The sequence below is a fragment of the Nostoc sp. CmiVER01 genome, assembly GCF_034531135.2.
Taxonomy (GTDB): domain Bacteria; phylum Cyanobacteriota; class Cyanobacteriia; order Cyanobacteriales; family Nostocaceae; genus Nostoc.
In genome coordinates, this window is the sequence record NZ_JAVRBU020000008.1 from 240,266 (window position 1) to 409,354 (window position 169,089).

Sequence of the window (169,089 nt, forward strand, 5' to 3'; positions counted from 1 at the left end):
AGAGACGCGATTAATCGCGTCTGTACAAGAGTGAGGAGTTTGGAGTAAAAAGCTCTGCCTCATCTCCCTTATCTCCCTCATCTCTCTTTACCGGGGATAAACGAAAACACGCGATCGCCCGCCGCTAAATGGTCTACGATGCCATGAATTATCTATAATCACCGGATTAACTATGGTTGAGTCTCGAATTGCCGGATTAATCAAAGTTGGATTAATCAGGGTGGAATTTCTCACGTTCTGCCTGAACTGGGGATAGTAATAATCGGGGTAATTATTGCGTTGTGGCATGAGTCCCGTTCCTGGGTCTACAGGCATAGGTGTGGGAATCGGGCTACCATAAATAAAGGAACCAACAGGAGGCGATTGCCTGACTCCATAACCAGGTGTAAGAATCGGATTACTATAGATGAAGGAACCTACAGCAGGCGATTGCCTGGCTCCATAACCACCATCAATCACGATCACAGACTGTGCAGAAGCTGGAGCAATGCTTACACCCATCACTGTTATAGTCATGCCTGCTAAGAGCCAATTTAGTTGCGAATGCTTGATTTTCAACATATTTTTGCTCACCTGCATTTGATACCAGAATTTTTAATCAGAAAATAATCACAGCTACTTAGTTAAAATTTTAGAAGTTTATTTACTTTCAGGTTGCCAGTTTTGAAAAAATTCCAAAAAGATTGCTGGTATTGGCAAAATTAAAATAGTGGTGATTTTTATATAAACCGTGAGTGTAGAAAGTTTAGAAATTGCTAAAACCCGCTACCAGGCCGGGAAAGTTGCTTTTGAAAATGGGCAATACCGCGAAGCCATAGAAAATTTAGAAAAGGCCAGCGCCCTATTAGCTCGTAATTCTCGCCTTGGGGGGGAAGTAGAAATCTATTTGGTGACAGCTTATGAAGCAGCTGGACGCACCGATGATGCGATCGCTCTTTGCGAAAGACTTAAACGCCATGCCCATTTTGAAATTGGCAAGCAAGCGCGACGGATGCTCTACATCTTGAAAGCACCAAAGCTAAAAAGACCCAGCGAGTGGATGACCGAAATCCCAGACTTGGGCACACTAGCCGATAATGAACTCAAAATTTCTATTGCTGCTAAGTCTACTAAATCTTCTGGACAGCAGAAGCCTAAACCTACGGAGCCGGAATTCGTTGACCTCAGTCAGGTCAATACCAGAGATAATCGCTTTATTTGGGTGGCGCTAATTGCTATCGGTTTAACCATCTCGTACTTGGTTTGGTTAAGTATTTCAGGAAACCCAAGCTGATAAAAACTCACATTTAGATTAGTTTCCTACTATGAGCAGTAATTTCAGATGAATATAGAGTTATTCAAAGGAACGAGAATAACCATTTAGTTATGGTCGTTAACAATGTTTCGGATAATACTTATTTTTTGCTCTTTGAAGCTATTCTTTGCGCGGCGTCTTCAGCAATTACTGCCTTTGACCGCTTTCAAAGCGGCACTAAGACATTAATTCTACTTTTCTCTTACCTAATCGGATACTTAATACTTAAATTATTTAATTCTTATCAGCAATGATAATATACATCTGCTGTCATTTTAGCAATGTACTTCCAATTATATTCTTTAGCTAGCTGGAGGTTATGTTCTCCCATCAAAAATAGCTCATCGTGCTTTTTTACAGCAGAATTTATAGCATTTATTAAGCCATTCTGATCATCTATCTGATATAAAAATGCACCTGCATCGTCAAGCACTTCTCCGATGCAACCTTTGCGTGGTGCTATACAAGCTTTACCAAAGGACATTGCTAAAAGTACTGCACCCGATGTTAAAATATCCCGGTATGGAAAGATAACTGCATCACAAGCATTCATATAAAGTTGAATTTCATCATTTGGAACAAAGCCTGGAAAAAACTTGATTCTTTGATCATTAGCAATCTTCTGCCTAAGCGTATCTGTTATTTCTTGATTATCCAAGTGAACTCTACCAGCAATTACTAGTTGAATTTTCTCACTATGTAGTTGATTGAATGTATCTATAAGTTGAAATACTCCTTTGTAGGGACGAATTGAACCAAGGAAGAGAAAAACAAGATTAGAATCTTTTAAACCTAATTTTTCTCTGGCTGCTGCTTTTTCAATCTTATTCTCGTAAAAGTCTATGTAATTACCATGTGGAACAACAAATACTTTATCTTTGTTCCTTATAGAAAACTGTTTTACAGTCTCTTCTTTTGCTACTTGGCAATGAGTAATGATAGCATTAGACAATTCAGCTACGATAATGCTATAAATCCGATCAAAAATAAAGTTTACGCTTTCATGATTCTTCAGGTTATGTACAGTCCAAATAATTTTTATTCCAAATAATTTTAGTAAAACTAGCTGCAATACAACTACTAATAATTTGAGTATATTAAATTGATTTTGGTATGCGAAGAATGGATCTAACCAATGCAAATGTATAAAATCTGCCTTCTCACGTAAAATTACTAAGGGTAAAAAGAAGGTTGTTGAAGATGAAATGCCTGGGAGTACTAATTCAATACCTACTTTTTCTAAATTATCACTTAGCTGTGTTATGTAGGGGTTCCCATCAACAAATGTTTTAGGTAGAAAAATTGATTTTATTTTTTCCATTTTTCATTTTTCATTTTAGGAGTTGTTTAAACTTTACATAAGTAATTTGTCAATGTTGTGTCAAGAGGATGTAATTTTTACGACTGCTTGTAAATTAAAAGTCAAGAGTTATGATTAAAAAGCTTGTTGCTGCCGATGTTTTCTTTGTAGGCGATCGCTAACCAATTACAGCAGTACAAATATTGTGATATTTTTAACTCTTTAGCAGCATTCCCAAAAGTTGCTTCATCTGGGCAATTTGGCTCACCACGTTGGGTTATCTAGTGATGATTGGGATATTTTGGGTTTTAGTTACAAGAGAAAGCAGTTATTGTTGGAGAAAAGAAGTATTAATGAAAACTTGAGTTGTATAGCCGCACTAGTATATTTCGACTACGCTCAATAACAAAAAAATTGTGTCGAATAGAAGCTCTGCCTCCTGTCAAATCAAGAGGCAGAGCCTTGTTGCTCATTCGGTAGTAGCAGTTTTGGGTTCGCTGTTAGCTAATCGTAGAGCTTATAAATCCTATATATGCTGCCTTAACGGGCAATATTTACCACTTGCCAAAATAATTTTGGCGCAATCAAGAAAATTGACAAAACGTATACTATGATACCTACAAATATAGAAAGAACTAGTAACGCAAAAGAACTGATTAATGTACTCAAAAAATATTTAACAATAAAAATAGCAATCAGCATAATTATTGTTCCTGCTAGAGGGATCAAACCTTGGCGCAGGTAAGTTCTTATATCAATGCGAATCAACTTCCAAACTACCCAAATATCAAGGGGTGCCATCAAATAACTTCTGAGAACGTAAGCTGCTGCAACAGCAACAATTCCCCATTTAACTGATATAGCGAAGACAATAACATTACAGACGGCTTGTACAAAATCTAAAGCCAATTTCCAAAAAGGTTTTCCTACAGCCATCATTACAGGGGCATTAAAATAAAAATAAGCATAAATAATACCCATAAGATTCAAAACTTGCATTACTGGAATACTTGGTGACCATTTTTCTCCAAATATAACCAATACTATTTCAGGTGCTAATATTACCGTGGCCAGAAACCCCGGAAAAGTAATTAAACTTGTAAGTTGGATTCCTTGATAAAGTGCATTGCGTAATCTTTCAGGTTCTTCTTGTAATCTGGAAAAGGTAGAAAGAGAAACTTTTGAAATAATGACAGTTAGTAATTGCGTTAAATTTAGCAGCAAACGATAGGCAACACTGTAATACCCTAATGCAGTGGAACCCAGGAAGTAGCCGATTAAAAAATCGTCAGAACGGCGGTTTAAAAAGTTAAATAAATTCATCCCCATTATATTCACTCCAAAGGCAAATAGTTCTTTGAAGTGTTTTGGCGAAAATCTGAATCCTGGACGCCAGTCACTTACCCACCAAAGTACTAAAACTTGTGCAAAGCTAGTGGTTAATTGCTGACCTACAAGGCTCCAGACTCCAAATCCCATAAACGCCATAGTTAAACCGACTATTCCGCCAATAATTACTGCTAACAATGAGCGTATAGCAAGGGATTTGAAAGCCAGTTTTCGTTGAAATACTGCTTCTTGAACAGTGCTAAAACCACTAATTATAAAACCTAGAGATAAATAACGGATTATTGGCGTAACCTGTGGCTCTCTGAATAAATCACCAATTAATCCAGCACAAGCGATACTCAATATTGCTACCAGTCCACTGACGCCTAAATTAGTCCAAAAGGCAGTATCTAAATGTTCTTTTTCTATATCTTGACGTTGCACAATTGCTTGGGAAAAACCTTGGTCAATAAAAATCTGCAAAAAATTCAAAAATATGGTGGATAAAGCAACTAAACCAAAAGTTTCTGGCCCTAGCAAGCGTGCCAGTATGAAGAAAATACCAAGAGCAATAACTTGACGTCCCCAATTGTCTAGAGCAGACCACAACACCCCTTTAACAGCTTTTTGTCGTAAATTGGATGAATTTTTATGTGATTGCATTATAGAGTCTACCCCTGAAATAACCTATAATGAACGTAGATTTTGGTGTCTGCAATCGTCTGCTTGGTTTGCAACCATTACAGTTCGATACTCTTGCGGTAAAATTAAATTTTTGCACATAGCGTTAGTTATTATCCAAATTTTTTAATCTAAAAACAATAAAGCAAAATATTATTAGTTAAGTTATTGATGTAATGTTCCGAAAAATAGTTTTTCACATTTAATGAATTATTCATTAAAGATTATACTACTTTTTACAAATTTGTAGTAATTGAATAAACTTTACCAATTTGTTGCGAACTTTACCAAAATTATAGAAACTGGTGTGGAAACGTTTAACACCAATTTGCCTTGTATTGAGGTAAAAGTCAAGATTCGTTAAAAAGTTTGACTTTTGGAGAGACTTATAGTTATGAATTCTTCCATTTTCAGACAGATTTTCTTGTGGTTAATCAGACCATTTAGGTTTTTATTGACATTGAATGGTCGAAATCGAATGAACCGCGTCTTTCCCATACGAAATCCTATTCTCTGGCTAGTGCTGTTAACATCGCTGCTACTGACTGGCTGTGTTAAGTACGATGTAGGGCTTAATTTTGAAAACTCAAATAGTGGCGAATTAGTACAGCATATTAAGTTGGGAGAGCGGCTAACTAGTTTTAGTGGCGATTCTGTGTACGAATGGTTAAACAGCATAGAGCGCCGCGCCCGTCAACTAGAGGGGAAAACACAGCGAGTTTCCCAAGAAGAAATCATTGTCACCATTCCTTTTAGTAGTGGTAGGGAATTACAAGAGAAGTTTAACGAATTTTTTAACTCCCGTGCGAATCAATCCTCTGAGTCAGTGGAGAGCCAATCTGACTCAGAACTACCGAAAATTGAATCAAATGTACTCTTGGAGCAGAACAATTTTTTACTTTTAGTCCGAAATCGGTTAATTTATGATTTGGATTTGCGATCGCTATCCTTAATTGCCAGCAAAGGTAACGTCTTGACTAATGCTGGTTCAATTCTCGACTTGGAATTTAGCTTGAAGACTCCTTGGGGAGCCAAAAATATTCAACTAACTGAAACTGCGATAGAGCCAGAAAAAAATGGCAATCGATTAGTGTGGAAACTCCAGCCTGGTGAGCTAAACCACATAGAAACCATTTTCTGGCTTCCCAGTCCCCTTGGTATTGGTGCGTTGTTAATTATCCTGTTTGTCTGGGGAGGATTGTACTTGAGATACAATTTCATGCCAGATCCCAGAATTCAGTTTTCTCCCAAAGTAGCAGTAAATAGGGAATAGGGGATAGGGAATAGGGAATAACTTTAGTTTTGGGTTTAGAGCCGCACTCAAAAAGAAAAATTATGCTGGGATTGCTTGCAACGAAGCATAAAGCGTTCTTATTCCAATCCCACAACTTCAGTGGTCACTATTCCCGTTGTTCGCTGCCATACCAACGTTCAGCAAGCGCACTGAGTTGATGAAGTACATCAATGAGTTCCTGACCACGTTCTGTAAGACCGTAAGTTACTTGTGGTGGGACAGTTGGTTCATAGTGGCGATAAATAATTTCTGCTGCCTCAAGCATCCTCAGTCTTTCCGTCAGAACTTTGGTGGAGATGCCCTCAACTAGGTGTTTCAATGCACCAAAGCGAGTAGGCCCACTATTACACAACACCCACAGTATATACATTGTCCAGGGGCCTGATAGTAAGGACATCAGAATACTGACAGGGCAAGCATCAGGATTTTTAGAGACAGACATCGATAAGTTAGCTAAAATTGTTCGACAGTTACTTTATGGTAACTACTTTACTTTAGTAACTAGTTACTTTTAGTATCTGATGTAATGCTTTGAAATTTAGACTCAAAAACAGTAAAAGCAGTAAATGCTAGCTAATCAGGAGATATTTGGTGGTAAACATCCTACATATTGATTCCAGCCCTCGTGGTGAGCGATCGCACTCCAGAGAACTATCTAAGGAATTCGTCAGTGCGTGGAAAGCAGCACATCCTCAAGATGCGATCGCCTATCGAGATATCGGGCATCACACAATTCCTCACGTAGATGAAGCTTGGATTGCGGCGGCATTTTCACCACCAGAAACCCATACCCCAGAATTAACAGAGGCACTTAGGATTTCTGACGAACTGATTGATGAGTTTTTAGCAGCCGATCGCTACGTCTTTGGAGTGCCAATGTACAACTTCAATATACCTTCCACTTTTAAGGCTTACATCGACCAAATTGTTCGCGCTAACCGGACTTTTGCTGTAGATGCTCAAGGCTTAAGAGGATTAGTCGAGGGTAAAAAGGCGGTTATCATCACAGCTCGCGGCGGTGACTTTAGCGCGACCTCCCCTGCTGTTGCCTACGACTTCCAAGAACCCTACCTACGGGCGATTTTCGGTTTTATTGGAATTACAGACATTCAATTTATTAACGCTAATAGCCTGAACGAGGGAGATGCCCGTACCCAATCTCTATCAGAAGCACGGGCAGCAATTCAAAATTTGATTGCTCAATGGTAATTTGACGCGGGGCATTGGTTATAGGTTCTTCTTCCCCTGCTTCCCCTGCCCCCTGCCCCCTGCTCTCTGCTTTCCCTTCACGGTGACAACCGCTCAATTTTCCAAGTGTGATTATCTAAACGGCTATAGAGCAAGCGATCGTGCAGACGACTGGGGCGGCCTTGCCAAAACTCAATTTCTATGGGGATCACTCGTAAGCCCCCCCAATGAGGAGGTCGGGGAATCTCCTCATTTTCATATTTGCTCTTAAACTCCTGCAAACGTCGCTCCAGGACTTCTCGGCTTTCTATCACCTCGCTTTGATTAGATATCCACGCACCCAGACGACTGTTGGCAGGGCGGCTGTGAAAATACTGGTCGGACTCAGTTTCGGAAACTTTCTCCACATACCCCGAAATCCGCACTTGACGTTCTAGTTCTGCCCACCAGAATACTAAAGCCCCCTGAGGATTTTCTGCTAGTTCTTGTCCTTTATGACTGTTGTAGTTGGTAAAGAATGCAAAGCCCCGTTCATCAAAATCTTTGAGTAATACCATTCTGGCTGAGGGCTTACCGTCTGGTGTCGCGGTAGCAATGGTCATGGCATTAGGTTCTGGAAGTTGAGCTGCTAGTGCCTGATCGAACCATTTTTTAAATTGAATAAACGGATTGAGGTCAACCTCAAGTTCGCTTAAACCTTGCAAGGTGTAGTCTTTGCGAAGGTCAGCTACGGTTTTGTCCATTTTGATTTACTTCCTTGTTATCAGATACGCTTATACATGTCTTTGTTAAAAATATCTATGATGATGATCAGCACCATCAAGAATTTTACAAATTCTCTCAAAGAATATTTAAAATAGGTTGCATAAGATGCGCCGTTCGGCCTCCCTTCAACGCCTGTTAATTTATGGTCTAAGCGGCCCGATTATCGCTCTCAATGTCTGGCTGCTGTCTGTGCTTTTTCGCTATTTTCAGCATCCCATTACCGTCTTGATCATTGCAGCGATTCTGGCTTTTCTACTAAATTACCCGGTTAAGTTCTTTGAACGTGCCCGGATCACGCGCACTCAGGCAGTGATCATAGTTTTACTTGGAACATTAACCCTGTTGGTGATTCTGGGCGTCACTCTAGTACCGTTGATCATTGATCAAACAATTCAACTGTTAAATAATATCCCTGATTGGTTAGGAGCCAGTCAAGAAAACTTAAAGCAGTTTGAGATGCTGGCAAAACAACGACGTTTGCCAATTGATTTAAGGGTTGTGAGCAGCCAAATCAATGCCAACATTCAGAATCTGGTACAACAACTAGCTTCTGGTGCAGTGGGATTTGCTGGAACACTGCTCTCAGGATTACTTGACGTAGTGTTAGTAATCGTGCTTGCATTTTATATGCTTTTATATGGCGATCGCGTCTGGTATGGTCTGATCAATCTTTTGCCCTCTAATATTGCAGATCCTCTTACCGCATCCTTGCGCCTAAATTTTCAGAACTTTTTCCTCAGCCAGTTATTGCTAGGACTGTTCATGGTGCTAACCCTGACGCCAATTTTCTTAGTAATGAAGCTGCCCTTTGCCTTGTTGTTTGCCATATTAATCGGGATCTCGGAACTCATTCCCTTTATCGGGGCATCTCTCGGCATTGGTCTAGTGACGATTTTAGTACTGCTGCAAAGTTGGTGGTTGGCAGTTCAAGTTGCCATAGCGGCAATTCTCATGCAGCAGCTTAAAGATAACTTGTTAGCTCCCAGGTTACTTGGCAACTTTATCGGACTGAATCCTATCTGGATTTTTGTAGCTATTTTGATGGGATTTGAGATTGCTGGCTTGTTGGGGACACTTGTTGCTGTTCCCATTGCTGGTACTATTAAAGGCACTTTCGATGCGATTAAGAGCGGTAAGCCAAGTAACTTTGTCTCAACAACTGTCACTATTCCTCGTGACCCACCTCCTGATTAAGAGGGCAGGGGAAGTAGGGGAGCAGAGGGGACAAGGGGACAAAGTGACAAAAGTTTAGAACTTCCAACAAGTCTTTCCCCTTGTCATTTTCCCAATACCATGCAAAAGCTTTAATATACAAAACTTTTGACTTTTGACTTTTGACTTTTGACTTCCGCCTTGCGGTAATGCCCAATCCCCCATATCAAAAGTTGCAGAATCCGATCTCACAATTCACAATGGTGATTGATTACAAATTTCTGGGAATACTGCCAACAGGCAATTCTTGTCATTAATTAATTTAGAACCCGTTAATGGAAGCTTCCGAGCTATTAGAAACAATCACATTTCTGATTTACCAAGCTGAACAGGGAGAAATTGACCCTTGGGATGTCCAAGTGATTGAGGTGATTGACCGTTACTTAGAACTGATGGCACCGGAGACAATAGGAAGAGGTTATGAATCGGACTTGTCTCAATCTGGACAGGCATTTTTGTCAGCATCAATGCTGGTATTGTTCAAAGCTAATACCTTGATGCAATTGTCAACAGTAGGAGATATTGCAGATGGTGTAGTAGATGATTCTCTATTGGAAGATGAAGACGGAATATCACATCATGGTCATCGTCTACCATTAGAACGGCAATTGCGTCGTCGTCCATCGGCAATGCCGCCACCAAAGCGTCGGGTGACTCTGCAAGAGTTAATTAAGCAATTGCAGATTATGGCGAACCAGCTAAAACAGGTAGAAAAAGTCAGCAAACCTATCCGTCCCAGACGGCTGCCTAGCGTCCAAAGTATGCGGGAGGCGCTGGAGTTAGCTCACCAAGAAAATCTGACGGAAGTAGCCGGGGAACTGGAACAGGTGTTGAATGTGTCAGCAAGGGAGCTAAATTTAGAACAAAATTGGTTGAATATAGAACAACTTGTAGAGTTGTGGACTCAGACAAAGCATCTCAAGCAAAATGGGTCTGGACATGATTCTAAACACAGTAACCTAGTTAGCGTTTTCTGGGCACTACTGTTACTCTCGGCTCAATCGAAAGTAGAGCTATTTCAAGAGGAGTTCTACGATGAAATTAAAGTTCGGCTACTTACAGATTCAGCTAAGACTGGCAAACCTTTTGAGGAGTCGATGAACTAAGAAAATGATAAGTAGCTTTACAGATAATTTACAGATTTTTGATTCAGCCCCAAAATCCGAGTAAATTGAAAAGATAAGCGATCGCTTGTCATCTAAGTATACCTATGGTTGCAATAACCACTAATTACTGTTATCCCTGTTTAAGGGATAACTTAGAGCAGAAATAAAAACTGATGATTAAGTATCACTTGATGAAAGTAAACTGGCTTGTGGTTGAGGAATAAATTTTTATGAAAGCGATGATTCTCGCGGCTGGCAAGGGTACTCGCGTGCGTCCGATTACCTATACAATTCCTAAACCAATGATTCCCATCCTGCAAAAGCCAGTGATGGAGTTTTTGCTGGAACTGTTACGCCAACATGGATTTGACCAAATTATGGTCAATGTTAGTCATTTGGCTGAGGAAATAGAAAACTATTTTCGTGACGGTCAACGGTTTGGGGTGCAAATTGCCTATTCCTTTGAAGGAAAAATTGATGACAATGGGAAACTGGAAGGCGAAGCAATTGGTTCAGCTGGAGGGATGCGCCGCATCCAAGACTTCTCACCCTTTTTTGATGATACCTTTGTAGTATTGTGCGGTGATGCTTTAATTGATTTGGATTTAAGTGCGGCGGTTAAATGGCATAGAGCTAAAGGCTCGATCGCCACTATTATTACAAAATCTGTCCCCAAAGAAGAAGTTTCTAGCTACGGTGTGGTGGTAACAGACGAAGAGGGGCGTGTTAAAGCTTTCCAAGAAAAACCTTCAACAGAAGAAGCCCTCAGCACCAACATCAACACAGGTATTTACATCTTTGAACCAGAGGTGTTTAACTATATTCCCTCTGGTGTCGAATATGATATTGGTGGCCAATTGTTTCCCAAATTGGTAGAAATCAAAGCCCCCTTCTACGCCATCCCTATGGACTTTGAATGGGTAGATATTGGTAAAGTACCAGATTATTGGCGGGCAATTCGCGGTGTACTGCTAGGTGAAATCAAGAATGTACAAATTCCTGGTCATGAAGTCGCTCCTGGCATCTACACTGGCTTAAATGTAGCCATAAATTGGGACAAAGTGGATATCACTGGCCCAGTTTACATTGGCGGCATGACGAGAATCGAAGACGGAGCTAAAATTGTCGGCCCAGCGATGATTGGCCCTAATTGTTGGATATGTAGTGGTGCAACAGTAGAAAACAGTGTAATTTTTGAATGGTCGCGCCTGGGCCCAGGAGTGCGTTTAATCGATAAGCTGGTGTTTGGACGTTATTGCGTGGATAAAACTGGTGCTGCAATAGATGTTCAAGCGGCTGCTTTAGACTGGCTGATTACCGATGCCCGTCAGACTCCACCATCACATACGCCTCTTGAGTTACAAGCGATAGAGGAATTGTTGGGGACAAACGCAAGTTAGGGAATGGGACAGGGGGCAGGGGCAGGGGGCAGGGGGAATAACTAATCTCCAATTAATTCCCAATCCTCAATCCCCAATCCCCAATCCTAACTATTTAAGTACGTATATCTTCTGAGACTCTGTTCGTAGGTTTGTAGCAGTCGCTGAGATTCTGCTAGAGTGATGCGCTTTTCTTCTAATGCTTTTTCGCAACGCTGGCGAATGTTTTCTACCATATCTTCGGAGTCATACTGGACATAGCTCACCACTTCGGTCATGGTGTCACCTTTGACAACATGTTCAATCTGATAGCCTTTGGGCGTCAATTGAATGTGAACGGCGTTAGTATCCCCAAATAAGTTGTGTAAATTGCCCATGATTTCCTGGTAAGCTCCATTCAGGAACATTCCCAAATAATATGGTTCTCCGGGCTTGTAGGTGTGTAGTTCTAAAACCGATTTGACATCGCGCAGGTCTATAAAGCGGTCGATTTTACCATCACTATCGCAGGTAAGGTCTGCCAAAATTCCCCGGCGTGTTGGTTCTTCATCCAAGCGGTGGATTGGCATGATTGGGAATAGTTGGTCGATCGCCCAACAATCTGGTGCTGATTGAAACACTGACATATTCACGTAGTAGATGGAAGCCATAATTTTTTCTAGGTCTTCCAATTCATCGGGTACGTATTCTTGCTGTCTAGTGATCTTGAGAATTTTCTGACAACAAGCCCAGTAGAGGCGTTCGGCTTTGGCTCGTTCTCTGAGGCGTAATATTCCTAAGTTAAAGCGACTGATGGCTTCTTCTTTAAATTGTGCCGCGTCGTGGTAGAACTCTTGATAATTCTCTTGGTTGATGGATTGGTAAGTTTCCCAAAGATAATTAATAATCGGGGATTCTCCCTCTTGTGGAGGTTCTGGTGAATCAATAGGGACATCACTAGTACTGAGAACGTCGAAAATCAGTACCGACTGATGAGATGCGATCGCTCGTCCACTTTCACTAATCAGTGTTGGTACGGTAATCTGGCGCTCTGCACAGGTATCTTTTAACTCTGCCACGATGTCATTAGCATAGTTCTGCATATTGTAATTTTTCGATGCATAGAAGTTGGTTTGGGAGCCATCGTAATCTACGCCCAAGCCGCCACCAACATCAAGATATTTCATATCTGCCCCCAGCATCGACAATTCCACATAAATGCGGCTGGCTTCTTGGATGGCATCTTTAATTACATTGATGGCAGAGATTTGTGAGCCGATGTGGAAGTGCATCAACTGCAAAGAATCAAGCAGGTTAGCTTCGCGTAACTTGTCAACAGCCTCGATTACTTCAGGCATTGTCAAACCAAATTTAGCGCGATCGCCACTAGAGGTTCCCCAACGTCCCATGCCTTGGGTACTGAGTTTGGCACGAACACCTAATATCGGTTTAATACCTAACTGGCGATTGGCATCAATCACCAAATCAACCTCTTCAATCTGTTCTAAAACGATGATTGGTGTTTGCCCTAATCTTTGGGCTAACATTGCCGTTTCGATGTATTCTCGGTCTTTGTAGCCGTTGCAAACTAACAACGCTCCTGGTGTATCCAAAACAGCTAGAGCAATCATTAATTCTGGCTTGGAACCGGCTTCTAATCCAAATTGATGAGGTTTGCCAAATTTTACTAAATCCTCAATCAAATGCCGCTCTTGATTGCATTTTACGGGAAACACGCCACGGTAGACACCGGGGTAATTATAGCGGGCGATCGCTTTAGCAAAACAAGCGTTTAACCGCTCAATCCGGTCTTCCAAAATATCGGAAAAACGAATCAACATGGGGAGTCCCAAGTTGCGCTGCTTCATGGCGTTGACCAATTCAAACAAGTCAAGAGAACCGCCGCGATCGCCCTTGGGTGATACGGTAACGTGTCCAGCAGCGCTAATGGAAAAATAAGGTTGTCCCCAACCTTCAATGCGGTATAAGGCTTCACTATCCTCAATTTTCCAGGAGCGAGGTAAATCTCCTGTGGTAGGACTAGGTGGTAACAGCTTTTTTTGCTTATGGTTTTTCACTTCTTTGTGTCCATTGGACGGTAGTACCACCTCGTCAGATGTAGCAGTTGAATCAGCACCCATTTCTTCCTAACCTCTGTTTTTCGCCCACAATTTAACAATTTAACGCATTCATTTGGGAACGTATATGTACCCAAGGATAATTTCTGAGATAAACTCTGATTGGTCAAGAGTCATTAGTAATTGGTCATTAGTCAAGAGTGCAAAACCCCTTACGGGGGGACAAATGACAAAAGACAAATGACTAATGACAAAATAAAAACTTTATTAAGCTTTGGGAGCTCACAATGGAACGTACATTCTTAGCAATTAAACCAGATGGAGTACAACGGGGATTAGTAGGGGAAATTATCCGTCGCTTTGAAACTAAAGGTTTTACCTTAGTTGGTTTGAAGTTCCTGCAAGTCAGTCGGGAATTGGCCGAACAACACTATGATGTTCACCGGGAACGTCCCTTTTTTGCTGGTCTAGTGGAATTTATTATTTCTAGCCCAGTGGTGGCGATGGTATGGGAAGGTGATGGTGTTGTTGCATCTGCCAGAAAGATTATTGGTGCGACAAACCCCTTAACATCAGAGCCAGGAACGATTCGCGGTGATTTTGGCATCAATATTGGTCGCAACTTAATCCACGGTTCTGATGCTCCAGAAACCGCGCAAAAGGAAATAGCCCTATGGTTTAAGGATGAAGAATTAGTAAATTGGCAACCACACTTAACGCCTTGGTTGCACGAGTAAGACATTAGAGACTGGGGACTGGGTATTGGGAACTAGGAATTAGTTATTTCCCCCTGCCCCCTGCTCTTTTTATTTCGAGACTTCGCTTTTTTCTGGTTCTACTTGGGGCAATTCAGTGCCAACACGCTTGGAAAATCCCCAACCTAAAATCAGGAAGATGGCAGCAATCATGATCCATTCTGGTGGAACAAAACTATCGTTCACCACTTTTAACAACAAGCGCAAGCCCACCAACGCTACAGTTACATAGCCTGCGTCTTCTAGATTTTCATATTCGTCTAACCAACGGATGAACAATCCCGCCATGAATCGCAGCGTAATAATACCAATTGTTGCACCCGTCAGCACTAGCCATTTTTCTTGAGAAACTGCGATCGCGGTTGTCACGCTATCCAAAGAAAATGCCAAATCTGTAAATGCAATCACTGGTATCGCTTGCAACAATGAATCAAAACGCGGCCCGTGATGGTGATCGTCCTTGGCTTCTTCCGAGGTAAAGTGTTGGAATACCAACCACAGTAGATAAGCAGCGCCCAATAATTCAAATTGCCAGAATTGTTGCACCCAAGTGGCTGTGAGAATCAAGGAGATTCGCAGCACATAAGCAACGACTAAACCAAAGTTCAAAGCTTTACGCTCAAGTTCTTTGTCTTCTAGCCCCCTAGCGATCGCAGCCAGGGCGATAGCATTGTCGGCAGATAACAGCGCCTCTAAAAGCACCAGGATCAGCAGAACTATAGGGGCTTCAACGCTGAAGTGAAAGTCGAGGTAATCAAAAATTCGGTCTAGCATTCCGGGTTTCTCAAGCAGAAAAAATTAAAATTTGACAAGAACAGAGATTTGCATATTAAAAAGCGCAATAAATTGCCACTCTAATTCAGCTTAACGTGGTTGTGGTGCATTTTGAAGAGGGTTGAATGTATGCGAGAGCAGTGCAAGTGGGGTAATTTGCGTATAAGTCAATACACCAAAAGTTTTAACATTTAGTGAATGCGATCGCAATAGACTACTGGCAGTTAGCATCTAAGAATTAAAATATAAGAACAAAAATATGGTAATAGTTTATGAATATTTCCTTAACGACCGAGCTTGAGCAGTTCATTCAAAATCAGGTTGCAAGCGGGAAATACACTTCATCTGAGGAAGTGATTCTTGCAGGTATTAGGCTGTTGGAGGAACGGGAACGGATTTACAAGGGTCGGTTTGAGGAACTGTAAAGAGAAATTGCGATCGGGGTTGAGCAACTTGATCGCCAAGAACGACTTGACGGTAAAGAAATAATCGAGCAACTGCGTCAAAAGAACCAAGCTTTGAGAAAGACTCAGGCACAATAATGAGTTTATATTTTCTATCGCCTTAAGCTACCCAAGACTTACAAGAAATTAACGTGTCCAAATAGTTCACAAGCCACTTTCCAAGCGTGGTTAACCGCCACAATTTCGTTAACCAATTTTTCCACCGAGGGGTAAAATAGTTTTGCAGTTTCACTAATCAATGCTTTTGACCTACTTGCCTGAGCTTCAATAGGTCTATAATTCCCAAAAGGGAAACTTATTTAACTTTTGTTGGTAAAGCTATCTTGATAAAAGTGGTTTTTGATGCCAAACTGCCTCTTTGGACGTTGAAAAAGTATAGAGTGTGTTATTGCTGTTGCCGTGTTAGCGTAACGCATTGACAACCTGAAATGGTGAGTTACGGAAGCCGTAACACACCCTACAGCTACAGCTACAGAAATTTTATTGCGATCGCACTAGCTGTTATTGGTTCCAAAGTATCCTACCTTATCTGGCGACATCTTAACTGATGCATACAATAACAGATGTTTAGATTCCAAATAGATAGAGGCAAATCCAGTTTCTCTGGTTAAAGTCGAGTGTACGCTGTCAAGGAAAACTTTCAACGTTATTAACCAAAGTTTTAACGTGAATAACAATTGCTTTAACATTCACAAGAAAATATTTAATGTTTGTTAGAAATGCTTAAACCTTTCTTATACATGCTTCAACGTGAGTAACAATTGCTTCAACATTCACAAGAAAATATTTAATGTTTGTTAGAAATGCTTAAACCTTTCTTATACATGCTTCAACGCGAGTAACTATTGCTTTAACATTTGCAAGAAATGCTTAAATCTTTCTTATAAATGCTTGAACGTGAGTAACTATTGCTTCAACATCCATAAGAAAATCTAAATTTACAGTTATGAGCACCTCTACCTTTCGCTCATCCTCCCTCGCCTTTGTGCGAGATTTTTATCCAAAATCTGCGTTTACGGACTAAATAGGATAAATGTAAATAAGGTCTGGAAGCAATTTACTAGAAATTAATTCTAAATTTCACAAAATCTCTGCCAACTTTCCCACCAGAGTATTTGCCAAATCCAATAACCTGATATTATCTGTATCAATACTATTTCCTTCACCAGCTAACAATTGTCTCACAGCAGATAACCTGTCATTGGTTTCAGTAATTCTCCAAGATTCATCTAAGTTTACTGCAAAATCAAAGAGCGATCGCTCTCCTAAATGCTCTCTTACTTTCACAGCTACACTATCATTACTTACCAAAAATTCTTTGATAGTATCTAATTGAAAATTGCCTAAAATCTCGTCATTTCCCCACGTTTCTAGCCAGTCTCCCTCCACATCTTCAACGTAAATATTGACAAAATTAACACCGTAAGTTAGCCAGTTCTGCTGCATTTGTCGCGCCGTTGCTAAAGCTTCAGCAAATGTATCTACTTGATTGTTGCAGTGAGTTTCTCTTTTATTAGCCATAAAAGCTCTAATTAGCACGTAAGTATATAGGCTAGAACACAAACCCGAAATATCAAATTCCTGAAAATTCACGAAAATTTTAGATATTTGCCACCAGAAAGGTAATCACTGTTATACAGGGCCACGTTGACTAACTGGTTTACAAAATTAGCATCCTTGGGATTGTAACTTAAGAACAGCCCCCTCTCGATTTCCCACGATCGCAGTGTATTTTGCCAAGCTTCGTACTTTTGATGATTAAGTTCTTCACTAACACTGGTAATTTGAATGCACAGTGGTTGATTGTTACGACTAACAATTAAATCTGTTGCCATTGAAAGGTCGGCTATATAACGCTGCCAAAAACTACCTTCTCGCTGAACAATATCTTGAGCTATTGATTTAATGATATCATCATCTACCTGATTAAATTCGCCTGCCATCAATTTTTGCTTCCAAATATAAAACTTGGAGTCACTTGCATTAAACCATCTGGGAAATAAATAGCCATACCAATATCTCTCAATCGGCGTCATTAGGTCGAACTTTGCTTTTTGTTCTTCTTCTGAAGGTAAGGATTTGATTATCAGCCAAATTGTCGAATCCGTAATTACCTCTAGTAAAAAGGCCGTGACAAAGGGTTTTGCAGTCAAGGAACCTGGTTTGATGTCTTTTATCCAACGATTGATTTCATCTAATCTTCTCGCTAAATTATGATCTATCGAGGAGGCTTGCTCGATAAGGGACTTTAGCTGATCCTTAATTTCTGTTGCTTGCAAACGATGCCCTACTTTCAGAAGATTACGCTTTTTTTACACATTGATAACTAGATTTTAACTTGAAAATGTCTTTAATTAATTTCCTGATGTCATCAAATATTCTCTAGGTCGATGCCCTGTGTACGTAAAACCTCCCGCAATCGAGCAATTTCTTGCTCTGCCTGCTGGACGCGTTCTTCTGCCTGCTGGGCGCGTAAACGTTCTTGTTCAGCTAACTCTTCTGATGATAGGATCAATTCATTTTCAGTAGTGAAGAATCTTAATTTACCTTCATAAACTCCTAAATAAAGTTCTAACTGCTGACTCCACAAACGTCCATCAGTGGTTACTTCGATTTCTTGATACTTACCATCAACTAGATGAAATCCCTGAAGTTCCATTGTTACAGGATCAAACCAGAAATAATCTGGTGTACGGAAGGTATCTTGATAAACTTGTTTTTTTAAACCTTTATCAACTGCTGTCGTTGAACTTGACAAAATTTCTACAATCACATTGGGATATTTGCCGTCTTCTTGCCAAACTACCCAACTCTTACGGTCTTTTTTCTGGGTTCCCAAAACTACAAAAAAGTCTGGGCCACGGAAATATTCTGATTTTTTCTGGTTAGGACTGTAGTAAATCGTCAAATTGCCAGAAGCATAAAAATCCTGCCTTTCCCGCCACCACAATTTGAGGATGCGAATCAGCAAATCGATTTGTTCTCGGTGTAGATCGCTTTCCAAGGGTGGTTCGTCACTAAGTATATCACCAGGAGGAAAAATCACTTCGTCCTCTGAAATATTATCAGAGATGATTTCTAAAGTAGCAGGTTCAGACATCAGCGATCGCCCCGCAATTATACGTTTATTTTACTGAAAATTTGGTAACTTGCAGATGCTTTTAAGAACTTGTAACAACTTAATTGCACCGGGAGATTCATTCAGATTTAATAATGGCATTAATTGATAACTTGGTTGTTCGTCATGTCTTAAATAAACAAATTGATAACGCAGTCCGTTAGTTACCAAGCCCCAAACCGATGGTTGTTGATCTAAACTTTTAAAAGCATAAGTAAGTAATTGAGGTAAACCCTCACCCACTTCAACCGCACTATTTTTCGTTTCAATTACTACAACCCAAAAAGGCGGCGCAATATTACTTTGGGGATTATTTATTGCTAAAATATCCATCCGTCCGGTAATTTTTCTGTCTTCATCTTCAACTGCGATCGCAATGCTATCTTCCATTGTCAACCGAATCGGCACATCGTAGAATCCTGAGAGCCGCATCAAGGGTGCGATTGTTATAAATTTAACCAACCCTTCAGAAATTTTCCGGTCGCTTAGGTAACGATCAAAGTCGTTTCTGATTCTTAATAAATCCTGCTGTTCAAACTCAGAGAGTGGTTCTAAAGTTAAGAAGTCTGTAAATGAAGCATTAGAAAGCTTTTCTATTTTGAGAAAGCGATGAACATCATTGAGAGATAGGCTGCTAGCTTCGACAGTGAGGGGCATAATTTCAGGCGTTCTTTGTCAAGATTACTTATATTTTGCAACATTGGCGGTAAAGAGGTTGCAATGTAACCTCTTTACATTTCTTGATCGCTTGCTTTTGCTAGATGAAAATGAATGTAAACTAAATAACTCGGCAATTTCTATCTAGCTTAATGAAAATCTAAACAGTGTCTAGCACAACTGGGCTAAGAATAGTTTTTAATCACAATAGCGATCGCACTCATAACTAACCATGTCTCAACCAACTATAGAATCAATCCTCCAAGAGAATCGTCTCTTCCATCCTGTCTCGGAATTCTCGCAAAATGCCCATATCAAAAGCCTGGAAGACTATCAGCGTCTCTACGATAAAGCCAAAGCTGATCCGCAGCAATTTTGGGCAGATTTGGCTGGAACAGAATTAGAATGGTTCCAAAAATGGGATACAGTATTAGACTGGCAACCGCCTTTTGCTAAGTGGTTTGTTGGCGGTAAGATGAATATTTCTTACAACTGCCTTGACAGACATCTCACTACTTGGCGCAAAAACAAAGCAGCATTGATTTGGGAAGGAGAACCAGGTGATTCGCGTACCCTAACTTACGCCCAACTGCACCGGGAAGTTTGTCAGTTCGCCAATGTTTTGAAGCAACTAGGTGTACAAAAAGGCGATCGCGTTGGTATTTATATGCCAATGATTCCTGAAGCTGCGATCGCAATGTTAGCCTGTGCCAGAATTGGCGCACCGCACGGCGTAGTATTTGGTGGTTTTAGTGCCGAAGCTTTGCGCGATCGCTTAATTGATGCTCAAGCTAAACTGGTAATTACGGCTGATGGTGGTTGGCGCAAAGATGCGATCGTTCCTCTCAAAGAACAGGTAGACAAAGCCTTAGCTGATGGTGCTGTTCCCAGCGTTGAAAATGTCCTCGTTGTCAAGCGCACCGGACAAGAAACTTATATGCAGTTGGGAGGACGCGATCATTGGTGGCATGATTTGCAAAAGGGTGTATCAGCAGATTGTCCCGCCGAACCAATGGACAGCGAAGACATGTTGTTTGTTCTCTACACTTCTGGCAGCACAGGCAAACCGAAGGGCGTAGTGCATACAACTGCTGGTTATAATTTGTATACCCATATCACCACCAAGTGGATCTTTGACCTCCAAGACACTGATGTATATTGGTGTACCGCCGATGTAGGTTGGATTACAGGACACAGCTACATTGTCTACGGCCCGCTTTCCAACGGTGCAACCACGGTGATGTATGAAGGTGCGCCCCGTGCCTCTAATCCTGGCTGTTTCTGGGATGTAATTGAAAAATACGGTGTTAATATTTTTTATACTGCACCTACGGCAATTCGGGCATTTATTAAGATGGGTGAACAACATCCGAATGCGCGAAACCTATCTTCATTGCGTTTGTTGGGAACCGTCGGCGAACCAATTAACCCAGAAGCTTGGATGTGGTATCACAAAGTAATTGGTGGCGATCGCTGTCCAATTGTTGATACTTGGTGGCAAACGGAAACCGGCGGTATCATGATTACACCGCTACCAGGGGCGATTCCCACTAAACCAGGTTCCGCAACTCTTCCCTTTCCAGGAATTATTGCAGATGTCGTAGATTTGGAAGGAAACACCGTACCCAATAACGAAGGCGGTTATCTAGCTGTGCGACATCCTTGGCCAGGAATGATGCGGACAGTCTACGGCGATCCAGAACGCTTCCGCCGCACCTACTGGGAACACATTCCACCCAAAGATGGTAACTATACTTACTTTGCTGGTGATGGCGCGAGGCAAGATGAAGACGGTTACTTTTGGGTAATGGGTCGTGTGGATGACGTATTGAATGTATCAGGGCATCGGCTCGGTACAATGGAAGTAGAATCAGCTTTAGTTTCGCATCCAGCAGTTGCAGAAGCGGCGGTAGTGGGTAAACCAGATGAACTTAAGGGTGAAGAAGTAGTTGCTTTTGTGACTTTAGAAGGCACTTATCAAGCAAGTGAGGAACTGAGTAAAGAACTCAAACTACACGTTGTCAAAGAAATTGGTGCGATCGCGCGTCCCGGAGAAATTCGCTTTACAGACTCTTTGCCCAAAACGCGATCGGGTAAGATTATGCGGCGCTTGCTGCGAAATCTAGCCGCCGGACAAGAGGTATCTGGAGATACTTCGACATTAGAAGATAGAAGCGTGTTGGATAAATTGCGCGAAGGGACGTAAGTAATTCTAAATGAGGTTAGTAGGGGCGCATATATGTGCGCCTTTACCGTCTGTCTTCTGATGCATTACGCAATAACACACCTCATTTATCATAAATAAATATTTAGAACATTATTGAGGCATTCAGGGCGATGAAAGTAAAGCGCAAACTGAAATCAGCATTTGTTCAATCTTTTAGCGGTATGACGCTGAGTATTATCACTGTAATTGGTTTATCACCATTAGTGTTAGCGGTTCCTGCAAAAGTTTCTTTGTACTCGCTTGGACAGTCAGTTGAGAGACAACCACAAAAACTAGCGCAGTTTTCAGACACAGGGCCATCACAGCGATCGCAAATGCTGCAACAAGCCAATGCTTTATTTAATCAAGGAGAGTTGACAGGTGCAGAGGAAAATTTACGCAAATTCATAAAACAATTTCCAGACGATGCCTTTGGACACTTTCAACTAGGAAATGTGCTTTTTCGGCAAAAGAAACCAGAAGAAGCAATTAGTTCTTATCAAGAAGCGATTCGCCTCCAGCCAAAATACGCTCTAGCTTACAATGCAATGGGTATGGTTTATGCTAGCGAAAGTCGCTGGGAAGAAGCCATTACTCAATATAAAAAAGCTTTAGAAATTAATCCTAATTATGGCGAGGGGCTAACTAATTTTGCACTGGCATTGTGGCAAACAAATAAAAAAGACGAAGCGCTATCTTCTTTAGAAAAAGCTTTAAAAATTTTCAAAGAACAAAATAGAGGTGAAAAAGTTAACCAAGTAGAAAGAATCTTGAAAGAGATCAAAACTGCTGACGATCCTAGTGTTTCATGAAAATCACATTATTCCGCAGATAAAATTTCAAAAAAGTTGCTGAAAATTAGCTTTAAAGGTGCTTTACAAAAACTGTGATCACTTATTATACGGCAGTTGCTGCGGAATCTGGCTGCTGGGTAAGAGGTATCTGGTTTATTGTAGGGTGGGCTTTCCAGTCCACCCTCTTAAAAGCATCGAAATAGAATAATTGTTCAGACAAATCTTTGGTTAAAGCCTATGACTTCCTTTTCGGCATTAACTTTACCTGACCACACCCAGTTACCAGACTCAGATGGTACATTCGTAAAAAATCTTCAGGAACACCCGCAAAGCATTTTAATTACAGATTCAATTAAACCTGTTTTAGAGCAACTTCATCCTGATAGTCAATATTGTATTGAACAAGATTCTGGTATATACTGGCGATTTACAGATCCGCCTGAAAAGAGGGCTGAAGCACCAGACTGGTTTTATGTACCCAATGTACCGCGATTAAGAAACATTTTTTCGTTATGAAATCATGTACTTAGTAATGTATAATTAAGCCCAAGAGTTCAGGGTACTTGTCAAGTATTAAATTAACTTGCTAGTACTGCTAAAGCATTTTGTATGTCTAAATCTGCAATCACCGTCACCGTCAAATTGTTTGCTGCTTATCAAGAAGCCTTTAGGGTTTCGGAACTAGTGCTGGAATTTCCCAATAGTATGCCAGTCAAAACAGTATGCGATCGCCTCATAGCTGAACACCCCGAACTCTCCCAATGGCGTGAGATCACCCGCTTTGGAATTAATCTAATATTTGTTGAACCAGATACCCTACTACAAGATGGGGATGAAGTTGTGCTGATTCCACCAGTAAGTGGCGGCTAGCAAAGAAGTTAGGTTAGGAGTTAAAAATTAAAAACTTTTAACTGATAACTAATGACTATCGCGTTGCAGTTTGATTTATTTTTACATTAGCATATATATTAATCTCTACTTTGCTTTACTGCAAACTCTTGTTTTAGAAGGAAGAGTGAAAAACTATCGTCTAAGCAATAGCACTTATAATGCAAAATCCAATGCTAGCAATTGCAAATCTTTTTGAATATATATTTAAAGCTACGACTCCCAACAGCACAGAAGAATACCAAGAGCAATACCAAGGAGCAGCAAACATAAATAATATTAAAGTAACCCATCCTATACTTATACTAAGATTAGTTTCCGAATAATTTTTTTTCCAATATGGTTTTATCAAAATAATCAAGTAAGAAACTACAAATATAGAAAATATTATAGGTTTAATTATTGAGTATAAAGTATGTTGGAAACTTAGAGAAAGGTTTAGAATTTTCAAACTTAGTAAACTCTTTACCAAAGCATATAATGAATAGCCTACTTTTTCTCCAACCCCAGGATTTAAAAGGCTTTTCCAAGCATCAAATGTAGGTAAAGCTATAACAGAAGTGGCAAAAAGTATACCTAAAGAGATACAAACAGCACTAAAGATAATTTTCCACCGTTGTTGTTTAATCAAATAAACAAAGATTAGAGGCAACCAAATAATTGGTAATGTTTTAATTAAAAAACCAATCCAAGCTGTGACAATTGCAGTTATATAATTATGATTTTTTAGGCATATTATTAAAGTAATTAAAACTGTAGAAATTAATACATCAATATGTGCATTTGTAACCTGCTCATACAGCAAAAATGGGTTAACTAAATATGCAATTGTTATATTAACTTTATGAGGAGATGTTTTTAAATGCTGCCATATTAAAGAACTATTTAATATATGGAATGAAAGACATATTAATTTAAATACATAAATTCCCAAAGTTGGGGTGATTGCAACGAAAATAGCGGAAAACATAAAAAATAGTTGAGATATAGGCCCATAAGTTGAAGTCTGTTTCCAAACCAGGAATGGAGATAACTTTGAGGTAAATGTGCTTGCAGCATTAATAAAAGGATTAATTCCATTTAAATCCATCAAGCCATAATGTACGTATAGATTAATGTCAGTAGTTATTGGATAACTTATAAAGGCAATTAACAAAAAAAATGAACTATTTTTTAATATTTTTCTAAAACTTATATCTCTTTTTTTGTTGATTATTAACCATAGAAAATATATAATAAGTAAACAACGGTATTCTATATCTACTCTTATTTTGTCAATGGTTTTAGAAAAATCAGGTAAATATTGACCTGATGAATTAGCTAAAGCCTCAAGGTTAAAAGAATAAGCCCTAATTGCTAATTCAACACACAATATTAATGAGAATACTATCGCAAGACCTAACAATATTTGGTTTTTTTTCTGATTGCTATAATTATCAAGATTTAGCATAATCATCCAAAAATTATTCAATAAAGTTTTTACTTGTCTTACCAAAATAGAGGTTTATTTGTCATTTAACTCTATACAATTAAATGCGTCTAAACCCGTCTATTTTATTTGAAATCTAGATTTTTCAGTCCTGGTTGAGTTTTGAGCTTTTTCCTAATTCCGATAAACTACGGTTTTCAAGGCAGATGCGGTTTAAATCAATATTACTATAAAGTTATATAGTAAAGCTGAACATCTTCAATTACTTTAGCAGGGATTGATATTGGCATTAAGCTAAGATGCTTGCATAAAATGGAAATTAAGTTTGAAAATCCTTCTCAGTTCTGCATTTCAACTATTTTGAGTATGAGGTAAATTATAATTGCAAATACTTGGCATATATTTTGCTCTTTCCCCACATAATCGTTATGCTAATTGAAATATCTGGTATGTAAAAGTTTAAACCTGTTATCAAGCATCAACTAACAGTCAAGAAACCAAAAAGTTTTTCTCCAATGAGCAGCAATTGTTTTCAATCAATATACTATATATCTCTATTTTTGGCGAAAGTATTGCTTTATGAATCACTTTTAAAATAATGGGGAGTGGTATAATTCAATTAATTGAAAAATGCAGTCAATATTTTTTGCAGATTTTACCGTTGGCAAGACAATTTTCTTGTTGTCCTCACTCGTTTGTAATCAAACTGCTTAGAAGTCGGACATGCAAATTTTACTCAATAGCTTTAAGACTTAGCAGCTAGCTTTACTAAGTGATCTAACTCTTGCTGCATCTGACTAACAACTAATTCATAACATTCATTGACATAGTAGCGATCGCTGGCTGCTTCGGGGCCATAACGTTGAAATACAATTGGCGGACAAACCTGCGTGTACATGGACACAGGCAATGGAATATTGGGTAACGGGCCAATTGCTAATCCCCAAGGCAGTCCAAGATAGACTGGAAAAACTTCCGGATCAATCCCCAACAGCCAAGGCATCCCCCATTCGTGCAGTTGCCGCACAATTTTATAGCAGTCAGCCAATATAATCAGCGTATCGTGAGCGCCCCAGGAAATCACAGGGACAATCGGCACATTTTCCCGCAACGCTAACTTGATAAATCCTTGTCGTCCCACAAAGTAGATTTTGTTACGTAAATAATGCGGTCGGAAGATATCTTCGGCTCCACCTGGATAAACTAGCAGACTCGCTCCAGAGCGCAAGGCAGCATAAGCCATTTTCGGATGAGCCATAATTGCTCCAGCCTTAGCAACCAGTTGCGCTAGTGGTGGGCTAACCTGCCAAACCTTCGGATGCATCAAACCATAAATAGGTTGCTCCACACCAAATTGCCGGAACCAGTCGTACATCATCATTGTCATATCGGGAGCCGCGAGTCCTCCATTATGCGAACCGACAAATAAGACTTTTTCTTGGGGTGGAATATTATCCCAGCCACTAGTTTGAACTCGGAAATAGTAGTGATAGAAAAAGCCCAACAGAGGCATTAGAGATTCTATGAACTTTGGATCTCGCTCATCCAAAGACCAACCGGGTTTTTTGTTTATGAGACTTTGCTTTTTTGACATCGATGCATTTTAACAGGATTGGTAAAGGTCAAACAATTCTTTGTTAGGTATGACCAGGTTTGCTCCATGCACAAAATTTGATTCGTCTAAAGACTTTAAATCAGTTTCTTCTCTAACAGCAGCTAATTCCAACTTAATTAGTTTTGCTTGATCTTTGATTTTCTGTAATAAGTATGAGTTTTTAAGGTTTAACAAACTTCGGTATTGCCCAGCAAGCCAGGAATCTCCTTAAAAGAGCGTTCATATTTTAAGTTACCTTGGTAAATGCATTTTCTCTATTTATTTTTACATAGTTTAGGTTTTTTCTGCTTAGTTAACACCAAAAAGCTCATAACAACGGTATGTAATGATTTAATTTGCATAATTACATTTTGGAGTATGAACGTATTTCTTCTATGCAAGTTGTGGGTTATTGGATCTGTTTTTAGTCACTAGATAGAAAATTTGTCTCTCCTTGAGTAACAAGAAAAAACTGTGTGCGTTCCTCAGTTAACAACAAACTTATTGCCATTACCAATTCAGAGCAGCTTCCAGCAAGCGTACCTACTGCATAAGAGGGCATAGCATTACCAATAAGGGAAACCAAGGTTCCTACAAATAACCACGGCCATTTCAGCCTAAACCAAATACCGATGCCAATTAGTACGACAAATAGATTAACTACAATCGTGATAATTGGTGGGCCGCTCAAGTTGGCAACATGATAGCGTAGGATTCCTGCGAACTCTATTGGAACTAGTTGAAGCCCTGTATAGCGAGTGATAATATCTATTGCTGTAAGTCCCAATGCGATTACCCAAGATAAAATCCGCACTACTGTATTAGCCCAATTAGCTCCGGCGCGGTGAGCGAGTTCAACACCAATCACAATAAATAGCGGTACAACTAAATAATGTAATAGAAAGCGCAGCATAGAGAGAGTTTTTAAAAGCTCTCCTTCACCAATCAGACTTCCTATTGAAAGAATAATATTGTCATAGCTAATGCTAACTAGTACTATAGGCAACACAATCATTGCTAGGCTAGTTGATTGCTGCCACATACGAATTGCCCAGCCGATTAATACCCATTCGATCAAGATAAGACTGAAATGTGTTACGGGATAAATTATTGACATAAGTAATATATTTACATAGCGTCAACATAATTCATAATTAGTAATTTATAATTTAAAGATTGTATGGTCTACTGAGTGAAGTATCCACGCCCTTTAAGACCACACTCACTCAAAATTAAGTAAAGGCTACTGTACAGTTTCTAAAATTTATTTATGAATTATAAATTTTTTGGTCATCTATTCCAAGCACAAATATTGAGAGCTGAAGCTGATTCAGCTAATTTGTGCTTGGAATAAAAGCTAGATCGACTTATTCACTGAATTTGTGGCTTTAATTTATGCTTGAAAGTAGTGTCTAAAAATCATCCGATAAAACAACTGTGAGTTTGGTGTCAGGTTCTGGTGCAAAACCACTTCCTTCAGCTACATAAGTAATCACTCCTCCTGCTTCTAAAACAGCAGGCCCACCACAAGCTTTAATTAAATCAACACCGTCCTTCACCTTAATATCTTGACAACCAAATTCAAGTCCATTTGGGCTAGAAATCTTAATCTTGTTAATTGTTCCAGTTTCACCAGTTGGCAAAAAAAGTTTAGCAGAGCGAATAACTGTTGTAGCTGGCAAAGGAATTGGTGTTGTTGTGTCGATACTGAACTTTCCTCCAGTAATTTGAGCTTTTTCCGTAATAATTAAAGTAGCAAGCGTGCTTGGCGCGGCGATTGCTGATGTAGAAAAACAGAATATAAGAAATGATAGGGCAAATGCAAAAATCTTTGCTGGATTGATGAACATCTTCAATGAATTCATGATGATTCTCCTTTTTAAATTTTACAAATTCTCTTGGTCTAGGCTCAATAGTCTTATCTGGTGATTTTTAGCTATTTATGCAAACTTTAAAAAAATCATAGGTTTTATTCCCTAATAACCAAAACGTCTTTTACTCTGTCGTCTAGCAAGATAATGCGCTGACATTATTCTAGGGGCGTTTCAAAGTGATACCAAAGCTCATCAGTAATCAAAAGGAAGTAACAAAATTTGATTACTAGCGCCAAAGATTGATTTATAAAAGTTTTAGTTATGTACAACTTGCTTCTGAATTGACTAGCCAAACAGAGAGCAGAGCGATCGCTACACTAACTAGAATAAAGCAATAAATGTAGCCGAAGCTATCCACAATCCTACTGAATGTGTGCCGATTCCCTGGCTGAGAAACAAGCTGAAGGCGAACAGCGAAACAGCAGTACCTCGTGCTTCCGGGGAAAGCTCAGTGGCTTGGGTTTGGAGAGTGCTGTGCATCATATAAAAGCCCAATTCCATTAAAATACTTAAGGGGATAAATAGCAATAGACTAACTGAAAGGACAAAGGAAACCCAGATACAGTAAGCGGTTTCCAATCCAAAATCTAAAATCTAAAATTCAAAATGGTATAAAAGAGTTACTGTTCAATAAATCTTCTTTGTCTTTCTTCGATAAAAAAGCGTGCGAGTCTCATGCAAATAGAGCAGCCTCTTAGAATTAATGCCGCCCAACCAGACAAACTAAAACAATTCCTTCCACAACCTTTAATTATCTCTAGCCCAGTCGCAGGTTGGAATGGTTTTTATTTTGCCTATCATCGCCAGTCAAACTATCAACTCCCTGAAACATTGCCTTTCCAGAACATTATTACTATTTATACTAGAGAGTTTCAGGCTAAATTAAAAATTAACGGACACTGGCAAAGTAAATCTTATGCAACAACTGATGTCGGTATTTTTCCTGCTCATCAAATTTCTCCAGCAGTACAATTTGAACAGGAGTTAGGTTTTATCCACATCGGTCTTGAACCAGCAATGATTACTCGTGTTGCCTATGAGTCAGTAAATGCTGATGCAGTTGAAATTGTACAACAACTGCAAACCCACGATCCACTGATTCAACAAATTGGACTGACACTCAAGCAGGAAATAGAAAATAGTGGATTTAATAGTTCCTTGTATATAGAGTCAGCAGTAAATCTGCTGGCAGTGCATTTATTAAAACGTTACTCGACGCAAAAATTCATTATTCGAGAATATACAGGTGGATTACCAAAACATAAATTAAAAGAAGCCATTGCTTATATCAACGATAACTTAGACCAAAATTTGTCTTTAGCAGAAATTGCTGCGATCGCACAGATCAGCCCGCATTATTTTGCTAGCTTATTTAAGCAATCAATGGGAATAGCACCTCACCAATATATTACTAAATGTCGAGTCGAAAGAGCAAAATATTTACTTGCAAAGCGAGAATTCTCAGTTATACAAGTCTCTCAAATAGTAGGATTTCAAAGTCAAAGTCATTTTACCAAGGTTTTTCGCAAATATATCGGCATCACTCCTCAAGCATTTAAGAAGCTACACTGAATTTTTTGGAAGATAACGCTAGTTTTCGGAAGATAACGTGAGACGGCATGATCTTGTAAAAGCTAGACTCAATAGTTATCACCACACTTTGAGTCCTATAGTTTAAAAAAATGACACAACTAAAACCAGCCGAGGAAATGCCCGGTAGCTTTGGGCTACCTATTTTAGGTGAAACTCTGCGATTATTTGCTACTCAAGGATGGGGGCTGACGAAGAACTACCAACGCTACGGGCCCATTTTTAAAACTAGCATTTTAGGAAAGAAATATGCAGTTTTGGTAGGGACGGAAGCAAATCGACTAATTCTGCAAGAACAAGCTGATCGTGTATCTTCCTACTTAGGATGGAAAGTAGCTATGGAGCATATTTTCGGGCGGCCAATGATGCTTCAAGATGGAGAAGAACATCGCCGCACTCGTCGCTTAATGGCTCCAGCGTTTCATGGAAAAGCCATTACTAACTATTTTGACATTATGCAAACTGAAGTTAACAACTGCTTAGAAAACTGGATAGAAGACAGCCCAATTTTTATCAAGAATGAATTTAATCAGTTAGCATTGCGAATTGGGATTCGGCTATTATTAGGTGTTCAAGTACAAAGCGAAGTTGAGCAAATCGAACAGTTGTATAACACTTTGACGCAGGGAGCATTAGCATTATTGCGGCTAGATATAACGTTTACAAAATATGGTCGTTCCCAAAATGCTCGTCGTCAGCTTAAAGCTTTCTTACAAAAAATTATCAGCGAACGCAAACTTCAAGGCAACTTACAGGAGTCTTGTGAAGTATTAGGATTGTTTTTAGCAGCAGTAGATGAAGAGGGGAATGCTTTAGCCGACTCACAGATTATAGACGAACTGATACACTTATTGAATGCGGCACATTTCACTACTGCTACATCCTTAACGTGGGCAATGGTTGAACTGGCAGCGCGTCCGCAATGGCGCGCGACACTCCGCCAAGAACTGGCAGAAGTTGTAGGAGATGAACCTTTAAACTTGGGACACCTTAAGCAACTTAATCAAATGACTTATTTTTTGAAAGAAATAGAACGACTTTACAATCCCGCAGGTGTAGTACTATTTCGGGGAGTTGTAAAAGAAATTGAATATGCAGGATACCGCATTCCTCCTGGTTGGGTGGTGATTATTACTCAAGGATTAACGCATCGCATGAGCGAGATTTATACTAACCCAGAAAGTTTTGAGCCAGAACGCTTTGCCCCTCCCCGCGAAGAAGATAAAAAAGACTCCTTTGCTTTAATTGGTTTTGGTGGTGGTGAACATATATGCATTGGAATGGAGTTTGCCAAGATGGAAATTAAGATTTTTTTGGCAACGTTGCTGCAACGATATGATTGGAAAGTGACACCAGAATATGAATCTAACAACTATCATCAACTACCTTTTCAAGTAGAAGGAAAATTACAGGCGCAAATCAGCAACCTCGAACTAAAAAACTAAGCTCAACATCAGCTTGTATCCGTTGCTAACCTATTCACTCGGTTTTCTTATTTGTTAAGCACAAATTGCTCTAGATCGTGAAACTGCCCTTTGAAGAAGCCATGCTGTTTCAGTACACCCTGACTCTGAAAACCTAACTTTTTTAGCAGCTTTTTAGAGGCTATGTTGTCCAGCATGACTTGGGCAACAACAAAACGCAAACCCATTTTTTCAAACCCAAATTGCAAGATGGTACGCACTGCCTCTGTCATAATGCCTTGTCTCCAAAAAGTATTGGCAAGCTCATAACCAACCTCAGCAGACTGTTCTTGTGGGTTCCATGTAAACCCACAAGAACCAATCATAACGTTGTCTTGCTTACGGGCAATTCCCCAGCGAATTGCATCTCCTCGCTCAAACCGCTTGGCTCTACGTTCAACAACAGCAATGGCTTCTTCAATAGAAGTGAAAGTATCAAGATCGTGAAACTGAGTCACGCCTGGATCGGAGAATACAGCAAAGATAGCCTCAGCATCCTGCAACGTTGTCTCACGAAGAAGGAGCCTTTCTGTTTCTAATTCAGGAAAGGAAGATAGTGAGAAATCGTTGCCCATAGTTGCGACTAATGATCTGGGTTTAGAGCTAAATTAGCGATCGCCATAGTAACAAGACAATTTCATTAGGCTTAAGGTTGAATAGTCTTCGCCGACTGGTTAAATAACAAATCCCGTGACTTATCTGGATCGAGCGCCTGAGTTTTCAGTGCTTCTGCTTTCTCGTAGGCGCGAATTGTTGCTGGACGGGCTTTAATTGCCTCAAACCAGCGTTTGAGATTAGGAAAATCTTCTAGATTCTGACTTTGGCGTTCATAGGGTACAATCCAGGGATAGGCAGCAATATCGGCGATAGAATAATCACCAGCCACAAATTCTCTATCTGCTAATTGCTTATTCAGCACTCCATATAAGCGTCCCGTCTCATTCACGTAGCGGTTTATGGCATATTCAATCTTTTCAGGAGCATAGGCGCTAAAGTGATGATTTTGTCCCGCCATTGGCCCCAGTCCTCCCATTTGCCAGAACAACCATTCTAAAACTTGAGTGCGATTACGTAAATCTTGAGGGATTAATTTCCCGGTTTTTTCTGCTAAATACAGCAAGATTGCACCAGACTCAAATACCGAAATCGGCGCACCTCCATCTGCGGGTTCTTGGTCAACGATCGCAGGGATGCGATTGTTAGGAGAAATCTTTAAAAATTCGGGTTTAAATTGATCCCCAACCCCAATATTCACAGGAATTATGGTATATTGCAAACCGACTTCTTCTAAAAAAATCGTAATTTTATGACCGTTTGGGGTTGTCCAATAATAAAGATCGATCATGATTATCTTCCCTAAAATTGTGCAATTGTTTTTTAAGCTAATAGTGCGGACAGCTTTTTCGGATTTCTCACAAAATCTGAAAAGAAGAGGGCGAAAGCTGCAAAAATGTATTAGGACTTACGCAAAATCATGATAAAACGAACCGCAAAGGACGCAAAGGACACAAAGGAATAAAAGTTTCAGAGAGTTTTTGCGTAAGTCCTGTGTATATACAGTAAGTATTTTAGCACTTTATACCCAAAAGAATTGTCCTAGAGTTAAGATGGAAAATCGCTTTCAGTATGGAGCTATAGCCCTATACTGGACTATTTTGCTGGGCTATTAATAATTTTGCATTACAAAAAAAAACACGTAATGCTTAAAAAAAATTAACTAGTTCATCTGTAGGGATAATGGCGCTTTTCGAGAAGTTGTGTAGTAAAATTGCAACTCCAAAACCGAGAATTTCAAATAATTTAGAGAGTAGCTTATGAGTGAAAAGACAGTAAAACTGATTGAAGGAAGCTTATTGCCAAAAGGAGATTATGTTTCATCAGGATTTTCCACTATCCAGCCAGATTCATATTTCCCAAAATTATATTTGGGAAATATGAATCTTTTTGGCTGCCAAAAATGTTACTACAAGCGATCGCTATAAACAAACCTATCAAGCAAGACTAGCTTTAACAATTGCAATATTCGTCTCTCTACTGCAAAGAAGCTATCACTGGCAGCTTGCTATGTGGCTAATTTTATTCCTTGGTAGTCCAAAAATGCACGAGTCATTTTTGAAGTGTAGTAAGCAAAAAGCTCTGCCTTTAGTTGTTTCAAAGAGGCAGAGCTTAAGTAAGTGTATTTCTCGGCTAGAGTTGAGAAATGAGATAAATAAATTGTTTAAGTTTTGTTAGTCTAATTTCCGTCTATTTGGTTTTTTCCCACTATTCCAGTTGCTTCTAAAGCTAGCTCACCTGCTGTGTAAATTCCAAGTGCTGTCATGCCTCCAGCCTGAGTTACTGCGCTGCCTGCATTATTCAAAGTTTTTATTGTGGCATGCTCAAGTGTTTTTGTAACTTTCTTCCACCAACTTTTACCTCCTGTTATTTGTTCGCAGCATTCATCTGATAAGTCTTCAAACAATTCTTCTTGGTTTTCAACTATCAGGCTTTTATTTCTAGACATAGTGAATTATTCTTCCAAATAAAGAAATACGAAAATTTACTTTTTATGTTTTGAGCAAGAAAATAATATTTTTTCTTGCTCTAACTATTAATTAGATTAATCAAAAAGAATGTATGTGCACAGACTTGACAATTCAGGCTTGGAAAGATAGCAAGCCCTATAACAATTTTTTTGCTCTTTTTTCAGTATTTATTATGAGCATTTTCTTATCTAACCTTAGTAAGTAAGTATATGAAATTTAATCTGTTATATAGCCTTTATTACTATAATTATCAAGCTTTTTAATATATAAAAGTTTTGATGTGTTGATATGTAAATAATATTTATAAAAGAATCATAAATTATTTATAGCCTTGCAGGATTTGCTTAAAGTTATCAATAAATATTTCTAAGTTTGTTCTACGTATTTTCATCTAAATTGATTTTATGAGCAGGTATCAATTGTATAAGACGCTCAACTGGCGTAGCTGCTGTAGTTTGCAAGCAAGACATTGGTTTTCGTTTTTGCATGTCTGTGGGTGGCGCGATCGCGTGGAGGTAAGAAATCCCTCTGCGAACAATCGCCTTAATTAGTCTTGGCTTAATACTTTGCCTTGTCTGTTACCGAAAACCTTTATCTTTAATGGCAGCGACCATTATACTTTTTCATAGCGGTGATTTGGCGATCGCAGCCCAAACTCTATGGTGAACCTGAAGAATTGGTGTAGGATATGTTGCTTCGAGTAATGTCGCCAATTCCTGGTCAAATACTTCTACCTTTTCTGGTGTCATACTGGCTCCCACACCAGCACTAGCACGAATTCTTCCCCGCCAAGCTTCGTGTGTATAAGACACAAATACATCATAAGAAAATGTGCGGATTTCTCGGAATCCTCCTTCGCCAATGTCTTGTAACCACAAGGGATACATTCCATTACCGCCATCCAAATTCCACGCTGGATTATGAGCCTTGATCAGTTGTTCTGTTGCTTGAACAACATTATCTTTTAAGGGTATCCAATCAAAATGAGCGATCGCGATCGAGCCATTTTTTCTCAATATTCGAGTAATTTCTTGGACAGCACGGGGACGATCAAACCAATGCCAACACTGTCCGGCTGTCACCACATCCGCACTTGCGTTTGGTAACTCAGTATTCTCAGCAGTTGCAACTCGATAATCTACTTTGAGTTCAATAGATTCGCTTAACAGTCTCGCTTGTTCTAAAAGTGAAACTGATGGATCTATGCCAATGACATAAGCACCTCTATCGGCAAAGCCCCGCGCTAATGTTCCTGTTCCTGTACCAAGGTCAACAATATTCTGCCCTGGTAAACCTATACCATATTCAGACAGTTTGTTAAATAATGAACTGGGAAAGCCAGCGCGGTGTTTTGCATAATCAGTAGCAGTTGCACCAAAATCAATATTCATACCTGCAAAACTATTCTTGTAACAATTGTCTTGCCTAAAAGTTCTCTACCCACGGGCGTAGTTCTACTTCATAAGTCCAAGCACTGCGAGGTTGGCGTAAAATGCTGAGATAAGTTTGAGCGATCGCATCTGGGTCAAGAGTACTATCAGGATTATCTGCTGGATCTTGGCGGACTGTGGAGCGGATTGCCCCATCAATCACGAAATGCGCCACATGAATATTCTTTGGTGCTAATTCTCTAGCAATACTCTGAGCCAAACCGCGCAGTGCAAATTTACCCATTGCAAAGGGAGCAGACTGAGCATAACCCTTGACACTCGCTGAGGCTCCAGTAAAAAAGATAGCACCGCCACCAAGCTGCAAAAACCTTTTGGTAGCAGCTTGGGCAACGAGAAAGCCGCCATAAGCAGTTACATCTAGGGTTTTTGCCACCTCACCAGGGTCAAGATCAACAAGAGGCCCCCTCACTCGGTAACTAGGATTGTAAACGACAATATTCGGGGAACTAATTTTATTATCAATATCAATAAATAACTGTTCTACTTCATCTGGGTTTGAGGCATCAGCAGCAAAACTAACTGCGCCAATTTCACTGCTTAATTGAGTGAGTTTTTCAATTTGGCGAGCCGCTAAAGCTACGGTGAATCCTTCTTTGGCAAATAGGCGAGCTAAAGATGCGCTTAGTCCACTACCTGCACCGACAATTAAAGCTGTTGTTGCCATAAATTTAATTCTCCTTGTTAGGATTAACAGTTGATGATAGTTCTTAGTTTTGATTGGATGTCAACTTTCATCTTCATAAACCTTACTGCGATGCCCTACTTTAACTACACTTATTAACAAAATATTGTCATATATTTCATAAATCACTCGGTACTCACCTACTCGAATCCGATAAGTATTTTCTTCATCCTTTAATTTTGTAACCCTCTTGGTACGAGGTTCTATAGCTAAAGCTAAAATTTTTTAATCGATGCGGTTTTTAATGTTGATTGGGAGTTTATTTAGTTGTTCTGTTGCACCTTTAGTAAATTCAATTTGATACATTACGCAGTTTCTTTCTCATATCCTTTATATTCGTCCCAAGACACAGTACCATTGATGCGTCTATCTTCCCTAGCTTCTCTAATAGCTTTTATATCCTCTTCATCCTCTTCATCATCTATACGTTTTAGTAGAGCATAAATCTCGTCTAAAGTACTGTCATAAGCTTGATTTAGCAGTATGTTGATATCTTTAATTAATTGTTCGCGTTCGTGTTCGGTTTTCATTTTTACTCATCCTCTGCTATTAATTGTTTTGACACTTTATCAAAGTTGTGAAAATATTGAGGGATTTTAACATGATACTCTCAATAGGTTTTTACTGCGAGAGTATTATGAACCAAAGGATTTATTTGATAAATCAAGGTACATACCAGCTATAAATTAAGGATTGAGCGTGAATGAAGATAACTGTGAATTGCCCTTAGTGGGACTTTGACCAATTTGCAGTACACAAACTGCGGCGATTAGACAGAGAACGCCTGAGAAAATAAACGCTTGTAAATAACTACCCGTCCAAGTTCTCAACGCTCCGGCTCCGAATGCTGCTGTGGCTGCACCGAGTTGGTGTCCTGCTACAATCCAACCGAACATCACGCCGACATTTTGTTTACCGAAGACGTTGGCAACAAGACGGACTGTCGGTGGTACAGTGGCAATCCAATCAAGTCCATAGAAAACGGCGAAAATGGAAAGTCCATAAAAGGAAAAGTTGAAACTGAAGGGCAAGAAAATCAAAGACAAACCCCGCAGTCCGTAGTACCAAAACAATAAGTAGCGATTGTTCCAGCGATCGGATAGCCAACCGGACATAGTAGTTCCAAAAAAATCAAATAGTCCCATGATTGCCAATAGACCAGCAGCCTTGACTTCAGGGATACCGTGGTCAATACAAGCGGGAATCAAATGAGTTCCAATTAACCCATTTGTGCTTGCACCACAGATAAAAAAGCTACCAAATAACAGCCAGAAGTCTCGATTACGCATTCCCAGCCAGAGGGCGTTGAGGGTAGAGGCGATGGAATTTGCTCTAGGCTGCGATATTTCCACAGTTTCGCTGTTGTCGCCAAAGGGTCGCAAACCGACATCCGTCGGACGATCGCGCATAAAGGCTGCGATCGCTGGAATAATTAGAAGTGCTGCACCACTAAGAGCCAGAGCAGCAGTTCGCCACCCGAAGCGATCAGCCATTGAGGCCAGCATCGGCAGAAATACCAGTTGCCCCGTAGCTGTACTGGCAGTTAAAATGCCCAGAACTAGACCCCGCTTCTCAAAAAACCATCGATTAACAACAATAGCACCCAAAACCAGGGCGATAACTCCGCTACCAGAACCGACAACTACACCCCACAGCAAAACTAGCTGCCAGGAAGCTGACATCAAAGTAGTTAAACCGACACCGAGAGCAATTACAGCAAGTGAGAACACCATCATCCGGCGAATGCCGATCCGCTCCATAACTGTGGCGGCAAAAGGGCCAATCAAGCCGTAGAGTACTAAATTAATGGAGATTGCCAAAGATATAGTTGCTCTACTCCAGCCGAACTCCTGTTCGAGAGGCACTATAAAAACTCCAGGAGCAGAACGAATTCCGGCTGCAACGAGCAAGGCTAGGAAGGTTAAACCAGCTACGATCCAGGCATAGTGGAACGAACGACGCGCTAGAAAGGAGGGTAGGGACATGGTTGGGGAGGGGGAAGGGGGCAGGGGGAGCAGGGGAGGCGAGGGGGAGCAGGGGAGGCGAGTATCAAAGGCTCATTCACGAGTATAAAAGCGCTAGTAGGTTGGGTTGAGGAACGAAACCCAACAGAGGCGAGTATCAAAGGCTCATTCACGAGTATCAAAGACTCGTCGGCGAGTATAAAAGACTCGTTGGCGAGTATAAAAGACTCATTCACGAGTATCAAAGACTCATTCACGAGTATAAAAGACTCGTTGGCGAGTATCAAAGACTCGTCGGCGAGTATCAAAGACTCGTTGGCGAGTATCAAAGACTCATTCACGAGTATCAAAGACTCGTCGGCGAGTATCAAAGACTCATTCACGAGTATTAAAGACTCGTTGGCGAGTATCAAAGACTTATCACCTATTCCCCATTCCCCATTCCCCATTTAGGAAAAGTTACCCTGCATAAGGGTTACCGATTCTGTCTACAGAGACATTGGAAGAGAATGGCAAACGACCTGGATTTAAACGTGGTTCTGCTGCATAGCCAACGGGAACTAAAACAGCGATCGCTAAATCTGGATTATCCCCAGCACCAATCACTTGTTTTACCTGATCTTCAATCCAACCATTCATAAAACAAGTGGATAATCCTAAACTTTCTGCTGCTAACACCAAATGAGTGGCGGCAATGATGGCATCTTTGATCGCATATTCGCGTCGTTTGTCGCCTAATCCAGCTTGAAATTGCGGGATGGCGGTTTTAAAGTAGTTTACCGTGCCTTCATTCCATGCCCCAGTTTCAAGTCCCCGTTCTAGAATCGGGGCCAAGTTTTGTTCGCCTGCGTTAGGATCGGCGGCAAACACAAAGGTTACAGGTGCTTGGACAATTTGCTGTTGATTCCACGATGCTGCTGATAGTGCTGCTTTTTGCGCCTCATCTTGCACAATAATAATTCGCCAGTCCTGGATATTATAACTACTAGGTGCTGCTACGGTTAACTCTACCAGTTGCTTAAGTAGTTCTGGGGCGATGGGGTCTGTTTTAAAAGTTTTGATGGAACGACGTTGAGCGATCGCACTCGGTACATCTAAAGCTTGAGTTTGGGTGATGGAACTCATGAAATTCTCCTGATAGTTAAGTTATGAAAGGGTTTCGGATTTTACTCTGCCTAGAGTGATTCAAGAGCATTAGAGAACAGGACACTGTAATGTGTTCTTCTCTAATTGGTATCTATGTTAACGGGGTTAGAGATGTGCTCGTGGATAATACGCCATTGTCCCTGTCGGTTCTCCCATACAAGTGTCGCATGAGCCGTAATTACAACCGCTTCTTTCGCAATGGTGGTTGCGGTACTGCGGAAGATCAAAGCAGAGACGGCAATGTTATCATTTGTCCAGATCCGAATATCTCCAACTGGTTTAACTTGCCACTGTGCTATTGCAACCATGAAAGGTTTCCAGACTTCCTCATAGGATTGCCATCCTTGAATTCGAGTAGTCTGTGGTGAGAGAGTATCGAAGGCTAGGAATTTTTCATCTTGCCAGTAGAGATTATCTAAAACAGAAAAATCAAATGGTTTATTGCCTGGACTAAATGCAGCTAACCAATCGTTAACGCGTTCTTTGATTTTCGCTTCTTCTAAAGTCTCTTTCATAGTTTATGACCAACTTGCACAACCATTTTACCGATGTTGGTATCCTGGAAAAACCGAGAATCTCCTCAGAGTGCGGAACTTGGGTTTGAACTATTTAGATGACATAAATTAGGTGTTGACTACCTGCTCATTAGCAGATGACCAAAATGGATAATCTGTATATCCTTGTTCACCGCCACCATAAAAGGTTGCTTGATTTGCTTCGTTTAGTGGTGCATTCAAAGCCAAGCGTCGGGGTAAATCGGGATTTGATATAAATAATGTGCCAAAGGCAACTAAATCTGCTGCTTTGTTTGCCAGTACAGCATCGCCTTTTTCACGAGTATAACCACCATTGACGATGAGTGTACCTGTAAAGCGATCGCGTATGTGACTAGTGGGTACAATTATTCCGCCATGTCTGATATCTGCTTCTGTTGCCTCATAAATATGCAGATATGCCAAATTAAACTGGTTCAACGCTTGAGCCGCATAACCAAATGTCTCTAGGGGATTAGAATCACCTATATCGTTAAAAGTCCCACTGGGAGATAAACGTACTCCTACTCGGGTAGAATCCCATACACTAGTTACTGCCTCCGTCACCTCCAACAGGAATCGGGCGCGATTCTCAATGGAACCGCCATATTTATCTGTACGTTGATTGGTGCGATCGCGCAGAAACTGATCTATTAAATAACCATTAGCACCGTGAATTTCTACCCCATCAAACCCAGCCGCTAGAGCATTTGCCGCTCCCTGACGATACTGTTCGACTATCTGTGGTATTTCTGAAGTTTCTAAAGCACGGGGAGTAACAAAGGGTTTGGGCCCCTGATAAGTTGCGGTCTCACCTTTAGGAGCAATGGCAGAAGGTGCCACAGGTAAAGCTCCATTCGGTTGGAAGTCAGGGTGAGAAATTCTGCCTACATGCCATAGTTGCAGAAAAATTCTCCCTCCCTGCTGATGTACGGCATCGGTTACTAACTTCCAGCCCTCCACCTGTTCTGGTGAATGAATTCCTGGTGTAGCAGGATAGCCCTGTCCTTCAGGAGTTACCTGTGTTGCTTCTGAAATAATCAGTCCAGCAGAAGCACGTTGGACGTAGTAGGTAGCATTCAGTTGGTGTGGTACATTTCCCTGGCCTGCCCTGTTTCGGGTTAAGGGTGCCATTACTATCCGGTTAGGTAGTTCCAGATTCCCTAATTGGTAAGGAGAGAATAAGTTGATATCACCAGTCATTGGTTTTTATCTCCAAATATTTTAGTTATTAGTCATTGGTCATTGGGCAGGGGGGACAAGGGGAAACACTTGTTGCAAGTTCTGATTTAAGTCCCCTTGTCCCCTTGTCTCCCCTGCTCCCTCATCCCCCACTCCCGCCCAAACTAAACAATCGACCGAATAACGCCACCATCTACCCGCAAAGCTGCACCATTAGTTGCTGAAGCTACGGGACTAGAAAGATAAACTACGATCGCTGCTACTTCTTCATTAGTTGCAAAGCGTTTGATTAAGGAACTTGGACGCACATTTTGAAAAAACTCAGCCTCGACTTGGGAGCGATCAATACTACGTTCCTGTGCCAGGTTGCTAATAAACTTTTCAACTCCTTCTGAGCGGGTTGGCCCTGGTAGGACGGAGTTTACTGTGACTCCAGTCCCGACAGTCATTTCTGCTAGACCTCGTGCAATGGCTAGCTGTGCTGTCTTAGTTGTACCGTAGTGAATCATTTCCACTGGAATTTGAATGCCAGATTCGCTGGAGATAAAAATTATCCGCCCCCAGTTTTGCTCTAGCTGCTTTTGCAAATATTGCCGACTCAAACGGACTCCACTGAGGACGTTAACCTCAAATATGTTTAACCAGTCTTTATCAGTAATATCAAAGAAGGCTTTTGGCTCGTAAATACCTAAATTGTTGATCAGGATATCAACGTGAGGAACCTCTTGAAAAAGCTTCTCTATCCCTGATGCAGTACCTGTGTCAGCAACAACACCAGAAACATTCGCGTCGGGTGTAGAATGCTTAATTTTAGCGATCGCTTGGTCTACTCGTTCTTTAGAGCGACCGTTGATAATCACTGATGCACCCTCTTGAGCTAGCCCAAGAGCGATCGCTAAACCAATGCCTGCGGTTGAGCCACTCACCAGCGCGGATTTACCATGCAATTTCAAGTCCATTTCGCTCTTTCCCCGTTAGTTGAAACAGAATTTAGGAATTGGGAGTAGGGAATGGGGCACAAGAAGCAAAGGGTAAGTAGGAAGAGTGCAGAGGAGAGAAATTTTCTCCCTGCTTCCTACTCCCCTACTCCCCCTTCACTTAAATTAAAGATGCTGTGCTAAGGTCTTATTCAAGGTGGTTTTTGGAACTGCCCCAACGACAGTATCGACCTGCCGACCGCCTTTAAAAACCATCAGCGTCGGAATGCTGCGAATTCCATAATGGCTGGCGACAGTAGGATTTTGATCTGTGTTCAGCTTCACAAATTTCACCTGTCCTTCGTATTCAGCAGCAACTTCATCGACAACTGGGCCCACCATTCGACAAGGGCCACACCACGGGGCCCAAAAGTCCACTAATACCGGGATTTCACTTTCCAAGACTTCTTGTTTGAATGTGGCTTCTGTGACATTTGTAATGGATGACATAAAATTGCCTTCCTAATTAATTCTATAATTCGATAATATCGAATAATAAAAATATATGCCACCTGATGAGATAATGCAACTATGAGATTTCTTTATCATCCAGATAGAAAAAATATTTCTTTACCGGGAGTGCTGTATGCATTGGGCGATCCAGTCCGGCTAGAGATTGTGCGGCGGTTGGCTACTGAGGGGGAACAATGCTGTGCCAGTTTTGATTTTGCGATCGCTAAGTCTACGATGTCCAATCATTTTAAAATTTTACGGGAGTCGGGGATAGTCTTGACACGGAAATCCGGGACACAGCACATTAACATCCTGCGGCGTGAAGATTTAGAGGTGCTGTTTCCAGGATTACTGGATGCCATATTGAAAGCGGCTCAACCATTGCCTATTAGCCCTACGAGTAGTAAACAAACAGCTTTTAGGATTTAGGGGCATGGGGCATTGGGCAGCGCTATTTGTTTAAAAATCTTCTCTTTTTTCTTTTTGTGTTTCTAAATCAATCTTAGCGATCGCTTAGACCTACCCAGTTTCTCTTGCTTGTTATCTAGCAAACTTTCTGCCTCTTTCTCCCCGTCGAACTCCCGTTTCATTAATCCTATTTTCTCTTAGATCCTACTTATTTGCTACGTACTACTCCATCTGCTTTTTACTGATGTGTAACACTTTGGGTGCGGAAGGTGGGCATTAAACCTTACCAAAAGCGATTGGCAGTTTTTATTTAGGAGCAGTTTATTACGTAGTTTTCTTACTTGGATTAACGATTACTGCATGGTAAAAATAAGGTATTCTCGATTTCCTGTCGTACATTCCGGCTGACATAGCAATCACTATTCAAACATACTATTAGTAGCATATTGGCATAGTAGTATTGAGCCAGTAACTTCTTCTGTTCATCAGTAAAATTATCGAAATGCCAAGTTTCACCTAAAGTCCGATATGGAACTAGAATATCTCTTAAAAGGTCTCCCCAGGCTTGACCTTTTTCTTCCCACCAGCTTTCTAATATTTCCTTACTACTATTTGCTTCAGGTAATTCTTGTTTGAGTTGTTTTAACAATTCTACAAGTTTGGGGTCAACCCCTATACTCTCAAGAGAATTAATAGTAATAGCACGCTTAAAAGCAATAGCAAGAGCAGGTTCCAGGGAACGATAGTCTCTTAAATCATCAATTAAAGTAATATCAAGAAATGTATCGACAACTTCACGACCTGTAGCACGAAATACAAGGCTAGTACAGGTGAAAGCACGGGTAAAGGGAAAATCAAGAAGACAGGCCAATGTCCGATCACGATCTAGTGCTATATCAAAATCGAAATAACAAGCTCGAATAGCCGCAGGTTTGTATTCTTTAGATGAAAGAAGTATTGATTTTTCATTCACCCATTGCAAAAACTGCTGTAATTGTTCATCTCTTGCCAATAACTGATCAATATGCTTTTTCATTAAAAGCAACAAACAATCTGAGGTTGTTAACATTCCAACCGTTAATAAAAAAACTTCTCGCCAACGTTTTTTAGTTAGATGATTTACTAACATATTGAGCATTTCATCTTCCATTGACTTTGGATTACAATTTTCTACTATATGTCTGGCTGTAAAATATTCATGAAATGTTAGGTGCGAGAATGAATAAATTCCGCGCGCCCTTTCTACAAATAGCCCATGTTGTGCTTCAATCGACTTCAACACCGCTTCACTATCCAATTCCAGCTTTTTTGGATCAGTATTAGCATCAAGTAAATTTTGAATGTATTCGGTAATCTGTCGTTCAAGTTGTTTTTGTTTAAAGAAGTAATTACCTGCTTCAAAGTTTGAATAAGCTATCTGACTTAACAAATCTTCTTTACGTTGTAGTGAAAGCTTTTTATAAGCTTGATCGCGCTCAATGTTTCGTGTTACATCCCAGCGTTTTAGTAAAACATCTAACCCACCTTTATATAACTCGGAACGATTAGACGGAAAACTCCCAGTATCTTCAAACACTAAACATAGTAATGTCAGTAAAATTGGACTTGTTGCTAATTCTCTTATAGGTTGTTCTTTTTTTAGCTTATTTAGAAACTTATTAGCTTTTACTAAGTCATTTTTACTCCTAAACCATTTACTAACAAAATTAGTAATTTGTTCGTCATCAAAATCTGCAATTTCAACTTCTGTAAAATTATCAAAGATGTATTCTTTCGCAGCAATGCGACAGGTTATTATAAATCTATTGCTGTGAAATCTTGCAACGAAAGTCCGAATTTCTTGAAAAACTCGACTATTATCAGTATCTTTTATTTCATCTAATCCATCTAATAAAATAAATACTTTACCTGCCCGTAGAATCCTTACTAGCCATGCAATATCTTCGATTTTTTGTGAGGGCAGATCAATTAACCGAGCAATATAGTTTAACAAATCCATCTGTTCGGAAGCTTCTGCAAAATCCTTGAGAGTGATGAAAACTGGAACCAGATTTATCTGCTCATAAATACACTGCATTGCCAAATGCTTGAGGAATGTTGTTTTTCCAGAGCCGGGTTTGCCTAAAATCACTAGTTTTGAAAATCTTTGTACTGCTTTTACCCCTGGTACTCGCTCTTCTCGAACATTTCCTAGATTAAAACGGTCAAAATCTTTAGATGAAACATCCCGCAGCAGTTGGTCTAATTCCCATCGTCCCGTTCTAGTGATTTTTTCTAAAATGTTAACGCTGATATAAATATCATCTAAACCAATTGGTTGAGACATATCCAACACTCGCATAGTATCGCAACGCTGCTGAATATAAGGCTGGATATAGGAACGTACCTCTTGGACAAGTTTAGCAATTTCTAAGTCCTCATTTTGTTTGGGTGAAGATAGTCCAGCAACTTGTTGCCAGTCAAGCTCTAATTGTTTACAAATGGTTTGAAAGCTTTCTATACCAACAGGTCTACCAGCAAAAAAATTCTGAACAACAGTACGTCCTACGTATGCAGAATCTGCTAGTAGTATTTTCTTTCCTTTACAGACTTGTTGTAAGGCTTTTTGGGCTTGTTCAAGTCCTTCTGGAGTTGCTGAAATTGATTGCCTAGCCCGTTTTACTGAATTATCAGTCATACTTACTATATGCGTCAAATTGAAATTAGGTATTAAACGAAAAATAGCTTATTTGTAAACGGAAGCTCAAGTATTATTCCTCTTCACTACCGGACTTTTTCTTTGAAGCTAGGAGTTGAGCCGCATTATTACTTAATAAACCAAATATACATCCGATACCCATTTGCCAAGTTGCCCTGCTGTCTTCTAGGATGCCAACTTGATATTTTGAGAGTTGGGGTTGGAAAGCTAACCAGAGTGACATTCCACCAGAAATTGTCGTCAAGCAAAAAACTGTAAAGAAGACAAGTACAAAATTAGTTGATTGTTGAGTGTATTTCATGATTGATTCCAGTTTCTGAACTAATCTGTATTAATCATGAACTGTAATTAAAGTAACGCTGTTTAGCTTATGGTTTAAGTTTGTACAACTTTTGTTCAAAATACGTTCTGAACTAAAAATTGTTTTTGAATCAGGAGCAAAAACTAGTTTTTCTGGGAGCATCCCCAATACTTCTCGGTTAACGTGAGTTCAACGGGTTGAAAGATCATAGACAAACTTGCAACCAGGATTTATAGCGTCTGGCGAGTTCTTTAAGAAAATTGAGTTCTTCACCCTCAAGATTATTGAATAGGTTGTGATATTGCCAGCCACGCTCGTAGCGACTCAGCATTTCTTCTGAAGAAAAGCGATATACATCGGCGGTTTGCCAACAAATTGACTCCAAAAAAGGTAGCTTTTTGGGGACAATAACAGGATTATTTGTTGGTGTTGCGGTTGTCATAACTCTTTTAATCAACCACTTTCGGCTTACTTTTATTTTACGGGATAAACTCTTCCTTTCCAAGCGCCGCCGCGTCCTTGCCAATGACGTAGTGCTGAGTCTAGAGTCATCAAAGTATAAAGAAAAGCGATCGCAGGTAAGCCCAACGCGAACCAGACAGAACACTTATAAAAGCGGATCGTCGGGTAGTAAGCGAAAGTCATTAACAGCCATCCTAATAAACCTGTAAATGCGATCGCCCAGTTGCCCCAAACTGCACCCAAAATTACACACACAGGTGCAACTAGATAAATCAGAGGCATTCCTACTAAAGTTCCCAATAATAGTAATGGAGAATAATTCAGTTGGGTATAAGCAGTACGAGCAACCATATCCCAAATCGTCGCCAACGAGTCATAGGGACGTAAACTGCGAGTCAAGTTACTCAATCCTAGCCAGATACGCCCTTGATTGGGGATTGGGGATTGGGGATCGGGGATTGGGTATTGGGAAAACTCTTCTCTAGCCGCCAGCGATGCACTGAGCTTGTCGAAGTGTCCCCAGTTCCCAGTTCCTCTCTTAACAGCCTGAGCAAGGGCGCAATCGTCGATTAAAGCTTGCCGAATTACTTGAATACCACCGATTCGTTCTAAAGCTTCACGGGCGATCAGAATAGATCCCCCTGCGGCGGCGGCTGTAGGATTGTTGGGATTATTTACCCAGCGAAAAGGATAGAGTTTTTGGAAGAAAAACACGAAAGCTGGAATCAAAAGCTTTTCCCAAAAGCTTTCACACCTGAGTCGCACCATTACAGAAACTAGGTCTAAATCTTCTTGAATAGCTTTCGCAACGAGTCGCCGAAGATTACTAGGATCGTGTTCGATATCTGCGTCGGTTAATAAAAAATAGTCAGGTGCGAATTTACTAGCGCTGTTTATACCTTGCTCAATTGCCCAAAGTTTGCCCGACCAACCAGAAGGCAGTGAAACGCCTGAGATAATATGCAATTGTTGGGGTTTACCTACAGCGTGTGCAACCCCTTCGGCAAAATTTGCTGTTTGGTCTGTGCTGCGATCGTCTACTAAAAACACGTTGAAAGAACCAGGATAATCTTGGAGTAGGAGCGATCGCAATGTCGTTGGTAACAATTGGGCTTCGTTACGGGCTGGAACTACGGCACAAACCACAGGTAATGATTCTAGCTGAGTTTCTGTAACCTCTAATTGCTGGTCTGTTCGCCAAAACTGTCCCCAAAAACACAGTAATCCTAACCAAATTGTCAAGGATAAGAGCATCAATCCTAATACAATTACATCCATGACCTATTGCAAATTCTCAGTGACTCAGACAGAATACTATGTCTACTAAATAAAGAAAAAATTTTTTCATCATAATATTGCCGTATTCATAACTAGTGTTGGTGTTGAGGTTAAATAGTATTTGATGCAAACACAAGACAGGGTAAAAGTCAATCAAGTCGCAACAGCGATCGCAGCCAGTCAACAATATTTGCTTTCGATTCAAAATCCTGCCGGTTACTGGTGGGCAGAGTTAGAATCTAATGTCACCATCACTGCTGAAGTCGTCCTTTTGCATAAAATTTGGGGAACAGACCAAGGCAGACCTTTACACAAAGTTGAAACATACTTACGTCAAGAGCAACGGCAGCATGGCGGTTGGGAACTTTACTACGGTGATGGCGGAGAACTTAGTACCTCGGTTGAAGCCTACATGGCGCTGAGGCTGCTAGGTGTACCAGCAACCGATCCGGCGATGGTTCGAGCGCGAACCTTTATTCTGCAACGCGGTGGTATCAGCAAAACTCGAATTTTCACCAAGTTACACCTAGCCTTGATTGGCTGTTACAACTGGCGCGGTATTCCCTCGCTACCACCTTGGATAATGCTGTTGCCAAAAGCTTTTCCAGTTAATATCTACGAGATGTCTAGCTGGGCGCGTTCTAGTACAGTACCATTGCTGATTGTGTGCGATCGCAAACCTGTTTTTATCACCGATCCAACTATCAACTTAGATGAACTCTATGCTGAAGGTGTTGATCGAGTCCGGTGGGAATTACCCCAAGCTGGCGATTGGACAGATTTATTCCTCACCCTTGATCAGGGGTTCAAGTTTGCAGAAAGTCTGAATTTAGTTCCCTTTCGCCAAGAAGGCATTAAAGCCGCCGAAAAATGGATTTTAGAGCGCCAAGAAGCCACAGGTGACTGGGGTGGGATTATTCCGGCAATGTTGAATTCAATGCTAGCTTTGCGGTGTCTGAATTATGACCGAAGCGATCCCATTGTAGAACGAGGTTTGCAAGCAATTGATAACTTTGTCATTGAAACAGAGGATAGCTATCGGGTTCAACCCTGTGTTTCACCCGTCTGGGATACAGCTTGGGCGATGCGTGCTTTAGTAGAATCTGGCTTTGCACCAGATCATCCTGTCGTAGTGCAAGCTGGCGAATGGTTGTTACAAAAACAAATTTTAGATTACGGAGATTGGGCTGTAAAAAATCGTCAGGGAAAACCAGGGGCTTGGGCGTTTGAGTTTGACAATCGCTTTTATCCCGATGTAGACGACTCGGCAGTGGTGGTGATGGCTTTACATTTGGCGAAACTCCCCAATGAAGAAATCAAGCAGGCGGCGATCGCACGGGCGTTAAACTGGATTGCATCTATGCAATGTAAACCAGGCGGCTGGGCTGCATTCGATTTGGATAACGATCAAGATTGGCTTAACTCCATTCCTTATGGCGACTTAAAAGCGATGATTGATCCAAATACCGCAGATGTTACGGCTAGAGTCGTAGAAATGCTGGGTGCTTGTGATTTGTCAATTGATAGTGATAATTTAGAGCGATCGCTTACTTATCTTCTGCGCGAACAAGAAACCGAGGGCTGTTGGTTTGGTCGTTGGGGTGTAAATTATATCTACGGCACCAGTGGCGTTTTATCAGCCTTGGCTTTGATTTACCCTCAAAAGCATAAACTCCATATAGAAAGAGGAGCAGCTTGGTTAGTCGGATGTCAAAACTCAGATGGTGGTTGGGGTGAGACTTGTCGTAGTTACAACGATCCCAGTCTTAAAGGAAAAGGAAATAGTACTGCATCTCAAACTGCTTGGGCTTTAATTGGCCTCTTAGCAGCAGGTGAAGCAACTGGTAAATTAGCTCTTGGTGCGATCGAGCGAGGAATTGCCTACCTAGTGGCAACTCAACAGCCGGATGGTACTTGGTTTGAGGCTGACTTTACAGGTACTGGCTTTCCTTGTCATTTTTATCTCAAGTATCATCTGTATCAACAATACTTTCCTTTAATTGCGCTAGGTCGCTATCAAGCAGTGATTCAATAAAGGTTAAAAGGTTGTTTGAAAAGTGGTTGACTGTGATTTGAATCGAATTTTTACCCCCCTTAATCCCCCATTATAAAGGGGGGAAACAAGAAAATCCGGTTCCCTCCCCTTTATAAGGGGAGGGTTAGGGAGGGGTAAAAAAATATTTGATACATCAATCATGACTTTTAAAACATCCTCTAAGAATAATTATTGAAAGCAACGGGGAACTCCATTCCCGAACTTCGTCCCGCTACGCTAACGTGGGTGGACGAGGTTGTTTCCCCTGTTGCTCTATGGTGTACACACAAGTCCTAAAAATTTAGCTTGATGACGCTTTCTTAATTCTCATATAGAGCATGAGAACGAAAGAAATAGAATTGTTAGTCGATGCAATACCGTTGTTAGTCGATACAATGCCGTTGTCAGTCGATGCAATGCCGTTGTCAGTCGATGCAATACCATTGCAGGTCAAGAGACTTGTCTTAAAACTGGGAGAAAATCATGGCTAATTCATCATTTGATATCTCTAACTTGAATGGCAGCAACGGCTTTGCTATAAACGGCATAGATGGGGACTCAGGCTACAGAGTCAGCAATGCGGGGGACATCAACAACGATGGCGTTGACGACTTGATTATTGCCGCACCTCTTGCCAACCGCAATGGCATCACTTTCGCTGGGGAAAGCTATGTGGTATTTGGGGGGGCGAATGTTGGCAGTAGCGACGTGTTCAATCTCTCTGACTTAAATGGCACTAATGGCTTTACTATCACCGGCTTTGGTGGTGACTCAGGCAGGTCAGTTAGCAATGCAGGGGATATTAACAACGATGGTATTGACGACCTGATTATTGGCGCACCTTTTGCCTCTCGCAACGACATTTCTCAAGCTGGGGAAAGCTATGTAGTGTTTGGGGGGACGAATGTTGCTAGTAGCGGCGCCCTCAACCTCTCTGACTTGAATGGCACTAATGGCTTTACCATCATCGGCATTAATGACATAGACACCATAGGTAACTCAGTTAGCAATGCGGGAGACGTTAACAACGATGGTATTGACGACTTAATTATTGGGGGATTTGGGAAAAGCTATGTGGTGTTTGGAAGGACGAATGTGGGCAGTGGCGGCAGCCTCAACCCCTCATCCCTAGATGGCACTAATGGCTTTGTCATTAATGGGGGTAACAAATTTAGTCTCTCAGTCAGTAATGCGGGGGACATTAACAATGATGACATTAACGACCTGGTTATTGGAACCTATGAAGCCGACCCTAACGGCAAGGAGAATGCTGGGCAAAGTTATGTGATATTTGGGGGGAAAAATGTCGGCAGTGGCGGCACTTTTAACCTCTCTGACTTAAATGGCAGCAATGGCTTTGCCATTAATGGTATTGCAGCAGGTAACGAATCAGGCTTCTCAGTCAGTAATGGGGGGGACATTAACAACGATGGCATTGATGATTTGATTATTGGGGCATGGCGTGCGCCCGCCAACGGTGTCATTCAAGCTGGGCAAACCTATGTGCTATTTGGGGGAACGAATATCGGCACTAGTGGCACTTTTAACCTTTCTGACTTGAATGGCACTAATGGCTTTGCCATTAATGGTATTACTGAGAATAGCTTCTCAAGCTCTTCAGTCAGCAATGCAGGGGACGTCAACGCTGATGGTATTGACGACCTGATTATAGGCGCACCTGATGGTAGGCAAGCCTATGTGGTGTTTGGGGGGACGAATGTGGGCAAAAGTGGCAGCCTCAACCTCTCTGATTTGAATGGTACTAATGGCTTTACCATTCCTGGGGGTGGCGCGATAGGTCTTTCAGTTAGTTCTGCGGGTGACATCAACAACGATGGCGTTGACGACCTGATTATAGGCGCACCTTTTACCTCACCTAATGGCATCCCTGGCGCTGGGCAAAGCTATGTGTTGTTTGGTGGGCCAAATATCGGAGTTAGCACTCTTAAGCTGACGGGAACTCCTGGTGCAGATACTCTTGTAGGCACGGCTAGCAACAACATCATCGATGGTTTAGCTGGTAACGATACCTTAACAGGCAATGGTGGTCAAGATAAGTTTGTGATTCGCCAAGGCGATGGCAATGACATCATCACTGATTTTGGCGGTGTAGGTAAAGGCACAAATCCATCGGCGGCTGTGATTGCTAAAGTTGACACTTTGCAATTTACAGGGAGTGGCTTAACTGTCCGAAATCTGCTGTTGACTCAAATAGGCAAAATTCTAGAAGTTACCTTTGAAAATGTGGCTAATACCAAAGTCACTCTGCAAAACTTTCAATTGGAAAATTTGCATAATCTGAAAGCTTCTGGAACAACAGCCATTGGCAATATTCTGTTTAATGGCCAAACTAGCATCACAGACAGCTTTAATGTCTTTGATGCCAATTCCACTCAAACTAGTCTGTTCAACAAGAACACGGTGACATTCCTTAATGACCTATCCAACAACATTAAGGGTTTTGACAACTCTGCTGATGTGGTCAATGGTCAGGGGGGTAATGACAAAATCGACGGCAAAAGTGGCAATGACCTGTTGCGGGGTGACGCTGGTAATGATACTTTCATTGGTGGTGCAGGCAATGATACCCTTGTTGGTGGTACAGGTGCTGACAGATTTTTCTACAACACCAATGCTGCTTTTGTTAGTGCTGCTGTTGGTGTAGATGCGATCGCTGATTTTAAACACTCCGAAGGTGACAAAACTATCCTAGATAAAACTACCTTTAATACTATTACTTCTGCTACAGGAATAGGTTTTAGTAATCCCAGTGATTTTAAAATTACTTCTTCAGCAGCGACCAGCACGGCGAAAATTGTTTATAACGCTGTAACTGGACAGTTGTTTTACAACCAAAATGGCAGCGCGGCTGGTTTTGGTAGCGGTGGTCTATTTGCAACTCTAACTGGTGCGCCGATTTTGATTGGTTCAGACTTCATCATTCAAGCATAGTAGATTAATAAGGCGTATACCAATAGGCTTGGGTTAAGCTTTTTCATCTCTCCCTGCTTCCTTAAGAGGTAAATTTCCTTAACCCAATGTTTAGGAAAAAATACTATAACTATTAACTTAAAATAATTAATTTAAAAAGAAAGGTGGGGTTATGCCTCACCTTTCTTTTTTAACTCAAAACCATTATAGCACCCGTTTAAAGAAAGTCACTAAATCCTCAAGGTTGGGTGTATGAAGTAAATCTATTACTTCTGTAGCTTTTTCAGAAGGTATATAGTCATCTGGTATACCGATAATTGTAGTTCCCAAATTTTGGGCGAGGTGATACCAAAAAGCTAATTTATCGTCAGCGCTCATTGAAGTATATTCTTGAGTAGCAATTGCTGTTTCCCCTGCTTCGCCTTGGTTTAGCAGTTGACGCAAAGCAGAAACCTGTTCCTGCTGTGGCAGGTTTTGAATTTGTGCAACTAAATTCCCAGTTTTTTCGTTGCACACATCATTAAGAGCGATCGCTGGAATTTCATCAGAAATTTCAGTGTAAAGTAAAGCTAGCACACTCAGGCGATCGTCTGTATCTAAACTTTGAAATTTTGATACACTTTGTTCTAAAAAATTTACGTTGGTAGAAGTCATAAACACCTCAAATTAATTAACTACTTAAATAACTAAAAAAATATCGATTTAATAAATAAAACATAGTATTATATACCACTAATAATATAAATTAGGCATATTTAAACCAACCAAAAGACAGATTAATTCAACTATCATTATTTTTAATATATTTTAATATATTTGAGTACAAAACAAAAGGCGTTACGACTGTAGGGTAAAACTGGACTAACTGGACTAAGGACATAGATAAATGACACAGAGTAAGAGTTTTAGTTTTTTACTCTGTGTTTATGTATCAAGATAAGATAAAGATGCCAGTCATCAAAATTCAGTTTGATATTAAGCGACTGGCCAATATAGCTAGCTTTACCAGCGATATAATACCCTTGCAAGTAGCCTCAAACGCTCTAAAAACTTCAAAAGTGCTAAATTTCAGCACCTGCTTTTGCTTCAGCGCCCATTGGCGAAACATAATCACGGAAAAGAGTAATCTGTTGCTCAAACTCTAATCCTTGAATTCTGCCAAATAAATGTTGAGATTCTGAGGGAAGTTCATAATCAGAGGGTACAGTAATGATAGTTCCATCATCCATACCTTGAGATAATCGATACCAAAATAGTAGCTTAGTGGTATCACCTAAAGAACCATATTCACGAGAAATTTGGGTATCTACTTTATTAATCAAGTCACGCTGAACTTGTAATTGTTGTTCGTGAGATAATTCCTTAACTTGATTAAACAAACCCTCAGCAATTTCTGGCGAAACAGTACTAGCACCAGGAGCAGCTGGTGTAATTGAGCCACCCATTTCTTTATAAACGAACCAAAACAAAGCCAGTTGTTGATCCACACCCAACTGTTGCCAAGCTTGAACATGTTCACGAATGGTTGGATCGCCAGTTTGTGTAAATGTCATTATTAACTCCAATTGCAATTAATTGATTTCATTAGCAAGGTTATCAAATGTACATTTAACGTTTTACCCTACTGAAGACAGATGTATTGAAATCATAAAGAAGAACAATTATAGACAAGACATACATTGGGCAACCTGTAGTCCTGCATTAGAAGTATTACAATTAGATAAAAACCCAATATCAAAAGCAAATATAATGACCTTTAGCAAAGTAAAGGAGTTAGTAATGGGCGGGTATGGTAGCAAATTGAGATATTATCAGGGACTATTTCTGTAGATAGATGTTAATTTTATTGTGACAGTGCTTAAAAAGCACTGCCTAATTCAGCCATATTATTTATTAATGGCTGCATTCACTAAGAATAGAGCTTTTACTTTTATCTAGCTTATTCTCGTCGATCTTGATAATCTTCAGAAGATTTCGGATCTAACTCCCAGCGAGAATCGTCACGCTCCTCTAAAATTTCGTTGGTACGCAGAAACGCAAAATCATCCATTTCTAGCCCTACTGCTGTTTCTAGCTCCTCAGTTACATTTTGATCGGGAGTGGAAGTACTACCACCAACAGCTTCATCCCCAACTGCATCTGCATCTTGCCAATAAGCGTCAACATCGCCACCAGTAAGTTCAGGACTAGTTTCTGTATATTCCTGTCTTTCTGCTCTCATTGAGCGCCCACCAATATTGTATCCCGGCAAGTCTTTTACACCAGTACCGTAGGATTCGGTAATTTCCTGTGGCAAATCATTGGTTTCAATTTCGTCATTGTGATTTTTTTCTGCCATGATACTAGCCCTTTTGTGCATTCTCACAATAACGTTTTCCTGTAACCTAGTTGTCTTACCAAAGATGTATAGCTTTAGAAATAAAATAATCTATCCCCTTGGTACGAAGTTAAACTAGTCATCAGGCCATACTATTGTAAATATGAATTCATGGTCAAGCAACTTGTAGTTGAAGTGTTTTAGTTATGAGTTAGTAGCTCTTAAACCGAAATTATTCAGTAGGCAGATTCTCACTCATAACTATTTTTTATTATCAGCAAAAATCAAATTTAACTTTAGCCATTTAACTTGAAATTCATGCTTTTAACTAAAGAATTTTGATAAGTGGAGGTAGACAGTGGAATACGATGAGTTCATTACACATGTACAAAGCCTTACCCAATCAGATTCTCGTGAAGAGGCAGAACGTGCTACCCGTGCCACACTAGAAACCCTTAAAGAACGAATAGCAAATGATGAAGCACAGGAACTAGCTGCAAGTTTACCCCAACCACTAGGGGATTATTTACGAGGAAAAGAAGGAAACAGTGGTGGCTCTTTCAATTTACAAGAGTTTATTACTCGTGCAAGTCAAAAAGAAAATATAGAACCAACCACTGTAGCAATGCATGTTCGGGCTGTATTTACTGTGTTGCAAAATGCCATCAGTCCAGAATTATTTGCTATCTTGCACTCCCATTTTTCTCATGATTATGAAGAAATGTTTGGGGCTTAACCAACAAGTGAAGTTTATGCATAGTGAGCAATTCAAATAAAATTTATCAGGAATAATTCTGATTTTTTAACTTTCCTAATCGATAAATATTGCAGCTAGTAAAATACTAGAAATAAACAGGTAATATAATCAATGACTGACCATAATAATCATTTTGGTAAGAAAAGAATTGCCATTCTTATTGAACATGCAGTAGAAGATGCAGAATTTACAGTTCCTTATAATGGACTAAAACAAGCGGGAATGGAAGTAGTAGTCCTTGGTTCCCGAATGAATGAAAAATATAAGGGTAAACGCGGTAAACTTAGCATCCAAGCTGATGGTACTACTACAGAAGCGATCGCAGCCGAATTCGACGCTGTGATAATTCCTGGTGGGATGGCTCCCGACCAAATGCGGCGGAACACCAACACAGTACGTTTTGTTCAAGAAGCCATACAACAAGGAAAATTAGTTGCTGCTGTTTGTCATGGGCCACAAGTTTTGATTGAAGGCGACTTGCTCAAAGGTAAACAAGCCACTGGTTTTATTGCTATTGCCAAAGACATGATTAACGCTGGCGCAAAATATCTAGATGAGCCGGTAGTAATTGATGGAAATTTGATTACATCTCGTGAACCTGGAGACTTGCCAATTTTCACCACAACTGTATTAAGCCATTTGGGTTATGGTGGCAAAGATGCTGCATTACCAAATGCAAAAGACACAAGTGCTGAATGGTGGAAGCTGGCTGATGCTTGGGGTGGCTCTACTAAAGGTGAGATCGCTAAAGGTTTAAATAATGCCCTTGCTGGTGAACGTTATTCAATAGAAGCATTTGAAAACTACTTGCAAAAGGAATCAGATAACGAAGTTAACTCAGTCTTTCAAGAAATAATTGCTGATAAACAGCGCCACATTCAAAAACTGGAAACCTATCTTCAGCTATTGGGCGAAAAACCTTCTTTAGGTGCGAATATTGCCAATCAGTATGCCAAAGTGAAAACTGCCTTAACAGGAAGTGATGACATATATCAGTTACGTTCTGCTTTAGGTGATCTCCAAACTGGTATCGGCGACGTTGGCAATTTATGTGCAATGTTCACTGACCCAGTAGCAACTACTATCTTCAAAGAAATTTACCAGGATTTATTGAAATACGAACAACGATTAGCAGAACTGTATCGGGCGCGGATAGGCGGTCAGATTCAGCCTCCTAAGCCCACTACAGGGGCTGCTGTTTCAATGTAAGGTTTTTGAACGAACGTAGACGGCTACCGCAGAGGCGCAAATAACACAGAGATATAAAGAAGAGAGTATTTGCGCCTCTATAGTGAATTTACTGTGATGGAGATATAAAAAAGTGACTTCAACATCAGGTGATAAACCAAGTACCAATCAGGCTGAAGCTAGTGAAGTAGAGCGCTGGGCATCTCTCATCAGTGGTGGTGCGATGGTACTGATGGGTTTAAGGCAAGGTTCATTGCGGGGAGCGTTAACGGCATTAGCCGGTGGTGGTTTGGTTTATCAAGGTGCAACCAAGCAAAGCACAATCCAGAAAGCACAGGAAGCAATAGGTCTAAACCAACCCATCAAAGTTGAAAAGACGGTAACTATCAATAAATCGGCAGAAGAATTGTATCGCTTTTGGCACGACTTTGAGAATTTGCCTACATTTATGAAGCATCTCAAATCTGTCAAAGTGCATAACGAAAAACGTTCTCATTGGGTTGCCAATGCACCATTGGGTAACAGCGTGGAATGGGATGCAGATATTCTCGAAGACCGAGAAAATGAATTTATTTCTTGGGCTTCTGTAGAAGGTGCAGATGTTGATAATTCTGGTTTTGTTCGCTTCACAAAAGCACCAGGCGATCGCGGCACAGAAGTTAAGGTCGTTTTGGAGTATAACCTCCCCGGTGGAGCATTGGCAGCTACCGTAGCTAAACTTTTTGGTGAAGAACCAGAACAGCAAATTGGTGATGAATTGCGCCGCTTCAAGATGCTAATGGAAGCAGGCGAAATTGCCACCACCGAAGGTCAACCTTCTGGACGCAAGTAGAGTTATTTGTTCTTTGTCCTCTATCATTTGTCCTTTGCCTAAAGCTAATGACCAATGACTAATGACCAATGACTAATGACCCTTACGGGTGACGCTCGTGCCTCGCTAGCGCTGCACTAACGCCAGTTGCTTATAGGGGAAACCCCCAAGACCGCACTGGCTCACTGATGACTAAGGACTAATAACTATGAAAGCAGTTTGCTGGAACGGTGCTAATGATGTGCGGGTACAGTCGGTACCAGATCCGACAATTCTCAACCCGCGTGATGCAATTATTAAAATTACTTCCACAGCGATTTGTGGCTCTGATCTACATATATATGGTGGCTATATCCCCACAGTGCAACAGGGTGACATTATTGGTCACGAATTCATGGGAGAAGTCGTAGAAGTTGGCAAGGGAGTCAACAATTTAAAAATAGGCGATCGCGTTGTTGTTCCTTCTACAATTGGCTGTGGTAATTGCAATTATTGCCAACGTGATATGTGGTCATTGTGCGATAATTCCAATCCCAACGGCTGGATTCAAGAAAAATTGTTTGGCAATATCACCTCAGCAATTTATGGCTACTCCCACATGCTAGGTGGGTATGCAGGCGCACAAGCAGAATATATCCGTGTACCCTTTGCTGATGTGGGTGTCGTTAAAGTTCCGCCAGACTTGCCGGATGAGATGTTATTATTCATCTCCGACGCTATCCCCACAGGTTATATGGGCGCAGAATTATGCGATATTCAACCGGGTGATACCGTAGCCGTTTGGGGTTGCGGTGCTGTTGGACAATTCGCCATGATTAGCGCCTACATGATGGGAGCCGAAAAAGTGATCGCTATAGATCGCTTTCCCGAACGCCTGGAAATGGCGAAAAAGTTTGCCAAAGCAGAAGTGATTAACTACGAAGAAGTTAATGCTGGCGAAGCGTTGAAAGAGATGACTGGTGGTCGTGGCCCCGATGCTTGCATCGATGCCGTTGGTTTAGAAGCACACGGCGTTGGTTTAGAAGACTTCTACGACCAGACAAAACAAAAGCTCAGATTGGAAACCGACCGTCCCCACGTTCTGCGGGAAATGATGGTCGCCTGTCGTAAAGGCGGGACTCTTTCAATCATGGGTGTTTATGGTGGTTTTGTAGACAAAATACCATTGGGTGCAGCCTTCAATAAGGGTCTAACCTTTAGGATGGGACAAATGCATGGACAAAAATATATGCATTCGTTATTGCAGATGGTTTTGGATGGAAAACTTGATCCATCCTTCGTTGTCACCCATCAATTGCCACTAGAACAAGCACCCCACGCTTACCACATCTTTCAACAAAAAAAGGATAACTGCATCAAAGTTGTTCTTAAACCCTAAATGGCAAATAGTCATTTAGAGTTTTGAATTGTACACCTAACATAATGCAATTGAGGTTTTTTATGAATCGATTAACTTCTTGGCTACGAAATATTCGCATTTCCCAAATTGTTGTAGTTTTCCTAGTAGGATTTATGTTTCTACTGGGTCAAGCTTTTACCTACGTTGATGTAGCACAAGCTGATGTTACAACTCCAGAGGGTACTTATTACAAAGGAATCCCAGACCGACAAGGTGAAAGCAGAAACGATACCCAAACTACAAATAGCCGAAATCCGTTAAAAAGCGCTGCTGATAATATCCGCGAGAAGCTAAACTTGGATGAAGAGACTCCTCGCTCTACAAAAGAGTTTCTGAAGTCTACAAAAAATAAAGCCGAAGACACAGTTCAGCCATTGACTGAAACGAAAGAAGGTTATTACCGAACTGCTCCTAGCAAGCAACTCAGAAATAGAGTCTAGACGGGTAGCAATTTTTGAGTCTAACTTTTTGACTCACACACTGTAAAACAACCTTTGAAAATTTTTTGAGACGCGATAACTATCGCGTCTCAAAATCAGGCTAAATCAAGTGTTTATCTTGATATTAACGAGCCAGGAATGATAAGTAAGGACTAAAATATTATGAAAGCAGTTTGCTGGCATGGAGCAAACGATGTGCGGGTAGATACAGTTCCCGACCCCAAAATTCTTAACCCACGCGATGCCATTGTTAAAATTACTTCCACAGCAATTTGTGGTTCTGATTTGCATATTTACGACGGCTACATTCCCACCATGCAAAAGGGCGATATCCTTGGTCATGAATTCATGGGGGAAGTTGTAGAACTTGGAAGTGCAGTTAAAAATGTGAAGGTAGGCGATCGCGTCGTTGTTCCTTTTACTATATCTTGCGGTAGCTGCTTTTTCTGCAATCGGGATTTATGGTCACTGTGCGACAACTCTAACCCCAATGCTTGGTTAGTAGAAAAGCAAATGGGACATTCGCCAGCAGGTTTATTTGGCTACTCTCATTTATTCGGCGGTTACGCTGGTGGTCAAGCAGAGTATGCAAGAGTACCCTTTGCCGATGTGGGCTTGTTCAAAATCCCCGATGGTTTAACGGATGAGCAAGTGCTATTTTTAACAGATATTTTCCCCACCGGCTACATGGCAGCCGAGAACTGCAACATTAAACCCGGTGATATTGTTGCCGTTTGGGGTTGTGGCCCAGTTGGGCAATTCGCAATTAAAAGCGCATATATGCTCGGTGCGGAACGGGTAATCGCCTTTGACCGCGTTCCTGAACGGCTGCAAATGGCTAAAGAATACGGCAAAGCAGAAGTTCTCAACTACGAAGAAGTGAATATTGGCGAAGCACTCAAAGAAATGACTGGCGGTCGTGGCCCCGATGCTTGCATAGATGCAGTGGGAATGGAAGCACACGGCACAGACTTTATGGCATTCTACGACCAAGTAAAGCAAGCAGTACGTCTAGAAACAGACCGTCCGACAGCACTACGGCAAGTAATAGTATCTGCTGCTAAAGATGGTCACGTATCACTTGCGGGTGTGTACGGTGGCTTTTTAGATAAAATCCCGATGGGTGCTGCCATGAACAAGGCATTAACCTTCAAAATGGGACAAACTAACGTCCACAAGTATCTAAAACCTTTACTAGAACACATCCAAAATGGTGACATTGATCCAACCTTTATCATCACCCATACTTTACCTCTAGAACAAGCGCCCCACGGCTACGAAATTTTTAAGCACAAGAAAGATAACTGCATCAAAGTTGTACTCAAACCTTAGTAGGGAATGGGGAATAGGGAATGGAAACAAAGAAAATAACCATGCCCAATGCCCAAAGTTAAAAGTATAAAGAGGCAAAAAATATGTCTGATACAACCGTTATCAAAGTAGACTCTAGCCATTCGCCTAAAGGTGAACTTGGTCAAAAATATCTTGCATCTGGCAAAAGCATTTCCATGCGCTTATGGGAAAATGAAGAACCGAACGAACCTAAAGAGCCAACAGCACGGGAATATGAAACTGTTGGTTATGTAATCAATGGTCGTGCAGAATTACATATTGAAGGACAAACGATTTTACTAGAACCTGGCAGTTCTTGGGTAGTACCAAAAGGAGCCAGTCATACTTATAAAATCCTAGAATCATTCACGGCTGTTGAAGCAACCAGTCCACCGGCTCAAGTCCACGGACGAGACGAAAACTGATTTGCAGCTATCTGAAGTTTTGCGTTAGCGAAGCTCACCGAAGGTATCGCTAAAAAATAGCTGCTCTCAAGTGCATGGAATATAAAGCGTTTGTAGGGGAACAACACTGTTGTTCCCCTATTTACTTTGACCGAAGAGGCAGGGGAGCAGGGGGGAGGGGGAAAAATACACTCATTATCAATATATTATTCGCTGTCGCGCATTGAAAAAGCTAAACAGTTGTTGCTTCAAAGAGAATTTTCCATTGCAGAGATTGCTAGTCAAGTTGGTTTTGTCGATCAAAGCCATCTCAATCGCCACTTCAAGCGTCTCATAGGAGTTACGCCTAAAATGCTAGAACAAAAATATAAAAAATAGGAAAAACGTCCAAAAATCGGACGAATCTACAAGACTACAATCCATATTATTTCAATAATGGAGGCTAGTACCGCAAGGCGGAAGTCAAAAGGAGCCAGTGCGTTGGGCGGCTCTGCCGACTTGAAGCAACTGGCGTTCAAAAGTCAAAATTCTTTTTCAAATCATTCCTAATCAAAACAAAACATCGTCACTCATTTTCAATCTTTGATAAAGGAAAAATATTTAATTATGACCGTCGGCAGAAGGATTGAAACTAGAACTGAACCCATGCTGCTCAACATGGGCCCTCACCATCCCTCTATGCATGGGTGTTTTAGATTGATTGTCACCCTAGATGGTGAAGATGTCGTCGATTGTGAGCCAGTTCTTGGCTATCTCCATAGAGGTATGGAAAAAATTGCTGAGAACCGCAGCAATGTCATGTATGTCCCTTATGTTAGTCGCTGGGACTATGCAGCTGGAATGTTTAACGAAGCGGTTACAGTTAATGCCCCAGAAAAATTAGCTGATATTACTGTCCCGAAACGTGCTAGCTATATCCGTGTCATCATGCTGGAATTGAACCGGATTGCTAATCACCTGCTATGGTTGGGGCCATTCTTACTTGATACGGGTGCTGGAACTCCCTTTTTCTACATCTTCCGAGAACGAGAGTTGATTTATGACTTGTGGGAAGCTGCTACAGGTTATCGGATGGTGAACAATAACTACTTTCGCATTGGCGGTGTAGCAGCAGATTTGCCTTATGGTTGGGTAGACAAGTGCGAAGATTTCTGCGATTACTTTTTTCCTAAAGTAGATGAGTATGAGCGCTTAATTACCAATAATCCCATTTTTTGCCGTCGTGTTCAAGGTGTTGGCGCGATCGCTCGTGAAGAAGCCATCAATTGGGGGCTTTCTGGCCCCGTTTTACGCGCTTCTGGTGTGAAATGGGATTTGCGGAAAGTAGACCATTATGAATGTTACGATGATTTCGACTGGGAAGTGCAGTGGGATACTTCTGGTGATTGTTATGCTCGTTACTTGGTACGAATTCGGGAAATGCGCGAGTCAGTGAAGATTATTCGCCAAGCCCTCAAAGGACTTCCCGGCGGTGCTTTTGAGAACCTGGAAGCCAAGCGCATGACAGCAGGGAAAAAATCTGAGTGGGATGGCTTTGATTACCAGTACATCGCCAAAAAAGTTGCCCCCACCTTTAAGATTCCCAAAGGGGAAATTTACGCTCGTGTAGAAAGTGGTAAAGGTGAGTTGGGAATTTATCTAATTGGCGATGATCATGTCTTCCCTTGGCGATGGAAAATTCGCCCCGCCGATTTCAATAACTTGCAAGTATTACCCGAAATCTTACGCGGCGTGAAGGTTGCCGATCTAGTTATAGTATTGGGTAGTATCGATATCATCATGGGATCAGTAGATCGGTAGTTATCCAGGAATTTTAGCGAATTACACCAACTTCCAGCTAAGGGTATCTTCTCTGCACTATAGGAATAAGACAAACAAGATTGAATTCTATCCTGGCACAAGTGCGAGATATCTCAGGTTAATCAAGGACTAGTTAAAGAAGCGATCGCACTTACCAATAGGGTGAATAAGCTTGTGAGCGCTTCATGATTTCTTTATCAACTGTAAATTTTGTCTTAAGTGTGTTCCGTATAAACGAAACACATTTATTTATATGTAATTATTAAATACAGTATTTTTGCTGTTGAGTGGATGTGGGCGGCAAAGTATCTACCAAGCAAGCACAAAACTCAACTAAACTTTGTCCTGTCAAATCCCATATACATCAAAATCATCTAATGAAGAGTGAAACCCCAGTGAACAAAATCCTGATTTTGGCAGCGAACCCGCAAGGCGTGAGTAAACTGCGTCTAGACGAGGAGTTGCGTGACATTGAGGAAGGTTTGCTAAGGGGAAAGAAACGGGAGCAATTTTTAATAAAGTCAGCATTGGCAGTACGCCATAGAGATATACACCGCCAAATTATGGACTTCGAGCCGCAGTTCGTCCATTTTTCTGGGCATGGAGCAGGAGAGGATGGCTTAGTATTTGAGGATTTAACAGGAGGGGTCAAGCTAGTAGATGGAGAAGCACTTGCGGGACTGTTTGAGTTATTCGCGGATCATGTAAAGTGTGTATTACTCAACGCTTGTTATTCCGAGATTCAAGCTAAGGCGATCGCGCAACATATAGATTACGTCATTGGCATGAGTCAGGCAATCGGAGATAAAGCAGCAATTGAATTTGCCGTCGCTTTTTATGATGCTCTGGTTGCGGGTAAATCTGTTGAGTTTGCCCACAAACTTGGCTGTAGAGTCATACGTATAGCAGGTATTCCAGAGTCTCTGACTCCTAAACTGATTACAAAAAAACAGTTAGAGACAGAAGAAAGCGCAACTACAATTGCTCCATTGGCTGCTGTTAGTGTTGAACTTCCAACACGAGAGTCTAAAGTTTTTTTATCTTACTCACCCAGAGATGAAAAACTGCGAGTAGAACTAGAAAACTCTCTTAGTATTCTGGAGGGACAAGGTGTTATTAGTATTTGGCATGATAAGAAAATAAGACTTGGCAACAATAGAAATTTTGAAATTAATAAAAATCTGAACTCAGCCCGTATAATTCTCCTACTTATTAGTCGGCATTTTCTCAACTCTAAGTACCACCTCAATTCTGAGGTTAAGCAAGCAATGGAAAGACAAAAAGCCGGACAAGCTTACGTTATCCCTATACTTATCAGTCCAGTTGCTGGTTGGCAGAGTATAACGCTTGGTGATTTTCAGCTTGGCGATCTCCAGTATTTACCTAGAAATGGCAAATTTATAACTGACAGTAGGTTTTGGAAAAATCAAAATGAAGCATTCGTTCAAATTGCTGAAGAATTTGCAGAAGCAGTGCAGCAAATAGCTGCCGAATCATATTAAAAATGGAACTTTAAACTTTTCCAATAAAAGCTGCGTAAATCGGAATTTATGTCTTTTTTGCTGACATCTACCAGAACTATCAAACTTTTTTTTGCCCACTCAAACTCCCCTTATGATGAAAAACTACGGAAAAACCTAAAATCGCACCTTAGTAGTTTGCAACCACTAAAAGTAAGTATAAACTGGCAGAAAAATCAAACGTTGGCCGGAAGAGACTGGAAACAGGAAAGTTACCAACACGTAAATACATCTCAAGTGATTGTACTCCTGATTAGTCCAGACTTTTTGTCAGCAGATGATTGTACAAACATTATGAGGCAAGCGATGGAACAGCACAACGCTGGAAAAGCCTCTGTAATCCCTGTTAAACTCCGCCCAATTGATAACTGGCAAGCTACACCATTCGGGCATCTACAGTGTTTACCTTACAATGGTGAACCTATAACTAGTAGGTTTTGGCCAAGGCAGGATGATGCATTTGTAGACATTGTTGGAAATATTAGGCAAGAAGTCGAGAAAATACAAGAAGATCGGCGACAACTGCAACTGATTCAAGCTCAACAAAAAGCTGAAATTTTTGCATCTATCAACCGTTTTATTTCCAACCACTCTTTAAACCGAATTATTCGATATAGAAATGTACCGATTTTCTTAGTTGGTATTGCTTCTAGTGTTATTGGAATTGCAGTGTTATTGGGATTTTGTAATTCCTTACCAGAGATGCAGGTCAATAACTTATTAAGTCAGGGACAAGATAAGCTTGGTAAACGAGATTACAAAGGAGCGTCTGAAAACTATACTGAAGTTCTTAAAATTGCTCCTAAAAATATTAATGCGTACATAAAACGTGGTGATGCTCGCTATTCACTCAAAGACTATAAAGCAGCAATTAAAGATTATACCCAAGCTATTAAAATTGAGCCTAAAAATGTTAATGCATACATAAAACGTGGTGACGCTCAATATTTTATAAAAAAATACCAAACAGCAATTGACGACTATACCAAAGCTATTCGCCTCTCTCCTGACTCAGCTGAGGCCTACAAAAATCGTGGTTTTGTTTATGACAATAACTTACAAAATAAACAAGAAGCAATTAAAAATTATCAGAAAGCAGCGACTCTTTACAAAAAACAAGGAGCAACAGATAAGTACGAAAAAATTATTGGCAAAATTCAGAAGCTTCAGCAGAGAAAACCCCAATCTTCCAATTAAATTTATCCTAACCTCTATCAGATCGGATAATAATGAGGAGAAATAAGAATCACTTCTGACTTGTCACAAGATAAGTAATGCGATCGCCTTTCACTATTTTCTCAATAAACCTCATGCCCTGCGGAATATATGCTATAATTTTGTGTCAGCATTTCCTATTGCATTAATCGCAGCCTCTAGTGCGATCGCTACATGAGTCCAATGAGTCCCCCCCTGGCAATAAACCACATAGGGTTCACGCAAAGGCCCATCTGCTGATAATTCCAAGGTACTCCCTTCAATAAATGTTCCCCCAGCCATGACTACTTTGCTCTCATACCCCGGCATTTCATCTGGAACAGGGTCAAGATAAGAACCAATAGGAGAATGCTGTTGTATCGCCTTACAGAAAGCAATTAGCTTTTCGGCAGAACCGAGTTTGATTGCCTGAATTACATCTCCACGGGGAGCCAGAGGTGCGGGATTAACTGGATAACCGAGTTTATCAAATACATAACCAGTTAAGTATGTCCCTTTCATCGCCTCTCCTACCATTTGCGGAGCCAGAAATAAGCCTTGGAACAGCAGACGATTTTGGTCAAAAGTAGCGCCGCCGTAACTACCGATACCGGGAGCAGTGAGGCGGCAAGCCGATGCTTCCACTAAGTCGGCGCGACCTGCAACATAACCGCCAGCACTGACAATAGTACCGCCAGGATTTTTAATCAATGACCCTGCCATTAAATCAGCACCTACAGCTGTAGGTTCCTTTGTTTCGATAAATTCGCCGTAGCAGTTATCCACAAAGCAAACGGTGTTCGGGTTTTGCTGCTTGACTAAGTGGACAATTTTTTCAATATCGGCAATTGATAAACTAGGACGCCAAGAATAGCCACAAGAACGCTGAATTAACACTAAACGAGTGTTTTCAGCCACACTACTAGTTAAAGCTTGCCAATCTATAGTTCCTTCTGCGGTTAGCTCCAATTGGCGGTAATTTATGCCAAACTCGATAAGAGAGCCTTGACCTTGACCCCGTAAACCAATGACTTCTTCAAGCGTATCGTAGGGAGAACCGACCACTGCTAACATTTCATCCCCAGGACGGAGTACACCAAATAAAGCACAAGCGATCGCATGAGTTCCCGAAACGAACTGCACCCGTACGGCCGCAGCTTCAGCGCCCATAACTTCAGCAAAAACTTTATCTAAAGTTTCTCGTCCTAAATCATCGTGGCCATAACCGCTTACACCAGCAAAGTGGTGTGCGCCCACACGGTTATTACGAAAAGCATCCAGCACTCGTTTTAGATTATGCTTGACCTGAGTGTCAATTCCAGAAAAAATTTCTAATAGTGCCTGTTCTGCTTGCCGCAGCTGTTCTAAGCTGTTCATCAGTTCCTCTTTCAAAAAAAATTAAATTATAGATATGCGGATTTTAAGATCGCGCAGACTAGGCTGGAAAATTCAAATTCAGGTTACTGCATGACAATTGCTACCTCAACTAAACCTCAAATTAACTGGGTTAATACCCTGTTCTTCATTGCACTGCACATCGGCGCTTTATTTGCCTTTGTTCCTGGTAACTTTAGCTGGACGGCAGTTGGTGTGGGTTTCTTGCTGTACTGGGTAACTGGCGGCTTAGGCGTTACTCTAGGATTTCACCGCCTTGTCACCCACCGCAGTTTTCAAACTCCCAAGTGGCTAGAATATCTTTTGGTTTTCTTTGGTACACTCTCGTGTCAAGGAGGCCCTATTGAGTGGGTCGGGACACATCGCATTCATCATTTACACTCTGATACTGACGCTGATCCCCATGACTCTAATAAAGGCTTCTGGTGGAGCCACATGGATTGGCTGATTCATTATTGTCCCGCTCACGCTGATGTTCCTCGTTTCACCAAAGACATTGCCGAAGACCCAGTTTATCAGTTTTTAGAAAAATATTTCATTTTGATCCAGGTTGCTCTAGGCGTATTGCTTTTGCTTCTAGGTGGCTGGCCCTTTGTTATTTGGGGAATATTTGTTCGCATTGTCTGGGTTTATCACTGCACTTGGTTAGTGAACAGCGCTACTCATAAGTTTGGCTATCGGAGCTATGATTCTGGGGATCAATCGACTAACTGCTGGTGGGTAGCCGTACTAGTTTTCGGTGAAGGCTGGCATAATAACCATCATGCTTTTCAATACTCAGCTCGTCATGGACTGGAATGGTGGGAAATCGATTTAACTTGGATGACTGTTCAGTTGCTACAAGCAGTTGGTCTGGCTACTAATGTGAAGTTGGCCCCAACAAAAGTTAGTTAGGAGAGACGCGATTAATCGTGTCTGTACAGGAATTAGGATGTGTAACGTTTTTAACTCATAACTCACCACTTCTAACTCCTAACTTTTCAAAAAGCTATTTACTGGTGCGCTTGTGTCAGTTAGATTGCTATAATCCAAAGCGCTAATATTAAGAATTTTTGCGGTAAGTCACTTTTTTAGTGACTTGGTGGAGGAGTTTGTTGTTTTTTAGGTGTCCATGACTACATCAATAATTAATAGCCAGAAACTAAGTGACGAGCCTAGTAATTCCGACTTTCGGCTCAAAGATATTGTCAAAACCCTGCCACGGGAATGTTTTCAGCAGAACAGTCGCAAAGCTTGGACACAAGTACTGCTCAGTGTCCTGGCGGTTGCCTTGGGCTATTACAGCCTGATTATTACTCCTTGGTTCCTCTTGCCCCTAGCTTGGATTTTTACAGGCACTGCTTTAACAGGTTTTTTTGTAATAGGCCATGATTGTGGTCACAGGTCTTTTGCCAAACGTCGTTGGGTAAATGATTTGGTGGGGCACTTCTTCATGATGCCGTTGATTTACCCCTTTCACAGTTGGCGCATTAAGCATAATTATCACCATACTCATACCAACAAGCTGGATGAGGACAATGCTTGGCATCCAATCAGACCAGAAGTGTTTGAAAATTGGGATAAAACCCGGCAGTCTGCTTTTGAGTTGTTCATGCGTAAACGCTTCTGGTGGGTAGGTTCCATTGGACATTGGGCTGTGGTGCATTTTGATTGGCGGAACTTCAAAACTAAAGACCAATCGAGTATCAAGCTTTCTGTGGCAGTAGTAGTTGTGTTTGCAGCGATCGCTTTCCCACTTTTGATCGCCACAACTGGCATCTGGGGATTTGTCAAATTTTGGCTAGTGCCCTGGATGATTTACCATTTTTGGATGAGTACTTTTACTATTGTTCACCACACTGCCGCAGATGTTCCTTTTGCTACAGCAAATAAATGGAACGAAGCTTTAGCACAGTTAGCTGGCACTATTCATTGCGATTATCCGCGCTGGGTAGAAATTTTGTGCCATGATATCAATGTTCATGTCCCTCATCATATTTCTACTGCGATTCCTTCTTATAATTTACGGCTAGCTTACAGCAGCATCAAAGAAAATTGGCAGCCTTATCTCCATGATGAGTGTAAGTTTTCTTGGTCTTTAATGAAGCAGATTACAGACCAATGTCAACTATATACAACTGATGTTGGCTATCAGACTTTCAACGAATATTACAGAGAGCAATAAATAGCACTGTGATTACACTCACGCTCTTGAATCAACGAGGGCGTTTATCATGCTGTGTTTAAATAAAATCTGGCAGTTTTTTACTGACTAAAATTGTTAGATCAATTGCCAGAAATTACCCTCTTGTGTGTTAGCGATCGCTATTTTATTGGGCATCCTAAAGGTGAGATAATTTTGTCTCAAATCAAGTTCCGAGTTATATCCAACAAAAAAACCCAGTGCAATTAGATACCATCAGTTTCAACAAACCTCTTAGCGGTGAAACGTCTGAGGATACAACTAAATTACCTTTCACTCTTCAAGATTTAAAAGCTTCAATTCCTGCTGAATGCTTTCAGCCCAATGTGACAAAATCACTTTTTTACTTCTTTCGTGACATCTTGATTATTGGTCTGCTTTATGCAGTTGCTCATTACCTAGATTCTTGGCTTTTCTTTCCGATTTTCTGGCTAATGCAAGGAACGATGTTTTGGGCTTTGTTTGTAGTCGGACATGACTGCGGACACCAATCTTTTTCTAAGCAGAAATGGCTCAATGATTTGATTGGACATCTTTCTCACACACCAATACTTGTTCCTTATCATGGTTGGCGGATTAGTCACAGAACTCATCACAAAAATACTGGCAATATTGATAATGATGAAAGCTGGTATCCTGTAAGCGAATCACAATATAAGGAGATGCCTTTAGCCCAAAAGATCGGCAGATATTATGTTTTTCTTTTGGCTTATCCTGTGTATTTATTTAAGCGTTCTCCTAATAAAGAAGGCTCCCACTTTTTGCCCAGCAGTTCGCTTTTCAAACCATCAGAAAAATGGGATGTCATCACTAGTACTGTACTTTTGATTGGCATGGTAGGTTTGCTAGGTTTCTTCACCTACCAATGGGGTTGGATGTGGTTGCTGAAATATTATGCAGTGCCTTACCTTGTGTTCATAGTTTGGCTAGATTTGGTGACGTTCTTGCACCACACAGAGCCAGAGCTTCCCTGGTATCGTGGAGAAGATTGGACTTTCTTGAAAGGCGCAATTTCTAGTATTGATCGTGATTATGGTTTAGTTAATCATATCCATCACGATATCGGTACTCATGTTGCTCACCATATATTCCTTAACATCCCTCACTACAATTTGCTGAAGGCAACTGAGGCAATAAAACCAGTGATGGGTGAATATTTCCACAAATCGGAAGAACCAATTTGGAAATCATTATGGAATTCATGTATCAATTGCCATTTTGTCCCTGATACTGGTAGTAAGATTTACTACACATCCAACAATAAGTTAGTTAAAGATTAAGACTCAGATTCCCGGCTTCTTTAAAAAAGTCGGGAATCCTAGATTTTTGTTAATGCTTTATGACCATTTAACACTAGCTAATTTATATAAAGTTTTAGAAAAGTTGTATTAAAGATTACTTAACTACTTTAGTAAAGCTTACTTTTTGAAGGGTGTTGGTGTAGCCCGCCGCAGGCATCGCATATTACATTATTAGTGATTCTAACTTTAGCAGTATTTGAGCATCCTCAGCCTGCCGGAAATTTCAACTTCCTAGCTGTAAAATAAAATATAGATAGATGACGTACCCCAGATTCTAGGGCAAAGCGGAACCTTTGTGTTAGACGCTCTTTCTTGCTTGTGCAGAAGATACGGTTAATTTTATCTAAATGTAGTGACTTAAGACCATTACCTGCTAGGGTTATAAATCAGCACAAACTAGACTATATATAGTATAGATAAATTACCCAAAACTCTTTCCAGCTTTAAAATCAGAGGTATCAATGATTATAACTAATTTTAGCAAACAAAGAAATGAATTTAAGGAACCTAAAATACTCAAAGCTAAACCACATTGGCAAGGGCAAAATTTGAGCGATACTCCTGTCAAAACTAAAGATACCAAGACGGAAGATATAGCACCCGATAGTTCGATTTTAAATAACTTGAATCGTGGTCGAGTTGCTATTTTTATTGATGGTTTAAGCCTGTTTCATACAGCATTACAACTTGGTATAGAAATTGACTACGTTAAATTGCTTTGTCATTTAACTAACGGTTCAAGACTGTTGCGTGCTTTCTTTTATACTGGGGTTGATACCACTAATGAAAAGCAACAGGGTTTTTTATTGTGGATGCGTCGTAACGGCTATCGTGTAGTAGCTAAAGATATCACACAACCAGCAGAAAATTTCAAAAAATCAAATTTGAACGTAGAAATTGCTGTAGACATGATAACTTTAGCTCCTTATTATGATACTGCGGTTTTAGTCAGTGGCGATGGGGATCTGGCTTATGCTGTGAATGCTGTCAGTAGAATGGGGGTTCGGGTGGAAGTGGTAAGTCTACAAAATACTACTAGTGAAAGCTTGATCGATGTTGCTGATTGCTTCATTGACCTTGATAGTATTAAGACATACATTCAAAAAGATTCTAATCTTGGCTATAGTTATCGCACGCCGTCAAATTCAAACCTTTAACTAGTGGTTTGTCTCATTAATTTTGCGAGGCTGCTAAATCCTCGACTTCTTGAAGAAGTTGGGGATCTTAACACTATTAGTCCCCAGTTCTATTTGCGTATTTTCCTCGACCCTAATTGAAATGGATATTTTAATAGTTGAAGATGAACCAGAAATTGCTCGTTTAATCGAACTCTCTTTAGAAAAAGAAGGATTTTTTTGTCGCACTAGCCGCGATGGGATGAATGCTTTGCGGATGTTTCAAGAGCAACCACCTGATTTAATTATTCTGGATTTAATGATTCCTGGTTTAGATGGGTTGGAAGTTTGTGCCAGAATTCGCCAGAAACCAGGTGTAAAAGATCCTTACATTTTAATGCTTACGGCTAAGGGTGAGGAAATTGATCGCGTCATTGGTCTGTCTACTGGTGCTGATGATTACATGGTTAAACCCTTTAGCCCCAGAGAGTTAGTAGCTAGAGTACGGGCACTACTGCGGCGTAGCCTCCGCCAAGGGGGACAGCATCAAGTCAATCGTACCCAACACTTTATTGTTGATGTAGACCAGCGCACTGCTAGTCGTCAGATGGATTCTCAGGAAGTTGAAGTTTTAGATTTAACTACCCTAGAATTTAACTTGCTAACTACCTTTGTCAGCAATCCTGGTCGAGTTTGGAATCGCACTCAACTAATTGATAAACTTTGGGGAGATAACTTTTTTGGCGATGAACGAGTGGTGGATACTCATGTAGCTCGGTTGCGAAAAAAGATTGAGCCTGATTCGGCAAATCCTACTTTTATTAAAACTGTTGTTGGGGTGGGCTATAAATTTGAAGATCCTCTGGTAGGGTAAATCTTATGAAAATAGGGCTGAGAACGCGCCTATTTCTCTCCCACTTAGTAGTAATGCTCGTGGGGGTAGCTAGTTTGGTGAGTATCAGTAAAATATCTTCTCCTCGTTTGTTTATACTGCATTTGGAGCGATTAGAAAATCAAGGGTTTGACTTAATCGATGTCCGTACTGAATTAGTTGCAGGATTTGAACTTGCTTGGCGGCGAAGTACTATTTGGTCAGTGTTAGTTGGCACGACCGCCGCCGGCGGATTAAGTTACTGGGTGTCCAGACGGATTATGCAGAGGTTGACCGAGATGGAACAAATCACCCAAAAATTTGCTGCCGGTCAGATGGATGCACGACTACCGATGTCTGACATTCCAGAACTTAATGGATTGGGTGCTAGTTTCAACCGGATGGCAGCCAGTTTAGAAGGGGTAGAAGCACGACGGCGAGAAGTAATTGGAGACATGACCCATGAATTACGGACTCCGTTAACTGTGGTGCGCGGTTATTTGGAAGAACTGGCTGATGGAGAAATTGAAGCGTCTCCTGAGATTTATCGGCGTTTAGCTAAAGAAACTAGGCGCTTAGAGCGATTGGTGAACGATTTACAAGAACTATCTAAGGCAGAAGCTGGTTATTTGCCAATTAATATCCAACGGGTAAATCTGCGTCCGTTGTTAGAGTCATTAGTGGAGAAATTTACCGATCAACTGTTGGAGGATGGGCCAATTCTGGTATTGGAATGTCCATCTGTATTACCTCCTGTATTGGCAGATATTGACCGCACAGAACAGGTGTTGGTTAATTTGCTGGGTAATGCAGTGCGTTACACGAATGAAGGTTCAATTACAATTCGTGTTGGAACTGAAGCATCTCAACTTTGGATTGCGGTTATGGATACAGGTATTGGTATCGCTCCAGAAAATTTGCCCCATGTGTTTGAGCGTTTCTGGCGAGCCGATCAGTCGCGCGATCGCCATTCGGGAGGTACTGGTATTGGCTTAACTATTTCCCGTCGTTTGATTGAACTACAAGGCGGTCAGATTCAGGTAGAAAGCGAGTTGGCAGTTGGCAGTACGTTTCGGTTTTTTCTGCCTTTAGCTTGAGATAAATGATTGACACAATGTAGTCACTGCTATGTCATACACAATTGCTAATTTGAAAGTATCCAAATTCTTTGTTTTTTGATGGATGCGGAGATTTTGGAAGTATATAGAGTATAGTGTTATGTCTACTTTTATTTTGGCTACTTTTTTGGTTAGTTTACTCAGTGTTTCGGGTTATGCTGCGATCGCCTACCTGTTCCCTCAAAATCGTTCCTAAGACTGACCAAATAATCTCTTGCTATTCAATTTTAAGAAGGGATTGCAAAAATTTAGCAATAAATTCACGGTTCTTGGTTGAATGTCTTATTGGTCAGCAGTGACGATCGCGATCGCAAAGCCATCATATCCTTTGCTGCCCACTGTCTGGATTGCCGTGGCGCAAACGCGTGGCTCAGAGGCGAGTAGTTCGTTGAAGCGACGCACTCCTTGGACGCTAGGATCGCTGCTGGTGGCATCAATCACTGCTCCGTTACGCACAACATTATCGGCAATGATTAGGCTACCGCAACGGGAAAGCTTGAGCGCCCATCTGAAGTAATCTGGATTGTTTGGCTTGTCGGCGTCAATGAAGATTAGGTCAAATGTATGACCCTCGGCAGCAATCTGTGGCAGCGTAGAGAGTGCCTGTCCGAGGCGCAGGTCAACGATATCGGACAGACCAGCGTGGGCGAAGTTGGTGTGGGCGACTTCGGCGTGCTTTGGGTTAGCCTCCAGCGTAATCAGACGGCCGTCGTTGGGTAACGCCCGCGCTAGCCAGATGGTACTGTAGCCGCCCAGCGTGCCAATCTCTAGGATGGTTCGCGCCCTTTGAATTTGTGCCAACAGCAGCAATAGCTTGCCCTGGGTTGGCGAAACGTTATGCGGTGGTAATCCAGCTGTTGCGCTGGTCTGGAGCGCCGCATCCAGCGCAGGGTCGGGCGGCACAAGTAAATCGTTAAAGTAATGATCGACCACAGTCCATTGCTCTTGAGTCATAGATTCTCGCTTTTTACCCTATCTATAAAAGAATTACTCAAGATTAGGTGTCAGATATTGCTTCATTGGAGAGGATTGTAATAATTTCATCCAATGAACGATCGCGATCGCATTCTTCTGGTGTTTCCTTACCCAAAGAGGTTTCTTTAACCAAGCGGTAAACGTCGGCTGCGCCGTAAAAAATCCTCTCAGTCAGACCTAACTCTTTAAAAGTTTCTGCAATCTCTTCCATTTCTCCTATCCAACGATGCGCTTTTGGTGTCATCGATGGAATCGAACGGGTTAATATGCTAGCAAGTTCCTGTTGGCTACTAGACACTTCATCCCATAGTTGCTTATCCAATCCTAAACGATGGGCTGCTATTAGTAATTCTGTGCCGATTGCTGTAAGTCCTTTTGTCAGAGCTGCATAGGTCATTTTCAAACCGGAAGCCTGACCAATTTCATCACCAATCGCCCGCACATCCAAGCCATGATCCCGCAGTTGTAGGAGTTGACTGGCCTGTTTTCCTGAAACATAAATGCGGGTGCGATTGGGAACTCGTGGTGGTGGGCCAATAATTGATGCATCTACGAATGTTCCCCCAACTGATTCAATAAGTTGGCTGATACTGATGACTTTTTGGGGTGCGATCGCATTACAGTCAACATAGAGAATGGGTTTATTAACATTGTTAATCACCTCAGCTACTTGCTTCGCTGCTTCAGTGGCTGCTGCGGGGACTAGAACTGACAAGACTACATCAGATTCAATTACTAGTTGCGTGAGGGAACCCACATCTTGAATGTTGGCTGCGGCTGCTAATTGCCGAGTTCGTTCACTGCGATTGTCTAGAGCAGCAATAGTTTTCAATCCATTTTGATTGAGAACAGCTGCGATCGCTTGTCCCATATCACCTGGACTTAAAATACCAATAGTTTGGATAGGCATAGAAAGTTTTATATTTACTTTGTGGCTGACAAGTTAATTCAGGTAACTGATCTGTCAATGAAATACGATAAATCGATATAGATACCGTATTTTAATCAAACCATGCATAAGCTTAACAAGCAAGCTATCTGCTGAAAGATAGGCAGGAGACAGGAGTAAAACAGTCTTCATGAACCTATCCGTTTCAATCCCTAATAGGGATTTTAATGAATTGCAATGGCGCAAGCAACTTCTTGGAGCTAATTATGGGAGTTTCAATCCCTAATAGGGATTTTAATGAATTGCAATATGCTTGCCATTAACCAAGCGGGTAGAGATTGGCGTTTCAATCCCTAATAGGGATTTTAATGAATTGCAATCTCAGCAAGCTTAATTTTGTCGCCGTCTTTCTTCCTGGTTTCAATCCCTAATAGGGATTTTAATGAATTGCAATTCGTATTCTAAAAAAGCGGGCTAGAGCTAGTAACTCGTGTTTCAATCCCTAATAGGGATTTTAATGAATTGCAATCCCACTTCTCAGGATTCCAGATTCGAATATCGCAGTTTCAATCCCTAATAGGGATTTTAATGAATTGCAATGTAGGGTGGATAAGGCGATCGCCAATTGTTTTGCTGTTTCAATCCCTAATAGGGATTTTAATGAATTGCAATTTGAAAGAGGTAAACTCACCACCTACTTAATTCAAGTTTCAATCCCTAATAGGGATTTTGATGAATTGCAATCTTGAGGTGTTTGGCTTTAATCTGGAAAACAGCAAGTTTCAATCCCTAATAGGGATTTTGATGAATTGCAATCGGGGACAAATAGAGTATCAGTGTTACTAAAAAAGGTTTCAATCCCTAATAGGGATTTTGATGAATTGCAATTCCGCAATATGGTGCTAAGTTGATTTTTATTTATGTTTCAATCCCTAATAGGGATTTTGATGAATTGCAATTATGACCCCGCTACTGGAGAGCCAATCAAAGACCCGTTTCAATCCCTAATAGGGATTTTGATGAATTGCAATGTGGGACTCGGATAAATATAAAGATAATTATTTACGTTTCAATCCCTAATAGGGATTTTGATGAATTGCAATTCAACATCAGCATACCAACCGTACTGATTGAGTGTTTTGTTTCAATCCCTAATAGGGATTTTGATGAATTGCAATATGGGCAGCCGCTAGGTCAATTTCTATAAATACATGTTTCAATCCCTAATAGGAATTTTGATGAATTGCAATACATTGTAAAAATATTTTCTGATGAATTTCCAATGTTTCAATCCCTAATAGGGATTTTGATGAATTGCAATTCTTAGAGAAGATATTTTTATATCAAAGTTTTTGTCTGTTTCAATCCCTAATAGGGATTTTGATGAATTGCAATAGCACCAAGACTGATTGAATATAATCCGGGTGCTGTTTCAATCCCTAATAGGGATTTTGATGAATTGCAATGCAATGGACGCAAGCAGGGCAGCGCCAAGCAACTGGATTGTTTCAATCCCTAATAGGGATTTTGATGAATTGCAATAACTAGAAAAAGTTGCAGACTCATTAGAGGAGAGAGTTTCAATCCCTAATAGGGATTTTGATGAATTGCAATTCTAGTTTCGCCAAACAATCATCGCAGACAACAGCGTTTCAATCCCTAATAGGGATTTTGATGAATTGCAATTTTTGCCAGAGGATATTTATGGCGCTCCTCCAGAGGGTTTCAATCCCTAATAGGGATTTTGATGAATTGCAATTCTAATCCATTGCTGCTTTTTAGAATCCCAAAACCGTTTCAATCCCTAATAGGGATTTTGATGAATTGCAATCTTTTGGAATCGTTCATCATCGTGATGGTAAGCGAGTTTCAATCCCTAATAGGGATTTTGATGAATTGCAATGAGGTTGTAATATGTTTTTATCAGTTTTATATCTGTTTCAATCCCTAATAGGGATTTTGATGAATTGCAATCTTGCACCCTTTGCAGCCGTAGATATGAAAGCTTACGTTTCAATCCATAGATACTTTATCAAGGTACTTTTACCTGCCCCTTTGCAGCCGTAGATATGAAAGCTTACGTTTCAATCCCTAATAGGGATTTTGATGAATTGCAATGGGAACACCGCCCTTTAATAAAAATGCAAATCTCGTTTCAATCCCTAATAGGGATTTTGATGAATTGCAATTCATTAGAGGTATCAGCCGATGAATTAAGCGGTAGCTTAAGTTTCAATCCCTAATAGGGATTTTGATGAATTGCAATTGATTGGGTGCGATCGCCACGAACTAATGACCAATGTTTCAATCCCTAATAGGGATTTTGATGAATTGCAATAAGAAACTATTCAAGGTGCTGTTTGTGAAATCGCTCGTTTCAATCCCTAATAGGGATTTTGATGAATTGCAATTTGGCGGAATCGATTTTGCAAATCGCGTAGTACATGGTTTCAATCCCTAATAGGGATTTTGATGAATTGCAATTAGAAGTCTCAGCAGATGAGTTAAGTGGTTCCTTGAGTTTCAATCCCTAATAGGGATTTTGATGAATTGCAATATACGGGCAACTTTAGTATTTTCACCATACTTAGATGGTTTCAATCCCTAATAGGGATTTTGATGAATTGCAATTAAGCGGATGTGGGGCAGGTCATCAATACGGTTATTGGTTTCAATCCCTAATAGGGATTTTGATGAATTGCAATTTGGGACTGCTTACCCATCAGTGGCGGGGGCATGGTTTCAATCCCTAATAGGGATTTTGATGAATTGCAATTCGCCAGTGGGATATAGGGATTCCAGCTTAGTTGTGTTTCAATCCCTAATAGGGATTTTGATGAATTGCAATTAGCGATCAAGAATTTTTTCTTATCAGCCTTAGCTCTGGTGTTTCAATCCCTAATAGGGATTTTGATGAATTGCAATTTGAAATCCCATGTTTGCGTACCAATATTTGAAAGTTTCAATCCCTAATAGGGATTTTGATGAATTGCAATCAGGTTGAATCGGAGGAGAATTGTAGTAGAAAATGTTTCAATCCCTAATAGGGATTTTGATGAATTGCAATCTGAGAATTTACTTTGCTAAGAGCATTAAAATGATTTAGTTTCAATCCCTAATAGGGATTTTGATGAATTGCAATCTTTCTAGCTGATTTGGAGGACGATTAACATAGGGGTTTCAATCCCTAATAGGGATTTTGATGAATTGCAATTTCAGCAGATGCAAAACTCGCAGTTCCAGCAAGGTTTCAATCCCTAATAGGGATTTTGATGAATTGCAATCCAGAACCAGGACGCTTACCACCAGTATTAGGACGAGGTTTCAATCCCTAATAGGGATTTTGATGAATTGCAATATCTCTAATAGATTGTGGCAAATCTTCCCACTTCAGTTTCAATCCCTAATAGGGATTTTGATGAATTGCAATATTACTAGGAAGTTTTCAAGATACAGAGCAAAATTTAGAAGTTTCAATCCCTAATAGGGATTTTGATGAATTGCAATGTGTTTGTCCAACTATTAACTTTTGGGGAACAGGTTTCAATCCCTAATAGGGATTTTGATGAATTGCAATCAAACTAACTAAATTGGGGAGCATACAAACAAACTGTTTCAATCCCTAATAGGGATTTTGATGAATTGCAATTAAACTGTCCCCAAAATTCTAAGCGAAGGCAACGAGTTTCAATCCCTAATAGGGATTTTGATGAATTGCAATGCAGCGAGATGATGCATTTCCTGGGGAAGTCATCGGTTTCAATCCCTAATAGGGATTTTGATGAATTGCAATTTAACGATTATTTGGAAACAGTCGCGGCTAGATATCCTGTTTCAATCCCTAATAGGGATTTTGATGAATTGCAATCTGCCAGAGAAAATTTTATTTGCCTCACCAGAACTAGTTTCAATCCCTAATAGGGATTTTGATGAATTGCAATCGATATGCGCTCTCAAGATTACTACAGGAAAGTGAAAGTTTCAATCCCTAATAGGGATTTTGATGAATTGCAATGACACAATTATCACTGTCGATAACGGAATAAGTGCAGTAGTTTCAATCCCTAATAGGGATTTTGATGAATTGCAATAAGGTATTATTCCTCGCAGGTGGGGACAGGAATACAAGGTTTCAATCCCTAATAGGGATTTTGATGAATTGCAATTGAATTAGGGAAATATGGCTCAACTGCTTATGAATATGTTTCAATCCCTAATAGGGATTTTGATGAATTGCAATAAATAACTGATTTTCCTAGTACTTATCCTCCAGGGTTTCAATCCCTAATAGGGATTTTGATGAATTGCAATTTGAGTGCCTTGCAGCCTTTTGGGGTAGGCAATAGTGGTTTCAATCCCTAATAGGGATTTTGATGAATTGCAATAGAATAGGTAATCCACAGACGGTTATCGAGCTATTGTTTCAATCCCTAATAGGGATTTTGATGAATTGCAATTTAACTTCCGCAGATTCTACATTGATAATCTCAGTTTCAATCCCTAATAGGGATTTTGATGAATTGCAATGCATTGTTCTCTAATATTTTTCTCTACTTGCTCAAGAGTTTCAATCCCTAATAGGGATTTTGATGAATTGCAATTTCAAATGCCTCTGCATTGCTTAGGGAAGGAACTATACGGTTTCAATCCCTAATAGGGATTTTGATGAATTGCAATCTGCCTGTTATTAGACAAGCAGGATCTACTACCACAAGTTTCAATCCCTAATAGGGATTTTGATGAATTGCAATCATTAACCAGTCCTAATCTCTGGGCTACCGATATGTTTCAATCCCTAATAGGGATTTTGATGAATTGCAATCCCGATCAATCAGGTAGAGGATCTGCGCTAGCTTTGTTTCAATCCCTAATAGGGATTTTGATGAATTGCAATCTGAAAATACTTATATTGAAAAAGCCCTTGCAGTGTTGTTTCAATCCCTAATAGGGATTTTGATGAATTGCAATTGTAGCTTGTACCTTGCTTTAACACTACTGTTTGAGTTTCAATCCCTAATAGGGATTTTGATGAATTGCAATTCTATATAGCAACCAAATAACCATTAGGTAATCCTAAGTTTCAATCCCTAATAGGGATTTTGATGAATTGCAATGACTAGACCCTTCAAACTGTGTCCCAACCAAATCAGTTTCAATCCCTAATAGGGATTTTGATGAATTGCAATTCTATGGATACCATGAGCAAAGTTAGGCTTAATATGTTTCAATCCCTAATAGGGATTTTGATGAATTGCAATAGCTTAGAATCTGCGATCGCTTCCATAACGTTAAGTTTCAATCCCTAATAGGGATTTTGATGAATTGCAATCCGCTAACCGCCTAGAAAGCTTCTGGCTTAACTTAGTTTCAATCCCTAATAGGGATTTTGATGAATTGCAATGTTGTCCCTTACTCAGCTACCCCAATAAACCTCAAAGTTTCAATCCCTAATAGGGATTTTGATGAATTGCAATAAATAAGCTATCCAAGGAAGTCTAGGTTTTTTAGGGTTTCAATCCCTAATAGGGATTTTGATGAATTGCAATGAAGTACCAGCAATTGTGCCAGCTTCCATCTGCAAGTTTCAATCCCTAATAGGGATTTTGATGAATTGCAATATTCCGGTGTCCATCCTTTCAAAGCGGTTGTGCGTTTCAATCCCTAATAGGGATTTTGATGAATTGCAATATTTCAAGTATACATCGCTTGTGGAGCCAGCATTGTTTCAATCCCTAATAGGGATTTTGATGAATTGCAATGGTCGTCCTTATGAGGGTTAAAAAAATCCCTGCCTGTTTCAATCCCTAATAGGGATTTTGATGAATTGCAATAAGAGACGGATAATAGCTGATAGTTTAGTTACAAGTTTCAATCCCTAATAGGGATTTTGATGAATTGCAATAGTTTTGCTGCTGGTACGGTTCCTGCCGATATCCAGTTTCAATCCCTAATAGGGATTTTGATGAATTGCAATTTATATTCTTCCTATTCCCAAGATTGCTTGTAAGGGCAGTTTCAATCCCTAATAGGGATTTTGATGAATTGCAATTTTATTCCTTGCTAATAAATTGCATAAAAAAGTCGTATTAGTTTCAATCCCTAATAGGGATTTTGATGAATTGCAATTTTACGCTCGTCCTCCCACCCTAATCGGCTCATGTTTCAATCCCTAATAGGGATTTTGATGAATTGCAATATCTACGGGATCAGGCTGTGAAATTATTGGCTGTGTTTCAATCCCTAATAGGGATTTTGATGAATTGCAATGGTAAAACTTTTACCGCTACCAATCGCGCCTGCCAGTTTCAATCCCTAATAGGGATTTTGATGAATTGCAATTGGCGTGTGTCGCATGGCTATGGCGCAGAAAATGACGTTTCAATCCCTAATAGGGATTTTGATGAATTGCAATAAGCATACTTACCTTTGTTTGCGCCTAAGTGGCCGAGGTTTCAATCCCTAATAGGGATTTTGATGAATTGCAATTAACTAGTCCTTTAAGTCGTTCTTGAGTACCTTGTGTTTCAATCCCTAATAGGGATTTTGATGAATTGCAATTATGGGGCTCCTATAGGAGTAGTACTACCTTATGGAGGTTTCAATCCCTAATAGGGATTTTGATGAATTGCAATGCTCTAAGTTACGATAGCTGCTTGCACACTGTGTGTTTCAATCCCTAATAGGGATTTTGATGAATTGCAATGCAATTAAGTCGCTGTTAGAGGCGGGAAAGTCTGAGTTTCAATCCCTAATAGGGATTTTGATGAATTGCAATTTATCCTCAGCATCAGACTCCAGTGGTTAATATTGGTGTTTCAATCCCTAATAGGGATTTTGATGAATTGCAATTGAGCGATCGCTCTATCAGCACCTTCAATAATTTTGTTTCAATCCCTAATAGGGATTTTGATGAATTGCAATGGGGAATTTTTTGGTGGAATACCTGGAGCGATCGGTTTCAATCCCTAATAGGGATTTTGATGAATTGCAATCCAAGAGTGACGGTGAGTAAAGCTTTTCGCACAATGTTTCAATCCCTAATAGGGATTTTGATGAATTGCAATGACTCAGCTTAATTACTTGTTGTATATTCAGAACTGTTTCAATCCCTAATAGGGATTTTGATGAATTGCAATTAAAGCTAACTCAAAAGAGAAATCAAAGTTGATGCTTGTTTCAATCCCTAATAGGGATTTTGATGAATTGCAATCTGCGAGCGTCACCCGTAAGTCAGCCTGTAGACGTATCAGGTTTCAATCCCTAATAGGGATTTTGATGAATTGCAATTGTTGGGATTTGCTCTGGTACTTTATCTACAGCCAAAGTTAAAGCGTTTCAATCCCTAATAGGGATTTTGATGAATTGCAATAAAAAGGCCATGTCCTTAGCTTGCGGAAAAAGTTGGCTAGTTTCAATCCCTAATAGGGATTTTGATGAATTGCAATCACTCTACTCCATCAACCGTTTTGGTTTGAGTATGCTGTTTCAATCCCTAATAGGGATTTTGATGAATTGCAATATTATTAATAGTAACTATGTGGTTAGAATTAGTGTGTTTCAATCCCTAATAGGGATTTTGATGAATTGCAATTGATTTTATAGGGATTGATCATTCCAATAACAATGATTTGTTTCAATCCCTAATAGGGATTTTGATGAATTGCAATTCAGTTTTGTTTTTATTAGGGAGTTCTAGAAATGCCTGTTTCAATCCCTAATAGGGATTTTGATGAATTGCAATATTTCAGTGCTGTGTATACTTATTGGGTGGTTTTTGCATGTTTCAATCCCTAATAGGGATTTTGATGAATTGCAATATGAATGCGAGAGCCTCTTCCACACATTTGCACTAGTTTCAATCCCTAATAGGGATTTTGATGAATTGCAATTAGAGCGATTAGCAGTACTCTCAGCCACTGGTACTTCAGGGTTTCAATCCCTAATAGGGATTTTGATGAATTGCAATGTTTACAGATGGCTCTAAAACAGAATGTTGTAAAGGTTTCAATCCCTAATAGGGATTTTGATGAATTGCAATGCCACAAGATGATTCATTGTAGATTCTAAGCGCTGCTTGTTTCAATCCCTAATAGGGATTTTGATGAATTGCAATCTCGTTCACCAACTTGATGGAATGAAAGTTGATGTGTTTCAATCCCTAATAGGGATTTTGATGAATTGCAATAAGGGAATGCACTGGAATTACTAAATACCACTATTGAAGTTTCAATCCCTAATAGGGATTTTGATGAATTGCAATCAATACAATAATGATAGTTCTTTTGGCAGTATAAGTTTCAATCCCTAATAGGGATTTTGATGAATTGCAATCAGTTAAAGCTTTCATAGCCGCATCAGTCCCGTGTTTCAATCCCTAATAGGGATTTTGATGAATTGCAATTCTATCTGTCCTCTTTCAATGGCGTTGTCAAAAAGTTTCAATCCCTAATAGGGATTTTGATGAATTGCAATATGATGGCTAGTCAGTCGGGTACGCTAAGAATAAAATGTTTCAATCCCTAATAGGGATTTTGATGAATTGCAATAATATCAATATTGGCTCTCCAATCTACTAATAATCTGGTTTCAATCCCTAATAGGGATTTTGATGAATTGCAATCGTTTGCTAAAATGGCAGCGATCGCTAAACAAGTTGTTTCAATCCCTAATAGGGATTTTGATGAATTGCAATATGAAGATTGGTTCTATCAGTCCATTACTGCCAAGTTTCAATCCCTAATAGGGATTTTGATGAATTGCAATGGATGCGATCGTCTCCAATTTCTTAGAAATTGGCTTGTTTCAATCCCTAATAGGGATTTTGATGAATTGCAATCTTGTATTTTCCCCACTCCCTTTTTCCTGCCATCAATTAATAGTTTCAATCCCTAATAGGGATTTTGATGAATTGCAATTCAAGATGATCAAAATACTTTTAGCCCTCCTTTCTGGTTTCAATCCCTAATAGGGATTTTGATGAATTGCAATTTCCATCACCTTGATTTTGTGCTAAAATCCGCATTCTTGGGTTTCAATCCCTAATAGGGATTTTGATGAATTGCAATTTAAGATTTTTCAGTCCGAAGTCAAAAATCAATTTGTTTCAATCCCTAATAGGGATTTTGATGAATTGCAATTCATAGTCATATTTACCACTACCGCGAATCTTGGCAGTTTCAATCCCTAATAGGGATTTTGATGAATTGCAATAAATCTAACCACGCTTTATATTTGTCATACCGGTTTCAATCCCTAATAGGGATTTTGATGAATTGCAATCACAAGTGTTGCTAGTAGTGAACCAATTACCAATGGTTTCAATCCCTAATAGGGATTTTGATGAATTGCAATGAAGATTATCACATTAGGCGAGTACAAGGGGATTTTGTTTCAATCCCTAATAGGGATTTTGATGAATTGCAATATAAAGCGCCACGCCAAACGAGGCAGGCGATACAGTTTCAATCCCTAATAGGGATTTTGATGAATTGCAATAAAACTATATTTTACCTCAGTCTACTAACTAAATATGTTTCAATCCCTAATAGGGATTTTGATGAATTGCAATTCTATGTATTTGAAGTAGTAGAAGTTCCTGAAGGATTTAAGTTTCAATCCCTAATAGGGATTTTGATGAATTGCAATTCAATTAGATAAGTAGAGTGGCATGATTACTATGTTTCAATCCCTAATAGGGATTTTGATGAATTGCAATTTTGCTGGTAAGGATGGTGAGATGTACAACTTCTCTGGTATCGTTTCAATCCCTAATAGGGATTTTGATGAATTGCAATCTAAGCTTCAACCAGGTGATATTGTTATTCAGTATGTTTCAATCCCTAATAGGGATTTTGATGAATTGCAATAACTATTAGTAGCATAAGTTAATTTGTATCCATTCCCGTTTCAATCCCTAATAGGGATTTTGATGAATTGCAATCTCGCTTGCATCTTTCTATTGCTTGCGATCGCGTTAAAGAAGGTTTCAATCCCTAATAGGGATTTTGATGAATTGCAATTACTACTTTTAGTAACTACAATACCTTTACTGCCCATGTTTCAATCCCTAATAGGGATTTTGATGAATTGCAATTATAGCCATCATCATCTAGCCAAGAAAAATAGAAAGTTTCAATCCCTAATAGGGATTTTGATGAATTGCAATTTTGTAAAATACCGTCCAAAGTTTCGGCAGAATCGTTTCAATCCCTAATAGGGATTTTGATGAATTGCAATGTTGCAATAGTACCAGTAATATAAGTACTTATTCTGTTTCAATCCCTAATAGGGATTTTGATGAATTGCAATTCACCACTGCCACCAGTCCCCGTGTTATGGTCTTCAGGCGGGTTTCAATCCCTAATAGGGATTTTGATGAATTGCAATATGCTCCGGTGAACAAGTATCTTTGTCTTAAAAGTTTCAATCCCTAATAGGGATTTTGATGAATTGCAATGGAAAGCAGTTATTTGAAGCATTACGCAAATTAAGTTTCAATCCCTAATAGGGATTTTGATGAATTGCAATGCGATCTCAAGAAGCTGCAAGCGACTGATGCGGGTTTCAATCCCTAATAGGGATTTTGATGAATTGCAATTCAAACGCTTGCCCATCAAAATCAATTGTGTCTGTTTCAATCCCTAATAGGGATTTTGATGAATTGCAATTAGCCTATCCGTACAGAGTTGGTAATTCTTGGATTGTTTCAATCCCTAATAGGGATTTTGATGAATTGCAATTGATTTAGAAGCTGAGTTGGCATTTATTCAAAAGGGTTTCAATCCCTAATAGGGATTTTGATGAATTGCAATCTGCTTGAATCCCTTCCTTCACTGTTTTTAAGTAGTTTAAGGTTTCAATCCCTAATAGGGATTTTGATGAATTGCAATTTGACCTTACGAATGCATCAAGCGGAAGAGTGGGTTTCAATCCCTAATAGGGATTTTGATGAATTGCAATTTCAAGCAACAATCCAGAGTGGTTTGAGTGGTGGTTAGTTTCAATCCCTAATAGGGATTTTGATGAATTGCAATGGTTGGGTCAGTCGTAACTGTAGTTTCTGCATGGTTTCAATCCCTAATAGGGATTTTGATGAATTGCAATCTCTATCGCTAATTTCGTAAGCATCAAGCGATGAGTTTCAATCCCTAATAGGGATTTTGATGAATTGCAATGATCGCTTTTGGTATGGGCATCGCTTTTTTCTTGGGTTTCAATCCCTAATAGGGATTTTGATGAATTGCAATCTCTAACTCCCACCTATGTATCTTCTACTAGTAGTGGGTTTCAATCCCTAATAGGGATTTTGATGAATTGCAATCGGCTAGTAGTTGCGGCAGCTTCGGTTTTTGCGGCGTTTCAATCCCTAATAGGGATTTTGATGAATTGCAATTAAATCGTTTGGGTTGGTTTTGGGATTCTAAAAGTTTCAATCCCTAATAGGGATTTTGATGAATTGCAATACTAAGCAGCGAATTAAATAGGATATCCAAATGGGATATTTGTTTCAATCCCTAATAGGGATTTTGATGAATTGCAATGTTGCTATTGAACCTGAGAAGCCTATAGAAATTGTTTCAATCCCTAATAGGGATTTTGATGAATTGCAATCTGCATATCTTTTTGCAGGTACACGCGGCACTGGTAAGTTTCAATCCCTAATAGGGATTTTGATGAATTGCAATTGGGAGCATCCACAGAGAAAGGGGCTTCACTCAAATGTTAGAGTTTCAATCCCTAATAGGGATTTTGATGAATTGCAATTTACGTCTAATCTGGTGCTGTAATCTCCATTATCTGTTTCAATCCCTAATAGGGATTTTGATGAATTGCAATTTTAATGAATTGAGGTAATTATCTAATTTATTTCTGGTTTCAATCCCTAATAGGGATTTTGATGAATTGCAATTCAACTTATTATCACATCCAGCTATAAATAAGTGCAGTTTCAATCCCTAATAGGGATTTTGATGAATTGCAATTTTGACAACATTATTTTTCGGGTATATTCTGAGGTTTCAATCCCTAATAGGGATTTTGATGAATTGCAATTATAGAGAATATGTTGTTTGAGTGCTATAAATCTGTTTCAATCCCTAATAGGGATTTTGATGAATTGCAATTAAATTGGGGCAGTTAATCGAATCGACTCTTTCATGTTTCAATCCCTAATAGGGATTTTGATGAATTGCAATCTCACGGACTTAATATCCTGCTTGCACAGGTTCTGTTTCAATCCCTAATAGGGATTTTGATGAATTGCAATCTGCACTAAAATTTTGTATCTACAACTAGGCTTAGATCGTTTCAATCCCTAATAGGGATTTTGATGAATTGCAATACGTGAAGCTATGGGTGAAAGGGAGGTTGATAATCTTAAAAGTTTCAATCCCTAATAGGGATTTTGATGAATTGCAATTAATGATATCTGGGAATTATTGAACGCTGGAACTGCTGTTTCAATCCCTAATAGGGATTTTGATGAATTGCAATGATTAACAATGACTCTCCCAGATGATTTTAGTCCTTTTGGTTTCAATCCCTAATAGGGATTTTGATGAATTGCAATTCCTCCTGTAATGCCTGGTGAAAATGTTGTGATTCCCGTTTCAATCCCTAATAGGGATTTTGATGAATTGCAATTCACCCACAATCGAGGCACACGTCAGCCACTATGTTTCAATCCCTAATAGGGATTTTGATGAATTGCAATTAAAAGCTTTTATCAATAATTGGGAAGAAGGATTACGTTTCAATCCCTAATAGGGATTTTGATGAATTGCAATGCAAGAACTCTCAACAATTCAAAGTAGTGTTAATGTTTCAATCCCTAATAGGGATTTTGATGAATTGCAATTGCCACAATCGACGTTGGTACTACTACCGTACTTGTTTCAATCCCTAATAGGGATTTTGATGAATTGCAATGTGATGTCTCTACCGCCAAGCAATTGCTGCTGCGTTTCAATCCCTAATAGGGATTTTGATGAATTGCAATAAGAAATAAGTGAGCTTTTAGAAAGACAAATTAAACGTTTCAATCCCTAATAGGGATTTTGATGAATTGCAATTATCTCTAAGTAAATCCTCAATAGCTTTATTATAAATGTTTCAATCCCTAATAGGGATTTTGATGAATTGCAATCAGTGCGAATGAGCTTGTTTAACTCTTCTGGAATCTGTTTCAATCCCTAATAGGGATTTTGATGAATTGCAATAATCTGCAATAGCACCCGCAGCCATCCCCCCAACAGGTTTCAATCCCTAATAGGGATTTTGATGAATTGCAATTTTTCTGCAACCGGTGCGATCGCCCAACAGATTGCTCGTTTCAATCCCTAATAGGGATTTTGATGAATTGCAATTAGCGATCGCCTCTATGTCAAACCCTGGTTCTGTTTGTTTCAATCCCTAATAGGGATTTTGATGAATTGCAATCCAACGCCTTAAAACTCAACAATCTAGCGCACTTGTTTCAATCCCTAATAGGGATTTTGATGAATTGCAATTCTCAGGCTCAATGGAAACTGCGTAATCTTTCTGTTTCAATCCCTAATAGGGATTTTGATGAATTGCAATACTGGCGATGGTGGTTCTGTAAGTGGTGGTGGCGGGTTTCAATCCCTAATAGGGATTTTGATGAATTGCAATTTTAAATAAAAGCCCCAATTATGGGGCTTTTGAATTAGGTGTTTCAATCCCTAATAGGGATTTTGATGAATTGCAATCTCCAGCATAAAAAGCTCGTCTGGTTTCTTGCAATTGGTTTCAATCCCTAATAGGGATTTTGATGAATTGCAATCTGAGTTACGGATTATCGATCCTGAGTCTGGGTTAGGTTTCAATCCCTAATAGGGATTTTGATGAATTGCAATAATTTGAAGAGCAGGTTGATAAGCAGCTAAGATTATTGTTTCAATCCCTAATAGGGATTTTGATGAATTGCAATTTTAGACTTTCAGATTTACAGGGAAAAAATAGCTGTTTCAATCCCTAATAGGGATTTTGATGAATTGCAATATTATAGCGACGACGGCACAAGCGATGCAGGCTGTATGTGTTTCAATCCCTAATAGGGATTTTGATGAATTGCAATTATGGTAGGGAGGGCAGTTAATGGGAGCGTGGCTGTTGTTTCAATCCCTAATAGGGATTTTGATGAATTGCAATTCAAAGAAGTTATGTACGGATATCCAACCGACAAAAGTGTTTCAATCCCTAATAGGGATTTTGATGAATTGCAATCACGCCTTCTATGCTCAATTGAGGTTGTCCAACGGTTTCAATCCCTAATAGGGATTTTGATGAATTGCAATGATTTGTTCGGTCTTACCCCAAATGGTAATCTGGGGTTTCAATCCCTAATAGGGATTTTGATGAATTGCAATTACCAGTTTTACTATCAATAGCTGCACTTCTCATTTGAATTTCCCGTTTCAATCCCTAATAGGGATTTTGATGAATTGCAATTCCTCTTGGATTTCCTCGAATCTTGCCGAATCTTCTCAGTTTCAATCCCTAATAGGGATTTTGATGAATTGCAATGCAGCCGCGTTGCTGTCATTAGCTTGCTCGGATGTTTCAATCCCTAATAGGGATTTTGATGAATTGCAATGGAACTATTCTTAGAAGCAGCATCAATTTCGATGCGTTTCAATCCCTAATAGGGATTTTGATGAATTGCAATCACAGTGGCATTCCTTGTTCTCGCGGTACGAAGGGGTTTCAATCCCTAATAGGGATTTTGATGAATTGCAATTCTTACGAACGCAGGTGAGCAGTGTAGTACTCGCTTCTTGTTTCAATCCCTAATAGGGATTTTGATGAATTGCAATATGGCTTGGTTTCTTAGCTCAGAAACTACTGATTCGTTTCAATCCCTAATAGGGATTTTGATGAATTGCAATTGCCGGAACGCACATGGAAGTCATCCCCTGCTCTGGCAACGTTTCAATCCCTAATAGGGATTTTGATGAATTGCAATAGCGGGAGCCGGAAACCCAAGGTATATTTAGTTTTCAAGGTGCGGTTGCGCGAGTTAAAAGCAATCATAGCATTAGAGAATTTGTTTGGAAAGAGTATTAGGAAAGTTTAAAGGCTGAAATTGTGTATTGATAAGCATTTCAGAGGTTGCGCGGATGAGGATTAGGCTACTAATGGTTTGAAAGCCTTATTGGAGTTGGGATAGAAGCACTTTTTTGGAGCTGAGGAATTTGTACACCTACCCTTCCGCGCATTGTTTAAATTGAGAATAACAACACCGGATGCAATACTGCGTGGGTTTCGCCTTGAGTTAAAATTTCTGACCTGTAGTAACTTCAAATCTAACTTCTCCTTGGTCGCTAATTCCTAAGTCGCCTCGAATTAACCCAAAGGATGACTTGAAGCGCAATCCTAAGCCGTAACCAAAGCCACTTCCAGGTTTGTTTCGCAGCACTCCTGGTTCTCCTAATACGGTTTCGCTAGACCCGAAATCAGAGGCGAGGTCAGTAAAGAGAACTCCTCCGATTGACTGTAAAATTGGAAAACGATATTCAACAGAAGCTAAACCATAACTGCGACCACTGGCAACTTTACCATAACCATAACCTCTGACAGAATCTAGCCCACCAATATTAAAGGCATCAGCTGGTGGAAAGTCTCCAATAGTCGTACCAATTTGTAAATTAATTGCCAACATTTCTGGATTGTCGGTTAGTCTACCATTTCCTATCCAACTGACTGGTAAATACTGAATATAGTCTCCCTGTAGGCGGTTGCTGGAAATATTACCCAGTCCAATGGGAATCGCTTGTTCTGCGCTGAGGGTGAGGATTGATCCTTGAGTCGGATTATCTCGGCGATCGCGTTGATCTCTTGATACAGCAAATGATACTGTAAATAGATCATCAATGCCAGTACCGCTCACAGATAGGGGACTTCCTAATCTATCGACCTGTACAACGTTATATTCGCGATCGCGTAGGCTAATCCGGGTATAGTTGAGAGCGACTGATGTATCCCACTCATCAAAAGCTCTTAAAAGTGCTACAGAACCGCCAAATCTTCCCTCTCGCACTTTGTCGCCGTTGGACAATCTGATATCTTCGTTGAAGGTTCCTGATATATTTCGACTACGAAAACCTCTAATGCTATAGCCTAAGCGGTTTGGTTCTCCAAGACGATAAGGACTAGTGAATTGACCATCAAACTGGATATCTTTACTGCTGAACTGCACAGTTGTATCTAATTTATCGTTAAGACCGCTAATATTTGCATCTCTGTAACCCACCCGTCCGTATAGGCCAACATCACCGTTACTTCCGCCTCCTAAGATTATAGAAGGGAAACTACGCTCTTTGATTTTATAGATGATATTAACGCTAGAAGCATCTTCTTCTCGCTCAACATTGACTTGATTAAATGACTCTAATCTCCTCAATCGTTGTAAGTCTGCTTGAAGTAAATCTTCACGGAATACCTGACCAGGTTTGAGTCTCAGCAAACCAATGATAAAATCTGTCTGAGTTCGCCCTTTGATTGGCTGACCTTTATCATCAAACAATTCGCCTATGCCATTAACAAAACGAATTTGGATGTCTTTGATAACTTTTTGGGAAAATTCAAGGGTTTGGTTATCTCCTGAAGTCGCTCCTATGTAATCACCATATTTGGCATAATTTCCTATACGGTTCGGAGCTTCTGGGGTAACAATAACACTAGATCCATCCTGAGTACAAGATTGCGAGTCTGCAAGAGCCTCTGGATTTTTCCCACCCACTAACATTACTGCGATTGCAATTACAGTTATTTGAACTCGCATATTGAAAATTCGTTAGTGTTATTAAGTTTACCACCTCTAGCGGATGTATTATGCGTAAGTTCCATATGAACTTTGCTATTGGGTATCCCAAAATCCCGTTGTTTGCGCCAGTACTTAGTATAAACTGTCCGCCATCGCTCTTGAAAAAGTCCCCAAAGGTCTAGAGGTTGCGCTGCTGTCAGAAAAAGGTATAGTTTAGAAAATAGAACCTTTTACCAAATTCTATGACAAAGAAATACTCAGGTTTTAAGCTCTTATTTAGTTTTTTATAAATAATTATCATTTGCTAAATCCACTGATAAATAACAAGCCATGAGAGAAAAACCTAAACAAAAAATGCGTATCTGGGCAACCTGGTGTCATTTATCAGCCTTATTAGGGTGGATATTATTGGTGTTTTTAGTATTTATTGGTATTCCATTATATTTACCTTTAAATCTTTTAGCTCCCTTGATAATTTGGAGATTAAAAAAAACACAATGTCCCTGGATTGATTTCCAAGGTAAAGAATCTATAAATTTTCAAATTTCTTTAACATTATCTACTTTATTTGTTATTGGTATATCCTTAGTTATATTATTTACTAGCTTTAGTATTGCAGTAACTACCAATGCTTCAAGTGATAAAATAAAAGATACTTTAGATAATTTATTACTTATACTTATATCATTAATTTCATTTAAACTTGTACTACAATCGTTTGTAGTGAGTTTTGCCTCTATCAAAGCTTACAATGGTGAACATTATCGTTACCCTTTGACAATTAGAGTTTTACGATAAAACCATGATTAAACCTATTTTATTTAATATCTACAATTTTCAAAGAAATATTTTAGATTATGATAGATGAAATAATTTTGTTAATTAAATTGGATAATTAGAGGAGTAAATAATAATATGATTGGGATTGCGATCGCAGGCACTGGATTTGGTCAAAAAGTCCACATCCCTGGATTCCAAGCGCATCCTCAGACTGAGGTAGTTGCTGTTTATCACCGAGATATAAATAAAGCTAAAGCTATAGCAGAATCTTATAATGTTCCCCACGCCTCTAATTCACTTACAGATATTGTGGCATTGCCAGAAGTGCAAGCAGTTAGCATCTCTACGCCGCCATTTTTGCACTATGAAATGGCAAAAACTGTATTGCAAGCTGGCAAACATTTATTATTAGAAAAACCGATAACTTTAAATGTAGTTGAGGCTAAAGAACTTTATCAATTAGCTAAAGAGAAAAGCGTTATTGCAGCTGTAGATTTTGAATTTCGCTTTGTACCAGGATGGCAGTTGTTTGCTGAATTATTGTCAGAAGATTATGTGGGTAAGTTACGCTTAATTAAAATTGATTGGTTAGGTTCTTCTCGTGCTGATACTTCACGTCCTTGGAATTGGTATTCCCAGAAGGAGAAAGGAGGCGGTGCATTGGGATCTTTGGGTTCCCACGCTTTCGATTATATTCACTGGTTATTCGGGCCAGTCCGTAGATTAAACGCCCATTTAACTACTGCTATTCTTACACGAGTTGACCCTGTTAGTGGGGAATCAAAGCCAGTGAATACAGATGACAACTGTATATTAACACTGGAATTAGCAGATGGTACACCTTGCCAACTTTCTATCAGTGCAGTGGTTCATGCACCAAGAACTCATTGGATAGAAGTATATGGCGATCGCGGTACATTAATTGTGGGTAGTGAAAATCAAAAAGATTATATACATGGTTTTCGTGTTTGGGGTTCCCGCCCAGGTAAACCCCTAACAGAAATAGAAATACCAAATCGATTAACTTTTCCGAAAAATTATGCTGATGGGCGCATTTCAGCATTTATCCGCGTAGTAGACCAATGGGTGCAAGGAATTGACCGCAATAAGGAAATTATCCCATCGTTGCGAGAAGGAATTTATTCTCAGTTATTGATGGATTTGTCTCATGAATCGCATCAAAATGCAAGTTGGATAAATGTACCAAGCTTGGAAGAATTTCTTAGCAACTAAAAATAAAATGAGCAAAACTCCCCGTATTCCTATCCCGCCAGAAGTCAAGAAATACGTTTTTCAACGTGATAAATACCAATGCCAAAGCTGTGGTAAAACTACTATAGAAACTAACCTTAGTATCGACCATATCATTCCCCTTGCCCGTGGTGGTCAACATGATATCAGCAATTTACAAACCCTTTGTTTAACTTGCAATCAGCAGAAAACAGACAACATTGATCCTCGCTTCCAGCGATATTTTGAGCTTTAGGTTAGGATCGGATGGGCTATTAGTTTATGATTACATATGCCACGAAATCACAATAGCAATTCCCTAAGATTCCTCAACATTAGAACTACGATTCTCTACCTTTTTACTGTCATAGCTGTTTTAGTAGTAGCCTTTCCTTGGTTATATGAGGTTAAAACTAAAGCTGGGATCAATATATCACGTAGCCGCCATGCAGGAACCTTTTTTGAGAAACATACCCACGGACTCTTCAGGTGTGAGTGGCTTTATCCCTACCATTGCGATCGCTCTCAGATGAAGTAAAGGAAGTTACAAAGGAATTCTGAAGTAAAACAGAGTTTATTATCTGATTAACCAAGATTTTACCCCACCCTAACCCTCCCCTTTATAAGGGGAGGGAACGGATTTTCTTGTTTCCCCCAAAACTCGTTAAATTATAAAAGCGAGAGGATGTCCTTATAAAGGGGAGGGAACGGATTTTCTTGTTTCCCCCCTTTCTAAGGGGGGATTAAGGGGGGTAAAACGTATGTGGGACAAGCATTTTTAGTTTAAGTTGATACTAATGCACCACTGTAGTGCTCCTACATCTATCCCAACTGGCTTGAGATCATGCTGACATCAACAGCTAACTTTTTACCCAACTTGAGCAACTGAAGACACTGATTATCTGCTTCATTACCAAGGGGAGTGATACACACCGGCGCTATCTGACTGTGCAGACAACTAAAGTATAGTTCCTGCGATCGCTGTAGGGAGACATGAATATTTAGTTGATCCCCAACATCAATCAATCGTTCCAACAGTTGGATATCTGCATTAAAACTATCATTGGCATCGTGCAATAATTGCCAAAGCGATCGCGCAATTAACTGTTCTAACATCCGTTTACCGTCGGGAATATTCAGCCGACAACGCAGATGTTTTGCTTCAGTAGCGATCGCCTCTAATTCTAAGATGTGACTCCAACTCTTTTGGGGATCAGCGATATCTTGCTCAAGCGATCGTAATGTCATCAAACAACGATGCCCTAAAGCAATATCTGCTGCAACCTGTAATTCTTGCGGTACTGCTATTTCATCTCGATGAAACGCCATCAGCACACCATAATTATCACGGTACGCTTGGGTATACAACTGTCCTAAACGTGCCAGTGTTTCCTCAGTAAGTAGCCCCATAATCCGGTGGCGTTCTTCAGCAAATAGATTCTGTAAGTTGAAAGCCTCTTCGCCAAATAGCTGTGTCATTGCCAAAATAGTATGAGCCGCGCTAGCTTGTTTTAGCGCCCCAAACAGCTTTTCTTTTAATTGGCTGTAGTTACGCCGTCCGGTAAATTGCTGAATGCCGCAGTGGAAATCCCAGCCTCCCAAATGCAGAACCGCAAATACCAAGTGTTCACTTTCCCAAGTAATCTCTGATACCAGCTTTAAATTTCCTACAGCTAGAGTTAGCGATCCCATCCGTTGCATCTGGTAATCTAGCTCATTGGCAGCATAGCAATAAACCCGCTTCTGGTAACGCTGAGGCTGTTTATCAGTAGCATCTTTTCTAGATAAAGAATTGTGCGCCTCTGCTGGTTTCTGATTGGTAAATAGGGAAGTAATGGCGTAATGGGCTGCAACTTGCTTAAAGCCAAGTTGGGCAGTTAACACAAGTTGACGATAAATTTCCGCACCGTGTTTGAACTGATCTACATTACTGGGGGCTAAACCAAGACGTTTGACGAAGCCTTTTTCCAACTGCACACCTGCCACTTCCCCTGCCAATTCCAAAGCACGGGCGGCATAGCGCAGAATTTGTGTCCCTTCTGGACGGGAAATTTCTTCAAAAAACCAACCGCAACTAGTGAACATTAACAAAGCGTGACGCTGCATTTCTAACAAGCGCAAAGCGTCTACTTGTTCTGCTGCTGTTAGTTTATGGGTTTGATGACGGGCGAGGAAACGATTGACATTGGTAGCAGAGCGATCGCGCATTACTTGGATATATTCATCCCGTGCTAGCCAGGGATCGCGAAATAACTGTCTACCATGTTCTGTATACACCTCAGTTAGTTGATCTCGCAGCCAATTTAGCGAATCTCGTAAGGGACGACGCCATTTCTGATGCCAAACTGAGCCTTCTCCACCGCAACCACAATCATCCTCCCATCTGCCGACACCGTGGGCGCAACTCCAAGCTGTGACTGACTTTAATTCCACTTCCCAACTAGGAGAATTTAAGCTCAGGTAGTGGGCAAAGTTCGTTACCGTCCAACCTTGTTGAGGAAACTCTTTAGTAAAGGCGTAGGCTAAAGTTTTCTCAGTTCCCTTTTTGTGGTGTCCGAAGGTTTCCCCATCTGTTGCCACCGAGATTAACTGGGCCAGACGATGATCCCCACGCACCGCCGAACCAATACGTCCGGCAAAGTGACTGGAATTATAAACCACATCACTAAAACCCATGTCCCGCGATATCGGGCCATCGTAGAAGAAGATATCAATGTAAGGGGTAGAGACGCGATTAATCGCGTCTCTACTAGGGAGTGGGGAGTGGTTACTATCCTCATTCCCTACTCCCAATTCCCTACTCCCTTCTTTGATCGCACTCAGAGGTGAAGATGAAGTGTCTAGTGTGGGCTTCAAATAACAACGATAGGGACGGGTGGAATCAATCTGACTACCGCCTACTTCAATCCATTCAGGATGGGGACGTTCTGGAGTCGGGAGGGGACGGCAACGCAGTGCTTGAGACGGTGCAAGGATAATGAAACGAATACCCTCAGCAACAAGAGCTTCTAGGGTGGCGTAGTCTACAGCAGTTTCTGCTAGCCACATGCCTTCGGGATCGCGACCAAAGCGGGAGCGGAAGTCTTCTTTACCCCAGCGAATTTGGGTATATTTGTCGCGTTCATTCGCCAGAGGCATGATGATGTGATTGTATACTTGCGCGATCGCATTCCCGTGACCATGCAAGCGATCGCTACTCTTGGCATCCGCCTCTAAAATACGCTGATAAACCTCCACATCGTAGCGTTCTAGCCACGACATCAGCGTTGCCCCAATATTAAAACTGAAATACTCATAATTGTTGACGATCCCCACTACTTCGCCTTGGTCATTTAAGACTCTGGCAAAGGCGTTCGGACGATAGCATTCCCAATGAATCCGCTCATTCCAGTCATGGAAAGGTGCAGCGCTCGGTTGGCGTTCAATTGCGTCCAGATAAGGGTTTTCCCTTGGTGGCTGGTAAAAATGACCATGCACCGTCACATAAACACCATTAGCCTTTCTCAAGGGATCGGTTTCTTTAGTGTTATTGGGATCTGAATGTAATGTTAACGTTGAGCCAGAGCTAGCTGGCATTTGGGCAGCAGAAGTCATGTATATTTATCCAAAACAAAAAACTTACAGTTGTACCGAGAACATTGTGCGTAAACCTTTCTACAATAGTTTGAACACAAAATCCGGTATAAATAACAACTATGGAATCCGACTAAATTTTGACAAAGCTGTTTTATTGTAGTGGGAAATCTGCGTTATCGCACAGCCCTTTCCCTGAAGGCTTAAAGTAATTAGCCATTGAACAAAGCCTCAGTTAGGGGTTTTCTCTTGTTGGGAGTCAATTAAAATTTTAATTGTCTTTTAATAATTAAACCCCATTTTTGATGTAAAATCTTGGCTCAAATTCATAGTTTTGCAACAAAATATTACAAAAACTCATTATATCGCAATCTTATTTTACATACAGCGCAATGAACTGAAAACAGTACAATTTCTGAATTGCTCTACAGGTGGTTGAGAGTATCCTATGAAAATGCTGATATGAAAGTGATTGTTAATTCAACACTCCAAACTTAAAACTTAGGATTGCTCGCTGTGAATGATACCCTCAACTTAAGACAACGGATGTCAACTAAAAACATTATTCTTCTAGTTTTATTACTATTTATCCCAGTTTCTATAGCAGCCCATCTTCTGGGATGGGGAGAATTGATCGTTTTCATTACAGCTGGATTAGCAATTCTGCCCTTAGCAGCTTGGATGGGTACAGCCACAGAAGAAATTGCTGTTGTAGTTGGGCCATCATTGGGGGGTTTGTTAAATGCCACATTTGGCAATGCAACAGAACTAATTATCGCCCTAGTGGCGCTGAACGCTGGGTTAATAGATGTAGTCAAAGCCAGTATTACGGGATCGATTATTAGCAACTTACTACTAGTGATGGGTTTTTCTATGCTTTTAGGAGGACTGCGCTACAAAGAACAGACATTTCAGCCAATTGTGGCGCGGGTGAATGCTGCTTCGATGAATTTGGCGGTGATTGCCATTTTGATGCCGACGGCGATGAATTATACTTCTCAAGGAATTAACGAACAAACACTGCAAAATCTTTCTATTGCTGTTGCTGTAGTATTAATTCTGGTTTATGCCTTAACGCTGCTATTTTCGATGAAAACTCACTCCTATTTATATGATGTGGGTGTTGCAGAGACAGAAGAAGAGGAGATTCCTCATAAAAAACCAAATATGATGTTGTGGGTTGGCGTGCTGCTAGTATGTACCTTGCTAGTGGCACTTGAATCAGAAATGCTAGTAGATTCTCTGGAAGTGGCCACATCTCAGCTAGGTTTGACAGCGCTGTTTACAGGGGTGATATTGGTTCCCATCGTTGGTAACGCGGCTGAACACGCCACAGCCGTCACCGTAGCGATGAAAGATAAGATGGATCTTTCCCTTTCGGTAGCTGTGGGATCAAGTATGCAGATTGCCCTATTTGTCGCACCCGTGTTAGTTATAGCAGGGCGGATATTCGGACAACCAATGGATTTGGATTTCAAACCCTTTGAATTAGTAGCTGTGGTTGTGTCAGTGTTGATTGCAAACAGTATTAGTTCTGATGGTAAATCCAATTGGCTCGAAGGCACTTTGTTATTAGCTGCTTATACAGTGTTGGGTTTCGCCTTTTACTTCCATCCAGTTATGGAAGGTATGGGGTAGTTTAGCAGTGCGATCGCTCATAGTTTAACCCAAAGCAAGCGATCGCACTCGAGCGTGAGTCATGACAGAGCCAATTTTAGATTTTAGATTTTCTACACCAGATATCAGCAATAGTTTTTCTAACCCCAAAAGACAAAAAACTCTTCTTTCTCACTAAAAAACCGCAGAACTTAATGGAGAAGATAAAATTCCCAGTCTTAGTTAAGACTTTAAATGATTAAAACTAAAGTACCTATGACTATCAACCCAGTTCCTAAAATAATCTTCCAGGTTAATGGTTCTCCCAGAAAAATCACTGAAAACAATAAAACTAATACTAAGCTTGATTTATCAATTGGTGCAATCAGGGAAGCTTTTCCGGCTTGTAAAGCTTGGAAGTAAAAAATCCATGATAAACCTGTAGCTAATCCAGATAATAATAAGAAAATTATCGTTTTTTGGGGAATGACTAAGATATTAACTGCGTTTCCCTGAAAAAATACAATCCCCCAAGCAACTACCAAGATAACAACAGTTCGGATTGCTGTTGCTAAATTAGGGTTCACATTTTCTACCCCAATTTTGGCAAAGATAGTTGTCAATGCTGCAAAGCCAGCCGAAAACAATGCATATATCCACCACGTTTTGCTGTTGCTTTCCATCTTCCCTCTTGATTCACCAGTCAAAATTAGCAATGTCATTTAGGCTCATGTTAAATTAAATTACTGCATACAAACTACGATCGTTGATTTACAGACAAGTCTTAAATCCAAGTCACATTCCTTTTGTGGGTGACACAAATCCAAAATCCAAAATTTAAAATCTGTTAATTACCCCCTTTTGCCTGGGACAGGAGAAAATAAAAACATATAAGAGCGATCGCCTATATGAGCTACTGCCTTAATCCTCATTGTCCCAAGCCGGAAAATCCGAATGATGTCAAGTTTTGCCGGATTTGCGGTTCTAAGTTACTCCTCAAAGAACGTTACCGTGCTATCAAACCAATCGGACAAGGTGGTTTTGGCAAAACTTTCTTAGCTGTGGATGAAGATAAACCTTCAAAACCACGCTGCGTAATTAAGCAATTTTATCCCCAAGCCCAAGGCACTAACACTCTTGCCAAAGCCGTAGAGTTATTTAACCAAGAAGCAGTGCAGTTAGATGAACTGGGCAAACATCCCCAAATTCCCGAACTACTAGCATATTTTACCCAAGACGACCGGCAGTATCTTGTACAAGAGTTTATTGACGGGCAAAACTTAGCCCAGGAATTAGCACATAGAGGTGCTTTCAATGAAATCCAAATCCGGCAACTATTAAATGATTTATTGTCAGTATTGCAATTTTGTCATGCTAGACACGTAATTCACCGCGATATTAAGCCAGAAAATATTATTTTACGTAGCGGTGATAGCAAACTAGTTTTAGTAGATTTTGGTGCTGCTAAATCTGCCACTGGCGCCGCCTTAAATCAAACTGGTACAAGTATTGGTAGTCCAGAATATGTTGCCCCTGAGCAAATGAGAGGTAGGGCTGTTTTCGCCAGCGATATTTACAGTTTGGGTGCTACTTGTATTAATTTATTAACTAAGCGATCGCCCTTCGATTCCTATGATACCAACAACGATACTTGGGTATGGCAACAATACTTGAAAACTCCTGTTAGTAATCAGTTAAGTCGCATTCTTAACAAAATGTTAGAAAGTATTCCAATTCGGCGTTATCAAACAGTAGATGAAGTTCTCAAAGATTTAAATCAACAGTCACAAGTAGCAGCCACACCAGCGATTTCACCAAAACCTATTCCTCAATCGTCACCTAATTCTCCATCTGCTTTTGTATCACCATCTCCTAGTCAAATTGATCTAGAATTAGAACAAATGAAAACCCAGTTTTTGGGTAGTAACAAACCTCAACCAAATAAAATACAACCACCAAACCCTATATCTCAGCCTTCTAGTAAAAATGAAATAGATCAAGAATTAGAAGAATTAAAAGCCAAATATCTTGGTAATAACAATCCCTAAAATTAATCAATTTACTTAACTTTTAAATCAGTATTAAAAAGAAAGTGACTCTGAAACTCAGAGCCACCCTTAAAACTGTATTCTGAAACTTTTTAACTTTTCACAATAACCTGGTGTAGATGTGTGAAAATTTACTTCTTAGCTTCAGCAATAGGTACCCATTCAGTGTGGAAAGTTCCGGGCTTATCAAGACGCAGGTAGGTATGTGCGCCGAAGTAGTCGCGTTGTGCTTGAGTTAGGTTTTGAGGTAGGCGATCGCGGCGATAGCTGTCAAAATAATCCAAGGATGCGCTAAATGCGGGTACTGGAATTCCCAGTGTTGCAGCTGTAGCAATCACTTCCCGCCAAGCAGTCTGTCTGTCGAGAATTGTCTGCTTAAATTCGGGAGCTAACAGCAAGTTAGGCAAAGCTGGATTTTCGCTAAAAGCCTTCTTAATCTTATTCAAAAAGCGAGCGCGAATAATACAACCACCTTTCCAAATCCGCGCCATTTCGCCCAGATCCAAATTCCAGTTATATGTTTTTGAAGCTGTGGATAGCAACGCCATCCCTTGAGCATAAGAACAGATTTTTGAGCAATAAAGAGCATCACGGACTTTGTTGATAAAGTCCTTGGTTTGCCCGTCATACTTGCCACTGGGGCCTGTAAGGGCTTTAGATGCTGCAACCCGCTCCTCTTTAATCGAAGATATAATCCGGGCATTAACTGCTGCTGTAATTGTAGGAATAGCAACTCCCAATTCCAATGCAGTTTGTACAGTCCAGCGTCCAGTTCCCTTTTGACCTGCTGCGTCAACAATCAAATCCACCAGGGGTTTTTTTGTTTCAGGGTCAATATATGGGAAGATATTCTTCGTAATCTCAATCAAAAATGAATCGAGTTCATCGGTGGTGTTCCACTCAGCAAACACCTCATGTAGCTGATTATGGTCTAATCCAGCAACATTTTTCAGTAAGTCGTAGGCTTCAGCAATTAGCTGCATATCGCCGTACTCAATGCCGTTGTGTACCATTTTGACATAGTGGCCAGAACCACCAGGGCCAATATAGGTTACACAAGGGCCATCATCGACTTGGGCAGCAATTTTGTTGAAAATTGGTGATAGAAACTCGTAAGAGCTTGTTGTACCTCCAGGCATCAGCGAAGGCCCATTTAGCGCTCCTTCTTCACCACCACTGACACCCATACCAAGATACCGAAGCCCAGCCGGTTCTAATTCTTGAGTGCGGCGTTCCGTATCTTCAAACCAAGAGTTGCCACCGTCGATAATGATATCGCCTTCCTCTAACAAGGGTTTGAGTTGAGCAATCACCGCATCCACTGGTTTACCAGCTTGCACCATTACTAGGATTTTGCGGGGACGTTCCAATAAGGCAACGAATTCTTCCAAAGTAAAGGCGGCTTTGACGTTCCGTCCTGTAGCACGCTGCGCCATAAACGCATCCGTTTTTTCTCGGGAGCGGTTGTAAACTGCAATTGGGAAGCCATTGCGCTCCACGTTTAGAGCGATGTTCTCACCCATAACGGCTAATCCAATCACACCAAAGCTTTGTAGTGTCATAAAAAATTTCTGGCTAACTCTTGCAGATCCTTTTACTTTAAGGGTAGTCCGATATTTTCCCTTCTCTCCTAAAGAAGACCTTAAGACTTGAATAAATGACAAAAATCCACAACTAACACGGTTAATTAATTTTAATTTGTATCTAAATCAACAATTGACTTACAAAATTTGCAAAATTTAAATAGTCAAAGGACGCAGTAAGGAGTAACCAAATAATGCTGGCATTTGTCCTAGCTTTGGTGGTTGGTTTTGGTAGTTTAGCCATTTACATAGCAGCTTTCTTTTTTCCAGAAATCCACCGCAAGAATGACTTTATCTGGAGTGGTGTAGGACTTTTCTATGCTTTAGTCTTATGGGTGTTTGCACCACGCATTACTGGGGGTTTGTTGCTGGGTCATGTGGCTAGTGTGGCTCTTTTGGTCTGGTTTGGCTGGCAAACTCTATCATTACGTCGCCAACTGGCCCCCCAAGCACAACAAACCCAAGTACCCAGTCCTGAAACGGTGAAAACTGGCATTCAGGAACAAGTAAATAAGTTCTCCCTTCAGGAACGGCTGGGGCAGTTGCAAAAAGGTCTTGGTAGCACCTTCAATGGCGTGAAAGACAAGGTGCAACAGACTGTGAGTAAAAAGACACCCACAACCCCCAAACCAGAAGACATTACTTCTGTAATAGCAGAGAAACCTGCTGTTGAGATTATCGACAAAACTACTGCTATACCAGAACAACCAGCAGAGGAGACAGTTACTACTGACACCGAAGCTAAAACCGAGAGTGTACCGGAAGCGATTCCACCACATCCCCCATCTCCTGAGTTGGTGGAAGCAGCGCAAGCAGATTTTGAAATTGAGGATAAGCAACCGATTCCCGTAGAAGAAATTGCGCCGGATGCAGTACTTGCCCCCCCGGCAGAAGTATCACCGGAAGAAATACCACCTAATCAAGCTAGTTGAATGCAGTGAAACCCAGCGTTAACCTCATATGATGTTGGGTTTCACTATTTCCATCTGGCTATTTTAGGGCTAATTTCAAACGCTAATTCCGAACGATAGAAGCACACATCAAACGCTAAAAAGAAATTCATGTGTCCTAAAATCAATGGGGCGTTTCTATCTCTTGTCCAAGCAAAAGCTAGTTCTACTATCGGAAATTGCTCAACATTTGCCATCAATACCAATGCTCTTGCCTCAAACCTAGCCAAATTACCACCCAATGGAACAGAAAGTCTTTGACGTTCCCAAACTGCTCCCAGCCTTAACCCGATTTCGTAGGGCAATACGTTGACAGTAGAACCAGTATCTAGCAAACCTGATACACTTACAGAACGATTCTGATAAGTGAGAATTAGCGGTAGATAAGGTAGCGTACTTAATGCACCGAGTTCTGGATTTACCTCAGTAAATGCAAATCTAACTTTATCAACCATGTGTTGCCGCTTTTTCTTCTGCTAATGCTTTCGCTAAAACAGCAGCAGCTTCAAAAGAATCATATAAGCCAAGACTTGTTACTTTGTCCTGAGCATCCAATGGGACTAAACTTGATTCCTTTAACAATTCAGCTGCCAGGAAATGTATTAGTAAGAGTTTATCAGTGTGGGATAATTGTTTAACTAGCGGTATGAGTTCGGTAAGAAGCATAAGTTAAGGCTTTAATGAACTTAGATAAATTTTAGAGCATAGTTTGGGGAATGCTCTTAACTAACTAAGGATAAAAATTATGAATATCCAACTTCAAGGTGAATACGAGCAATTTATACAAACCTGAATTACTACAGGTAGATATGAAAATGCTGAAGATGTGATTGTTAAAGCATTGAAACTCCTGGAAGAATGGGAAGAAGAAACCCATAAAAAATAGCTGTTGGGCTTGCTTCTATCGAACGTGGAGACGTAATATATGGTGAAGTGGTGATGGCGCGACTGTCAGAAAAATTATGCCAACAGAAAGCCGTTGCTGTTTAGCTTCTTGTGCAAGATACTATTCTAATTCTGGTGGCAAGTTCAGGGTTAAAGTCATAAGTCTCTTGTGAGTGACACCATACATTTTAAACCTGCCAAACCAGACAACTTCAGATTACCTACGGATACAGAGATATCCCTCAAAACTATCGTCTTGTATTCTCCCTACGAGTTTTCTCTACATGGGCTTTACGTGTCAGCAATTGCAGATTATCTATGGTAGTTAAACCACCCTGAGACATCGGTTTAATGTGATCAATTTGGAAATCTCTCCGCATCTGAGTTTTAACTTTACTGTCTGCACAAGTTATAAATCCTTTTGCATCTGTTTGCTTGGCGAATACAGCATTTTTAATTTTTCTGTATTCAACAATATTTCGCTCTTTTATTGCATATAGAGTTAATTTCTCTATTGGTACAGTATCAGGAATTACAGTTGGTATTGATATGGATACATTACCGTATATATCTGGATTAGTAATCTTCCTAATTTCATCGTCCAATTGCTTCATGAAATATAACTGGTTGTAGCTGAATATAACTTGCCAAAAAGAATTTTCATCATTCCAAATTGAGTTGATATAGTCAGACTCTGCTCTACGACCTAACGAATTATCGTAGATATATCTTGCTACAATAGACAAATCACAGTTTCTTCTCTCGCTAAAAGCTAGAAATGCTGGTGGAATTTGCTTTTGAGCATAGAAACGCAAGATATTTTTTACATCTTCATCTCTATAACCAAGCAAAGTTTGATAGTCATGAAAATAAATTTGTTTTGCAGTTTGCAAAAGCTGTTCAAGTTCTGCTTCGGTCAATATTTCCCTATTTTGTAAATCAATACTTTGGAATATAAGCTTCAAATCGTTAACAAAATTGTCGTATGCCTCTTCTGTATCGTCATACAACAATACATCATAAGGTCTAGGATTAGGCTCATATCCTTCGGATGGTTCGAGAATGGAAAAATGATAAATTCCAATAGGAATCCTTTTCAAAAAGTCTAGTTTTTCTAACCCAGTAGTATCAATTGAGTTATCCATGATACGAGTGAATTCTTCGATCATCTCAATAGATATCAGCCGAGCAGTTCTATTACTTGATGGAAGTCCTTTTACAATAAATTCTGCATCTTCTTCAAAATGAAGTTTTTCTGGGTTGACCCAGTTAATTTTGTTTTCCCAGTCATCAATAAAGCTGACTACATAAGCTTTTTCTGTACCGCCTGCTCTTTGCCCACGCAAAGCCCGACCAATCATTTGTGTCATTAGTATTGTAGAGGCGGTCGGTCGTGTGAGAAAAACAGTTTTTACGTTAGGTAAATCTATTCCCTCGGTTAATATTTCTACATTGATTAATACTTCAAGCTCTCCATTTCTAAATTTTTGTATTTTTTCCTTATTGTCTGTTGCATTAACTGCTGCTACAATAAAATCAGAATTAATTCCTTCATCCTTAAAAACTTTGTTCAATGCAACTGCGTGTATAACATTGATAGCAAATACTAAAAGAGGTTTGTATATCTCCCGATTTTCGATATAGTGGTGAACAATTTGCTTGTTACGTTCAGTAGACTGAGCAATCTCTTCAGCAATATCCATTGGCAGCCTGTCAAAATCTTCAATATTCTTGATTTGCCTTGCATTCAAGGCATTCAGTTTTTGCTTGATTTCTATATTCGTTTTGAGATTTTCAAAAATCGGTTCAGCAAGGATTCCCCTGGCGATTAAATTTCTCAGGTGTTCTGAGAAGATAATATCATTTGGAAAAACTAACTTTAGCAAACTCTTCTCACTCTCATCTGTTCTGAAGGGGGTAGCTGTTAACCCCAGCATTTTAAAGCCGTTTTCATGACCTCGTTCCTTTAGATCATCCTTGACAGCATTAATTAATTTACGATAAGTCTTAGCTGTTGCATGATGCGCTTCATCTACAACCAAAAGAATTTCCTGTAAGTGACCGACCCAGTTTTTCAACAAGTGATCAAGCCCACTGTTTAGACTGTCTTTACTGGCAATGATGATGTCGTCAGTCTTTTCAATGTTTACAGGTCGATCGTGTTTAGGATGACCTGAGATAATGCGGTATCTAAATCCTGATACATTGCTCAATAATGATGAATAAGCACTAAGTTGAAGTGTCTCAAGTGCTTGGTCAAGTAATTCATGGCGATGAGCAATCCATAGAACTTTTTTCTTGTTGTTAATAAAATTACGTAGTAGCCAGTGAACTGCTGTTAAAGTTTTCCCGCCACCTGTGGGTAGCACTAGCAAGCCTTCAAAGGCATTTTTATTAGTTTCATTCAGTGCTTTGATTGCTTCGTTCTGGTGGGAGTATAGCTCTTTGGGAGCCTCACCCCTGGTTACTTTGATTAGACCTGCGTATGTAACTTGAACAGTTGTCATAATATCTAAAATACTAGGAAGACAGTGCTTTAGGGGAAAGGCTGGAACTATGGCTAAATCAACGGATTGCAGCAATCCATTACCCTAATTGTCAGTATTCCCAAACCAATATGCTGTCTAACTAGTTACCAAGATATTTATATAGAATTAAATGTATGAATAAAGACTTTAATTCAGGCGATCGCTCTTTTGAAAGTTTTAGGCTCTAAAAAGTACAATAATGATGTGCGACAGCTTACTAAAATCCCGCAACTTTAATCGTGGGGAATGCGTTAGTTATATTAAAATTAAAAATTGGAAAATTAGGAGAGATTAGGTAATGCAGGACTCTGAATGGAGAATTAAAGTTTTAAAAGAAGTGCAGCAAATCCCAGATGCTAAGTTAGCACAACTCTATGAGATAATTCACGGATTTAGACTTAGCTCAGAAACTAACAGCCATAACCCTGCTATCGTGCAGTTTGCAGGTTGCTGGAGCGATATGTCAGATGAAGCATACGGCGAATTTTCAGACGAGATTATTATCCGTCGTCAGCAAGCATTTTCTCAAAGACGAAACCGTGAAACCAGCATTGATTGATACTGATATTTTGTCTTTGTTCTTCCGAGGCAATACCAATGTAGTAGCTCAGTTTCAGACTTACTTGATAACCTATCGTCAAATCAACATTAGTATTATCACTTATTACGAAATTCTCAGTGGCTTAAAGCACCGTGATGCCTAAAAGCAACTCACCTTATTTTTGGAATTTGTCGCCCAAAATACTGTATTGCCCCTTACTGAACAATCAGTCACCCTATCCGCAGATATCTACGCAAACTTGCGCCTCCAAGGGATTCCCATCGACGATATTGACTTGCTCATTGCTGGGGTTGCCATTGCCAATAATCTAGTTATGATTACTCATAATCAGCGTCATTTCGATAGAGTTGAAGCACTAGAGTTACAAGATTGGAGTCAAGCTTAAAGTGCTTTGATTGCAATAAAGGTTATCATGTCTATTTTATGCAGCGATCGCAGTACCATTAGAATCGATAGAAGCACACATCTAAAGTAGTTATAACAAGATTCCCGACTTTTAAAATAAGCCGAGAATCTGAGCCTTTGCAACAGGCAAAGCACTACCAATTAGATGTCAAAACCTTAATTGATAGTACAAGAATATAATCTTCAACAGAAAATTTATTCAACTTTGGCGCGGAGTGCGGGAGAGCGAAAGAGAGTTGCAAATCCAGCTTGGCGCTCATTTAAAGGTTCTATAGCATCGTTCCATAGACTTTCATAATAAAAGAAAGTTACGCCTAAACCGCGTTCTTGGGCAGCCCGCACCTGAGACTTAATTTGCTGCATGGGAACTGGATTATTTCGTAACCCTGTCATAACGCCAATTCCAGTTGGAATTATTTTTTGCGCTTCTTGAATTTCTTGGCGAGAAATATTAGCCACAAAACTTTGCAGATCCGGACGATAAATTTGCACGATTAACTCGTCCACAATATTTTGCCGTATCCAACTCAGCCAATCTTGCAGGTGAAACTTGTAAGCAAAATCATAGTAATTAGGAGAAACAGAGAAAATCGCCTGAGGTTTTCTCTGCTTCACAGCTTGGTTAAGTTGTACCATGAACGCTGTAATTTTCTCTGCCCGCCACTTTACCCATGCCGCATCTTGGGAATTAGTTGGGGGACGATTCTTCGTTTCTTTGGTGTACAAAGCAATTGTATATTGGTCGTAGCCAAATTCGTGAGGCAAACTCATGTGATCATCAAACTGAATGCCATCGGCATCATATTGGGTAACAGTTTCTAGCACTAAATTAGTGATAAACTGTTGCACTTTTGGATGGAACGGATTGAGCCACATCACCTCTCCAGCCGCACTGATTGAAGTTTGGCTACCATCCCGCTTTTGTGTGAACCAATCAGGATAATTCATTGCCAATTCTGAGGTTGGGGGAGCCATGAAACCAAACTCAAACCAGGGAATTACCAGCAATCCTTGGCGATGGGCTTGGTTAATCAGGTCTGCTAGAATATCATGTCCATCTGAACCTTTGTAGACAAAAGGTTGAATACCTGCACGTTGTGCGATCGCACTAGGATACATCACATAGCCAGAATTCCACACCACAGGATAAATTGTGTTAAAGTTTAGCCGTCGTAATTGACTTACGGCATCCTTTACTTTGTCTCGATTTTTGAGGGTATCAAAATCATTAGTGGTCATCCAAACCCCGCGGATTTCCTGACGGGGTATCTGTGCGATCGCAGGAGTGAAACTGTCCACCAACAATACAGTAAAAAAGGATATTAAAATGAGAATTGGAAAAAAAGACTTGAGTAGTCGTCGCCAACTTTGAACAATAAAAGATGATTTCATAAATTTGAATGATGCATCAACTACCCACACATGCCATTGCTCGTTTTGATGATTGAATTTACTAACCATTAGTCTACAAGTATTTATGCTTAGTACATAATTGATGAGTTGGTAGTTGTTCGTTCCCTGCTTCTGGAACTTTTGCACCAGAAAAACTAAAGCAGACAAATTAAGATAGTTAGACGCAACTAGTAGGCATTTGTGCCCAATAGATATTGGAATGGGGCATTGGGCATTGGGCATTGGGCATTGGGCATGGCAAAGAGGACTTGGGGACTCTTGAGAATTGGGGACAAGGAGAAACACTGGTTGCAAGTTCTGATTTAAGTCCCCTTGTCGCCTTGTCCCCCTGTCGCCTTGTCCCCTTGTCCCCCTGCCCCCAATCTTCTCACTCCCCCACACCCCACCTGTGTCACAATAGAGAACTGTAATAAGAAAAATATTGTTAAGGTAATTTAGTGAGTCCAACTGCTCAATCCACGGCAAGTGCGCGTCGCGTGGTATTTCCTTTTACGGCAATTGTGGGCCAGGAAGAAATGAAACTGGCGCTCCTATTGAACGTGATTGACCCCAAAATTGGTGGTGTAATGATCATGGGCGATCGCGGCACCGGGAAATCCACAACTATCCGGGCGCTGGCAGATCTACTGCCAGAAATTTCTGTGGTTGCCAATGACCCCTTCAATAGTGACCCTAGCGATCCCGACTTGATGAGCGATGAAGTCCGCCAATTGTTAGAACAAGGGGCGGAAATTCCTGTAGCTCACAAAAAAGTCCAAATGGTAGACCTGCCACTAGGAGCTACAGAAGACCGAGTTTGTGGCACAATCGACATTGAGAAAGCTTTATCTGAAGGTGTCAAAGCCTTTGAACCGGGACTGCTAGCAAAGGCTAATCGAGGCATTCTCTATGTGGATGAAGTCAACTTGCTAGATGACCACCTTGTAGACGTGCTACTAGATTCCGCCGCGAGTGGATGGAACACTGTAGAACGGGAAGGTATTTCTATCCGTCACCCAGCGCGTTTTGTTCTTGTGGGTTCTGGAAACCCAGAAGAAGGCGAACTACGCCCGCAATTGCTCGATCGCTTTGGGATGCACGCAGAAATTCACACCGTAAAAGAACCAGGCTTGCGGGTGCAAATCGTGGAACAACGGGCGGATTTTGACCAAAATCCTCCAGCATTTCTCGAAAACTACAAACCCCAGCAAGAAGCACTACAACAACAAATTGTCAATGCTCAACAGCTTTTACCAGAAGTGAAAATTGACTATGAACTGCGGGTGAAAATTTCTGAAGTCTGCTCAGAACTGGATGTAGATGGTTTGCGGGGTGACATTGTTAGTAACCGCGCCGCCAAAGCCTTAACAGCTTATGAAGGACGTACAGAAGTTACAGTAGATGATATCCACCGCGTAATTACGCTATGCTTGCGTCACAGGCTACGGAAAGACCCTTTAGAATCGATTGATTCTGGCTACAAAGTCGCCAAAGTTTTTAGCCGCGTCTTTGGCGTCGAACTACCAGAAGGTGATATTGCACAAAAAAACGGCACAGGTCAAAAATTAGGGGCTAGGAGCTAATTAATTTTGGATTTTAGATTTTGGATTTTGGATTTTTTCTTCAATTCAAAATCTAAAATTGGCAGAGTCTAACTCAATATTTAGCATTCAAAACTGATTATGAGATTTTGGTCTTTTTGGTTTCACAGCTTTGTTCTATCTAGCCAATACAACCCGCCCAGATTTGTAGAATTATTGATGCTCTTATTAGCGATCGCTATGCTGGCAATAGCTAGTATTTTACCAGACAGACCCTATTTAATTTTAGGCTTGAGCTTAGTAGTTGGGGCATCTATTTCTATCTTAGTGCGGGAAGCGATCGCGCCCTCACCCCAGACACGAGTTACCCAACTAACAGCATCGCTATTGCTCATCATCAGCCTCTATGGTTTTGCTGATTTAATGTATGCTCTTTAATGGGGATTGGGGAATAGGGAATAGGGAATAGCAAAGAAACTTAATCAATAATTTCCTATGCCCCATGCCCAATGCCTAACAACTTACCAACTCTGCATTTCCACTAATTCCATGCACAACTCATTAATTTGCTCTAAATCAGGTTTGTGAGGCAAAGCAGATTGTTCGTAAACAATTTCCATTTCAGCGACCAAATCTTCTGCTTTTTTCATCACCTCCTCATAAGAATACTCACCCTTTAAAATAGCTTTTAAATCCTCAAAATCACCAGCTATTCTCCTATCTACAATCACTTCACCCCGCCGCAATATTTCTACTCCACTGCGTAACAATCTAATGCAGTGCATTCCATGTTTGAGGTCAAAACCCGATTTTCTTTCCATTTCTGCTCTAGCCGGATTCCTATTTTCCTGCCAAGATAAGTAAGCTTTCCATTCTCTTAAAGCTATTTGATAACTTTGGCTTTTCTGAAGCAGGCGAATAAAATCTTTACGGCTATTGGTTAACTTTTGGGTATATTCCAAAGTTTCATCTGGCAAAGTGTATTGTTTCAACACACCTTTAAAATCAATATCTGCCGTCAGCAATTGGTATAATTGTTCCGCTTCTTCCAAAAATTCAATCCGTCCTCTGATTAAGTTATAAAGATATTCTAAAAAAGCATTTAGCTCATCTTTGCTGAGGGGTGCTTCATCTTCTATGGCGAAATCAGATGGTATTGGCTTTTTCTGCGGTGGCTTTAACAACCATTTACGATGAGTTTCCATTTTTTTGATTTGGGCAAAGGCATAACCAGTGTAAGTATGTTTTACCTTCTTGCTCAAAAATAACTGCTTATGATTAATTAAATATTGTCCGACTGCGCTTAAAAAAGGATAGTTTTTTAACCAGAGCAATTCTAAAACATTGGGATTCGCACCTGCTAATAACTGAAGGATTTTTCTTAATTCATATATAACTGTGTCTTTGTTGCCATCAATAAATGGAAATATTCCTGGTTCATCCCAACCAGAATCTTTTTGTTCTATGTGATCAAACCCTAAGTAATACCTTTTGGGTGCGATAAATACTCCTCGATAATCAAAGTCTGAATCAGGACGATTTAAACCATAGCCGTGGCTACCTGCTAAACCAATTAAGATAGTTCTTTGCTCAACTTCTATTCTTTTCATATCACCTGATTAAAATATTGCCATCCTAACTCATGAGTTCAGCCGATGAGAAATAGGGAATGTAGATGTAGAGGAGCCAAGGGAAGAATTTCTAACTCTTGACCAATAATGACCATTGACTAATGACCACTGACTAATACCAAAAGTTGCTTAGTTTAACAAAAATGCCCCTAAAGGAGATGATGCAACGATATCCCCTTAAGGAGCAAAACTTGTTAATTTAGTTGTTCCTATATTTTGGCTTTCCTAGAACAAGAATTATCTAGGATTAATGTGCCGTCTATTTCCCCATCCTGGATTAATAATGGCGGCTAAATCTTCTTCAGACAATTTGTTGATTTCACTGTCCAGTTCTTCAACGCTGAAATCATAGCCACGCTCTTGAGCAATCTTGACGAAGGCTTCGGGATTAGCTGTTGCTTTGAGTCTTTGCTGTAGCGCTTGATCTTTTTTTACAGCTTCAAAAAGTCGGGTAGCATTTTGCTGTGTCATGACAGTTAATCTCCTGTTTTAAATATCAGGTTTCAATTTAGTAACTTGACTCCTGTGGAATCACTAAATTTTGTGAAGAACCTTTACTATTTAGAGTGTAAATTTAATTTTAAAACAAAGTAGAAGATTGTGTAGATTCTGATAAAAAAATATAAGTTTTAGTCTAAATATTTATACTAATTTGTAAAACTCAACCCTAAGATGGAAGCAGTCTTTAACTAAATAATATTGGTGTTTAATTGTAAATGCAGTTTACATTCTTTGGGTGGGTGATTCAGCCATAAAGCTTTTGGCAAATAAAAGCTTGACTTAGCACCTACTCATAAAATATAATATTAGATTGTCTGTCTAATTCCTGCTCGGATCAGGTAGACATATTACAAAAGCTGGCAAATGCCCTCTACACGAGATAAAAACCAGCTACCTGTACGGCAACCTCAAGGACAATTCCATGACCTACGCGATTATTGAAACTGGCGGCAAACAAATACGAGTAGAGCCAGGCCGGTTTTACGATATTGAACTGCTTGCGACTGAACCAGATGAAAAAGTTACAATAGACTCTGTATTACTCGTGCAGCACGATGGTGAAGTTACCATTGGACAGCCACTAGTGACAGGTGCGACTGTAGAAGGGACTGTAATGCGACATTACAGAGGTCGTAAAGTCTTGGTATACAAGATGAAGCCTAAAAAGAAAACCCGCAAAAAGCGGGGGCATCGTCAGGAAATTACCAGACTTATGATTGACTCCATCACTCTTAATGGCGAAGTATTTGCTTTTGAAGGAGAAACTGAGAAGGAAACCCCCGTTTTAGATGAGACTCCTGCCGAAGAAGTTGAAACTGCTGCTGAATAATAATAAGAAGATACACAAGAGGAAATCATGGCTCATAAGAAAGGAACAGGTAGTACACGCAACGGTCGTGATTCTAATGCCCAACGTCTAGGTGTCAAGCGTTATGGCGGTCAAGTTGTACGTGCAGGAAATATTCTTGTGCGTCAGCGCGGCACAAAATTCCACCCTGGTAACAATGTCGGTATTGGTAGCGATGACACTCTGTTTGCCTTAATCGACGGTGTTGTAATGTTTGAGAGAAAGGGCAAAACCCGTAAAAAAGTTAGTGTTTATTTACCCATAACTGCTGCTGAGGCAGCCCCTGCTGAGACCGTAGCAAGTTAGAGTGTAGGGTGGGCTGTTACCCACCCTAATTGCTAGTTAGCGATCGCATATCCCAGCAGTTGATTAAAAGTCGCTTTGTTCCTCTGTTGCCCATAGATTACGGTTAGGAGCATCAAAGCGCAGATATTCTTCAATAACAAAATATTACACAAAGAAATTGGATTCGGTAGCTTGTTATCGTAGGCAATTTTTGTGAGCTTTCGGATGATTGCACTAAATTTTCCAAAGTTCAAGATAGCCAGCAAGAGATATATTTATACTGAAAGTCTTTGGATTAAACGATGTAGTCTTTTGGGTCTAATCACGATAACATAAGTGCAATAAAGACATTGCTTATTATGTTAACCTGCGTTCATTCATTTCAGAATGAGGTTCGGCTGAGAGAATATCTAAATTAGGTTCTAGCTTTGAGCTACCATGAATACCTGAGAAAATGCTGAGAATTAACTAAATTTTCTCAAGGGATAAATTTATGAAAATCATGGCTTCGTTTCAATAAGCTCTCAGAGAGAACTGAGATACTTTGGATGTTCCGGATAACTCAAACATCAGTAGCAAAAGTCTGATGGAGTTTTCTACAAGAAGGTATCTTCTTTATTTCAATAGCCTTTATGAATCTACTTGTAGCTTAATTTCCCTTGAATCAATACAAAAACAACTATCTAAAGGATGAAAGAAGACTATGAACTGGAAAATACTTTGTTTAATTGCTGGTTTAAGCTTAACCACTAGTCTCACTGCTTGCTCTAGCAGTCCTGCAAGCAACAATCAAATTGCTCCTGAAGCCTCTCCTGCGATGAGTAAAGACAAAGCTGGCGATGCAATGAGCAAAGATAAGGCTGGCGATGCGATGAGTAAAGACAAAGCTGGCGATGCAATGAGCAAAGATAAGGCTGGCGATGCGATGGGCAAAGATAAGGCTGGCGATGCGATGAGTAAAGACAAAGCTGGCGATGCGATGAAGCAATCCTCACCTTCCACCAAGCCTTAGCCATAACTAGCCTTACATCTCACTTTTCTTGTACTAAGTATAAGGGCTGCTTACCAAGAAAATCTTGATCCAATCCTTATACTTTGGCGCTTTGACCTCAACAGGAGAAATTCTGATGAATCACAACCTACTTCGTCGGCGTCAGTTGCTTTTTTATCTTGGGTTGGGGATTGTCGGAATCGGTGCAGCCACAACATTTTCCAACTTCAGAAAAGTGGATGCCCCTTCTATCTCTCCTGCAAAAAGTAATAATACGCAAGACTTGGAAACTATTACAGTTAAAACTCCGGCAGATAAGAGTATGCCAGAGTTTCAGGGTATTAATCAGTGGCTTAATTCTACCCCTTTATCAATTGCTGACCTCAAAGGCAGTGTTGTTCTAATACAGTTTTGGACTTTTGCTTGTATTAACTGCCAGCGTACTCTGCCCTACATTACTAGATGGCATCGACAGTATGAGTCAGAAGGACTCAAGGTGATTGGCATCCACACACCAGAGTTTGCCTTTGAGCGAGACGCAAACAATATAAAAAAGGCACTACGACAACACCAAATTACCTATCCAGTTCCGGTTGATAACGAGTACAAAACCTGGAACGCTTACGAAAATCAGTATTGGCCCCATACGTTTTTAGCCGATCGCCAAGGTTTACTACAATATGACCATATTGGTGAAGGGGCATACGAAAAAATAGAGCAAACTATCCGCCAGCTATTGGGGTAGAAGGAATTATGACAACTTCTACTTTGTCAATGAGTCTGGCTTTACTGGGGGGAGTTCTGAATGTGCTTTCACCCTGTGTTTTACCAATTTTGCCTGTGCTGTTGGGGCGATCCCTCCAATCCCACATCTACGGCCCAGTAGCACTGTTAGGGGGATTAATCACTGGTTTTGCACTGGCTGGTAGTTTACTAGGTGTAACAGCAAGCTGGTTTACAGGTTTGGCTAATTTATTAAGGAATGGCGCGATCGCACTCCTTTTATTTCTGGGATTACTCGCAATTTTCCCTACCTGGAGTTACCGAATATTTTCTTATTTTCCGGTCAGCAATTGGGCTAAGAAAACCCCGCGAATCGGACTTATGGGAGAGTTCTGGTTAGGTACTCAGTTGGGGCTTTTATGGACTCCCTGTGCTGGGCCAGTTTTGGGAGGTGTTTTAGTCCTAGCAGCAGTTAATCATCAAGTCATAGGTGCATTTTGGCTACTGCTTGCTTATGGAATCGGAGCAGGTTTGCCTCTTTTAGCGATCGCCTACGGTGGGCGAGTACTCAGCCAACGAATCCTTAATCTCCGCTCCCATAGTGCAACGTTGCAGAGGATTGGTGGCGTAGCGATCGCGGCCACAGCAATTGCTATTCTTCTCGGTTGGGATGTCCAGGTGCAACTTTGGCTGGCTCCGTTTTTTCCTACTCAACGTCTGTGAAACGTGCCAATTTTAGATTTTGGATTACAAGACCCAATCCGAAAGTCTAACTGGGAACAATCTAAAAATCTAAAATCCAAAATTCAAAATCCAAAATTGGTATGAACTCATCTAAACGCAAAGTCTGGTCAACCCCAAGTCAGACTTTTTTATCAAAAATCTTTCACTGGATTAATATCATCAGTCTCATTTTAATGATCGCTAGCGGACTGCAAATCTATAATGCTAATCCGGTATTTGGAGGGCGTGAAGGTTGGCATTTTCCTGACCTTCTGTTGCTAGGAGGTTGGTTAGCGGGTGGCAGACATTGGCATTTTGCTGCTATGTGGCTGTTTTCGCTGAACTTACTTTGGTATGGACTTTATATCTTTGTAACTCGTCGTTGGCAGCGTCGCTTTGCCGATGGCGGTGATTTAAAAGCATTGCAAGTCAGCCAGAACCCAAAGCGCAAAAACTACGCATGGCATCGGCTAGTCTATACTGCTATTATTCCAGTGCTGCTGCTGGCAATCTTGAGTGGTCTGGCGATGTACAAACCTGCTCAACTGCATTGGCTTTCCGGGCTGTTTGGTAATTGGCAAACTCTACGCACTGTTCACTTTATCACTGTTCCCACAGTCATACTGTTTACAATTGCTCATTCCTTACTTGCCCTGAAGGTAGGAAGCATCCGTCTAGTTAAGTCTATGTTCCTGTAGAGGTACTTATGAGTCTGATTCTTCCCAAACGCACCCTATCCCGTCGCCGGTTACTGCAAGTATCTGGACTTTCAGGGTTAGGCTTTCTTTTAGGTGGCTGTGGGACAAATTTGTTCTCAGATAATCTGCGGCAAATATCTGAGCCACTAAATCAAAGTCTTGAAGCACTCCTGCTAAGTCAAAAACCAGTACCAGAATTTCCTGTTAGTGCTATAGAACCAGACAAATTGCTGATTAATACCTTTGACTTTACGCCGCAAATTGATCCAGTACAGTTTCGCTTGACGATTGATGGCGAAGTTAGTAACACCATGCAATTGAGTATGGCAGATATTCAAAAACTCCCCTTGACTTCAATGGTAATTCGCCATGTTTGTGTTGAAGGCTGGGCTGCGATCGCTCAATGGGGAGGTGTGCGATTACGAGACTTGGTAGCACTGGTACAGCCTAAGTCAAACGTCCGCTATGTCTACTTCAAATCTGCTGATGGCTACTATGAAAGCTGGGATCTTGCCTCTGCTATACATCCCCAAACTCTCATGGCTTATCAAAAGAATGGACAACCTTTATCAGTTGATAATGGTGCGCCCATACGCCTAGCATCCCCAATTAAACTGGGCTACAAGCAAAGTAAATGGGTAACTCAAATTACATTCGTCAGCAATTTGTTACCTCGTAAAGGCTATTGGGAGGATCAGGGCTATGAGTGGTTTGCAGGGCTATGAGGGGGCAGGGGACAGGGGAAAATTTTACTAAAGTCCAACTCAAAACATTAAAATGCGGCAGACCACGTAAACGAATCAAGGTGTTGGCTGCTGATAAAGGGTACGACTCGAAACAAAAACGTGCTGACCTATGTAAACGAGGTATTCGTCCTCAAATCCCATGCGCGAGTCTGGAAAACCAAGAAAAACAGAGGAAGACACATCAAAATCTCTGTTCTTAGATTTCAGCAGGAGCGTTGTTTTGCTTGGTATCAACGCTCTTAAGCGCCGTCTCGTTGTCAGATGGGAACGTCAAAAGGTTTACTTTGACCCATACATTGACCTTGCTACTATCCACATCTGGATTAACAAAACATTATCAGTGGGATAGGTTCATATAGCAATCCTAAATCATTCGTGAGAGAGAAAAACGCTGAAAGGCTTTAAAGTACGTATTTTTAATCTCAGTATTTTCTCACGTTTCAATTCGGATTGCTATAGTTTCAAGAGTATTTACAGTAAAAATACTGCTTTAGTAAGCAACATGCTAGATTTAATGCTCTTAATTAACAGTTAATAGTATGTTAAAACCCTGTATGATGATAGAATTCATATCTGAGTTGTTCAACAACATTTCAGAGAAAACCGTTATCAAACAGGCTTTTCAATCTCAAGATGTTCTCAAAATAAAATTGTAGTCCTATACTACTCTTCTATTACTGTAGATAAAGAAAAATAAGACGTGATTTTTCAGCTGCATATAAGGTAGGAGTTTGAACTTTAATTTTTTGACAGAATTGCTGAGATGAATACTTTTGATTTGCTCTTAGTTACGTAAAACAAGTAGTTGTGAGGAATTTGTCATGTCTTTGAATTCCATAATCAGCAGTGCATCTACCTTTGCATATACAGATAGCTCTACAGTACAAATCCTGTTTATCGATCCTTCTGTTAGTAACGCAGAAATTCTTCTAAAAGGAACTTTCCCTAGTGTTGAAACTGTTATTTTGTCAGCACAACGAGACGGCGTAGAGCAAATTACAAAAGTATTAAAACAACGCCAGAATATAAAGACAGTTCACATTGTTTCTCACGGTGCGCCTGGATGTCTGTATTTAGGTAATAGCCAACTTAGCCTTGATACCTTAAGAGATTATGTGCCGCAGTTACAGGGATGTTCAAGAGAAAATCTCAATTTACTTTTATACGGTTGTAATGTTGCTGCTGGTGATGCGGGAGAGGAATTTCTCTATAAACTACATTTTTTAATGGGTGCTAAAATTGCTGCTTCAGCTTCAAAAACAGGTAATACAGAATTAGGAGGAAATTGGGATTTAGAAGTGACTGTGGGTGAGATTAAACCCCAACTCGCTTTTAACGATCAGGCAATAGCAAATTATCCAGGTATATTAGGCTCCACAGTCCCATTTGATGTTTCATCAGTATTTAATGCTGATGTCATTGTCAACCGTACTGGAGAAGTCACTGACACCATCCAAACAGCGATTGATGGGAACAACTCTGCTTTGATAACCCAATCATTCGCTACTTTTACCAATAGTACTTTGGGTAATGGACTGCCAGATGACGGATTTTTTGAGGCTACTAGCTTCAATCCAGATATTCAACTCAGTTATAGAAACAGTGAAAACGGCAATAATGCTCGTCTAATTACAACTTCTACTGGGAATTTTACGTTTAATGTTTCGAGTGGTCAGTATGCTTATGTGCATTTGGCCTTAACTTCAACGGAAGCAAGCAGTAATGTCCGTTTGACCTTGAACTATAGTGATGGGACAACGCAAACAACTGATAGCCAAACAATTCCCGACTGGTTTAACGAAATTACCCCATCAACAACTCTTTACTATTTAATTAATGGCTTAGACCGTAGTAAGGCTGATGGGACTGGCTTTGAAAATGCTAATGATCCGGCGATATTTGGGGTAAGGGTCTCAGCGGATGCAACTAAGACGCTTGAGAGTATCACACTTGAGAAAACAGCTTCCACAGGGTATTTAGCCTTTTTAGGGGCGACGGGAGAGTTAAATACCCCACCCACTTTACAAACTGCGATCGCGGATCAAACAGCTGAAGAAGATACAGCTTTCAGCTTTACTTTTGATGCTGATACTTTCAGTGATGCAGATACCGAAGATATCCTTACCTACACTGCAACTCTGGAAAATGATGACTCACTACCCACTTGGTTGAACTTTAATCCTACTACCAATACCTTCAGTGGCACTCCTACGAATCAGGATGTAGGTACTCTCAACATCAAAGTCACCGCTACAGATAGTGCTGAAGCTATAGCCATTGATGTGTTTACACTCACGACAGTTGCCCAAGAGACTCCTACAATTCCTACTGTCGATTCTACCCTGTTGATAAATACTACAGGCGATATTTTTAGCGTCAAGACTAACGCGAACAATCAAGATGAAGATGATCAAGGAAAACTCTCAATCAAGATTAAAAACAATACCTCTGACAAGGTAAATGAACTGGGTGTATTTACCGTTGACGATGAAGAAGGTAGAATTAATGGCATAGCTCCTGGCGCAGAAGGCTATACGCAAGCGGCTCTTTCGCGTTCAAAGGTAATTTTGTCCACTCTTGCCAATCTACCTAATGGTTTCAATCCTACAGACCTGATAAACATATTAGAATTTGACTCTGATACCAAACTGAGATTTTATCTGGTATCCGACAGTACAACTCAAGCTATACTGTCCGGAAAAACCTCTTTGTCAAATGTCTCTTTTCCCTCAAGTATAACTAACAATACAGAACAAGAAAAAGGGTTTTCTCTTAACTTCCAGAATTTGGTTGTAGATATTCAGCCAACCAATGAAGAGACATCTTTAGGCACTGGTCTGCAAGGAAAATATCAAGGTGAACTGATTGATTTAGAAAGTGTGACAGAACCAGTAACAGCTGAATTTATAGTCAATAGAGAAGCAATATATAACAACTATGTTGGCTTCTATAAAATTGCTGATGAAAATGGTGGAATTGACACTAACAATGATGGGCAGGCTGACATTCTTGTTGGACAAACTGGTTACACTGAAGCTGCTGTGCGTAGCCGTGTTGTGGGAATTGACTTGACTGTGAATAATCAAGCTACAGTAAATTACACTAGTACTTTCGAGACTGGTTCTTTGTTTGCACCATTTATTATTGTTAATGGTAAACCTAACGCAATTCAGAATGGTAATGCCAATCTGGATGTTTACTTCTCATTCTTAGGTGCTAACTCAGATAAAGTAGACCATATTCGATTGTTGGGAAATAACAGTTTTGGTTTTGAAGATTTAGCAAATGGTGGTGACAAAGATTACAACGATATGATCGTGCAAGTCAAATTAACAAACAATATCGGATAAGAACAATAATGATAATCATTGTGAATAGGGTAAGAGGATGTTTGAAGAGTCTTCTTGTCGGGATCAAAAGTTCTAAATCCCTCTAAATTCATGCCACTTGCTCTACTTAAAAAGGGGGACTTTGATTCCGGTTCCCCCCATTTTTTAAGCTACGGTGTACACACAAGTCCTAAGTAAACTACTAACAGAAGGAGTTGCCAGGAGTAAAATTCGGATTTCTCACAAGAGAGTGTGGGAGGGGTGGGAAGAAGCGAGATTTTTATCCCCTATCTGAGCTTCTTCTATGTCTTCCCACACTTCCTGGAATTATCACAAGGGAGAATTCCAGGTCAAGCACATTTTACGAAAAGAAGTAGGGATTTTTAGAATAGTCGGATAGGTTCTTACATCTTTACACTATAGAGGGATGGGAAATTATGGGAATTAGTTAAAAATCGTTTGGGAAGTGACAAAAAATCAAACACCCAATATCTGAAACTCTTTATCTAGAATTGATTTTGACGAGCTAACAAAGGACACGAGTTTTAGTCCACAAAGCACGGAAAAGTAATAGCATGACTACAGAGAATTTAAGTACCTTACCATCATCTCCAGCCCAGACCGAATTAGAATTCATAGATTCACCCGGTTGTCAATCAACAAGTCTGCACGACTCGGATGTACCAGAAGTGGACTTGTTTAGTCCACTGAAAATTCGAGATATCACCCTGCCCGATCGCATCGCAATGTCACCAATGTGTCAATATTCGGCAGAGAATGGATTCGCAAATGATTGGCATTTTGTCCATTTGGGAAGTCGGGCTACTGGAGGCACTCATCTGATTGTAGTTGAAGCTACAGCCGTGACAGCCCAAGGGCGAATTACTCCTGGCGATCTTGGTCTTTGGGACGACATGCATATCGAGCCACTAGCTAGAATTGTTCGTTTTCTTCGTGAGCAAGGAGCGATCGCAGCGATTCAATTAGCCCATGCTGGCCGGAAGGCGAGTTGCAATGTTCCCTGGCTGGGTGGTAAACCGTTGACACCTGAAGAAGGCGGTTGGCCTGTAATCGGGCCAAGCCCAACTCCGTTTCAAGAGGGCGGCCCCATTCCCATAGCCCTCAATGAGGTTGGGATTGAAGAGGTGATTGAAGCTTTCGTTGCCACAGCCCAACGTGCCGTTCAAGCAGGCTTTCAGATTATCGAAATCCACGCGGCTCATGGATACCTACTGCATTCCTTTCTTTCGCCGCTAAGTAATCAACGAACAGATGGTTATGGAGATTCGTTGGAGAACCGAATGCGTTTGTTACTGGAAGTGACAAGACGAATCCGAGAGATTCTGCCAAGCGGGATGCCGCTTTTTGTGCGCCTCTCTGCTACCGACTGGGTGGAGGGAGGTTGGGATCTCAAGCAGTCAGTGATATTATCCCGCGAACTAAAGGAATTAGGCGTTGATTTAATCGATGTTTCCACAGGAGGCTTAGTCCCTCATGCCAGGATTCCCGTGCAGACAGGTTATCAAGTGCCTTTTGCTGCCAAAATCCGAGAAGAGGCTGGAATTAGGACTGGGGCTGTGGGGATGATAAAGGAGGCTGAGTATGCCAACCAAGTAATTACTCGTGGATGTGCGGATTTAGTTCTCATCGGTCGAGAAATGCTCCGCGATCCATATTGGTCGATTCATGCGCGTTCCCATTTGGATGAGGAACCTAACTGGGCTTTGCCCTACGGGTATGCAGTTAAACAACGGAGACAAGGGAAATAAATGTGAACAGCAGGTGTTGCGATCGCAATGGTAAAGTTTGAGATTGCAACGCTGCGATCATAATCGACTTGTGTTTAAACTGATATCATGTCCGCTTAATTACTTATCAAACAGACATGATTCATATGAGAGGTTATTCGAGACTTGGGGCTTAAGCCCCAAGTCTTGCCATGTCGTCTTGACAAGGCTACCTTAAACCTTAGACGTGAGAAATCTTGATATTTCTGCATGTGCCAACACAGCAGCAGGTTCGCGCTGAAGAGCGTTGTAATACTTTCTCTCGAAGGTATTGCCCGTCTCTAACGGTATAATCAACGTGCGGACATCAGCAATCAACTTTTCAAAATCCTCCATTGCTATCGGTTCATCTGCTTCGAGCATTTCATCAACTTGCACAACCATCTCGGAAATGCGATGTAGCCAAGCAAATTGTTCATGAGCGATAACTAACTGAAGTAGTTCTCCGCTTGATACTCGTCCACTAACCTGTTCGTAGGCAATACGTTCTGTATCTAACAACATCTTGTGAAGATGGAGTAATTTATTTCGTAAATCACGCAGATATTGATGTTGGCGTATTCTTTGTGAAAGTGTATTAGAAGTCAATGTTACCCATCCTTTCGTTACGATAGTCTTGAATGGCTTAAATGATTGCTGCGTCAGTATTCACCACGAATAGACTTTAGCGAACAACTGGTTTGTTGAGTGATACGCTAGCGATGAGAAGCATATCCAATGATGGCGTAGCAAGATCCCCGTAGGTATACGGGAGCGCTACTCAACATACATCGTCACTGCAAACAGTATCATTAGCTATCTATCTGCCCAACCTCAGTTCATATATTCGGTTTCCTTGTTAAGACGCATGACAATCAACATATCTTTTTATAACTGTAGTATCTTATATTTGATTACTCATATATTAGCATAAACTTATAAGAAGTACATAGTGTGGAATCTATCGAGAAAATATCAATTATGGGAAAACTGTCTTAATGTCGCTAGCATACGTAATTCTAGGTCTTCTTCAGCAGCAGGAAATGACGGGCTATGACCTCAAAACGAGCTGCTTTGATCAATGCATTGCTCATTTGTGGCCAGCAGACCAGGCACAAATTTACAGAACTCTCGATAAGCTAGTTGAGCAAGGCTGGATTACCTGTACAATTGAGATTGGGCGCGATCGCCCCAACCGCAAAGTCTACAGCGTAACAAAATCAGGGAAAGCCGAATTTGCCCGATGGCTTGGAACTCATCAACCCTTGCCAACTATCCGAGAACCAATGCTAGTCCAGTTGCATTTTGCAGATCAGTTGTCCAATGAAACTATTATTTACTTACTAGAGCAACAATTAGCGGCTCGAAGCAAAAAGCTTGCTGAATGTGAAACCATCGATTTGCCATCACTTGGTGATGAGTCTGCCAACCGTGAGCAAGTAATGCAAAGGCTGGTGCTGGAGTTGGTGATCCGAAGAGAACAGACTTATATTGATTGGTTGAAGATAGCACTCAATGTTATCAGTCACCAAAAGCCTTATACATCAAATTATCAGATTCATTGATACACCCTCAATACTTCTCGGGTTTTGCATTTTTAACTCGGAATCGGGTAAAGGGGAATGGCACTAAGTTAAGCTGAAGGGTAAGCAGCGTAGGGATTGCAGAGGGGCAGGGGGGCAGAGGGGATTGAACTTGGCACATTGAACTCTCCTCTGCTCACCTGCTCAAGGTTTTGAGAGATGTGGTGAGAAATCTGGGTATGGGGCAATACGGTTCAGATAAGCTTTTATTTCCCCCCTGCTTCCCCTGCCCGCCTCAACGAATAAATTTCCTTAACTGAACCGTGGGGCCTTTTCACCAGAATCTTTGCGCTAGCATCTCAAAAAGAGGAAGCCGTTGGCTCTAGCTCGTTTTTCTGTAACTTTGATAAATCAAGGCAATGGTAACAACAGCAATCAATCCGTATCTCGATCGCAATTTTGCTCCAATCCGTGAAGAAATCACCACCGACAAGTTGCCAGTCATTGGTGAATTACCCTTTGACTTATCAGGGATGTTTGTCCGAAATGGCCCTAATCCTCAATGGAAACCCATCGGTGAATATCACTGGTTTGATGGGGATGGGATGTTGCATGGTGTGCAAATTAGCAACGGCGTAGCCACCTATCGCAACCGTTACGTCCAGACAGCCGGATGGAAAAAAGAACGAGAAGCGGGTAAGGCTCTCTGGAGTGGATTTTTAGAACCACCACAAATGGATAACTCCCACGGTGGCTACAAAAATACTGCCAATACTGCCTTAGTGTGGCACGCGGGCCAGATGTTAGCGTTGAATGAGGGGGGTAAACCTTACGCCATCAAGCTTCCTAAATTAGAAACTATTGGCGAGTATACCTACAATGGCAAGCTGGTTTCTGCCTTCACAGCCCATCCCAAGGTAGATGCAGTGACGGGCGAAATGATGTTTTTTGGCTACTCTGTGTTTGTGCCACCGTACCTGCAATATAGTGTGGTTTCAGCACAAGGCGAATTGTTGTGGACAGTGCCAATTGACCTGCCAATGGGGGTGATGATGCACGATTTCGCCATTACTGAAAACTACACCATTTTTATGGATTTGCCGTTGACTATTAACCCACAAAGAGCGCAACGGAGAGAACCTGTAATGATGTTTGAGCGCGATCGCTCTAGTCGTTTCGGCATTTTACCACGTCACAGTAACAACAGTAATATCCGATGGTTTGAGAGTCCTGCTTGCTACGTCTTCCATACCCTCAACGCTTACGAAGAGGGAGACGAAGTAGTGCTGATTGCCTGTCGTATGAATTCTACTACTGTGTTGATTTCTAGTGATTCGCAACCCGATCCAGAAGGAAATATCCCGCGCTTATATCGCTGGCGATTTAACCTCAACACAGGGACAGTACGTGAAGAGATGTTGGATGATGTAGCTTCAGAATTTCCCCGCCTTAACGAAAACCTATTAGGGCGGCAAAACCGATATGGTTACACTAACAAAATGGCGAATACTCCCCTACCTTTATTTGAAGGTATCATTAAGTACGACTTCAGCAATGGAAAGTCCCAAACCCATGAATTCGGACAAGGGCGCTATAGCGGTGAAGCTGTGTTTGCACCGCGTCCTGGTGCAACTGCTGAGGATGATGGCTGGTTGATGACTTTCATCCACGATGAGAATTCAAACACTTCAGAATTGGTAGTGGTGAATGCCCAAGATATAACGGCTGAACCTGTAGCGCGGGTGATAATTCCTCAACGAGTGCCTTATGGATTTCATGGTACTTGGGTTGCAGGGGAATAGTCGATCACTTCGCTTTTACAGTCAGCAATTATTATACAAAGACCTTTCCCTCTCCGACTCGGAGAGGGAAAAACTTGAACTTTAGTTCAAAGCAGGGAGAGGTTAGTGCAACTCACGTTTACGCTTTTTCCCTATACCCACCAGCGTAATCAATTACACAAATTGTTCTATATAATTTGTGAGTTCCATAAGCAACACCAGATACTTTAAAAGCGCCGTTAAAAATGTTTGTTCGATGACCGCGATCGCGCACACCATCATCAATAATTAACTGCATAACAATATCTTGGGCGGTGTTTGGGCCATAACTAATATTTTCGCCTGCGGTTGTTTGCCATCTACCATAGCGGTTGATACGAGTAAAGGGGTTGCTACCATCGCTACCATTATGACCTAGAGCACCTTTTGGCTCTTGATCTTTAACATGGTCTTTTGCTCCTAAAGACATACCCTTAGATGGACTCAACGCCCCTACAGGACGTGCTGATTTCAAAAATGCGATCGCTTCATCAACTGCTCTGACTCCTTCTTGAGTTCGCAAATAGGTATTATTAGAAATTTTGACTCGGTTCCCTTCAAAGCGCTTTCTATAGTTTTCCAAAATCGGGAGATATGACTTGGGATTTGTTCGTACCTTATTTGTTTCAACAATTACTTGTTGTTCTAGCGGTGAAAGATAACTCGCCTTTGCTAATAAAGTTGGACTGCTAGGTTTAACTACTGCTGGGTTAGAGTTTGCCACAGAAGGGTTAGATTGCAACAGTTGATTTGAGCAACCGAAAATCAGGGCTACTGGCAAAAGTACCCAAAATTTAATGCGATGCATTTATTACCTCACAATTTTTTCTATGGATTAATTTAGTGAATTAAAAGAAATAATAATTTTCAACACACACAGAAGTTTGTAGACGCTTCTTTATTCAGAATTGTCAAACATCAGAACTTGGATCATTCCCCTAACAAGAACAGAAATGAGTTGCTCGAGATTATAGATAACACTGGGATCATCTTTGTTCCTTGAGTGTTAAAAAAGATTACTTAATACTTGTTGTAACCTAGCTAACACTGAAACGTAAAGCACAAAAAAGATTTTAAATTTATCAAAGAGAATTCAGAAGTCAGGAGCCAGAATTCAGTATGAATTCTGAATCGATTTAGCGGATGAATAAACGGGTCTAAAACCCCCTCCAAATCTCCGATTTGGAGGTCTTCAATTCCTGCGCCGGTCTGAATCCCCGACTGATTAATTCTGACTGCTGAATTCTGACTTCTGAATTCTTCTTCAATATGCCTGCTTTGTAAGTACAATAACTCAAAACCTTCGATATTTGTCGTCACTGCCCAACTGCGATTATTTATCCCTATACCCATCAGCGTAATTAATTACACAAATTGTTCTATATAATTTGTGAGTTCCATAAGCAACACCAGATACTTTAAAAGCGCCGTTAAAAATGTTTTTTCGATGACTGCGATCGCGCACACTATCATCAATAATTAATTGCATGACGATATCTTGAGCAGTGTTAAAGCCATAAATGATATTTTCGCCTGCGGTTGTTTGCCATCTACCATAGCGGCTGATGCGAGTAAAGGGAGTACTACCATCGCTACCATCATGACCTGTAGTACCTTTTGGCCCTTGGTCTTTAACATGGTCTTTTGCTCCTAAAGACATACCCTTGGATGGACTCAATGCTCCTACAGGAGGTGCTGATTGCAAAAATGCGATCGCCTCATCAACTGCTTTGACTCCTTCTTGAGTTTGCCAATAAGTATTATTGGAAACTTTTACTAGGTTTCCTTCAAAGCGCTTTCTATAGTTTTCCAAAATCGGGAGATATGATTTAGGATTTGTTCGTACCTTATTTGTTTCAACAATTACCTCTTGTTCCAACGATGAAAGGTAACTCACTTTTGATAAAGTCGGATTAGTTTGTGGAACTAATGCTGGGTTAGAGTAGGCTAGAGACCGATCAGATTGAAACAGTTGATCTGAGCAGCCAAATATCAACCCAATTGGCAAAAATACCCAAAATTTAAGGCGACGCATCCATTACCTCACATTTTTTCTGTGAATTAATAGTTTGAGTGAATTAGACAAAATAAATCTGCAAACGCTTCTGTGGCATCTCTGTGGCATCTTGTAACCTCAGTAACACTGGAATGTAAAGAGCAACCAAAATTTTTTCATTTTCTGATGCCTGCTTGCAAATTTACACTTTGAGAAACCAGCGTTGGCGATACATCAGAACACCAACAGCCCACCACAACAACACGGTGACAAGGGCAAATAATAAGGAACCATTCAGAACTCCCGCCCAAGATGCAAAAAAATTCTGGTAAATCCAATTGTAGGTACTGGGAGCATCTTTGCCTATGCCAATAGTGGTTTTCACTAAGATTTTAATCAATAAAACGGATGGAACGAAAAGAGCGATCGCATTTAAGCCCATAATTTCAAAAGGTTTACTCCAGCGACGATTCGCCCGGACTTCGATGAGTTCATAACAAGCGGCTAGCAAAAGTAACGCCCAACCACTGGTAAAAACTACATAAGAACTTGTCCACAGCTTTTTGTTAATGGGAAATGTCCACCCCCACGCCCAACCAATAATTAAACAACCAACTCCAAATAATGCTAACCCAATACTTGTGCGTGACTGTACAGGTTGACTTCGTATCCATTGACCAGTAAAGTAGCCAGCGAGGACGCTTACTATTGCAGGAATAGTACTGAACAGTCCCTCTGGATCTCCCATAAAGTTGAAACTATCACCTTTATATAGATGTGCTTTGGGAATAATCAGACGGTCAATATAAGCACCGAAATTACCTTCTCGTGTCAAAACTCCTGCGCCATATTCTGGGACTGGTACGTACATCATTATTAGCCAGTAGCCGATAAGTAGCACGCCTGCTAGTATCCATTGTCCTTTACGCGGAAGATTGAGAACTATCAAGGAAGCTAGCAGATAGGTAATGCTGATGCGCTGTAACACTCCCATAATGCGGATACTACTCAAGTCAAAAGTCCAAATACCTTGATTCCAAAAGCCATTTAGTAGTAATCCCAAGGCAAAGAGAATGGCTGCGCGGCGTAAGATGCGCCAGTAAATAGTTGAGGTTGTTTTGTTATCTTCGGTGTATTTTGACAGCGAGAAAGTCATCGCTACACCAACAATGAAGAGAAAAAAAGGAAATACCAAATCAGTTGGTGTGCAACCGTGCCAATCGGCGTGGGCTAAGGGAGGATATACATCATCTGCGACTCCCGCCATATTGACGAGAATCATTGCAGCAATGGTAATGCCGCGAAAAACATCCAGTGAAGTCAGGCGCATAAGCGGAATTTTATGTTAAATGAGTATCTAAGTACAGCATTTCATTAATTCGTAGCTAATTAAATTTAGCAATGCCAACGCATCGACTAACAATGCCAACGCATCGACTTGCAATGCCAACACATCGACTTGCAATGCCAACGCATCGACTTGCAATGCCAATGCATCGACTTGCCATGCCAACGCATCGACTAACAATGCCAATGCATCGACTTGCAATGCAAACGCATCGACTTGCAATGCCAACGCGTCCCCTTGCATTAAAAACGCTACGATTTTACGCAAAGCTGTACTAAGTTACCCCGCTTGATGCAAGTAATCAAACAAAATTTATAAACTTAGATACAAGGTAAAATTTTGTTAAGTAATTACCACAACTCGCTATGCCAATCAAAGTTGGAGATACTGCTCCTAATTTCACTTTACCTGCTCAAAACGGCTCAACAATTAGCCTGCAAGATTTTCGCGGCAAAAATGTTGTCCTATATTTTTACCCCAAAGATGACACACCCGGATGTACTGCTGAATCCTGCGCCTTTCGCGATCAGTATGAAGTGTTTAAAAGTGCTGGCGCTGAAGTTGTCGGCGTGAGTGCTGACTCTACCGAATCTCACCAAAAATTTGCTGCGAAATACAATCTACCTTTTACGCTGTTAACTGACAAAGGCGACCAAGTACGGAAGCTATATGGCGCAACAGCAGCCTTTGGCTTATTCCCTGGTCGCGTTACTTACGTCATTGACCAACAAGGAGTTGTGCAATACGTCTTTGATTCAATGTTTAACTTTAAAGGTCATGTAGAGGAAGCACTGAAAACTTTGCAACAGATTGCGAAATGAAGGATTGGGAACTAGGGATTGGGTACTGGGGATTAATAAACTCTTTCCTAGTACCCAGTCCCCAGTCCCTACTCCCTATTTAGAGTGCGATTTTTCCTGCATCGCAATATTGGCATGGGTTGCTTTACCATTCTTGCCGTTAGTATGGCCGTTAGCATTACGGGGATGGATCACGCCATAACCGCCGTGGTTGCGTTCGTAAATTACATTAATCTCTCCAGTTTCAGAATTACGGAACATATAAAAGTCATGCCCTACGAGTTGTAGTTGTTCCAAGGCTTCTGCAAGAGTCATCGGCGGCATGGAAAAATATTTGGTGCGGACGACTTCGTTGGGTAATTCAGGGGTGCGATCGCCAATTAAATCTGTAACTACCGATTCTACAACAACTACTTCTTCTGGTTGGGATTGAGTTTTATGGTCTTGACGCCGTTCTTTGTATTTCCGCAGTTGACGGGCAATTTTATCTGCAACTAAGTCAATGCTGGCATAGAGATTTTCGCTGCTTTCCTCGGCACGGATAACGCTACCATTAGCGTAAATAGTTACTTCAGCCGCTTGTCTTGTATTAATTCGAGGATTACGGGCTACGCTAAGATGCACATCTACTTCATTTGTAAGGCTCTGAAAGTGACTAACTGCTTTTTCAATCTTTTGATGTACATATTCCCGAATCGCATCGGTGATTTCAATATTTTTGCCGTGGATGACAAGCTTCATGTAAACTCTCCCACTGAATATTTAATGTGTGAATTTGCTTTGTATGAAAAGAAATTGCGGTAAGGTTTATTACTCCCGCCAAAACAAATTGTGAACTTTTTCTATGTACTGCTGGTAAGCTGTGTCTAAGCTTATTGCACCTGGGTTATCACTCATTATACCCTTGATTTTCCTCTTCATCTCTGCGCTGATATCCAATTGGATATCCACCTAGAATTCTTTGGTGAGGAAAATTTAGCATTGTTAAAACAACGCTTACAGAACTGTTGATAGTTGCTCCTTCTGTGTTCGGTTAAACTTTGCTTGCTTTTGTTCAATAATACAAGTCTTTGTGCCAATTTGATTCTATTTGAAATGCAAACTAATGTTATGAGAGTCATCAGCCAGTACATTCGTCTTTATCGTCTTGGCATGATGCTTATTGCAGAGAATTCCTCCTAAAAACCTATTATTGAGGTTGTATATTCAAGCTAGCACTTTGTATTTTCTAATGCATGTTCCCTTGACTTTCCTTTAAAATCCTTTGCAAATCTTGACATGTTTTGACTCCAATCCTGTAATTTGAAATATATTCCGCCCTTAATGCAGTTGATTTTTGGCATAATCCATAGTATGGAAACCCACAAGAACCGTTGTTTGCTATATAACCAAGGATTAATGCCTTACTTAGAAGCTCATAGATGGCAGCGATCGCTTTTGACTGAGCGTATCCATAATCCCAGTCAAGATGACGTGTTAATTTTGCTAGAACATCCACCCGTCTACACTTTGGGACAAGGAAGCAACTCAGATTTTCTCAAATTTGACATTGACAAAGGTCAATATGATGTGCATCGAATTGAACGGGGCGGCGAGGTTACTTACCATTGTCCCGGTCAATTGGTAGGGTATCCAATTTTAAATCTGCAACGTTATCGTAAAGACCTCCATTGGTATTTACGCCAACTCGAAGAAGTCATAATTCGGGTATTGGCAGTTTATGGGTTGCAGGGAGAAAGAATTCCGGCTTTTACTGGCGTTTGGTTACAAGGGCGAAAAGTTGCAGCTATTGGTATTAAAGTCAGTCGTTGGATTACCATGCACGGCTTTGCATTAAATGTTTGTCCAGACATGACAGGCTTTGAGCGCATTGTACCCTGCGGTATTTCTGATAAACCTGTAGGCAGTTTAGCCGAATGGATTCCAGGTATCACCTGCGAAGAAGTGCGTTTTTACATAGCACAGTCCTTTGCTGAAGTCTTTGGTGTGGAATTAGTCGAGTCGCAGCCTCAAGAATTTTTCCGGTATGAGTAAATTCAGCTTGTAATTATGTAATAAATACTATAGCAGTCCTACTTAAATTGTGAGACACTGATGAGGGTAGCCCATATTTAATAGTATGAAAATAACTATTTAATTAAGGTTCTCAAAGCTAAAATCTGATTATTTACAAATTTTTATACTAAATTTTTACGGCTGTCAACCACAACTTTGCGCGTGAATTACTCAAATAATCTCCAGGTATATCCCCCATCTTTAACGTCTTTGAGAGAACGTGATTGGACAGCTTTGATAGAACTATTTGATAGAGATGACGTTGATGAGATTGAAGCTGATATCCACAGTAGTTTGTTTTGGCTGATACCTGAACCTTGTTGGGAAGATGATCCCTTTGAGTTCTTGCGTGAGTATCTTTGAATTGTAGGGAGTAGGGAATGGGAAGTGGGGAGTGGGAAGGCAGAGGCAGAAATAAGCAAATGCTCAATTACGAATTATTTGAAGGCGACTGAGGAAAAGACGTAGGCGATCGCTTTGGGGATTAGTCAGCAGTTCATAAGCTGGGCCTTGTTCTGTCACAATACCGTTATCTAAAAATATCACCTGATGGGCTACTTCTTTTGCGAATTGCATTTCATGGGTGACAACTACCATTGTCATCCCTTCAGATGCCAATTGTTGCATCACTTGCAAAACTTCGCCCACGAGTTCAGGATCTAAGGCGCTGGTGGGTTCGTCAAATAGCATGATTTGAGGATTCATGCATAAACTACGAGCGATCGCTACTCGTTGCTTTTGTCCGCCAGAAAGTTGTTCGGGATAAGCAGAGGCTTTTTCAGATAAGCCAACTTTTTCGAGATATAACCTTGCTATTTGGGCGCTTTCTTTCGGTGTTTTACCCAAGACTTTCTCAGGTGCAAGTGTCATATTTTCTATGACGCTGAGATGGGGAAACAGGTTGAACTGTTGAAACACCATCCCTACTTGTGTTCGTAGTTGGCGCACTTGGCTATAGTTGAGAGTAGGCCTAGATAAGTTAATTCCGTTGATGATTAAACGCCCTTTGTCAATAGTTTCTAGGCGGTTGAAGCAGCGTAGTAGGGTACTTTTACCACAGCCGGAGGAACCGATAACTGCGACGACTTCTCCCCGGTTGATTTCGCCTGTGATTCCTTTGAGGACTTTGAGGGAACCAAAGTTTTTTTCGATATTCTCAAAAATAATGGCGGGGATGGTATTGTTCATTACTTATGTCAAACTGTTCTACAGTTGATTGTAAGGTTTTAAAGTAGACGTGCAGCGGTCGTAAAAACGCCTCAGAATTAATTTCTTGGCGGGAGATTGAACAGTTGCATATAACTTGAACGAACCGCCAAGACGAGGCAGTGCGTTGGGCGGCTTTGCCGACTTGAAGCAACTGCCGTGCCAAGGGCGCAGAGAGGAAGAGAAAACAATATGGCTAAATTTGATTTTGGGCGTTGGCTGCGCTGGTGTGTGGTTGTAGGTTTTAGCTGTTTGTTACTAGCTGGCTGTGCTGTGAACTCTAGCGCGGGTAAAACTCTGCAAATTGCTACTGATCCGACGTTTCCACCTTTTGAGTTTCAAAAAGAAAGTGGTGAGTTACAAGGTTTTTCTGTTGAGGTGATGAATGCGATCGCGGTTGCTGCTAACTTTAAATTCAATTTTAAAAGTCTGCCTTTTGATGGCATTATCTCAGCTTTAGGAGCCAAAACGGTAGATGCGGCGATTAGTTCTATCACGATTACAGAGGAGAGGGCGAAAACTATTTCTTTTTCCCGTCCTTATTTTAAGTCTGGGTTAGCGATCGCAATTCGTGCAGACAATAAAGATATTACTGGTTTTGACAGTCTCAAAAATAAAAAAATTGCTGTACAAATTGGTACAACTGGGGCTGGAAAGGCTAAAAGTATTCCTGGGGCGCAAATTCGCAGCTTTGATTCTGCGCCCATAGCCTTGCAAGAATTGCTCAATGGCAATGTGGATGCAGTAATTAATGATGCACCTATGACTGTATATGCCATTAATACGGGCAATCTTCAGGGAATTAAAATAGTACAAAAATTGCTGACAGAGGAGTTTTATGGAATTGCTACACCGAAAAACTCGCCGAATTTGGCATTGATAAATAACGGCTTGGATAAGGTACTGAAAAATGGTACTTATTCCCAAATTTACCAGAAATGGTTTAAAGTTGAACCGCCATCATTACCAGCTAAATCACTATTTGAGAATCAAAATAACAATAACGCGCCTAAAATATTTACCTCATTTGGCGTGATTTTGCAAGCTTTTCCAACTTTATTACAAGGTGTGTTGGTAACGTTGCAATTGACGATACTTTCTGTAGTGTTTGGTTTAATTGGAGGTTCCCTGATTGGTATTGTCCGCCTTTCTCATATTGCACCTGTGCGTTGGGTGGCGAGGGCGTATGTAGATTTTTTCCGGGGAACACCTTTGTTAGTGCAAATTTTTATGATTTACTTTGGATTACCTGCAATTTTGCAAGAACTTGGTTTGACATTTAGTTTTGATCGCCTAACTGCTGGGGTAATTGCTTTAAGTTTAAATAGTGCCGCCTACATTGCCGAAGTTGTTCGTGCGGGGATTCAATCAATTGAACCAGGACAAGCAGAAGCCGCACAGTCATTAGGTTTGAGTTCTGTACAAACAATGAGTTATATAATTTTCCCCCAGGCTTTTCGACGGATGATTCCACCCTTAGGTAATGAATTTATTAGTTTGTTGAAAGATACAAGCTTAGTTGCAGTGATTGGTTTTGAAGAATTGTTTCGCAAAGGACAGTTAATTGTCGCTGATAACTATCGCGCTTTTGAAATTTATGCGGCGGTGGCGTTGGTTTATTTATGTTTGACTTTACTTTCTTCACAAGCATTTAGTCGTTTAGAAGTGTGGATGAATCCAGTCAAACGGCACAGAAAGTACGATGCTTAATAATCTTTGAGTGATATTATGATTTCTCCATTTCACATAGTCGTAAAACCTAACCTCATAAGGCTTTACTCATAACGATTCTATTTTTTGGCTTTTTCTATGATATAGGACTAATGTTTGATTTCTGAAAAAGCTTGGTACAAATTAAAAAGCCTAATTCCCTATTCCCTACTCCCTACTCCCCGCCCACGGAGATAATTTCAAAAATCAAATACGATTCCTGTAGAGCCATGATAATTAAGATTCTTAAATGTATTAAGTGGGGTTGACGCTTGAAATAATCTTGCTGAAAAAGGGGAAGACTATGGTTACTCTCTAACAGGAAAATTTCCATGAAAACCCTCAACAGCAAAATGCTCAAAAAATCTCTGCTTAACTGTTTGATTTTGCCTTTTTCTCTAGCAACCGGGCTGTGTGTAGGAACGCTTTTTGATTCTCAAGCCAATGCTTTACCAGGGCAAAGTACAGAAGAAGTAGGCACTTGGATTAAAGCACATCCCACACTCCGTCCCAGAAGTGGGGAGGAATTATTTGTGCAAAAGACTGATACAGCTGCTCAACGATTCACTTTTCAAGCATCGGTATTACCTCCCGGTAGGGTGGAATTTTCCAAAGACCGTAGCACAATTCGGAGTGAGCGCATTGCCATGTATGATGCCATTAACGGCATGACATTTACGCGTCTCCAGGAATCTTTGCGGGTGATTTATGGCTTAGAGATTTATCAAGATTACGATCGCGCCCAAGTTGTGTACGAGTATCCCAACGAAAACTTAGTGAACTCGGCGCGTCTTGCCAAAACTCCAATTCGGGAAGCTTTAAAGGGAGAATTACGAGTAGGCGATCGCTATGTATACTGGGTGGAAATTGCTCAACCCAAGACTGGCAAAGCTTTTACTGGTCAAATGACCATTTTGCTCAAAACTGATCTAGACAAATTAGAAAGGGAACTGCAAACTCGGTAATAAGCATCGGGTATTGGGAATGGGGCATTGGGCAGAAGTTCTAAAATGTTTGAATTTTGTTAGCGCAGCGTAAAGCCTTCTCTCCGAGAGGCTCCGCCAACGGCATGGCAACGCTATGAGCGAGTCCGCGAGCGTCATTTTAAATTTTGAATTGATTTCCCCCTCATCCCTTCTCGTTTAAAAATGACTGAATCAGTATTCTACAACTTCCCCAACCCTATAGGAGCAAGAGTTTGCCATGTACCCGAAAAGATACTTTCAGATGCTAAGGAAATTCGTAGTAAATCTTCCTTTAGTAGTGGCGGCCAATCAACCCCCGCTTTACGCCCTGCGGCAAACAGCTGTTGCGCCTTAATGCTTAACTGAAAAAGGGTCAAAGCCAGCTCTCGGTCTAGGCTCTTTGCATCTTTGAGGGCTTCAAACACCACTTTCAATGCCAACAAAATTGAGGTGATCTGACCGGGTACCGGTGGTTTTCCCTGTTTCATACGCGTCAACAGCGCATCTGGGTTTTCCTCGGTTGTGCTTGTCTGATCTATGAGGAGTTTCCGAGCTGTTTCGTAATTCATGTAGCCAGTTTAGCGTACATTCTGCTTCAGCAGGAATACCTAATTAAAAAGTCATCAAACTGGCTTTTGGTTATTTGTAACAATCCCTTATGATTTATGAAAAGATAAACTTGGGGAAAATGATGGGGGATGTGCGATGCTCCATACTTTTGCAGATACACTGAATATAATATCTTTGAAAAATATGTACCTCTGAGAATCAGAAGCAAAATGATATCACCAAATTTACTAGAAATTGAGCGCTCCGTCCGTGCTTTGTCTGTGGAAGAACAACTTTGGCTGCTAGAAAGTATTGCTCGGCAAATCCGAGAAAGTGAGTATACAAAAGATAAATTCCCTAATGCCAAACATCCAGAAGAACAACTGGGAGTGATAGTTAATGAGGCAAAGATTCCAGTAGAAATTGCTGCTATAACTGATGAGTTTGCAATTTCAGAAATTCTCTAATGTAGAAAAGTAAAAATTATGAGTTTGTCAGATTTAAAAAGTTAAATATACAGTTTTTATGGATTATCTCGTTTCTCTCGTTCCCAGTCAAAGACTGGGAATGCTTGATGGGTAAGCTTCCGACTTAAGACTTGCGACACAAGCCAGAAGCTGGAAATGAGGTTTTAAAAGAATTTTGACTAACTCATCTTCAATATGAACCTGTAGAGCCAAAAGCTATATGTCAAGGACTGATTTGAGTTCTCGATTTATTGTCAAATTTTTGGCTGGAAAAAACTCCATAGATATAGTAATTTTCACAACTGATTTAGGATTGTCATAGTTGCTAATCAATAAATACCATAGATAATTTCTATATCTAGTACACTACAACGAAAATAGAGCAACCTTTTAAAATCCCTAGAGAGCTTATTTTATAGTACTGTTGACTTTTTATTTTTGGCTTTTAACTTCCGCTTTGCGGTGTTAGCCTTTTAGATTGACTTTTATTTCATTATCTTTACTATTCATCTTTGCTATGGTATGTCAATGTGGTAAATACGTTTTTATAATGTTGCTAATTAATAAGCAATAGGGACGATCTCGCAAAACCACTTATCAAGGTGCTCATTACATTGTTTGAAGTTATGTAGCCTTTTGATTACAGCTTATCAACCACTGCGGTAAACTATGCGTTGATTATGATTCTTTCGCAGAGAAGAACACCTCGAAAGGAGCGGTTTTTTCAATGTCTCATACCGTAAAAATCTACGATACCTGCATTGGTTGCACCCAATGCGTCCGCGCTTGCCCTACTGATGTACTAGAGATGGTTCCTTGGGACGGCTGTAAAGCCGCTCAAATTGCCTCTTCACCCCGTACAGAAGACTGCGTGGGCTGTAAGCGCTGCGAAACCGCTTGTCCCACCGACTTTTTGAGCATCCGGGTTTACCTGGGCGCTGAAACAACTCGCAGTATGGGTCTGGCTTACTAAAAAGCTCAGTGCTAAGTCACCGAACTTTTGATTGCAATGCGGGTCTACTGCCTAACCGTTCTTTTAGAAGGGTTGAGGCGCAAGCCTTTGCTTTGCTCAAAGTTCTCCCTGAGTTCTGAGTCTTGAGTCCAGAGGCAAAAGAAGTAAATCAAAAAACAATTTCTTGATTCTTCACTCAGCACGGGCTACGCCCTGCTACGCTAATGGAACTCAGAACTCAGACCTCAGTGTTCAAAACTTTAAAAGTTTCTTAATAGCAAGCATCTTTAAAAATACCTAGTGGCAGAGGGAGTAATGTACTCCCTTTTTTGTTTGCAAAAAGGCTACTTTGTGCTACCAACTATACTGGATCTAATCATCCTGAAAAAGAAGCGGTGTGAACAATGTGCGGAATCGTTGGATATATAGGCACTCAAGCGGCGACAGACATTTTACTGGCGGGGCTAGAAAAACTAGAGTATAGGGGTTACGATTCTGCTGGAATCGCTACTATTTGGGAAGGTGAGGTTAATTGTGTGCGGGCAAAGGGCAAATTGCATAACTTGCGTTCTAAACTGGAACAAATAGAAACCCCTGCCCAAATTGGTATTGGTCACACTCGTTGGGCAACTCATGGTAAACCAGAAGAGTACAATGCCCATCCTCACATGGATACGGCAAAGCGAGTGGCGGTGGTGCAAAATGGTATTATCGAAAACTACCGCGAGTTGCGCGAGGAACTCAAAGGAAAAGGACACCAGTTTCTTTCTGAAACTGATACAGAAGTAATTCCCCATCTTATAGCCGAATTTTTAAAGAATCTTCCTCCTTCATCTGCCTCATCTTCCTTATCCCCCTTTCTAGAGGGAATTCGCCAAGCAGTTAACCGCTTGCACGGGGCATTTGCGATCGCAGTTGTTTCTGCTGACTATCCTGATGAATTGATTGTGGTTCGCCAGCAAGCACCTTTGGTAATTGGTTTTGGGCAAGGGGAATTCTTTTGTGCGTCTGACACGCCAGCGATCGTTGCCTACACGCGGGCAATGCTACCTTTGGAAAATGGCGAAATTGCCCGCCTTACTCCTTTGGGCGTTGAGATTTATAATTTTGCTGGCGACAGGTTGAAAAAACAACCCCGGCTGCTCAACTTCAATCCCGCAATGGTAGAAAAGCAGGGATTCAAACACTTCATGCTCAAAGAAATCCATGAGCAACCAGGGGTAGTAAGAGCTAGTTTAGACGCTTACTTTAATCCAGCCGAATCAACCGAATCGCCAATCAATCTTGGTTTACCTGCGGATTTATACAACGATTTAGAACAAATTCAGATCCTCGCCTGTGGTACGAGTTGGCACGCAGCATTGATTGGAAAATATTTAATTGAACAACTAGCAGGAATTTCAACTCAAGTGCATTACGCTTCTGAGTATCGTTATGCACCATCACCATTGACATCTAACACGTTGATCATCGGCGTTACCCAATCAGGTGAAACCGCCGATACCCTAGCAGCTTTGGCAATGGAAAAAGAACGTCGTCAGGGGAAAGAACCCAAATATCAAGCGCGACTATTGGGCATTACCAATCGCCCCGAAAGTAGCCTTGGTCATCTAGTACCGCATGTTATCAGTACTCTAGCGGGAATTGAAATTGGCGTAGCAGCGACAAAAACTTTCACTGCCCAACTGATGGCATTTTATGCATTGGCATTGGATTTAGCAGCTCGTCGTCAGACAGTTTCAAAAGATATTTTAGAGAAAATTATTAATGGGTTGCGGCAAATTCCTAAAGAAATTGAGGCAACTTTGGAAAGTCAGGAACATTTAACCGAACAGCTAGCCCACGAATTCGCTGAAACCAAAGATTTCATTTTTCTGGGAAGGGGAATTAACTTTCCTATTGCTTTAGAAGGGGCGTTGAAATTAAAAGAAATCAGTTATATTCATGCCGAAGGGTATCCGGCTGGAGAGATGAAACATGGCCCGATCGCACTTTTAGATGCGAAAGTACCAGTAGTTGCGATCGCAATCCCTGGTAGTATTTACGAAAAAGTTATTTCTAATGCCCAAGAAGCCAAAGCCAGAGATTCTCGCTTAATTGGCGTGACTCCCGTCACCGATGGCGAAGCTGCGGAAATCTTTAACGATCTTCTTCCCGTCTCTCATGTAGAAGAATTACTTTCTCCAATTCTCACAGTTGTACCTTTGCAATTATTGGCTTATCACATTGCCGCCCGTCGCGGTTTGGATGTCGATCAGCCAAGAAATTTGGCAAAATCAGTAACTGTCGAGTAAAGTTATACTGTACAACAATAAAAAAGTCGTATAACAAATAAAAAAGTTATACAATATATGTATAAAAAAGTTGTACAATTTATCCTGTAGGTGTATATGATAAGCATCTACAGGAGTTTTTATGGCTAGAAGCAAGCTAGATTGGACGCAAGCCAAGTTTGAGCGTTACTTGAAGGAAGGCCAGAAAGCAAGAGATTCATCAGAAAGTATCAGCGAAGCTAAATTATGTAATTCTTGAGCTTTTGAAGTTGGAAGTAGAACCTGCTAAAGCAAAGGAATGTGCTGAACAAGTAGTTGTTTCTAGTGATGAAGATGCAGACATTACATCGTTAACAAAGAAAGCATATACTCGTGCATGGAATATGCTTCCAGGGGAGTTTCCACCCAGTTCAACAGTTTACAGTTACTACCGCAAATGGCAGCGCAAGTGAGTCTGGAAAAAACTAAACCATACCCTGCGCGGTCAAGTTCGCACAAAACTGGGTAAATCAACACAAGCTACCGCGTTCGCCGCAGATAGTCAGTCGGTAAAAACGGTTGAAAAGTTTACTATACAAAAGTTCTGCGCTCTACTGTGCTTTTCTATAAATCCCTTGTGAGCAAGCTTTTTGAGACTGAACGGGAAAGTCAGATATTGATGTATTTTTACCGAATTGGAGAAAGAGTTGAAACTGAGAAATTGTTATGCTCTGTAAGCTTAGTAATGTTACTGATGTAGGATAATATCTTAAAGATAGGTGATAAATAGGTATATGTAGATAGTTATCCTTGAGACAAAGCAGCTATGCCGAAGGTAAAGACTTTTAGGCGTTTTAGTTTTCTTTAGATAGTTATATTTATTTGTGCCTATCTACTTAGTTGCTTCAGTCCCACTTCAATTTATATTTTAAATTGCTTATGCGTCCTCGCCAAGAAATTACGGATATGTTTTCAACATTCGTGCAGTTGGAAAGAGGCAGATTCAGCAAATGGTCGACCGATCCCAAACTGTATAGAAATATCCAAAATCACTTGGAGCGTTCGTCATCAGCACTTAAATCAGAAAACTTTTGGGCGCTTTACTGGTACAAGCAATGGCGCTCTGGGTTTGATAACCTTGCTTTGATGCATTTGTTAGCTTATTTACAAGAACCATGTTATTGGGCGGCTTCAAAAACATTTGCTAAATTTAATTTCAGCCAATACATACTTGCTGATTACTTCCAAATGGCGATCGCAGAAGTCGAAACAATTCTTAAAGACTTCAACCTAGAAAAATCTTCTAGCTTAAAAGCTTACGCCATGATGGCAATACCCAGTCGGCTGAGAGATATTTTACGTCAACGCAGGGAAGCTGATATTTGCACCAATTGGGCATTGTTACGCAAAGTGAGCAAAAAGCTGCTTAGTGAAGCTCTTAATGAAGCTGGATTATCACAAAGTGCAATTGCTCAATATCGTTTAGCTTGGACTTGTTTCAACGAACTGTACGTCCAAAAGCAACTAGGAGGTAACAGTCAGTTACCAGAACCGAATCGTCAGCTTTGGGAAGCTATTGCTAACCTATACAATTACCAACGCCAAAGCCAAATCACTCAACCTACTGAGCAACGCAACGCCGAGACAATTGAACAGTGGTTAACCCAGACAGCTCTCTACGTGCGAGCTTATTTGTTTCCACCTGTGAAATCTCTAAATGCTTTCGAGCAAAATGATGACACGACAGTAACATTTGATTTGCCAGACCCATCCTCCCAGGAGCCAATGGCTAATATGATAGCCGAAGAGGATATCCAAAATCGACAAAACCAAATATCTCAGATGTCTAATGTCATGTTAAAAGCTTTACAGAATATGGATGTAAAATCCCAAGAAGTACTTAAGCTTTATTACGAACAGGGACTAACTCAGCAGCAAATTATGCAACAGTTGCAAATGAGTCAGCCTACGGTGTCTCGTAGACTGGTTAAAGGTAGAGAATCAATACTAGCAGCGCTGATTAAGTGGAGCCAGGATTTGAATATTTCTGTCAACTCCAACCAAATTAAAGATATGAGTTTTGCTTTGGAAGAATGGTTGAGAAACCAGTATCGTAAGTACAACATAAATCTGTAGTTTTCATAAAGTAGTAAAAATGACTTGCGCGTTTGCAGATCCAAGAGAATGGTTGTCAGAAATATCACCAGCAATTCAGGCGCAATCCTGGCAGCAAAGCCAAGTTTATGCCACGCCTAGTAGTCGCTGGTGCGCTTACATAAATCAAATTTGTCTCCATGCGTTCTTGGATTGGATCTCAACTGAAGATTTTCCTAAAGCAAGTGTTTGGTACAGTTTCCCTGGTACGCCAGCTTTCTGGGAATTTGTCAATGGCACAGCAATTTTGTTAGAGGGGAAGCGAGTCGTGCTAATCCCCAGTGAAGCAATTGATGATAGCGAGTTAGAAGTCCCTCAGGAATGGGTAGATATTCTTAGTTGGGCAGCAGACTACTATTTAGCAGTGCAAATCAAACCGAATAGCGATTGGGTAAGAATTTGGGGTTACACAACCCATAAAGAACTAAAATCTCTGGCTCACTATGACTCAGTGGATAGAACTTATTGTATAGATGCACAGCATTTGACAAAAGACCTCAATGCTTTCTCTTTGAGTTACCAATTTTGCAGAGAAGAAGAGATGAAAGCGGCTGTAGCTCCATTACCACAATTATCTACCAAGCAAGCAGAAAATCTTGTGCAACGGTTAGGCAATGCCTCTTTTCGTTTCTCTAGATTAGCAGTGCCATTTAAAACTTGGGGAGCGCTACTAGAGAATGAGCAATGGCGGCAACGCTTGTATCAACAAAGGCAGCAGCCACAATCTTCCCAAGCGAGAGTGAATCTCAGTTTTTGGCTAGAAGGTATATACGATAATGCTTGGGAAGCAATAGAAACATTTTTGTTTTTCAATTCCAATAGTCTAGCTTCTAATTTCAGGAGTAGCTCTGGGTTCGGTGTTAGTAGTATCAAACGAGCCAAGCTGATTGATTTGGGAATGGAAATAGAGTCTCAAAAAGTGGTGCTATTAGTTGCCTTAATACCAGAGGATAACCAACAAGTTAGTATTCGCGTACAACTACATCCTGCTAATGAAGAGTTCTATCTACCTGTTAATATAAAGTTAGCTTTACTTTTAGAATCGAAGGAAATCATTCAGCAAGTGCAAGCAAGAGAACAAGATAACTATATACAATTAAAACGCTTTGATGGAGAAGTAGGAGAATGTTTTAGCATCCAAATTGCTTTTGATAGTTACCAGATTACAGAAAATTTTGTTATTTAGTCATCGGTCATTGGTCATTAATCATTGGATAAGGACAAACAACAAAGGACAAATGACAAATAATAAACAAAAAATGAGTAAGCTAGTTATCTTCAGCTTTTTGGGAGGAGACTTAAATCAAGGATTTCCTGTTGTCACGGCTCAACTTTGGCACAACAACCAATTATTTAAAATAACAGGAAGTCTGCCAGCAGTACCAGAACTTTCCGATATATACAGAAGATGGAAGTTACTCTACGAAGCTGTCCATCAACGTTTGGGCAGCAATCAACGTATAAAAGTGCATTCACAAGATATTACCAATATTTCTGTGAATGATTTCGATGAAGTGTGTCATCAATTACGAATACATATAAATACTTGGTTGAAATCTGAACCCTTCCAAAATATTGAACGACAGTTAAGAACTTTACTTAGCCGAGATGATGAAATTAGAGTTATTGTTGAAACAAACATAACTTTACTACATCGGCTACCTTGGCATCTATGGGATTTTTTTGAGCATTACCCGAAAGCTGAATTAGCTTTGAGCAATCATGAGTATGCATCTCCGCAAGTAGTGCAAAAATCTTCCACAGATCGAGTCAAAATTTTAGCAATTCTCGGTAATAGTTTTGGTATTGATATTGATAAAGACCGTTCTTGGTTGCAAAATTTAATAGATACTCAAACTACGTTTCTTATCCAACCTACACGAAAAGAACTTGACGAGCAACTGTGGACTCAAAATTGGGATGTTCTGTTTTTTGCCGGACATAGCGCTAGTATTGCAAATGGGGAAGTAGGGGAAATTCACATCAATCAAACAGAAAGTCTAACAATTTACCAATTTAAAAATGCACTGAAGACAGCAATTACACGCGGTTTAAAACTGGCAATTTTCAACTCCTGTGATGGAATTGGTTTGGCACGAAATTTGGCTGATTTGAACATTCCCCAAATGATTGTAATGCGGGAAGGGGTACCAGATTTAGTAGCACAGGAGTTTTTGAAAAACTTCCTTGTCGCTTTTGCGGGTGGAAAGGCATTTTATCTGGCTGTCCGAGAAGCGCGGGAAAGACTTCAGGGATTGGAAAATGACTTTCCTTGCGCTAGTTGGTTACCAGTGATTTGCCAGAATCCGACAACTGTTCCGATAACTTGGCAAGAACTGCGCGGTGGTTGGAGTGACACCAAGACTCGCGGCGAAGTTTCAACTCAGAGCAGAATTTCGACTACAAAGAGCAAAAGCACAATTGTGACTCAAAAGTGCAAACTTTGGACTGTACTGCTGAGTACTGCTATTGTGACTCTTTCAACGATAGGTCTAAGATACTTGGGGTTTTTTGAAAAGGCTGAACTGCAAACTTTTAACCAAATCTTCGTCCTGCGACCAAAGGAAGATTTGGATCAAAGATTGCTGGTTGTTGAAGTTACCGAAAAAGATATTCAATCCCGACAAGAGACGACCACAGGAGTGAAATCTATTTCAAATAGTACGTTAGCTCAATTACTCAACAAATTACAAAAGTATCAACCACGAGTCATTGGACTGGATATTTATAGAGATTTTGCTGACCCATCAAATAAATCAAAGCCGATACAACTTGCTACTGAATTGAGCAAAGAAAATATAGTAGTTGTCTGTAAAGGCAGAGATCGTAAACACGACCCCGAAGGTGTTAAACCACCTCTTAAAGTCCCTGTAGGACGTCAGGGTTTTACTGATGCAATTCAAGATCCAGATGGTATCGTTCGTCGCCAAATTATGATGATGGCACAAGAGCCTTCGTCTGCTTGTACAACGCCTTACTCACTTTCGCTGCAATTAGCTGCTCGTTATTTATCTTACAAAAATATTCAACCTGATTTAAATGAAGATTATATACAATTTGGTTTTAAAGTATTTAAACGCTTAAAGCCTGGTCGGAGTGGTGGCTATCAACAAAGAGTAGATTTAGGCGGATTTCAAATACTTGTCAACTACCGTAATGCAGATTACCAAAGAGTTTCTTTAGCAGATGTCTTGAGTGATAAAGTTAATCCCGATTTAGTGAAAAATAAGGTAGTTATTATCGGAGTGACAGCTAACACTGTCAGCGATACTTGGTCAACTCCCTACAGTACTGCACAGCAAGATTATCAAGAAATATCAGGGGTATTTATACAAGCACAAATGGTTAGCCAAGTTTTGAGCGCAGTTTTAGACGAGCGTCCAATTCTTTGGGTTTTGCCTTTCTGGGGCGATATTCTCTGGATATGGGCATGGTCGAGTGTGTCTGGTTTGATGGTTGGGCGCGTGCGTCATTCACTACTCAATAAGGGATGCGCTATATTTGCGATAGTTATCATTTTATATGGAGCTTGTGCGATCGCTCTTTTAAAACAAGGGCTATGGCTGCCACTTATTCCCTCAGTTATTGCTATGGTTGCAAGCGGTGTTGTTGTTATATTAATTCAACGCCGTCAGGAATTTTTCACGGTTCCACGACCTTTAGTTGAATAAAATTTTCCTTTACAAGCAAAAAATAACGTCAATTTAATTGATATGGCATTTAATAATCTCCTAACTAAATTCTTGTTTTCTACTTTCAATAGCTTAATTTAAACTTTTTGTATCAATCTAAATTACATAACCTCCAAATATAATTTATTTGTTAGAATCTGCTAAAAATATGTATTTTACCTGTGCTGAATTTATGAAAATTTTAACTAATGTTCTATCTTTTAGTGTAAAAAATGGTGTTGCTCGTTGAAAATCTCTACTATGAGCCATAGTCATACTCTGATTCTTAATTGATAGCAAGTGAGATGATTTTATTCACTGTTGGCAATCAGGCATTTTTAGCTAGCTTTACCTTATGATTCTTAATTGGTAGCAGTCACATGATGTTGGTATTATTCACTTGATTTAGTAACGCCAATTTGGTAATATTCTTTCTTGTGCATAAGTTGCTTGTACTGATACTTATAGAACTTACGCATTGACAACAAACTGACTATGTGAATTTTATCCCACTTTCTGTTTTAGATGTTCGAGGATAAAGTCACGAGCTACTTGAAGAAATAAATATCTACGGCATCGGCTGTTTTTTCCTTTTTTTACTTCAATTTTTGTCTGTTTTGTCAATGTGTAAGTCCTAACATTTCTACGAAGATTTCGGCTGACAAGCTAAATTTCCTTTTCTATAGGAGAGTGCAATGTCTTTTAGAACTGCGCGTTTGTACTGGTGGCAAGGTCTAGGAATTGCCATTGTCAGCGCCATTCCCTTATATGCAAATATCTCAGTTGCCCAAATCACCCCAGACGGCACTCTGCCAAATAATTCCAATGTGAAATTAGAGGGCAATACCAGCATTATTGAGGGTGGAACAACAAGAGGTGCTAATCTGTTCCACAGCTTTGCGGAGTTCTCTGTTCTCAATGGCAGTACTGCTTTGTTCAATAATGCACCCAATATTCAGAACATCCTGACACGAGTAACAGGTAAGTCATTTTCTAATATTGATGGCTTAATCCGAGCCAACGGCACAGCTAACCTATTTCTGCTTAATCCCAATGGCATTATCTTTGGAGCGAATGCACGATTAGATATTGGTGGTTCATTTTTAGCAACCACAGCCAGCAGTTTCAAATGGAGCGATGGTAGCACCTTCAGCGCCACCAATCCTCAACCTCCCTCTGAATTACTAGCAATCAATCCTTCTGCACTGTTTTTCAATCAACTGCAAACTGCCAAAATTGAGAATAGGTCAACCACCAATGCGGGAAATAATCTTAAAGGGCTGAGAGTCCCAGATGGACGAAGTTTGTTGTTAGTAGGTGGAGATATCGTCCTTGATGGTGGCTCCTTGAATGCTTTAGGTGGGCTAGTGGAATTGGCAGGAGTCTCTGGTAATGGGATTGTGGGATTAAATGTTGATAGTCAAGACCTGAGTTTGAACATCCCTAATGATGTACCAAGAGCCGATATCTCTTTGAGTAATGGCGCAGTTGTGGATGTGCGTGCTGGTGGGGGAGGCTCAATTACAGTCAATGCTCGGAATTTAGATTTAAAACAACAAAGTCAACTTGTTGCTGGGATTAAGTCAGGTTTGGGTACAGCAACGGCTACGGCAGGAGATATTAAAGTTAATGCTACTGATACTGTCGTCTTGAATAACAGTTTAGTTAGTAGCAGAGTAGAAGAAAACGGGGAGGGCAAAGCCGGAGATGTATCAATTACCACAGGCTCACTAGAAGTTACCAATGGTGCCCTACTAAGTGCGAGTACATTTGGAAAAGGGGATGCAGGCAGTGTCAACATTACTGCTAGAGATACTATCAAGTTTGATGGTAAAGACAGTGGGGCATACAGCCGAGTCTTCTATGGAGCAGAGGGCAAGGCCGGAGGTGTATTAATTAAGACAGGCTCACTAGAAGTGACCAATGGTGCCCTACTGAGTGCCAGTAACTTTGGTGGAAAAGGGAATGCAGGCAGTGTCACCATTTCTGCTAGTGATACTATCAAGTTTGATGGTAAAGGTGAAGGTCAGGGTGGATTTTACAGTGGGGCATATAGCCGAGTCTTCTATGGAGCAGAGGGCAAGGCCGGAGGTGTATTAATTAAGACAGGCTCACTAGAAGTGACCAATGGTGCCCGACTTGATGCCAATACGTTTGCAAAAGGGGATGCAGGCATTATCGACATTACTGCCACAGATACTATCAAGTTTGATGGTGAAGCTAACGATGGATCTAATAGTGGGGCATTTAGCGAAGTCATCTCTGGAGCAGAGGGCAATGCCGGAGGTGTATCGATTACCACAGGCTCACTAGAAATCACCAATGGTGCCGTACTGAGTACCAGTACGGATGGAAAAGGAAATGCAGGCAGTGTCATCATTACTGCTAGAGATACTATCAAGTTTGATGGTGAAGCTAACAATGGATCTGACAGTGGGGCATACAGCCGAGTCAACCCTAAAGCAGAGGGCAAAGCCGGAGGTGTATCGATTACCACAGGTTCACTAGAAGTAACCAATGGTGCCCTACTGAGTGCCAGTACCTTTGGAAAAGGGGATGCAGGCAGTGTCAACATTACTGCTAGTGATACTATCAAGTTTGATGGTGAAGGCAAGGATAAATTTAACAGTGGTGCATACAGCCGAGTTGTCAACTCTGGAACAGAGGGCAACGCCGGAGGTGTATTGATTAAAACTGGTTCACTAGAAGTAACCAATGGTGCCCGACTTGATGCTAGTACTGAAGGAAAAGGGGATGCAGGCAGTGTCAGCATTATTGCTAGTGATACTATCAAGTTTGATGGTGAAGGTAGTAAGTATGGATATCTTAGTGGGGCATTCAGCGAAGTCAAGCCTGGAGCAAAGGGCAACGCCGGAGGTATATCAATTACCACTGACTCACTAGAAGTAACCAATGGTGCCCAAGTGAGTGCCAGTACGTTTGGAAAAGGGAATGCAGGTAGTGTCAGCATTATTGCTAACACTTTTGAGGCTAGTAATGGTAGTCAAGTATCCACCATCACTTCTGGTGAATCCGACGCTGGTAATATTACATTCCAGATCAAAGACAACATTACCCTCTCTGGTTTAAAAACTGGTCTATTTGCCAATACCAGTGAAGGTTCTATTGGTAATGGCGGTAGTATCATCATAGACCCCACAATCATGACAATTCGAGATGGTGCTGCAATTGCCGTTGACAGTCAGGGAGAAGGTATTGGCGGTAATATCCAATTGGCTGCTGACTTCCTCACATTAGATCGAGGCACAATCTCTGCCGCAACTCGCAGTAATACTGGTGGTGATATCACTCTTAACCTACAAAAGTTGTTATTTCTACGCGATCGCAGTAAAATCACCACCACTGCCGGCATTGAGCAGTTTGGTGGTAATGGTGGCAATATCACCATCAATGCTCCCAATGGTTTCATCGTCGCTGTTCCAAATGAAAATAGTGACATCACTGCCAATGCTTTTACAGGCAGTGGTGGGAGAGTGGATATTCAAGCCACTGGCATTTATGGTATTGAGTTCCGTGAAAGTCCAACTTCTTTGAGTGACATCACTGCTAGTTCAGAATTTGGTAGACAAGGCACTGTAGAACTTAACACCCCAGATGTTGACCCTAACAATGGCTTAGTGCAATTGCCAATAACACCAGTTGACACCCAAGTAACTCAAGGCTGCTATAGTCCAGATTATGCCCAAAACCGATTTGTGATTACTGGACGCGGGGGACTACCCATCAATCCTACCGAGCCATTACAAGATTCAAGTACTCTATCAGGTTGGGTAAGATTGAGACCACAACCAGAAAACTTAGCACACACAACACCTGTGCCACAACCAACAGCATCAACTACTCCTAAAATTGCTGCTACAATTCCAATCGTGGAAGCTTCTGGCTGGGTAATTGATAACAATGGACATATAGAACTAGTAGCACAAGTTCCTCAACTCAATCCCCGCAGCCCTTGGCAAACACCTGCTGACTGTTCTGTATCTCAGGGAGGTGTGAAATATGGCAAAACTTCAGCTGCCAAAGCGAGTAATTAGATTTGCGATAACTCCCGTACTCCTATTTACCCTTGCTGTTTTCCTGACTATTATCCCTAGCACATTCGCTAAACAACAAAAGACAAATTCACCAAACGGGTTTCACATCCAAACCAATAAACCCCCAGCTACAAAACCACAGGCACTTCTTGAGCAAGGAGAAGCACTTTATCAAGCAGGAAGCTTTGCTGAAGCGATAAATGTTCTTCAACAAGCTGTCCGTATCTATCAACAAGAAAGCAATAACCTCGCACAAGCCGCAGCGCTGACTAACCTCTCTCTTGTATACCAGCAACTCGGCTCGCGGAAAGAAGCTTATGCAACTATTGACAATAGCTTAAATTTACTTGGCTGGGATAAGACAAATCAAAAGTTAAATGTTAACAATCCAAAATCTGAATTGTTAGAAATTCTTGCACAAACTCTAAATACTCAGGGCGAATTGCAACTGGCAGACGGACAAACTGATGCATCTATAAAAACATCACAACAAGCAGAGCAAATCTGGAAGAAATTAGGTGACAATGTTGGAGTAACGCGCAGTCATATTAACCAAGCACAAGCCTTACGAGTTGCTGGTTTTTACCGCCGTAGCTTAAATATATTGAATGAATTATCTCAAAAATTAATTTCCCAACCTGACTCGATTGTAAAAGTAACAGCTTTGCGATCGCTTGGCAATGTCTTACAACAATTAGGCGAACTAGAGTCATCCCAGAAAAACTTACAACAAAGCTTAGAAATAGCTCAACGTCTACAACTGCCTCTCGAAATTAGTTTGACGGAATTTAGCCTCGGTAATACTGCTAGGTCGTTAAGTAATATTAAAGAGGCAATCGCTCATTATGAAAACGCTGCCAAAATTGCACCAAACCCTCTTACCAAAGTTCAAGCCCTGATTAATCAGCTGAGTTTGTTTGTCGAAAACGAACGCATCACGGAGGCAAAATCATTAATACCCACAATCCAATCTCAATTACCGAATCTGCCCACCAATCAAGCTGGTATTTATGCACGGATCAATTTTGCTCAGACTTTGACCACAATTGGTAATAAAAAAGATATTGCAGAGATTCTGGCAACTAGCGTTCAGCAAGCCAAAATAATCGGCGATGAACGGGCCCAATCCTATGCATTGGGCAGCTTGGGAGAAGTTTACGAGCAGAACCAACAATTGCAAGAAGCACAGGATTTGACGCAGCAAGCGTTGTTTCTAGCGCAAAGAATCGATGCTTCAGATATAGCTTATCGCCTTGAGTGGCAGTTAGGACGCTTACTCAAAGCACAGGGAAATACCGAAGCCGCCATATCTGCTTATGATGCTGCCGTAACAAGTCTTCAGTCTCTTCGCAGCGATTTAGTTGCGGTTAATCGAGACGTGCAGTTCAATTTTCGCGATCGCATAGAACCTCTTTATCGGCAGTCTGTAGAGTTGCTTTTACAAGAGATTGGAAAAGGAAAACCAGATTTAGATAAGGCACGACAGCGAATTGAAGCCTTGCAACTTGCAGAACTCGACAATTTTTTCCGAGAAGCTTGCTTGAACAATCAATTTGTGGTGCTAGACAAATTAGTAGACCGCGACAACCCGAATACTGCTATTTTCTACCCGATTATTCTAGATAATTATTTAGAAATTATTGTCAAACTTCCGAATCAACCGTTGATACATAAAACTTCTAAAGTCAATCGTCAGCAAGTAGAGCAAGTTATTACAAAAATACGAGAGACAATAGTCGAACCCGATGCTAATCAGAAATTTAAAGCAGCTTCTCAACAGCTTTATAATTGGTTAATCAAACCAGTTGAGACAGACCTCAAAAATAGTAAAGTTAATACTTTAGTCTTTATTCCAGATGGGTTACTGCGAAATATCCCGATGTCTGCATTGTATGATGGCACATTGTATTTAGTCCAAAAATACTCTGTAGCTATTAGCCCTGGACTGCAACTATTTATTCCCAAACTTTTAGCCCACAAAAAATTAAATGCCCTGGTTGGAGGACTATCACAACCTCCCAAAAATGAAAAGTTTGCACCACTTCCTAACGTTGTGATTGAACTGAAATTAATTCAAGAGTCAGGCGTATCGACAACTACATTATTAGATAAAAATTTTACTAGTACAAATTTAGCAAAAACTATCAATGCTCAACCTTTTAGAGTTGTTCACTTTGCAACTCATGGGCAATTTAGCTCTAAAGCAAAAGACACTTTTATCTTAGCAGCTGATGGACGCATCAATGTGAGTGAATTAGATAGCTTGCTCAAAAGTAGAGAGCAAAAACGAACAGAGCCAGTTGAATTACTTGTTTTAAGTGCTTGCGAAACCGCAGCAGGAGATAACCGAGCTGCTTTGGGATTAGCAGGAGTTGCCCTGCGTGCAGGTGCGCGGAGTACTTTAGCCTCCCTATGGCAAATTGGTGATAATTCCACAGCTTTGTTTATTGAGGAATTTTACCACCAGTTAGTGACTGGTAAAACTACAGCAGAGGCTTTACGGTTTGCTCAATTAAAATTACTTGAAGCTCATGAGTATAACCGCCCGATGTACTGGGCACCCTACGTTATAGTTGGTAATTGGTTGTAGAAATCTAGGCTTATAGATACTTTACTGGATATGAAATTATTCGGGGTTTGGTAATTTTATTAGAGGCATCGTAGCAATATTATCCAAGTTGATGGATCGCAATAAACTTTGCCAATCTTCTTCAACAGATGCATCTCTATAATTAGAAATGCGTATTTGTGCTAGCATATTTAAAGCGTCAAACCAAATCCCTTTTTCAGCATAGATTATAATCTTCTGCCGAGGCTCATTTGCGGCTTCTATTTGTTGGATAACACGAGAATCTAAATTAACTCTTTTAATGTCCCCTTCTACATATACAGGAATGCTTGCCGCCTCTTTGTTACAATATACTTTTAAATACCAGCGATATGTCTTATCTACTTCTAACGAAGCAGTACTAGGGAAAGAAATACCAATGACACTTGGCTTTGAAGGTAGGGCAATCGCATTTCTATAAACATCATTTTCGGCGCTATCCTGTACGCTAAATTCAGCGTTTGAGTTAGACAAATCCTTAGTGTAAGGGATATAAAACCAAAACGTAGGCCGTTCTGAAGTGGTTAGTCCCTCTACAATCCCGATAATTGACTTGTTTCTCTGTTCCCCAACCTTTTGTTCCTCTTGAAATGGTACTAAGGCAGTGAGGGGGGTTGGAACCGCAGGACAATTATCTCGACTACCCATTCCTGCTCTACGCCCAGATATAGGACTTAATGAAGTAGGTGCTTTTGGCAAAATAAAAACTGGTCGAGAAATAGGTTGTTGAGGTAAAGTCCTACCTTTGCTTGGTGGCACAGGCTGCTTGGTCGTTGCTGGTTGTTTAGTTTGGCCTGTTACCTTTGTTGGATAATAGGTGACGCTGCTCAAGATCAGAGCAATTGTTAGCATCCATTTCATATTGCTAGATGCTACCAGTATAAACGCATAGATACTCTTAAACATTTTACTCTCCTATTAAAAAGGAAATTTAGCTTGCAATCCTCTATTAACTATAGGTATCAGCACAATCAATTTATGCATAAGCGAGGATATCAACAAATTTTTAGCTACTGATATGACTTGCAAAAAATAATTTTCATTTTTAAAGTAGACATTTTGTCAAGTATATTAAGGTTGAAATTAGGTTCAAAAAATTAAGCTAACCGTCATTGAAAGCTCAAGACTTATAGTTGATTTTTCCTGCTAATCAAGACTCAGCATTGCTTTGCACCTATCTAGAGCCACCAAGAGACTCCAGATAGTGAATAAACTCATCTCACTGCTACCAATTCAGAATTAGAAGGTTCAGCTAAAAGCTCCTGATTTTCCTCAGTGAATAAACCAATATCACTGCTACCAATTAAGAATCAGAGGAGAGGGTACCTGTACCACCTGTACCAAGTGCAGACTATACAACTTTCTGTCAATGCGTAAGTTCTATTAACTTGGCACAGGTTACTTTAGCTTCATCCCATTTATTTAGAGTATTAATTGAGCAAACACAGCTTGAAGTCAAACAAATTATCCAAATTCCAAACACAGAAACGATCAAGATTTGAAGTTCAATCAAGGAGAAAACACATGATCACAACAAATAAAACAACGGCTCTCGAACAATTACCCAGTGAACCGTTGAAAGACTCAGTAGCACGGCAGGGTCTTGCTAAATCACAACGTTCTATCCACATACAAAGGTATTCCACCATGTTGAGAAACTTAAAGACTCCTTTGAAAAGTATTGGTGTTTTGTCTTTTGTGCTTTTGGCTGCTCCTTTTATCAAACCTGATGCTGCACTAGCGGGTGGTTTTTCAAGATCATGTGTAAATAGACAGGTATCTATCGCCCCAGACGGTGCTTACTTGAATGCACTTTGTACAAGGGCAAACGGTTCAAAGGTTCAATCTCGATTAAGAATTTCAGATTATATTGCCAACTACGGTGGTAGATTAGAATGGGCATTAGGCGGTGGTGGTTTTCACGTTTCTTGTCGCTCCGTTAAATATCCCCAGTTTGGCGGTCAGCTGATGGTAGCTAGCTGTGGAGACGGTAGAGGTGGCTGGGTTGGCACTGGTCTCAATCTTGATGACAAAATTAGTAATCAAAATGGTGTTTTGGCAATTGATCGTTAAAGGGGTTCGGTCGGGATACGGATACCCTTGTCGAATTCTTCAAACAGCTAAACTAAACCGATTAGTTCAGCAATGAAACGATTGAGAATTTTCAGAGCAGTTTTATACCCAGTAGCAAGATTCCCTAACTTCAGTTGGGACAAAATGCGATGGCTACGCCGCGCCGAAGGCATCGCATAAAATTTCAAGTTCTGAAGTCAGTGGCAAACCGACAGATTGTTTAGCGCTTGTGGTATTAAATATCTGATGTGACTCACTCTGCCGTGTAATACTTGGTTGAATGGGAGCTAAAAAATCTGAGTCTTCCCTTGTAATATAAGGGTTATCGTTATGCCTAATAATGTGTTCTAAATCTTACAGGGGAACAACAAGGGCTAAGATGCAAATAAAATAAGCCTCATAGCTCTTTCTCCTTGTTGATAATACTTACGCTTATTAGGAGCTAGTGTCATTAACTCTGCCACCAACTCATAAGAATTTTCCATAAAATCGACCCAGTTAGACCCATATAATCCAATATCCTTCATGTCCCTTGCGCGTCTCGTAGGAAAAATACTTGTTCCGCCGCGTCCGTCGCCCAAAATGAATTTTGTTTAAGTTCAGCGATATCTTCGGAAATTTCAATCCTGTAAGTGAGTCAGTTTTTCTCCATGCCTCTTAATTCACGGTAGTTGACACAAAAAATAATTATTTCGCTGTTCGGGTGATGCCTACATACGTAAAATTATTCAAACTTATTAAAAATGTTTTTTCCATTTTCTAGGAATATATTGATTTATCAACACTCAGCAAGAAAACGTTATGGCTACTAATGTGTCTAAATTATCAAGCAATTTACTTAATTTTTCGACTTTGGTTGATTTATTACAATACAGAGCTAAGGAACAACCTAACCAAACCGCTTATACTTTTCTCAAGGATGGGGAAAATGAAGAAATCACCATAAGTTATCAGGTACTAGACCAGCGAGCTAGGATAATCGCTTCATATTTGCAGTCACTACATCTTCAGAATGAACAGGCATTACTACTTTATCCACCAGGCATAGAGTATATAGCAGCATTTTTCGGCTGTTTATACGCACAAGTCGTAGCAGTTCCAGCTTATCCGCCAAAACTAAATAAACCAATGCCTCGGCTACAAGCTATTGCCACAGATGCACAAGCAAAAATAGCCCTCACTAACACCTCTATCTTGACTGATATAGAACGGCAGTTCGCACACAACCCAGAATTAGCTAGCTTACATTGGATACCAACAGATACCCTTCTCGATGACGTAATTCACAAATGGCAACAACCGCACATTAACAGTAATACACTAGCCTTTCTTCAATACACATCCGGCTCAACAGGAACACCAAAAGGAGTTATGGTTAGTCATGGGAACTTATTACACAATTTATCTGTAATTTATCAATGTTTTGAGCATCAACCCAATAGCCATGCAGTTATCTGGCTGCCACCTTATCATGATATGGGATTAATTGGTGGCATTTTACAACCTTTTTATGGAGGCTTTCCCGCCACACTCATGTCACCGACAGCTTTTATCAAAAAGCCTTGGCGTTGGCTACAAGCTATTTCCCGCTACCAAGCAACCACCAGTGGAGGCCCTAATTTTGCTTATGACCTCGCCTGTCGTCAGATTACTCCTCAACAAAAAGAAACTCTTGACCTAAGTAGCTGGAATATTGCTTTTATCGGTGCTGAACCTATCCGTGCCGAGACTATAGAGCGTTTTGCCGCTACTTTTGAACCTTGTGGTTTCCGCCCTGAAGCATTTTATCCTTGTTATGGGATGGCTGAAACAACCTTACTCGTTTCAGGAGGTTTAAAAAAAGCAGCGCCAATTATTCGAGCAGTGGATGGAGCAAAATTAGAAAAAAATCAAGTGACAGCAGCCAATGGTAAACAAGAGGGTGATCGATTACTTGTTGGCTGTGGTAAAACCCAACTTGATCAGAAAATTGCGATCGTTAATCCTCAAACCCTCTGCGCTCCTAATCAAGTAGGGGAGATATGGGTGTCAGGATCAAGTGTTGCACAGGGTTATTGGCATAAGCTATCCCAAACCTTAGAGACTTTTAATGCCTATCTTCCAGATACCAAAGAAGGCCCATTTTTGCGAACAGGAGACTTAGGATTTTTAGAGAATGGTGAACTGTTTGTTACTGGTCGCCTCAAGGATTTAATTATTATCCTCGGACGCAACCATTACCCTCAAGATATCGAAATGACTGTAGAAAAATGTCATCCAGCACTCCGTCCTAACTCTGGAATAGCATTTTCCATTGATATCGCAAATCAAGAAAGACTCGTTATTGCTCAGGAAATAGAACGTAATTACCTTCGTAAACTCAATGCTGATGAAATTATTAGAACAATTGTGCAAGCCGTGTCAGAACAACATGATTTACAAACTTATGCAGTCTTACTACTAAAAACTGGTAGTTTGCCTAAAACTTCTAGTGGTAAAGTTCAACGTAGTGCTTGTCGGGAAGCATTTATCGGTGGATCTCTAGATGTAGTAGCAGATTGGTGTGTTAATCCTCAACACAAAATTAAATTCCGTTCTTTAGAAACAGAGGTAGAAACCTTATGGCAAAATCTGCAATCAAGCCAGAAGTGAGAAACAGTCTTAAAAAATATATAGAGCTGCTTTAGTCCAGCACAAATATCAATGTTATATGCCACTTTGTGCAGAGTGAGCAAGATTTACAAACCTATTGAATTAATCGAAGGATCTTACAGTGTCTACACAAGCAGAGATTGCCGTTTCCTATGATGTTTCTAATGATTTTTTTCGGTTATGGTTAGACAAACGCATGATCTATACGTGTGCTTTGTTTGAAGGAACTGATGACTTAGAGACTGCTCAGTTCAACAAGCTCAAATGGTTTCATGAAGCGGTCAAAGCTAATCCAGATAAGCGGTTGTTAGATATTGGCTGTGGTTGGGGAGGAACTATCAAGTTTTTCTCACAAGAAATGGGATTAAAAGATGTAACTGGCATTACTTTATCTCGTGCTCAATACTCTCAAATTAAAGCTGAATCTATTCCCGGACTCTCTGTAGAATGTGTCTCGTATATAGATTATCAACCGAAAGAAAAGTTTGATGCAATCGTTAGTATCGGGATGTTTGAACATATTGCCACACCAGAACAAGCACGTACTGGCGAACACATATCAATTTATCGAGATTACTTTCGGCGAGCTTGGGAGTGGACAAACCCTGGTTCTTGGTTTGGTCTGCAAAGCGTGATTGGCTTTCGCGTTCCGCGAGAGCGATATGATATTCGAGAAATTAGTTGGTTAACATCAAATATTTTTCCGGGAGCCATTACACCACGCTTAGAAGCGATTGTTGCATCTGTAAATCCTTACTGGGAAGTGATGGAGGTCAAAACCCGACGAGAACACTATGCGAAAACTACAGCAGAATGGTTGCGACGGCTAAAAAATCATGAGGTGCTGATTCGCCAACGTTGGGGAGATGAAAAATTTACTGAATATGAAAGATATTTGAGCGTTTGTGTCATGGCATTTGAAAAAAGTTACCAGTCTTTGGCACAGATAGTTTTACGCCGAATTGATTGATAGCTAAATCAAGTTACTGATGATAGGAGTAAGAACAAATAATGAGAAACGATGAAATTTTGAGCTTAATTCAAGAAGCTTTTGAGTTTGCATCTCCAGAGCAAGCACTAGCCGTAAAAGATTTAACCATCAACAGCGCATTAAGTGAGTTTGGTGTCAGTTCAATAGTGGCTTTAGAAATGGCGGGATATATCGAAGAGAAGTTACATATACAATTTGCAGATGACGAGTTAGCACAGATTGGCAATATCAAAGGCTTTGTTAATCTAATTAGTCAATATACAAAGCTAGCGGCATAAAACATTAACTAATCAAGAATAGATCGAAATCAGGAGGTTCAGAATGGCTGCTTCATTGACGCATCAGGAAAGTATGTATCGTGCGTATATGGAATTTTTTGATATAGCCGAGCGGAAACGCCGTTGGCATCCACTCAACGATATTCCTTGGGAGAAACTAGAACCATCAAAAAATACCGAGGAAAATGCTATCTGTGTTGAGACTTTTTGTGGAGTCGAATTGTATGTTCCAGATTATACAGCTAATGGTTTTAATTTGACCCGTTCCATTTTCGGGCATGCTTGGTTTCAAGCCAACTGGGGTTATGAAGAATCTAAGCATGGGTTGACTTTTCGCGAGTACTTAATTCGTTCAGGTCTACGTACACAAGAGCAATACGCGGAGTTTGAAAAGCAGATTTTTGCTAAAGTTTGGAATTTACCATTTCATACACGACGGCAAATAACTTGTTATGGGGCATTGCAAGAGTCTGCTACATTTCTCATCTATCGCGCTCAATTAGAGAAGGCCCGACGAGAAGCTGATGAAGTTTTGGAAAAGATATATTTCTATGTGAGTCGAGATGAAGCTGCTCACATGGGTTTTTATATTAAGGTTCTGCAATTGGAAATGGAAGAAGACCGAGAAGGAACTCTGTCTGACCTTGCCCACGTTGTTTATCACTTTCAAATGCCTGGAGTGGATTTGATTCCTGAGTATGAGCAGCGTCTTGATACTGATGGTGTTGGTATTTCTTCTCAACAATTTTTGGAACGTGGTATTTTCCCTATCCTGAAGGCTGTAGGTACAAGCCGTCGAGAGCTAGTCAAACTCATGCACCAAAAGAAGATTAACGAATCATCTCCTGCTTCTTCCTTATCTACAGATAAGCAAGTGGTAGTAATGAGGTAAAGCATATAGGAATCGTATTTGATTTTTGAAATTATCTATGTGGGTGGGGAGTAAGGAGTAGGGAATTAGGCTTTTCGATCTGTACCAAGCTTTTTCATAAATCAAATATTAGTTCTATAGTTACCTAAGTAAGTCGGTGCAATAAAACCAAACTGTGTGAAAAAAAGTAAATAAGGCTCAAATTCTTTCTGCCCCTGCTCCCATTCAGCTACGCTCATGGCAAGCCTGCCCCCAGCAAGAACTGCCTTATTTCAACAATAATTGTTTACGCCGACCTACTTAGTTTGTTGGAGATTATGTGTAATTTCCAAGCAGAAACAAAGGGCTTGATTTAGCTGATAAAGGAATTGGTAATTTTATTAATGCCAGTTACCCTTCCACTTTACCTATACCTAAATTACTCATGTATTAGATAGGAGTTAGAGAACAATGCTACATAAAGAAGAAATCTCTTTGAAACGTCCACAAATACCACAAAAGTGGTATCGCCCATCTATGATTGGTACACTTGCTTATATTGCTTACAATTTGGCACTTTATATTGTGCCAGCTATGCTAGCACGGATGCTTTTGCTCCTACATTTGCCATTACCTTTGCTTATATTGATGACCGCACCACTAATTTGGTTATCAGCGCAGGGAATGCTTTTATTTTCTTGGGTAGGTCATGAAGGCTTTCACTTGTCATTACATCGAAATAAGTTTGTCAGTGCCTTAATCGGGACTTTCTTTGCATCTGCACTACCAACTTACTTTGAGACTGGTGCTGCTATTTCTCATTGGAATCATCATCGCTTTACCAATCAAGCTTCAGATCCAGACTGTCAAATATTCCAAAAGTTTCAGAACTTCTGGTCTAGACTTTTATTTGCCAGAAGTACCGCTAATTTTTACTATTTCATCAATACAGTGAGAATGGCGTTCAACCTACCATTGTCCTACTCTTACAAATTTCCGTTTAAATCCTGGTCGATAGTAATGCTAGCTTGGGCTAACATTGGCTTCTCGCTGTTATGGTTAGTGTTATATGCGGCGATCGCCATTTATGATCCAGCCACGGCAATAGTTCTAATGGTCTTGCCTGGGATAACAATGTACGCCATTTCTGCTTTGCAACCATACCTAGAACACGCGGGAACTAAAGTAGGTCTTGGTCGTGATGCAAAAAGTCAAACATCGCTTCTATTTACCATACTTTACTTCGGTAATAACTACCACCTTGAACATCATCTCTATCCTGGAGTACCTTGTTATCGTTTGCCAGCTTTACATCGTTGGCTTAAAGAAAAAGGTTTTTATGATCGTATGGAGAGTATGGAGACAGACGAATTAATTGAACCTCATGTTATAAAACCTTACCTCAAGGCATTTCATACACCTTATCCTGAAGCTGGAAAGGAGAATAGTACTTCTGATCCTATGTTACAGATGTAGATGTATAAAGACTACAGTAAACTAACAATTGCTGACAATATCAATCAAAACATTCAATAGTTGTGTTCTCCGTTAATTTTTGATAAAAAGGAGTCCAGATGAAATTACAACAATCGTCAATTTTTCAATTAACTGTTCATTTTGAAGATGTAGATTTTAATGGAGTTGTACATCATCCTAACTATTTAAAATACCTGGAAAGAGCACGTTCTTTTAGTATTAAAGCATGTGGATATAGTGTAGAAAAAATGCTGGCTTCTGGTTTTAGTCTAGTTGTTTCAAAAATTCAGGCTAACTATTTACGCCCAGCATTAATCGAACAGAATCTATTTGTAATTAGTCGTGTTGTCTTTGTCGGAAAAACTATAGTAAAACTTTACCAATCTATCACTTCACAACTGCCAACAAATCAAGAGTTAGAAATGGTTGGAGAGGAAATATTCTCATTATCTGGAACAATCTTTTGGGCGCAGTTAGAAATAGTCTGTATTGATTTAAAATCTGCTAAACCAAAATCCATTCCATGTGATTTAAAACAGGCAATCAAAACTAGCAATAAAGACTTATTCCTCAATACAATACCAATTAGCAATACAGAGACTTTAACTCCTAGCTTACAAATTGTATAAATATCAAACGCCAAATTTCTCAACGGATTTAGTTGTGAGGATATTAAATGAATCATAGAAAAGGGCATGATATAGAATTAGTTGATGCTCACTCACTTGTAGAAATACCAGGAAATGTTGAACCTGGTATGCCAAGTACAAAGAAACCTCAAGGTAAACGTTTTCGTTTGGTGTTGATATTAGTGAGCTTGTTCTTGGTGGGAGCGGGTGTATCAGCCTGGTATTATTTCTCATTACCCCCAAAAATCACTTCGTTGCGAGTTAGTGGTCGTATTGAAGGTTATGAAACTGATATTGGTGCGAAAGTAGCAGCTCGCATCGACTCAGTAGAGGTGCGAGAAGGGGATCGGGTTCTCAAAAATCAAGTGATTGTCAAACTAGATGATGCAGAGATACAAGCACAATTAAAAGGTGCGGTTGCTCGCGTAGATTCAATGCAACAACAACAAGAACAAGCAAAGTTGCAAATCAATCTCTTAAACAACCAAATTTTGGAAAATCAGCTAGCCTTGCAACAGTCTGAAGGAGATGCCAAGGGTCGAATTTTTGAGGCTGAATCAGCATTGGCTTCCGCTCAGGCACAATTAAATCAAGCGATCGCTGAGGTAGACCAAGCAAAATCAGAGTTAAAATTAGCGCAAATCAACCGCGATCGCTACGCTAAATTGGTAGCCGAAGGAGCTGTTACCAAGCAACAATTTGACCAAAGTCAAACAGCTTACGAAACAGCTCTGTCCACAGTTAAATCCCGTCAAGCAGCAATGAGTTCATTTCAAAAATTAGTCAATTCTGCTCAAGGGAAATTAACGCAAGCCCAAACTACAGAATTAAATCCCTCGATTCGCAACTCACAGATAGCCGGGTTACGTACACAATTGACGCAAACACGTTTGAAGCTAGCTGCCGCTCAAGCTGATGTGGCTAATGCAAAAGCCGCTCAACAGGAAATTAAAGCTAAAGTTACCGATCTCAAGGTTGTTAATCCTATCAACGGGGTTGTCATTAGTCGGAGTGTAGAACCAGGAACTGTAGTTACTCCCGGCAAAACTCTGTTAACAGTCATCGATCCTAACAATATTTATTTGCGCGCTTTTATTCCCCAAGCAGATATTGGTAAGGTGCATGTTGGCCAACAGGCTCGGATATATGTGGATTCAGCACCTCAGCAACCTATCAGTGCAAAAGTTGCAGCCATCGACACTCAAGCATCTTTTACTCCTGAGAATATTTATTTTCCAAAAGACCGAGTAAAACAAGTGTTCGGTGTCAAAATTATCATCAATAAACCAGACGGATTGGCCAAGCCAGGAATGTCGGCTGATGCCGAAATCATTATTGCATCTGAAGCGAAGAAATAACTTTTACAAAGAGCTACTATTGCGAATTCACAATCAGCGTCGATTTATCACTTAACATTTGGAATTTAAATTTATTATCAATAGTATCATGCTATCTACTACTAAGAATAATTTATCTAGTTACCCTAACAAAGCGACAGAAAATATCGCTATTCAGGTAGAAGGTTTATATAAACGTTACGGCAAAATAGTTGCTGTAAAAGGAATAAATTTTGCTGTGAAGCGAGGAGAAATCTTTGGGTTAATCGGCCCTGATGGTGCAGGAAAAACTTCCACCTTTCATATTTTGGCTGGTGTCATGGAGGCATCTGCTGGCAAGGTTCAAATATTAGGAAAAACACCACGTAATGCTCGTTTAGCTACTGGATATCTGACCCAACAGTTCTCACTTTACTCCGATTTAAGCATTGATGAAAATTTGCGCTATGCTGCCGGATTAAAGGAAGTCCCACAACACCTTTTTCGGCAACGCCGCCAGAAATATTTAGGTTTAATGGATTTGCAGAGCTTTGCAAAGCGTTTGGCTGGTCGTCTTTCTGGGGGCATGAAACAGAAATTAGCTTTGTGTTGTGCGTTAATTTCTCAACCCGAAATTCTTCTATTGGATGAACCAACAACAGGCGTTGACTCTGTATCACGTCGGGAATTCTGGGATATTCTAGCTGCTGTAGCGTCAGAGGGAATTACCATAGTTGTGGCCACACCTTATTTAGATGAAGCAGAAAGGTGTGATCGTATTGCTTTAATCTATGAAGGAGAAATTCAACAAATTGGTACTCTCACTCAATTACGTGAGAGCTTGAATTTACAAAGACTAGAAGTACGAACTAATCACCTGGAAGCAGCTGAACAGTTATTACAAAAAGCAAAAGACTACAAGGAAACATCAGTAGTTGATGTCCAAACCTTTGGCGATCGCCTAGATATATTAGTTAAAGATGTCTCTGTAGCAACAGAGGCGGTGCAAAGAATTTTTCAGCAACAACAACTGAATCTAGAGAGTATTCAAACTGCTGATGCCACCTTAGAAAATGTCTTTGTTAATCGTCTGCGGACTGCTGGCAATGACTCTGAATTTATTCCTTTTCCCCGTGTCAAAAGTAGACATCGTACAGGTGTAGCAATCTCTGCCTATAAGCTGAAAAAAATATTTGGTGATTTTCAAGCAGTTAAAGGTGTAGATTTAGAAGTTCATTATGGCGAGATTTATGGTTTGCTAGGAGCAAATGGAGCAGGCAAGACAAGTACAATTAAGATTCTCTGCGGTTTGTTAGAACCAACATTTGGAACAATCTCCTTAGCTGGACAAACTCAGAATTTACGTGGCAGCGCCATCCGGCAACGCATCGGTTATATGAGTCAAAAATTTACCCTTTATGATGATTTGACAATTATTCAGAACCTAGAATTTTATTGTGGAGTTTATAATGTGCCAATTCAGCTACGCCGTTCCCGGATTAAATGGGTACTTACCACTTGTGGTTTAGCTGGAAAAGAAAATACACTCACAAGTCAATTGCCAGGAGGCTGGAAACAACGGCTAGCTTTTGGTGCATCGGTAATGCACGAGCCAGAAATTTTGTTTTTAGATGAACCGACATCGGGAGTAGATCCTTTGGCACGTCGTCAGTTTTGGCGATTAATTAACGAGTTTGCCAGGTCAGGAACAGCAGTGTTAGTAACAACTCACTATTTAGAAGAGGCGGAACAGTGCAACCGCATGGGTTTCATGGTGGCGGGTAAGGTAGTAGCTCAAGGTTCACCGACTGAGATTAAAACTTCTCAACCTGGTCATTTGCTAGAAATTGTAGTGAATCGGACTCAGGATGCTTCTAATTTGCTGAAAACCAAACTTGATTCTTGGCGCATATCAATTTTTGGCGATCGCATACACTTGGTTTTAGATTGTCTTAGTACAGATATCCCTCATATCCGTTCAATTTTACAAACAGAAAATATCGACCTGTATTCGCTGCGGCCTATTCCTTTTTCTCTTGAAGATGCCTTTATTAACATTGTCCAACGCGCTCAACAAGATAAATTATGACAAGAATATGGACTCAGTGTAGAAAAGAATTAGCACAATTCCGGCGCGATCGCCTGACTGTGACACTGGCTTTTATACTGCCTCTAATTACCTTATTGATTTATGGCTTTGCCATCAGGCTAGAAGTCAAAGAAATTCGGCTACTTGTTCAGGACTTCGACCGCACCCCTCTCAGTCGCACATATATTGAGCGCTTGTTCGCTACAAACCAGTTCCAGGCTGTTCCTTTTGATAGTAATGACTCGACATTAGCTAATCAGGACTCTCTAATTTCCGATCCCTCCAAAGCAATTGATCGTGGTCTAGCCAAAGCAGTATTAATAATTCCACCCGATTTTACTCGTCGGATCAAATCTGGTAAAGTCAGCAACTTACAAGTCCTTATAGATGGGACAGATGTTAATAACGCACGTGTAATTGAAAACACTATTAGTTCTACCACTGATTTTTTCCTTAAAAGTACCGGACTACAATCAAGCAGCAGCCAAATAGCAGCGCAAGTGCGTCTCTGGTTTAATCCAGGACGTAAAGAATCTCTCTATATTGTCCCTGGAGCTTATGCTCTTGTCCTTTGGGTTTATCCATCACTGTTCGCAGCTCTTGCCATGACTAGAGAAAAAGAGGAAGGTACTATTATCCAGGTTTATGCTTCTAGTTTAAGTGCTGTTGAACTACTGCTAGGCAAAGGGTTAGCTTACTTCTTAATTGCTATTGCCCAAAGCCTATTTATTATGGTCTTAGGCTCACTTATTTTTGGGATACGATTAGCAGGTGACATTTTACCATTGTTGATTGGTACTCTCTTATTCTTAATCAGTGGCGTCATGTTCGGCTTGTTTTACGGCGTAAAATCTGAAAGCCAAAGTGAGGCTACTCAAAAAGTTCTTAGTGTTGGTTACTTAACAGCCTTAGTCATGTCTGGCTTCGTCTATCCACTGAGCAATATTCCCTTCCCTCTCTCGCTCATTTCTAATATTGTCCCAGTCCGCTATTATATTGAACTAACTCGTGACTCTTTTGTACGAGGGACAGGATGGTCAAGTGTTTGGTCTGTTCCCTTGGTTTTAGCACTGTTAGGATTTTTACTATTTTTTGGTGCTTTACATGGTCTAAAGCGCATGCAATTATCGGAATAGATAATTACAGCACTTTGCAAGTAAAACTAGTACAAATTAGTATGATAAATCTTGTGAAGTGGGCATACAAGCCCACCCTTGTGTATTTTACTTAGATGTAATCTGCTGTATCTGTGTAGTGGCAGAAAAAGAAGTAAAAAAGGCAGAGTTAGCCTTCTCTGTTTCTCTATCCAATTCTAAATAAATTTGAAAGTTTTTATGTTTCTATCTTTTCATCAGAAGATATATCTATTCTTTAAAAACCGCTTTTGGTCATTAGCAATCAAAGAAACCTACCAAATTCTCAGCGATAAACGTCTGATTTTTTTATTTATTGTTCTACCAACGATACAGCTTTTAATTTATGGTTCAGCTATTAGTCCAGATGTACATAATTTGAATATGGGGATTGTTGATTATGCAAAAACCTCTAGTAGTCGTGAACTGATTTCTGCTTTAACTGAAAATCATACTTTTAATCTGGCTAGTCTAAATGACAGTGAGCAAATCCTTAACCAACAAATGGAAACGGGAAAAGTTTCTGTTGGCTTAGTCATACCACCTGAATTTGACCGTGACTTAAGTCGAGAAGGCATCACAAAAGTTCAGGTTTTTGTAGATGCAGTTAATGCCAATACTGCGGGGATTGTTAGAAGTTATATTACCCAGATTATCAACCATTATGGTCAACAAATAAACTCTAGTTTTGTGTCCGCGCAAGTACAGCCTCAAATTACATTTCTATACAATCCTGGCTTAATTAGTAGTTGGTTTTTTCTGTCTGGAATTATGGGTGTAATTCTCAATCTAGTAGGCTCAATAGTTTCATCAGCCGCAATGGTGAGGGAAAAAGAAGCTGGGACACTCGAACAGTTATTGATGACTCCTGCTGCTAACTGGGAAATTCTTTTAGCTAAGTTATTTCCCTTAACTGTCTTATTGCTGGGTGATGTCTGCTTGGTACTTGGTTTAGCTCGACTCATCTTTGGACTACCCGTGCGGAGTAATGTTTTCCTCTTTTTGACACTTTCTGGTCTCTACGTTTTAAATGCGCTCGGAATAGGTATTCTCATTGGGACAGTGTTCAGTACTCAACAGCAGACTCAACTTATATCATTTGCTGTTAATGTACCCTTAGGTTTACTTTCTGGTACGATTACACCTATTGAAAGTATGCCATCGCTATTTCAGTACTTATCATTACTTAATCCATTACGTCACTATGTTCTGATTGTGCGTGGTTTACTACTCAAGGGCGTTAATCTTGATGTGCTTTGGCCAAATGCCATATCATTATTGTTCTTTGCAGTTCTTTTATTACTAATTAGTATTCATAAATTTCGCACTCAGCTTAACTCAAAAGCTGTTTAGCGAGACTTATACAAAAATCAAGCCCAAATATAACCCAAACTAGTTTTGTCAGCAGCAAACACGTCACGATTTAAGTTCAACCAATCAATAAATCGACTTATACATGGCTGTACTGAACGCTTCTAAAACTTCAGTAAAAGTGTTTAAATTGCTTCCAGTCCCAATCCAATGGCATTTGAACGACAATTATGAGTAACCCTCTTTCCCATCCCGAAGATCCAGATTTCCATTCATCTATTCAGGAGAATCTAAACTGCCAGCAGTTTGTGCTGCCATGCAGAAAGCATTGGTGGCACGGTTGACTACAAGACGAGTTTGAGAACTTTTAATTTTGCCACCAGTAATGCGGCTGGCTGCCAGGGCAAAGACCAAGCCAAGAAGTAAAGTGTTTGACTGTGGGGAACCGACTGGGATCTAAACCAACCTCAGAAAGAATAATTTGTACTGTCAGGACACCAAGACCGTCAACGCGAGTAAAATCTACTCCACTCATACGGTAAAGATGAGTACGCAAATCAAACTCAGGTTCATTACCTTGAGGTTTATGACGAATAAGATTTTATCATTTAGCCCCAATTTTTATTTTCCCAGAGTGACAAAAGCGTCCGAGGAAAGCGATCGCATTCCCAATGGATGTAAAGAAACATTTCTGTTTCTTAGAAGAGAATTGAAGGAGAAGTAGTACCGTAAGGATTCAGGTTTTATAATTAAAGTTCAAGTTTTATACCAATTTAATATGAAGCTGCATATAATAGGGGAAAGCAAACTCGGTAAGTTGATATACCCATGAGCCGCCCA

Annotated in this window: 146 protein-coding genes, 2 pseudogenes and 2 CRISPR repeat arrays; of the genes and pseudogenes, 85 read left to right on the forward strand and 63 right to left on the reverse strand. The window is 40.5% G+C overall.

Translation table 11 applies throughout. The annotated features are described in order from the left end of the window. Window positions 1-87 precede the first annotated feature (87 nt). The gene (locus RMZ43_RS15605) at window positions 88-561 is read right to left on the reverse strand and encodes a hypothetical protein (RefSeq protein ID WP_322653465.1); all 474 of its coding nucleotides are present in this window, start codon (window positions 559-561) and stop codon (window positions 88-90) included. A 169-nt stretch (window positions 562-730) separates the two neighbouring features. On the opposite strand from RMZ43_RS15605, the gene RMZ43_RS15610 reads away from it, so the two are divergent. Continuing rightward, window positions 731-1,273, forward strand: coding sequence for a tetratricopeptide repeat protein (locus RMZ43_RS15610; RefSeq protein ID WP_322653466.1), 543 nt, complete (start codon window positions 731-733; stop codon window positions 1,271-1,273). 265 nt (window positions 1,274-1,538) lie between these two features. Here RMZ43_RS15610 and RMZ43_RS15615 read toward each other — a convergent pair whose 3' ends face one another. Next, a complete protein-coding gene (locus RMZ43_RS15615) occupies window positions 1,539-2,615 on the reverse strand; it encodes a glycosyltransferase family 4 protein (protein WP_322653467.1) in 1,077 nt (358 codons plus the stop codon). A gap of 519 nt (window positions 2,616-3,134) precedes the next feature. Next, complete coding sequence (locus tag RMZ43_RS15620; protein ID WP_322653468.1) at window positions 3,135-4,586, reverse strand: lipopolysaccharide biosynthesis protein; 1,452 nt, start codon at window positions 4,584-4,586, stop codon at window positions 3,135-3,137. Window positions 4,587-4,998: 412 nt separating this feature from the next. On the opposite strand from RMZ43_RS15620, the gene RMZ43_RS15625 reads away from it, so the two are divergent. Further along, window positions 4,999-5,877 carry a DUF3153 domain-containing protein gene (locus RMZ43_RS15625; RefSeq protein ID WP_322651938.1) on the forward strand — a complete coding sequence of 293 codons (879 nt, stop codon included), beginning with the start codon at window positions 4,999-5,001 and terminating at the stop codon, window positions 5,875-5,877. A gap of 127 nt (window positions 5,878-6,004) precedes the next feature. Here RMZ43_RS15625 and RMZ43_RS15630 read toward each other — a convergent pair whose 3' ends face one another. Further along, window positions 6,005-6,340, reverse strand: coding sequence for a winged helix-turn-helix transcriptional regulator (locus RMZ43_RS15630; protein WP_322651939.1), 336 nt, complete (start codon window positions 6,338-6,340; stop codon window positions 6,005-6,007). Window positions 6,341-6,489: 149 nt separating this feature from the next. Between RMZ43_RS15630 and RMZ43_RS15635 the strand changes: the two genes are divergently transcribed. Beyond that, complete coding sequence (locus RMZ43_RS15635) at window positions 6,490-7,107, forward strand: FMN-dependent NADH-azoreductase (protein ID WP_322651940.1); 618 nt, start codon at window positions 6,490-6,492, stop codon at window positions 7,105-7,107. A 77-nt stretch (window positions 7,108-7,184) separates the two neighbouring features. Here RMZ43_RS15635 and pdxH read toward each other — a convergent pair whose 3' ends face one another. Continuing rightward, window positions 7,185-7,829 carry a pyridoxamine 5'-phosphate oxidase gene (pdxH, locus tag RMZ43_RS15640; RefSeq protein ID WP_322651941.1) on the reverse strand — a complete coding sequence of 215 codons (645 nt, stop codon included), beginning with the start codon at window positions 7,827-7,829 and terminating at the stop codon, window positions 7,185-7,187. 127 nt (window positions 7,830-7,956) lie between these two features. Between pdxH and RMZ43_RS15645 the strand changes: the two genes are divergently transcribed. The 3 genes from RMZ43_RS15645 to RMZ43_RS15655 all read left to right on the forward strand — a co-directional run bounded on the left by RMZ43_RS15645 (window position 7,957) and on the right by RMZ43_RS15655 (window position 11,569). Further along, the gene (locus RMZ43_RS15645) at window positions 7,957-9,045 is read left to right on the forward strand and encodes an AI-2E family transporter (RefSeq protein ID WP_322651942.1); all 1,089 of its coding nucleotides are present in this window, start codon (window positions 7,957-7,959) and stop codon (window positions 9,043-9,045) included. 293 nt (window positions 9,046-9,338) lie between these two features. Then, window positions 9,339-10,169, forward strand: a complete 831-nt coding sequence (locus RMZ43_RS15650; protein ID WP_322653469.1) for a ScpA family protein — start codon at window positions 9,339-9,341, stop codon at window positions 10,167-10,169. Window positions 10,170-10,399: 230 nt separating this feature from the next. Further along, a complete protein-coding gene (locus RMZ43_RS15655) occupies window positions 10,400-11,569 on the forward strand; it encodes an NDP-sugar synthase (RefSeq protein ID WP_322651944.1) in 1,170 nt (389 codons plus the stop codon). Window positions 11,570-11,655: 86 nt separating this feature from the next. Here the strand turns inward: RMZ43_RS15655 and speA are convergent, their stop codons facing one another. Next, a complete protein-coding gene (speA, locus tag RMZ43_RS15660) occupies window positions 11,656-13,668 on the reverse strand; it encodes a biosynthetic arginine decarboxylase (RefSeq protein ID WP_322653470.1) in 2,013 nt (670 codons plus the stop codon). Between the two features lie 224 nt (window positions 13,669-13,892). Here speA and ndk point away from each other — a divergent pair, with 224 nt between their 5' ends. After that, window positions 13,893-14,342 (forward strand): nucleoside-diphosphate kinase, encoded by a 450-nt coding sequence (ndk, locus tag RMZ43_RS15665; RefSeq protein ID WP_118162278.1) that lies wholly within the window; start codon window positions 13,893-13,895, stop codon window positions 14,340-14,342. A gap of 69 nt (window positions 14,343-14,411) precedes the next feature. Here the strand turns inward: ndk and RMZ43_RS15670 are convergent, their stop codons facing one another. Beyond that, complete coding sequence (locus RMZ43_RS15670; RefSeq protein ID WP_322651946.1) at window positions 14,412-15,134, reverse strand: TerC family protein; 723 nt, start codon at window positions 15,132-15,134, stop codon at window positions 14,412-14,414. A 272-nt stretch (window positions 15,135-15,406) separates the two neighbouring features. On the opposite strand from RMZ43_RS15670, the gene RMZ43_RS15675 reads away from it, so the two are divergent. Further along, entirely contained in the window at window positions 15,407-15,559 is a 153-nt protein-coding gene (locus tag RMZ43_RS15675) for a type II toxin-antitoxin system ParD family antitoxin (RefSeq protein WP_322653471.1), read from the forward strand. Here RMZ43_RS15675 and RMZ43_RS15680 read toward each other — a convergent pair. The 5 genes from RMZ43_RS15680 to RMZ43_RS15700 form a co-directional block, all read right to left on the reverse strand. Continuing rightward, window positions 15,504-15,671, reverse strand: coding sequence for a hypothetical protein (locus tag RMZ43_RS15680; protein WP_322653519.1), 168 nt, complete (start codon window positions 15,669-15,671; stop codon window positions 15,504-15,506). The genes RMZ43_RS15675 and RMZ43_RS15680 overlap by 56 nt on opposite strands. A gap of 1,007 nt (window positions 15,672-16,678) precedes the next feature. Continuing rightward, entirely contained in the window at window positions 16,679-17,119 is a 441-nt protein-coding gene (locus tag RMZ43_RS15685; protein WP_322653472.1) for a hypothetical protein, read from the reverse strand. A gap of 68 nt (window positions 17,120-17,187) precedes the next feature. Beyond that, the gene (locus tag RMZ43_RS15690) at window positions 17,188-17,877 is read right to left on the reverse strand and encodes a hypothetical protein (RefSeq protein ID WP_322653473.1); all 690 of its coding nucleotides are present in this window, start codon (window positions 17,875-17,877) and stop codon (window positions 17,188-17,190) included. 92 nt (window positions 17,878-17,969) lie between these two features. After that, window positions 17,970-18,698, reverse strand: coding sequence for a Uma2 family endonuclease (locus RMZ43_RS15695; RefSeq protein WP_322653474.1), 729 nt, complete (start codon window positions 18,696-18,698; stop codon window positions 17,970-17,972). A 30-nt stretch (window positions 18,699-18,728) separates the two neighbouring features. Further along, complete coding sequence (locus RMZ43_RS15700; protein WP_322653475.1) at window positions 18,729-19,373, reverse strand: restriction endonuclease subunit R; 645 nt, start codon at window positions 19,371-19,373, stop codon at window positions 18,729-18,731. 232 nt (window positions 19,374-19,605) lie between these two features. Between RMZ43_RS15700 and acs the strand changes: the two genes are divergently transcribed. From acs to RMZ43_RS15720, 4 genes and pseudogenes are all read left to right on the forward strand, one after another. Further along, entirely contained in the window at window positions 19,606-21,579 is a 1,974-nt protein-coding gene (gene acs, locus RMZ43_RS15705) for an acetate--CoA ligase (protein ID WP_322653476.1), read from the forward strand. Window positions 21,580-21,710: 131 nt separating this feature from the next. Next, window positions 21,711-22,391 carry a tetratricopeptide repeat protein gene (locus tag RMZ43_RS15710; protein WP_322653477.1) on the forward strand — a complete coding sequence of 227 codons (681 nt, stop codon included), beginning with the start codon at window positions 21,711-21,713 and terminating at the stop codon, window positions 22,389-22,391. Between the two features lie 219 nt (window positions 22,392-22,610). Further along, window positions 22,611-22,874 (forward strand): annotated as a pseudogene (locus RMZ43_RS15715) (Uma2 family endonuclease); the annotation flags it as partial. Between the two features lie 108 nt (window positions 22,875-22,982). After that, window positions 22,983-23,243, forward strand: coding sequence for a MoaD/ThiS family protein (locus RMZ43_RS15720; protein WP_322650090.1), 261 nt, complete (start codon window positions 22,983-22,985; stop codon window positions 23,241-23,243). A gap of 160 nt (window positions 23,244-23,403) precedes the next feature. Here the strand turns inward: RMZ43_RS15720 and RMZ43_RS15725 are convergent, their stop codons facing one another. From RMZ43_RS15725 to RMZ43_RS15745, 5 genes are all read right to left on the reverse strand, one after another. After that, window positions 23,404-24,756, reverse strand: a complete 1,353-nt coding sequence (locus RMZ43_RS15725) for a hypothetical protein (protein ID WP_322650091.1) — start codon at window positions 24,754-24,756, stop codon at window positions 23,404-23,406. 679 nt (window positions 24,757-25,435) lie between these two features. After that, on the reverse strand, window positions 25,436-26,284 hold the full coding sequence (locus RMZ43_RS15730; RefSeq protein WP_322650092.1) for a lysophospholipid acyltransferase family protein: 849 nt from the start codon (window positions 26,282-26,284) through the stop codon (window positions 25,436-25,438). A gap of 424 nt (window positions 26,285-26,708) precedes the next feature. Then, window positions 26,709-27,326 carry a hypothetical protein gene (locus tag RMZ43_RS15735; protein WP_322653478.1) on the reverse strand — a complete coding sequence of 206 codons (618 nt, stop codon included), beginning with the start codon at window positions 27,324-27,326 and terminating at the stop codon, window positions 26,709-26,711. 370 nt (window positions 27,327-27,696) lie between these two features. Beyond that, complete coding sequence (locus tag RMZ43_RS15740; RefSeq protein WP_322650094.1) at window positions 27,697-28,149, reverse strand: hypothetical protein; 453 nt, start codon at window positions 28,147-28,149, stop codon at window positions 27,697-27,699. 330 nt (window positions 28,150-28,479) lie between these two features. Next, the gene (locus tag RMZ43_RS15745) at window positions 28,480-28,641 is read right to left on the reverse strand and encodes a hypothetical protein (protein ID WP_322653479.1); all 162 of its coding nucleotides are present in this window, start codon (window positions 28,639-28,641) and stop codon (window positions 28,480-28,482) included. A gap of 192 nt (window positions 28,642-28,833) precedes the next feature. Here RMZ43_RS15745 and RMZ43_RS15750 point away from each other — a divergent pair, with 192 nt between their 5' ends. Together RMZ43_RS15750 and RMZ43_RS15755 are read left to right on the forward strand one after the other, a co-directional pair. Further along, window positions 28,834-29,730 (forward strand): AraC family transcriptional regulator, encoded by an 897-nt coding sequence (locus RMZ43_RS15750; RefSeq protein WP_322653480.1) that lies wholly within the window; start codon window positions 28,834-28,836, stop codon window positions 29,728-29,730. Window positions 29,731-29,840: 110 nt separating this feature from the next. Further along, the gene (locus RMZ43_RS15755) at window positions 29,841-31,193 is read left to right on the forward strand and encodes a cytochrome P450 (protein WP_322653481.1); all 1,353 of its coding nucleotides are present in this window, start codon (window positions 29,841-29,843) and stop codon (window positions 31,191-31,193) included. A gap of 47 nt (window positions 31,194-31,240) precedes the next feature. Here the strand turns inward: RMZ43_RS15755 and RMZ43_RS15760 are convergent, their stop codons facing one another. Both RMZ43_RS15760 and RMZ43_RS15765 read right to left on the reverse strand, forming a co-directional pair. Then, window positions 31,241-31,786, reverse strand: a complete 546-nt coding sequence (locus tag RMZ43_RS15760) for a GNAT family N-acetyltransferase (RefSeq protein ID WP_322650098.1) — start codon at window positions 31,784-31,786, stop codon at window positions 31,241-31,243. A gap of 71 nt (window positions 31,787-31,857) precedes the next feature. Next, complete coding sequence (locus RMZ43_RS15765) at window positions 31,858-32,556, reverse strand: glutathione binding-like protein (RefSeq protein WP_322650099.1); 699 nt, start codon at window positions 32,554-32,556, stop codon at window positions 31,858-31,860. A 469-nt stretch (window positions 32,557-33,025) separates the two neighbouring features. Between RMZ43_RS15765 and RMZ43_RS15770 the strand changes: the two genes are divergently transcribed. Then, window positions 33,026-33,193, forward strand: a complete 168-nt coding sequence (locus RMZ43_RS15770; protein WP_322653482.1) for a hypothetical protein — start codon at window positions 33,026-33,028, stop codon at window positions 33,191-33,193. 251 nt (window positions 33,194-33,444) lie between these two features. Here the strand turns inward: RMZ43_RS15770 and RMZ43_RS15775 are convergent, their stop codons facing one another. The 11 genes from RMZ43_RS15775 to trxA all read right to left on the reverse strand — a co-directional run bounded on the left by RMZ43_RS15775 (window position 33,445) and on the right by trxA (window position 42,121). Then, window positions 33,445-33,714, reverse strand: coding sequence for a hypothetical protein (locus RMZ43_RS15775; protein ID WP_322650101.1), 270 nt, complete (start codon window positions 33,712-33,714; stop codon window positions 33,445-33,447). Between the two features lie 645 nt (window positions 33,715-34,359). Beyond that, the gene (locus tag RMZ43_RS15780; RefSeq protein ID WP_322653483.1) at window positions 34,360-35,127 is read right to left on the reverse strand and encodes a class I SAM-dependent methyltransferase; all 768 of its coding nucleotides are present in this window, start codon (window positions 35,125-35,127) and stop codon (window positions 34,360-34,362) included. 34 nt (window positions 35,128-35,161) lie between these two features. After that, entirely contained in the window at window positions 35,162-35,851 is a 690-nt protein-coding gene (locus RMZ43_RS15785) for an SDR family NAD(P)-dependent oxidoreductase (protein ID WP_322653484.1), read from the reverse strand. 60 nt (window positions 35,852-35,911) lie between these two features. Next, on the reverse strand, window positions 35,912-36,091 hold the full coding sequence (locus RMZ43_RS15790) for a type II toxin-antitoxin system RelE family toxin (protein ID WP_322650200.1): 180 nt from the start codon (window positions 36,089-36,091) through the stop codon (window positions 35,912-35,914). An 83-nt stretch (window positions 36,092-36,174) separates the two neighbouring features. Continuing rightward, complete coding sequence (locus RMZ43_RS15795; RefSeq protein ID WP_322650104.1) at window positions 36,175-36,399, reverse strand: hypothetical protein; 225 nt, start codon at window positions 36,397-36,399, stop codon at window positions 36,175-36,177. A 156-nt stretch (window positions 36,400-36,555) separates the two neighbouring features. Continuing rightward, window positions 36,556-37,854 carry an MFS transporter gene (locus tag RMZ43_RS15800; protein ID WP_322650105.1) on the reverse strand — a complete coding sequence of 433 codons (1,299 nt, stop codon included), beginning with the start codon at window positions 37,852-37,854 and terminating at the stop codon, window positions 36,556-36,558. Between the two features lie 438 nt (window positions 37,855-38,292). Beyond that, window positions 38,293-38,958 (reverse strand): nitroreductase family protein, encoded by a 666-nt coding sequence (locus tag RMZ43_RS15805; protein ID WP_322650106.1) that lies wholly within the window; start codon window positions 38,956-38,958, stop codon window positions 38,293-38,295. A gap of 101 nt (window positions 38,959-39,059) precedes the next feature. Continuing rightward, window positions 39,060-39,494: a YybH family protein gene (locus RMZ43_RS15810; RefSeq protein WP_322650107.1), complete on the reverse strand. Its 435-nt coding sequence runs from the start codon at window positions 39,492-39,494 to the stop codon at window positions 39,060-39,062. 108 nt (window positions 39,495-39,602) lie between these two features. Continuing rightward, window positions 39,603-40,715, reverse strand: a complete 1,113-nt coding sequence (locus tag RMZ43_RS15815) for an alkene reductase (protein WP_322653485.1) — start codon at window positions 40,713-40,715, stop codon at window positions 39,603-39,605. Between the two features lie 143 nt (window positions 40,716-40,858). Further along, complete coding sequence (locus RMZ43_RS15820) at window positions 40,859-41,653, reverse strand: SDR family NAD(P)-dependent oxidoreductase (protein WP_322653486.1); 795 nt, start codon at window positions 41,651-41,653, stop codon at window positions 40,859-40,861. Between the two features lie 144 nt (window positions 41,654-41,797). Beyond that, the gene (gene trxA / locus RMZ43_RS15825; protein WP_012412473.1) at window positions 41,798-42,121 is read right to left on the reverse strand and encodes a thioredoxin; all 324 of its coding nucleotides are present in this window, start codon (window positions 42,119-42,121) and stop codon (window positions 41,798-41,800) included. Window positions 42,122-42,202: 81 nt separating this feature from the next. Between trxA and RMZ43_RS15830 the strand changes: the two genes are divergently transcribed. Then, window positions 42,203-42,553: an ArsR/SmtB family transcription factor gene (locus RMZ43_RS15830; protein ID WP_322653487.1), complete on the forward strand. Its 351-nt coding sequence runs from the start codon at window positions 42,203-42,205 to the stop codon at window positions 42,551-42,553. 325 nt (window positions 42,554-42,878) lie between these two features. Here RMZ43_RS15830 and RMZ43_RS15835 read toward each other — a convergent pair whose 3' ends face one another. The 4 genes from RMZ43_RS15835 to RMZ43_RS15850 all read right to left on the reverse strand — a co-directional run bounded on the left by RMZ43_RS15835 (window position 42,879) and on the right by RMZ43_RS15850 (window position 47,271). Then, complete coding sequence (locus RMZ43_RS15835; RefSeq protein ID WP_322653488.1) at window positions 42,879-45,209, reverse strand: NACHT domain-containing protein; 2,331 nt, start codon at window positions 45,207-45,209, stop codon at window positions 42,879-42,881. A gap of 73 nt (window positions 45,210-45,282) precedes the next feature. Next, window positions 45,283-45,531, reverse strand: a complete 249-nt coding sequence (locus RMZ43_RS15840) for a hypothetical protein (RefSeq protein ID WP_322653489.1) — start codon at window positions 45,529-45,531, stop codon at window positions 45,283-45,285. Between the two features lie 205 nt (window positions 45,532-45,736). After that, on the reverse strand, window positions 45,737-45,973 hold the full coding sequence (locus RMZ43_RS15845; protein WP_322653490.1) for a hypothetical protein: 237 nt from the start codon (window positions 45,971-45,973) through the stop codon (window positions 45,737-45,739). A gap of 32 nt (window positions 45,974-46,005) precedes the next feature. After that, entirely contained in the window at window positions 46,006-47,271 is a 1,266-nt protein-coding gene (locus RMZ43_RS15850) for a glycosyltransferase (protein WP_322653491.1), read from the reverse strand. A 124-nt stretch (window positions 47,272-47,395) separates the two neighbouring features. Here RMZ43_RS15850 and shc point away from each other — a divergent pair, with 124 nt between their 5' ends. From shc to RMZ43_RS15865, 3 genes are all read left to right on the forward strand, one after another. Beyond that, the gene (shc, locus tag RMZ43_RS15855) at window positions 47,396-49,306 is read left to right on the forward strand and encodes a squalene--hopene cyclase (RefSeq protein WP_322653492.1); all 1,911 of its coding nucleotides are present in this window, start codon (window positions 47,396-47,398) and stop codon (window positions 49,304-49,306) included. 338 nt (window positions 49,307-49,644) lie between these two features. Further along, entirely contained in the window at window positions 49,645-49,797 is a 153-nt protein-coding gene (locus RMZ43_RS15860; protein WP_428850738.1) for a hypothetical protein, read from the forward strand. After that, window positions 49,790-52,258 (forward strand): beta strand repeat-containing protein, encoded by a 2,469-nt coding sequence (locus tag RMZ43_RS15865; protein WP_322653493.1) that lies wholly within the window; start codon window positions 49,790-49,792, stop codon window positions 52,256-52,258. The genes RMZ43_RS15860 and RMZ43_RS15865 overlap by 8 nt, the downstream gene beginning before the upstream one ends. Before the next feature lie 183 nt (window positions 52,259-52,441). Here the strand turns inward: RMZ43_RS15865 and RMZ43_RS15870 are convergent, their stop codons facing one another. The 3 genes from RMZ43_RS15870 to RMZ43_RS15880 all read right to left on the reverse strand — a co-directional run bounded on the left by RMZ43_RS15870 (window position 52,442) and on the right by RMZ43_RS15880 (window position 54,575). Continuing rightward, entirely contained in the window at window positions 52,442-52,891 is a 450-nt protein-coding gene (locus tag RMZ43_RS15870; protein ID WP_322653494.1) for an orange carotenoid protein N-terminal domain-containing protein, read from the reverse strand. Window positions 52,892-53,298: 407 nt separating this feature from the next. Continuing rightward, window positions 53,299-53,790, reverse strand: a complete 492-nt coding sequence (locus RMZ43_RS15875; protein WP_322653495.1) for an orange carotenoid protein N-terminal domain-containing protein — start codon at window positions 53,788-53,790, stop codon at window positions 53,299-53,301. 386 nt (window positions 53,791-54,176) lie between these two features. Then, entirely contained in the window at window positions 54,177-54,575 is a 399-nt protein-coding gene (locus RMZ43_RS15880) for a DUF6335 family protein (RefSeq protein ID WP_322653496.1), read from the reverse strand. A 337-nt stretch (window positions 54,576-54,912) separates the two neighbouring features. Between RMZ43_RS15880 and RMZ43_RS15885 the strand changes: the two genes are divergently transcribed. The 11 genes from RMZ43_RS15885 (at window position 54,913) to RMZ43_RS15935 (ending at window position 65,402) form a co-directional block, all read left to right on the forward strand. Continuing rightward, window positions 54,913-55,290: a DUF2267 domain-containing protein gene (locus RMZ43_RS15885; protein WP_322653497.1), complete on the forward strand. Its 378-nt coding sequence runs from the start codon at window positions 54,913-54,915 to the stop codon at window positions 55,288-55,290. Window positions 55,291-55,422: 132 nt separating this feature from the next. Beyond that, window positions 55,423-56,520, forward strand: a complete 1,098-nt coding sequence (locus tag RMZ43_RS15890; RefSeq protein WP_322653498.1) for a DJ-1/PfpI/YhbO family deglycase/protease — start codon at window positions 55,423-55,425, stop codon at window positions 56,518-56,520. Window positions 56,521-56,632: 112 nt separating this feature from the next. Then, a complete protein-coding gene (locus tag RMZ43_RS15895) occupies window positions 56,633-57,331 on the forward strand; it encodes an SRPBCC family protein (protein WP_322653499.1) in 699 nt (232 codons plus the stop codon). Window positions 57,332-57,518: 187 nt separating this feature from the next. Beyond that, on the forward strand, window positions 57,519-58,688 hold the full coding sequence (locus RMZ43_RS15900; RefSeq protein ID WP_322650122.1) for a zinc-dependent alcohol dehydrogenase: 1,170 nt from the start codon (window positions 57,519-57,521) through the stop codon (window positions 58,686-58,688). Between the two features lie 62 nt (window positions 58,689-58,750). Next, window positions 58,751-59,149, forward strand: coding sequence for a hypothetical protein (locus RMZ43_RS15905; RefSeq protein ID WP_322650123.1), 399 nt, complete (start codon window positions 58,751-58,753; stop codon window positions 59,147-59,149). Window positions 59,150-59,311: 162 nt separating this feature from the next. Beyond that, complete coding sequence (locus RMZ43_RS15910; protein ID WP_322653500.1) at window positions 59,312-60,481, forward strand: zinc-dependent alcohol dehydrogenase; 1,170 nt, start codon at window positions 59,312-59,314, stop codon at window positions 60,479-60,481. A gap of 83 nt (window positions 60,482-60,564) precedes the next feature. After that, on the forward strand, window positions 60,565-60,906 hold the full coding sequence (locus RMZ43_RS15915; RefSeq protein ID WP_322653501.1) for a cupin domain-containing protein: 342 nt from the start codon (window positions 60,565-60,567) through the stop codon (window positions 60,904-60,906). Between the two features lie 126 nt (window positions 60,907-61,032). Continuing rightward, window positions 61,033-61,263, forward strand: a complete 231-nt coding sequence (locus RMZ43_RS15920; RefSeq protein WP_416212433.1) for a helix-turn-helix domain-containing protein — start codon at window positions 61,033-61,035, stop codon at window positions 61,261-61,263. 228 nt (window positions 61,264-61,491) lie between these two features. Next, window positions 61,492-62,685 (forward strand): NAD(P)H-quinone oxidoreductase subunit H, encoded by a 1,194-nt coding sequence (locus tag RMZ43_RS15925; RefSeq protein WP_322653502.1) that lies wholly within the window; start codon window positions 61,492-61,494, stop codon window positions 62,683-62,685. 377 nt (window positions 62,686-63,062) lie between these two features. Then, entirely contained in the window at window positions 63,063-64,187 is a 1,125-nt protein-coding gene (locus tag RMZ43_RS15930; protein WP_322653503.1) for a TIR domain-containing protein, read from the forward strand. Between the two features lie 48 nt (window positions 64,188-64,235). Beyond that, window positions 64,236-65,402: a toll/interleukin-1 receptor domain-containing protein gene (locus RMZ43_RS15935; protein WP_322653504.1), complete on the forward strand. Its 1,167-nt coding sequence runs from the start codon at window positions 64,236-64,238 to the stop codon at window positions 65,400-65,402. Window positions 65,403-65,534: 132 nt separating this feature from the next. On the opposite strand, the gene RMZ43_RS15940 is transcribed toward RMZ43_RS15935, so the two are convergent. Further along, complete coding sequence (locus tag RMZ43_RS15940) at window positions 65,535-66,776, reverse strand: aminotransferase class I/II-fold pyridoxal phosphate-dependent enzyme (protein ID WP_322653505.1); 1,242 nt, start codon at window positions 66,774-66,776, stop codon at window positions 65,535-65,537. A 90-nt stretch (window positions 66,777-66,866) separates the two neighbouring features. Here RMZ43_RS15940 and RMZ43_RS15945 point away from each other — a divergent pair, with 90 nt between their 5' ends. The 6 genes from RMZ43_RS15945 (at window position 66,867) to RMZ43_RS15970 (ending at window position 73,360) form a co-directional block, all read left to right on the forward strand. Continuing rightward, a complete protein-coding gene (locus RMZ43_RS15945) occupies window positions 66,867-67,688 on the forward strand; it encodes an acyl-CoA desaturase (protein ID WP_322650127.1) in 822 nt (273 codons plus the stop codon). 217 nt (window positions 67,689-67,905) lie between these two features. Further along, window positions 67,906-68,958, forward strand: a complete 1,053-nt coding sequence (locus tag RMZ43_RS15950) for a fatty acid desaturase (protein ID WP_322650128.1) — start codon at window positions 67,906-67,908, stop codon at window positions 68,956-68,958. 218 nt (window positions 68,959-69,176) lie between these two features. Further along, window positions 69,177-70,256, forward strand: a complete 1,080-nt coding sequence (locus RMZ43_RS15955; protein WP_322653506.1) for a fatty acid desaturase — start codon at window positions 69,177-69,179, stop codon at window positions 70,254-70,256. A gap of 482 nt (window positions 70,257-70,738) precedes the next feature. After that, window positions 70,739-71,434, forward strand: coding sequence for an NYN domain-containing protein (locus RMZ43_RS15960; protein WP_322650130.1), 696 nt, complete (start codon window positions 70,739-70,741; stop codon window positions 71,432-71,434). Between the two features lie 121 nt (window positions 71,435-71,555). Beyond that, window positions 71,556-72,266, forward strand: coding sequence for a response regulator transcription factor (locus tag RMZ43_RS15965; protein WP_322650131.1), 711 nt, complete (start codon window positions 71,556-71,558; stop codon window positions 72,264-72,266). Window positions 72,267-72,271: 5 nt separating this feature from the next. Beyond that, the gene (locus RMZ43_RS15970; protein WP_322653507.1) at window positions 72,272-73,360 is read left to right on the forward strand and encodes a sensor histidine kinase; all 1,089 of its coding nucleotides are present in this window, start codon (window positions 72,272-72,274) and stop codon (window positions 73,358-73,360) included. 303 nt (window positions 73,361-73,663) lie between these two features. Here RMZ43_RS15970 and RMZ43_RS15975 read toward each other — a convergent pair whose 3' ends face one another. The 3 genes from RMZ43_RS15975 to RMZ43_RS15985 form a co-directional block, all read right to left on the reverse strand. Next, window positions 73,664-74,335 carry an O-methyltransferase gene (locus tag RMZ43_RS15975; RefSeq protein WP_322653508.1) on the reverse strand — a complete coding sequence of 224 codons (672 nt, stop codon included), beginning with the start codon at window positions 74,333-74,335 and terminating at the stop codon, window positions 73,664-73,666. Between the two features lie 43 nt (window positions 74,336-74,378). Further along, window positions 74,379-75,266 carry an NAD(P)-dependent oxidoreductase gene (locus RMZ43_RS15980; protein ID WP_322653509.1) on the reverse strand — a complete coding sequence of 296 codons (888 nt, stop codon included), beginning with the start codon at window positions 75,264-75,266 and terminating at the stop codon, window positions 74,379-74,381. Between the two features lie 181 nt (window positions 75,267-75,447). Beyond that, window positions 75,448-77,220: direct repeats of the CRISPR family, unit length 37 nt; unit sequence GTTTCAATCCCTAATAGGGATTTTGATGAATTGCAAT. A 106-nt stretch (window positions 77,221-77,326) separates the two neighbouring features. Then, window positions 77,327-90,228: direct repeats of the CRISPR family, unit length 37 nt; unit sequence GTTTCAATCCCTAATAGGGATTTTGATGAATTGCAAT. A 309-nt stretch (window positions 90,229-90,537) separates the two neighbouring features. Next, window positions 90,538-92,046, reverse strand: a complete 1,509-nt coding sequence (locus RMZ43_RS15985) for a BamA/TamA family outer membrane protein (RefSeq protein ID WP_322652324.1) — start codon at window positions 92,044-92,046, stop codon at window positions 90,538-90,540. 312 nt (window positions 92,047-92,358) lie between these two features. Here RMZ43_RS15985 and RMZ43_RS15990 point away from each other — a divergent pair, with 312 nt between their 5' ends. From RMZ43_RS15990 to RMZ43_RS16005, 4 genes are all read left to right on the forward strand, one after another. Further along, a complete protein-coding gene (locus RMZ43_RS15990) occupies window positions 92,359-92,826 on the forward strand; it encodes a DUF4870 domain-containing protein (protein WP_322652325.1) in 468 nt (155 codons plus the stop codon). 117 nt (window positions 92,827-92,943) lie between these two features. Further along, on the forward strand, window positions 92,944-94,041 hold the full coding sequence (locus RMZ43_RS15995; protein ID WP_322652326.1) for a Gfo/Idh/MocA family protein: 1,098 nt from the start codon (window positions 92,944-92,946) through the stop codon (window positions 94,039-94,041). A gap of 7 nt (window positions 94,042-94,048) precedes the next feature. Then, entirely contained in the window at window positions 94,049-94,294 is a 246-nt protein-coding gene (locus RMZ43_RS16000; RefSeq protein WP_322650138.1) for an HNH endonuclease, read from the forward strand. Window positions 94,295-94,330: 36 nt separating this feature from the next. Further along, complete coding sequence (locus tag RMZ43_RS16005; protein ID WP_322652327.1) at window positions 94,331-94,576, forward strand: hypothetical protein; 246 nt, start codon at window positions 94,331-94,333, stop codon at window positions 94,574-94,576. A gap of 284 nt (window positions 94,577-94,860) precedes the next feature. Here RMZ43_RS16005 and RMZ43_RS16010 read toward each other — a convergent pair whose 3' ends face one another. Continuing rightward, window positions 94,861-97,632 carry a DUF3536 domain-containing protein gene (locus RMZ43_RS16010; RefSeq protein ID WP_322652328.1) on the reverse strand — a complete coding sequence of 924 codons (2,772 nt, stop codon included), beginning with the start codon at window positions 97,630-97,632 and terminating at the stop codon, window positions 94,861-94,863. Window positions 97,633-98,157: 525 nt separating this feature from the next. On the opposite strand from RMZ43_RS16010, the gene cax reads away from it, so the two are divergent. Beyond that, window positions 98,158-99,249 (forward strand): calcium/proton exchanger, encoded by a 1,092-nt coding sequence (gene cax / locus RMZ43_RS16015; protein ID WP_322650141.1) that lies wholly within the window; start codon window positions 98,158-98,160, stop codon window positions 99,247-99,249. A gap of 209 nt (window positions 99,250-99,458) precedes the next feature. Here cax and RMZ43_RS16020 read toward each other — a convergent pair whose 3' ends face one another. After that, complete coding sequence (locus RMZ43_RS16020) at window positions 99,459-99,929, reverse strand: EamA family transporter (protein ID WP_322652329.1); 471 nt, start codon at window positions 99,927-99,929, stop codon at window positions 99,459-99,461. Between the two features lie 186 nt (window positions 99,930-100,115). On the opposite strand from RMZ43_RS16020, the gene RMZ43_RS16025 reads away from it, so the two are divergent. Beyond that, a complete protein-coding gene (locus RMZ43_RS16025) occupies window positions 100,116-101,255 on the forward strand; it encodes a protein kinase domain-containing protein (protein ID WP_322650143.1) in 1,140 nt (379 codons plus the stop codon). Between the two features lie 131 nt (window positions 101,256-101,386). Here the strand turns inward: RMZ43_RS16025 and gndA are convergent, their stop codons facing one another. Further along, the gene (gndA, locus tag RMZ43_RS16030) at window positions 101,387-102,817 is read right to left on the reverse strand and encodes an NADP-dependent phosphogluconate dehydrogenase (RefSeq protein ID WP_322650144.1); all 1,431 of its coding nucleotides are present in this window, start codon (window positions 102,815-102,817) and stop codon (window positions 101,387-101,389) included. A gap of 215 nt (window positions 102,818-103,032) precedes the next feature. On the opposite strand from gndA, the gene RMZ43_RS16035 reads away from it, so the two are divergent. After that, on the forward strand, window positions 103,033-103,770 hold the full coding sequence (locus tag RMZ43_RS16035) for a Ycf66 family protein (protein WP_322650145.1): 738 nt from the start codon (window positions 103,033-103,035) through the stop codon (window positions 103,768-103,770). Window positions 103,771-103,814: 44 nt separating this feature from the next. On the opposite strand, the gene RMZ43_RS16040 is transcribed toward RMZ43_RS16035, so the two are convergent. Further along, window positions 103,815-104,243 carry a hypothetical protein gene (locus RMZ43_RS16040; protein ID WP_322652330.1) on the reverse strand — a complete coding sequence of 143 codons (429 nt, stop codon included), beginning with the start codon at window positions 104,241-104,243 and terminating at the stop codon, window positions 103,815-103,817. Continuing rightward, a complete protein-coding gene (locus RMZ43_RS16045; RefSeq protein WP_322652331.1) occupies window positions 104,236-104,454 on the reverse strand; it encodes a hypothetical protein in 219 nt (72 codons plus the stop codon). Before RMZ43_RS16045 ends, RMZ43_RS16040 begins: the two co-directional genes overlap by 8 nt. Before the next feature lie 160 nt (window positions 104,455-104,614). Here RMZ43_RS16045 and RMZ43_RS16050 point away from each other — a divergent pair, with 160 nt between their 5' ends. Next, entirely contained in the window at window positions 104,615-104,674 is a 60-nt protein-coding gene (locus RMZ43_RS16050) for a hypothetical protein (RefSeq protein WP_416212408.1), read from the forward strand. 247 nt (window positions 104,675-104,921) lie between these two features. Here the strand turns inward: RMZ43_RS16050 and RMZ43_RS16055 are convergent, their stop codons facing one another. Then, window positions 104,922-107,180, reverse strand: coding sequence for a DEAD/DEAH box helicase family protein (locus RMZ43_RS16055; protein ID WP_428850739.1), 2,259 nt, complete (start codon window positions 107,178-107,180; stop codon window positions 104,922-104,924). A 319-nt stretch (window positions 107,181-107,499) separates the two neighbouring features. On the opposite strand from RMZ43_RS16055, the gene RMZ43_RS16060 reads away from it, so the two are divergent. Genes RMZ43_RS16060 through RMZ43_RS16070 form a run of 3 tightly spaced genes read left to right on the forward strand, consistent with a single transcriptional unit; the run spans window position 107,500 to window position 108,148 of the window. Continuing rightward, entirely contained in the window at window positions 107,500-107,760 is a 261-nt protein-coding gene (locus RMZ43_RS16060) for a hypothetical protein (RefSeq protein WP_322652333.1), read from the forward strand. Beyond that, window positions 107,741-107,905 carry a hypothetical protein gene (locus tag RMZ43_RS16065; protein ID WP_322650150.1) on the forward strand — a complete coding sequence of 55 codons (165 nt, stop codon included), beginning with the start codon at window positions 107,741-107,743 and terminating at the stop codon, window positions 107,903-107,905. Before RMZ43_RS16060 ends, RMZ43_RS16065 begins: the two co-directional genes overlap by 20 nt. An 18-nt stretch (window positions 107,906-107,923) precedes the next feature. Continuing rightward, on the forward strand, window positions 107,924-108,148 hold the full coding sequence (locus tag RMZ43_RS16070; protein WP_416212099.1) for a PIN domain-containing protein: 225 nt from the start codon (window positions 107,924-107,926) through the stop codon (window positions 108,146-108,148). A gap of 215 nt (window positions 108,149-108,363) precedes the next feature. Here the strand turns inward: RMZ43_RS16070 and RMZ43_RS16075 are convergent, their stop codons facing one another. Next, entirely contained in the window at window positions 108,364-109,629 is a 1,266-nt protein-coding gene (locus tag RMZ43_RS16075) for a glycoside hydrolase family 10 protein (protein ID WP_322652334.1), read from the reverse strand. A 389-nt stretch (window positions 109,630-110,018) separates the two neighbouring features. Between RMZ43_RS16075 and bchI the strand changes: the two genes are divergently transcribed. Then, window positions 110,019-111,143 carry a magnesium chelatase ATPase subunit I gene (gene bchI / locus RMZ43_RS16080; protein ID WP_322652335.1) on the forward strand — a complete coding sequence of 375 codons (1,125 nt, stop codon included), beginning with the start codon at window positions 110,019-110,021 and terminating at the stop codon, window positions 111,141-111,143. 99 nt (window positions 111,144-111,242) lie between these two features. Then, window positions 111,243-111,539 carry a hypothetical protein gene (locus RMZ43_RS16085; protein WP_322650154.1) on the forward strand — a complete coding sequence of 99 codons (297 nt, stop codon included), beginning with the start codon at window positions 111,243-111,245 and terminating at the stop codon, window positions 111,537-111,539. 83 nt (window positions 111,540-111,622) lie between these two features. Here RMZ43_RS16085 and RMZ43_RS16090 read toward each other — a convergent pair whose 3' ends face one another. Further along, a complete protein-coding gene (locus RMZ43_RS16090) occupies window positions 111,623-112,711 on the reverse strand; it encodes a nucleotidyltransferase domain-containing protein (RefSeq protein WP_322652336.1) in 1,089 nt (362 codons plus the stop codon). Between the two features lie 258 nt (window positions 112,712-112,969). Beyond that, a complete protein-coding gene (locus RMZ43_RS16095) occupies window positions 112,970-113,203 on the reverse strand; it encodes a Nif11-like leader peptide family natural product precursor (RefSeq protein WP_109008244.1) in 234 nt (77 codons plus the stop codon). A gap of 451 nt (window positions 113,204-113,654) precedes the next feature. Between RMZ43_RS16095 and rplU the strand changes: the two genes are divergently transcribed. Continuing rightward, on the forward strand, window positions 113,655-114,062 hold the full coding sequence (gene rplU / locus RMZ43_RS16100; RefSeq protein ID WP_322650156.1) for a 50S ribosomal protein L21: 408 nt from the start codon (window positions 113,655-113,657) through the stop codon (window positions 114,060-114,062). 27 nt (window positions 114,063-114,089) lie between these two features. Continuing rightward, window positions 114,090-114,386, forward strand: coding sequence for a 50S ribosomal protein L27 (gene rpmA / locus RMZ43_RS16105; RefSeq protein WP_322650157.1), 297 nt, complete (start codon window positions 114,090-114,092; stop codon window positions 114,384-114,386). A 32-nt stretch (window positions 114,387-114,418) separates the two neighbouring features. On the opposite strand, the gene RMZ43_RS16110 is transcribed toward rpmA, so the two are convergent. Next, window positions 114,419-114,619: a hypothetical protein gene (locus RMZ43_RS16110; protein ID WP_428850740.1), complete on the reverse strand. Its 201-nt coding sequence runs from the start codon at window positions 114,617-114,619 to the stop codon at window positions 114,419-114,421. A gap of 449 nt (window positions 114,620-115,068) precedes the next feature. On the opposite strand from RMZ43_RS16110, the gene RMZ43_RS16115 reads away from it, so the two are divergent. From RMZ43_RS16115 to RMZ43_RS16145, 7 genes are all read left to right on the forward strand, one after another. Beyond that, window positions 115,069-115,377, forward strand: coding sequence for a hypothetical protein (locus RMZ43_RS16115; RefSeq protein ID WP_322650159.1), 309 nt, complete (start codon window positions 115,069-115,071; stop codon window positions 115,375-115,377). Between the two features lie 115 nt (window positions 115,378-115,492). Beyond that, window positions 115,493-116,101, forward strand: coding sequence for a thioredoxin family protein (locus RMZ43_RS16120; protein ID WP_322650160.1), 609 nt, complete (start codon window positions 115,493-115,495; stop codon window positions 116,099-116,101). A gap of 8 nt (window positions 116,102-116,109) precedes the next feature. Further along, entirely contained in the window at window positions 116,110-116,802 is a 693-nt protein-coding gene (locus RMZ43_RS16125; RefSeq protein WP_322650161.1) for a cytochrome c biogenesis CcdA family protein, read from the forward strand. A 101-nt stretch (window positions 116,803-116,903) separates the two neighbouring features. After that, complete coding sequence (locus RMZ43_RS16130) at window positions 116,904-117,500, forward strand: cytochrome b/b6 domain-containing protein (RefSeq protein WP_322650162.1); 597 nt, start codon at window positions 116,904-116,906, stop codon at window positions 117,498-117,500. A gap of 8 nt (window positions 117,501-117,508) precedes the next feature. After that, complete coding sequence (locus tag RMZ43_RS16135; protein WP_322650163.1) at window positions 117,509-118,225, forward strand: molybdopterin-dependent oxidoreductase; 717 nt, start codon at window positions 117,509-117,511, stop codon at window positions 118,223-118,225. Window positions 118,226-119,067: 842 nt separating this feature from the next. Then, window positions 119,068-121,596 (forward strand): DUF4347 domain-containing protein, encoded by a 2,529-nt coding sequence (locus RMZ43_RS16140; RefSeq protein WP_322652337.1) that lies wholly within the window; start codon window positions 119,068-119,070, stop codon window positions 121,594-121,596. Between the two features lie 554 nt (window positions 121,597-122,150). After that, entirely contained in the window at window positions 122,151-123,344 is a 1,194-nt protein-coding gene (locus RMZ43_RS16145; protein ID WP_322650166.1) for an NADH:flavin oxidoreductase/NADH oxidase, read from the forward strand. Between the two features lie 192 nt (window positions 123,345-123,536). Here RMZ43_RS16145 and RMZ43_RS16150 read toward each other — a convergent pair whose 3' ends face one another. Then, window positions 123,537-123,950 carry a hypothetical protein gene (locus RMZ43_RS16150; RefSeq protein WP_322650167.1) on the reverse strand — a complete coding sequence of 138 codons (414 nt, stop codon included), beginning with the start codon at window positions 123,948-123,950 and terminating at the stop codon, window positions 123,537-123,539. Between the two features lie 389 nt (window positions 123,951-124,339). On the opposite strand from RMZ43_RS16150, the gene RMZ43_RS16155 reads away from it, so the two are divergent. Both RMZ43_RS16155 and RMZ43_RS16160 read left to right on the forward strand, forming a co-directional pair. After that, the gene (locus tag RMZ43_RS16155) at window positions 124,340-124,906 is read left to right on the forward strand and encodes a PadR family transcriptional regulator (protein ID WP_322650168.1); all 567 of its coding nucleotides are present in this window, start codon (window positions 124,340-124,342) and stop codon (window positions 124,904-124,906) included. A 377-nt stretch (window positions 124,907-125,283) separates the two neighbouring features. Beyond that, a complete protein-coding gene (locus RMZ43_RS16160) occupies window positions 125,284-126,666 on the forward strand; it encodes a carotenoid oxygenase family protein (protein WP_322652338.1) in 1,383 nt (460 codons plus the stop codon). A gap of 118 nt (window positions 126,667-126,784) precedes the next feature. Here the strand turns inward: RMZ43_RS16160 and RMZ43_RS16165 are convergent, their stop codons facing one another. From RMZ43_RS16165 to RMZ43_RS16180, 4 genes are all read right to left on the reverse strand, one after another. Beyond that, window positions 126,785-127,492: a CAP domain-containing protein gene (locus tag RMZ43_RS16165; protein ID WP_322652339.1), complete on the reverse strand. Its 708-nt coding sequence runs from the start codon at window positions 127,490-127,492 to the stop codon at window positions 126,785-126,787. Between the two features lie 525 nt (window positions 127,493-128,017). Next, complete coding sequence (locus tag RMZ43_RS16170) at window positions 128,018-128,719, reverse strand: CAP domain-containing protein (protein WP_322652340.1); 702 nt, start codon at window positions 128,717-128,719, stop codon at window positions 128,018-128,020. Between the two features lie 163 nt (window positions 128,720-128,882). Beyond that, window positions 128,883-130,010, reverse strand: a complete 1,128-nt coding sequence (locus tag RMZ43_RS16175; protein WP_322652341.1) for an acyltransferase family protein — start codon at window positions 130,008-130,010, stop codon at window positions 128,883-128,885. A 27-nt stretch (window positions 130,011-130,037) separates the two neighbouring features. Continuing rightward, entirely contained in the window at window positions 130,038-130,271 is a 234-nt protein-coding gene (locus tag RMZ43_RS16180) for a hypothetical protein (protein ID WP_322650173.1), read from the reverse strand. Window positions 130,272-130,393: 122 nt separating this feature from the next. On the opposite strand from RMZ43_RS16180, the gene RMZ43_RS16185 reads away from it, so the two are divergent. Further along, window positions 130,394-130,849 (forward strand): peroxiredoxin, encoded by a 456-nt coding sequence (locus RMZ43_RS16185; RefSeq protein WP_322650174.1) that lies wholly within the window; start codon window positions 130,394-130,396, stop codon window positions 130,847-130,849. Window positions 130,850-130,924: 75 nt separating this feature from the next. On the opposite strand, the gene hpf is transcribed toward RMZ43_RS16185, so the two are convergent. Continuing rightward, window positions 130,925-131,569 (reverse strand): ribosome hibernation-promoting factor, HPF/YfiA family, encoded by a 645-nt coding sequence (hpf, locus tag RMZ43_RS16190; RefSeq protein ID WP_322650175.1) that lies wholly within the window; start codon window positions 131,567-131,569, stop codon window positions 130,925-130,927. Window positions 131,570-132,181: 612 nt separating this feature from the next. Between hpf and lipB the strand changes: the two genes are divergently transcribed. Together lipB and RMZ43_RS16200 are read left to right on the forward strand one after the other, a co-directional pair. Continuing rightward, window positions 132,182-132,862, forward strand: coding sequence for a lipoyl(octanoyl) transferase LipB (lipB, locus tag RMZ43_RS16195; RefSeq protein ID WP_416212407.1), 681 nt, complete (start codon window positions 132,182-132,184; stop codon window positions 132,860-132,862). A 183-nt stretch (window positions 132,863-133,045) separates the two neighbouring features. Continuing rightward, the gene (locus RMZ43_RS16200; RefSeq protein WP_322650176.1) at window positions 133,046-133,246 is read left to right on the forward strand and encodes a hypothetical protein; all 201 of its coding nucleotides are present in this window, start codon (window positions 133,046-133,048) and stop codon (window positions 133,244-133,246) included. A gap of 63 nt (window positions 133,247-133,309) precedes the next feature. On the opposite strand, the gene RMZ43_RS16205 is transcribed toward RMZ43_RS16200, so the two are convergent. Beyond that, a complete protein-coding gene (locus tag RMZ43_RS16205) occupies window positions 133,310-134,071 on the reverse strand; it encodes an amino acid ABC transporter ATP-binding protein (RefSeq protein WP_322650177.1) in 762 nt (253 codons plus the stop codon). A gap of 210 nt (window positions 134,072-134,281) precedes the next feature. On the opposite strand from RMZ43_RS16205, the gene RMZ43_RS16210 reads away from it, so the two are divergent. Both RMZ43_RS16210 and RMZ43_RS16215 read left to right on the forward strand, forming a co-directional pair. Further along, window positions 134,282-135,799, forward strand: a complete 1,518-nt coding sequence (locus RMZ43_RS16210) for an ABC transporter permease subunit (RefSeq protein ID WP_322652342.1) — start codon at window positions 134,282-134,284, stop codon at window positions 135,797-135,799. A 353-nt stretch (window positions 135,800-136,152) separates the two neighbouring features. Continuing rightward, on the forward strand, window positions 136,153-136,764 hold the full coding sequence (locus RMZ43_RS16215; protein WP_322650203.1) for a hypothetical protein: 612 nt from the start codon (window positions 136,153-136,155) through the stop codon (window positions 136,762-136,764). A gap of 200 nt (window positions 136,765-136,964) precedes the next feature. On the opposite strand, the gene RMZ43_RS16220 is transcribed toward RMZ43_RS16215, so the two are convergent. Continuing rightward, on the reverse strand, window positions 136,965-137,333 hold the full coding sequence (locus RMZ43_RS16220; RefSeq protein ID WP_109008224.1) for a Dethiobiotin synthetase: 369 nt from the start codon (window positions 137,331-137,333) through the stop codon (window positions 136,965-136,967). Window positions 137,334-137,543: 210 nt separating this feature from the next. Here RMZ43_RS16220 and RMZ43_RS16225 point away from each other — a divergent pair, with 210 nt between their 5' ends. From RMZ43_RS16225 to RMZ43_RS16265, 9 genes and pseudogenes are all read left to right on the forward strand, one after another. Continuing rightward, on the forward strand, window positions 137,544-137,780 hold the full coding sequence (locus tag RMZ43_RS16225; protein ID WP_322650179.1) for a hypothetical protein: 237 nt from the start codon (window positions 137,544-137,546) through the stop codon (window positions 137,778-137,780). A 727-nt stretch (window positions 137,781-138,507) separates the two neighbouring features. Beyond that, on the forward strand, window positions 138,508-138,753 hold the full coding sequence (gene psaC, locus RMZ43_RS16230) for a photosystem I iron-sulfur center protein PsaC (RefSeq protein WP_012411495.1): 246 nt from the start codon (window positions 138,508-138,510) through the stop codon (window positions 138,751-138,753). A 383-nt stretch (window positions 138,754-139,136) separates the two neighbouring features. Beyond that, the gene (glmS, locus tag RMZ43_RS16235; RefSeq protein ID WP_322652343.1) at window positions 139,137-141,026 is read left to right on the forward strand and encodes a glutamine--fructose-6-phosphate transaminase (isomerizing); all 1,890 of its coding nucleotides are present in this window, start codon (window positions 139,137-139,139) and stop codon (window positions 141,024-141,026) included. A gap of 356 nt (window positions 141,027-141,382) precedes the next feature. Further along, window positions 141,383-141,571: pseudogene (locus RMZ43_RS16240) on the forward strand (transposase); the annotation flags it as partial. 379 nt (window positions 141,572-141,950) lie between these two features. Next, complete coding sequence (locus RMZ43_RS16245) at window positions 141,951-143,120, forward strand: sigma-70 family RNA polymerase sigma factor (protein WP_322652344.1); 1,170 nt, start codon at window positions 141,951-141,953, stop codon at window positions 143,118-143,120. Between the two features lie 19 nt (window positions 143,121-143,139). After that, window positions 143,140-144,324, forward strand: coding sequence for a DUF1822 family protein (locus RMZ43_RS16250; protein WP_322650182.1), 1,185 nt, complete (start codon window positions 143,140-143,142; stop codon window positions 144,322-144,324). A gap of 52 nt (window positions 144,325-144,376) precedes the next feature. Continuing rightward, window positions 144,377-146,809, forward strand: coding sequence for a CHASE2 domain-containing protein (locus RMZ43_RS16255; RefSeq protein ID WP_322652345.1), 2,433 nt, complete (start codon window positions 144,377-144,379; stop codon window positions 146,807-146,809). A 695-nt stretch (window positions 146,810-147,504) separates the two neighbouring features. After that, window positions 147,505-150,864, forward strand: coding sequence for a filamentous hemagglutinin N-terminal domain-containing protein (locus RMZ43_RS16260; RefSeq protein ID WP_322652346.1), 3,360 nt, complete (start codon window positions 147,505-147,507; stop codon window positions 150,862-150,864). Continuing rightward, window positions 150,830-153,454, forward strand: a complete 2,625-nt coding sequence (locus RMZ43_RS16265) for a CHAT domain-containing protein (protein ID WP_322652347.1) — start codon at window positions 150,830-150,832, stop codon at window positions 153,452-153,454. The genes RMZ43_RS16260 and RMZ43_RS16265 overlap by 35 nt, the downstream gene beginning before the upstream one ends. A 36-nt stretch (window positions 153,455-153,490) precedes the next feature. Here RMZ43_RS16265 and RMZ43_RS16270 read toward each other — a convergent pair whose 3' ends face one another. Next, on the reverse strand, window positions 153,491-154,378 hold the full coding sequence (locus tag RMZ43_RS16270) for a DUF928 domain-containing protein (RefSeq protein WP_322652348.1): 888 nt from the start codon (window positions 154,376-154,378) through the stop codon (window positions 153,491-153,493). 618 nt (window positions 154,379-154,996) lie between these two features. Between RMZ43_RS16270 and RMZ43_RS16275 the strand changes: the two genes are divergently transcribed. Next, window positions 154,997-155,545, forward strand: coding sequence for a CVNH domain-containing protein (locus RMZ43_RS16275; protein ID WP_322650187.1), 549 nt, complete (start codon window positions 154,997-154,999; stop codon window positions 155,543-155,545). Window positions 155,546-155,592: 47 nt separating this feature from the next. On the opposite strand, the gene RMZ43_RS16280 is transcribed toward RMZ43_RS16275, so the two are convergent. Beyond that, the gene (locus RMZ43_RS16280; protein ID WP_322652349.1) at window positions 155,593-155,718 is read right to left on the reverse strand and encodes a hypothetical protein; all 126 of its coding nucleotides are present in this window, start codon (window positions 155,716-155,718) and stop codon (window positions 155,593-155,595) included. A 628-nt stretch (window positions 155,719-156,346) separates the two neighbouring features. Here RMZ43_RS16280 and RMZ43_RS16285 point away from each other — a divergent pair. The 10 genes from RMZ43_RS16285 (at window position 156,347) to RMZ43_RS16330 (ending at window position 168,291) form a co-directional block, all read left to right on the forward strand. Then, window positions 156,347-158,176, forward strand: a complete 1,830-nt coding sequence (locus tag RMZ43_RS16285) for a fatty acyl-AMP ligase (protein WP_322652350.1) — start codon at window positions 156,347-156,349, stop codon at window positions 158,174-158,176. A gap of 121 nt (window positions 158,177-158,297) precedes the next feature. Continuing rightward, window positions 158,298-159,146, forward strand: coding sequence for a class I SAM-dependent methyltransferase (locus tag RMZ43_RS16290; protein WP_322650190.1), 849 nt, complete (start codon window positions 158,298-158,300; stop codon window positions 159,144-159,146). 41 nt (window positions 159,147-159,187) lie between these two features. Then, window positions 159,188-159,445, forward strand: coding sequence for an acyl carrier protein (locus RMZ43_RS16295; protein ID WP_322650191.1), 258 nt, complete (start codon window positions 159,188-159,190; stop codon window positions 159,443-159,445). Window positions 159,446-159,488: 43 nt separating this feature from the next. Next, window positions 159,489-160,337: an acyl-ACP desaturase gene (locus RMZ43_RS16300; protein WP_322650192.1), complete on the forward strand. Its 849-nt coding sequence runs from the start codon at window positions 159,489-159,491 to the stop codon at window positions 160,335-160,337. 429 nt (window positions 160,338-160,766) lie between these two features. Beyond that, window positions 160,767-161,771, forward strand: coding sequence for a fatty acid desaturase family protein (locus RMZ43_RS16305; protein ID WP_322650193.1), 1,005 nt, complete (start codon window positions 160,767-160,769; stop codon window positions 161,769-161,771). Window positions 161,772-161,869: 98 nt separating this feature from the next. Further along, window positions 161,870-162,400: a thioesterase family protein gene (locus tag RMZ43_RS16310; RefSeq protein WP_322652351.1), complete on the forward strand. Its 531-nt coding sequence runs from the start codon at window positions 161,870-161,872 to the stop codon at window positions 162,398-162,400. Window positions 162,401-162,447: 47 nt separating this feature from the next. Next, window positions 162,448-163,758, forward strand: a complete 1,311-nt coding sequence (locus RMZ43_RS16315; protein ID WP_322650196.1) for an HlyD family secretion protein — start codon at window positions 162,448-162,450, stop codon at window positions 163,756-163,758. An 88-nt stretch (window positions 163,759-163,846) separates the two neighbouring features. Beyond that, the gene (locus RMZ43_RS16320) at window positions 163,847-165,805 is read left to right on the forward strand and encodes an ATP-binding cassette domain-containing protein (protein ID WP_322652352.1); all 1,959 of its coding nucleotides are present in this window, start codon (window positions 163,847-163,849) and stop codon (window positions 165,803-165,805) included. Beyond that, window positions 165,802-166,941 (forward strand): ABC transporter permease, encoded by a 1,140-nt coding sequence (locus RMZ43_RS16325; RefSeq protein WP_322650198.1) that lies wholly within the window; start codon window positions 165,802-165,804, stop codon window positions 166,939-166,941. Before RMZ43_RS16320 ends, RMZ43_RS16325 begins: the two co-directional genes overlap by 4 nt. 198 nt (window positions 166,942-167,139) lie before the next feature. Then, the gene (locus RMZ43_RS16330; protein WP_322650199.1) at window positions 167,140-168,291 is read left to right on the forward strand and encodes an ABC transporter permease; all 1,152 of its coding nucleotides are present in this window, start codon (window positions 167,140-167,142) and stop codon (window positions 168,289-168,291) included. 234 nt (window positions 168,292-168,525) lie between these two features. Here the strand turns inward: RMZ43_RS16330 and RMZ43_RS16335 are convergent, their stop codons facing one another. Both RMZ43_RS16335 and RMZ43_RS16340 read right to left on the reverse strand, forming a co-directional pair. Then, window positions 168,526-168,663, reverse strand: a complete 138-nt coding sequence (locus tag RMZ43_RS16335; RefSeq protein ID WP_416212103.1) for a hypothetical protein — start codon at window positions 168,661-168,663, stop codon at window positions 168,526-168,528. Beyond that, entirely contained in the window at window positions 168,617-168,784 is a 168-nt protein-coding gene (locus RMZ43_RS16340) for a transposase (protein WP_416212101.1), read from the reverse strand. The genes RMZ43_RS16335 and RMZ43_RS16340 overlap by 47 nt, the downstream gene beginning before the upstream one ends. Window positions 168,785-169,089 lie beyond the last annotated feature (305 nt).

What these genes read in the sequence shown, in the direction of transcription:
- RMZ43_RS16210 (WP_322652342.1), top strand. Translation starts at nt 134,282, where the DNA reads ATGGCTAAATTTGATTTTGGGCGTTGGCTGCGCTGGTGTGTGGTTGTA.
- RMZ43_RS15745 (WP_322653479.1), bottom strand. Translation starts at nt 28,641, where the DNA reads ATGATGCACAGCACTCTCCAAACCCAAGCCACTGAGCTTTCCCCGGAA.
- RMZ43_RS16005 (WP_322652327.1), top strand. Translation starts at nt 94,331, where the DNA reads ATGCCACGAAATCACAATAGCAATTCCCTAAGATTCCTCAACATTAGA.
- acs (WP_322653476.1), top strand. Translation starts at nt 19,606, where the DNA reads ATGTCTCAACCAACTATAGAATCAATCCTCCAAGAGAATCGTCTCTTC.
- RMZ43_RS15735 (WP_322653478.1), bottom strand. Translation starts at nt 27,326, where the DNA reads ATGTGGCAGCAATCAACTAGCCTAGCAATGATTGTGTTGCCTATAGTA.
- RMZ43_RS16120 (WP_322650160.1), top strand. Translation starts at nt 115,493, where the DNA reads ATGAATCACAACCTACTTCGTCGGCGTCAGTTGCTTTTTTATCTTGGG.
- RMZ43_RS16270 (WP_322652348.1), bottom strand. Translation starts at nt 154,378, where the DNA reads ATGTTTAAGAGTATCTATGCGTTTATACTGGTAGCATCTAGCAATATG.
- RMZ43_RS16245 (WP_322652344.1), top strand. Translation starts at nt 141,951, where the DNA reads ATGTTTTCAACATTCGTGCAGTTGGAAAGAGGCAGATTCAGCAAATGG.
- RMZ43_RS16250 (WP_322650182.1), top strand. Translation starts at nt 143,140, where the DNA reads ATGACTTGCGCGTTTGCAGATCCAAGAGAATGGTTGTCAGAAATATCA.
- RMZ43_RS16135 (WP_322650163.1), top strand. Translation starts at nt 117,509, where the DNA reads ATGAGTCTGATTCTTCCCAAACGCACCCTATCCCGTCGCCGGTTACTG.
- RMZ43_RS16310 (WP_322652351.1), top strand. Translation starts at nt 161,870, where the DNA reads ATGAAATTACAACAATCGTCAATTTTTCAATTAACTGTTCATTTTGAA.
- RMZ43_RS15700 (WP_322653475.1), bottom strand. Translation starts at nt 19,373, where the DNA reads ATGCCCCTCACTGTCGAAGCTAGCAGCCTATCTCTCAATGATGTTCAT.
- RMZ43_RS16265 (WP_322652347.1), top strand. Translation starts at nt 150,830, where the DNA reads ATGGCAAAACTTCAGCTGCCAAAGCGAGTAATTAGATTTGCGATAACT.
- RMZ43_RS16320 (WP_322652352.1), top strand. Translation starts at nt 163,847, where the DNA reads ATGCTATCTACTACTAAGAATAATTTATCTAGTTACCCTAACAAAGCG.
- RMZ43_RS16085 (WP_322650154.1), top strand. Translation starts at nt 111,243, where the DNA reads ATGAGATTTTGGTCTTTTTGGTTTCACAGCTTTGTTCTATCTAGCCAA.
- RMZ43_RS15915 (WP_322653501.1), top strand. Translation starts at nt 60,565, where the DNA reads ATGTCTGATACAACCGTTATCAAAGTAGACTCTAGCCATTCGCCTAAA.
- RMZ43_RS15860 (WP_428850738.1), top strand. Translation starts at nt 49,645, where the DNA reads ATGAGAACGAAAGAAATAGAATTGTTAGTCGATGCAATACCGTTGTTA.
- RMZ43_RS15820 (WP_322653486.1), bottom strand. Translation starts at nt 41,653, where the DNA reads ATGGACTTGAAATTGCATGGTAAATCCGCGCTGGTGAGTGGCTCAACC.
- RMZ43_RS15965 (WP_322650131.1), top strand. Translation starts at nt 71,556, where the DNA reads ATGGATATTTTAATAGTTGAAGATGAACCAGAAATTGCTCGTTTAATC.
- RMZ43_RS16255 (WP_322652345.1), top strand. Translation starts at nt 144,377, where the DNA reads ATGACAAATAATAAACAAAAAATGAGTAAGCTAGTTATCTTCAGCTTT.
- RMZ43_RS15875 (WP_322653495.1), bottom strand. Translation starts at nt 53,790, where the DNA reads ATGACATTTACACAAACTGGCGATCCAACCATTCGTGAACATGTTCAA.
- RMZ43_RS15980 (WP_322653509.1), bottom strand. Translation starts at nt 75,266, where the DNA reads ATGCCTATCCAAACTATTGGTATTTTAAGTCCAGGTGATATGGGACAA.
- RMZ43_RS15910 (WP_322653500.1), top strand. Translation starts at nt 59,312, where the DNA reads ATGAAAGCAGTTTGCTGGCATGGAGCAAACGATGTGCGGGTAGATACA.
- RMZ43_RS15905 (WP_322650123.1), top strand. Translation starts at nt 58,751, where the DNA reads ATGAATCGATTAACTTCTTGGCTACGAAATATTCGCATTTCCCAAATT.
- RMZ43_RS16145 (WP_322650166.1), top strand. Translation starts at nt 122,151, where the DNA reads ATGACTACAGAGAATTTAAGTACCTTACCATCATCTCCAGCCCAGACC.
- RMZ43_RS16260 (WP_322652346.1), top strand. Translation starts at nt 147,505, where the DNA reads ATGTCTTTTAGAACTGCGCGTTTGTACTGGTGGCAAGGTCTAGGAATT.
- RMZ43_RS15740 (WP_322650094.1), bottom strand. Translation starts at nt 28,149, where the DNA reads ATGAATTCATTGAAGATGTTCATCAATCCAGCAAAGATTTTTGCATTT.
- RMZ43_RS16025 (WP_322650143.1), top strand. Translation starts at nt 100,116, where the DNA reads ATGAGCTACTGCCTTAATCCTCATTGTCCCAAGCCGGAAAATCCGAAT.
- RMZ43_RS15940 (WP_322653505.1), bottom strand. Translation starts at nt 66,776, where the DNA reads ATGAACAGCTTAGAACAGCTGCGGCAAGCAGAACAGGCACTATTAGAA.
- RMZ43_RS16125 (WP_322650161.1), top strand. Translation starts at nt 116,110, where the DNA reads ATGACAACTTCTACTTTGTCAATGAGTCTGGCTTTACTGGGGGGAGTT.
- RMZ43_RS15785 (WP_322653484.1), bottom strand. Translation starts at nt 35,851, where the DNA reads ATGGCAACAACAGCTTTAATTGTCGGTGCAGGTAGTGGACTAAGCGCA.
- RMZ43_RS15990 (WP_322652325.1), top strand. Translation starts at nt 92,359, where the DNA reads ATGAGAGAAAAACCTAAACAAAAAATGCGTATCTGGGCAACCTGGTGT.
- shc (WP_322653492.1), top strand. Translation starts at nt 47,396, where the DNA reads ATGCAAACACAAGACAGGGTAAAAGTCAATCAAGTCGCAACAGCGATC.
- ndk (WP_118162278.1), top strand. Translation starts at nt 13,893, where the DNA reads ATGGAACGTACATTCTTAGCAATTAAACCAGATGGAGTACAACGGGGA.
- RMZ43_RS16205 (WP_322650177.1), bottom strand. Translation starts at nt 134,071, where the DNA reads ATGAACAATACCATCCCCGCCATTATTTTTGAGAATATCGAAAAAAAC.
- RMZ43_RS16275 (WP_322650187.1), top strand. Translation starts at nt 154,997, where the DNA reads ATGATCACAACAAATAAAACAACGGCTCTCGAACAATTACCCAGTGAA.
- RMZ43_RS15795 (WP_322650104.1), bottom strand. Translation starts at nt 36,399, where the DNA reads ATGAAAACCGAACACGAACGCGAACAATTAATTAAAGATATCAACATA.
- rpmA (WP_322650157.1), top strand. Translation starts at nt 114,090, where the DNA reads ATGGCTCATAAGAAAGGAACAGGTAGTACACGCAACGGTCGTGATTCT.
- RMZ43_RS15870 (WP_322653494.1), bottom strand. Translation starts at nt 52,891, where the DNA reads ATGACTTCTACCAACGTAAATTTTTTAGAACAAAGTGTATCAAAATTT.
- RMZ43_RS15645 (WP_322651942.1), top strand. Translation starts at nt 7,957, where the DNA reads ATGCGCCGTTCGGCCTCCCTTCAACGCCTGTTAATTTATGGTCTAAGC.
- RMZ43_RS15865 (WP_322653493.1), top strand. Translation starts at nt 49,790, where the DNA reads ATGGCTAATTCATCATTTGATATCTCTAACTTGAATGGCAGCAACGGC.
- glmS (WP_322652343.1), top strand. Translation starts at nt 139,137, where the DNA reads ATGTGCGGAATCGTTGGATATATAGGCACTCAAGCGGCGACAGACATT.
- RMZ43_RS16340 (WP_416212101.1), bottom strand. Translation starts at nt 168,784, where the DNA reads ATGAGTGGAGTAGATTTTACTCGCGTTGACGGTCTTGGTGTCCTGACA.
- RMZ43_RS15755 (WP_322653481.1), top strand. Translation starts at nt 29,841, where the DNA reads ATGACACAACTAAAACCAGCCGAGGAAATGCCCGGTAGCTTTGGGCTA.
- rplU (WP_322650156.1), top strand. Translation starts at nt 113,655, where the DNA reads ATGACCTACGCGATTATTGAAACTGGCGGCAAACAAATACGAGTAGAG.
- RMZ43_RS16140 (WP_322652337.1), top strand. Translation starts at nt 119,068, where the DNA reads ATGTCTTTGAATTCCATAATCAGCAGTGCATCTACCTTTGCATATACA.
- RMZ43_RS16035 (WP_322650145.1), top strand. Translation starts at nt 103,033, where the DNA reads ATGCTGGCATTTGTCCTAGCTTTGGTGGTTGGTTTTGGTAGTTTAGCC.
- RMZ43_RS16060 (WP_322652333.1), top strand. Translation starts at nt 107,500, where the DNA reads ATGCAGGACTCTGAATGGAGAATTAAAGTTTTAAAAGAAGTGCAGCAA.
- RMZ43_RS15950 (WP_322650128.1), top strand. Translation starts at nt 67,906, where the DNA reads ATGACTACATCAATAATTAATAGCCAGAAACTAAGTGACGAGCCTAGT.
- RMZ43_RS15840 (WP_322653489.1), bottom strand. Translation starts at nt 45,531, where the DNA reads ATGAAATACACTCAACAATCAACTAATTTTGTACTTGTCTTCTTTACA.
- RMZ43_RS16130 (WP_322650162.1), top strand. Translation starts at nt 116,904, where the DNA reads ATGAACTCATCTAAACGCAAAGTCTGGTCAACCCCAAGTCAGACTTTT.
- pdxH (WP_322651941.1), bottom strand. Translation starts at nt 7,829, where the DNA reads ATGGACAAAACCGTAGCTGACCTTCGCAAAGACTACACCTTGCAAGGT.
- speA (WP_322653470.1), bottom strand. Translation starts at nt 13,668, where the DNA reads ATGGGTGCTGATTCAACTGCTACATCTGACGAGGTGGTACTACCGTCC.
- RMZ43_RS15935 (WP_322653504.1), top strand. Translation starts at nt 64,236, where the DNA reads ATGTCTTTTTTGCTGACATCTACCAGAACTATCAAACTTTTTTTTGCC.
- psaC (WP_012411495.1), top strand. Translation starts at nt 138,508, where the DNA reads ATGTCTCATACCGTAAAAATCTACGATACCTGCATTGGTTGCACCCAA.
- RMZ43_RS15650 (WP_322653469.1), top strand. Translation starts at nt 9,339, where the DNA reads ATGGAAGCTTCCGAGCTATTAGAAACAATCACATTTCTGATTTACCAA.
- RMZ43_RS15625 (WP_322651938.1), top strand. Translation starts at nt 4,999, where the DNA reads ATGAATTCTTCCATTTTCAGACAGATTTTCTTGTGGTTAATCAGACCA.
- RMZ43_RS16325 (WP_322650198.1), top strand. Translation starts at nt 165,802, where the DNA reads ATGACAAGAATATGGACTCAGTGTAGAAAAGAATTAGCACAATTCCGG.
- RMZ43_RS15605 (WP_322653465.1), bottom strand. Translation starts at nt 561, where the DNA reads ATGTTGAAAATCAAGCATTCGCAACTAAATTGGCTCTTAGCAGGCATG.
- RMZ43_RS16155 (WP_322650168.1), top strand. Translation starts at nt 124,340, where the DNA reads ATGTCGCTAGCATACGTAATTCTAGGTCTTCTTCAGCAGCAGGAAATG.
- RMZ43_RS16215 (WP_322650203.1), top strand. Translation starts at nt 136,153, where the DNA reads ATGCTCAAAAAATCTCTGCTTAACTGTTTGATTTTGCCTTTTTCTCTA.
- RMZ43_RS15770 (WP_322653482.1), top strand. Translation starts at nt 33,026, where the DNA reads ATGAGTGAAAAGACAGTAAAACTGATTGAAGGAAGCTTATTGCCAAAA.
- RMZ43_RS15765 (WP_322650099.1), bottom strand. Translation starts at nt 32,556, where the DNA reads ATGATCGATCTTTATTATTGGACAACCCCAAACGGTCATAAAATTACG.
- RMZ43_RS16165 (WP_322652339.1), bottom strand. Translation starts at nt 127,492, where the DNA reads ATGCATCGCATTAAATTTTGGGTACTTTTGCCAGTAGCCCTGATTTTC.
- RMZ43_RS15720 (WP_322650090.1), top strand. Translation starts at nt 22,983, where the DNA reads ATGTCTAAATCTGCAATCACCGTCACCGTCAAATTGTTTGCTGCTTAT.
- RMZ43_RS16280 (WP_322652349.1), bottom strand. Translation starts at nt 155,718, where the DNA reads ATGCCTTCGGCGCGGCGTAGCCATCGCATTTTGTCCCAACTGAAGTTA.
- RMZ43_RS16170 (WP_322652340.1), bottom strand. Translation starts at nt 128,719, where the DNA reads ATGCGTCGCCTTAAATTTTGGGTATTTTTGCCAATTGGGTTGATATTT.
- RMZ43_RS15970 (WP_322653507.1), top strand. Translation starts at nt 72,272, where the DNA reads ATGAAAATAGGGCTGAGAACGCGCCTATTTCTCTCCCACTTAGTAGTA.
- RMZ43_RS16000 (WP_322650138.1), top strand. Translation starts at nt 94,049, where the DNA reads ATGAGCAAAACTCCCCGTATTCCTATCCCGCCAGAAGTCAAGAAATAC.
- RMZ43_RS15710 (WP_322653477.1), top strand. Translation starts at nt 21,711, where the DNA reads ATGAAAGTAAAGCGCAAACTGAAATCAGCATTTGTTCAATCTTTTAGC.
- RMZ43_RS15800 (WP_322650105.1), bottom strand. Translation starts at nt 37,854, where the DNA reads ATGTCCCTACCCTCCTTTCTAGCGCGTCGTTCGTTCCACTATGCCTGG.
- RMZ43_RS16330 (WP_322650199.1), top strand. Translation starts at nt 167,140, where the DNA reads ATGTTTCTATCTTTTCATCAGAAGATATATCTATTCTTTAAAAACCGC.
- RMZ43_RS16295 (WP_322650191.1), top strand. Translation starts at nt 159,188, where the DNA reads ATGAGAAACGATGAAATTTTGAGCTTAATTCAAGAAGCTTTTGAGTTT.
- RMZ43_RS16180 (WP_322650173.1), bottom strand. Translation starts at nt 130,271, where the DNA reads ATGCAAGGGGACGCGTTGGCATTGCAAGTCGATGCGTTTGCATTGCAA.
- RMZ43_RS15685 (WP_322653472.1), bottom strand. Translation starts at nt 17,119, where the DNA reads ATGGCTAATAAAAGAGAAACTCACTGCAACAATCAAGTAGATACATTT.
- RMZ43_RS16160 (WP_322652338.1), top strand. Translation starts at nt 125,284, where the DNA reads ATGGTAACAACAGCAATCAATCCGTATCTCGATCGCAATTTTGCTCCA.
- trxA (WP_012412473.1), bottom strand. Translation starts at nt 42,121, where the DNA reads ATGTCATCCATTACAAATGTCACAGAAGCCACATTCAAACAAGAAGTC.
- RMZ43_RS15695 (WP_322653474.1), bottom strand. Translation starts at nt 18,698, where the DNA reads ATGTCTGAACCTGCTACTTTAGAAATCATCTCTGATAATATTTCAGAG.
- RMZ43_RS15780 (WP_322653483.1), bottom strand. Translation starts at nt 35,127, where the DNA reads ATGAATATTGATTTTGGTGCAACTGCTACTGATTATGCAAAACACCGC.
- RMZ43_RS15760 (WP_322650098.1), bottom strand. Translation starts at nt 31,786, where the DNA reads ATGGGCAACGATTTCTCACTATCTTCCTTTCCTGAATTAGAAACAGAA.
- RMZ43_RS15985 (WP_322652324.1), bottom strand. Translation starts at nt 92,046, where the DNA reads ATGCGAGTTCAAATAACTGTAATTGCAATCGCAGTAATGTTAGTGGGT.
- RMZ43_RS15615 (WP_322653467.1), bottom strand. Translation starts at nt 2,615, where the DNA reads ATGGAAAAAATAAAATCAATTTTTCTACCTAAAACATTTGTTGATGGG.
- RMZ43_RS16045 (WP_322652331.1), bottom strand. Translation starts at nt 104,454, where the DNA reads ATGCTTCTTACCGAACTCATACCGCTAGTTAAACAATTATCCCACACT.
- RMZ43_RS16285 (WP_322652350.1), top strand. Translation starts at nt 156,347, where the DNA reads ATGGCTACTAATGTGTCTAAATTATCAAGCAATTTACTTAATTTTTCG.
- RMZ43_RS15850 (WP_322653491.1), bottom strand. Translation starts at nt 47,271, where the DNA reads ATGGATGTAATTGTATTAGGATTGATGCTCTTATCCTTGACAATTTGG.
- RMZ43_RS16175 (WP_322652341.1), bottom strand. Translation starts at nt 130,010, where the DNA reads ATGCGCCTGACTTCACTGGATGTTTTTCGCGGCATTACCATTGCTGCA.
- RMZ43_RS15675 (WP_322653471.1), top strand. Translation starts at nt 15,407, where the DNA reads ATGAATATTTCCTTAACGACCGAGCTTGAGCAGTTCATTCAAAATCAG.
- RMZ43_RS15900 (WP_322650122.1), top strand. Translation starts at nt 57,519, where the DNA reads ATGAAAGCAGTTTGCTGGAACGGTGCTAATGATGTGCGGGTACAGTCG.
- RMZ43_RS15960 (WP_322650130.1), top strand. Translation starts at nt 70,739, where the DNA reads ATGATTATAACTAATTTTAGCAAACAAAGAAATGAATTTAAGGAACCT.
- RMZ43_RS16090 (WP_322652336.1), bottom strand. Translation starts at nt 112,711, where the DNA reads ATGAAAAGAATAGAAGTTGAGCAAAGAACTATCTTAATTGGTTTAGCA.
- RMZ43_RS16020 (WP_322652329.1), bottom strand. Translation starts at nt 99,929, where the DNA reads ATGACATTGCTAATTTTGACTGGTGAATCAAGAGGGAAGATGGAAAGC.
- RMZ43_RS15805 (WP_322650106.1), bottom strand. Translation starts at nt 38,958, where the DNA reads ATGAGTTCCATCACCCAAACTCAAGCTTTAGATGTACCGAGTGCGATC.
- RMZ43_RS15995 (WP_322652326.1), top strand. Translation starts at nt 92,944, where the DNA reads ATGATTGGGATTGCGATCGCAGGCACTGGATTTGGTCAAAAAGTCCAC.
- RMZ43_RS16075 (WP_322652334.1), bottom strand. Translation starts at nt 109,629, where the DNA reads ATGGTTAGTAAATTCAATCATCAAAACGAGCAATGGCATGTGTGGGTA.
- RMZ43_RS15750 (WP_322653480.1), top strand. Translation starts at nt 28,834, where the DNA reads ATGCAAATAGAGCAGCCTCTTAGAATTAATGCCGCCCAACCAGACAAA.
- RMZ43_RS15845 (WP_322653490.1), bottom strand. Translation starts at nt 45,973, where the DNA reads ATGACAACCGCAACACCAACAAATAATCCTGTTATTGTCCCCAAAAAG.
- RMZ43_RS15890 (WP_322653498.1), top strand. Translation starts at nt 55,423, where the DNA reads ATGACTGACCATAATAATCATTTTGGTAAGAAAAGAATTGCCATTCTT.
- RMZ43_RS15945 (WP_322650127.1), top strand. Translation starts at nt 66,867, where the DNA reads ATGACAATTGCTACCTCAACTAAACCTCAAATTAACTGGGTTAATACC.
- RMZ43_RS15620 (WP_322653468.1), bottom strand. Translation starts at nt 4,586, where the DNA reads ATGCAATCACATAAAAATTCATCCAATTTACGACAAAAAGCTGTTAAA.
- hpf (WP_322650175.1), bottom strand. Translation starts at nt 131,569, where the DNA reads ATGAAGCTTGTCATCCACGGCAAAAATATTGAAATCACCGATGCGATT.
- RMZ43_RS15880 (WP_322653496.1), bottom strand. Translation starts at nt 54,575, where the DNA reads ATGGCAGAAAAAAATCACAATGACGAAATTGAAACCAATGATTTGCCA.
- RMZ43_RS16305 (WP_322650193.1), top strand. Translation starts at nt 160,767, where the DNA reads ATGCTACATAAAGAAGAAATCTCTTTGAAACGTCCACAAATACCACAA.
- RMZ43_RS15835 (WP_322653488.1), bottom strand. Translation starts at nt 45,209, where the DNA reads ATGACTGATAATTCAGTAAAACGGGCTAGGCAATCAATTTCAGCAACT.
- RMZ43_RS16300 (WP_322650192.1), top strand. Translation starts at nt 159,489, where the DNA reads ATGGCTGCTTCATTGACGCATCAGGAAAGTATGTATCGTGCGTATATG.
- RMZ43_RS16010 (WP_322652328.1), bottom strand. Translation starts at nt 97,632, where the DNA reads ATGACTTCTGCTGCCCAAATGCCAGCTAGCTCTGGCTCAACGTTAACA.
- RMZ43_RS15930 (WP_322653503.1), top strand. Translation starts at nt 63,063, where the DNA reads ATGAAGAGTGAAACCCCAGTGAACAAAATCCTGATTTTGGCAGCGAAC.
- RMZ43_RS16040 (WP_322652330.1), bottom strand. Translation starts at nt 104,243, where the DNA reads ATGGTTGATAAAGTTAGATTTGCATTTACTGAGGTAAATCCAGAACTC.
- RMZ43_RS16220 (WP_109008224.1), bottom strand. Translation starts at nt 137,333, where the DNA reads ATGAATTACGAAACAGCTCGGAAACTCCTCATAGATCAGACAAGCACA.
- RMZ43_RS15810 (WP_322650107.1), bottom strand. Translation starts at nt 39,494, where the DNA reads ATGAAAGAGACTTTAGAAGAAGCGAAAATCAAAGAACGCGTTAACGAT.
- RMZ43_RS16225 (WP_322650179.1), top strand. Translation starts at nt 137,544, where the DNA reads ATGATATCACCAAATTTACTAGAAATTGAGCGCTCCGTCCGTGCTTTG.
- RMZ43_RS15815 (WP_322653485.1), bottom strand. Translation starts at nt 40,715, where the DNA reads ATGACTGGTGATATCAACTTATTCTCTCCTTACCAATTAGGGAATCTG.
- RMZ43_RS15975 (WP_322653508.1), bottom strand. Translation starts at nt 74,335, where the DNA reads ATGACTCAAGAGCAATGGACTGTGGTCGATCATTACTTTAACGATTTA.
- RMZ43_RS15830 (WP_322653487.1), top strand. Translation starts at nt 42,203, where the DNA reads ATGAGATTTCTTTATCATCCAGATAGAAAAAATATTTCTTTACCGGGA.
- RMZ43_RS16315 (WP_322650196.1), top strand. Translation starts at nt 162,448, where the DNA reads ATGAATCATAGAAAAGGGCATGATATAGAATTAGTTGATGCTCACTCA.
- RMZ43_RS15630 (WP_322651939.1), bottom strand. Translation starts at nt 6,340, where the DNA reads ATGTCTGTCTCTAAAAATCCTGATGCTTGCCCTGTCAGTATTCTGATG.
- RMZ43_RS16185 (WP_322650174.1), top strand. Translation starts at nt 130,394, where the DNA reads ATGCCAATCAAAGTTGGAGATACTGCTCCTAATTTCACTTTACCTGCT.
- RMZ43_RS15670 (WP_322651946.1), bottom strand. Translation starts at nt 15,134, where the DNA reads ATGCTAGACCGAATTTTTGATTACCTCGACTTTCACTTCAGCGTTGAA.
- cax (WP_322650141.1), top strand. Translation starts at nt 98,158, where the DNA reads ATGTCAACTAAAAACATTATTCTTCTAGTTTTATTACTATTTATCCCA.
- RMZ43_RS16115 (WP_322650159.1), top strand. Translation starts at nt 115,069, where the DNA reads ATGAACTGGAAAATACTTTGTTTAATTGCTGGTTTAAGCTTAACCACT.
- RMZ43_RS15775 (WP_322650101.1), bottom strand. Translation starts at nt 33,714, where the DNA reads ATGTCTAGAAATAAAAGCCTGATAGTTGAAAACCAAGAAGAATTGTTT.
- RMZ43_RS15925 (WP_322653502.1), top strand. Translation starts at nt 61,492, where the DNA reads ATGACCGTCGGCAGAAGGATTGAAACTAGAACTGAACCCATGCTGCTC.
- lipB (WP_416212407.1), top strand. Translation starts at nt 132,182, where the DNA reads ATGGAAACCCACAAGAACCGTTGTTTGCTATATAACCAAGGATTAATG.
- gndA (WP_322650144.1), bottom strand. Translation starts at nt 102,817, where the DNA reads ATGACACTACAAAGCTTTGGTGTGATTGGATTAGCCGTTATGGGTGAG.
- RMZ43_RS16055 (WP_428850739.1), bottom strand. Translation starts at nt 107,180, where the DNA reads ATGACAACTGTTCAAGTTACATACGCAGGTCTAATCAAAGTAACCAGG.
- RMZ43_RS15655 (WP_322651944.1), top strand. Translation starts at nt 10,400, where the DNA reads ATGAAAGCGATGATTCTCGCGGCTGGCAAGGGTACTCGCGTGCGTCCG.
- RMZ43_RS16095 (WP_109008244.1), bottom strand. Translation starts at nt 113,203, where the DNA reads ATGACACAGCAAAATGCTACCCGACTTTTTGAAGCTGTAAAAAAAGAT.
- RMZ43_RS15730 (WP_322650092.1), bottom strand. Translation starts at nt 26,284, where the DNA reads ATGTCAAAAAAGCAAAGTCTCATAAACAAAAAACCCGGTTGGTCTTTG.